The organism is Halalkalibacter oceani, from assembly GCF_040544555.1.
GTDB lineage: Bacteria > Bacillota > Bacilli > Bacillales > Bacillaceae_D > Halalkalibacter > Halalkalibacter oceani.
Map to the genome: position 1 here is coordinate 1 of NZ_JBEPKD010000003.1, position 230,686 is coordinate 230,686.

Annotated in this window: 231 protein-coding genes and 1 other annotated feature; of the genes, 16 read left to right on the forward strand and 215 right to left on the reverse strand. The window is 48.5% G+C overall.

What is annotated here, in order from left to right:
- Window positions 1-222: IS3 family transposase (locus ABMB67_RS05125; protein ID WP_354571328.1), on the forward strand; the 222-nt coding region annotated here is incomplete at its 5' end.
- A 221-nt stretch (window positions 223-443) separates the two neighbouring features.
- Here the strand turns inward: ABMB67_RS05125 and ABMB67_RS05130 are convergent.
- A complete protein-coding gene (locus ABMB67_RS05130; protein WP_251222086.1) occupies window positions 444-713 on the reverse strand; it encodes a hypothetical protein in 270 nt (89 codons plus the stop codon).
- A gap of 78 nt (window positions 714-791) precedes the next feature.
- Here ABMB67_RS05130 and ABMB67_RS05135 point away from each other — a divergent pair, with 78 nt between their 5' ends.
- On the forward strand, window positions 792-1,031 hold the full coding sequence (locus tag ABMB67_RS05135; protein WP_354571329.1) for a hypothetical protein: 240 nt from the start codon (window positions 792-794) through the stop codon (window positions 1,029-1,031).
- On the opposite strand, the gene ABMB67_RS05140 is transcribed toward ABMB67_RS05135, so the two are convergent.
- The 114 genes from ABMB67_RS05140 to smc all read right to left on the reverse strand — a co-directional run bounded on the left by ABMB67_RS05140 (window position 1,004) and on the right by smc (window position 115,274).
- Window positions 1,004-1,441, reverse strand: a complete 438-nt coding sequence (locus ABMB67_RS05140; RefSeq protein WP_251222085.1) for a YlbF/YmcA family competence regulator — start codon at window positions 1,439-1,441, stop codon at window positions 1,004-1,006. The genes ABMB67_RS05135 and ABMB67_RS05140 overlap by 28 nt on opposite strands.
- Entirely contained in the window at window positions 1,438-3,069 is a 1,632-nt protein-coding gene (miaB, locus tag ABMB67_RS05145) for a tRNA (N6-isopentenyl adenosine(37)-C2)-methylthiotransferase MiaB (RefSeq protein WP_251222084.1), read from the reverse strand. The genes ABMB67_RS05140 and miaB overlap by 4 nt, the downstream gene beginning before the upstream one ends.
- 170 nt (window positions 3,070-3,239) lie before the next feature.
- On the reverse strand, window positions 3,240-4,106 hold the full coding sequence (locus ABMB67_RS05150) for a 2-oxoacid:ferredoxin oxidoreductase subunit beta (RefSeq protein ID WP_251192221.1): 867 nt from the start codon (window positions 4,104-4,106) through the stop codon (window positions 3,240-3,242).
- Window positions 4,107-5,846: a 2-oxoacid:acceptor oxidoreductase subunit alpha gene (locus tag ABMB67_RS05155; RefSeq protein ID WP_251222083.1), complete on the reverse strand. Its 1,740-nt coding sequence runs from the start codon at window positions 5,844-5,846 to the stop codon at window positions 4,107-4,109.
- Between the two features lie 359 nt (window positions 5,847-6,205).
- The gene (locus ABMB67_RS05160; RefSeq protein ID WP_251192219.1) at window positions 6,206-6,466 is read right to left on the reverse strand and encodes a stage V sporulation protein S; all 261 of its coding nucleotides are present in this window, start codon (window positions 6,464-6,466) and stop codon (window positions 6,206-6,208) included.
- 162 nt (window positions 6,467-6,628) lie between these two features.
- Window positions 6,629-7,423 carry a TIGR00282 family metallophosphoesterase gene (locus ABMB67_RS05165; protein ID WP_251222082.1) on the reverse strand — a complete coding sequence of 265 codons (795 nt, stop codon included), beginning with the start codon at window positions 7,421-7,423 and terminating at the stop codon, window positions 6,629-6,631.
- 135 nt (window positions 7,424-7,558) lie between these two features.
- Complete coding sequence (gene rny, locus ABMB67_RS05170; protein ID WP_251222081.1) at window positions 7,559-9,121, reverse strand: ribonuclease Y; 1,563 nt, start codon at window positions 9,119-9,121, stop codon at window positions 7,559-7,561.
- A gap of 162 nt (window positions 9,122-9,283) precedes the next feature.
- A complete protein-coding gene (locus tag ABMB67_RS05175; RefSeq protein WP_251222080.1) occupies window positions 9,284-9,949 on the reverse strand; it encodes an OLD family protein in 666 nt (221 codons plus the stop codon).
- Window positions 9,942-10,190 (reverse strand): hypothetical protein, encoded by a 249-nt coding sequence (locus tag ABMB67_RS05180; RefSeq protein WP_251222079.1) that lies wholly within the window; start codon window positions 10,188-10,190, stop codon window positions 9,942-9,944. The genes ABMB67_RS05175 and ABMB67_RS05180 overlap by 8 nt, the downstream gene beginning before the upstream one ends.
- 12 nt (window positions 10,191-10,202) lie before the next feature.
- On the reverse strand, window positions 10,203-11,630 hold the full coding sequence (locus ABMB67_RS05185; protein ID WP_354571330.1) for an AAA family ATPase: 1,428 nt from the start codon (window positions 11,628-11,630) through the stop codon (window positions 10,203-10,205).
- Window positions 11,623-12,612 (reverse strand): metallophosphoesterase family protein, encoded by a 990-nt coding sequence (locus ABMB67_RS05190; RefSeq protein ID WP_251222077.1) that lies wholly within the window; start codon window positions 12,610-12,612, stop codon window positions 11,623-11,625. Before ABMB67_RS05190 ends, ABMB67_RS05185 begins: the two co-directional genes overlap by 8 nt.
- A 232-nt stretch (window positions 12,613-12,844) precedes the next feature.
- Window positions 12,845-13,894 carry a recombinase RecA gene (gene recA, locus ABMB67_RS05195; protein WP_251192212.1) on the reverse strand — a complete coding sequence of 350 codons (1,050 nt, stop codon included), beginning with the start codon at window positions 13,892-13,894 and terminating at the stop codon, window positions 12,845-12,847.
- 229 nt (window positions 13,895-14,123) lie between these two features.
- A complete protein-coding gene (locus ABMB67_RS05200; RefSeq protein WP_251222076.1) occupies window positions 14,124-15,737 on the reverse strand; it encodes a DEAD/DEAH box helicase in 1,614 nt (537 codons plus the stop codon).
- A complete protein-coding gene (locus tag ABMB67_RS05205; RefSeq protein WP_354571331.1) occupies window positions 15,734-16,987 on the reverse strand; it encodes a competence/damage-inducible protein A in 1,254 nt (417 codons plus the stop codon). Before ABMB67_RS05205 ends, ABMB67_RS05200 begins: the two co-directional genes overlap by 4 nt.
- A gap of 13 nt (window positions 16,988-17,000) precedes the next feature.
- A complete protein-coding gene (gene pgsA / locus ABMB67_RS05210) occupies window positions 17,001-17,579 on the reverse strand; it encodes a CDP-diacylglycerol--glycerol-3-phosphate 3-phosphatidyltransferase (RefSeq protein ID WP_251222074.1) in 579 nt (192 codons plus the stop codon).
- Between the two features lie 196 nt (window positions 17,580-17,775).
- Entirely contained in the window at window positions 17,776-18,675 is a 900-nt protein-coding gene (locus ABMB67_RS05215; RefSeq protein WP_354571332.1) for a helix-turn-helix domain-containing protein, read from the reverse strand.
- Window positions 18,676-18,694: 19 nt separating this feature from the next.
- A complete protein-coding gene (locus ABMB67_RS05220) occupies window positions 18,695-19,471 on the reverse strand; it encodes a DUF3388 domain-containing protein (RefSeq protein ID WP_251222072.1) in 777 nt (258 codons plus the stop codon).
- A 342-nt stretch (window positions 19,472-19,813) separates the two neighbouring features.
- Complete coding sequence (locus ABMB67_RS05225) at window positions 19,814-20,071, reverse strand: DUF3243 domain-containing protein (RefSeq protein WP_251222071.1); 258 nt, start codon at window positions 20,069-20,071, stop codon at window positions 19,814-19,816.
- A 75-nt stretch (window positions 20,072-20,146) separates the two neighbouring features.
- A complete protein-coding gene (ymfI, locus tag ABMB67_RS05230; RefSeq protein ID WP_354571333.1) occupies window positions 20,147-20,869 on the reverse strand; it encodes an elongation factor P 5-aminopentanone reductase in 723 nt (240 codons plus the stop codon).
- Window positions 20,866-22,164 (reverse strand): EF-P 5-aminopentanol modification-associated protein YfmH, encoded by a 1,299-nt coding sequence (gene yfmH / locus ABMB67_RS05235; protein ID WP_354571334.1) that lies wholly within the window; start codon window positions 22,162-22,164, stop codon window positions 20,866-20,868. The genes ymfI and yfmH overlap by 4 nt, the downstream gene beginning before the upstream one ends.
- 5 nt (window positions 22,165-22,169) lie before the next feature.
- Window positions 22,170-23,450, reverse strand: a complete 1,281-nt coding sequence (yfmF, locus tag ABMB67_RS05240; protein ID WP_354571335.1) for an EF-P 5-aminopentanol modification-associated protein YfmF — start codon at window positions 23,448-23,450, stop codon at window positions 22,170-22,172.
- Between the two features lie 34 nt (window positions 23,451-23,484).
- Window positions 23,485-24,210, reverse strand: coding sequence for a GntR family transcriptional regulator (locus ABMB67_RS05245; protein WP_251222067.1), 726 nt, complete (start codon window positions 24,208-24,210; stop codon window positions 23,485-23,487).
- Between the two features lie 89 nt (window positions 24,211-24,299).
- Window positions 24,300-26,618 carry an FtsK/SpoIIIE family DNA translocase gene (locus ABMB67_RS05250; protein WP_251222066.1) on the reverse strand — a complete coding sequence of 773 codons (2,319 nt, stop codon included), beginning with the start codon at window positions 26,616-26,618 and terminating at the stop codon, window positions 24,300-24,302.
- A 118-nt stretch (window positions 26,619-26,736) separates the two neighbouring features.
- Window positions 26,737-26,958: a YlzJ-like family protein gene (locus ABMB67_RS05255; RefSeq protein ID WP_354571336.1), complete on the reverse strand. Its 222-nt coding sequence runs from the start codon at window positions 26,956-26,958 to the stop codon at window positions 26,737-26,739.
- A complete protein-coding gene (locus ABMB67_RS05260; RefSeq protein ID WP_390189541.1) occupies window positions 26,955-27,713 on the reverse strand; it encodes a ClpP family protease in 759 nt (252 codons plus the stop codon). Before ABMB67_RS05260 ends, ABMB67_RS05255 begins: the two co-directional genes overlap by 4 nt.
- Window positions 27,714-27,903: 190 nt before the next feature.
- Window positions 27,904-29,571 carry a ribonuclease J gene (locus ABMB67_RS05265; RefSeq protein ID WP_354571337.1) on the reverse strand — a complete coding sequence of 556 codons (1,668 nt, stop codon included), beginning with the start codon at window positions 29,569-29,571 and terminating at the stop codon, window positions 27,904-27,906.
- Window positions 29,572-30,260: 689 nt separating this feature from the next.
- Window positions 30,261-31,124, reverse strand: coding sequence for a 4-hydroxy-tetrahydrodipicolinate synthase (gene dapA, locus ABMB67_RS05270; protein WP_354571338.1), 864 nt, complete (start codon window positions 31,122-31,124; stop codon window positions 30,261-30,263).
- A 37-nt stretch (window positions 31,125-31,161) separates the two neighbouring features.
- Entirely contained in the window at window positions 31,162-32,382 is a 1,221-nt protein-coding gene (gene dapG / locus ABMB67_RS05275) for an aspartate kinase (protein ID WP_251222062.1), read from the reverse strand.
- A 95-nt stretch (window positions 32,383-32,477) separates the two neighbouring features.
- Window positions 32,478-33,524, reverse strand: coding sequence for an aspartate-semialdehyde dehydrogenase (asd, locus tag ABMB67_RS05280; RefSeq protein WP_251222061.1), 1,047 nt, complete (start codon window positions 33,522-33,524; stop codon window positions 32,478-32,480).
- 144 nt (window positions 33,525-33,668) lie between these two features.
- Window positions 33,669-34,262 (reverse strand): dipicolinate synthase subunit B, encoded by a 594-nt coding sequence (dpaB, locus tag ABMB67_RS05285; protein WP_251222060.1) that lies wholly within the window; start codon window positions 34,260-34,262, stop codon window positions 33,669-33,671.
- Between the two features lie 96 nt (window positions 34,263-34,358).
- A complete protein-coding gene (gene dpaA / locus ABMB67_RS05290) occupies window positions 34,359-35,231 on the reverse strand; it encodes a dipicolinic acid synthetase subunit A (RefSeq protein ID WP_354571339.1) in 873 nt (290 codons plus the stop codon).
- Window positions 35,232-35,718: 487 nt separating this feature from the next.
- Complete coding sequence (locus tag ABMB67_RS05295) at window positions 35,719-35,955, reverse strand: YlmC/YmxH family sporulation protein (RefSeq protein WP_251222058.1); 237 nt, start codon at window positions 35,953-35,955, stop codon at window positions 35,719-35,721.
- Between the two features lie 242 nt (window positions 35,956-36,197).
- Window positions 36,198-37,436 carry a M16 family metallopeptidase gene (locus ABMB67_RS05300; protein ID WP_354571340.1) on the reverse strand — a complete coding sequence of 413 codons (1,239 nt, stop codon included), beginning with the start codon at window positions 37,434-37,436 and terminating at the stop codon, window positions 36,198-36,200.
- A gap of 17 nt (window positions 37,437-37,453) precedes the next feature.
- A complete protein-coding gene (locus ABMB67_RS05305; protein ID WP_251222238.1) occupies window positions 37,454-38,428 on the reverse strand; it encodes a polysaccharide deacetylase family protein in 975 nt (324 codons plus the stop codon).
- 156 nt (window positions 38,429-38,584) lie between these two features.
- On the reverse strand, window positions 38,585-40,699 hold the full coding sequence (pnp, locus tag ABMB67_RS05310) for a polyribonucleotide nucleotidyltransferase (RefSeq protein WP_251222056.1): 2,115 nt from the start codon (window positions 40,697-40,699) through the stop codon (window positions 38,585-38,587).
- Between the two features lie 194 nt (window positions 40,700-40,893).
- Window positions 40,894-41,163, reverse strand: coding sequence for a 30S ribosomal protein S15 (rpsO, locus tag ABMB67_RS05315; protein WP_012959342.1), 270 nt, complete (start codon window positions 41,161-41,163; stop codon window positions 40,894-40,896).
- Window positions 41,164-41,284: 121 nt separating this feature from the next.
- The gene (gene ribF / locus ABMB67_RS05320) at window positions 41,285-42,235 is read right to left on the reverse strand and encodes a bifunctional riboflavin kinase/FAD synthetase (RefSeq protein WP_354571341.1); all 951 of its coding nucleotides are present in this window, start codon (window positions 42,233-42,235) and stop codon (window positions 41,285-41,287) included.
- 33 nt (window positions 42,236-42,268) lie between these two features.
- Window positions 42,269-43,186, reverse strand: coding sequence for a tRNA pseudouridine(55) synthase TruB (truB, locus tag ABMB67_RS05325; protein WP_354571342.1), 918 nt, complete (start codon window positions 43,184-43,186; stop codon window positions 42,269-42,271).
- A 168-nt stretch (window positions 43,187-43,354) separates the two neighbouring features.
- The gene (gene rbfA / locus ABMB67_RS05330; RefSeq protein ID WP_251222053.1) at window positions 43,355-43,705 is read right to left on the reverse strand and encodes a 30S ribosome-binding factor RbfA; all 351 of its coding nucleotides are present in this window, start codon (window positions 43,703-43,705) and stop codon (window positions 43,355-43,357) included.
- Window positions 43,706-43,729: 24 nt separating this feature from the next.
- Window positions 43,730-44,008, reverse strand: coding sequence for a DUF503 domain-containing protein (locus tag ABMB67_RS05335; protein WP_251222052.1), 279 nt, complete (start codon window positions 44,006-44,008; stop codon window positions 43,730-43,732).
- Window positions 44,008-46,110 carry a translation initiation factor IF-2 gene (gene infB / locus ABMB67_RS05340; protein WP_354571343.1) on the reverse strand — a complete coding sequence of 701 codons (2,103 nt, stop codon included), beginning with the start codon at window positions 46,108-46,110 and terminating at the stop codon, window positions 44,008-44,010. Before infB ends, ABMB67_RS05335 begins: the two co-directional genes overlap by 1 nt.
- A gap of 18 nt (window positions 46,111-46,128) precedes the next feature.
- Window positions 46,129-46,434, reverse strand: coding sequence for a YlxQ family RNA-binding protein (locus ABMB67_RS05345; protein WP_354571344.1), 306 nt, complete (start codon window positions 46,432-46,434; stop codon window positions 46,129-46,131).
- Entirely contained in the window at window positions 46,431-46,703 is a 273-nt protein-coding gene (gene rnpM / locus ABMB67_RS05350; RefSeq protein WP_251192184.1) for an RNase P modulator RnpM, read from the reverse strand. Before rnpM ends, ABMB67_RS05345 begins: the two co-directional genes overlap by 4 nt.
- Window positions 46,704-46,720: 17 nt before the next feature.
- Entirely contained in the window at window positions 46,721-47,857 is a 1,137-nt protein-coding gene (gene nusA / locus ABMB67_RS05355) for a transcription termination factor NusA (protein ID WP_251222049.1), read from the reverse strand.
- Between the two features lie 113 nt (window positions 47,858-47,970).
- Complete coding sequence (rimP, locus tag ABMB67_RS05360) at window positions 47,971-48,441, reverse strand: ribosome maturation factor RimP (protein WP_251222048.1); 471 nt, start codon at window positions 48,439-48,441, stop codon at window positions 47,971-47,973.
- A 191-nt stretch (window positions 48,442-48,632) separates the two neighbouring features.
- Window positions 48,633-52,934, reverse strand: coding sequence for a PolC-type DNA polymerase III (locus tag ABMB67_RS05365; protein ID WP_251222047.1), 4,302 nt, complete (start codon window positions 52,932-52,934; stop codon window positions 48,633-48,635).
- 131 nt (window positions 52,935-53,065) lie between these two features.
- Window positions 53,066-54,775, reverse strand: a complete 1,710-nt coding sequence (locus tag ABMB67_RS05370) for a proline--tRNA ligase (protein WP_354571345.1) — start codon at window positions 54,773-54,775, stop codon at window positions 53,066-53,068.
- Between the two features lie 208 nt (window positions 54,776-54,983).
- The gene (gene rseP, locus ABMB67_RS05375) at window positions 54,984-56,240 is read right to left on the reverse strand and encodes an RIP metalloprotease RseP (protein ID WP_354571346.1); all 1,257 of its coding nucleotides are present in this window, start codon (window positions 56,238-56,240) and stop codon (window positions 54,984-54,986) included.
- A gap of 19 nt (window positions 56,241-56,259) precedes the next feature.
- A complete protein-coding gene (locus tag ABMB67_RS05380) occupies window positions 56,260-57,408 on the reverse strand; it encodes a 1-deoxy-D-xylulose-5-phosphate reductoisomerase (protein WP_354571347.1) in 1,149 nt (382 codons plus the stop codon).
- Between the two features lie 55 nt (window positions 57,409-57,463).
- Window positions 57,464-58,261: a phosphatidate cytidylyltransferase gene (locus ABMB67_RS05385; protein ID WP_354571348.1), complete on the reverse strand. Its 798-nt coding sequence runs from the start codon at window positions 58,259-58,261 to the stop codon at window positions 57,464-57,466.
- Window positions 58,262-58,276: 15 nt separating this feature from the next.
- Window positions 58,277-59,044, reverse strand: coding sequence for an undecaprenyl pyrophosphate synthase (uppS, locus tag ABMB67_RS05390; RefSeq protein WP_251222042.1), 768 nt, complete (start codon window positions 59,042-59,044; stop codon window positions 58,277-58,279).
- A 115-nt stretch (window positions 59,045-59,159) separates the two neighbouring features.
- Window positions 59,160-59,717, reverse strand: a complete 558-nt coding sequence (gene frr / locus ABMB67_RS05395; protein ID WP_251222041.1) for a ribosome recycling factor — start codon at window positions 59,715-59,717, stop codon at window positions 59,160-59,162.
- Window positions 59,717-60,436, reverse strand: coding sequence for a UMP kinase (pyrH, locus tag ABMB67_RS05400; RefSeq protein ID WP_251222040.1), 720 nt, complete (start codon window positions 60,434-60,436; stop codon window positions 59,717-59,719). The genes frr and pyrH overlap by 1 nt, the downstream gene beginning before the upstream one ends.
- A gap of 377 nt (window positions 60,437-60,813) precedes the next feature.
- Window positions 60,814-61,695 (reverse strand): translation elongation factor Ts, encoded by an 882-nt coding sequence (tsf, locus tag ABMB67_RS05405; protein WP_354571349.1) that lies wholly within the window; start codon window positions 61,693-61,695, stop codon window positions 60,814-60,816.
- A gap of 146 nt (window positions 61,696-61,841) precedes the next feature.
- The gene (gene rpsB / locus ABMB67_RS05410; RefSeq protein WP_251222038.1) at window positions 61,842-62,576 is read right to left on the reverse strand and encodes a 30S ribosomal protein S2; all 735 of its coding nucleotides are present in this window, start codon (window positions 62,574-62,576) and stop codon (window positions 61,842-61,844) included.
- A 164-nt stretch (window positions 62,577-62,740) separates the two neighbouring features.
- On the reverse strand, window positions 62,741-63,226 hold the full coding sequence (locus ABMB67_RS05415) for a DUF6115 domain-containing protein (protein ID WP_354571350.1): 486 nt from the start codon (window positions 63,224-63,226) through the stop codon (window positions 62,741-62,743).
- 15 nt (window positions 63,227-63,241) lie between these two features.
- The gene (locus ABMB67_RS05420) at window positions 63,242-63,550 is read right to left on the reverse strand and encodes a hypothetical protein (protein ID WP_251222036.1); all 309 of its coding nucleotides are present in this window, start codon (window positions 63,548-63,550) and stop codon (window positions 63,242-63,244) included.
- A gap of 34 nt (window positions 63,551-63,584) precedes the next feature.
- Window positions 63,585-64,967 (reverse strand): flagellar assembly protein A, encoded by a 1,383-nt coding sequence (locus ABMB67_RS05425; protein ID WP_251222035.1) that lies wholly within the window; start codon window positions 64,965-64,967, stop codon window positions 63,585-63,587.
- Between the two features lie 17 nt (window positions 64,968-64,984).
- Entirely contained in the window at window positions 64,985-65,776 is a 792-nt protein-coding gene (locus tag ABMB67_RS05430) for a FliA/WhiG family RNA polymerase sigma factor (RefSeq protein ID WP_251222034.1), read from the reverse strand.
- Between the two features lie 15 nt (window positions 65,777-65,791).
- Window positions 65,792-66,112 carry a hypothetical protein gene (locus tag ABMB67_RS05435; protein ID WP_251222033.1) on the reverse strand — a complete coding sequence of 107 codons (321 nt, stop codon included), beginning with the start codon at window positions 66,110-66,112 and terminating at the stop codon, window positions 65,792-65,794.
- Between the two features lie 2 nt (window positions 66,113-66,114).
- Entirely contained in the window at window positions 66,115-66,603 is a 489-nt protein-coding gene (locus ABMB67_RS05440) for a chemotaxis protein CheD (protein ID WP_251222032.1), read from the reverse strand.
- Complete coding sequence (locus tag ABMB67_RS05445; RefSeq protein WP_251222031.1) at window positions 66,596-67,234, reverse strand: chemotaxis protein CheC; 639 nt, start codon at window positions 67,232-67,234, stop codon at window positions 66,596-66,598. Before ABMB67_RS05445 ends, ABMB67_RS05440 begins: the two co-directional genes overlap by 8 nt.
- Before the next feature lie 22 nt (window positions 67,235-67,256).
- A complete protein-coding gene (locus ABMB67_RS05450) occupies window positions 67,257-68,318 on the reverse strand; it encodes a protein-glutamate methylesterase/protein-glutamine glutaminase (protein ID WP_354571351.1) in 1,062 nt (353 codons plus the stop codon).
- Between the two features lie 105 nt (window positions 68,319-68,423).
- Window positions 68,424-69,290 carry a MinD/ParA family protein gene (locus tag ABMB67_RS05455; protein WP_251222030.1) on the reverse strand — a complete coding sequence of 289 codons (867 nt, stop codon included), beginning with the start codon at window positions 69,288-69,290 and terminating at the stop codon, window positions 68,424-68,426.
- On the reverse strand, window positions 69,283-70,431 hold the full coding sequence (gene flhF / locus ABMB67_RS05460; RefSeq protein WP_354571352.1) for a flagellar biosynthesis GTPase FlhF: 1,149 nt from the start codon (window positions 70,429-70,431) through the stop codon (window positions 69,283-69,285). Before flhF ends, ABMB67_RS05455 begins: the two co-directional genes overlap by 8 nt.
- Window positions 70,428-72,464 (reverse strand): flagellar biosynthesis protein FlhA, encoded by a 2,037-nt coding sequence (flhA, locus tag ABMB67_RS05465; RefSeq protein ID WP_251222028.1) that lies wholly within the window; start codon window positions 72,462-72,464, stop codon window positions 70,428-70,430. Before flhA ends, flhF begins: the two co-directional genes overlap by 4 nt.
- Before the next feature lie 75 nt (window positions 72,465-72,539).
- Complete coding sequence (gene flhB, locus ABMB67_RS05470) at window positions 72,540-73,619, reverse strand: flagellar biosynthesis protein FlhB (protein ID WP_285890148.1); 1,080 nt, start codon at window positions 73,617-73,619, stop codon at window positions 72,540-72,542.
- A gap of 2 nt (window positions 73,620-73,621) precedes the next feature.
- Window positions 73,622-74,398, reverse strand: coding sequence for a flagellar biosynthetic protein FliR (gene fliR / locus ABMB67_RS05475; RefSeq protein ID WP_251222027.1), 777 nt, complete (start codon window positions 74,396-74,398; stop codon window positions 73,622-73,624).
- A complete protein-coding gene (gene fliQ / locus ABMB67_RS05480) occupies window positions 74,398-74,667 on the reverse strand; it encodes a flagellar biosynthesis protein FliQ (RefSeq protein ID WP_251222026.1) in 270 nt (89 codons plus the stop codon). Before fliQ ends, fliR begins: the two co-directional genes overlap by 1 nt.
- An 18-nt stretch (window positions 74,668-74,685) precedes the next feature.
- Window positions 74,686-75,381 carry a flagellar type III secretion system pore protein FliP gene (gene fliP / locus ABMB67_RS05485; protein ID WP_390189643.1) on the reverse strand — a complete coding sequence of 232 codons (696 nt, stop codon included), beginning with the start codon at window positions 75,379-75,381 and terminating at the stop codon, window positions 74,686-74,688.
- A gap of 8 nt (window positions 75,382-75,389) precedes the next feature.
- Window positions 75,390-76,079, reverse strand: coding sequence for a flagellar biosynthetic protein FliO (locus ABMB67_RS05490; RefSeq protein ID WP_354571354.1), 690 nt, complete (start codon window positions 76,077-76,079; stop codon window positions 75,390-75,392).
- Window positions 76,080-76,103: 24 nt separating this feature from the next.
- Window positions 76,104-76,466: a response regulator gene (locus ABMB67_RS05495; protein ID WP_251192158.1), complete on the reverse strand. Its 363-nt coding sequence runs from the start codon at window positions 76,464-76,466 to the stop codon at window positions 76,104-76,106.
- A 16-nt stretch (window positions 76,467-76,482) separates the two neighbouring features.
- Window positions 76,483-77,688 (reverse strand): flagellar motor switch phosphatase FliY, encoded by a 1,206-nt coding sequence (gene fliY, locus ABMB67_RS05500; protein ID WP_354571355.1) that lies wholly within the window; start codon window positions 77,686-77,688, stop codon window positions 76,483-76,485.
- On the reverse strand, window positions 77,681-78,673 hold the full coding sequence (gene fliM, locus ABMB67_RS05505) for a flagellar motor switch protein FliM (protein ID WP_251222022.1): 993 nt from the start codon (window positions 78,671-78,673) through the stop codon (window positions 77,681-77,683). Before fliM ends, fliY begins: the two co-directional genes overlap by 8 nt.
- Window positions 78,674-78,708: 35 nt before the next feature.
- A complete protein-coding gene (gene fliL, locus ABMB67_RS05510) occupies window positions 78,709-79,140 on the reverse strand; it encodes a flagellar basal body-associated protein FliL (RefSeq protein ID WP_354571356.1) in 432 nt (143 codons plus the stop codon).
- Window positions 79,141-79,395: a flagellar FlbD family protein gene (locus ABMB67_RS05515; protein ID WP_390189561.1), complete on the reverse strand. Its 255-nt coding sequence runs from the start codon at window positions 79,393-79,395 to the stop codon at window positions 79,141-79,143. It lies immediately after the preceding gene.
- 29 nt (window positions 79,396-79,424) lie between these two features.
- Window positions 79,425-80,270, reverse strand: coding sequence for a flagellar basal body rod protein FlgG (gene flgG, locus ABMB67_RS05520; protein ID WP_354571357.1), 846 nt, complete (start codon window positions 80,268-80,270; stop codon window positions 79,425-79,427).
- Between the two features lie 74 nt (window positions 80,271-80,344).
- Window positions 80,345-80,728: a TIGR02530 family flagellar biosynthesis protein gene (locus ABMB67_RS05525; protein WP_354571358.1), complete on the reverse strand. Its 384-nt coding sequence runs from the start codon at window positions 80,726-80,728 to the stop codon at window positions 80,345-80,347.
- Window positions 80,729-80,743: 15 nt separating this feature from the next.
- Complete coding sequence (gene flgD, locus ABMB67_RS05530; RefSeq protein WP_251222018.1) at window positions 80,744-81,292, reverse strand: flagellar hook assembly protein FlgD; 549 nt, start codon at window positions 81,290-81,292, stop codon at window positions 80,744-80,746.
- 6 nt (window positions 81,293-81,298) lie between these two features.
- Window positions 81,299-82,576, reverse strand: coding sequence for a flagellar hook-length control protein FliK (locus ABMB67_RS05535; protein WP_251222017.1), 1,278 nt, complete (start codon window positions 82,574-82,576; stop codon window positions 81,299-81,301).
- A 29-nt stretch (window positions 82,577-82,605) separates the two neighbouring features.
- Entirely contained in the window at window positions 82,606-83,166 is a 561-nt protein-coding gene (locus ABMB67_RS05540) for a MotE family protein (RefSeq protein ID WP_251222016.1), read from the reverse strand.
- A gap of 4 nt (window positions 83,167-83,170) precedes the next feature.
- On the reverse strand, window positions 83,171-83,617 hold the full coding sequence (fliJ, locus tag ABMB67_RS05545) for a flagellar export protein FliJ (protein WP_251222015.1): 447 nt from the start codon (window positions 83,615-83,617) through the stop codon (window positions 83,171-83,173).
- A complete protein-coding gene (gene fliI / locus ABMB67_RS05550) occupies window positions 83,617-84,936 on the reverse strand; it encodes a flagellar protein export ATPase FliI (protein WP_354571359.1) in 1,320 nt (439 codons plus the stop codon). Before fliI ends, fliJ begins: the two co-directional genes overlap by 1 nt.
- On the reverse strand, window positions 84,914-85,732 hold the full coding sequence (fliH, locus tag ABMB67_RS05555; protein ID WP_354571360.1) for a flagellar assembly protein FliH: 819 nt from the start codon (window positions 85,730-85,732) through the stop codon (window positions 84,914-84,916). The genes fliI and fliH overlap by 23 nt, the downstream gene beginning before the upstream one ends.
- Complete coding sequence (gene fliG / locus ABMB67_RS05560) at window positions 85,725-86,738, reverse strand: flagellar motor switch protein FliG (RefSeq protein ID WP_251222012.1); 1,014 nt, start codon at window positions 86,736-86,738, stop codon at window positions 85,725-85,727. Before fliG ends, fliH begins: the two co-directional genes overlap by 8 nt.
- An 18-nt stretch (window positions 86,739-86,756) precedes the next feature.
- The gene (gene fliF / locus ABMB67_RS05565) at window positions 86,757-88,337 is read right to left on the reverse strand and encodes a flagellar basal-body MS-ring/collar protein FliF (protein WP_251222011.1); all 1,581 of its coding nucleotides are present in this window, start codon (window positions 88,335-88,337) and stop codon (window positions 86,757-86,759) included.
- A gap of 56 nt (window positions 88,338-88,393) precedes the next feature.
- Window positions 88,394-88,702, reverse strand: a complete 309-nt coding sequence (gene fliE / locus ABMB67_RS05570) for a flagellar hook-basal body complex protein FliE (RefSeq protein ID WP_251222010.1) — start codon at window positions 88,700-88,702, stop codon at window positions 88,394-88,396.
- A gap of 12 nt (window positions 88,703-88,714) precedes the next feature.
- Window positions 88,715-89,176, reverse strand: a complete 462-nt coding sequence (flgC, locus tag ABMB67_RS05575) for a flagellar basal body rod protein FlgC (RefSeq protein WP_251222009.1) — start codon at window positions 89,174-89,176, stop codon at window positions 88,715-88,717.
- Window positions 89,177-89,178: 2 nt separating this feature from the next.
- A complete protein-coding gene (gene flgB / locus ABMB67_RS05580) occupies window positions 89,179-89,577 on the reverse strand; it encodes a flagellar basal body rod protein FlgB (protein ID WP_251222008.1) in 399 nt (132 codons plus the stop codon).
- Window positions 89,578-90,244: 667 nt separating this feature from the next.
- Window positions 90,245-91,024, reverse strand: coding sequence for a GTP-sensing pleiotropic transcriptional regulator CodY (gene codY / locus ABMB67_RS05585; RefSeq protein ID WP_251222007.1), 780 nt, complete (start codon window positions 91,022-91,024; stop codon window positions 90,245-90,247).
- Between the two features lie 24 nt (window positions 91,025-91,048).
- Entirely contained in the window at window positions 91,049-92,443 is a 1,395-nt protein-coding gene (gene hslU / locus ABMB67_RS05590) for an ATP-dependent protease ATPase subunit HslU (protein WP_251222006.1), read from the reverse strand.
- Window positions 92,444-92,480: 37 nt separating this feature from the next.
- Window positions 92,481-93,023: an ATP-dependent protease subunit HslV gene (hslV, locus tag ABMB67_RS05595; RefSeq protein WP_251222005.1), complete on the reverse strand. Its 543-nt coding sequence runs from the start codon at window positions 93,021-93,023 to the stop codon at window positions 92,481-92,483.
- Window positions 93,024-93,047: 24 nt separating this feature from the next.
- Window positions 93,048-93,941, reverse strand: coding sequence for a tyrosine recombinase XerC (xerC, locus tag ABMB67_RS05600; protein WP_285890144.1), 894 nt, complete (start codon window positions 93,939-93,941; stop codon window positions 93,048-93,050).
- A 69-nt stretch (window positions 93,942-94,010) separates the two neighbouring features.
- Complete coding sequence (gene trmFO, locus ABMB67_RS05605) at window positions 94,011-95,318, reverse strand: FADH(2)-oxidizing methylenetetrahydrofolate--tRNA-(uracil(54)-C(5))-methyltransferase TrmFO (RefSeq protein WP_354571361.1); 1,308 nt, start codon at window positions 95,316-95,318, stop codon at window positions 94,011-94,013.
- 175 nt (window positions 95,319-95,493) lie between these two features.
- On the reverse strand, window positions 95,494-97,569 hold the full coding sequence (topA, locus tag ABMB67_RS05610; protein WP_354571362.1) for a type I DNA topoisomerase: 2,076 nt from the start codon (window positions 97,567-97,569) through the stop codon (window positions 95,494-95,496).
- 123 nt (window positions 97,570-97,692) lie between these two features.
- On the reverse strand, window positions 97,693-98,583 hold the full coding sequence (gene dprA / locus ABMB67_RS05615) for a DNA-processing protein DprA (RefSeq protein ID WP_354571363.1): 891 nt from the start codon (window positions 98,581-98,583) through the stop codon (window positions 97,693-97,695).
- Between the two features lie 160 nt (window positions 98,584-98,743).
- Window positions 98,744-99,649, reverse strand: coding sequence for a succinate--CoA ligase subunit alpha (sucD, locus tag ABMB67_RS05620; protein ID WP_354571364.1), 906 nt, complete (start codon window positions 99,647-99,649; stop codon window positions 98,744-98,746).
- An 18-nt stretch (window positions 99,650-99,667) separates the two neighbouring features.
- Window positions 99,668-100,828, reverse strand: coding sequence for an ADP-forming succinate--CoA ligase subunit beta (gene sucC / locus ABMB67_RS05625; RefSeq protein WP_251222000.1), 1,161 nt, complete (start codon window positions 100,826-100,828; stop codon window positions 99,668-99,670).
- Between the two features lie 287 nt (window positions 100,829-101,115).
- On the reverse strand, window positions 101,116-101,304 hold the full coding sequence (locus ABMB67_RS05630) for a small, acid-soluble spore protein, alpha/beta type (RefSeq protein ID WP_251221999.1): 189 nt from the start codon (window positions 101,302-101,304) through the stop codon (window positions 101,116-101,118).
- Between the two features lie 67 nt (window positions 101,305-101,371).
- Complete coding sequence (locus ABMB67_RS05635; protein WP_251221998.1) at window positions 101,372-101,641, reverse strand: EscU/YscU/HrcU family type III secretion system export apparatus switch protein; 270 nt, start codon at window positions 101,639-101,641, stop codon at window positions 101,372-101,374.
- Window positions 101,638-103,377, reverse strand: a complete 1,740-nt coding sequence (locus ABMB67_RS05640) for a TP0910 N-terminal domain-containing protein (protein ID WP_251221997.1) — start codon at window positions 103,375-103,377, stop codon at window positions 101,638-101,640. Before ABMB67_RS05640 ends, ABMB67_RS05635 begins: the two co-directional genes overlap by 4 nt.
- A 21-nt stretch (window positions 103,378-103,398) precedes the next feature.
- On the reverse strand, window positions 103,399-104,160 hold the full coding sequence (gene rnhB, locus ABMB67_RS05645) for a ribonuclease HII (protein WP_251221996.1): 762 nt from the start codon (window positions 104,158-104,160) through the stop codon (window positions 103,399-103,401).
- A gap of 171 nt (window positions 104,161-104,331) precedes the next feature.
- Window positions 104,332-105,183, reverse strand: a complete 852-nt coding sequence (ylqF, locus tag ABMB67_RS05650) for a ribosome biogenesis GTPase YlqF (RefSeq protein ID WP_354571365.1) — start codon at window positions 105,181-105,183, stop codon at window positions 104,332-104,334.
- A gap of 10 nt (window positions 105,184-105,193) precedes the next feature.
- Window positions 105,194-105,727, reverse strand: a complete 534-nt coding sequence (lepB, locus tag ABMB67_RS05655; RefSeq protein ID WP_251221994.1) for a signal peptidase I — start codon at window positions 105,725-105,727, stop codon at window positions 105,194-105,196.
- A 256-nt stretch (window positions 105,728-105,983) separates the two neighbouring features.
- Window positions 105,984-106,328, reverse strand: coding sequence for a 50S ribosomal protein L19 (gene rplS / locus ABMB67_RS05660; protein WP_251221993.1), 345 nt, complete (start codon window positions 106,326-106,328; stop codon window positions 105,984-105,986).
- Between the two features lie 123 nt (window positions 106,329-106,451).
- Window positions 106,452-107,186: a tRNA (guanosine(37)-N1)-methyltransferase TrmD gene (trmD, locus tag ABMB67_RS05665; RefSeq protein ID WP_354571366.1), complete on the reverse strand. Its 735-nt coding sequence runs from the start codon at window positions 107,184-107,186 to the stop codon at window positions 106,452-106,454.
- On the reverse strand, window positions 107,176-107,703 hold the full coding sequence (gene rimM, locus ABMB67_RS05670) for a ribosome maturation factor RimM (protein WP_251221991.1): 528 nt from the start codon (window positions 107,701-107,703) through the stop codon (window positions 107,176-107,178). Before rimM ends, trmD begins: the two co-directional genes overlap by 11 nt.
- Window positions 107,704-107,706: 3 nt before the next feature.
- A complete protein-coding gene (locus ABMB67_RS05675) occupies window positions 107,707-108,105 on the reverse strand; it encodes a YlqD family protein (RefSeq protein ID WP_251221990.1) in 399 nt (132 codons plus the stop codon).
- Window positions 108,106-108,196: 91 nt separating this feature from the next.
- A complete protein-coding gene (locus tag ABMB67_RS05680; RefSeq protein WP_251221989.1) occupies window positions 108,197-108,427 on the reverse strand; it encodes a KH domain-containing protein in 231 nt (76 codons plus the stop codon).
- Between the two features lie 76 nt (window positions 108,428-108,503).
- Window positions 108,504-108,776 (reverse strand): 30S ribosomal protein S16, encoded by a 273-nt coding sequence (rpsP, locus tag ABMB67_RS05685; protein WP_251192121.1) that lies wholly within the window; start codon window positions 108,774-108,776, stop codon window positions 108,504-108,506.
- 132 nt (window positions 108,777-108,908) lie between these two features.
- Entirely contained in the window at window positions 108,909-110,267 is a 1,359-nt protein-coding gene (ffh, locus tag ABMB67_RS05690; RefSeq protein WP_354571367.1) for a signal recognition particle protein, read from the reverse strand.
- Between the two features lie 11 nt (window positions 110,268-110,278).
- Complete coding sequence (locus ABMB67_RS05695) at window positions 110,279-110,608, reverse strand: putative DNA-binding protein (protein WP_251221987.1); 330 nt, start codon at window positions 110,606-110,608, stop codon at window positions 110,279-110,281.
- A 97-nt stretch (window positions 110,609-110,705) separates the two neighbouring features.
- Complete coding sequence (gene ftsY, locus ABMB67_RS05700; RefSeq protein WP_354571368.1) at window positions 110,706-111,701, reverse strand: signal recognition particle-docking protein FtsY; 996 nt, start codon at window positions 111,699-111,701, stop codon at window positions 110,706-110,708.
- 9 nt (window positions 111,702-111,710) lie between these two features.
- Window positions 111,711-115,274 carry a chromosome segregation protein SMC gene (gene smc, locus ABMB67_RS05705; RefSeq protein WP_354571369.1) on the reverse strand — a complete coding sequence of 1,188 codons (3,564 nt, stop codon included), beginning with the start codon at window positions 115,272-115,274 and terminating at the stop codon, window positions 111,711-111,713.
- Window positions 115,275-115,449: 175 nt separating this feature from the next.
- On the opposite strand from smc, the gene ABMB67_RS05710 reads away from it, so the two are divergent.
- Window positions 115,450-115,671: a DUF1128 domain-containing protein gene (locus ABMB67_RS05710; RefSeq protein WP_251221984.1), complete on the forward strand. Its 222-nt coding sequence runs from the start codon at window positions 115,450-115,452 to the stop codon at window positions 115,669-115,671.
- Here the strand turns inward: ABMB67_RS05710 and ABMB67_RS05715 are convergent.
- From ABMB67_RS05715 to ABMB67_RS05765, 11 genes are all read right to left on the reverse strand, one after another.
- Complete coding sequence (locus tag ABMB67_RS05715; protein WP_354571370.1) at window positions 115,660-115,842, reverse strand: hypothetical protein; 183 nt, start codon at window positions 115,840-115,842, stop codon at window positions 115,660-115,662. The two genes, ABMB67_RS05710 and ABMB67_RS05715, sit on opposite strands and share 12 nt — an antisense overlap.
- Window positions 115,843-115,851: 9 nt before the next feature.
- Complete coding sequence (gene rnc, locus ABMB67_RS05720; protein WP_251222233.1) at window positions 115,852-116,574, reverse strand: ribonuclease III; 723 nt, start codon at window positions 116,572-116,574, stop codon at window positions 115,852-115,854.
- Between the two features lie 165 nt (window positions 116,575-116,739).
- Complete coding sequence (locus ABMB67_RS05725; RefSeq protein WP_251192115.1) at window positions 116,740-116,973, reverse strand: acyl carrier protein; 234 nt, start codon at window positions 116,971-116,973, stop codon at window positions 116,740-116,742.
- A 97-nt stretch (window positions 116,974-117,070) separates the two neighbouring features.
- Window positions 117,071-117,814 carry a 3-oxoacyl-[acyl-carrier-protein] reductase gene (gene fabG / locus ABMB67_RS05730; protein WP_251221983.1) on the reverse strand — a complete coding sequence of 248 codons (744 nt, stop codon included), beginning with the start codon at window positions 117,812-117,814 and terminating at the stop codon, window positions 117,071-117,073.
- Entirely contained in the window at window positions 117,814-118,764 is a 951-nt protein-coding gene (gene fabD, locus ABMB67_RS05735; RefSeq protein ID WP_354571371.1) for an ACP S-malonyltransferase, read from the reverse strand. The genes fabG and fabD overlap by 1 nt, the downstream gene beginning before the upstream one ends.
- Window positions 118,764-119,768: a phosphate acyltransferase PlsX gene (plsX, locus tag ABMB67_RS05740; protein ID WP_354571372.1), complete on the reverse strand. Its 1,005-nt coding sequence runs from the start codon at window positions 119,766-119,768 to the stop codon at window positions 118,764-118,766. Before plsX ends, fabD begins: the two co-directional genes overlap by 1 nt.
- Entirely contained in the window at window positions 119,752-120,345 is a 594-nt protein-coding gene (fapR, locus tag ABMB67_RS05745; RefSeq protein ID WP_251221980.1) for a transcription factor FapR, read from the reverse strand. The genes plsX and fapR overlap by 17 nt, the downstream gene beginning before the upstream one ends.
- A gap of 155 nt (window positions 120,346-120,500) precedes the next feature.
- A complete protein-coding gene (gene recG / locus ABMB67_RS05750) occupies window positions 120,501-122,549 on the reverse strand; it encodes an ATP-dependent DNA helicase RecG (protein WP_354571373.1) in 2,049 nt (682 codons plus the stop codon).
- Window positions 122,550-122,691: 142 nt separating this feature from the next.
- The gene (locus ABMB67_RS05755) at window positions 122,692-123,543 is read right to left on the reverse strand and encodes a DegV family protein (protein ID WP_251221978.1); all 852 of its coding nucleotides are present in this window, start codon (window positions 123,541-123,543) and stop codon (window positions 122,692-122,694) included.
- A 17-nt stretch (window positions 123,544-123,560) separates the two neighbouring features.
- Window positions 123,561-125,237: a DAK2 domain-containing protein gene (locus ABMB67_RS05760; protein WP_354571374.1), complete on the reverse strand. Its 1,677-nt coding sequence runs from the start codon at window positions 125,235-125,237 to the stop codon at window positions 123,561-123,563.
- Between the two features lie 22 nt (window positions 125,238-125,259).
- Window positions 125,260-125,622 carry an Asp23/Gls24 family envelope stress response protein gene (locus tag ABMB67_RS05765; RefSeq protein ID WP_251192108.1) on the reverse strand — a complete coding sequence of 121 codons (363 nt, stop codon included), beginning with the start codon at window positions 125,620-125,622 and terminating at the stop codon, window positions 125,260-125,262.
- A 220-nt stretch (window positions 125,623-125,842) separates the two neighbouring features.
- Between ABMB67_RS05765 and rpmB the strand changes: the two genes are divergently transcribed.
- Window positions 125,843-126,031 (forward strand): 50S ribosomal protein L28, encoded by a 189-nt coding sequence (gene rpmB / locus ABMB67_RS05770; RefSeq protein WP_251192107.1) that lies wholly within the window; start codon window positions 125,843-125,845, stop codon window positions 126,029-126,031.
- A gap of 209 nt (window positions 126,032-126,240) precedes the next feature.
- Here the strand turns inward: rpmB and spoVM are convergent, their stop codons facing one another.
- The 14 genes from spoVM to ABMB67_RS05840 form a co-directional block, all read right to left on the reverse strand.
- Window positions 126,241-126,321 carry a stage V sporulation protein SpoVM gene (gene spoVM / locus ABMB67_RS05775; RefSeq protein WP_010898652.1) on the reverse strand — a complete coding sequence of 27 codons (81 nt, stop codon included), beginning with the start codon at window positions 126,319-126,321 and terminating at the stop codon, window positions 126,241-126,243.
- Window positions 126,322-126,879: 558 nt separating this feature from the next.
- The gene (rpe, locus tag ABMB67_RS05780; RefSeq protein WP_251221976.1) at window positions 126,880-127,524 is read right to left on the reverse strand and encodes a ribulose-phosphate 3-epimerase; all 645 of its coding nucleotides are present in this window, start codon (window positions 127,522-127,524) and stop codon (window positions 126,880-126,882) included.
- Entirely contained in the window at window positions 127,521-128,408 is an 888-nt protein-coding gene (gene rsgA, locus ABMB67_RS05785) for a ribosome small subunit-dependent GTPase A (protein ID WP_251221975.1), read from the reverse strand. Before rsgA ends, rpe begins: the two co-directional genes overlap by 4 nt.
- Window positions 128,409-128,467: 59 nt before the next feature.
- Window positions 128,468-130,474, reverse strand: coding sequence for a Stk1 family PASTA domain-containing Ser/Thr kinase (pknB, locus tag ABMB67_RS05790; RefSeq protein ID WP_251221974.1), 2,007 nt, complete (start codon window positions 130,472-130,474; stop codon window positions 128,468-128,470).
- A complete protein-coding gene (locus ABMB67_RS05795; protein ID WP_251221973.1) occupies window positions 130,471-131,226 on the reverse strand; it encodes a Stp1/IreP family PP2C-type Ser/Thr phosphatase in 756 nt (251 codons plus the stop codon). Before ABMB67_RS05795 ends, pknB begins: the two co-directional genes overlap by 4 nt.
- 96 nt (window positions 131,227-131,322) lie before the next feature.
- A complete protein-coding gene (gene rsmB, locus ABMB67_RS05800; protein WP_354571375.1) occupies window positions 131,323-132,669 on the reverse strand; it encodes a 16S rRNA (cytosine(967)-C(5))-methyltransferase RsmB in 1,347 nt (448 codons plus the stop codon).
- 1 nt (window position 132,670) lies between these two features.
- Window positions 132,671-133,609 carry a methionyl-tRNA formyltransferase gene (gene fmt, locus ABMB67_RS05805; RefSeq protein WP_354571376.1) on the reverse strand — a complete coding sequence of 313 codons (939 nt, stop codon included), beginning with the start codon at window positions 133,607-133,609 and terminating at the stop codon, window positions 132,671-132,673.
- 40 nt (window positions 133,610-133,649) lie between these two features.
- Window positions 133,650-136,049, reverse strand: coding sequence for a primosomal protein N' (gene priA, locus ABMB67_RS05810; RefSeq protein WP_354571377.1), 2,400 nt, complete (start codon window positions 136,047-136,049; stop codon window positions 133,650-133,652).
- Window positions 136,046-137,260, reverse strand: coding sequence for a bifunctional phosphopantothenoylcysteine decarboxylase/phosphopantothenate--cysteine ligase CoaBC (gene coaBC, locus ABMB67_RS05815; RefSeq protein ID WP_354571378.1), 1,215 nt, complete (start codon window positions 137,258-137,260; stop codon window positions 136,046-136,048). Before coaBC ends, priA begins: the two co-directional genes overlap by 4 nt.
- Window positions 137,261-137,481: 221 nt before the next feature.
- Window positions 137,482-137,700, reverse strand: a complete 219-nt coding sequence (rpoZ, locus tag ABMB67_RS05820; protein ID WP_251221968.1) for a DNA-directed RNA polymerase subunit omega — start codon at window positions 137,698-137,700, stop codon at window positions 137,482-137,484.
- Entirely contained in the window at window positions 137,701-138,315 is a 615-nt protein-coding gene (gmk, locus tag ABMB67_RS05825; RefSeq protein WP_251221967.1) for a guanylate kinase, read from the reverse strand.
- An 81-nt stretch (window positions 138,316-138,396) separates the two neighbouring features.
- Window positions 138,397-138,660 carry an extracellular matrix/biofilm regulator RemA gene (gene remA / locus ABMB67_RS05830; protein WP_251192096.1) on the reverse strand — a complete coding sequence of 88 codons (264 nt, stop codon included), beginning with the start codon at window positions 138,658-138,660 and terminating at the stop codon, window positions 138,397-138,399.
- 94 nt (window positions 138,661-138,754) lie between these two features.
- Complete coding sequence (locus ABMB67_RS05835) at window positions 138,755-139,630, reverse strand: YicC/YloC family endoribonuclease (RefSeq protein ID WP_354571422.1); 876 nt, start codon at window positions 139,628-139,630, stop codon at window positions 138,755-138,757.
- A 354-nt stretch (window positions 139,631-139,984) separates the two neighbouring features.
- Window positions 139,985-142,705 carry a calcium-translocating P-type ATPase, SERCA-type gene (locus tag ABMB67_RS05840; RefSeq protein ID WP_354571379.1) on the reverse strand — a complete coding sequence of 907 codons (2,721 nt, stop codon included), beginning with the start codon at window positions 142,703-142,705 and terminating at the stop codon, window positions 139,985-139,987.
- A gap of 157 nt (window positions 142,706-142,862) precedes the next feature.
- Here ABMB67_RS05840 and ABMB67_RS05845 point away from each other — a divergent pair, with 157 nt between their 5' ends.
- Entirely contained in the window at window positions 142,863-144,575 is a 1,713-nt protein-coding gene (locus ABMB67_RS05845; protein WP_251221965.1) for an Rqc2 family fibronectin-binding protein, read from the forward strand.
- Between the two features lie 391 nt (window positions 144,576-144,966).
- Here the strand turns inward: ABMB67_RS05845 and pyrE are convergent, their stop codons facing one another.
- The 45 genes from pyrE to ABMB67_RS06070 all read right to left on the reverse strand — a co-directional run bounded on the left by pyrE (window position 144,967) and on the right by ABMB67_RS06070 (window position 193,283).
- Entirely contained in the window at window positions 144,967-145,605 is a 639-nt protein-coding gene (gene pyrE, locus ABMB67_RS05850) for an orotate phosphoribosyltransferase (RefSeq protein ID WP_251221964.1), read from the reverse strand.
- Window positions 145,602-146,315, reverse strand: coding sequence for an orotidine-5'-phosphate decarboxylase (gene pyrF / locus ABMB67_RS05855; protein ID WP_354571380.1), 714 nt, complete (start codon window positions 146,313-146,315; stop codon window positions 145,602-145,604). The genes pyrE and pyrF overlap by 4 nt, the downstream gene beginning before the upstream one ends.
- Window positions 146,297-147,229: a dihydroorotate dehydrogenase gene (locus tag ABMB67_RS05860; protein WP_251221962.1), complete on the reverse strand. Its 933-nt coding sequence runs from the start codon at window positions 147,227-147,229 to the stop codon at window positions 146,297-146,299. The genes pyrF and ABMB67_RS05860 overlap by 19 nt, the downstream gene beginning before the upstream one ends.
- On the reverse strand, window positions 147,226-148,002 hold the full coding sequence (locus ABMB67_RS05865) for a dihydroorotate dehydrogenase electron transfer subunit (protein WP_251221961.1): 777 nt from the start codon (window positions 148,000-148,002) through the stop codon (window positions 147,226-147,228). Before ABMB67_RS05865 ends, ABMB67_RS05860 begins: the two co-directional genes overlap by 4 nt.
- A gap of 22 nt (window positions 148,003-148,024) precedes the next feature.
- On the reverse strand, window positions 148,025-151,216 hold the full coding sequence (gene carB, locus ABMB67_RS05870; protein WP_354571381.1) for a carbamoyl-phosphate synthase large subunit: 3,192 nt from the start codon (window positions 151,214-151,216) through the stop codon (window positions 148,025-148,027).
- Between the two features lie 20 nt (window positions 151,217-151,236).
- Window positions 151,237-152,325 (reverse strand): carbamoyl phosphate synthase small subunit, encoded by a 1,089-nt coding sequence (locus tag ABMB67_RS05875; protein ID WP_354571382.1) that lies wholly within the window; start codon window positions 152,323-152,325, stop codon window positions 151,237-151,239.
- Window positions 152,322-153,599, reverse strand: a complete 1,278-nt coding sequence (gene pyrC, locus ABMB67_RS05880) for a dihydroorotase (protein WP_251221958.1) — start codon at window positions 153,597-153,599, stop codon at window positions 152,322-152,324. The genes ABMB67_RS05875 and pyrC overlap by 4 nt, the downstream gene beginning before the upstream one ends.
- 24 nt (window positions 153,600-153,623) lie before the next feature.
- On the reverse strand, window positions 153,624-154,538 hold the full coding sequence (locus tag ABMB67_RS05885; RefSeq protein ID WP_354571383.1) for an aspartate carbamoyltransferase catalytic subunit: 915 nt from the start codon (window positions 154,536-154,538) through the stop codon (window positions 153,624-153,626).
- Window positions 154,539-154,735: 197 nt separating this feature from the next.
- Window positions 154,736-156,043: a solute carrier family 23 protein gene (locus tag ABMB67_RS05890; RefSeq protein WP_354571384.1), complete on the reverse strand. Its 1,308-nt coding sequence runs from the start codon at window positions 156,041-156,043 to the stop codon at window positions 154,736-154,738.
- Between the two features lie 160 nt (window positions 156,044-156,203).
- Window positions 156,204-156,743 (reverse strand): bifunctional pyr operon transcriptional regulator/uracil phosphoribosyltransferase PyrR, encoded by a 540-nt coding sequence (pyrR, locus tag ABMB67_RS05895; RefSeq protein ID WP_354571385.1) that lies wholly within the window; start codon window positions 156,741-156,743, stop codon window positions 156,204-156,206.
- A gap of 194 nt (window positions 156,744-156,937) precedes the next feature.
- Window positions 156,938-157,849 carry an RluA family pseudouridine synthase gene (locus tag ABMB67_RS05900; protein ID WP_251221955.1) on the reverse strand — a complete coding sequence of 304 codons (912 nt, stop codon included), beginning with the start codon at window positions 157,847-157,849 and terminating at the stop codon, window positions 156,938-156,940.
- Entirely contained in the window at window positions 157,849-158,316 is a 468-nt protein-coding gene (gene lspA, locus ABMB67_RS05905; RefSeq protein ID WP_251221954.1) for a signal peptidase II, read from the reverse strand. Before lspA ends, ABMB67_RS05900 begins: the two co-directional genes overlap by 1 nt.
- A 152-nt stretch (window positions 158,317-158,468) precedes the next feature.
- A complete protein-coding gene (locus ABMB67_RS05910) occupies window positions 158,469-159,119 on the reverse strand; it encodes a TraR/DksA C4-type zinc finger protein (RefSeq protein ID WP_251221953.1) in 651 nt (216 codons plus the stop codon).
- Between the two features lie 163 nt (window positions 159,120-159,282).
- Window positions 159,283-162,051 (reverse strand): isoleucine--tRNA ligase, encoded by a 2,769-nt coding sequence (ileS, locus tag ABMB67_RS05915; RefSeq protein WP_251221952.1) that lies wholly within the window; start codon window positions 162,049-162,051, stop codon window positions 159,283-159,285.
- 158 nt (window positions 162,052-162,209) lie between these two features.
- Window positions 162,210-162,422, reverse strand: a binding site (T-box leader).
- 53 nt (window positions 162,423-162,475) lie between these two features.
- Window positions 162,476-162,952, reverse strand: a complete 477-nt coding sequence (locus tag ABMB67_RS05920; RefSeq protein WP_251221951.1) for a DivIVA domain-containing protein — start codon at window positions 162,950-162,952, stop codon at window positions 162,476-162,478.
- Window positions 162,953-163,041: 89 nt separating this feature from the next.
- Complete coding sequence (locus tag ABMB67_RS05925) at window positions 163,042-163,815, reverse strand: YlmH family RNA-binding protein (protein ID WP_251221950.1); 774 nt, start codon at window positions 163,813-163,815, stop codon at window positions 163,042-163,044.
- Window positions 163,816-163,835: 20 nt separating this feature from the next.
- Window positions 163,836-164,096: a YggT family protein gene (locus ABMB67_RS05930; protein WP_251221949.1), complete on the reverse strand. Its 261-nt coding sequence runs from the start codon at window positions 164,094-164,096 to the stop codon at window positions 163,836-163,838.
- A 24-nt stretch (window positions 164,097-164,120) separates the two neighbouring features.
- Window positions 164,121-164,561: a cell division protein SepF gene (locus tag ABMB67_RS05935; protein ID WP_251221948.1), complete on the reverse strand. Its 441-nt coding sequence runs from the start codon at window positions 164,559-164,561 to the stop codon at window positions 164,121-164,123.
- Between the two features lie 15 nt (window positions 164,562-164,576).
- Entirely contained in the window at window positions 164,577-165,266 is a 690-nt protein-coding gene (locus ABMB67_RS05940) for a YggS family pyridoxal phosphate-dependent enzyme (protein WP_354571386.1), read from the reverse strand.
- An 8-nt stretch (window positions 165,267-165,274) separates the two neighbouring features.
- On the reverse strand, window positions 165,275-166,105 hold the full coding sequence (gene pgeF / locus ABMB67_RS05945; protein WP_354571387.1) for a peptidoglycan editing factor PgeF: 831 nt from the start codon (window positions 166,103-166,105) through the stop codon (window positions 165,275-165,277).
- A gap of 82 nt (window positions 166,106-166,187) precedes the next feature.
- Window positions 166,188-166,481 (reverse strand): YlmC/YmxH family sporulation protein, encoded by a 294-nt coding sequence (locus ABMB67_RS05950; protein WP_251221945.1) that lies wholly within the window; start codon window positions 166,479-166,481, stop codon window positions 166,188-166,190.
- Window positions 166,482-166,659: 178 nt separating this feature from the next.
- Window positions 166,660-167,445 carry an RNA polymerase sporulation sigma factor SigG gene (gene sigG / locus ABMB67_RS05955; RefSeq protein ID WP_251221944.1) on the reverse strand — a complete coding sequence of 262 codons (786 nt, stop codon included), beginning with the start codon at window positions 167,443-167,445 and terminating at the stop codon, window positions 166,660-166,662.
- A gap of 155 nt (window positions 167,446-167,600) precedes the next feature.
- Complete coding sequence (sigE, locus tag ABMB67_RS05960; RefSeq protein WP_251221943.1) at window positions 167,601-168,314, reverse strand: RNA polymerase sporulation sigma factor SigE; 714 nt, start codon at window positions 168,312-168,314, stop codon at window positions 167,601-167,603.
- A 21-nt stretch (window positions 168,315-168,335) separates the two neighbouring features.
- Window positions 168,336-169,256, reverse strand: coding sequence for a sigma-E processing peptidase SpoIIGA (gene spoIIGA, locus ABMB67_RS05965; RefSeq protein WP_354571388.1), 921 nt, complete (start codon window positions 169,254-169,256; stop codon window positions 168,336-168,338).
- Between the two features lie 304 nt (window positions 169,257-169,560).
- Window positions 169,561-170,697 (reverse strand): cell division protein FtsZ, encoded by a 1,137-nt coding sequence (gene ftsZ / locus ABMB67_RS05970; RefSeq protein ID WP_251221941.1) that lies wholly within the window; start codon window positions 170,695-170,697, stop codon window positions 169,561-169,563.
- A gap of 39 nt (window positions 170,698-170,736) precedes the next feature.
- Window positions 170,737-172,014 (reverse strand): cell division protein FtsA, encoded by a 1,278-nt coding sequence (gene ftsA, locus ABMB67_RS05975; RefSeq protein WP_251221940.1) that lies wholly within the window; start codon window positions 172,012-172,014, stop codon window positions 170,737-170,739.
- A 194-nt stretch (window positions 172,015-172,208) separates the two neighbouring features.
- Entirely contained in the window at window positions 172,209-172,565 is a 357-nt protein-coding gene (locus tag ABMB67_RS05980; protein ID WP_251192062.1) for a small basic family protein, read from the reverse strand.
- A gap of 4 nt (window positions 172,566-172,569) precedes the next feature.
- A complete protein-coding gene (locus ABMB67_RS05985) occupies window positions 172,570-173,277 on the reverse strand; it encodes a DUF881 domain-containing protein (RefSeq protein WP_251221939.1) in 708 nt (235 codons plus the stop codon).
- A 4-nt stretch (window positions 173,278-173,281) separates the two neighbouring features.
- Entirely contained in the window at window positions 173,282-173,992 is a 711-nt protein-coding gene (locus ABMB67_RS05990) for a DUF881 domain-containing protein (RefSeq protein WP_251221938.1), read from the reverse strand.
- Window positions 173,976-174,755 carry a cell division protein FtsQ/DivIB gene (locus tag ABMB67_RS05995; RefSeq protein ID WP_354571389.1) on the reverse strand — a complete coding sequence of 260 codons (780 nt, stop codon included), beginning with the start codon at window positions 174,753-174,755 and terminating at the stop codon, window positions 173,976-173,978. The genes ABMB67_RS05990 and ABMB67_RS05995 overlap by 17 nt, the downstream gene beginning before the upstream one ends.
- Window positions 174,756-174,829: 74 nt before the next feature.
- On the reverse strand, window positions 174,830-175,759 hold the full coding sequence (gene murB, locus ABMB67_RS06000; RefSeq protein ID WP_390189647.1) for a UDP-N-acetylmuramate dehydrogenase: 930 nt from the start codon (window positions 175,757-175,759) through the stop codon (window positions 174,830-174,832).
- A 60-nt stretch (window positions 175,760-175,819) separates the two neighbouring features.
- Window positions 175,820-176,908 (reverse strand): undecaprenyldiphospho-muramoylpentapeptide beta-N-acetylglucosaminyltransferase, encoded by a 1,089-nt coding sequence (gene murG / locus ABMB67_RS06005; protein WP_354571390.1) that lies wholly within the window; start codon window positions 176,906-176,908, stop codon window positions 175,820-175,822.
- A 373-nt stretch (window positions 176,909-177,281) separates the two neighbouring features.
- Window positions 177,282-178,382, reverse strand: a complete 1,101-nt coding sequence (gene spoVE / locus ABMB67_RS06010) for a stage V sporulation protein E (protein WP_354571391.1) — start codon at window positions 178,380-178,382, stop codon at window positions 177,282-177,284.
- A 350-nt stretch (window positions 178,383-178,732) separates the two neighbouring features.
- Entirely contained in the window at window positions 178,733-180,085 is a 1,353-nt protein-coding gene (murD, locus tag ABMB67_RS06015) for a UDP-N-acetylmuramoyl-L-alanine--D-glutamate ligase (protein WP_354571392.1), read from the reverse strand.
- 1 nt (window position 180,086) lies between these two features.
- Entirely contained in the window at window positions 180,087-181,061 is a 975-nt protein-coding gene (mraY, locus tag ABMB67_RS06020; RefSeq protein WP_251221932.1) for a phospho-N-acetylmuramoyl-pentapeptide-transferase, read from the reverse strand.
- The gene (locus tag ABMB67_RS06025) at window positions 181,055-182,440 is read right to left on the reverse strand and encodes a UDP-N-acetylmuramoyl-tripeptide--D-alanyl-D-alanine ligase (RefSeq protein ID WP_251221931.1); all 1,386 of its coding nucleotides are present in this window, start codon (window positions 182,438-182,440) and stop codon (window positions 181,055-181,057) included. The genes mraY and ABMB67_RS06025 overlap by 7 nt, the downstream gene beginning before the upstream one ends.
- A complete protein-coding gene (locus ABMB67_RS06030) occupies window positions 182,434-183,897 on the reverse strand; it encodes a UDP-N-acetylmuramoyl-L-alanyl-D-glutamate--2,6-diaminopimelate ligase (protein ID WP_251222230.1) in 1,464 nt (487 codons plus the stop codon). Before ABMB67_RS06030 ends, ABMB67_RS06025 begins: the two co-directional genes overlap by 7 nt.
- Before the next feature lie 79 nt (window positions 183,898-183,976).
- A complete protein-coding gene (locus ABMB67_RS06035) occupies window positions 183,977-185,896 on the reverse strand; it encodes a stage V sporulation protein D (protein WP_251221930.1) in 1,920 nt (639 codons plus the stop codon).
- 87 nt (window positions 185,897-185,983) lie between these two features.
- A complete protein-coding gene (locus ABMB67_RS06040; RefSeq protein WP_390189607.1) occupies window positions 185,984-188,191 on the reverse strand; it encodes a penicillin-binding protein in 2,208 nt (735 codons plus the stop codon).
- Between the two features lie 154 nt (window positions 188,192-188,345).
- Entirely contained in the window at window positions 188,346-188,699 is a 354-nt protein-coding gene (gene ftsL, locus ABMB67_RS06045; protein ID WP_251221928.1) for a cell division protein FtsL, read from the reverse strand.
- Between the two features lie 14 nt (window positions 188,700-188,713).
- A complete protein-coding gene (gene rsmH, locus ABMB67_RS06050) occupies window positions 188,714-189,646 on the reverse strand; it encodes a 16S rRNA (cytosine(1402)-N(4))-methyltransferase RsmH (RefSeq protein ID WP_251221927.1) in 933 nt (310 codons plus the stop codon).
- A 39-nt stretch (window positions 189,647-189,685) separates the two neighbouring features.
- Window positions 189,686-190,117, reverse strand: coding sequence for a division/cell wall cluster transcriptional repressor MraZ (mraZ, locus tag ABMB67_RS06055; RefSeq protein WP_354571393.1), 432 nt, complete (start codon window positions 190,115-190,117; stop codon window positions 189,686-189,688).
- A gap of 153 nt (window positions 190,118-190,270) precedes the next feature.
- The gene (gene bshC, locus ABMB67_RS06060; protein WP_251221925.1) at window positions 190,271-191,890 is read right to left on the reverse strand and encodes a bacillithiol biosynthesis cysteine-adding enzyme BshC; all 1,620 of its coding nucleotides are present in this window, start codon (window positions 191,888-191,890) and stop codon (window positions 190,271-190,273) included.
- Between the two features lie 92 nt (window positions 191,891-191,982).
- Window positions 191,983-192,357 (reverse strand): DUF3397 domain-containing protein, encoded by a 375-nt coding sequence (locus ABMB67_RS06065; protein WP_251222229.1) that lies wholly within the window; start codon window positions 192,355-192,357, stop codon window positions 191,983-191,985.
- Between the two features lie 5 nt (window positions 192,358-192,362).
- Window positions 192,363-193,283, reverse strand: a complete 921-nt coding sequence (locus ABMB67_RS06070) for a 2-dehydropantoate 2-reductase (protein ID WP_251221924.1) — start codon at window positions 193,281-193,283, stop codon at window positions 192,363-192,365.
- 206 nt (window positions 193,284-193,489) lie between these two features.
- Here ABMB67_RS06070 and ABMB67_RS06075 point away from each other — a divergent pair, with 206 nt between their 5' ends.
- Window positions 193,490-194,005: an N-acetyltransferase gene (locus ABMB67_RS06075; protein WP_251221923.1), complete on the forward strand. Its 516-nt coding sequence runs from the start codon at window positions 193,490-193,492 to the stop codon at window positions 194,003-194,005.
- Window positions 194,006-194,116: 111 nt separating this feature from the next.
- On the opposite strand, the gene ABMB67_RS06080 is transcribed toward ABMB67_RS06075, so the two are convergent.
- The 3 genes from ABMB67_RS06080 to ABMB67_RS06090 all read right to left on the reverse strand — a co-directional run bounded on the left by ABMB67_RS06080 (window position 194,117) and on the right by ABMB67_RS06090 (window position 195,785).
- On the reverse strand, window positions 194,117-194,713 hold the full coding sequence (locus tag ABMB67_RS06080) for an RsfA family transcriptional regulator (RefSeq protein WP_354571394.1): 597 nt from the start codon (window positions 194,711-194,713) through the stop codon (window positions 194,117-194,119).
- Window positions 194,714-195,001: 288 nt separating this feature from the next.
- Window positions 195,002-195,175, reverse strand: a complete 174-nt coding sequence (gene rpmF / locus ABMB67_RS06085; RefSeq protein WP_251222228.1) for a 50S ribosomal protein L32 — start codon at window positions 195,173-195,175, stop codon at window positions 195,002-195,004.
- 94 nt (window positions 195,176-195,269) lie between these two features.
- Window positions 195,270-195,785: a YceD family protein gene (locus tag ABMB67_RS06090; RefSeq protein WP_251221921.1), complete on the reverse strand. Its 516-nt coding sequence runs from the start codon at window positions 195,783-195,785 to the stop codon at window positions 195,270-195,272.
- Window positions 195,786-195,977: 192 nt separating this feature from the next.
- On the opposite strand from ABMB67_RS06090, the gene ABMB67_RS06095 reads away from it, so the two are divergent.
- Window positions 195,978-197,198 carry a nucleotidyltransferase gene (locus ABMB67_RS06095; RefSeq protein ID WP_354571395.1) on the forward strand — a complete coding sequence of 407 codons (1,221 nt, stop codon included), beginning with the start codon at window positions 195,978-195,980 and terminating at the stop codon, window positions 197,196-197,198.
- On the opposite strand, the gene ABMB67_RS06100 is transcribed toward ABMB67_RS06095, so the two are convergent.
- Together ABMB67_RS06100 and ABMB67_RS06105 are read right to left on the reverse strand one after the other, a co-directional pair.
- Window positions 197,195-198,238, reverse strand: coding sequence for a SepM family pheromone-processing serine protease (locus tag ABMB67_RS06100; protein WP_354571396.1), 1,044 nt, complete (start codon window positions 198,236-198,238; stop codon window positions 197,195-197,197). The genes ABMB67_RS06095 and ABMB67_RS06100 overlap by 4 nt on opposite strands.
- Entirely contained in the window at window positions 198,235-199,020 is a 786-nt protein-coding gene (locus tag ABMB67_RS06105) for a patatin-like phospholipase family protein (RefSeq protein ID WP_354571423.1), read from the reverse strand. Before ABMB67_RS06105 ends, ABMB67_RS06100 begins: the two co-directional genes overlap by 4 nt.
- Window positions 199,021-199,172: 152 nt before the next feature.
- Between ABMB67_RS06105 and ylbJ the strand changes: the two genes are divergently transcribed.
- Window positions 199,173-200,396, forward strand: coding sequence for a sporulation integral membrane protein YlbJ (gene ylbJ, locus ABMB67_RS06110; protein ID WP_354571424.1), 1,224 nt, complete (start codon window positions 199,173-199,175; stop codon window positions 200,394-200,396).
- Window positions 200,397-200,485: 89 nt separating this feature from the next.
- Here the strand turns inward: ylbJ and coaD are convergent, their stop codons facing one another.
- On the reverse strand, window positions 200,486-200,971 hold the full coding sequence (coaD, locus tag ABMB67_RS06115; protein ID WP_251221917.1) for a pantetheine-phosphate adenylyltransferase: 486 nt from the start codon (window positions 200,969-200,971) through the stop codon (window positions 200,486-200,488).
- Window positions 200,964-201,539, reverse strand: a complete 576-nt coding sequence (rsmD, locus tag ABMB67_RS06120) for a 16S rRNA (guanine(966)-N(2))-methyltransferase RsmD (RefSeq protein ID WP_354571397.1) — start codon at window positions 201,537-201,539, stop codon at window positions 200,964-200,966. Before rsmD ends, coaD begins: the two co-directional genes overlap by 8 nt.
- 343 nt (window positions 201,540-201,882) lie before the next feature.
- Between rsmD and ABMB67_RS06125 the strand changes: the two genes are divergently transcribed.
- The gene (locus ABMB67_RS06125) at window positions 201,883-202,272 is read left to right on the forward strand and encodes a DUF7147 family protein (RefSeq protein WP_354571398.1); all 390 of its coding nucleotides are present in this window, start codon (window positions 201,883-201,885) and stop codon (window positions 202,270-202,272) included.
- Between the two features lie 210 nt (window positions 202,273-202,482).
- Here the strand turns inward: ABMB67_RS06125 and ABMB67_RS06130 are convergent, their stop codons facing one another.
- From ABMB67_RS06130 to ABMB67_RS06140, 3 genes are all read right to left on the reverse strand, one after another.
- On the reverse strand, window positions 202,483-203,712 hold the full coding sequence (locus tag ABMB67_RS06130; RefSeq protein WP_354571399.1) for an MFS transporter: 1,230 nt from the start codon (window positions 203,710-203,712) through the stop codon (window positions 202,483-202,485).
- Window positions 203,713-204,095: 383 nt separating this feature from the next.
- On the reverse strand, window positions 204,096-204,374 hold the full coding sequence (locus tag ABMB67_RS06135) for a YlbG family protein (RefSeq protein ID WP_251192035.1): 279 nt from the start codon (window positions 204,372-204,374) through the stop codon (window positions 204,096-204,098).
- A gap of 79 nt (window positions 204,375-204,453) precedes the next feature.
- Entirely contained in the window at window positions 204,454-204,897 is a 444-nt protein-coding gene (locus tag ABMB67_RS06140) for a YlbF/YmcA family competence regulator (RefSeq protein ID WP_354571400.1), read from the reverse strand.
- 179 nt (window positions 204,898-205,076) lie between these two features.
- Here ABMB67_RS06140 and ABMB67_RS06145 point away from each other — a divergent pair, with 179 nt between their 5' ends.
- A complete protein-coding gene (locus tag ABMB67_RS06145; protein WP_251221912.1) occupies window positions 205,077-205,847 on the forward strand; it encodes an ATP-grasp domain-containing protein in 771 nt (256 codons plus the stop codon).
- Here the strand turns inward: ABMB67_RS06145 and ABMB67_RS06150 are convergent.
- The 4 genes from ABMB67_RS06150 to ABMB67_RS06165 form a co-directional block, all read right to left on the reverse strand.
- Window positions 205,837-206,262 (reverse strand): hypothetical protein, encoded by a 426-nt coding sequence (locus ABMB67_RS06150; protein ID WP_251221911.1) that lies wholly within the window; start codon window positions 206,260-206,262, stop codon window positions 205,837-205,839. The genes ABMB67_RS06145 and ABMB67_RS06150 overlap by 11 nt on opposite strands.
- Window positions 206,263-206,320: 58 nt before the next feature.
- Window positions 206,321-206,581, reverse strand: coding sequence for a YlbE-like family protein (locus ABMB67_RS06155; protein WP_251221910.1), 261 nt, complete (start codon window positions 206,579-206,581; stop codon window positions 206,321-206,323).
- 16 nt (window positions 206,582-206,597) lie between these two features.
- A complete protein-coding gene (locus ABMB67_RS06160; RefSeq protein WP_251221909.1) occupies window positions 206,598-207,020 on the reverse strand; it encodes a YlbD family protein in 423 nt (140 codons plus the stop codon).
- Window positions 207,021-207,224: 204 nt separating this feature from the next.
- Entirely contained in the window at window positions 207,225-208,298 is a 1,074-nt protein-coding gene (locus tag ABMB67_RS06165) for a CAP domain-containing protein (RefSeq protein WP_354571401.1), read from the reverse strand.
- Window positions 208,299-208,580: 282 nt separating this feature from the next.
- Here ABMB67_RS06165 and ABMB67_RS06170 point away from each other — a divergent pair, with 282 nt between their 5' ends.
- On the forward strand, window positions 208,581-208,937 hold the full coding sequence (locus ABMB67_RS06170) for a YugN family protein (protein WP_251221907.1): 357 nt from the start codon (window positions 208,581-208,583) through the stop codon (window positions 208,935-208,937).
- Between the two features lie 58 nt (window positions 208,938-208,995).
- Here ABMB67_RS06170 and ABMB67_RS06175 read toward each other — a convergent pair whose 3' ends face one another.
- Window positions 208,996-209,451 carry a TcaA NTF2-like domain-containing protein gene (locus tag ABMB67_RS06175; protein ID WP_251221906.1) on the reverse strand — a complete coding sequence of 152 codons (456 nt, stop codon included), beginning with the start codon at window positions 209,449-209,451 and terminating at the stop codon, window positions 208,996-208,998.
- A gap of 194 nt (window positions 209,452-209,645) precedes the next feature.
- On the opposite strand from ABMB67_RS06175, the gene ytvI reads away from it, so the two are divergent.
- Window positions 209,646-210,704, forward strand: a complete 1,059-nt coding sequence (gene ytvI / locus ABMB67_RS06180; RefSeq protein WP_354571402.1) for a sporulation integral membrane protein YtvI — start codon at window positions 209,646-209,648, stop codon at window positions 210,702-210,704.
- 146 nt (window positions 210,705-210,850) lie between these two features.
- On the opposite strand, the gene ABMB67_RS06185 is transcribed toward ytvI, so the two are convergent.
- From ABMB67_RS06185 to cyoE, 6 genes are all read right to left on the reverse strand, one after another.
- On the reverse strand, window positions 210,851-211,399 hold the full coding sequence (locus ABMB67_RS06185; RefSeq protein WP_251221904.1) for a DUF420 domain-containing protein: 549 nt from the start codon (window positions 211,397-211,399) through the stop codon (window positions 210,851-210,853).
- Between the two features lie 137 nt (window positions 211,400-211,536).
- The gene (locus tag ABMB67_RS06190) at window positions 211,537-211,881 is read right to left on the reverse strand and encodes a cytochrome C oxidase subunit IV family protein (protein WP_251192024.1); all 345 of its coding nucleotides are present in this window, start codon (window positions 211,879-211,881) and stop codon (window positions 211,537-211,539) included.
- A 4-nt stretch (window positions 211,882-211,885) separates the two neighbouring features.
- Window positions 211,886-212,503, reverse strand: a complete 618-nt coding sequence (locus ABMB67_RS06195) for a cytochrome (ubi)quinol oxidase subunit III (RefSeq protein ID WP_251221903.1) — start codon at window positions 212,501-212,503, stop codon at window positions 211,886-211,888.
- A gap of 3 nt (window positions 212,504-212,506) precedes the next feature.
- Entirely contained in the window at window positions 212,507-214,378 is a 1,872-nt protein-coding gene (gene ctaD / locus ABMB67_RS06200; protein ID WP_251221902.1) for a cytochrome c oxidase subunit I, read from the reverse strand.
- Window positions 214,379-214,409: 31 nt separating this feature from the next.
- Window positions 214,410-215,447, reverse strand: a complete 1,038-nt coding sequence (gene coxB, locus ABMB67_RS06205) for a cytochrome c oxidase subunit II (RefSeq protein WP_251221901.1) — start codon at window positions 215,445-215,447, stop codon at window positions 214,410-214,412.
- A 75-nt stretch (window positions 215,448-215,522) separates the two neighbouring features.
- A complete protein-coding gene (gene cyoE, locus ABMB67_RS06210; protein WP_285890134.1) occupies window positions 215,523-216,455 on the reverse strand; it encodes a heme o synthase in 933 nt (310 codons plus the stop codon).
- A gap of 352 nt (window positions 216,456-216,807) precedes the next feature.
- On the opposite strand from cyoE, the gene ABMB67_RS06215 reads away from it, so the two are divergent.
- Entirely contained in the window at window positions 216,808-217,707 is a 900-nt protein-coding gene (locus ABMB67_RS06215; RefSeq protein WP_251221900.1) for a COX15/CtaA family protein, read from the forward strand.
- 311 nt (window positions 217,708-218,018) lie between these two features.
- Here ABMB67_RS06215 and pyc read toward each other — a convergent pair whose 3' ends face one another.
- From pyc to glsA, 3 genes are all read right to left on the reverse strand, one after another.
- Window positions 218,019-221,474 carry a pyruvate carboxylase gene (gene pyc, locus ABMB67_RS06220; RefSeq protein WP_354571403.1) on the reverse strand — a complete coding sequence of 1,152 codons (3,456 nt, stop codon included), beginning with the start codon at window positions 221,472-221,474 and terminating at the stop codon, window positions 218,019-218,021.
- A 224-nt stretch (window positions 221,475-221,698) separates the two neighbouring features.
- Window positions 221,699-221,980 carry an Fpa/YlaN family protein gene (locus tag ABMB67_RS06225; RefSeq protein ID WP_251192018.1) on the reverse strand — a complete coding sequence of 94 codons (282 nt, stop codon included), beginning with the start codon at window positions 221,978-221,980 and terminating at the stop codon, window positions 221,699-221,701.
- 138 nt (window positions 221,981-222,118) lie between these two features.
- Complete coding sequence (gene glsA / locus ABMB67_RS06230) at window positions 222,119-223,066, reverse strand: glutaminase A (RefSeq protein ID WP_251221898.1); 948 nt, start codon at window positions 223,064-223,066, stop codon at window positions 222,119-222,121.
- Between the two features lie 110 nt (window positions 223,067-223,176).
- On the opposite strand from glsA, the gene ABMB67_RS06235 reads away from it, so the two are divergent.
- Complete coding sequence (locus ABMB67_RS06235; protein ID WP_251221897.1) at window positions 223,177-223,692, forward strand: molybdopterin-binding protein; 516 nt, start codon at window positions 223,177-223,179, stop codon at window positions 223,690-223,692.
- 112 nt (window positions 223,693-223,804) lie between these two features.
- On the opposite strand, the gene ABMB67_RS06240 is transcribed toward ABMB67_RS06235, so the two are convergent.
- On the reverse strand, window positions 223,805-225,133 hold the full coding sequence (locus ABMB67_RS06240; protein WP_251221896.1) for a PhoH family protein: 1,329 nt from the start codon (window positions 225,131-225,133) through the stop codon (window positions 223,805-223,807).
- A gap of 169 nt (window positions 225,134-225,302) precedes the next feature.
- Window positions 225,303-225,758, reverse strand: coding sequence for a pyridoxamine 5'-phosphate oxidase family protein (locus ABMB67_RS06245; RefSeq protein WP_354571404.1), 456 nt, complete (start codon window positions 225,756-225,758; stop codon window positions 225,303-225,305).
- A 185-nt stretch (window positions 225,759-225,943) separates the two neighbouring features.
- Here ABMB67_RS06245 and ABMB67_RS06250 point away from each other — a divergent pair, with 185 nt between their 5' ends.
- Window positions 225,944-226,114 carry a YlaI family protein gene (locus ABMB67_RS06250; protein WP_251221894.1) on the forward strand — a complete coding sequence of 57 codons (171 nt, stop codon included), beginning with the start codon at window positions 225,944-225,946 and terminating at the stop codon, window positions 226,112-226,114.
- 392 nt (window positions 226,115-226,506) lie between these two features.
- On the opposite strand, the gene ABMB67_RS06255 is transcribed toward ABMB67_RS06250, so the two are convergent.
- Both ABMB67_RS06255 and typA read right to left on the reverse strand, forming a co-directional pair.
- Complete coding sequence (locus ABMB67_RS06255) at window positions 226,507-226,836, reverse strand: YlaH-like family protein (RefSeq protein ID WP_354571405.1); 330 nt, start codon at window positions 226,834-226,836, stop codon at window positions 226,507-226,509.
- Window positions 226,837-226,867: 31 nt separating this feature from the next.
- Window positions 226,868-228,706 carry a translational GTPase TypA gene (gene typA, locus ABMB67_RS06260; RefSeq protein ID WP_251221892.1) on the reverse strand — a complete coding sequence of 613 codons (1,839 nt, stop codon included), beginning with the start codon at window positions 228,704-228,706 and terminating at the stop codon, window positions 226,868-226,870.
- Window positions 228,707-228,931: 225 nt separating this feature from the next.
- On the opposite strand from typA, the gene ABMB67_RS06265 reads away from it, so the two are divergent.
- Complete coding sequence (locus ABMB67_RS06265) at window positions 228,932-229,117, forward strand: DUF5325 family protein (RefSeq protein ID WP_251221891.1); 186 nt, start codon at window positions 228,932-228,934, stop codon at window positions 229,115-229,117.
- 179 nt (window positions 229,118-229,296) lie between these two features.
- On the opposite strand, the gene ABMB67_RS06270 is transcribed toward ABMB67_RS06265, so the two are convergent.
- Together ABMB67_RS06270 and ABMB67_RS06275 are read right to left on the reverse strand one after the other, a co-directional pair.
- Window positions 229,297-230,097 (reverse strand): inositol monophosphatase family protein, encoded by an 801-nt coding sequence (locus ABMB67_RS06270; RefSeq protein ID WP_251221890.1) that lies wholly within the window; start codon window positions 230,095-230,097, stop codon window positions 229,297-229,299.
- Window positions 230,098-230,418: 321 nt separating this feature from the next.
- Window positions 230,419-230,610, reverse strand: a complete 192-nt coding sequence (locus tag ABMB67_RS06275) for a YkzI domain-containing protein (protein ID WP_251221889.1) — start codon at window positions 230,608-230,610, stop codon at window positions 230,419-230,421.
- Window positions 230,611-230,686: the final 76 nt, after the last annotated feature.

A 230,686-nucleotide genomic window follows, 5' to 3' on the forward strand; every position in this document is an offset into this window, starting at 1 on the left:
ATCACCCAGAGCATGTCTCGTGTGGGGCGTTGTTTGGATAATGCCCCGATTGAAAGCTTTTGGGGGTCCTTCAAATGTGAGAAGTATTATCTGCATTCCTACGAGTCCTATGAAGCCCTAAAAACAGCGATTGATGAGTATATGTTCTTTTATCACCATCATCGTTATCAAGCACGATTAAACGGCTTAAGTCCAATTGAATTCCGGACTCAAGCCGCCTAACGTCTTTTTCTTATTTCCACTGTCTACTTGACAGGGGGCAGTTCACATTACCCTTTTGTCTCAGGCCCGGTTCAGCGGGTGGAAAGCGCGCTTCCTTTTCACATGTCCTGTCGAAGCGGCGGATGAAGTGGCGTAGCGGTTGTCATGCCATTCCTTACCAGAACGGAACCGCGCCCCCTATCCCGATCGTTTACCAGTTGGTTGTAACTCTCTTCAGCCGGCTAGAGCCATTCGACGACTTCCTCCTCTTCCGGCCGTTCATTCGCCTCCGCCAATTTGCCGACCTGGATCGAGACGACATGCTGGAGGTTCAATCGCATATCCTCAAGTCTGACCCAGACGCAGTCATTGCGTTCTAGCCAATCATTGACGCGCGATATCGGATTTTCCGTAAAATAAGCTGTTTCTTTTTCCCCATTCACTAATGAAAAAATCACTTTATACTGTTGCATTTGTATATGCTCTCTCCTTTCCTCTCTACCTCTCTTCATTCCCCATTCCTCCCCTGTTAAAGCGCATTTTTTCACGCTCTCTAAAATTTTTTCGCAAAAGCCGGAGTGGGGAAAGACATGCTAAAAATCGTCACAGAAGTTGAGTCACAACTAATATGTATGTCTGAAATGTCGAACCACGCACTAACGCAGCTCCTTTTCGTAAATCCTAAAAAATATCCAGAAAGATACTTGTCTAAACGTAAGAAAGCTGCTGAAAAAGTGAAAATCGTACTTTTTCAGCAGCTTTTTGATGGTTGTATTTTACTTTTGCCCTGCCCCTTCCATTTCTACGATTGGCAGCCGCCATCAAAATAAGGGTTTTTCGTTGTTGTTCCTTTTAACAAATCTCCGCCCATTGACGTGATGATTTCGTCGGTCACCGTTTTGGAAATCGTGTTGGACACCATTTGCAAAAGGCTGTTTACTTCAAGCTGACTGCGCTTGAACTCCTGCACGAGCGGAATCGCATCAACTTCTTCATGCAAGGCGTCGATCTTTGCTTCCACTTCCTTTAACGCTTCGGACTTGCCATAATGCTGAAGATTGACCGCTTCCTTTTGCAGCTTTTTAATTTGAGCGATCAGCTCCTGCACGCGCAGATGCTCATTAATTTGCTTTTCAGCGCGCTTGAAAAAATCTACTTCTTCCGTTTCGGCCATCATTTTCGCCAGCTCTTTCGCCCGTAGTCGAATGTCTTCACGCGTATACATTGCTGATTTTGTCATGATCCTTTTACCTCCGCTAATTCAACCATTTCTCCGTCAAGTGACCACGTCTTTGCTTCTGTCACTTTCACATAGACAATTTCCCCAATATAGGATTTCGGTGCTGTAAAGTTCACTAAGCGGTTCGTTCTCGTGCGCCCCGCCAGCACATCAGGGTTCTTTTTGCTTTCCCCTTCAACGAGCACTTCAACGACCTGATCCTGATAGGCGAGATTTTTCTTCGCTGACATTTCATTGACGAGCGCATTCAAACGAGCCAGCCGCTCCCGTTTTACTTCCATCGGCACATTGTCCTTCATTTTCGCTGCCGGCGTTCCTTCGCGCGGCGAATAAATATACGTGTAGGCGCTGTCGAATTGAATCTCGCGCACGAGTGACAATGTATCCTCAAACTGCTCTTCGGTTTCGTTCGGGAAGCCGACGATTAAATCCGTTGTGAACGAAGCATTCGGGATCGCCATTTTGATTTTATGGGCGAGCTCGACGTACTGCTCTCGTGTATATTTGCGCGCCATCAGCTTCAGAATATCAGAATTTCCGTGCTGCACAGGAAGGTGAATATGCTCAACGAGATTTCCGCCTTTGGCGAGCACGTTAATCAAATGATCGTCGAAATCACGCGGATGACTTGTTGTGAAGCGCACGCGCGGAATATCGATTTTATGAATCTCATCCATTAAATGGCCGAGGCCGTAGCTGCGTCCTTCAAGATCTTTGCCATACGCATTCACATTTTGGCCGAGCAGCGTAATTTCTTTATAGCCTTGGCGGGCCAGATCACGCACTTCCGCGATAATGTCTTCCGGCAGGCGGCTCCGTTCCTTCCCACGCGTGTAAGGGACGATGCAATACGTGCAAAACTTATCACAGCCATACATAATATTGACCCACGCCTGTGTGTTTCCCTGGCGGACACGCGGCATATTCTCAACGATGTCGCCTTCCTTCGACCAGACTTCAATCACCATTTCCTTGCCATAAAGGGCATTGCGCAGCAATTCCGGCAAGCGGTGAATATTATGGGTGCCGAAGATCATATCAATATGCTGATGCTTTTGCATAATTTGATTGACGACATTTTCCTCCTGCGACATACAGCCGCAGACGCCGAGAATCAGCTCCGGTCTTTCTTTTTTTAACGCTTTTAAGTGCCCGATTTCGCCAAACACTTTGTTTTCCGCATTTTCGCGAATCGCACATGTATTGAGCAAAATCACATCGGCATCAGCTGCTTCCTCCGTCGCTGTGAAGCCCATCTCCTGAAGCAAGCCGGCCATATTTTCCGAGTCATGCGTGTTCATTTGGCAGCCGTACGTCCGGATTAAAAATGTCTTTCCGGCACCGATCTGCTTCATATCCTCGGGAATAAGGCTGTCCGGGCGCAGCACCTGCGTTTCCTGCTTCCCTCTTCTTTTTCCCTGCTTGTAATCCGGCTGCTCATTGATAATGATATCCCGGCCCTTAATCCGCAGCTTTTGCTTTCCATCTGTCATGATTTCCACTTTCGCGTCACTGAAATCAAAATATTTGCTGTAATCTTTTTGGCTACTGCCAGAGGATTTTAAGTCCTGCGTAGCTGTTTTTCCATCTGCATTTGTTACGTTTCCTAATCGTTGGTCTTCATTCATTCCAAAGCTCCTTTCAAGCAAATCATACAATAAATAATTATAAACTTTTTGTCCGCTGCAAACAATAAAAGTTATTTGGAGAAGTCGTGAAAGTAAATGTTTTCCTGCGAAGCTCACAGGTTGAAAAAGGCCGTTCCCTGGGAGCTCTTCCCGGGAACGGCCTGCATCGCTTACATAAACTCCGCCATCATTTCATTGAATTTCGCTTCATCTAATTGTAGATCTTGACTCGCCAGCGGCTGCTCATCATAGCCGGAGATCAGCTCCTGGTAAGAAGGCTGCTCTTTGTTTTGATAAATTAAGCCGGTTACTAGACCATTGTGCTCCATCAATGTTTGCATCGCTGTCATCCGGTTGGCCGGATCGTAATTCTCGACATCGGCAAGCTTTGTAATATTTTCCTTAAACCAGTCATATGTGTTTACTTTATTGAACGTCACACATGGGCTGAAAACATTAATTAACGAGAAGCCTTTATGGGCGATCCCCTGTTCAATCAATGCCGTCAATTCCTTCAGATCGCTGGAAAAGCTTTGGGCGACGAAGGTGGCTCCTGCTGTCAGTGCCATTTCCATTACATTGAGCGCTGATTCAACCGAACCGCCCGGCGTACTCTTTGTTTTGAAGCCGACATCGCTTCGCGGTGACGTTTGCCCCTTCGTCAATCCGTAAATTTGATTGTCCATCACGATATAGGTGATGTCAATATTGCGACGAATCGCATGGACGGTATGCCCCATTCCAATCGCAAAACCGTCACCATCTCCACCGGAGGCAATAACCGTCAAATCGCGGTTGGCCATTTTCACCCCTTGGGCGATCGGCAGCACGCGTCCATGAACACCATGAAAGCCGTATGAATTAATATAGCCTGAAATCCGTCCGGAGCATCCGATTCCCGATATCACTGCAAGGTCGTCCGGCTCTAAACCGACATTTCCCGCCGCGCGCTGGATCGCCGCCTGGACCGAAAAGTCGCCACAGCCGGGGCACCAGTTTGGCTTCACTTTATTGCGAAAATCTTTAAATGTTGCCATTTAGACCAACTCCTTGCATGCTTGATATAATTCATTCGGCAAAAACGGATTTCCGTCATACTTCAGGACATTTTCTATTTGAACACTATTCACATTCATTTTAATAATATTGGCAAGCTGCGCCGTTGCGTTATTTTCGACGACAACGACCTTCTTCGCCCGGTCGATATGAGGCTTGAGCGCCTCTGTCGGGAATGGGTGGAGCAGGCGGATATGGACATGATTGACCTTGATCCCGTCCGCTTCAAGGCGCGGCATCGCTTCTTCAATCGTTCCCCGCGTTGAGTTGACCCCGATCACGAGCAGATCTGCTTCATCATGCTCGGCATGAACGAATAGCGGCTGCTTGAACGTCGCTTCAAGATTGCTCAGCTTTCTCAAGCGCTTATCCATTTGAGCTTGACGGTTGACAGGACTTTCCGACGGCTTCCCGGTTTCATCGTGCTCCACCCCTGTCACGTGGTGAATGCCGTTTTTCGTGCCTGGAAGAACGCGCGGAGAAACGCCTGATTCCGTTACTTCATACCGCTTATAATATTCTTTCTCTTCCCGCGCCGGAATCTCATCCGTCTGGAGCGCGCCGCGGCGGATCTCGACCTTACTGAAATCAAGCGGTTCGACCGTCTGCTTTCCAAGTGACAGCGCGAGATCCGTCACTAAAATAACCGGACACTGATATTCCTCCGCCAGGTTAAATGCTTCGACCGTGTCATAGAACGCTTCTTCCACCGTACTTGGGGTAATGACAATTTTCGGAATGTCGCCGTGGGTGCTGTAGATCATCGCCATTAAGTCGGATTGCTCCTGCTTTGTCGGCAAGCCCGTACTCGGCCCCCCGCGCTGCGTGTCAATAATGACAAGAGGCTGTTCGGTCATACCGGAAAGACCGATTGCTTCGGCCATCAGCGACAATCCCGGACCGGCTGAAGCGGTGAAAGCCCGGACGCCGGCATAGTTGGCGCCAATCGCCATCGTACATGCGGCGATTTCGTCTTCCGTCTGAATAACCGTTCCGCCGAATTCAGGCAGCTTTTTAATCATATATTCCATAATTTCCGAAGCAGGGGTGATCGGATAAGCGGCCATAAAACGGCTGCCCGCCGTTACCGCGCCCAAGCCGATCGCATCATTTCCGATCATGAACATCCGCTTCTTGCCATCCGCTTCAGCAAGCTGAAGATCCGGCATATTGGCTCCCGCCTCATTGCGGAAATAGTCGGCGCCGGCCTTAATCGCCTCCATATTCTTTTCCACAACGGAAGCGCCCTTCTTTAAAAAGATGTCCTCAACAACATCCTGGTAGTGAGATGGGGCAAGCCCGAGAATCGCACTCGTTGCACCGACAGCAACCATGTTTTTCATTAATGAGGTGCCGAGCTCTGTCGCAATTTCCGTAAACGGTACGGCAAAAAGCTGAACATCATAGCCCTCTGTCACAACCGGGTTGAATTTCGAATCGGCAATCACAATCCCGTCCGCGGCCAATTCATGAATATTAACGTCAATTGTTTCCTGATCAAAGGCGACAAGAATATGAAGATCATCTGAAATCGAATTTAATGGACTGGTGCTGACACGAATCTTATTGTTCGTATGTCCTCCCTTAATTCGGGAAGAGAAGTGACGGTACCCGTATAAATAGTAGCCGAGCCGGTTTAACGCCGAGGCAAAGATTTCCCCCGTGCTTTCAATCCCTTCGCCTTGCTGACCCCCAACTTTCCATGATAACTGCTCTCTCACTCTATCCACCCCTTAATCACGTATCATCGCGCTAAGCTGATCGCTTATTGAAATACTATTAGCTTAGCACATTTCCGAGTATTTTACTAGATTTACTGCATTTTGACGAAATAAAGACTCTTAAATGCTATTATGATAGTCCTTCTCACTTGAAAAAGCAAGGCTTTTGTTGTCCATAACGGTTCATCAGGAAAGAATTGCGCAAAAAAGAGGCTAGGCAAAAGGTCGTCTTTCCCTTTTGCCTAGCCTCTAAGCAATAAGCCTGGTGTGAATGAGTTCTTCCAATAGGCTTGTGGCGCTTGAAACGATTAACCTAAAGCAGCACCGTCAACTTTTCTAAGACGTCAAGCCCTCGAACGCTATCTCGGTTCTACAATCAGCTTCATCGCTGTCCGTTCTTCACCCTCTATCTGAATATCCGTAAACGCTGGGATGCAAACAAGGTCAATGCCGCTTGGAGCCACGAAGCCACGGGCAATCGCAATCGCCTTGATTGACTGATTAAGAGCGCCGGCACCTATGGCTTGTATTTCTGCTGCCCCACGTTCACGAATGACACCTGCGAGTGCCCCGGCAACAGAGTTAGGGGTTGATTTTGCTGAAACTTTTAAGACTTCCATTCCTAGTACCTCCTCTGTTAACAAAAGTGGGTTGTCCCTGAATTGATTGTCTATGCCAACTAGCATTCGTCAATCGTACAAGATGCGAGTTCTACTTCATCTTATTTCAACATTACAGCCCATATGCCTAATAGAGCAAATTAATTTGGAAGACTGACCTTGTTACATATAAAATGGATGATCGTCGTTAATTTGGATTCGCTTGATTGCTGTAGCTAACCCCGTTTTAGCATCAATATCAATCACTACTCCATTTAATTGTTCCCGTCCTGCGGCGACTTCAAACCTGACAGGCAGCGTCGTCAAAAATTTTTTCAGCACCGGTTCCTTCTCAACCCCGAGGATGCCATCATAAGGGCCGGTCATCCCGACATCTGTCAAATAAGCGGTCCCCTTTGGCAAAATCCGCTCATCCGCTGTCTGGACATGGGTATGCGTGCCAACGACAGCCGAGACACGGCCATCAAGGTACCAGCCCATCGCCTGCTTCTCGCTCGTCGCTTCTGCGTGAAAATCAACGAAAATATACGGCGTCCGCTTCCGTACCTCTGCCAAAATGTCGTCGAGCTTACGAAACGGACAGTCAATCGCCGGTAAGAAGGTTCGTCCCATCGCATTGATAACGGCAATCTCCAGCTGATTCACTTTGACGAGAGTGTAGCCTTTACCCGGTGTTCCTTCCGGATAGTTAGCCGGCCTGATTAACGCTTTCGCCTCATCAATAAATGAAAAAATTTCTTTATTGTCCCACGAGTGATTGCCAAGCGTCACGACCTGTGCGCCCGCATCAAGAAACCCTTTGTAAATTTTTTCGGTGATTCCTTTTCCGGAAGCGGCATTTTCACCATTAATAATCGTAATCGTCGGCTTGTACGCCTGCTTCAGCTTCATCGTATATTCCTTGATCATCTTGCGCCCCGGCGAACCGACCACATCACCTATAAATAAAATTCGCATATCTTTATACTCCAGTCATTTCATTTCGCTCTTAGTATGATTTGTTGAGCGTCTTTTCAAACGGCTTTTTTCAAAATCACGTGCAACTGTCCGAATCGGCCCGTTAAACAAATAAAGTGGCGAAAACCCGCCACTTTATTTTGCATACTCGACAGCCCGTGTTTCCCGAATAACAGTGACTCGGATGTGACCCGGATACTCAAGTTCATCTTCAATTTTCTTCGTAATATCTCTGGCAAGCTTATGCGCAAGGGTATCATCGACCACATCAGGACGAACCATGATCCGTACTTCACGACCTGCCTGAATCGCATATGTCTTCTCTACACCTTCAAACGATTCCGAGATCTCTTCCAGCTTCTCTAAGCGGCGAATATACGTTTCCAACGTTTCTCTTCGCGCTCCAGGACGGGCGGCAGATAACGCATCCGCTGCTGCCACAAGAGTGGCAATAATCGAAGTTGCCTCCGTATCGCCATGATGGGAAGCAATCGAATTTATGACGACCGGGTGTTCCTTGTACTTCGTCGCCAGCTCGACGCCAATTTCAACATGGCTTCCTTCGACTTCATGATCAATTGCTTTTCCGATATCATGAAGCAATCCGGCTCTTCTTGCCAGCTTCACATCTTCGCCAAGCTCAGCAGCCATCAGTCCTGTTAAATAAGCGACTTCCATTGAATGCTTCAGCACGTTTTGTCCGTAGCTTGTACGGAATTTCAGACGGCCAAGAATCTTGATCAGGTCAGGATGCAAGCCAAGAATACCCATTTCAAAGGTTGCCTGCTCTCCATACTCACGAATCGCCTCATCGACCTCACGACGTGATTTATCGACCATTTCTTCAATTCGGGCCGGATGAATCCGACCATCCTGCACGAGTTTTTCAAGAGCTGTACGGGCAATTTCACGGCGAATCGGATCAAACCCGGATAAAATAACAGCTTCCGGCGTATCATCGATAATAAGATCAATTCCCGTCAATGTTTCCAACGCACGAATATTTCTTCCTTCCCGTCCAATAATCCGGCCCTTCATTTCATCATTCGGCAATGTGACGACCGATACAGTCGTTTCAGCGACATGGTCGGCCGAACAGCGTTGAATGGCCAGTGACAGAATTTCTTTCGCCTTTTTATCAGCTTCTTCCTTCGCCTGTGTGAACCGTTCCTTCACAAGCAAAGCCGTTTCGTGCGCAAGCTCCTGTTCCACTTCGTGACGAATCGCGGTACGTGCTTCTTCGCGAGAAAATCCGGAAATACGCTCAAGCTCGGCTTGCTGCTTGGCCAAGATTTCCTCCACTTTGCTATTCATCTCTTCAATTTGTCGTTGTTTTTTGGTGAGAGATTCCTCCCTTTTTTCCAAAGACTCTTCTTTCTTATCTAAGGTTTCACTCTTCCGGTCAAGAATCTCTTCTTTTTGTACCAAACGATTCTCTTGTTTTTGAATCTCATTTCTTCGTTCACGAACCTCACGTTCAGCTTCAGTTCGAGCACGGTGCGCCTCATCCTTGATTTCTAAGAGCGCTTCCTTCTTACTCGCCTCGGCATCTCGCTTCGCATCATCAACAATTTGTTTTGCTGCATGTTCCGCACTGGAAATCTTTGCTTCAGCAATGGATTTTCGAACAAGATATCCAACAACTGCACTACCTGCAGAGACAACAAGCAAAATGGAGATGAGCCATATATAATCCATACTCTTTCACCTCCCCTTGCTATCTAATTGTTGGGTTTCAAATTTGTCATACTTTCATTAATTAAAAACGTTAGAACATGTAGACATGATCGCGGAAAAGATAAATATGACACAAAAAATTTACCGCATTCCACTTAATTTTATAGCCCACCCTGTCCAATGTCAAGTGTTGTCAATTTCAGTGACTGCGCTGATTCCGTCATGAATCGCAACCTCGTACGCTTTGTCACCGGACTGGGCGAGGTGGTAGTTATGCGTAATCATGATAATCTGCCGCTTAAACATCGTGCTTAATGATTTTAAGAATTCATATAAATAAAGGACATATTCACCCGAAACATGCTTGCCCGGCTCATCGAGCAAAAGAGACCCTGACCGTTTCGGCTGGACCGTTTCAAGCAAAGCGACGCGTAAAGCGAGCGTCACGATATCGACGACACCGCCGCCGCGGGAATCCTGCGGCCTCGTTTTCACCTTGACCCCTTCATATTCCGAGACAACGTAAAATTCAGCTACCGCCTTGCTCCCGTGTTCTTCCAATTCAATTTGAAAGGAAAAAAGCGGACCAAACACATATTGGAGCGCGTTCGTCACCAGCGTCTCAATCTGCTGTTTGGCCTGCTCTCTCGCATACTCGGCCGACTGCTGCAACAGCACGCGCGCTTTTTCATATGTATCGATCGTGTCCAGATAGCCATCGAGTTCCTTCCGTCTCGCTTTGATTTGCTCTTCCAGCAAGGCGCGCTCAGCATCAAGCCTCGTCCACTGGTCGTACGCCTTCTTCTGCCGCTGCTCAAGCCTCGCAAGACGTGCTGCAAGCTCACTCATGTTCAACCAATTCCTTTGGAATCAGCTCCCATGTCTCAGCTAGCGATCTGTCTATTTCCTGCTCCAGCCGCTGAATCTCCTGTTCCAGTTCCTCCGGCTTCACTCCCAGCTCCTCCAGCTCAGCCAAAAGACGGCTTTTCTGATTTTCCAGCTCTTCCAGCTTCGCTTCGGCCCGATACCGCATATCGCGCGCCTTATCGATCGCTTTTTTCATTTGTGCGAGCTGTTGTTCGATTGTCATACAATCACCCTCTTATTCTGATTTCGTATGGCCACAGATCGACTGTCCGCAAGTAGGGCATGTCCCGATCTCAAGCAAACGCTGGCGCCAGCGTTCCTCAGCCTGTTCCTCTTCGGCCTGCTGCGAAGCAATAAAACGCCGCCCTTCCTTAATCCGTTCGCTGCATTCTTTCAGTCGCCCATGCAGCTGCTTTAGCTGTTCAAGCTTTGTGTGCCGTTCGGCGATCGCCGCCTGTCTTTCAGTCATGCTATCAAGCTGCGGCAGCGTATCAAGCAGCTCTGTCAGCTTCTTCTGCTGCATCTCATAGGCCGTAACCTGCTGCCTCAACCTTTGCAGCTGAGCGAGCCGCTGCTGCCTGCCGGCGATGCGCTCCATTGTCGCCTCGTCAACCTCGCTGCTGAACGCCGTTTGCTTTATTTTCCTCAACGCCTGCTCTTCTTCCTGCCGCAGGCGCTGAAAAAGCTGAGCGATTTTTTTCAGTGAATGAAGGCGCTCGACCTGAGCGAGCACAATGCTGTGCTTCTCGCCGGCCTGCCGGACCTCCGCTGTCTTCTCGATCCAGAGGCGGCAAACTTCACTCGCTTTGCGCACCTCCTCCCATCTTGCCTGCAAATGCTGAAACTGGACAAGCTGCTGACGTGAACCTGAAAGCATTTGCCATGCCTGCTGCCACTGGTCGGCCGGCTTGACAAGCTCGAGACGCTTGGAGATCGTTTCCTGTTCAAGCTGAAGCCGCTGCTGCTGCTGACGCAACTGTTCAAGCTGCTCTTTTTTTTGCAGCTTTGCTTTGATCGTTTGCACCCCTTGTTCTGTTTGATCGAGCCGTTCTTTCATGGCCGGGAGCGACTGATACGGTTCAAGCTCCCCCTCCAGCTTTTCGATCAGCTGCTCCTCCTGCTTCAACTGCTGCCTCAGCTGGGCAAGGTCCTTTGATGTATCGCGAATCGCCATGTCGAGAAAGTGGGCGCCGCTGATCCGCCCAAGCGCTTTCGCCCGAACGGTATTGGTCTGTTCAAGCAAAAAGGGCCCATCTAATTGCTGAGACAGATGAAGCATCAGTTCATGGTCGTGGTCAATCCGCATCGCTCCCATTCCGTGCGCTTCGAGCACCTCCTCAGGAACGTGGATGCCAAACCCTTCGAGGATCAAGTCTTCCTCACCGTTTTTTTGAATTGTATAGCGGTTTTTCGATGATGTTCTTTCGCGGATGATTGTTGTGCCATGATCAAAGCTGACGGTTACCCGGACAAAATCAGCGCCGACGCGGATAAAGTCGCTCCCGCGCGGCTGATTGTACAGCGCCCAGCGGATTCCTCTAAGAATCGCCGTTTTCCCGCTGTCCGACTGGCCGACAAGGACGTTCAGTCCAGCATCAAATTCGAGATATGTGTCTAAATGCGACTGAAAATTTTCCAGACGTACTGAGTGAATATTAGCCATATTCCCCGTCCTTCCATCCTTCTTCTACCTTTGTCATTCTTCGCAGCGCCTCCTGCTTCACCTTCTCATCGACGTTCTTAAGCGAAGCGATATCCTGAATAATCGCGCTCATATTCAGCGTTTGAAACTGCGAGCTTTCCTTCACCTGCTGGACAAAGCTGTGCAGCCGTTCTTCCTGATGGACCGCCTTTTCCAGAAACGAGCGGTCAAGCACCTCTTCTCCTTTTTGGGCGACCGTCACCTCGCGTTCTTCAAGCGAAATGCCTTCCTTTGAAATCGTTCCGAGCACGACCTTCGGCATTCGGCTGATTTCGGTCCAGTGGTTGTTAACCCGCGACAGAGCGCCCGGATTGCACATATACTTCCCGTTTCGCTCCTTGATTCCAAAGCCGCCGTGAAAATGTCCGGTCAAAATAATATCGGCCGTCGTTCCCCAAATATGGTCGATCAGCGTATGCGGAATGCCTTCAGGCAACGCCTTTTCAACAAGCATACTATGGACGATGTGAACGAGAATATCCGCCTCTGTTTCATTAACAGGGTAATAATCCAGCTTTGGATCGCGCTGGTCGAGATCATAATGATAAGGCTGGCCGCTAATCTGAACTTTCACCCCGTTTTTCTCAACCAGAACCGGCTGACCGGGATGAATAATTTTCATCACGCCGAAGGAATCCATTAAGCCGAGCATCGTCCGCGAAATCGTTTCGGGATTATGGCCGAACGTGTCATGATTTCCAGCTACGACATAGGTTGGCATCGCCGCCTTCATAAAAATCTTGGCAAACTGGCCGACGACATTTGGCGCCAAATCGGGACGGTCAAAGACATCGCCGCCATGGAGCAGGACATCAACCTGTTCGCGATTCGCCAGCCCAACGACTTCTTCGAGCTTCGCTTTCAACGTCTCGACATACACATCAAGCCGGTTTTTCGGCGTCGTGCCGCGAATATGAGTATCGGTTACATATAAAAATTTCATTTTACGCCTCCATTGTCGGATACGCCCTTCGTAATCTAAACGGCAAAGCGAGCAGAAAGGAAATCCGTTCCCTGCTCGCTTTGCAGATTTTACCCGCCGCTTTTAGACGTGCGTCAAAAGGGAAGAAAGGAGTTGTACACACACCTTCCTCCCCGTTACTGACCGGCTCTTGTTCCGTCGGTTACCGGAACGTCCTGTTAGTAGATTGACAGATTTCCAGCGCCCATCAAGCCTATTTCAAATCAAATGGGATTTCCTCCGGAGCTTCTGCGCTGGCAGGCTCCACTGTAATCTCTTCATTCAGGCCGTAGTGATCTCGAATTAATGTTTCGATTTCTTCCATAATCGCTTCATTTTCCTTCAGGAACTGCTTTGCATTTTCCCGCCCTTGTCCAAGTCGTTCTTCGTTAAAAGAGTACCATGCTCCGCTCTTTTGCACAATATCAAGCTCAGAGGCGATATCTAAAATCGAACCTTCGCGCGAAATGCCTTCTCCATACATAATGTCAACTTCCGCCTGTTTGAAAGGAGGAGCTACTTTGTTTTTGACGACCTTAATTCTCGTTTTGTTTCCGACCATATCGTTGCCTTGCTTTAGCGTTTCAGCACGGCGCACTTCAAGCCGGACAGAGGAATAGAACTTCAGCGCACGTCCGCCCGGAGTCGTTTCCGGATTTCCGAACATGACGCCGACCTTCTCACGAATCTGGTTAATAAAGATCGCAATCGTCTTTGATTTGTTGATCGCTCCGGACAGCTTCCGCAGCGCCTGGGACATCAGACGGGCCTGCAAACCGACGTGGCTGTCCCCCATGTCGCCTTCAATTTCCGCTTTCGGTACAAGGGCGGCCACACTGTCGATTACGATCATATCGACGGCGCCACTGCGCACGAGTGCCTCGGCGATTTCAAGCGCCTGTTCCCCCGTATCCGGCTGGGACAGCAGCAACTCGTCAATGTTTACGCCCAGCTTCTGCGCGTAAACCGGGTCGAGAGCATGCTCGGCATCAATAAAAGCCGCCTGGCCTCCCTGACGCTGGATTTCGGCAATCGCGTGAAGGGCGACCGTCGTTTTACCGGATGATTCAGGACCATATACCTCAATAACCCGGCCTTTCGGATAACCGCCCACTCCGAGGGCAATGTCAAGCGCGAGCGCGCCGCTGGAGACCGTCGAAACGCGCTGGTCCGTCTGTTCGCCGAGCTTCATAATCGAACCTTTCCCAAATTGTTTTTCGATCTGGCGCAATGCCATATCAAGAGCTGCTTTACGATCACTCATTTCCATCTCTCCTAATCATTAAAATATATAGGTAAGCCATAAAAAGCGAATCTATGTTTTGTTCTTTTCTATCATACATCTTTTCATCCCATTTGCCAATAGTTTTTACGAACATTCATTCGGGTTTGTTTACTGGAAACGCAAGGGAGGGGGAAAGAGGGAAAGGGGCCTGTCCGAAAGGGGATCGTTCCCTTTTCGGACAAGCCCGAAGCCATAATGCTTGAAAGATTTAACGCCGGGGTGCGGGAGATGGTTTGCGTTCGCGCTTCGGGCGCGGCTTGGCAGGCTCGAGGTTAACGCGCGCGCCATTAATGCGGGAGTAGCGTAACGCTTCATACACAAACGGAGCGACGTCTTCCGGCACTTCCACAAAAGTAAAGTTTTCAAAAATATCGATTCTGCCGACCTCTTTCGCCGGAATGCCGACAAGCTCGGAAATTTCATCGGCGAGAATTTTCGGCGTCATATTGACATTGCGTCCGACATTGATAAAGAAGCGGATCATGCCTTTAGCGCCTCCGGTATCGCCGAAGTTGTAGCCCGCTTCATCGGCTGACGTGTCGGTTGAGAAGTTCATCCGCAACAGCGCTGAGACGACCTCTTCCGGCGTATGCTCGGCTAAAATTTCATGAACGAGCGGGGCAAACAGCTCGGCTTCTTTTCCGCCTGAGGCAATCGTGTCAGAGATCAGCTTCTTCCACGAGTTTTGCTGTTTTTCCACAACATCCTCGATCGTCGGCACGTCCTGCGATGGAATGCTCATCTTAATTTCCTGTTCAATCGAACGAAGATGCTTCATTTCCCGCGGTGTCACAAGTGTCAGTGCCAACCCCTTGCGTCCTGCGCGGCCTGTCCGTCCAATCCGGTGAACATAGCTTTCCGGATCCTGCGGAATGTCGTAGTTAATGACATGCGTCACGTTCTCGACATCAATTCCCCGGGCTGCCACATCTGTCGCAATCAAAAATTCAATCGACGAATCGCGGAATTTTTTCATGACGGCATCGCGTTGAGGCTGGGTTAAGTCACCATGTAAACCGTCAGCCAAATACCCTCTCGCCTGGAGAGCCTCGGTCAGCTCGGCTACACCCTTTTTCGTCCGGCAGAACAAAATACCGAGCTCGACATCCTCGCTGTCAATAATCCGGCAGAGGGAGTCAATCTTATTCCGCTCAAGCACTTTATAATACATCTGGTTGATTAAAGGGGCCGTTACCTCTCCTTTATTAATGGAAACCGTTTTCGGCGAGTTCATATACTTGCGTGACAGCTTCTTAATCGCCGGAGGCATCGTCGCTGAAAACAACAGCGTCTGCCGCTCATTATTCACCTGACGCAAAATCGCTTCAATATCATCAACAAACCCCATATCGAGCATTTCGTCGGCTTCATCAAGCACGACTGTATGCACCTGGTCAAGCTTCAATGTCTGACGGCGCAAATGGTCGAGAATCCGCCCGGGCGTCCCGATCGCAACCTGGACTCCCTGCTTCAGCGCGCGGATTTGATGACCGATCGATTGCCCGCCGTATATCGGCAGCGTCCGGATGTTTTTGTAGGCCGACAGCTTCTGAAGCTCGCCGGACACCTGGATCGCCAGCTCGCGGGTCGGCGTTAAAATCAACGCTTGCACATAACGGTCAGCTGTAACTTTATCGACAATCGGAATTCCGAATGCCGCCGTCTTCCCTGTCCCTGTCTGAGCCTGCCCGACGACATCCCCTCCTTCTAAAATAACAGGGATGGCTTTCTCCTGAATCGGAGACGGCTCCTCAAAGCCCATGTCTTTAATTGCTCGCTTAATTAAGTCTGAAATTTGAAAGTCATTAAAATACATTGTCATTCTGTTTTATTCCACCTTTTCAATTCGTTCAACAAATAAAAGCATCCATATTTGATCGCCCGGTCTCGGACGGCCTCACGTCCCCCGGCAAGGGTCAGCTCAAAGCTGAGCGGCTCCTCTGTCAGACCGGCCAGACCGATAAAAACCGTTCCCGGTTCCTTGTTTTCCTGCAGTCCGGGACCGGCAACTCCTGTAAAACTGATCGCGATATCCGCCTGATACTGTTCTTTGGCACAGGCTGCCATTTCCCGCGCGCATTGATGGCTGATGACTCCATACTCAGCAATCACTTTCTTCGACACGCCGAGGACATTTTCCTTCACTTCCGTCGAATAAGCAACGCTTCCTCCGCGGACGACCTTGGATGAGCCTGGAAAGGCAGTCAATCTGCCGGAAAACAAGCCTCCCGTTATGCTTTCCGCTGCTGCTATCGTAGCGTTTTTTTCAACCAATTGCAAAAAAACCTGTTCGATCAGCGATGTTTCATCATAGCCGTATAAATAAGCGCCGACGCGATCGGTAATTTTTTTCTCTGTTTCATCAAGCAATCTGATCCGCTCACCCGGATCGGCATGCTTAACCGTCAGCCGCAGCGTGACTTCCCCTTCACTCGCCAGCGGGGCAATCGTCGGGTTCGTCTGGGCATCGAGCAAATCTTCAAGCTCCGTTTCCAGCTGCGACTCGCCGATATCAAAAAAGCGCAGCACCCGCGACTGGATTGCCGCCTGTTCGCCTGATCCGCTTACTAAATAAGGGATCAGTTCATTTTTGAACATCGGCTGCATTTCCTTCGGCGGTCCCGGCAGGAGGATAATCATTTTCTTGTCGACAGTAATCACCATGCCGGGCGCCATCCCGAAATGGTTGGCCAGCACCTTGCTCCCTTCCACGACAAGCGCCTGCTTGCGGTTATTCGGCGTCATCACCCTGTTTCTTCTTTCAAAAAAAGCCTCAATCGAACGAAGCGATTCTTCATCGTGGACGAGCTTTTTCCCTAAAAATTCAGCTACGGTTTCCTTTGTCAAATCATCCTTCGTCGGACCGAGCCCTCCTGTAACGATCACGACATCGGCGCGCTCGTGCGCCTGCTTCAGCGTGTCATAAAAGCGATGCTTATTATCGCCGACCGTCGATTGAAAAAACACGTTAATGCCAAGATGAGCGAGCTCCTGTGAAAGATAAACGGCATTCGTGTTTACAATTTGTCCAAGCAGAAGTTCCGAGCCAACTGAAATGAGTTCAGCATTCATATCATCAACCGCCCTATTTGGATTTTAGAAGAATATGTTTGTTCTTTTGAAAATAATCAACACCGGACCAGATCGTTAAAATCGTCGCAATCCAGATCGCAAGCATATCAAAAGGCAAAGACAGCGCTTGAAACGGCCAATTATGTAACATCAAGGCAGAGATCGCCACGATTTGCGCCACCGTTTTTAATTTCCCTAGCGGACTGGCGGCAATCACTTCCCCGTCTGCGGCTGCTACAAGCCGGATTCCCGTCACGGCAAACTCCCGGCTAATAATGACGATCGCCATCCATGCAGGAAGCAGCTGCAATTCGACCAGGGCAATTAACGCTGCCGTGATCAGCAATTTGTCTGCCAGCGGATCAAGAAACTTGCCGAAGTTCGTAATCAAGTTCAGCTTGCGCGCGTAATACCCGTCAAGCCAATCGGTTGCCGAAGCAATGATAAAGATTAACGCCGCGATAAAATGAGCGACAGGCATCGTCGTTCCGAGAAAAACAAAGTCGCCGAATGGCAATGGAGCGAGTAAAAAAATCATAAACAAAGGGATAAGAAAGATGCGTGAAATCGTAATTTTGTTAGGTAAATTCAAAATGTTCCCTTCCTTCAAAACAATGATCAAGTAAACAGCCGCACTGTTATTATATACGATTCATCCCCATATTTGTAACCAAAACCACTTTTTCCTGAAACGCTGTGACCCGAAAAGCAAAACAGGTTGCCGAACAGCTTCTAACAGAAGACTTCGTTCGACAACCTGGAAAAGCAAACGCTCTGCTTTCAAATCATCAGCTGTTTTGACCCACAACCGTAATAGTGACCTTTTGATGAACGATATCAAGCGGGAATTCAAGCCGTTCACCATTAATGTAAAGCTCGACGTATGGAGAAGCACCGAAGTTAAACAAAACCTCTTCCTCCGCCGCCAGCTCATCGAAGGTCAACACTTCGCCTTCCGTTGGCATCCCGGTAAAGAACGTATGCCCTAACGCATTTTTCACATCGATATGAGATGTGCCTGTTAGCTCAATCCTTACATCGTCCAGCTGACCATTTTCCAATTGGTAATAAGACGTATTGCCGCTGCTTTCAATAAATGTAAGCTCTGTTTCCGGCTCTGGGGGCTCCTGTTCCTCCTGCTCCTCTTCATCCGGCTCCGAAGCAGGCGGCTCTTCCTCCGCACTATTTTCCTCTTCCTCCGGCTCTGTGCCTACTTCATCCGAGGAATCGAGTTCGACATTTTCATTCATGTCCGGCGGAACGGCCTCGCCGCCGTCGCCTCCCCAGCCCATCGATTGCGCTAACAGCCAAATCAGGACGACTACCACAATGACCCCGGCGATCCCGAGCACTGCGGGAAGCAGCGTATTGCCACGCGTCCGCTTTTTCGGCGTAACGGCCGTCTTTTTCGTCCGTTCAGAGCGCGACGGCAAGGCGACCGTTTCCTGCTGAGGATTGGGCAACTCATTGCGGTATTGATCAAATAAAGGCTCTGGATCAAGACCGATTGATTCCGCATATGTCTTCACAAATGCCCTGGCGTAAAACAGTCCTGGAAGCGTCTCGTATCTCCCCTCTTCAATCGCAACGAGATAGCGCTTTTGAATCTTTGTCGTCCGCTGAAGATCTTCTAACGTGATCTGCTTCTGCTCCCGGACTTCCTTTAAATATTGACCTAGTTCTGACATCATACCACCTACCTACACCTTAGCTTATATCAAAAGAGGAAAAGCCCGATTCAACTACTTCGTATGTGATCTCTTCTTTTTCATCATTTCTGAGTTCGATAATGCAATCAAAATCATCCAACTCATACTCTGTCTCCCGTACAAAAATATCAGGATGCTCGACCACTTTCACGGCAGGAAGTCGCATGATATCCCGAACAAGCATACGGTGCTTTTCGGTCGAGCGCATCGTTGTCACAATCCCGTCAATGATAAAGATATGATCCTCACTTAACTCATCATCAGCCAGCTGACTTCTCACCGTTTGCCGCAGCAATGTCGAAGAAATAAAAGACCATCTTTTGTTGGCACAGACGCTGGCAGCGACAATCGACTCTGTCTTTCCGACACGAGGCATTCCCCGAATCCCGACAAGCAAATGCCCTTCCCGCTTGTACAGTTCCGCCATGAAATCGACAAGCAGACCAAGCTCCGTCCGGATAAAACGGAACGTTTTGCGGTCATCGGCATCCCGCTCGATATAGCGGCCATGACGAATCGCCAGACGATCGCGGACGCGCGGCTCCCTGAATTTCGTAACCTTAATATCCTCGATCGTTTCTAAAATCGCCCTGAATCTCGCCACTTGATCGTCACTTTTACTGCGAATCAGCATACCGCGCAACATCCCGTCAACGCCGTTGATCGTGACGATATTGATTTTCAGCATACCAAGCAACGACGAAATATCGCCGAGAAGCCCAGGTCTGTTCTTATGTATATGATATTCTAAATACCATTCTTTTACATCATCCATTTATGCCACCCTTTACTGCAATGATAAATCTGGATACGAAGGAGACGGTTCGCTGCCACCTAGTATTCTCTACCTTTCATGATAATGGATTTTCGTCACAAATGAAAGAACTTTGTCGGAAATAAAACAGGTTTCTCGTTTCTCCCGCTCCATTCTTATGAAAAAAAGAGAAGGACTTGTCCCTAAAGGTTGAATGTGACCTTTTGGAACAAGTCCAAAGCAATATCCATCGTCTCCTGCTGTTGAAAAGCTCGTCCCGGAATTTTTCTTCGGTGCGGCCTTCGCGCCAAATGGACCTGCAGTGTTTTCCGCGATAAACCCGGCGTCTACTAGCGGGTCTGCTTAACGAGTGCCGTTATTTTGCACAAGCTTGACCATCATATTGGCTATCGCATGCTGCTCCTGTTCATCGGCTACGCGCCAAAGGTCGGCTAGGATACGCTCTTGTTCGTTTTTCGGTTCAACCTGCTGCGACAAATATTCACCAACTTGATAAGCAACATCAGAGATAACATTTTCACTCATCCCTTCGTCCTCCGCCTGATGAAGACGATCACCCAAGAAATTTTTCCATTGATCCCAATTGTCTAATACAGACATGTAAATTCCTCCTTGATAATGTACTTCATTCTATATTTTTTCTAAGGCAGGGAAAAATTATGCATGAAAATGTTTTTAACAATGCCACGCGCCATTGACCGAAAGGATGTGCCCATTTATGTAAGTCGCTTTACCTGACGTTAAAAAACGAACCGTGGCTGCAATCTCCTCCGGCCGGCCAAGCCGGTTTGCCGGAATATCCTCGATCAGGCTTTCGCGCTCGATCCCGTTCAGCATCTCCGTCTCAATTGCCCCGGGAGCGATGCCATTGACCTGAATCCGGCTCGGTGCGACTTCCTTCGCCAGCCCTTTCACAAAGCCGTTCAAACCGCTTTTCGCCGCGGAATAGGCGACCTCACATGCCGCGCCCGTCTGACCCCAAATCGACGAGATGATGACGATGTTTCCCGCCTGCCTTGACAGCATCCCCGGCAGCAGCGCCTTCGTAATATGCATCGGATTAAGCAGGTGAATGTTCATCAGCTGCTCGATTTCAGCTTTTGTCATTTCGGTAAACAAGCCGGCATGGCTCGTTCCGGCATTGTGAATGACCGTATCGAGCGCGGCGTACGAAGGCAGCGCGGAAAGCAGCTGTTCATCGCCGTCTTCACGCGCGAGGTCGGCACAAATATACGTAACTTCAGCTCCGCTTTGCCGGCAAGCTTCGCCGACGGCTTCCACCTTTTCTCGCTGGGTCGCATAATGCAAAAAAAGAGAGCAGCCTGGAGCAGCCAGCTCTCTTGCAATCGCCTGGCCGATCCCGCCCGATGCTCCCGTAAGTAAAATCTGCTTTCTCATGATTGGTTGTACCCTTCCGCCATCACCTGGCAAACAGTAAAGCGCTCAAATTGAAAATGGTCTGCAAGCACCTGCTGAAGCTCATCAACCGTTACGCTTTCCAACACAGGTACGACATCAAATAAATTCATCTCATTAAATTGATAGCGTGTAAACTGATTGGCGATATACTCAGGGGAATTAAGCGATCGCAGGAAGGAACCGATTTTCTTTTTTACCACGCGGTCGACTTCTTCTTTTACTAAAGCGGTCTGCTTGAAGCTCTCAACCATCTCCTGCAAACGCTCGGCGAGTTTGTCCGGGTGCTTCGTATCCCCGCCGATAATCGTAAAGCCAAAGCCCTGTTCAGCCGAATGATCGAAAGAAAAGGAATCATCGATCAAGCCTTCTTCGAGCAACGTCTGGTAATTTTCCGAGCTTTGCCCGAACATGACATCGAGCAGCACAGAGACGGAAAGTTCGCGCTTTAACAGCTCTTTTCCTTGACGGTCAGCTCCCTTTTCCTTAAAGCCGACGAGGCATTTCGGCGTTTGCACGGGCATCGTGATCACATGCTTGCTTCGGGCCACTGTCTCCGGCTCCTCGTCAAAATAACGCTGAAGCTCGGTCGGCTCGGCAAATTCCTTGCTTGCCTGATTCTCTTTGATTTGCGCCATGATCGCCTCCGGATCGACGGGCCCTACTACGAACAGCAGCATATTGTTCGGATGGTAGAACGTTTCATAGCATGTGTAAAGCAAATCCTTTGTAATATGGGAAATCGATTCGATCGTACCGGCGATGTCGATCTTCACCGGGTGGGTATGAAACATATTTTCAATCACGCCAAAATAAGCGCGCCAGTCCGGGTTATCGTCATACATCGTAATTTCCTGATTGATGATCCCCTTTTCTTTCTCGACGCTTTCCTCGGTAAAATAAGGGTGCTGCACGAAATCAAGCAGTGTATCGAGGTTTTTTTCGACATTCGTCGTGCTTGAGAATAAGTAAGCTGTGCGGGTAAAGCTCGTGAAGGCATTAGCCGAGGCCCCCTGCTTGCTGAAATCCTGGAATACATCACCGTCTTCATCCTCAAACATTTTATGTTCCAGGAAGTGGGCAATGCCGTCAGGAACCTGAATCGCTTCGTCTTTTCCAAGCGGTAAAAAATGATTGTCGACTGACCCGTACTTCGTCGTAAAGGTAGCGAACGTTTTATTAAAGCCTTCCTTCGGCAAAATGTAGACGCTTAACCCGTTTTCAAGCGTTTCATGGTAGAGTGTTTCCTCCAATTGTGAAAAATGAACAGGCTTCACGGCACTCACTCCTTTCCTTTTAAAAAGTAAATCGTATCAAGCTTGACATGTTTGGCAACGCGGACAATATCTTCTTTCGTCACAGCATCAACCTGCTCAAGCCACTCTGACAGCGCGCGCTTGCTGCCGCTGATCACCTGGTGGTAAAGAAGTTCAACATAGCCGCGCGCCACATCTGCCGTTTCGAGAATTTGATTTTTCAGCATCGCCTTCGTCTGCTCGACTTCGTCCGTGCTGAAGTCGCCCTGCTGCATCGCTGCAAATTGCTCTTTAATAATTTCGACAGCGCGTTCATATTTTGCAAATTCGATTCCGGACATGACCATCATGATCCCTTTATGGCTTTCAAGCCGTGAGGCCGCATAATAAGCGAGGCTTTCCTTTTCGCGAACATTGATAAAAAGCTTTGAATGAGAAAAGCCGCCAAACAGGCCGTTGCAAACTTGCATCGCCACATAATCTTCGTCGCTGTAGGTGAGATACGTGCGGAATCCAATGTGAAGCTTGCCTTGCTTAACGTCCTGCGCTTCGTGAACGACGCGAATCTCATCAACATCGGGGCTTTCGGTCGTCACTAATTGGTTTGCCGGCTTATTGATCGCGATCAGCGGGGCAAACGCTTCTCTCACATCGGCAAGAGCCTGCTCTTCCTCAAACGAGCCAACGAGATAAAGATCAAACTGATTCGTCCGGATCGCGTTAACATAGTAGTCGTGCAACGACTCGGCAGTGATCGCCTGAACCTCTTCTGCCGTTCCGAAGGCGGTTAACGCAAACCGCTCCCCTTTACACATTTCTTCCGTAACCCGCACATTCGCATAGCGCATTTTATCGTCATAGACCGATTCGATCCGCTGAATAAGGGAACGCTTCTCCGTTTCCAGCACTGAGTTCACGAACGTGTCGCCCTCAAGACGCGGGTGGAGCAGAATTTCGGCAAGCAAGGTCGTCGCCTGCTTTAACAATGGAGTGGAATCAGACAAGAACTGCTCATTTGCCACCTCTAACCGCAGCGTGATAATGTGCTGTTCTCCTTTTTTTTGGACATCCGTTGTGAACAGGGCTCCGTACATCTCGTCCAGCGTCTGGCGCAGCTCCTTCCGCGAAGGCTTCGACGCCGTACCGTTTTGCAGCACCTGAGGGAGCAAGGCCCGCAGCGCAACCGTTTCCTGTTCCAGCGGGGCTTTCATCATCATGATTAATGAGGTTGTCTTATATTTATCCGTCGGGACTGTGTGGATCGTCATCTGATCACAGCTATGGATCTTCTCTGTTAACGGCTTCATCTACTCATCTCCTTTTTCAGCCAGTCAGCTTAGGTTATGCTTTCACCCTTTTTCTTACAACATGAAACTTAAATTTATCGGCACGAAAATAATTTAACGAATAGAGCAGCGGCTGTTCAAGCTGGTCATAATGCATTTGCTTCAGCAGCAGCAACGAGGATTCCGGGTCGCATTCTAAAATTTCCGAGACGTGCTCATGATAGCCGATTGGCTCGATATAGGTAACGGCATGGGTAATCGTCCGCCCGATCTCTTCAAGAAAACGGAAAATTGACTTTGTTTCATGGATCGAATGGTTTTCAACAAGCTGGTTCGGAATTTGATCCAGACAGTAAACAACCGGCGTTCCGTCCGCCGTACGAACCCGTTCGATTTCCATAATCTCGGCGAGGTCTTCCTGCGCGAATTTGCGCCGGTCTTCCTCCGTTGCCGGCTGCACCGAAGAGGACAAAAAGATCGTCCCTGGAGTCATATTCGCCTGAATGATCATATCCGTCACACTGTACATTTCCTCGATTCCGGCCGTAAACAACGGCTTGGAATGAACAAATGTCCCGACTCCGTGACGGCGGATGACAACGCCTTCTTCCTCAAGAATCCGCAGCGCCTCCCGCAGCGTCGCCCGGCTGACCCCAAGCTGTTTGGAGAGCTCGAATTCGGATGGCAGCTTTTCCCCTTCTTCATACACCTTCTTATCAATATCTTCTTTGATGCGGTCAATGACTTGTAAATATAGAGGCCGTTGATCCGTTTTAATCATACTCTCCACTCCTTTTCATTCTCTCTTGTCAAAGGGGCAGGGGCGACGTAGCTTTTGCTTTTGCCAGTCTCCCCCTCACCCAAGTTCGTCTATGATGAATGAGATGCTTCGTCCACCTCTGTCTTCTCAACAAGAACTTCCCGGGGCTTACTACCTTCATACGGGCCAACGATGCCTCTGACTTCCATTTCGTCGATTAAGCGAGCCGCCCTCGTATAGCCAATGCGGAAACGACGCTGCAGCATCGAAACAGAGGCGGTGTTCATTTCCGTCACGAGCTCAACAGCAGGCTGATACAGCTCATCCTCCACTTGTCCTTCCACTGCTTTCTCCTCGGTTGGTGTCATTTCCTCCTGGTATTGCGCTTTTTGCTGGGAGATGACAAAGTTGACGACATCTTCAACTTCCTGATCGGAGAGAAACGCCCCTTGCACCCGCTTCGGCTTCGTCGCACCAACCGGCATATAGAGCATGTCCCCGCGGCCGAGCAGCTTTTCTGCGCCGCCTGAATCGAGGATTGTTCTTGAGTCGGTTTGCGAGGATACACCGAAGGCAATACGCGACGGGATGTTCGCTTTAATCACTCCGGTAATCACATCGACGGATGGCCGCTGTGTCGCAATGATCATATGAATCCCGGCAGCACGCGCCATTTGCGCGAGGCGGGCAATCGAGTCCTCGACATCGCCAGAAGCTACCATCATCAAATCAGCGAGCTCATCGACTATGACGACGATGTAAGGCAGCATCGGCTGCTTTGCTTCTTCGGCTTCATTATGACGTCTGATCGTTTCGTTATAGCCCTCGATATTTCTTGTTCCCGTATGGGAAAACAAGTCATAGCGCCGTTCCATCTCGGCGACAACTTTCTTCAACGCCTGGGACGCTTTTTTCGCTTCTGTCACAACAGGGGTGAGCAGATGAGGAATACCATTGTATACCGTCAGCTCGACCATCTTCGGATCGATCATCATCAGCTTCACTTCATGCGGCTTCGCCTTTAATAAAATACTTGTAATAATGCCGTTAATACAAACACTTTTCCCACTGCCTGTCGCTCCTGCCACAAGAAGATGGGGCATTTTGTTCAAATGAGCGAGAACGGGTTCCCCGGAAATATCCCGTCCGAGGCCGACAGCGAGGACGTTGCTTTCACGCTGCGATTCAGGCGAATCAAGAACTTCGCGCAACGTGACAATCGCCACTTCCTGATTAGGCACTTCAATCCCGATCGCCGACTTGCCCGGAATCGGCGCTTCGATTCTGATATCCTTTGCCGCGAGGGCAAGCGCCAGATCATCAGCAAGATTGACAATTTTGCTCACTTTCACCCCGATGCTCGGGTTAACTTCGTACTTCGTCACAGCCGGGCCGAGATGCACCTTCGACACGCGGGCTTTGACGCCAAAGCTTTCTAAAGTCTGTTCCAGCTTGCGCGCGTTTTCAGTCAACTGGCGTTTTTCCCCGGATTGACTTGGATTATCGGGCAGCTTGAGCAGCTCAAAGCTTGGAAGCTGATACGCTTCATTCGTCTCCTGGGCTGTGACAAGCGCTTCCTGGACGGGCTCGTCCACCGCTTTGACCTCTTCTTTCTCTTGTTCCACCTTTCGTTTCTCTTCAACCGGCGGATACAGCTTTTGGGTGAAATCGACAATTTCCGGCTCGCCTTCGGGCTGTTCAGTCGCCGGTTCAATTTCATCAGCCTCATCAGGCAACGGCCGCTTTTTCTTTTTTTTCTTCTGGTTTTTTCGCTCTTCTTCCAGCTTTTCCTTCGTTCTTTCTTTCATTTGCTTCAGTTCAGCGCCGAATGAACGAAAGCTGTCACTTAAGAAAAGATAGCTGCGTCGGAACAATTTGCCGATAAGCTCCGAAAGCGAGCGACCTGTAATCAAAATTAATCCGATCATAAACAATACAAAGCATAAAAAATAAGTCCCTGCTTCAGCGAATAAAAAGTGGCTCATGGCAAAGGCCAGAGAGCCGATCATCCCACCGCCCAGGTCGGCAGGCGGGATCTCCCCTCTCATTTCCATCCAAAACAGGTTCCACGTATTGCGAATGACCGACCTGTCTTGAAATCCTTCTTGACCGGCAAGCTGGTTGAATAAACCAACATGACTGAATAAAGCCATAGAAAGAAGAATGACATAGGCTCCCGACATTCGGCGCGTCAACAGCTTAGGTTGCTGACGCTTGACCATAATGTAGATGGAAATCGCCAATAAACCGAAGGCGAGCACAGCAAACCATTCTCCGAGAAAAAAACGGAATAGTCGCACAAAGGTTTCGCCAACTGTTCCAAGTCGTGCTAATGTAACGACAGCAATGACAAGCAATCCGAGACCGATGAGTTCAAATGTCAGCTGGGATTTCCACTCGGTTTTTCTTTTTTTCTTTCGTCTTGCCATACGTTTCACCCTTTACTTCAATCACAATTTCCATTCAATACTTAAGAAGCAGCCAGCTGGCTGCTTCGACCATTCTTGGATGAAGTTAATTATAGCATAGACTATGCCTGTCTACATGCTAAAATTGCGGTTTTGCCTGGATGACGGTTCCGGGTGTATATTTTTCATTTAAATAATGCATCGGATCTCCGCTCAGCAGCCGTACAATCCGGTATTCGGAGGCATTAAGCCGCTCTACGATCAACTGGCCGGCTTCACACGGAATAACCTGCTGGGATTTGTAGCTTTGTTCCTCTTCTGGGAAAATGAATTCAGGAGGAACCATTGTATAGAGAATCATTGGATGACCTCATCCTTTCCGTCAGCCTGTTTTTGCCGGTACTCGTCAATCAGACTGTTCAGCTTTCCGAGCGCCTGACCGATCCCGCCAACCTCATTAATCAAACCGTATTTCACCGCATCCGTTCCAATTACATTCGTCCCGATATCTCTCGTTAAATTGCCTTTCGAAAGCATCAGCTCTTTAAATTTCTCTTCTGTAATATTTGAGTGCTTCGTCACAAAGCTGATGACCCGCTCCTGCATTTTGTCCAAATACTCAAATGATTGCGGAACCCCGATCACTAATCCTGTCAGTCTGACCGGATGAATCGTCATCGTCGCCGTTTCGGCAATAAACGAATAGTCGGCGGCGACGGCAATCGGCACCCCGATCGAATGACCTCCTCCAAGCACGAGGGTTACGGAAGGCTTTGACATCGAAGCGACCATTTCGGAGATCGCCAGACCGGCTTCCACATCCCCGCCAACCGTATTTAAAATGAGCAATAGCCCTTCAATTTTCGGGTTTTGTTCAATCGCGACAAGCTGGGGAATGAGATGCTCGTATTTCGTCGTTTTGTTTTGTGGCGGGAGCTGCATATGCCCTTCGATTTGACCGACAACCGTCATACAATGAATATTTGACTGCGCCATATCAGGCACATTCGTCTGACCTAACTCCTGAATCTTGTCCAAAATTCCCGATCCCTTCTCCTCTTTCGGAGCCGGTTGATTCGGCTGTGGCTGTTCGGCATAAGGTTGTTCCATTGTCATCGACCACACGCCTCCTTTCATCATCCTTCTTCCCGTAGTATGAGCTTGTTTCCAACGTTTCATCCATCGGCCGCAAAACAAAGAAGAGATGTCCCGCAAGGTCTACTTCACCCTTTTGAGACATCTCTGAAACGAAGGCCACCGAAAAGCTTCTTTTTTCGTCACTCGAAGAAGAGCTATGGCTCGGCGCTTATACTTCCATAATAATCGGCAGAATCATCGGCCGTCTTTTCGTTTTTTCAAACAGGAAGCGGCTCAATCCTTCTCGAACATTGCTCTTCAGCGAAGACCATTCATTAACCTGTTCACTGACACATTTCTTCAAAATGACTTCCACCAATGTATTGGCTTCTTCAAGCAGCTTTTCCGATTCGCGCACGTACACAAAGCCGCGCGAAATAATATTCGGACCGGCGACGAATTCGCCCGTTTTCTTGTTTAATGTTACGACGACAACAAGAATCCCGTCCTTTGATAAGAGGCGGCGGTCACGCAGCACAATGTTTCCGACATCGCCGACGCCAAGACCGTCGATTAACACGTTGCCGGATGGCACCTTGCCGCTTTTACGCGCCTGATTGTTCGTAAACTCAACGACTTCCCCTTTATCAACAAGGAAGATCGCTTCCGGCTTGATTCCGACCTGCAAAGCGAGCTTGCGATGGGCATGCTGCATCCGGAACTCACCGTGAATCGGTACAAAATACTTAGGGCGCATCAAATTAAGCATCAATTTCAGCTCTTCTTGACTGCCGTGACCGGAGGCGTGAACTTTGGCTTGTCCATAGACGACTTCCGCCCCGATCCGATGAAGCTGATCAATAATCGACGAGACGGACTTTTCATTTCCCGGAATCGCCGAGGCGGCAATAATGACCGTATCGTGATTGGTAATCGTAATTTGCCGGTGAGCCCCTTTTGCCATCCGCGTCAGCGCTGACATCGGCTCTCCCTGACTGCCGGTCGTAATAATAACGAGCTGCTCGTCGCGATACTTGCCAATTTCATCGATATCAATAAAAAGATCCTTCGGCGCTTCAAGATAGCCGAGCTTGGAGGCAATCGTGATGACGCGCACCATGCTTTTTCCGACAACAGCAAGCTTTCGTTTCGCTGCAATAGAAGCCTGGATCACCTGCTGAATCCGATGGACATTCGAAGCGAAGGTCGTGACGATGATTCGCCCTTCCGTCTTTTCGAATACTTCGGCGATGCCTTGTCCAACTTCTGTTTCGGACTTTGTCAGGCCGGGACGTTCGGCATTCGTGCTGTCAGAGAGCAGGCAAAGAACGCCGCGCTGACCGATGGCGGCCATCTTTCCGATATCGGCTTGTTTGCCGTCCACCGGGGTTTGATCAAATTTAAAGTCGCCGGTATGCACGACTGCTCCCTGTGACGTTTCAATCGTAACGCCGACAGAATCTGGAATACTATGATTTGTTCGGAAAAAAGAGACAGGAGTCGAGCCGATTTTCAGACGGCTGTTTGCATCGATCAAACGCAATGTCGTCTGACGGAAAATCCCTGCTTCTTTCAGTTTTTCTTCAACTAGGCCAAGGGTAAGCTTCGTTCCATAGACAGGAACATTTATTTTCTTTAACACATATGATAATCCTCCGATATGGTCCTCATGACCATGGGTCAGAATGATTCCCCGTACACGTTCTTCATGTTCAACAAGATAGGATACATCAGGAATCACGATGTCGACTCCAAGCATATCATCATCCGGAAACATCAAACCGGCGTCGACGACAATGATGTCCTCATTCACCTCTACAACGTACATGTTTTTGCCGATTTCACCTACTCCACCGAGGGCAAACACACGTACTTTTTCATTATTTTCTTTTGACAATGGACGTTCCTCCTACTTTCATCAATCTCTATGTTGCTTTTTATCCGTTCTATCATCCTTGGCATAGATGACCTTCTATTCGTTTAAAATGGCAGAGCTGCCCTACTCACAGAACAATGCCGGGTGACGCTTCAGCCATTGCACATCTCTACTGCCCAACGATGCAAGGCTGTCTCCATTACGTCATGAAAAAGGTGTCTCATCAGCAACTTCCCGCTCTTTTGAGCACCTCGGGAGTTCACGGAGCCGCTGCAAGATCGTCAAAGCCTGCTAACATGGCTTCCCCATTGCAGGCAGATAGCGCGCACTACGTCATTGCCTCACTTTCGACACAGCCCCATTCTTTATCCGAACAAATCATTGTTTTCAGTATACCTTATTTGTAAATTGAAACACAAGCTGAACTTCCTCATCTGTCAATATTACCTAAAGGTATCCAAATTTTGAGCCGAAACGACAGGCGCTGGCCTTTCACCCGGTAAAAAAAGAAAAACAGGGGATGTTTTGCCCCGCAAATAATGACAGGTGGACGTCTATTCTTATCATTTCAAAAATGAGGAGATATTGATTGTGGAAAACGTGAAAGCTCCGTTTTAGCGGCATGCTGACAACAAAAAAAGCCTGCTCCAAAAGGCAGGTTGACTCCTTTTGAAGCAAGCTTCTTTGGCTTTAAAAGCCTTGCACGCCTCTTATGCTAAGACAGCGTCGATTGTTTTTTTCTGCTGTTCATCAAGCGGAACGAGCGGCAGGCGGACGCCGCCGACCTCAATTCCCCTTGCCTCAAGCGCATATTTCACGCATGTTGGATTGGGCGCGGAAAACATCGCCTGCATCGTCGGCAAAAGTTGACGGTGAAGCGCCGCTGCCTCGCTGACATTTCCTTGTAAAAAATGAGAAATCATCGTCTGCATTTCCGCACCGATAATATGCGAAGCGACGGAAACAACGCCTCTTGCCCCGATCGCCATCGCCGGCAGCGTGTTGCCATCATCCCCTGTATAAAGAATAAAGTCATCCGCCGTTTCGGTGATCAGCTTTGCCATATGTTCGAGATCACCGCTTGATTCTTTTACCGCGGTAATATTTTTTATTTTTGATAAGGCGATCACCGTCTCAGCCTCCATATGAAGGGCCGTGCGCCCGGGAACGTTGTAAAGCATAACCGGCAATGTCGTACGCGAAGCAATCGTTCTAAAATGCTCATACAGACCTTTTTGCGACGGCTTGTTGTAATAAGGCGTGACAAGCATGATGCCATCAACACCGAGCGCCTCCGCTTTTTCCGTTAGCTCCACAGATCCCTTTGTATCGTTGCTTCCCGTACCGGCGATCACCGGCACCCGCTTTTTCACATAATCCACACAATGCTGAAAAAGCTCAAGCTTCTCCGAAGGCGATAACGTTGGTGATTCTCCCGTCGTCCCGGCCACCACCAATGCATCCGTCCCGTTAGCAAGCAAATGATCGATCAGCTCCTCCAGCCGCTTAAGGTGAAGAGCCCCTTTTTCGTCAAAGGGCGTCACCATCGCTGTATACACATGACCAAACTCCATTTCTCCCAGCTCCTTCTTTAGGGAATTCTCCGACGTGTTATCCTTGCTGTTGCCCTAATTGATCAAGATGAAACATATGATGGAGTGCATTAACAGCTTTACTCATATCCTCCTCCTTCACGAGAACCCAAATCGTTGTATGAGAATCAGCTGACTGGAGAATTTGGATATTTTGCTGTGATAAAGCGCTAACGATTTTCGCTGTCACCCCCGGCACCCCTGTCATCCCTGCTCCGACAGCCGATACTTTCGCACAATGACGGTTGACTTCCGGCTCAAAACCAAGCTCATTCAAAACGGCAATCGCTTTGTCGGCAACCTGTTCCATCACCGTGTAGACGACTGCATGAGGATTAATATTAATAAAATCAACGCTGATTTTTTGCTGGGCCATCGCTTTGAACACTTTCTCCTGCAAGTCGTATTGCCCTTCCTTTGCCGTGACCTTAATCTGTGTCACATTGGCGACGTGGGCAATCCCGGTGATCAACCGTTCATGAACATCCTTCGGCTGACCCGCCTCCATCGTCACTAATGTGCCGCGGCTGTCTGAATAGGTCGAGCGGATATGGATCGGCAGCTTCGCCTGCATCGCAATTTCAACCGCACGCGGATGAATCACTTTCGCTCCTTGATAGGCCATATTGCAAATCTCATTATAGGTCATCGTTTCAAGCGGCCGTGCATCCTTAACGATCCGCGGGTCGGCGGTCATCACCCCTTCGACATCGGTGAAAATATCAACCCATTCAGCCTGAAGGGCAGCCCCCAATGCCGTTGCCGACGTATCGCTGCCTCCCCGGCCGAGCGTCGTCATTTCACCTGCTTCCGACTGCCCTTGAAAGCCGGCAACGACGACGACATCATGCGCGGCAAGCTCTTCCTTGACTCTCTCGCAGCTCATTTCGATAATTTTTGCCTGGGTAAAATCATTGTTCGTCCGAAAGCCGGCCTGTGCGCCGGTCAAGGCAACAGCGGACAGACTTCGGCTGTTAAGTAAATTCGAAAACACGACTGCTGAAATCATTTCACCAGTTGAGACGAGCAGATCCTGCTCGCGCTTCGTCAAGTGTTCAGGCTCAATTAAGCTAAGCAACGTGTCGGTCGCATAAGGTTCCCCAAGCCGTCCCATCGCCGAGACGACAACGACGACCTTATAGCCTTCCTCGACCGTTTTTTGGACATGAGCAGCTGCCTGCTGTCTGCTTTCCTCATTACGAACGGACGTACCACCGAATTTCTGTACAATAATTTTCATCGGACACCTTCTTTTTCTCCACGCAGATTAAAAGGGTGCTCCTCCCCTGTCTCCTAAAACGAGAGTAGGAAGGAACGGATCCACCTGTTAGGCGATTAAGACAGAAGACCTAATTTCACGAGACTTTCCGCAATTTGCACGGAATTCCAGGCCGCACCCTTTAATAAGTTATCAGACACAATCCACATATGATACCCGTTATCGCGATTCAGGTCATGACGAATCCGACCGACAAACACATCATTTTTGCCAACGCATTCTGAAGCAAGCGGATAGATTTGATTAGCCGGATCATCCTGTAACGTGATCCCAGGCGCTTGGGCAAGCAGATCTTTCAGCTCTTGTACCGACGCCCCGCCTTGCTCCGTCTCAATATAAACTGATTCAGAATGCCCTGTTTCAACAGGGAGGCGCACGCATGTCGCGGCGACTTCAAGGTTAGCCATATGCATGATTTTTTTCGTCTCATTTATCATTTTCATTTCTTCAAATGTATAGCCATTATCCTGGAATAAATCGATTTGCGGTACCGCGTTAAAAGCAATCTGATAATGCTTTTTATCGCCGCCAACCGGCAGGATTTGCGGGGTGAATTCCTTCCCGTCAAGGATATCCCTTGTTTGCTGCTTCATTTCTTCAATCGCTTCAAGTCCCGCTCCGGATACTGCCTGATACGTGGAGACGATGACTTTTTTCAACCCGTATTTTTCACGGATCGGTTCAAGTGCGACAACCATTTGAATCGTTGAGCAGTTCGGATTGGCAATGATTCCGTTATGATCCTTTAAATCCGCTTCGTTTACTTCCGGTACGACAAGCGGTACAGTCGGATCCATCCGAAACGCACTCGTATTGTCGACCACAATGGCCCCGCGCTTAACAGCTTCCGGCGCCAGCGCTTTGGAGACAGAGCCGCCCGCACTGAACAAGGCGACCTGCACCCCTTCAAACGCTTCAGGCGTTGCCTCTTCCACTGTATATTCTTCCCCTTTAAAGGTTACTTTCTTTCCTGCAGACCGTTTTGATGATAAAAGCTTTAAGCTTGCAATTGGAAATTGGCGCTCCTCTAATGTTTTGAGCATTTGTTGTCCGACTGCGCCCGTTGCTCCGACCACGGCCACGTGATAATTCGCTGTTGTCATGATTCTCGTAATCTCCCTTCCAAATTCTCTACAGTTTAAGTGTTAACGACGAGAGGATGGATTGATTATATCATATCCTGACCTGTTCGTTTCCTCTATTAAACTTTAAGGGAAATATTGCTTTTGTGCAACAGCACGTATCCGTTAATCTCTGAATTTTTCCACGAGAACCGGTTGAAGTTGCTTGCCAGCGATTGCAGCCTCGACCGTGTCCACTAATGCTTCCATTCTGGCGACTAACGAGTTTGGTTTTTTGATCGGGTCATCCTGGCCAAATGGAATAAAGTAAATGTTCTTCGTCGCCATTAGCTTCATCACGTTAACCCCGTTTAGACCGAGCGCGTCGTTTGTTGAAATGCCGAGTACAACCGGACTGCCGGTTCGCAATGTCGCCTTTGCTCCCATTAATACAGGTGAGTCGGTTAGCGCGTTCGCCAACTTGCTCGTCGAATTGCCGGTGATCGGCGCGATAACCATGCAGTCAAGCGGCGTCGCCGGGCCAAAAGGCTCCGCCTTGACGATTGAATCAACAATCGGCTCGCTTGTAATTTCCTGAATCCGCTTCAGCCAATCGGCGCTGTCGCCAAACTTTGTATCTGTTGTTTGCACCGTGTAGGAAACAAATGGCGTCACCTTTGCTCCGAGCTGAACCAATTTCTCCATTTCCGGCATAACCGCGTCATAGGTGCAGTGAGATCCCGTTAACCCAAAGCCGATGTGTTTTCCTTTTAAGCTCATCTCTTCTCCTCCTCTATGAAATAAGAAAACCGCTGCGCAGTTTTCTTTGAAGTGACGTGCGACGCCCTCCCTCGCATTTGAAACCGCCTCTGCTCCTTATCCTTCTAGCAGGACAGTCAGCACGTCAGCGAGAATTTGCCCGGCCGTTTTCGGGGCGACGATGCCAGGCAGCCCCGGTGCAAGCAATGCTTTCATTCCTCTTTTTTCGGCATAGCGAAAATCCGTGCCGCCGGGCTTGCTGGCTAAATCGATAATGAAAGCGTGCAGCGGCATCTCTGCCAGGACATTTGCCGTAAGTACGGGTGCGGGTATTGTATTAATGCAAAGATCAACGGTTCGCAGCGCTGTTTTGATGTCCTCGATATAAAATGGCTTCAACCCCATTTCGGTAATCCGGGCGATATCCCGTGATTCTCTCGCGCCGACAGATACATTCGCTCCTAGCGCGTCAAACGTTCTGGCGACCGTCATCCCGACGCGCCCGAGGCCGAGAACCGCCACTTCCGCCCCGTGAATCGTAATTTCCATATGCTGAATCGCCATCATGACCGCGCCTTCGGCTGTAGGAATTGAATTATAAATAGCAATATCATCCCGGTCCATTAAGAGCACAAGCTGGCGATTTGCCTCGTTTACACAGCTGTCGAGCCGGCTGTTTGTAATCCCTGAATAAACGACGCAATGATCCGGCGTTTCTTTCAACTGCTCTCCAGTCAATTCAATCGTTTCATCTGAAAAAATCGTATCCACTTTTCCTTCCATGCTCATTCCGCTTATCGGCAGAAAAATAGCATCAACTGTACTCCAATCGACTTCATTCATCGTCTGCTTTGAGGCTCCGATAAAACCGTCATTAAGCTGATCGAAGCCGACGAGTGTAATTTTGGCATCTAAGGTCGACAGTTTGCGAATAATTTCCAGCTGCCGGGCATCCCCGCCGATCACGACGATATGTTTATCTGTTAGCATGTGCACTTGTTCTCCTTTCTGCGACTCCCTTCCCTTTAGACCCCATTTGAACATTCAACCATAGTTTATGTGGCACGGCGGAGAAGGGTGAATACCTTTCCGCTTGAAAAAGCCGTTGACCACGAAGAGGCTGAAGCTTTTTAGTAACGAGCGCGGAGCCATTACTCTTCTTCGAGTTACGAAAAAGCGCTGACGAGATGCAGCAAACAGAGCAGCCGAAAACAAGGAAAAAGATTGGGAGATAACGAAGCTGGTTACCGGAGCTGGCGGACTACGAAGGCTCGTCCGGCTTTTCGCCATCGTGTCTTCCCTTTGCGCACAAAAAAAGCTTGTCTGAAAAAGAAGCTGGTTCTCTTTTTCAGACAAGCGCAATGCAGGGAGTGCTTGTATATGGTGTGTCAAAAGGAGCGGCTTGCCTGTTTGACACACCGTGAATTCCTCCCTTTCAGACGTGAGCTGATGAGGCTGCGAGAGAGGTCTATGCTTACTACTCGTCTAAATCAATGATGATCATATCCTCGCCGATCTTTTTTATTTGCTGCCAGTGCACGGTAACTTCCCGGTCCTTCTTGCCGAGTCCGAACCATTTCATCGTCGGAATAATAAAGGCTTCGATCTCTCCTGTTTGTTCATTGATTAGCAAATCGGTCTGTCCTAAAATTCCAAGGCGCTCTCCTTTTTGGTAATCAATAATTTCTTTGCTGCTGATCTCGCTTAGTCGCATTCGACACACTCCCTTCGTACAGCTTTTCTACATAGGTATGTGGCGATTCATAAAAAAAGAAGGGGCGTGCCAAAATTTTGACACAGCCCCTTCCTTCATTGCCACTATAATACATAGAGGCAGGGACAGAAGGTTGCCTTTACCTTTTGCCCAGCCCTTAAGCAAGGTGCGGAACCGCCACAAAGCTAGTTTGTCTCAAGCTCGAGTCTGTTTATGAAAGGTGGCAGCCTTTCCCTTTCTTTCTATTGCAGATTGCCCGGCAGCTTTCCTGTGCTGTTAATTAAGGAAATCGACGGTTTTTCCTTCAAAATTTGCCCGGCCAGGGAATTAACCTGGCTTAACGTGACCCCGTTAATCTCTGCAAGCATATCATCGAGCGTGCGGTGCTTGCGCAGCAGCAGCTCATTTTTGCCGTTTCGGCTCATGCGGCTGTTCGTGCTTTCAAGGCTGAGCATCAGGCTGCCCTTCAGCTGTTCCTTGCCATTTTGCAATTCTTTTTCCGTGATTCCTTCTTCCGCGAGCTGCCCTGTCGTCTCCAGCAGAGCTGATGTCAGATCCTCAAGCTGCTGGTGAGCCGTTCCGGCATAGACCGTCAGCATGCCGCTGTCCTGATAGGAGGAATGATAAGAAAAGACGGAATAGCAAAGGCCGCGCTTCTCCCGAATCTCCTGAAACAGACGACTGCTCATGCTGCCGCCAAGCAAATTGTTTAACAGAACGAGCGCATAAATATCCGTGCTGCCGACGGCAAGCCCAGGATAGCCCAAACAAAGATGAGCTTGTTCTGTCTCTTTTTTGCGAACGAGTGTTTCAGAAAAGAAAGCAGGAGCCTCTAGCTTGAACGTGTTCGTTGAAGGCTTTACTTTTGAGAAGACGCTCTTTAATTGCTCAATCACGTCCGCGGTCACATTGCCGGCAATCGAGACGACGACATTGCTCCCCGTATAAAAGCGCTCAATATAATCACGGAGCGTTTCACTCGTGAACGTTTGCAACGTCTCGACCGTTCCTAAAATCGGCAGGCCGAGCGGATGCTTTCCGTAGCTCGCTTCACTTAGCAAGTCATGGACGATATCATCCGGGGTGTCATCAACCATTTTGATTTCTTCAAAAACGACATTTTTTTCTTTCTTCAGCTCTTCTTCATCAAACACCGAATGGAAGAACATATCGGCGAGAATATCGACAGCGTACCCGGCGTGTTCGTCAAGAACCTTTGCATAGTAGCACGTATATTCCTTTGAGGTGAACGCATTGACCTGTCCGCCAATCCGATCGAACGATTCCGCAATTTCCGCCGCGCTGCGGGATGTCGTCCCTTTAAAAAACATATGCTCAAGGAAATGCGAGATGCCGTTTTCCTGCTTTTGTTCAAAACGTGAGCCCGTGCCAATCCAGATGCCGATCGAAATGGAACGGACAGTCGGAATTTGCTCTGCTAAAATGCGGACACCATTATCTAGTTCAATTCTATTTATCAATCTTCATCCCCCTATACCTAATCAAGCGCTGTTTGTAACATTACCCGTTTTTCAGAAAGCAATTCAGATACAGGGCCAATGCGATAGCCCTCTGCCTGAATCCCTTTAATTAATGCTTCCAGACCGGCTGCTGTCGGCTCTGTCGGATGCATCAAAATCATCGCCCCATTATGGAGCTTAGAAAGGACACGATTGACCATTTCATTTGGATCCGGCTTGCGCCAGTCAACGGTATCAACAGACCAGAGAATCGTTTTCATCCCATGCTTGGCCGCCTGCTCGACAACAGTTTGATTATAGCTTCCGCTTGGCGGAGCGAACCACTCCGGTGTTAAATCGAGCGTTGCTTCAATCACTTCGTTCGTTCTGCTTATTTCTTCCTCAATCCTTGCTGCGGTCAGCGTATTCATATCTGGATGAGAGTAAGCATGATTGCCAATCTCATGGCCTTCCTCCACGAGCATCATTGCCAGGCTCGGATTCTTCTTGACCCATGAACCGTCGAGAAAAAAAGTCGTCTTCAGATCATACTTGTTTAGCACTTTGACGATTTCCGGCAAGTATTCATTTCCCCACGCCACATTGACTAAAAATGTGATCATCGGTTTTTGCTCGTTTCCTCTATAAATACCGGCTGGCGGTAAATCCTCTAAATGGACACTCGGACTCGTTTCACGGTAAATCAGCCTTTCTTCGGCAAAGCTTCCCAGCTTTTTCATTTTATCAAAGGAAGCATCAATATCCACTTCACGGCCGTTATAGCCGGGCACCGCCTTCCACACTCGGTCAATCCGCGCATCAATCGCCGCTTCCCTGTATTCCTCGGCCCGGGCAGCAATTTCTTCATAGAGAGGATCCTGCTGCTTTATGACCATTTGACTGTCATCTTTCAGCTCTCCAATATAATGAAGCGAAAAGGGGTTTTGGACGGCCCCGATCGATAACACAACTATGAAAAAGAATACACACACATGAACGAGCTTTTTCTTCATCACTTCAGCCCTCCTCTCATGCCATTTTATGCATGAGTCGGACAGGTTAGAAGAAAATTTATGTAGTAGATAGTACGGGTTCATGCCTAGGGGGCACATCAAAAGATGCACCCCCGAAGCGATCACCGGCATGAGCTTCACAGCCAGCTTCAACCATTATTTTTGCGCTTGTTCCTGGCGCTCTTTCTCTTCCTTGAGAATGACTTTCCGAGAAAGATTCACTCGGCCCTGATTGTCAATCTCCGTAACACGAACGAGAATTTCATCGCCGATCTTCACGACATCTTCGACTTTATTGACGCGCTCTTCCGCCAGTTGGGAAATATGCACAAGCCCGTCCTTCCCTTTAAAGAGCTCGACGAACGCGCCAAACTTCTCAATCCGCTTTACTTTTCCGAGGTAGGTTTGTCCGACTTCCACTTCGCGGACAATATCTTCGATAATCGCGCGGGCCTTTTCATTCATCTGCATATCGATCGAAGAAATATAGACGGTTCCATCCTGCTCAATGTCAATTTTCACGCCGGTTTCTTCGATAATTTTATTAATAATCTTTCCGCTTGGTCCAATCACGTCGCGAATCTTGTCAGGATTGATTCGCATCGTCATAATCTTAGGAGCGTACTCAGACAGCTCTTTGCGCGATTCCGCAATCGCTTCAAGCATGTTATCAAGAATAATCATCCGGCCCCGCTTCGCCTGAGCAAGCGCTTCTTCCAAAATAGCGCGGTTAATCCCATCGATTTTAATGTCCATCTGCAGCGCTGTTACGCCATCTCTCGTTCCAGCTACTTTAAAGTCCATGTCGCCGAGCGCATCTTCCATTCCTTGAATATCGGTTAGAACGGATACATGGTCCCCTTGCTTGACAAGTCCCATCGCAATTCCGGCAACCGGCGCTTTAATCGGCACACCGGCATCCATCATCGCCAATGTACTCGCACAGATACTGGCCTGTGACGTTGAGCCGTTTGACTCAAGAACTTCAGAGACGAGGCGAACGGTATACGGAAATTCATTTTCATTCGGAATAACCGGCTCCAACGCCCGTTCTCCAAGAGCACCATGTCCAATTTCCCGGCGACCCGGAGCACGAATCGGACCTGTCTCACCGACGCTGAATTGCGGGAAATTATAGTGGTGCATAAAGCGCTTCGATTCTTCGATTCCCAAGCCGTCAAGAATTTGCACGTCACCTAATGCGCCTAATGTACAAATGCTGAGCGCCTGCGTTTGACCGCGTGTGAACAAGCCTGAACCGTGCGTCCGCGGCAGTAAATGCACCTGTGAAGCCAACGGACGAATCTCGTCAACTTTCCGGCCGTCCGGACGGATCTTTTCGACCGTAATCAAACGGCGGACCTCTTCTTTGACAATTTTATTCAGCACTTCTTCAACGTCGCTTTTTGCGACTTCTTCACGCTCTTCGAATACGGCGAGCGTTTCCTTCATTACCGCATCAATCGCTTCGGCGCGCGCGTGCTTTTCCGGCACTTGAACCGCTTCCTTCAGCTTCGCTTCCGCCAGCTGACGAATCTCCTGGTCAAGCTCCGCGTCGACCTGCTTCAGCTTGATCTCCGATTTTTCCTTACCGACTGCTGCGATGATCTCTTCCTGGAAGGCGATGATTTTCTTGATTTCCTCGTGACCGTACATGATCGCTTCAAGCATCACTTCTTCAGGTACTTCATCGGCGCCGGCTTCAACCATATTGATGGCGTCCTTCGTTCCCGCGACGACAAGATTGATATCGCTTTTATCGAGCTGCTCAGTCGTTGGGTTAATGACGAAATCTCCATCAAGACGTCCAACCGTCACACCGGCAATCGGTCCTCCGAACGGAATATCTGAAATAGATAATGCCAAAGATGAGCCGACCATTGCCGCCATTTCAGACGAACAATTTTGATCGACACTCATGACGATACTAATTACCTGCACCTCATTACGGAAGCCGTCAGGGAATAACGGACGAATCGGGCGGTCGATCAGACGGCTCGCCAAAATCGCCTTTTCACTCGGACGTCCTTCACGTTTAATAAAGCCTCCCGGAATTTTTCCGGCTGCATACAAACGCTCTTCATAATTCACTGTCAGCGGAAAGAACGGAAGGTCCTTTGGTTCCTTTGAAGCTGTTGCTGTCGACAACACGGCTGTATCACCATATCTGATTAGAACGGCCCCGTTTGCCTGTTTGGCCAACTGCCCCGTTTCTACCGTTAGCTCGCGACCAGCCCAATCCATTTTAAATTCGTGTTTCGTTTGTTCCATTACGCGTACTCCTCTCGTACACCAATATTCATTCATCTATCATGTATTATTCCCTATTTCGGACGAAAATAAAAGAAGAAATAGGCAATAACCGCCCTCTGCGTTATAAACAGACATAATTTGGCTGAAATATGTTTGTTTTCCAATCTTTTGAAATCAAGAAAAAAGCGGGAAAACTCCCGCTTTCTTCATGATTATCGGCGTAAGCCAAGCTTATCAACAAGATTACGGTAACGAGTAACATCCTTATTACGCAGGTATGTTAACAGGTTACGACGCTGACCAACCATTTTAAGAAGACCACGACGTGAGTGATGATCCTTCTTGTGAGTACGTAAATGCTCATTTAATGTGTTGATTTGCTCAGTTAGGATAGCTACTTGAACCTCTGGAGAACCAGTGTCCGTATCATGCGTTTTGAACTCAGCAATTAGTTCGTTCTTACGCTCTTGTGTTAATGCCATCCAATCCACCTCCTTTATTATAATCTCCTCATCCCGAGCAAACGTCGGTGACTCGTTTTGCCAAGGACAGGATCTGTACATAAAAGTACAATTATCACTATACTCTTTTTTTACGCTGAAATCAAGAGCTGTTATGGCGAAAGTAATCAATTGCCTGCTGCTTGTCTTTTTTTATTTGCGAAACGAGAGCCTCGACACCGGCAAACTTTTGCTCTGGGCGGATAAAAAGGTGAAATTCTACTTCGACATGCGCTCCATAAAGATCACCGGAAAAATCAAACAGATGGACTTCAATTGTGGGCTCTGCCGCTCCTTCCTGATGAAATGTCGGTTTCACCCCAATGTTGCACACTCCTTCAAACAGCTGATCGGCCGTGCGCATCGTAACGGCGTAAACGCCATTTTGCGGCAGAAGGTACCGCTCGCCGAGCGCGACATTCGCCGTTGGAAAACCGATCATCCGGCCGCGCTTTTCCCCGTCGACGACCTGACCTTTTACCGTGTAAGGCATCCCGAGATAAAGCGGCACATCCTGCACGCGCCCTTCGGCCAACAGCTCCCGGATCACGGTCGAGCTCACCTTTTGCTGATTCTCTTCAAATTTGTCGACGATCGTATAGCTGAACCTGTCACGGGCGTGAAAAGGCAATGTTTCCATCGTCCCTTTTCCTAATGACCCGTAAGTAAAGTCAAAGCCGGCGACAACATGAACAACATCAAGGGCAATTAAATAGTGATCGACAAACTGCTGCGGCGTTAAGCGGGCAAATTCCTCGGTGAACTGCACGACATAGAGCGTATCAATGCCGAGGCTTTCGATCCGCTCCACTTTATCCGGTAAAGGTGTTATGTATTTCAGCGGCGTTTTCGGCTTGCGCAATACTTCTTGCGGATGAGGATGAAAGGTCATGACCGAAGTCGTAACCCCTAAATCGTGCGCGACCTCCTTCGCTTTCGCCATCACCTGCTGATGTCCACGATGCACGCCATCAAAATAGCCTAATGCCATGACGGTTGGCTGCAACTTCAAAGTAGAAGCTTCAATTGGGTGATGTAAATAAATAGTATCCATATGAATCCTCTTTTCCCTACACGATTTCAAACGTTATGAGCCTGTCCAAAACATTTTCTCAGGCTTAATCAAACCGGCTTTTGTCGGATGCTGCTGATAAACAGCTAAACATTCTCCATCTTCATTATAAACGGTAAACCGGTTTTGATCTAATCCTTTCTCCGCCGGCAGAACAGCTCCATTTTTGATCTGCTGTTCAGTTTGGCGATCGACCGTGCAGGCGGGAAACTGTGCCAGCGCCGACTCAAACGGCAAAAGAACGTCCTCAAGCTGATCAGTTTCCTGTTTTAGTTCAAGCTCGGCAAACGTCAGGCTTTGCTCAAGAGAATAAGGACCGGCAGCCGTGCGGACAAGCGCGGTCATATGGGCCGGATAGCCAAGCCGCTCGCCGATATTAACAGCAAGCGTCCGGACATACGTTCCTTTGCTGCAGTGAACTCTGAAGGAAAACGCCGCAGTCGTTTCGGTATAGCTCACATCTGATAAAAGCTCTAACGAATGAATCGTAACCTCGCGCTTTGGCCGTTCAACGTGCTGATTTTTCCGGGCATATTCGTACAGCTTGCGTCCATTGACCTTCACAGCGGAATACATTGGCGGCACCTGGGTAATGATGCCTTCAAACGAACGGAGAACGTCCTCAAGCTCAGCCTTCGACCATCTTTCCGTGACCGCCTTTTCAGCGACTGTTTCGCCACTTTTGTCTTCCGTCGTCGTCGCCCTGCCAAGCGTTACTTCTCCTTCGTATACTTTCGAGTGATCGGACATATACTCAACAACCTTTGTCGCCGTGCCGATACAAATTGGCAGCACCCCATTCACATCCGGATCGAGCGTGCCGGTGTGACCGACTTTTTTCGTGTGGAGCAGCCTTCTGATTTTTGCGACACAGTCATGCGAAGTCATTCCTCTTGGCTTATGTAAAATTAAAATTCCGCTTGGACCGTTCATTCAACGTGTCCCCCTTTTTCTTCTCTGTTTGACCAACAAAAGGAGGGGCTGTGTCAAAAGGAGTTTTCCCTTCTGAAACAGCCCTGGTTGTCATGAAGCTGCTGAAAAAGGACGATTTTTACTTTTTCAGCGGCCTCGGTTTTGTCATTCATCTGTTTCCTGCTTTTCTTACCGATCACCTTTATTTAAATCCTGCAGCAATGTTTCAATCCGGTTGCCGTATTCAATCGATTCATCAAATTCGAAGGTCAGCTCGGGTGTTTTCCGCAGGCGGATCCGTTTGCCGATTTCTGAGCGGATAAATCCTTTTGCTTTCGACAAGCCTTGAAGCGTCGCTGCTTTCTGCTCCTCGCTCCCAAGAACCGTAATATACACCTTCGCCTGTTGAAGGTCGCCTGTCACATCGACTCCCGTCACCGTTACAAAGCTGACGCGAGGATCCTTAAGCTCCCGCATAATAATATCACTTAATTCTTTTTTCATTTGTTCACCAACACGGTGTGCACGAACATTACTCATACCCTATCACCTCTGCTCTTTTCACTATAGCCATTCATATTCGGTAATCGTACGTTCTGCCTCTGGCTGACCATCAATGAGGGTAAGCGCCCGCTGCAGTTCCCGTTCACAGACAACCCGGTCATTTGCGACAGTCACCAGCGTCAACTCCGCACGCTGCCAACTGTCATAATAGGCTGTCTCAGCTACGGAAAGGTTATACCGCTGCTTTAATCTCGTCTGGATGCTTTTTAAGACCGAACGTTTTTGTTTGAGTGATTGGACGTCATAAATCAACAGTTCACAACGCACTGCACCAATCATTATTTCCGTTCAATCTCTTCCATAACGTATGCTTCTATAATGTCGCCTTCTTTGACATCATTATAATTCTCAAGGGTAATTCCGCATTCATACCCGGCGGAAACCTCTTTAGCATCATCCTTAAAGCGTTTCAGCGCATTGATCGCTCCTTCATAAATGACGATGCCGTCACGAATTAAGCGCACGGTAGAGTCTCTTGTGATTTTTCCATCTGTTACATAGGCGCCGGCGATCGTTCCAACCTTCGATACTTTAAAGGTTGTTCTCACTTCGACCTGCCCAATGACTTTTTCTTCGAATTCAGGATCAAGCAGACCTTTCATCGCCGCTTCAATTTCGTCAATCGCGTTATAGATCACGCGGTGCAGACGAATATCGACCTTTTCGGCGTCGGCCGTCCGTTTCGCGTTGACATCAGGACGAACATTAAAGCCGATCACAATCGCATTGGACGCTGAAGCGAGCATCACGTCATATTCGGTAATCGCCCCGACACCGGTATGAATGACGTTGATTTTCACGCCTTCAACCTCGATCTTTTCGAGCGAGCCGCGCATCGCTTCAACGGAACCTTGGACGTCCGCTTTAATGATGACGTTGATTTCTTTGACATCACCTTGCTGGATTTGATCAAATAAATCATCGAGGCTCACGCGTGACGTCTTCGCCAAGTTCGCTTCACGATGCTTCGACATCCGTGCTTCCCCGATGTGACGCGCTGTCTTTTCATCAGCAAACGCCCGGAACTGGTCACCCGCCTGAGGCACATCACTTAAACCGGTAATTTCAACCGGCGTTGATGGTCCGACTTCCTTCACACGGCGGCCAAGATCATTGACCATCGCCCGGACACGACCGAACGTCGCCCCGACGACAATCGGATCACCGACTTTAAGCGTTCCGCTTTGGACGAGCAAGGTCGCAACGGCCCCGCGTCCTTTATCGAGCTCCGCTTCAATAACGGTTCCCGAAGCGAGCTTATTCGGATTCGCCTTTAATTCTTCGACTTCAGCGACAAGCTGAATCATTTCAATTAATTCGTCAATTCCCGTTCCATCGAGCGCTGAAACATTGACAAAAATCGTATCGCCGCCCCATGCTTCCGGAACGAGTTCAAACTCGGTTAACTCCTGCATGACACGGTCAGGGTTGGCCGCTTCTTTATCAATTTTGTTAACAGCGACGATAATCGGTACTCCGGCAGCCTTGGCGTGGCTGATTGCTTCTTTCGTCTGTGGCATGACACCATCATCAGCGGCGACGACGAGTATTGTAATGTCAGTTACTTGCGCACCGCGCGCGCGCATCGTTGTGAAGGCGGCGTGCCCCGGTGTATCAAGGAACGTGATTTTCTTTCCATTTGCGTCGATTTGATACGCCCCGATATGCTGAGTGATCCCCCCGGCTTCTCCTTCGGTTACTTTCGTATGACGAATCGAATCAAGCAACGTCGTTTTCCCGTGATCGACATGACCCATGATCGTCACAACAGGAGGACGCTCTTTTAAGTCTTCCTCTTTATCTTCGTCTACATAATTTTCGATATCCGTCTTATCGATAACAATTTCTTCCTCTACTTCAACACCGTAATCCGTCCCGATTAATTCAATCGTATCTTTATCCAGCTCCTGGTTGATCGTCGCCATCACGCCGAGTCCCATTAGCTTCTTAATAATCTCCGATGGTTCTCTATGAAGCTTCTTCGCCAATTCGCCAACCGTCAGCGATTCAACAAAGGTGATTTTTTCCGGAAGTGGCTTCGCTTTAGGCGGCTCCTGGCGCTGCGGTCTTTGCTGCTGCTTAGAGCGGGATTGATTCGGCTTTTTCGGGCCGCCTTTCCGGTTTTGTCCGCCTTGATGCTGCGGACGTGCGTTTTCTTTTTTCTTAGGCGGCGTGGAAGGACGGCTCTCTTTTGCCGGCTCATTGGCGCGTTCTCCGCCTCCTCCATTTGAACCCTTTCCTTCCAGTACTTTGACCATCTGTTCATCAAGCACCGACATATGGTTTGAGACTTCAATCCCGGCCTGCTTTAATTTGTCGATAATTCCTTTGCTTGTTGCATTATGTTCTTTCGCATATTCATATATTCGCATCTTCCTCATATATACATTCCTCCAGAATCATTGGTCCAATAGCGCAGTCATTTTTTTCGCAAAGCCTTCGTCCGTAAGAGCAATGACGACTCTTTCTGCTTTACCGATTGCTTGTCCTAACGTCTCACGGTCAGCGACGAGACGAACCGGGACATTGTAGTAACTGCATTTGTCCAATACTTTTTTCTTTGTCTGTTCTGCGGCATCAGCTGAGAGAAGAATCAATCGCACTGACCCTCTCCTCACTTCTTTCAATACAAGCTCTTCCCCTGTTACGAGTTTGCGCGCCCTCGCGGCAAGCCCTAAAAAGGCAACCCACGGCGGCTGGCTCATTTCGTTCCCCGCTTACTTGCTTCTTTAAGCTGATCATAAATCTCCGGACTTACCTTTGTCTGCAAATGTCTTGAGAGGACATCCTTTTTCTTAGCCAGCTCAAACACTTCCTCGCTGTTGCTAATGTAGGCGCCACGGCCGTTCTTCTTCCCTGTAGGGTCGACGGATACGACTCCTTCGGGCGATCGGACAATCCGGATAAGTTCTTGCTTTGGCTTCATCTCATTTGTTACGACACATTTTCGAAGAGGAACTTTGCGCTTATTCAACGGCTCCATCTCCCTTCTTACTCTTGCTCGTTGCTTTCTATCGCGGTAAAGCTGTGATCCTGATTGGACGCTTCCTGCTCTTCAACTGTCACAAATCCTTCATCATCAAAGATTCCCAGCTCTTTCGCATCCGATTCACTTTTAATATCGATCTTCCAGCCGGAGAGCTTTGCCGCTAGGCGGGCGTTCTGTCCGCGCTTGCCGATCGCCAGTGACAGCTGGTAATCAGGTACGATCACCTGGGTCATTTTATCCTCTTCGTTCACTTTGACTTTCAGCACCTTTGACGGGCTTAACGAATTGGCGACATATTCAACCGGGTTTTCAGACCAGCGGACAATATCAATCTTTTCCCCTTTTAATTCATTGACAATCGTCTGGACACGCTGACCGCGCGGCCCGACACAGGCGCCAACCGGATCGACCTCGGGATTATCAGCATGAACGGCAATCTTTGACCGGTCACCGGCTTCCCGTGAAACCGACTTTATCTCAACCGTTCCATCGTAAATTTCCGGCACTTCAAGCTCAAATAAGCGCTTTAACAAGCCTGGATGGGTGCGGGAGATTAAAATTTGCGGACCCTTCGTCGTTTTTTCGACTTTCGTAATATATGCTTTGATCCGGTCATTATGCTTGTAGGTTTCATTCGGCATTTGCTCATTTAACGGCAACAACGCCTCCACCTTGCCAAGATCGACATAAATAAAGCGATGATCCTGCCTTTGAACAATTCCCGTCATAATATCCTCTTCACGATCAATAAAATCAGAATAAATAATTCCACGCTCCGCCTCACGAACCCGCTGCGTTACAACCTGCTTTGCTGTTTGCGCAGCAATCCGTCCAAAATCCTTCGGCGTCACTTCAATCTCAACGACGTCATCGACCTCATAATTCGGATTGATTTTCTTTGCTTCATCAAGGGAAATTTCGAGTCTTGCATCGAACACTTCTTCGACGACGGTTTTCCGTGCAAATACGCGGATCGTGCCCGTATCGCGGTTCACGTCGACACGAACGTTCTGGACCTGATTAAAATTGCGCTTATAGCCGGAAATTAGCGCCGCTTCGATCGCTTCGATAATCACCTCTTTTTGGATCCCCTTCTCCCTTTCTAAAGTTGCTAATGCATCCATAAAATCGCTGTTCATGGATTATGCTTCCCCCTTTCAAAATTGGCTCTTTTTATAGGAAACCGCCGGGCGGTTTCTTAGACGTGACATGCGAAGCCGTAACAATCAGTCGTCACTACTCTTCCTCTTTCCTACAAAATGACGGCTAATCTGGCTTTTGCCACTTTATTGTAAGGAACGGTGAATGTCTTTGTTCTTGTCTTGATTTTGACACTGATTTCAAGCTGTTCTCCATCAAAGCTCGTCAATGTGCCTTCAAACATTTTCTCGCCGTCAATCGGTTCATAGGTTGTCACATGAACCGCTTTGCCGATCGCCTTCATGATGTCCTTTTCATTTTTAAGCGGTCGTTCGGCGCCGGGCGAGGAAACCTCAAGAAAATAAGCTTGATCGATCGGATCAAGCTCGTCAAGCTTTTCACTTAGTCGCTCACTCACCTGTCCGCAATCTTCCAAATCAACGCCTGTATCTGAATCAATAAAGACGCGCAGAAACCAGTTCGGTCCTTCTTTCTTGAATTCAACCTCGACAAGCTCTAGATTCAGCTCCTCAACAATCGGCAACGTCATCTCGCTTACTAGCTCAGTTACTTTCTTACTCAACCTGTACCCTCCTTGCTGCATCGATAATGGCTGTATACTGGAACATCTATTAGTGCTTTGATGAAACAACAACGAAAGAGTGGGTTTCCCCACTCTTTGAGCATCACGTATTCTAAGTATTACCATACATACAATACCATATTCTCACAGGCTTTGCAAATCTCCTTTATGGGACAAAGCCAGTCGTTTTGTTAAAACAGCGACAGCTGATTGGACTCCGGCATTCCTTCGAGGCAGCCGTGTTCATCCAAGTGCTCCAGTACGGTTTTTGTCAGCTTGCTGCGCTGCTGCAAATCTTCCTTCGAGAGAAACTCGCCATCTTCCCGCGCTTTGACGATGTTCAAGGCTGCATTCGTTCCAACGCCGGTCATCGCATTAAACGGCGGCAAGAGCGTGTCCCCCTCTACCTGGAACTCGGTCGCACTCGAGCGGTAAAGGTCGACCTTTTGGAAGGAAAAACCTCTCTCTGTCATTTCGAGCGCCAGCTCAAGCACGGTAAGAACCGCTTTTTCCTTCGGCGCTGCGTCAAGCCCCTTGGCGTTAATCTCTTCCATTTTCGCCCGGATCGCGGTTGACCCCTTGATCATCGTATCCAAATCAAAATCATCAGCGCGTACGGTAAAATAAGAAGCGTAATAAAGAATCGGGTGATGGACTTTAAAGTAGGCGATCCGCACTGCCATCAGGACGTAGGCGGCAGCATGCGCCTTTGGAAACATATATTTGATTTTCAGGCAGGATCCGATGTACCAGTCAGGAACATCGTGCTTCTTCATTTCCTCGATCCACTCAGGCTGAAGCCCTTTGCCTTTCCGGACAAACTCCATAATTTTAAAAGCGAGTGAAGGTTCAAGCCCTTTGTAAATCAAGTAAACCATAATATCATCCCGGCAGCCGATCACATCCTTCAATTCGCATGTCCCATTGTAAATGAGCTCGTTGGCGTTATTGAGCCAGACGTCGGTACCGTGCGACAGGCCGGAAATTTGCACGAGCTCTGAAAACGTGCTCGGCTTCGTTTCCTCAAGCATCTGGCGGACAAACCGCGTTCCGAATTCAGGAATACCGAGCGTTCCGGTTTTGCACATAATTTGTTCCTCGGTCACGCCAAGCACTTCAGGACCGCTGAAAATTTTCATCACTTCCGGGTCGTCGGTCGGGATCGTCTTCGGATCAATCCCGCTTAAATCCTGCAGCATCCGAATGACCGTCGGATCATCGTGCCCGAGAATATCAAGCTTCAGCAAATTATCATGAATCGAATGGAAATCAAAGTGCGTCGTCTTCCACTCGGAGTTTTTATCGTCGGCCGGATATTGAATCGGGCAGAAATCATGAATATCCATATAGTCCGGTACAACGATGATCCCCCCCGGATGCTGACCGGTCGTCCGTTTCACCCCGGTGCAGCCGGCGACAAGCCGGTCAATCTCGGCTCCACGCATATGGAGATCATGATCCCCCTGATAGCCTTTGACGTAGCCGTAGGCTGTTTTTTCAGCAACGGTACCGATCGTCCCGGCACGATAGACAAACTCCTCACCGAATAATTCCTTTGTATAATGATGGGCGCGCGGCTGATATTCACCGGAGAAGTTTAAATCGATATCCGGTACTTTGTCTCCTTTGAAGCCAAGGAAGGTTTCAAACGGGATATCCTGCCCATCTTTAATATAAGGCGTGCCGCATTCCGGGCATTCCTTATCTGGTAAATCGAAGCCGGAGCCGACCGAGCCGTCATCAAAAAAGTGAGAATGATGACAGTTCGGGCAAACATAATGCGGCGGCAGCGGATTAACCTCGGTAATTTCCGTCATCGTCGCGACGAGCGAGGAGCCGACTGAACCCCGCGACCCTACTAAGTAGCCGTCTATCAACGATTTCTTTACAAGTTTATGAGAAATGAGATAAATGACGGCAAATCCATGACCGATAATGCTCTTCAGTTCTTTTTCGATTCTCGCCTCAACGATTTCCGGCAGGTTTTCGCCGTAAATGCTGCGCGCCCGTTCATAGCTCATCTGCCGGATTTCTTCATCAGCGCCTTCGATTTTCGGCGTGTAAAGCTCGTCCGGAATCGGGTGAATTTCTTCGATTAAAGAAGCAATATGCTGCGTATTCGTCACGACGACTTCCTTGGCCATCTCCTCGCCTAAAAAGGCAAAAGCATCAAGCATCTCATTCGTCGTACGGAAATGAACCGGCGGCAATGTTTGCTTATTTAACGGATTCGCACCGCCCTGCGAGGCGATCAGGATTTTACGATAAATGTAATCCTCTTCTTGCAAGTAGTGAGCATTTCCTGACGCTACGACCGGCTTTTCAAGCTTTTTGCCAAGCTCGACGATGTTTTTCACGATTTCCTCGAGCGCCGTTTCACTTTTCACGAGCTCTTTTTCAATTAAATGCTGATAGGTTGCCAGCGGCTGAATCTCAAAGTAATCATAGAAGCGGGCGATTTGTTCGACCTCATCCGGCGACTTCTGCATCATCGCTTCAAACACTTCACCTTTGTCACAGCCTGAGCCTACGAGCAGCCCGTTACGATGCTTTTGCAGCTGCGAGCGCGGAATCCGTGGCGTCCGGAAGAAATAATCGACGTGAGACATCGAGACGAGCTTATACAGGTTTTTTAGCCCTTCCTGGGTTTGTGCCAGCAAAATGCAGTGAGACGGACGCTGGCGGTGGAAGTTCCCCTGCCCCATGTTGTCATTCAGCTCATCATGGTAATAGATCTCTTTCGCATGGGCATCCTTGACCATTTTCCAAAGCAGGTAGCCGGTTGCTTCTGCATCATAGATCGCGCGGTGATGGCTGACAAGCTCGATGTCGAATTTTTTACAAAGGGTGTTCAAGCGGTGGTTTTTCAGCTCGGGATAGAGAAAGCGCCCTAATTCCAACGTATCAATGACCGGATTGGCCGCTTCAGTCAGCCCTATTTTCTGATAGCCGACATTCAAGAAGCCCATATCGAAGCTGGCGTTGTGGGCCACGAGAATCGCATCACCGACGAAGTCTCTGAATTTGCGCAGCACCTCTTCCACTTCCGGCTGCCCCTTGACCATATCATCGGTGATCCCGGTCAATTCAATAATCGTGTTTGTCAGCGGCTCATGGGGGTCGGCGAACGATTCAAACCGGTCGATAATCTCACCGTTTTTCACTTTGACCGCCGCCAGCTCAATGATCTGGTTGTACACCGCAGATAGACCCGTTGTTTCAACGTCAAAGACAACATATTCATCTTCCATTAACAAGCGGTGGGCTTCGTTATAGGCAATCGGTACCCCATCATCAACAAGATTCGCTTCAATGCCAAACAGCACTTTAATCCCATGCTTCTTTCCGGCAGAGTATGCTTCCGGGAAAGCTTGAACGACTCCGTGATCGGTTACTGCGACTGCCGGATGGCCCCATTTTGCAGCCTGTTCCACATAGCGGCCGGCACTGGTCACCCCGTCCATCTGACTCATCGTCGTATGGAGATGGAGCTCGACCCGCTTTTCTTCAGGTGGTGCTGTATCCTGACGCTCCTCTGGCGTCAGCTGATTAACGTCGTTGGCGATCATGACGAGATCGCGGACAAACGTATCATTTTGAATGCCACCCCGAACTTTGAGCCACATTCCTTTTTTCACCGCCTGCAACAGCGGCACATCCTCTTTGTCACGCGAGAACATCTTAACGAGAATCGAATCGGTGTAATCGGTGATTTTAAATGTCAGCAACGTTCTGCCACTACGCAGTTCCCGCGTTTCAGCGGCAAACACATAGCCTTGGACGGTGACTCTTCGTTCCTCGTCCACAATCGCTTCCAGCGGAATCGGATCATCTTTAATCGGATACCCAAGAACAAGCGCTTTCCCTTTGATTTCTTTTTCGGCCTGCTGTTCGAGCTTCTTCTTTTCAAGCATCGCCTCCACGACCTTCGAGTGATCCTCCTGCTCCCTTTGTTCAACAAACTTATCAAATTCCTGCTTTGATTCGCGAATATCGGTCTCAAACTGAACCGCCGGCAAACTTAACAGCCGCGTGCTTTGCTGCAACGGTTCTGTCAGCTTACGTTTGAGAGCGACCGCTTCCGTTTCATTGCGGACCTGAATGATAAGCCGTTTGCCGTCATAGCCCGGCGTCTGCTGAGACAGCATCGAACGCAAACCGTCTGAAATCGGTGAGAGCTTTGACACAATCAACGGCCAGTAATCAGCCCAATGCGACTCTTCCATCACAATCGAATCGTAATGAAAGGTAAACGATACCGTCGCGATATGCTCGAACGTATGCTTCATCCGCGACATAAACAGTTCGTAAACAGCAGACGGAACAATCAGCGGTAAATTGATATGAAAATGCCAGGCTCTTTTTTCCTTTGAAATGACAAGCTTGCGGATCTGTCCTTCTTGAAAATGCGCTTGCTTCACTTCCTCAGGAATTTGCAGCTGTTCTAGCAGCAATTGCAGCCGTTCCTTTCTCACCTGTTCGTCAAGTGACATCGATCTCCGTCCTTTCTTTCTCTTTCATCTCCCCGTAAGAAAACATTCAGTTCCACTGTTAAGAAAAGACTGAATCTCGTCGTAGGAGTGACTTCGAGTCAGTCTTTTGCTTTTCATTATAAAAAAACAGTTTAATTGCCTAGCTTTGTGCGCAGTTCTTCCAGTACGTCCGGAAGCTTTGCCACCTCTGCTTCAATCATTTCCCCTGTCTTGCGCACCTTCACTTCAACGATGCCTTCGCCTGCTTTTTTGCCGACAGCAATCCGGATTGGTAAACCGATTAAATCGGAATCTTTGAATTTCACGCCGGCGCGTTCCGGACGGTCGTCAAAAAGAACATCGTAGCCAAGCTGCTTCAATGTCTGGTAAAGCTGCTCACCAAGCTCTTTTTGTGCCTCATCCTTCACATTGATCGTCACGAGATGAAGATCAAACGGGGCAACTGCTGGCGGCCAGACAATTCCGTTCTCATCATGGTGCTGCTCAACGATTGCTGCTACCGTACGTGACACACCTATCCCGTAACAGCCCATAATCATCGTCTGCGTTTTGCCATTTTCATCAAGGTACGTCGCCCCAAGCGCTTCACTGTATTTCGTGCCGAGTTTGAAGACATGGCCGACTTCAATTCCCATCGCAAACTGGATCGTTCCTTTGCCACAAGGAGACGGATCTCCTTCCTGAATCAAACGTAAATCAGCATAGGTAGCCGTAAAGTCGCGTCCTGGGTTGACATTCTTGTAATGCTTGTCCTTTTCATTCGCCCCGCAAATTCCGTTTACGACCGCCTCAACCGCATGGTCGGCAATCACCGTAATCTCAGAAGGCAGGTTGATCGGGCCGATATAACCTGTTTCACAGTTTAACAGCCGCGCTGTTTCTTCTGCCGAAGCGAGCTCGACGCTGTCTTTATCGAGGACATTTTTTACCTTTATTTCATTTACATCATGATCACCACGCACGAGCACAAGTACAGGCTCTCCGTCGGCGATAAAAAGCAGTGATTTGATCGTTTGCGCGGCACTTACCTTGAAAAAGTCTGCCACTTCTTCAATCGTGCGGATGTTGACCGTATCGACAAGCTCTTTTTCCTTTAGTGGCTCGTCTGATTTCACATAGGTTGTTACGACCGGCGCGATTTCAATATTGGCGGCAAAATCGGATTGGTCAGAGTAGGCAATCGTATCCTCCCCTATCTCACTTAACACCATAAATTCATGTGTATCCGTTCCGCCGATCGTTCCTGAATCGGCCTCTACCGCGCGGAAATTGAGGGCGCAACGGGTGAAAATGTTTTGATACGCTTTGTACATTGCCTGATAGCTTTGCTCCAGACCTTCGTTTGAAGTGTCAAACGAATAGGCATCCTTCATAATGAATTCTCTCGAACGCAGGACGCCAAAGCGCGGGCGCCGTTCATCGCGGTATTTCGTCTGAATCTGATACAGATTGACAGGCAGCTTCTTGTAAGACTGAAGCTCATTGCGGACAAGATCTGTAATGACTTCTTCATGTGTCGCCCCGAGTACAAAATCGCGCTCATGACGGTCCTTCAATCTCATCAATTCAGGGCCGTATGCATGTAAACGCCCGGACTCCTCCCATAATTCGGCTGGTTGAATCGCCGGAAGAAGCACTTCTTGCCCACCGGCTTCATCCATTTCTTCACGAATAATGTCTTCCACTTTGCGCAACACTTTTTTGCCCAATGGCAAATAAGAGTATATTCCTGATGCCGTTTGCCGGATTAAACCAGCTCGTAACATAAGCTGATGACTTTTGATTTCTGCATCGGCAGGTACATCCCGTAAGGTAGGTGCTAAAAAGGTACGTTGTCTCATTCGCTTAAATCCTTTCCCACTTCGATCTCAATTGTTTATATAGTAACACAGATCAGAAAAGCGTCATAGCCTTTCCATCTCGCAACAATTCCGTTCTACACAAAGTGAGCAGGAAAGAAAGTTTGCTTTCCTGCTCACTTTTAAACCAGGCCATTGCTTCGCTCGCCGCTTCGGGTTTGTGGCAAAAGCAACCTTTTGCCACAAACCTTTACATAAAGAATTTGTTGATGTCGTTCCAGGTGACGACGATCATGAGGAGCATGAGCAGGGCGAAGCCGACGAAGTGGACGAGCCCTTCTTTTTGCGGATCAATCGGCTTGCCGCGCAATGCTTCCAGTCCGATAAAGATTAAACGTCCGCCATCCATTGCCGGAATCGGCAGCAGATTGATGATTCCGAGGTTGACGCTTAAAGCGGCCGCCCACTGCATGAGAACAAAGATCCCCATCGCTGCTGCCTCCCCGGTATAGTTGTAAATGCCGACAGGGCCGGCGACGTAATCCAGCGAGAACTGGCCGGTCACAATCATCCCGAGCACTTCAAAAATCATCGTCATAAATGTATAGGTTTGCGTAAAGCCAAAGGCAATCGAACCGAGAAGATTGAACTCGGTCGGGCGGGCAATGCCGACAAAGCCTTCCGCATCACCAAACTGTCCGACCCGCTCCTGCGGGGTGACTGGGAGCGATAGCAGCTCGCCATTTCGTTCCACGTCAAACGTAATCGCCTCGTTCGGATGCTGTTGAATGATTTCCGTCATTTCAACCCACGTATCAAGCGGCTGGCCGTCAATCGCGACAACTTGGTCGCCTTCTTGCAGACCGGCCTCGGAGGCGGCGCTGTTTTCCGTTACTTCGCCGATGCGCGGCTCATCAATCGGCATTCCCTGCATCAGGGCGAAGGCGATTAAAATGCCAATGGCAAGAACAAAGTTCATCATCGGCCCGGCAAAAATCGCCAGCGCACGCTGACCTACTGTTTTCGAACCGAATTGACGATTCCACGGTGCGATTTGGGTCGCCTGCTCATCCTTGATCAACTGGGCTTTCGGATCAATCTCATATCGCATCCGCACCCCTTCATCATTGTAAGCTTCCACAATCAGCTCATGCTCTAAATCGATTTTCTCCACCTGGACGACATGCGCCTCCGGATGCTTCGATTTATTGTTGATAATCAACTCGCTCACACGATTGGAACGGTTAAAAACAAGTCCAATTTCATAGCCCGGCTTGATCTCGATAATTTCAGGATCTTCCCCGGCCATCCGGACAAACCCGCCAATCGGCAGGAGGCGGATCGTATAGACGGTTTCCCCTTTTTTAAAGGAGTAGATTTTCGGCCCAAAACCAATCGCAAACTCGCGGCACAGAATTCCGGCGCGCTTGGCAAAATAGAGATGCCCCCATTCATGAATGAACACAAGCAGGCCAAATATAATAATGACAGATAGCAACGTATTCATGGCTGACGTTCCACCTTTCTTAATTTACGGTTGAGCGGATAAAGGCGCGTGTTTCCTCATCAACGGCTTTGATGTCTTCAAGAGTTGGTCCAGAGATAACGTGGTGTCGCTCGAGTGCTTGTTCGATGACTGCTTCAATACCTAAAAAGGAAAGGCGCTTATCAAGGAAAGAAGCTACAGCTACTTCATTAGCGGCATTTAACACCGTTGGCATCGTTCCACCGATGCGTCCCGCTTCATAAGCAAGCGCCATACAGCGAAAACGCTTCGGGTCCATTTGTGCAAAATGAAGCTTGCCAATCTCCGCCAGGTTTAAGCGCTCATCCGATTGACCGGCGAGACGCTTTGGATACGTTAACGCATATTGAATTGGTACGCGCATATCCGGCGTTCCAAGCTGAGCCATCACACTATGATCGACAAATTCGACCATTGAATGAATGATGCTTTCTTTATGTAGAACAACCTCTATCCTCTCATAAGGGATGTCAAAAAGCCAATGCGCTTCAATCACTTCCAGTCCCTTGTTCATCATTGTAGCAGAATCAATCGTAATTTTGGCCCCCATCGACCAATTAGGATGATTAAGCGCCTGTTCCACCGTTACTTCCTTAAGCTCGTCTCTCGACAGATCGCGGAAACTGCCGCCGGAAGCCGTTAAAATCAGCTTTTCAATCTCCCGCTTATTTTCCCCATTTAATGCCTGAAATATAGCCGAGTGCTCACTATCGACCGGCAGCAACGAAACCTGATGTGCTTTTGCCGCCTCAGTGACGATATGCCCAGCGGTAACGAGCGTTTCCTTATTGGCAATCGCAATCGTCTTACCGGCCTCGATCGCAGCCAGCGTTGGACCAAGTCCCACGCTGCCAAGCACCGCATTAACTAGGATGACGCTGTCAGGATACGTCGCGACTTCCAGCAATCCTTCCTCTCCGTAGACAACCTTCGTTTCAGCCGGTACATGATGGCGCACTTTTTCGTAATCATCCTTCGATTGGACGGATAGCAGCTTCGGCTTAAATTCATGAGCTTGCTCGCAGGCGAGGTCAATATTTCTTCCTGTCGACATCGCCACAACTTTGAATTCCTGACGATGATGCCGGACAACATCGAGCGTTTGCGTGCCGATTGACCCGGTGGCCCCTAATAAACTTATTAATTTCAACATACTCACCTACTATTTGAATTATACTTGTCTTTTTTCCATTTCCCGTTTTGCGTCAGATCAGGTAGAGCAGGTGCAAAATCGGCATCACATAAATCAGGCTGTCAAAACGGTCAAGGATTCCGCCGTGTCCCGGAAGGACATTGCCCGAATCTTTTACGGCATAATGCCTTTTCAGAGCCGATTCCACTAAATCACCAAGCTGTCCAAAAATCGACGTCACGATGATCACAAACAAAGCGAGAAGATAGCTTGAAAAGATCGGCACAATCGCGTAAAAAACCGTCCCGATCACAACGGCGGCAATGACACCGCCGATGGAGCCTTCAATCGTTTTCTTCGGGCTAATGTCCGGCCACAGCTTTCTTCTGCCCCATTTCCGTCCGACAAAATAAGCACCGGAATCGGTTGTCCAAATAATAAACAGCACATAAAAAACAAGCAGCATGCCATAATCCGGAATGTCTCTTGTCATAATTAAATAATGAAAGCCAAAGCCCACATAGACGGAAGAAAGAATGACAAAGCCGACTTGATCAAATGTAAATGAGTTTTTTGTAATGACCGTAAACATCAACAACACTAAAATCATAAAGACAAAAATTTCGACTTTTGTAAAGTAAGATGGGACAATCATTTCAAACCAGTTTGTCGGTACAAGCAAGAGCCACATCGAAAGTAAGCTGATCATTCCCATTAAGGACAGCGGAGCTATTTTCTTCATTCTCAACAGTTCGACCATGGCGATGGAGGCGACGATTGAAATAAACAAAGCAAAGATCCAGCCCCCAATTAGAACCATGCCAACAAAAAGGGCGCCCCCGATTAGACCCGTCACAATTCTTTCTCTCACATTCGTTGCCCCCTTTTAAACGCCCCCATACCTTCTTGCTCTTTTTTGATATACGGCAATGGCTTCGGTAAAGTGCTGCTCGTTAAAGTCTGGCCAGAGCACATCGGTGAACCAAAATTCGCTGTAGGCAAGCTGCCAAAGCATAAAATTACTCAGCCGTATTTCCCCGCTCGTGCGAATGAGCAAGTCCGGATCGGATAATTCCGCCGTCATCAAATGTTGTTCAAACAATTCATCATTTATCTCTTCAGAGCGCAGGCTTCCTTCTTCTACCTGCTTCGTAATTTTCTTGATCGCTTCGATCATTTCAAAGCGGCTTCCATAATTCAAAGCAAAATTTAAAATAAGACCATTATTGTGTTTCGTCTCTTCCACAGCGTGATAAACTGCTTTTTTTGTATGGTCTGGTAAATCTTCCGGACTTCCCATTAAACGCACTTTCACATTTTCTTCCTTCAGCTTCGGCAGTTCCATGCCAAGAAATCGTTCCGGAAGCTTCATTAAATAATCAACTTCTGTTTTTGGGCGCTTCCAATTTTCCGTTGAAAATGCGTATAATGTTAAGACTTCTACACCAAGCTCATTTGCTCTGCGGACAATTTTATTTATAACCTTCATACCTTCTCGATGGCCGGCAATCCGCGGCAAGCCTTTTTGCTGTGCCCAGCGGCCATTTCCATCCATTATTATGGCGATATGCTTAGGGATATTGACCAGTTCGATATTCTCCGTTCCTTCTTGCGAGGACAGAGAAGACTTCCATTTCGTAAATTTTTCAAGCATGTATACGCCCTCCATCTATGTAGCAGCAGGTCTTTCGCCTAACAAGTAAGAAAGTGTAAAAAACCCCCTATAATAAAGAGGGTCTTTTACTACGTCTATTTTACATGGTATTGCCTTACACTTCCATGATTTCTTTTTCTTTCTTTTCCGCTACCACATCTACCTGAGCAATCTGTTTGTCAGTCAGCTTCTGCACTTCATCAGTCAGGCGGCGCAGCTCATCTTCTGTCATATCGCCGTCCTTTTGCTGCTTCTTTAAATCATCATTAGCGTCGCGGCGCACGTTGCGGATTGCGACTTTGGCATCTTCAGCAGCGCGCTTGACGAGCTTCGCCAGTTCTTTGCGTCGTTCTTCCGTTAACGGCGGGATCGAAATACGGATGATCGTACCGTCATTTGACGGAGTAAGTCCGAGATCGGCCTTTTGAATCGCCCGTTCAATGTCATTGATCGACGACTTGTCAAACGGCTGAATCGATAATAATCTTGCTTCCGGTACGGTAATCGTCGCCAGCTGGTTTAACGGAGTCTCTGCTCCGTAATATTCAACTGTCACCCGATCGAGCAGCGCCGGGTTCGCCCGTCCGGCACGAAGCTTTGCTAATTCACGATTTAACGCATCAATGGCTTTTCCCATTCGTTCCTGAGCGTCCTTGATCACTTCTGTCGACATTATGAATTCCCCCTTACAATTGTTCCGATTTCTTCGCCAAGAATGGCTCGCTTAATATTTCCTTCTTCCATGATTGAAAAGACAATCAACGGAATATCATTATCCATGCACAGTGAAGAAGCGGTCGTATCCATGACAGCCAGCCCTTCTTTTAACACGTCCATGTAAGAAATTGACGTGTATTTCTTCGCATTTTGATCAACCGACGGATCAGCGCTGTACACGCCATCGACATTGTTTTTCGCCATCAGGATAACCTCGGCCTCGATTTCCGCAGCGCGCAATGCCGCTGTCGTATCTGTCGAGAAATAAGGGTTACCTGTACCTGCAGCAAAGATGACAACACGTTTCTTTTCCAAATGACGAATCGCTTTGCGGCGGATATATGGTTCAGCAACCTGCCGCATTTCAATTGAAGATTGCACCCTCGTTTGAACACCGATGTCTTCCAGGCTATCCTGCAGGGCCAAGGAATTCATCACAGTCGCCAGCATTCCCATATAGTCCGCTGTTGCCCGGTCCATTCCCTTTGCACTTCCTGCCATTCCGCGCCAAATGTTGCCTCCGCCTACGACAACAGCGACCTCTACATCTAGTTCTACGATTTCTTTCACTTGTCTTGCTACAGATTGAATCACAGTCGGATCAATTCCGTATCCTTGCGCACCTGCTAGTGCTTCTCCGCTTAATTTAAGTACAACCCTTTTATATGTTTTCATGAAAACCTCCGTCATGGCATGAAGTTAGCAATAAGAAAACCGATACGGCTTTTTTTCAGGAGCGACGCGGGAGCCGTTACCAACTTTTCAGCTTGATTGAAAGCGGGCTTTTTTCAGTCAAGCGTGTAGCACGCGAAACCGTCGTCCTTCCTCGAATTACCCGCACACATGTTTTACTTTCTTGACTTTTGAAAAAAGGGCTGTCCCAAAAGGTTGTTTTTTTTACCTTTTGAGCACAACCCTAAAAGCAGTGAATGGAGTCTGCGCATAGTTTTACCGGCGAGAAGCAGAGTGGATTGCTTTTTAGCTGCCGTTCATCAGAACCATTGCCCAACTTCCATGTTATGTAAGGAGCGTTAATGCCGCTCCCCCACTCATTACTTCTTCACTTGAGACATTACTTCCTCAGCAAAGTTATCTTCACGCTTCTCCATTCCTTCTCCTACTTCATAACGGATAAAGCTTTTTACTTCTGCCCCTTTGCTTTGGACATACTTTCCAACTTTATGATCGCCATCTTTGACAAACGGCTGATCGAGAAGACATACTTGTTCAAAGAATTTGCTTAGACGGCCTTCAACCATTTTCTCAACGATATTTTCCGGCTTTCCTTCGTTAAGAGCCTGCTGCTTAAGAACTTCGCGCTCGCGCTCAACTTCTTCCGCTGCCACTTCATCACGGGAGACATATGTTGGCTTGATCGCCGCCACATGCATCGCAATATCCTTCGCTAATTCTCCGTCCTGGGAGTTGCCAATCACTGTTAAGACGCCGATCCGTCCGCCCATGTGCAAGTACTCGCCAAATACATCGCCATCCTGCTTTTCAACGATTTCAAAACGGCGCAAAGAAATCTTCTCGCCGATTTTCGCGATAGAGGAGCTGATATAATCCTGAACTGTTTGGCCATCTTTGAAGCTTTGTCCAAGCGCTTCTTCAACGGAAGCCGGTGCATTTGTTAAAATGTGACCAGCCAGTTCATCGACTAATTTTTGGAAGTTTTCGTTTTTAGCAACGAAATCCGTTTCTGAGTTCACTTCCACGATTACCGCTTTGTTTCCTTCTGTCTTCACAAGAGCAAGACCTTCTGCCGCTACGCGATCAGCTTTCTTGGCCGCACTGGCCATTCCTTTTTCGCGCAGGAAGTCAACTGCCTTTTCCATATCTCCGCCGGTTTCAGTTAATGCCTTTTTACAATCCATCATACCAGCGCCAGTTTTTTCACGTAATTCTTTTACCATGCTTGCTGTTACAGCCATCAAAAACGCCTCCTTGAAATATCAGTATGTACGCATTATTCCGTACGCAAACGTCGCTACTGGGGCTTTGTCCCTTATTAGAGACAAATCGTTTCAAAAAAAGTGGTAAAGGGTAACCCCCTTTACCACCCTTTAAGTAAATGCAATTAAGCTGTTGTTGTTTCTTCCTCTTCTTCTTCCGCTGCTTGTACTTCCTCTTCAGCAGAAGTTGCTTCGATGACGGCATCCGCCATTTTGCCGGTTAAAAGCTTAACCGCACGGATCGCATCGTCATTTCCTGGAATGACATAGTCAATTTCGTCCGGATCACAGTTTGTATCGACAATCGCTACGATTGGAATGTTCAGCTTGTGAGCTTCCGCAATTGCGATGCGCTCTTTGCGCGGGTCGATGACAAACAGGGCATCTGGAACACCTTGCATATCTTTAATACCGCCCAAGAACTTTTCAAGACGTTCCATTTCCTTCTTAAGAAGAATAACTTCTTTCTTAGGAAGAACATCGAATGTACCGTCTTCTTGCATTTTTTCCAAGCTCTTTAGACGATTAATACGCTTTTGAATTGTTTCAAAGTTTGTCAGCGTACCACCTAACCAGCGTTGGTTAATGAAGTACATGCCGCAACGTTCAGCTTCATCCTTCACTGAATCCTGCGCCTGCTTTTTCGTACCGACGAATAGAATTTTCCCTCCGTCAGCAGCCAAGTCACGTACAAAGTTGTACGCTTCCTCAACTTTCTTTACCGTCTTTTGCAAGTCGATAATGTAAATTCCGTTACGTTCTGTGAAGATGTAGCGATCCATTTTAGGGTTCCAGCGACGAGTCTGGTGACCGAAGTGTACCCCTGCTTCAAGCAATTGTTTCATGGAGATAACTGCCACATCAAACACCTCCTTCAATTTTGGTTTTTTTTCCTCCGCTTCCCTCATCTTTGTCCAACACTGATCAATCAATCAGCACCCTTGCACAAATTAGAAAGCGTGTGTGATTAACACCGTTGATTAATATATCATATCACCTTATGCGTTGCAAGTAGTTTCCACCATCAGCGGTAAAATTTTAACAACAGTTCAACTTCACCCTTGCCTACGTTCAATGTACGGGCAATTTCTTCAGCGCTTTTTCCCTGCTTAGCGAGCAGCAGCACCCTCGCCGTATCGGATTGTTCAAATGACACATCCTCCCCGTCATCTGCGAGCGGCGGCTGATAATCCTCGTAGCCGGGCTCTGGCGCCAGCTCTTTTTTTGGCGCTGCCAGTTCTTTTGCCGTTTCCGGAGGGGAAGCCTTCTTTTCGACAGCGCTTTCCTTTTGCGGCACTTCAGTCTGCTTTTGCCGGAGCCGGGCCAGTAAACGCTCATTTTCTTCTTTCATTTCGGCTGTATAGGCGAGCAGAATATCTTCAATTTCCTGTTTGAGCTGCTCACTGTCTTCAATCGTGTGCTCGGCAATTGAGTTGCGTTTCATCAGTGTTAAAATCCAAAGAAACGTCACCCCGTGTAAGAGTAAACTAATGATTAATAACGTCGTCATTTCTTCCCTCTCTCATTACCCTGAAAAATCAATGAATTTGCCCTTGTAAGGGTGTTTCGCTTCAGGTTGTTTTTCCTCCTGCTTTTTCGACTGCTGCTGGGACTCCTGCTCATGCTGCCCGGCCTCGCCATCATGATGAAACCTGGCCTGCTCCGAATCATTCGTCTCGTTGACCTGACGCCGTTTTTGCAGATCCTCTTCTTTTTGCTGCTGAGTCAGCAGCTCCTGGCTGACTTGGCCACGCTGCTGCAACTGGTCCTGAAGCTTGCCGATTTTTTGCGATTGAGGAATCGAACCTTGCACTTCAATGGGGCGGACACTCATCTTTTTCCCTCGCTTTCGCACGTTTGTCTAAAACTTACTTAGTCGCTATGACGATTTCAGAGTCAACCAACGAAATATGCGGGTACCGATAAATGGACATCAACTTTCGTTTATATTTGCCAAAATGAACATCAACATTGGGATGAATCAGGTTTTCCGCCTGGATAAAGCCGTCATTTGCCTTCGCTTCTCCCGCCAGCTCCTGCTGCTTTGCCGTCAGCAGCTCAATCGACTCCTTCGCCGTTTGAAAAGCATGCAGCGCCTTGAGCTTCGACAGCTTGTCTCTTCCAGTTAACGGACCGTTTTGCCGTTCTTTTTCAAGATACGTCTTTAACAGCTTCGACAGCTTGACAAATTCATCCTTCGTTTTCTCTAAATCTTTCTCTGTTTTCTGCTGTTGTTCCAGAATCTTTTCATGAACGCCGATAAATAAAGAGGTTTTCGTCTGCATACTATTGCCGATTTCTTTTGCCTGAATGCTTTTCAGCGCTGAAAGTGAACCGCCGACAACTAAGCCTTTCCCCGTACGGCAGAGGATATTCCCTCCTGAGGAGCAGCTGCTGTGAAGGATCGCCTGCTTGACGACGATGTCACCGCCGACCTCGACATGGCCCTGATTGATAAAGGTTGTTTCAAGGTCGCCTTCCGCCGAAATGAAGCTGCGATTTTGCCCGACTACACCGGCGCCGATATAAATCGACCCACCGGCCTCGAGTCTTGCCCCTTCCACCGTTCCGCCAATCCGGATATCGCCGCCGGCCTTGACTTCAAATCCGGCAGGGACACTGCCCTTCACCGTCACATTCCCGACAAAGGAGATGTTTCCGGTCTTCATACTAATATCGTCGTTCACCTCGTACGTCGGCAGCACATGAACCGTATACTTATCCATGCTGATCTGCCCATCGACAAGCGAGTAAAGCGTTTGATTTTTTTCATCCAGCCGCGTATTCTTTCCATTTCGCAAGATAAAATCCCGTCCCGGTTTCGCGGCTACTTTCTGGCCGAGCACATTTGTTCCATCAACCCCTTCAGTAGCAGCTATCTTTACCGCTATTTTGTCCCCGGTGCGGATCGTTGGAATATAAAGTACATCTCTTAAATCAACCTTATCACTATCCGAATCCATCAACTCCGGATCGGCATTGGAATAAGCGACAAGATCCAAGTAAGCGTGGCTGCCATGCTCCGGCGGCTTTCCAGTCGCGATGACATGCTGTTCGGCTCGGGGGTTTTTCGCCACTTTTTCAATCGCTTCCTCGTCAATTCCAAAGATAATTCCCTGCTCGTTAATAAATTGCTTCAGTTCCTCTACTGTAGGGTGCTCGTCATCGGGTAATTTTGATTGCTGAATAATAGAAGCTTCCATTTTATCTGGTGATACGACTACTTCATAGAACTCCCCTAATTCAATCATAATATCATTCCCTTAGTTTATTCGTCGAATGAGCGAGCCCGTTTCTCTCTGTCCGGTCTCATCGCCTGCTGCAGACGAAAGATCGATTTGGAATGGATTTGTGAAATACGTGAAGTCGAGAGCTGTAAGATCTGCCCAATCTCCGTCAATGTCAATTCTTCAAAATAGAACAGGCTGATGACGAGCTGTTCCTTTTCTGATAAGCCTTCGATCAGTCTCGCCAGCTCCTGCTTTGTAGCGAGCTCCATCGTATGCTCCTCAGGGGTTTTCGTTTGTTTATCCTCAATGACAGAAGCGTAGGTTTCATTTCGCTCGTCCTCCTGGGTCGGTTCGTAAATCGAGAGCCGGTGGGAGGCGAGCTGTTCAGCGATCAGCTGTTCAACCTCCTGGCTGTCCATCTCAAGCTCAGCCGCCACTTCTTCACTCGTCACATTCCGTCCATAGCGCTGCTCCAGCATCTCCGTCGCGGCATCAATTTTCTTTATCTTTTCCCGCATCGTTCTTGAAAGCCAGTCCTCTTTCCGTAATCCGTCAATGATTGCTCCCCTGACCCGAAAGGAAGCATATGTATCAAATTTCAAATCGCGCTCCGGGTTGAATTTTTCCAGGGCGTCATACAGTCCCATTAACCCGTGGCTGATCAAATCATCTTTTTGCACACTGCGCGGCAATCCGACTGAAATTCGCTGAACATGGTAGTGAACAAGCGGCAAGTAGCGGCGGATCAGTTCATCGCAAGCATCATGACTTCGTTCCTCGAACCATTGCTTCCAAAGTCTTTTTTCTTCTATTGAATCTCCTCCAGCCATCTCTTACCTCCTTCTCTATTCGGATCGCAACAGGTCTTTTATGATTTGTGACGTCTGTTCGGGCTCCAGTTCTTCTTTTGCTTCCTGCTTTTCCCGGGACTGTTGGGGCTGTTGCTCTTCCGGCTCAGCATGATTCCCTGCTTCTTCTTCCATTAAATCGCGGGAAGCCAGCTGCCATAAAAAGCGAAAGCCGTAAGTCAAGATCCACCCGGCCACAAAAGCAAGACAGAAGCGGATAAACGATGTCACAAGCAAATTCGTGGTGAGAGAAGCAACAAAGACAAGTATTCCGGCAAAGCAGGCTACAATAAAATGAATAATCAATGGATGAAACAAGATTATATCTCCTTTGTCCCTTGGTTCACTGTACGAATGTGCAGCTTTTTCGATTGAGGGTCGAACTCAATGGTCCGTCCACTGCTTCCCCCTACATCTTCCGCTATAATAGGAATTCGCAATTGATTGAGTTTTTCCTTTATCGCTTCCACATTTCGCGGTCCAATGCGCATCATGTCATTTCCTGTTGAAAACGAAAACATTTGCGCCCCGCCTGCCAGCTTTGCTTTTAAGGAAAACATTCTCGCTCCATCCTCTTCCAGACATTTTAACAGTGCCGGAATCGCGGTGTCGGCATACTTGGCCGGGTTTGGACGGGCTTGCCTGCAGAGTGATGAGCTTGGCAGCATCACATGGGCCATGCCTGCTACGAGTCTTATTTCATCATATAAGACAAGTCCGACGCAGGAGCCGAGCCCTGAGGTGCGAATCGTATCCGGGGGGCCAACCGTATTCAACTCAGCCATTCCAACCTTGATGACATTACTCATGCTCTCCCACCCCTAATACCGAAAAAATCACCTCAAATGAATCAGGATCTGGTAAAAGAAAGAAGTGACCCTTCATCTGCTCTTCGTCCCCATCAAGCTCTTTTATTTGTGTATCAATCACGATCGCGGAATCGCCGACTTGAGAAAGCTCGATCAATCCATAGCTTAAAATCGCCCCGGCCATGTCGACGCTAAAGCCCGGCACAGAAGGCTGCAAAATCAATTTCGTGAAATCAGAAAATGAAGATAAGTAGGAGCCGGCCAAAATATTGCCGATCTCCTGAAAAGCCGAAATCCCGACTTCATGGTAAGGGGGGGACTGCAGCTGAAAAGACGTAATCCCTGTCAGCTGACGTACGATTTTTTCAATGTCCTCAATTTTCGATATGAAAAACAAGCTCCCCGGCGCCTCTCCCTCAATTCTTAAAAAAATAGCGGCCACTTCCGTTTCGGCACCTCCGACCTGCTCAGGCAGCTCCTGAAAGGAAACGATCCGTACCGCAGGCACGCTCATTTCAATCGTTTTATTCAGTAGCTGGGACAAAGCGGTCGCTGCATGTCCCGCGCCAATATTCCCGATCTCTTTTAACACATCAAGATGATAAGGCTTCAGCCGTTGTAAAAAGTCCATCGTCATCCCCCTCCCACTTTTCTTACTGAACCTGGCGCATGATCCGGCCGGCAATTTCCTGAATATGAACGACTTCATCGACTAATTTCGTGCGGATCGCGACCTTTGGCATTCCGAAGACAACACATGACTCTTCCGCTTCCGCAATCGCGTAACAGCTCCCGGACTGCTTCAGCTTCATTAATCCTTCAGAGCCGTCAGCCCCCATTCCCGTCATGATCACGGCAATCGTTTCAATATCATTAAGTGCCGAAAGCGATTCATACATCACATCAACCGATGGACGGTGTCCTCGCCTTGGTTCCTCCAAATGAGTCTGTATCACATAGGAAGAATGCTCCTGTTTGACTGCCAAATGATAGCCGCCCGGCGCAATATAGGCGACGCCGTTTTTCAGCACATCGCCATCCTCCGCTTCTTTCACCGTCAATTCAGAGAGCGAATCAAGCCGTTCGGCAAGCGAGCGGGTAAAGCCGGCCGGCATGTGCTGGACGATTAAAACCGGTGCTTTCAGCGAGCCCGGCAGCTTCGTGATGACGTCCTTCAACGCTTTCGGCCCCCCGGTTGACGTACCGATGGCGATCATTTTCTGAGCCGAAGACAGTAACGTTCGACTCGGTCGCTTTACAAACTGAACCGTCCGCGGCTGAACAATTGGCTTCGGTGATGATCGGCGCAGGCGGGCCCGCGCCGCATAAACGACCTTTTCCACGATTTCATTTTCAACCCGGTCAATATCGAGCGAAATAGCGCCAGAAGGCTTCGTGACAAAGTCAACCGCTCCATATTCCATCGCCAGCATCGTATTTTCCGCCCCTTGCTTCGTCGTGCTGCTGATCATCACAACCGGGCAAGGGTCATCGTTCATCACATGCTTTAACGTTTCCAACCCATTCATAATCGGCATTTCCACATCAAGAGTCATGACGTCGGGGCGAAGCTCCTTCCGTTTCCGAAGAGCGTCCTCCCCATTACGAGCGGTGCCAATAACGTGGACTCGCGGATCCTGATTAAGCATATCTGAAATTACTTTCCGCATAAAAGCAGAATCATCAACGACAAGTACTTGAATTTTCCTTTCCACGTTTATCCCTAACTTTCTCCCAAATTTTCTCGTCTGTACGTCCAGCTCTTTTCATGGCCGTTTTTTGCCAAAGAAGAAAAACATCCGCCGCTCCCCTTCTGCAGCTTATCCTTGCTTTTCTTTAAAAAGATGCTTCACTTTTGAAAGCAGCTGACTGAAGCCGACAGCTTTTTTCGCCGTTTCTCCCAAATATAGCGCCGTCAGCTTTTCCATGGCCAGACTGGCCTTTGCTTCCTTTTTGTAAAGGACAAACGGGACTTGAGCTTTCACTGCTTTTTGCACGGCCGGGTCAGATGGTATATAGCCTAAAGGGTTTAGCTCTTTTTGCAAAAATTGGCTGGCGACACGTTGAAAGCTGGCAAGCGTTCGTTTCCCCTCTTTATCTGAATCGGCACGATTGACAATAATATGAAGCGGCATCTGCCCCTCATTTAAATAAATGTATTTGACCATCGCGTAAGCATCGGTCATTGCCGGTGGTTCAGGTGTTGTCACAACAAGCACGTCATCCGCCGCCAAAATAAACTGGATGCTGTCTTTTGTAGCCCCGGCCCCCATATCCAAAATGATATAATCAAAATGCTGTCCGATTAATTCAAATTGAGAGAAAAAGCGTTCCATTTTCCGGTCATCGAGCTCCACAAACTTTGAGAAACCTGAGCCGCCGCCAATATAGGCAATTCCTTCAGGTCCCTGTTCAATAATATCCCAAATCGACAGCTCTGAATCGAGTAGATTCATAATGTGGTAGCGCGGGGAAAGGCCCATCAGAATATCGACATTGGCCATCCCAATATCAAGATCAATGATCGCCACGCGATACCCCTTTTTCGAAAGCGAAATCGCGAAATTAAGACTAATATTCGATTTGCCAACGCCGCCCTTCCCGCTGACTACGGCGATTACCTTCGCCTCCGCTTTCGCTTTCGGCGCATCCATGATTCTGCGTAAATTTTCAGCCTGGTCATTCATGCTCATCCACCTCTAAAACAGCGCGGATCACATAAGGAACAGTCGCTTCCATTATATCATCCGGTACATTTTGACCATTCGTAATATAAGCAATTCCTTTCCCGTGCTCCAACGGAATATTAAGCAGCGCTCCCAGGCTTGCTGTTTCATCCTGTTTCGTTAAAATCACCTTTTCAATTTCAAGCAGAGAAAACTGGCGGATAATTTCATTCATATCCTCATATTTTGCCGTTAACGAAAGAACGAGGAACGTCTCGGCCTGCTGCTCAAAATCAATAACCTTTGCCAATTCCTCGATATAAAGCGGATTGCGGAAATTTCTCCCGGCCGAATCGACTAAAATATAATCATACTGTTCAAATTGCGCCACCGCCCGGGAAAAGTCATCAATGGAATAAGCAACCTCCAGCGGAATATTTAAGATTTTCGCGTAAGTCTTGATCTGTTCAATCGCGGCAATCCGGTACGTGTCAGTCGTAATAAGCGCTATTTTCTTTTGCTTTTTTAAAAGAAGGTGGGCAGCGAGTTTGGCAATCGTCGTCGTTTTTCCAACCCCTGTCGGGCCGACAATGTTGATCATTTTTTTCGAGAAGGAAAAGCCGCCAAATGGGACGTCGGCTAATTCCTGTTCGAGATAGCGGACAAGCTCTTTTTCGATGTCCTGGCCGGGCCGCTCTGCCTCTGGCTGCTCGTACCATTCCTTTAAGACATGCTTGAGTAGCTGCAGGCGGATCGGCTTTGAGACCCCTTGCTTTTTCAACTGGTCCTCAATCGCCTGAAACGGCTGAGGATACTCATGGTTCTCGCTTATAATCGTTTTTTCCTTCGTCGCCAGTTCTCCAATCATCGCTTTCAACTGGTTCATTTCCTTCAGTAAACGTTCCTGCTCGGCCGGCTTCGTCCGTGCTGCGGGGGAAGGAGAAGGCGAAGCAGCAGGTCTGATACGGGTTTCCTTACGAACCCTTGTCGGACCAGGATCAACCGCCGCGACTACTTCAAGCTGTTTTTTCGCAAATAAACCGAACACTCCACCTGTTTTCACTTCCTTGGAATGTAGGATGACGGCTTCATCCCCTAATTCACCGCGAATCCGCTTCATCGCTTCCGGCATCGTCGCTGCGATATATTTTTTTACCTTCATTCAACATTCACCACCCCTACACTTTGCACTTCTACATCAGCCTCAAGCTCATTGTATGACAGGATCGGAACATGGGGCAAATACCGTTCAAACATCTGGCGCACATACATCCTTACAGCAGGGGAACAGAGAACAACAGGTGTCTGTCCCATTTGCGACAGACGGTCGGTTTCTGTCGCGGCCGATTCAAGAATTTGCTGCGAAAGCGCCGGATCCATTGAAATAAAGTTTCCATGCTCCGTTTGCTGAACAGCTTCCGCGACGCTCTTTTCCACGCTTCCACTTAATGTAATGACATAAAGCGGCTCGCCCGGTGTCGTCACCTGCTTGGAAATTTGCCGCGATAATGACTGGCGTACATATTCGGTAACCAGGTCCATGTCCTTCGTCATTTGTCCGTAATCAGCCAATGTTTCAAAGATAATCGGCAAATTCCGAATTGAAATATTTTCTTTCAGCAGATTCGTTAATACTTTCTGGATATCACCGATCGATACAGTATTCGGCGTCACTTCCTCAACAAGAGCCGGATATGTTTCTTTCAGATGATCGACGAGCTGTTTCGTTTCCTGACGTCCAAGAAGCTCATGAGCGTGGCGTTTAATCACTTCAGTCAGATGCGTCGAAACGACCGACGGCGGGTCAACGACCGTATAGCCTGACAGCTCCGCCTGCTCCTTCATCTCTTCACCGATCCACAGCGCCGGAAGACCAAACGCCGGTTCAATTGTTTCAATCCCAACAATCGACTCGTCTTCGATCCCAGGGCTCATCGCCATATAATGATCAAGCAACAGCTCGCCCTTCGCGACTTCATTTCCTTTTATTTTAATCGTATATTCATTAGGTTGCAGTTGGATATTGTCACGAATCCGGATCACAGGCACGATCATCCCGAGTTCGAGCGCCATTTGCCGGCGAATCATCACGACGCGGTCAAGCAAATCGCCGCCCTGGTTCGCATCGGCAAGCGGGATTAACCCATAGCCGAACTCAAATTCAATTGGATCAATTTGCAATAGGTTGACGACGCTCTCCGGCGATTTCATATCGTCCGTCTCGTCTTCCTCTTCCACACTCGATTCCTCCGTCAACAGCTTCGTTTCCTGCTTTGACAGCAGATAGCCGCCAATCACCAAAATAAGCGCAATCGGCGTCGTAAGGAGCATGTTGATCGGGGTTAAGACTCCTAAGAGGAAGATCGTTCCCCCGGCGATATAGAGCATCTTCGGATACGCGAGAATCTGCTTCGTAATATCATGACCGAGGCTTCCTTCAGACGCCGCTCTCGTCACGACGATCCCGGTTGCCGTTGAGATCAACAGCGCCGGTATTTGGCTGACAAGCCCGTCCCCGACCGTCAGCAACGTGAACGTATTCGCCGAATCACTCAAACTCATCCCCATTTGCATCATTCCGATGACAAGACCGAAAATAAGATTAATAATGACGATGACGATTCCGGCAATGGCATCTCCTTTAACGAATTTACTTGCCCCGTCCATCGCCCCGTAAAAATCAGCTTCACGTTCAATCTTTTCCCGTCTTTCCTTCGCTTCGGCATCGGAAATCATCCCGGCGTTCAGATCGGCATCAATACTCATTTGCTTTCCGGGCATCGCATCAAGCGTAAACCGTGCCCCAACCTCAGAAACCCGCTCGGCCCCTTTTGTAATCACGACAAACTGAATAATAATCAAAATTAAAAAGACGACGAAGCCGACGAGCGCATTTCCCCCGACGACAAAGTTCCCAAACGTATCAATGACATTTCCGGCTTCGGCATTGCCAAGAATCGATCTTGTCGTCGATACGTTCAACCCTAAGCGGAACAAAGTAACGAGTAGAAGCAAGGTAGGAAAAATGGAAAATTGCAATGGCTCGCGCGTATTCATCGCCACTAGAATAATAATAAGAGCAAGAGAGATATTGATGATGATTAACACATCCAGCATCGCCGGCGGCAATGGGATGATAAGCATGGCGACGATTAAAATAACCCCTAATAATACAGACAGATCTCTTGCTCCCACGACGGTCTCTCCTTCATAAATAAATTCCTTCTCAAAAACATGATTCGTTTCTCTCCGTGCATAACGTTTAATGGGCTACGCTTTTTTGTTTTTCAGGCGGTACACATAAGCAAGTACTTCGGCCACAGCTTTAAACAGCTCTTCCGGCACCTGATCACCGATGTCCGCCTGCTGATAAAGCGCCCTTGCCAACGGCTTGTTCTCAACCGTGACGACGTCGTGCTTAGCCGCCACCCCTTTTATTTTCTGAGCGACAAAGTCAACACCTTTGGCGACGACGACCGGCGCGTCCGATTTCGTCTCATCATAACGGAGCGCAATCGCAAAGTGAGTCGGGTTCGTGATGACGACGTCGGCTTTCGGAACTTCCTGCATCATCCGCTGCATCGCCATCTCCATTTGCTTCTGCTTCCGCTTCGATTTGATTTTCGGATCGCCCTCCATATTTTTATGCTCATCCTTAATGTCTTTCTTCGACATTCTCATTTGCTTCTCATGATCGTAGCGCTGATACAGATAATCCGGCACCGACAGGATTAAGAGCAGAATCGCCACTGCGACCCCTAATGTAGCGGTTAACTGTGCCACGACATAGAAGCCGTCGGCAACACTTTTTTGCGATAAGAGCATGATATCTTCTAGGCTTGTCCAAATGATGACGAAAACAACGACGCCGACGAACGAGATTTTCAGCATTGATTTTAAAAATTCAACAAGCGCGCGCACGGAAAAAATCCGTTTTGCCCCTTGAATCGGGTCGAGTTTCGACAGCTTCATTTTGACCGCTTCCGGCGCAAAGAGGAAGCCAACCTGTATATAGCTCGCCGCCACTCCGGCAATCAGCGCAATCAGCATAATCGGCAATAAAACCATCGCTGATTCCATCGTCAGTTCATAAAAGATGCTGCCGAAGCTCGATCCTGTTATATCCATCAGCAAATACGTTTGAAACGTATGCTTCAATAAATTAATCAGCGTTTGACCAAGCATGCCGCCAAATAGCCAAAGAAAGAGGAAAACCAAAAGCAGGATAATCGCCGTATTGACGTCTGTACTTTTGGCGACTTGTCCTTTCTTCCGCTGATCCATCCGCTTTTTCGGTGTTGCTTTTTCTGTTTTTTCTTCGGCAAAAAATTGCAGGTTCAGCCTAATCATGCTTATGCTCCTCCCAGCATGGCGAGCAATGTGCGCATTGCTACGATTACTTGATCAAACAATCCCCGGACGACCATCATGAATGCTCCCATATAAACCGTCAGCAGCAGCAGCCCGACGAGTATCTTCAATGGTAAACCGACGACAAAGACATTCATCTGTGGAACGGCTCTGGAAATCATCCCGAGCCCGACATCGACGAGAAAGAGCGAGCCGACGATCGGAAAAGCCATTTGAAAGGCGATGACAAACATCGCATTAAACGTCGACACGGCATGCCAGACGATGTTCTCCTGGCCAAGCGGCAGAAACGCCTGCTCCATCGGTACATATTGATAGCTGTAATAAATGCCGTCAAGCAGCAGATGATGACCGTTAACCGCAAGTAAAAATAATAAGGCAAATGTATATAAATACCCTCCGATAAGCGGACTTTGCGCTCCCGTCTGAGGGTCGACAATATTCGCAATTAAAAAGCCCATATTATAATCAATAAAACCTCCGGCTACCTGAATCGCATAAAGAAGAATCGTCGCTAGCAGGCCGACCAGTAAGCCAACAAGAACTTCCTTAATAATAAGTAAGAAATAAGTGCCATCAAACACAAGCATCGGTGCGTCAATTGTAAAAATCATAATCCAGGCGAGAAACAATGAAATACCGACTTTGAATGTATTCGGTACCGAACGATGCGCATACAGCGGTAAGACGGTAAAAAAAGCCAACACGCGGACAAACACGAGCAGAAAAGCTGGTAACAGCGAAACAAACTCAGTCATTAGCCAATATACCGATGCAGATTATTAAAAATCTGATAAGCAAAATTTGTCATGTACGACAGCATCCACGGCCCAAAAACGACCAGGGCGACGAGTACTCCGACAATTTTCGGGATAAACGCCAGCGTCTGCTCTTGAATTTGCGTGGTAGCCTGGAAAATACTCACGAGCAAACCGAGTCCTAAGGCGATAATTAATAACGGTCCTGCTACGAGTAAAACGGTCCACACTCCACTTTCAGCCATGCTGATGACAAATTCAGAACTCATACCCTACACACCATCCCTCTAATTAAAGCTAATCAGCAGTGATTGAACAATCAAATACCATCCATCCACCAGCACAAATAAAAGTATTTTAAACGGTAACGCAATCATGACAGGAGGAAGCATCATCATCCCCATCGACATCAGCACACTGGCGACGATCATATCAATCACGAGAAATGGCACGAAAATAAGAAAGCCGATTTGAAAGGCTGTTTTCAGCTCGCTGATCGCAAAAGCCGGGACAAGCGCCGTCAGCGGAATATCCTCAAGCGTTTCCGGGCGATCATAGCCGCCATATCCCATAAATAACGCCAAATCCTTCTCGCGCGTATGCTGCGCCATAAACTCCTTCATCGGCGCGGCGGCCAACTCAAATGCTTCCGCCTGATCAATCTCACCATTAAAAAAAGGAGTTAACGCCTGCTCATTCACTTCGGCAAAAATCGGCGCCATAATAAAAAAGGTTAAAAAGAGCGCAATGCCGATCAACACCTGATTCGGCGGCATCGATTGTGTCGCCAATCCCTGTCTGACAAAGGACAGGACAATGACGATTCTCGTAAAGCTGGTCATTAAGATCAAAATCGACGGAGCGAGTGACAAAACCGTTAAAACGAGCAACAATTGGAGCGTCGTCGCCACATTGGCCGGATCATCGGAAAGAAAGTTTCCAAGATCGATGCCCGGAATGTTGGTGATTGCCGGTATGATCATAGTGTCTATCACGTTTTGTCACGCTCCCTTACAGCATCGTGCAGCTTATCGTGCGAATGCGAAACATCTTTCAGCTGCTTGGACAGTAACTGTTTGAACGCGTCCCGATTCGTTTCCGCAGTTGCCGGCGCTTGCTTCCCGCGTCCTTTGACGGCGCCAAACAGCTTGTTAATTGGCTCGTTCAACTGGGCAAACTGCTCCTGCTTCTGCGTTAGAAGCTGTTTCATTTCCTCTTCATTATCAATTTCTTTTAACAGCTGGATCGTTTCCCCTACCCCGACAACGAGCAGGCGATTTCCAACCTTGACGATTTGAACCGAGCGATTCGCCCCAAGCGGCACGCCACCAATGTTTTGCAGCATCTGATTGGCCTGAAACGCCTGCGAACGCTTTGAGAAAAAGCGCAATAGCACATACATTAGCAGAACAACAAACGCAAGCGCGGCGATCATTTGGACGAACATTAGAAAGGTGTTCGGCTCAGAAAACTCTTCGTTCACGTCCGTTTCTGAAATAACCGTTTCCGCTTCACTTTCACCTTCTACGGCTTCAGCTTCATCAGCTGCTTCCGTTTCAGGCTGCTGCAGCGATTCCGTTACGGTGCGATTTTCATTTGTTTGCTCGGCCAGGACAAAGCCTGGTTGAAGGCATGTGAGGAGGAGGAGAATTACGAAAGCAACGATGCGTCTTTGATGCATGAAAACCCACTCTCCTCTTTCTGCTTACCCAATGGTCTTTTTGATCGCTTCCAGAACGCGATCCGCTTGAAATGGCTTGACGATAAAATCCTTTGCCCCAGCTTGAATCGCATCGATGACCATTGCCTGCTGGCCCATCGCCGAACACATAATCACCTTCGCTTCTGGATCAAACGATTTGATTTCCTTCAAGGCGGTAATGCCGTCTTTTTCCGGCATTGTAATATCCATTGTTACAAGTTCAGGCGACAGCTCCTGATATTTTTCAACCGCTTGGGCGCCATCATTGGCCTCGCCAACCACATCAAACCCGTTTTTCGTTAAAATGTCCTTGATCATCATTCTCATAAATGCTGCATCATCAACGATTAACACTTTAGCTGACATGTTTCTCCCCCACTCATTATCTCAAGTTTCTGATTCGTTCTTCCTGACTGACAATCTCGGTCACGCGAACGCCAAAATTCTCATCTATGACGACAACTTCCCCTTTGGCAATTAACTTTTGATTTACCAGAATATCTACAGGCTCTCCGGCGAGCTTATCAAGCTCGATAATCGAACCTTGGGTAAATTCAAGAATTTCTTTAATTGATCTCTTTGTCCGGCCAAGCTCCACTGTCACTTGGAGAGGAATATCAAGCAGCATATTCAAATTATTCGCTTCCGTCTGCGTCAGCTGCGGTGCTTCAAAGCTTGAAAAAGCGGCTGGTTGAATATCGACGTCCCGTTGCTGCTGATAGGACACCCCGCCTAAATGCTGCTGCTCACGCGGTGGTGGTGGCGCTGCTGCCCGGTCACGCTGCGGTTCTGCTGCCTGCTGCGCTTGAGATGCTGCTGGCTGCTCTGCCTGCGGGCGGGAGGGCGCTGGTGTTTCCTGTACAGCTGCCGGCTCACTGGCAGGCTCAGGCGTACTTGGATTCATCAATTCTTCAACAAGTTTTTTCGCAAAAGGCACGGTGACAAGCTGCATAATATTTGAGTCAATCAGCTCGCCAACCTTCAGCCGGAACGAAATTTTGACGAGAATATCGTCTTCAGGTACATTCTCTGTGCCTTCATCGGCATGGAAATCGAGTAAATTGATTCCCGGTGGAGAAATATCGACCTTTTTATTAAAGATCGTTGACATCGACGTCGAGGCAGAGCCCATCATTTGATTCATCGCTTCCTGAACGGCGCTAATATGCATCTCGCTTAATTCATCTGATGGAGATGTTCCGTCGCCGCCAAGCATTAAATCAGCGATAATCGCCGCATCCTGTGTCTTAATCACAAGTAAGTTCACACCTTGGAAGCCTTCAGTATACTGAACATGGATCGCCACATGGGGCTGCGGAAATTCCTTTTCCAGTTTTTCTTTCAAAATCAAGGAAAGCTCCGGTGTCGTAATATCAACTTTTTGACTTAATAACGTAGACAATGCCGTAGCGGCACTTCCAAATGAAATGTTACCAATTTCACCAAGGGCGTCTTTCTCGATATCAGAAATATAATCGGCTACACGTAATTCGTCATCGCCGTCTGTCGGCTCATCAGCCTCATCTTCCTGCGTAACGCCTTTCAGCAATTCATTTATCTCCTCTTGGGAAAGCATATCATCATTCATTCTCTTCAGCCTCCTCAATCAATTCCGTGACTTGCACAGCCACTTGATTTTTCATTTTACCGGGTTGGGCGTAATATTTATGCTCTCCCCCGACCTTCACAAGAAGCGGTTCATGAATCGATTGATCCAATTCAATGACATCCCCGATTCCTAAATGCAGAAACTCCTGAATGGAGATTTCGGATGTGCCCAGCTCCGCCTGAACAAGCAATGGTGCCCGGTTCAGTGTCCGTTCAATCGTCAGCACTTCACCAGGAGCGCGCTGTTTCTTCTTTTCCTGCATCCAGTAATGAACCGATAACTTCGGTAAAATTTCTTCTAGTACCACATGAGGAAGACAAATATTAATCATTCCTGATGTCTCCCCGATCGTTGTCGACAGGGAAATGACGACGACCGTCTCATTCGGAGAAACCATCTGTAAAAATTGGGGATTCACTTCAATCTCTTCCATGACCGGTTCAAGCTCGATCACAGAGCTCCAGGCATCCTGGAAGCTGTCCAACGTTCGTTGAAACAGCTGAGACATGATTCTCGTCTCAATTTCTGTCAGGTTTTCCACTTTGTTAATACTGTCACCCTTGCCTCCCAATAAACGATCCAGCATCGCATACGCAATATTCGGATTCACTTCCATTAACAGTCGACCATCGAGCGGATAAGGCTCAAACACATTGAGGATCGTCATCTTTGGAATCGACCTGATGAATTCTTCATATGGCAGCTGATCAACTGATGTCACTGTAATTTGGACATAGGTCCGTAATTGGGCGGAGAAATAAGTCGTAAGCAACCGGGCGAAATTCTCGTGAATTCGTGATAAACTCCGAATCTGATCCTTTGAAAATCGCAGCGCGCGCTTAAAATCATAGACTTTGACTTTTTTCTCGGTTTCTTCTTTTTTTAGTTCATCAGCATCCATTTGTCCCGTGGAAATAGCCGATAACAGAGCATCTATTTCCCCTTGTGATAGAACATCAGCCAAGAACCTCACCTCTCAATCTCAAATACACCACAAAATTATTGAATGACCCAGCTTGTTGTATACACTTGAATGACTTGCCCTTCCTGCATCAGCTCATTGAGCTGATCGCGGACAGCCTCCTCAAATGCTTCAATTCCTTCAGGACCTGCCAGATCAGAGGAGCGCATTCCTGAAAGAGCACGCAGTAAAATATTGTTTACCTGAAAATCACGCTTTTGGATTTCGTCAAGTGCTCGTTTATTTGTTACATGAATCATAAAGGAAGCCCGGATAAAATCATCGGATAATAAGTTCGTTGTAATTTCCTCCGTTTCATACGATTGGGAGATAATTTCGTCAATCGTCGGCGGAGCATACGGATCAGGCTGATTCGTAAAATGATTAACAAGGACGAAGGCCACCACACCGACCAGCGTCAGGGCAACTAATATAATGAGCATAATGTTCACTAGCTTATTCTTAAACAATCAGGAACCCTCCACATCTCTATCTCTATTCGCCAGCAGCCCGATTTGCGCAAACTGCTCATTGACACGTGCTTTGACATCTTCAATATCATTGCGCACGACTATTTTCTTTCCGCTTTGTAACGTAATCGTTGTATCCGGCAAGGCCTCGATTTGCTCAATAAGCGTCGCATTCAACAAAAACGGATGACCATTTAAACGAATTAATTCAATCATTATGTTATGGGAGAGCCAGGCATTCGCTCCTGGCTCCAACCTCCTTGATTAGTAGATTCTATGTCAGGTTATCGCTTCAGGTTAACAAGCTCTTGCAAAATCTCATCAGATGTCGTAATGATCCGCGTATTCGCCTGAAACCCGCGCTGCGCCACGATCATCTCAGTAAACTCCTCAGACAGATCAACATTGGACATTTCAAGCGTCCCGGCTACGAGCTCGCCGGCGCCGTTAGTTCCGGGAGCATAATAGCGTGGATCACCGCTATTAGCAGAGACTGTATAAAGATTATTTCCTGCTTTTTGCAGCCCTTCAGAGTTACTGAATTTAGCGAGAGCGATTTGAGCATCTATGTCTTCAAGTTCACCATCGCTATTGATAATATTAATGCTACCATCTGCTCCGATACTAAAGCTTTCAATATAATCAATCCAGTCATCCCGATCCTCTCCAAGAAGATCAGCAAAGTTAATAGGGTTACCTATTGAGTCTTCATCGTCAACTTGACGAACCTGCAATCCCTGTGAGTTAACCAAATTTCCCTCAGAATCGAGGTAAAAGTTCCCTGCTCTCGTATAAAATAATGTATCACCGTCTGAAACTACAAAGTATCCATCCCCTGAAATCCCTAAATCAAGCTCACGGTTCGTATTTTGCAAGCTGCCTTGTGTATGAAGCGTGTCGATAGAAGCTAGCTGCATTCCAAGCCCTACTTGGCGGGCATTGACTCCACCACTATTATTACCATCAGGTGCTGTCGCGCCGGCGAGCTGCTGGCTGACTAAATCCTGAAACGTCGTTCTTCCTTTTTTAAAGCCGAATGTGTTGACGTTGGCGATGTTGTTGCCGATGACGTCAAGCTTTGTTTGCATGTTGCGCATACCTGAAATTCCTGAGTACATTGAACGTAGCATACTGATTTTTCCTCCTTTAGTAGCTGCCTCTGTCAGTCGGCAGTGTGTGAGGCCTCCCTTTGCGGGTCCAGCCTTTAATCGATCACAATCGTTCCATTAATGTTCGTAAAAATTTGTGACTTCGCTTCCTCCCGGTCGAGCACGGTGATGACGGTGTTGTTTTTCGCGCTGACGACAAGAGCGGCGTCACTCGTTAGCACAAGTGAGTCGTTAACTCCCTTAGCCTTCGCTTCCTTCACCTTATCGTGAATCGCCATCCACTGTTCGGTGGAAATCTCAATTCCGCGTGTATCCATTCGCTGCTGGGCGTGCTTGCTGATTTTTAATTCAGCCGGTGTCTGTAATTCCGTTTGCAAAAGCTGCTGGAAGCTGCCTGGCTGCTGAACGGGTCTTTGTGCTACTTGACGCGCAGGTTTAGGAAGACTTTGTAATGCATGGCTCTGAATCCTTGGATCCATCGTTGCTCACTTCCTTTATTGGTCACCCGGCTCTTCGTTTTCTTCAGGTACCTCTACCGGATCTTCTTCCGGATCCGTTTCCTCGTCCGGATTTGGCTCTACCGGCTCATTTTTCTGACTCACCTGGTAAATTTGTTCGTTGCTGATCCAGCGTCCGTCATCAAGCTGAATGCGAATTTGTCCATCCAATTCGAGCCGGACGGCTTGAACCGTATTATCAAGATACTCAATATCTTGACGGTATTCATCGACATCGACAATTCTCATCCACGTTACTTTTTTGCCAATCAGCTCACTGTGCTGCACTAAGCTTTGGCTCGTTTGCAAATTGACAAATTTTTGAATTGAGTTGTTCATATTCGTCATTTGCTCAAGGGTGGAGAATTGCGCCATTTGCGCGATGAATTCACGGTCATCCATCGGATTGGACGGGTCTTGATTTTGCAGCTGCGTAATGAGGATTTTCAGGAAATCATCCTTGCCCAGAATGTCTTGATTTTGCTGCTGTGTTGTCTGCTTTTGCTGATTTGGCAGCATATAGCTTTCCGAAATCGTCGTCATCATTATCACCTACACCTGTTCATTAAAAGTTAACTCGCTTAGTACATCCTCAAATGCAGCCGCTTCGTCTTCACCCTGTTCAGGCTGATTCTCGTTCGCCTGCTCTTCGCCACGCTCATTTGAAGACTGATCACGATCCTTTTGCAAATATTGTTCCGTCACTTCAATCCGCTCTACTGTAATCTGCTGCTGTGCAAAAGCTTGCCGCAGTTGGGCCAGTTGCGCTTCGATCAGTTCGCGTGTCGCCGTCGAGCCGGTCATGATCTTTGCGACAATGGAGCCTTCCATTTGCACGAGCTGAATATCAAGTCTGCCTAAATGCTCGGGATACAGCTTAACCGAAAAGGTTTGCATTCCCTGCTGATTTTGCGTAAGAGCCCCGCGCTGGAGAATCATTTGGAACTGCCTTAAAAACTGCTGCTGCTGAACGTCACGCGGCAATTTGTCACCAATGTGAATCGTCGCTTGCTCGGCCTTTGTCATCGTCTGCTCAATTCCAGTCTGAAGTAAAGTCAGACCGCTGTTCGGGCTTGATGCTTCGCTTACAACAGGCCGCTGACCAAATGGTTGCTGCGTGGACGGACTGTTTGTCGTCTCAGCAGTAACCGGCATTGAAAACGGCTGAGGCAGCTGCTGCATGGACGTTGATTTTGCCGTAATCGCCTCTAAAAATGCTTTCGGCTCTATTGCAGTCCTCGGCATTCCCTGAAGCTTAAACTCAAGATGCTTGACTACTTCCTCCAATAAACCAATGTTGCTTTGCCCTTGCTTAGGTTGCAGAGAAAAGCCGGGAAACAGTCTTGGCAGAAGATGCTGAAGCACATTTGCCTGTTCTTGACTTTTCGCTTGCGGCGCACCTACCGCACTCTCCTGTTGGACAGCTGCCAATAAGACGAATAATGCCTGCTGTTCTTCAGGCCAGCTAATCAGCTCGGCCAGCTGGGCATCCTCATTTTCCAAAGAAAGAAGATGTTCAACATCCGCTTGCCATTCAATGGGAAGGAGATGGAACAGCTGCTTTGCTTCTTTTCCTTCGAGCATGTCTGGATTCAGTTCAAGACCGCCCTCTTTGAAAAGCTGAATCAATTCAAGCAACAGTTCGGTTGCCGCTTGTTCCTGCTCTTCACTGCTTATTTCCGTTGCCAATGTCTTGACCGTATCCTCTGATAGTAACCCACCAAGCAATTGTAAAAAAGATACATCAGCGGACATTGGCGCTTGTCCTTTGCCAGCGCTTTGCGATCCTTGGGCAGGCAATGTATTTGCCACCATCATAATCGGGTTCATCGTTTCACCTCCTTTCAATAAAGTTAGCCTTATGAATTAGCAAGCCGGCTCATCAGATCCGCGGCCAGTTCGCTGTCCATCTTTCCTAAAATGTCGGCCCGGACATCGATGGAAACTTGTGAAATATGGAGGAGCGCTTCCTCAATTGGTAAATCCGAAATAATTGCTGCGGCATTTTTTGCAGACATCGCCTCATAGGTTTGCGCGATATTTTCCAGCTCCTGCTCTTCCCTCGCTGCCAGCTCCCGTTCAATCGTTTGGCTTTCCTCAAGCTGGGCAAGCTCCCGTTCCAGTTCGCTGATTTCTTCTTCTTTTCTCGTCAGCTCGCTTTGCAGCCGCTCCACTTCCGCCTGCTGTTCGGCAATCGCCTGTTCAAAAGCAGCGACATCAACCGGCTCTTCCTCCTCTTCAGGAGCAACATAATCAGCAACGAACGGTACATTTGCCGCGACATCCTTTGCTTTTTCGATGACGTTGACACCGAGAAGCGATAAAATGACCCCTGCCAATATTGCCGTGAACACAATCGGAATAAAAATCACTAGAAAGAACCATTGAATTTTGCTATAGGATTTTTCTTTGTCAGTCATATCCTCACCTAACTTTTACGTTGGCATATAAACGAATGGAAAGTTCATCCATCTGTTGTAATTCAAGCCGTTTCGCTTCCTCTTCATATTGATCCTGCTTGACCTGCTTCATCTTTTCATACTTTTTAAACTCGATGGAGCGGCTCATCAAATCCTGCTTTTTCCGGTTCATTTTTTCTCTTGCCAGCTGGGTATGACGCTGCTGCTTCTGGATTTCCTGCTGCAGTCTTAAAAGCTTTGACTGCTGCTGCTGCAAGGCGTAAATCGATGTTCCATTCGCGATTTGAGAGCGGGCACTTTCTTCCAGCTCTTCTTTTCGCTTGAGCATTTCATAAAGCTCCGTCGCCACCGATTCAAAAGAAGCAACGGCCTGTTCATACTCTGCCTGGACATTATGCTTTTCCCGTTCCTTCAGCTCCATCACCTTTTGCAAGGCAAACTGGAATGACATTAGTCGCCACCTCTTCCAAATTCGTTGATCAATCGCTCAACCGCTTCGTCAATTGAAGTGCTTTCCTCAGTACTTTGCTTTAAAAAAGCAATGATCTTTGGATAGATCGCAATCGCCTGATCGATTTCAGCAGAAGAGCCGCGCTTGTACGCCCCGATATTAATTAAATCCTCGGTGTCATCGTAGACGGCCAAACTTTGGCGAAGCCTCTCAGCTGCGGCACGGTGCCTGTCGTCAACAATATCGGCCATCACCCGGCTGATGCTTTTTAAAACATTGATCGCCGGGAACTGCCCTTTATTCGCCAGCTTCCGATCCAACACTAGATGCCCGTCTAAAATCCCTCTTACAGCATCGGCAATCGGTTCATTCATATCATCGCCATCGACTAGGACGGTATAAAAGGCGGTTATACTGCCTTTTTTCGCTGTACCGGAGCGCTCAAGCAGCTTCGGCAGCATCGCAAAAACCGACGGTGTGTATCCTTTTGATGTCGGCGGCTCTCCCACAGCTAAGCCGATTTCGCGTTGAGCCATCGCAAAGCGGGTGACCGAATCCATCATTAAGTTGACATCGAGCCCCTGGTTGCGAAAGTATTCAGCAACAGCGGTGGCCGTCATCGCCCCTTTGATCCGCATTAACGCCGGCTGGTCTGAAGTGGCGACGACTAAAATCGTTTTCTTCAAACCTTCCTCACCGAGGTCGCGTTCAATGAAATCCTTCACTTCCCGGCCCCGTTCACCAATTAAAGCTATGACATTTAAATCGGCCGCTGAATTTTTCGCAAGCATCGCCAGCAACGTACTTTTTCCGACCCCGCTCCCGGCAAAAATCCCGATTCTCTGTCCCTTGCCGACCGTAAACAGCGCATCAATCGCCCGGACTCCAAGCGACATTTTCTCTTCGATTCTTGGACGAGCCAGCGGATTTGGAGGGTCATTATCAGTTGGAAACGGGCGCAGTCCTTTCGGCAGCTGTTCTTTCGACAATGGTTCGCCGCAGCCGTCAATCACGCTTCCGATCAAGCCGGAACCGACCTTGATTTCCAACGGTTTCCCGGTCGCTTCAACTAAGCTGCCCGGAGCGATTTCCGTCGTCCCGTTTAACGGCATCAGCAGGACAAATTCATCCCGGAAGCCGACGACCTCGGCCTTAACTTTTATTTTTTTTGCCCGGCCGACGATGATGTAACAAAGATCGCCGATGGAGGCCTGTGGACCTTTTGACTCAATCGTTAATCCGACGACTCTCGTCACCTTGCCGTACCATTTATAGGGGGATAAGAAAGGAATATCCTCAATCAGCTCCTGCACGCTCATCTGGGCCCTCCTTCCACTTTTCCAACAGTTGAACCTTTAATTGCTCCAGCTGCCGATCAAGCGTCGCGTCAATCCGGCCATATTTTGATTCAACGACACAGCCGTTTTCCGGCAACCCGGAATCCGGGTAAATATACAGCTGTTCGGTATGGCTGAGCAGCTGCTCAAGCTCTGCTTTTTGCTGCAGCGTATGGGTATACCAGTGCGGGTGCACATAAATTTTCACATGCTCATGCTCCCTTACTTCGAGCATCACCTGCTTAAGCAGAGCCGCCCAGTTCTCATGATCCTCTTCAAGCTTTTTGCCGAGAATCCGCTGCGCGAGAGCGACGGCTAAATCAATCATCACCGGCTCAGCCGACTCAATCGTCCGCGCATAATCCGCCTGCGAACTGGCGATAATTTCCTGAGCCTCGGTAATGAATCCATCGTACGTCTGCCTACCTGCCTCCTGACCTTCTGAAAAGCCGGCGTTATAGCCCTGCTGACGCGCTTCCTCAAATGCTTCCTGCAGCTGCTGTTCAGCCTGCTGCCTCTCTGCTTCGATCTGGCTGCGGACCTGCTCCGCATAATCATCTGCTTCAGCGACAGTTTGCCTCGCCTTGCTCTCTGCCTGCGAAAGCTTTTGCTCCATTTCCTTTTCAAGCTCAGCCGCGCTTCGCTGTTTTGTCAGCTCGTTATCCGCTTCGCTTTCTTCTACTGCCGGCCCATCTTCTTGAAAAAGTTTTTTTATTGAAATGGTTTTACTTTGTTCCGATGCGGGTATAGTGTTATGTGACTTAATAACCCTAGACAATAACATCGTCTCCCCCGCGGGCAACGACGATTTCACCAGCTTCTTCTAAACGTCGAATAACAGCGACGATTCTTGATTGCGCTTCTTCGACGTCGCGAAGACGAACAGGACCCATATATTCCATTTCATCCTTGAAGGTTTCAGCCATTCGCTGCGACATATTGTTAAAGACAACTTCTTTAACTTCTTCGCTTGCCACTTTAAGCGACAGCTGCAAATCTTCATTCTCGACGTCGCGGATGACACGCTGAATCGAACGGTTATCAAGCGTAACAATATCTTCAAAGACAAACATCCGCTTTTTGATTTCTTCGGCAAGCTCCGGATCCTGAATTTCCAGTGCATCGAGGATCGTTCGTTCCGTGCTGCGGTCAACGCCGTTAAGCACTTCGACGACTGCCTCAATACCGCCGGCATCCGTATAATCCTGCGTCAGTGTGGATGACAGCTTCTGTTCAAGAATCGATTCGACTTCATTAACAATTTCCGGTGACGTGCTGTCCATTAAGGCGATTCTTCTCGCTACATCAGCCTGAACCTCCTGCGGAAGTTCGGATAAGATTTGCCCGGCCTGCACGGATTCCAAATAAGCCAAAATTAAAGCAATCGTTTGCGGGTGCTCATTTTGGATAAAATTCAAAATCTGCGAAGGGTCAGACTTGCGCGCGAAATCAAATGGTCTCACCTGTAAAGTCGAGGTAAGGCGGTTAATGATGTCCATCGCATTTTCTTCCCCGAGCGCTTTTTCTAAAATGCTTTTGGCGTAGCCAATTCCGCCTTGGGCAATATAGTCCTGGGCCAGCACCAAGGAATGAAACTGCTCCAGAATGTCTTCCTTCATCTCACTGTCGACCTTGCGCACATTAGCAATCTCAAGCGTGAGCTGTTCGATTTCTTCTTCTGTAAGGTGCTTATATACCTGGGCAGATACATCAGGCCCTAAGGAGATGAGGAGAATTGCTGCTTTTTGTCTTCCGTTTAATTCTTTTTTTGCCGCAGTAGCCATTCGTTCTCCCTCCTAATGTTAATCTTCTGAAAGCCATGTTCGTAATAATTTCGAAAAGTCTTCCGGTTTCTCTCTTGCCATCTTTTCAAGCTGCTTGCGCTTCGTCGCGGAAATTCCGGTTTCTTCATCCGGTAAATCAGGAACTTCTTCAATGGCTTCTTCAATTGAAAATTCCTCTTCTTCCTCCGTTACTTGATTACGTCTTCTTAGTAATAGGAAGAGAAGAAGTAGAATAACGGCGATCAATACTCCGCCAACAACATAAAGCCAAACTGGAATCACTGTCGCCGGCTCCGGCTCAAGCTCAATCTTGCCATCAAACGGCCTTGAAGCCACTACAATCTTTTCATTAAGGTCATCCTCGGTGAGTTCATCAGCATAAACCCCGGAAATGCTCGTTCTTACAATCGTTCCTAATATTTGCTGAATGTCATCAAGCTGCTGTTGCGGCAGCTCTTCCATTCCTTCAGGAGGTTCAACCATAACCTGAATGCCTAAATCACGAATTTTATAAGGACTTTCCACGATATCGCGGTTGATTCGATTCACTTCATTGTTAATCCGTTCCTCTGCCCGCTCCCATTCGGATGGACCTTGAGCGACTCCGCCTGGAAAGTTTGGAATTTCATCGCCGACTCCGGCGACTCCGCCTTCCACTGCTCCTTCGCCACTGTACGCCTCTTCAATCCGCTCCAGGCTGACCGTCAAGCCTTCCATGTTCTCTGGATCCACCGGCTCAACCAACGCTTCGGTCCGGTTCTCCTGCGTGAAATCAATATCGGTTGAGACTGATATTAAAACTTTATCCCGCCCGACCATTGTTCCGAGCATTTGCTGCAGATTGCGCGTCAAATCGCGTTCAATATCCCGCTGAATCGAACGCTGCTGTTCATAGGCTGTTAGAGTCGTATTACTTCCTTCTGCATTTTCATAAACATAATCGTTAAACATTTGATCCGAAATGACGATATTATCTATAGGGAGATTCGGCACACTCTTTGAAACTAGATGAAACAAGGCATTTACCTGGCCCTGTTCCAGCTGATAGCCTGGTGCCAAATCGAGCACCACAGCAGCCGTCGCGAATTCCTGCGGGTCATTTGCCCAAACATTATCTTCCGGAATCGTAATCATCACCCTAGCCTGGTTAACCCCATTTACATTGCGGATCAGCTCAGCCAGTTCTGTCTGCATTGCCGCTCTTTCCATGACCGAAAATTCATTGTCGGTCATCCCGAAGCCCATCTGCTCCTGAAAGAAGGAATAATCAATACTTCCACTTCGCGGCAGCCCTTCCGCAGCCAATTCGACCTTTAATGCGTCCACTTGCGTTTCAGGGACAAGGATCGTCGTTCCATTATCGGAAATTGTCGAAGAAATCCCTCTCGCATCTAACGTTTCTTTAATCTGTCCTGTTTCCTGAAGCGTCAGATTACTATAAAGAGGTTGATAGCTTGTTCTCGTCCCTAAGAATGTAAAAAGAATAATTAATGCAATAATACCTAGGGTAGAACCAGCTATTATCCCTTTCTGCATGCGAGAACGCCCGGTCCAAAATTCTGTTATTCGTTGTTTATATATTGATAGTTTCTCGTTCATGTGCCCTCCTACATCCAACAACTACCGTGAGACTAAAACAGAACAAGTACACAGCATTACACTTGCATTCTCATAATTTCTTGGTATGCTTCAATCACTTTATTCCGAACCTCTACCGTTGCTTGTAACGTAATACTTGCTTTTTGACCCGTAATCATCACATCATGAAGATCATCGATTTCACCGCTTGCCAGCTTTTCCGTTTTTTGCGCAGATTCTTGTTGCAGGCTGTTCACATTCTCAATCGCTTCATTCAAAGCCGTTTTAAAAGACTGGTGGGCTTCCCCTGCTGACATTCTCTGGCCATTTTGAGTATGCAACCCGCTTTGAATGACAAATGGCGATTGTCCTATTTTAATATCCAACTTTTATCCCTCCTATCTTCCAATTTCCAGTGCTTTAAGCAGCATGTTTTTTGAGGCGTTCAACGTGGTCACATTCGCTTCATAAGACCGTGTCGCACTCATCAAATCGACCATTTCCCTGAGCGGATCAACATTTGGCAGTTGAACGTATCCTTCTTCGTTGGCATCGGGATGCTCCGGATCATACATTTCCTTAAACGGCGTCTGGTCATCGACAATAGCAGAGACCTTTACCCCATTGCCGACTTCGGAATTTGTCGAACGCCCCATCGCCTGGTGCAAAAAAGCCGAGAATGGCTGTTTTTCATTCGGCTGCATGACGACCATCTTCCGCCGGTACGGCTCCCATTCCCCATCTACCATTCTCGCTCTCGTTGATTCAGCATTTGCCATATTGGCCGAAATGACATCCATACGCAGCCGCTGTGAGGTCAAAGCTGAGGCGCTCGTATTAAGGCCGTGAAATATACTCATGATTAACTTCCTCCTCTGATGACAGTTTGCAAGCTTGAGAAGCGGCCATTCATTCTGTCGATTAGAGCATTGTAATAAATTTGGTTTTTCGCCAATTCCGCCATTTCCAGATCAATATCGACATTATTCTGGTTATGGTTGTACATCGTATTTCGTGTTGTCTCAATGACAGGCCCCGTGCTTGTCGAAGAGAATTCAAGATGCTTTTCATTCGTTCGATAAGCCTTTAGTTTCGGTTCATTCATCGCCTGCTGCAATGTCTCCTTAAAAGAAACATCCTTCGCCTTGTAATAAGGTGTGTCGACGTTGGCGATGTTTTGCGAAATTGCATTTTGTCTTAACTGAGCTCCATCAAGCCCGCGCTCAAGCACTCTGAACGTCGAGCCCCCAAAAAGATCCATCTATTATTCCACCTTTCGACAGTATCTTATAGAATTATTCATATTTTCACATAAGCTCTCAATGAAATTGTAAACAAAGTCACAGGAAAAGTCTAATACCGTTTGTAATAATAGGAAATTCGATATAAAAGAACTAGAGAGAATTGTGGACTTTTGTCGCAAAACTATACAAAAACTATCAGCCATAATCTACATTATAGTACAAATACCGACACAAACGCACTATTTTAGCAAGAACTTATATGAATTTTTAGATAACGAACAAAATACAACAAAAAAACCACTGTTTTAACAGCGATGTAATATTTGTATCATATTTGTTACGTTCAGGCTATACAATACAGAAAAAATCTGCCAAAAAATCCTATAAAATTGCGAAAATCATCCATTTCGCCTTCTTTGTTCTGTCTCCTTTCAGTCATTGCGCCTCATCCTGATGATAACAGTGACAACTCGTTTCAAACTGAATACAAAAAAAGGCACGGTCAAAAGGTTGTTTTTTTACCTTTTGCTCGTGCCTCTAAGCAAGGAGCGGAACCGCCACGTTCTTAATAATGACGCTTCCTGTTTTGCTGTTCGGAAACTTTTCGACCGTTCCGAAAGCGCTCCGGGATGACAAGCCTTGCGCAAAAGCAAATTCCGCTTTTGCCGTATACTCTTCTTACTCTTATTTTGCTTTTAACTTTTCAAGCTCCAGGAGGAACTTATCATTTAATACTTTGATATAGGTTCCTTTCATGCCAAGAGAGCGGGATTCAATCACACCGGCGCTTTCCAGCTTGCGGAGAGCGTTAACGATTACCGAGCGGGTGATGCCGACGCGATCGGCAATTTTACTGGCAACAAGTAAGCCTTCCTTGCCATCCAGCTCGTGGAAAATATGCTCAACAGCCTCCAATTCGCTGTATGAAAGCGAGCTGATCGCCATTTGCACAACCGCCTTGCTTCTCGCTTCCTCTTCAATTTCCTGGGTTTTCTCATGCAAAATTTCAATCCCGACTACCGTTGCTCCATATTCAGCAAGGATTAAGTCATCATCGCTGAAAGACTCATGCAAGCGCGCCAGGATTAACGTACCAAGACGCTGGCCTCCGCCTTGAATCGGCACAATTGTCGTTAAGCCGCTTTGAAACAGGTCTTTATTTTCAACAGGAAACGCCGTGAATTCACTGTCGATATCCAAATTCGCAGAAGTCTCTTCAATTTTAAAGAGATTGTCTGTGTACTCTTCCGGAAAGCGTCTGTCTTCAAGCATCTTTTTCATACGCTCATTTTCAATTTCCTGCTTGATCGCATAGCCGAGCACTTTCCCGCGTCTGCTAAGCACAAAAATATTGCAGCTAATCGTATCGCGAAGCGTCTCCGCCATCGCCCGGAAGCTGACGTGCTGCCCTCCTGACTTTTGTAACATTTCGTTGATTTTCCTTGTCCTTGATAATAAATTCATTTTTGTTCTCTCCTCCTATTTGTTTTACAAAATGTATTGACTTAAATCTCGATTCTTGGCAATAGATACTAGTTTTTCGTCGACGTATTCTGGCGTGATCACGATTTCTTCCAACGTAATATCAGGAGCTTCGAACGATAAATCCTCCAGCAGGCGTTCTAGCAGCGTATGCAACCGTCTCGCGCCGATATTTTCCGTCTCCTGGTTAACCTCTGTAGCAATAGTCGCAATCTTACGAACAGCTTCGTCAGAAAATTTGATTTTTATACCTTCTGTTTCAAGAAGCGCACAATATTGCTTGATGAGCGCATTATTTGGCTCGACCATAATCCGGACAAAATCATCAACTGTTAGATTCGCCAGCTCGACCCGGATTGGAAAGCGACCCTGAAGCTCCGGAATCAAATCAGATGGCTTGGCGATATGAAAGGCCCCCGCCCCGATAAAAAGAATATGATCCGTTTTCACCGGGCCGTATTTAGTCACGATCGTCGAGCCTTCGACAATGGGAAGGATGTCGCGCTGAACGCCCTCGCGTGAAACATCAGCTGATTGCTGACCTTTGCCGACGACCTTATCAATTTCATCAATGAAGATGATACCGAGCTGTTCGGCTTTGTCGACAGCCTCCTGCGTCACCTCATCCATGTCAATCAGCTTCTGTGCTTCTTCTTCCGTCAGCACTTTACGCGCGTCGGAGATCGGCAGCCGTCTTTTTTTGCGCTTCTTCGGCAGCATCCCGCCAAGCATTTCCTGCATGTTCATTCCCATCTGTTCCATGCCGGCTCCTTGAAACATATCCATAAAGCTTTGCGACTGCTCTTCCACCTCGATCGTCACCATCCGATCCTCCAGCTCCCCTAAGGCAAGCTGGTGAGCGAGCTGACGACGCTGCTGCTCTCTCGTGTTTTCCTGCGATGACTCCTGTTCAACAGGCTGCTCTGCTTCCTGCTGACCGAACAACATTTCAAAAGGATTCTTATACGTTGACTGCTTTTTTTTCGAAGGGACGAGCAAATCAACGATTCGCTGATTCGCCTGCTCTTCTGCCTGGGAACGGACAGCAGCCATTTTTTCCGCCTTGACGATGCGGACGCTCGTTTCGACGAGGTCTCTTACCATCGACTCGACATCGCGCCCGACATAGCCCACTTCCGTGAATTTCGTGGCCTCCACTTTGACAAATGGAGCGCCGACCAGCTTGGCGAGCCGCCGGGCGATTTCCGTTTTCCCAACTCCAGTTGGCCCAATCATTAAAATATTCTTCGGGGTGACTTCGTCTTTTATTTTGTCGTCAAGCAAGCTGCGGCGATAGCGATTCCGGAGGGCAATGGCAACCGACTTTTTCGCCTGCTCCTGTCCGACGATAAATTGATTAAGACGTTCAACAATTTCGCGTGGGGTAAGGGCTGTTTTCATAACGATCACTCTCCATTGGGAATTAATTGCTTTCGGCTCAGCTTAGTTCTTCAACGACGACGTTGTCATTTGTGTAGACGCAGATGTCACCTGCTGTCTCAAGCGCGGCAGTGGCAATTTCCTTGGCGGACATTGCCGGAGCATGCTTTTTTAGCGCGCGTCCAGCCGCCAATGCATAGTTCCCGCCAGAACCGATCGCCAGAATGCCGTCATCGGGCTCAATGACTTCACCCGTTCCTGAAACGAGCAGAAGATGATCTTGATTCATCACAATCAGCATCGCTTCAAGTCGTCTTAGCACTTTGTCACTTCGCCATTCTTTTGCAACTTCCACAGCGGCCCGCTGCAAATTCCCGTTATACTCTTCTAACCTGGATTCGAATTTTTCAAACAACGTAAAAGCATCAGCGACTGAGCCAGCAAATCCCGCCAGCACCTTTCCCTGATAAATCGTCCGCACTTTTCTCGCTGTATGCTTCATCACAACAGCATTTCCAAACGTCACCTGACCGTCACCCGCCATCGCGCAGGAGCCGTTGTGCTGAATCGCAAAAATCGTCGTTGCATGGAATTGACTCATGTCCTTCCTCCTTCTTCTATTTACTTAAGCCCGAGGATGATGCGCCTGATAGACATGCCGCAACCGTTCCTTCGTTACATGCGTGTACATTTGCGTTGTGGACAGATGCTCATGACCAAGCAGCTCTTGCACAACCCGTAAATCAGCGCCATTATTAAGCAAATGAGTCGCGAAGGAATGGCGGATGTCATGCGGGCGCAAATGCTTATGCTGAGCGGCCTGTTCCATCCGTTTTTTAACAATCGTCCGAATGCTGCGGTCCGTCAGCTGACCACCTTTGTAATTGAGAAAAAGCGCGTCGGGTGACGTCCTTTTTTCCAGCTTCTTCCGTCCACCCTCCATATAGCGCTCAATCGCTTCAAGAGCGAAAGAACCGACAGGGAGATAGCGTTCTTTCCGTCCTTTCCCATGGACAAGCACCGTACCAATCGACAGGTCAAGATCCTGGACGGTGAGACCTGCACATTCACTCACGCGCATTCCAGTCGCATACAACAGTTCCAGCAAGGCACGGTCGCGTTGATCGAGCGGCTCATTACCCTGTAAGGAATAAAATAATTCCTGGATTTCTTCTTCATAGAGGAAAGTCGGCAGCCGACCTTCGTTTTTGGGAAGGAATACAGTGGAAAAGACATTCTCCGACACACGCTTTTCACGCATGTGAAAATTATAGAGGCTTCTTAATGCAGAAATTTTCCGTGATACCGTTTTTCTTGCATAGTTCTTCTCATATAGCATCGTTAAATAAGCGCGAACATCAGCTCTTGTCACCGCGGGGAAGTCCAGCACACCCCTTGCTTTCATAAACTGATAAAAATCATCAATATCCCGCTTATAACTCCGAATCGTATGTAAGGAGCTGTTTTTTTCCATTTGCAAATAGACGACAAATTGCTCGAGCCAGGACTGCTTTCCCAACACAAAACACCCCTCTCGCCTCTAGAGCTACTAAATTCTAACATGATTTAGTAGCCCTGACAACGATGTTTACATTTTTTTCACAAAATTCTGAATTGTGCCCAATGCGCGCTTAGCCAGTTGCTCGTATCGTTCCTGTTTATTCTTAATTTTTACCTCTAATGGCGGAAGTAAACCAAAATTCGCATTCATCGGCTGAAAATTTTTGGCGTTGGCCGTTGTAATATAGCCGGCCATACTGCCGATAACCGTTTCATCAGGAAATGTCAGTAAATCCTGCTGCTGGACATAGCGCGCAGCGTTGATCCCGGCAATTAATCCGGCCGCCGCCGATTCTACATAGCCTTCAACACCAGTGATTTGCCCGGCGAAAAATAAATCGTCGCGCTTCCTGTATTGATAAGTCGGCTCAAGCAAATTAGGCGAATTAATAAACGTATTGCGGTGCATGACGCCGTAGCGGACGATTTCCGCATTTTCCAAACCGGGAATCAGGCGAATGACTTCCTTCTGCGGTCCCCATTTCAAATGTGTCTGAAAGCCGACAATGTTGTATAACGTTCCAGATGAATTATCCTGTCTCAGCTGGACGACGGCGAACGGACGCTTTCCTGTTTCCGGATGTTCAAGTCCAACCGGTTTCATCGGCCCAAAAAGCATCGTCTTCCGTCCGCGCTTCGCCATGACTTCAATCGGCATACAGCCTTCAAAAAAGATTTCTTTTTCAAATTCTTTTAACGGCACCGTTTCTGCTGAAATGAGTGCTTCATAAAAGCGATCGAACTCTTCCTCGGTCATCGGGCAGTTTACATAAGCCGCTTCCCCTTTGTCGTAGCGCGATTTCAAATAGACTTTGTCCATATCAATGGAATCTGTTTCAATAATGGGCGCTGCCGCATCATAAAAGTATAAATACTCCTCGCCCGTTAATGCTTTTAATTCAGCGGAAAGCCCAGGCGACGTTAATGGACCTGTCGCGATAATCGTCGGCCCTTCCGGAATCGCGGTCACCTCTTCGGTAAATACCGTTACATTCGGATGGTGCTTCACCTGCTTGGTCACCGCTCCGGCAAACTCATGGCGATCAACAGCAAGCGCTCCTCCTGCCGGAACGGACGCGTCATCGGCGGAACGAATGATGACGGAATCAAGCTGCCGCATTTCTTCCTTCAGCACGCCGACGGCATTTGTTAATGAATTGCCACGTAAAGAATTGCTGCAAACGAGTTCGGCAAATTTATCTGTATGATGGGCGGGCGTCTGCTTCACCGGGCGCATTTCATAAAGATGAACCTGAATGCCGCGTTTCGCCAGCTGCCAGGCCGCTTCACTGCCGGCCAGCCCCGCTCCTATTACGTTTACATGTTGTTGTGTCACGTCGTCTAATCCCTCCAACTTGCTTTACAAACAGTAGAAATGCCTTCACCGTAAAGGTGAAGGCTATTGTCTCTTATCCGACTACCATCATAATACGAGCCGGTCTTTTTTTCAACTATTTTGCTTTTTATGTTTTTTCACGTCCGCGAGTCAGGCGATCACCGAATGCTAAACGCTAATTGGCTTCCTCTTTATAATCGCAAGCCGAGCATTCCACATGAACGCCGTTTTTCGTTTTCTTCTCCACCAGCATTTTGCCGCATTTCGGACACGGTCTGGCAATCGGCTTATCCCATGAAATAAAGTCGCATTCCGGATAGCGGTCGCAGCCGTAAAAGACGCGGCGTTTTTTGCTTTTCCGCTCGACTACATTGCCTACTTTACATGTCGGGCATTTGACGCCGATTTCTTTGACGATCGCCTTCGTGTTCCGGCACTCAGGGAAATTCGAGCAAGCCATGAACTTTCCGAAACGACCCATTTTATAGACCATTTCATGTCCACATTTCTCGCAATCCTCGCCGGCCGGCTCATCCTTGATTTCGACTTCCTTCATTTCTTCTTCGGCGTGCGACAGCCGCTTTTCAAATCCCTGGTAAAACTCATCAATAATTGAAATCCAGCGCTGCTTGCCTTCCTCGATGGAATCGAGATCATTTTCCATCTTCGCCGTAAATTCCACATCGAGAATCTCCGGGAAAAATTCAACGATCATCTCAAGCACGATTTCACCTAATTCGGTCGGGACGAACCGTCTGTCCTCCAAGGCGACATACCCTCTTTTTTGGATCGTGTCGAGCGTCGGCGCATAGGTGGATGGACGCCCGATTCCAAGCTCCTCCATCGTTTTGACAAGACGCGCCTCTGTATAACGCGGCGGCGGCTGGGTAAAATGCTGATTCGGTTCAATCTCAAGCTTTTTCACCGATTGCCCTTCCTGCAAATTCGGCAGCAAGCGGTCTTCTTCTTTCTTACCGTCATCATTGCCTTCGATGTACACCTTCATGAAACCGGCAAATTTCACTTTCGAGCCTGTTGCCCGGAATTGAACATTGTTTTGTTCGATGTCGACCGTCATCGTATCCATAATTGCCGGTGCCATTTCACTGGCAACCATCCGTTCCCAAATCAGCTTATACAGTCTGAACTGGTCTCGTGATAAATAGCTCTTTACCGCTTTCGGATCTTTCCAAACCGATGTTGGGCGGATCGCTTCATGCGCATCCTGGGCTTTTTTATCTTTTTTGACGACTCGCTTTTCTTTCCGGCTGTACTCCTCGCCGTATGTCGCCGTAATGTATTCCTTCGCCTCCGCCTGCGCCGTCTCGGAAATCCGGGTGGAATCGGTACGCATATACGTAATTAACCCGACTGTCCCTTCTTTCTTGCCAAGATCAATCCCTTCATATAATTGCTGGGCGATCATCATCGTTTTCTTGGCGCGGAAGTTTAATTTCCGTGCCGCTTCCTGTTGAAGCGACGACGTCGTGAACGGGGTGACCGGATTTCGTTTCCGTTCCTTCTTCTTGACGGATGTCACTTGAAACTGATCGGATTGCAGCCGCGCTAATACGTTGTTGACATCCTCCTCAGAAGCAAGCTCCTGCTTCTGCCCGTCCACTCCGTAAAATCTTGCTTCAAACGGCTCATTTTCAAGTGAAAACTGCGCCTGAATGCTCCAGTATTCTTCCGGAACAAACGCTTTGATCTCTTTTTCACGCTCAATAATCATTTTAACGGCAACTGATTGCACACGCCCCGCGCTTAACCCTTTTTTCACTTTCTTCCATAGTAATGGACTTATATTGTAGCCGACAAGCCGGTCTAAAATCCGTCTTGCCTGCTGGGCATCGACGAGATCCATATTAATGGAGCGGGGATTTTTAAAGGCATCTTTTATTGCCTGCTTCGTAATTTCATTAAAAACAACCCTGCATTCCGAATTTTCGTCAATATTTAAACTGTGAGCCAAATGCCAGGCAATGGCTTCACCCTCTCTATCAGGGTCAGCCGCTAAGTAAATTCGTTTTACTTTCTTGGCAGCTGATTTCAACTCTTTTAATACAGGGCCTTTTCCGCGAATGGTAATATACCTTGGTTCAAAACCTTTCTCAACATCTACTCCCATTTGACTTTTCGGTAAGTCTCTAACATGTCCCATTGAAGCCTTTACAATATATTTTTTACCTAAATACTTTCCAATGGTCTTTGCTTTGGCGGGAGATTCCACGATTACTAAATAATCGGCCATGTAAGCAGCTCCCTCTCTCGAAGAATATATTAAAATCTTCCCTATTATTAAACAGACTTTCTCCATTTGTCAAACGGCAGCTTAAATTCTTTTCCGAAAATCGCTCAAAATGAGCAGCTGTCGTCAGCTTTTTCCGGTAACATTTGGCAGCTCCTGAAGCAGGTCCTCTTTTGTTAAAATCAGCTTTGCTCCTTGCTGGATCAGGCGATTCGTCCCTTCTGATTCAGCGGAAAAAATTGAGCCCGGCACGGCGAACACATCCCGCCCCTGTTCGAGCGCCTGATCCGCTGTAATCAGGGATCCGCTTTTTTTCTTCGCCTCTATGACGACAACAGCCTGCGAGAGGCCGCTGACAATCCGGTTTCTGACTGGGAAATGCCATTTGCGCGGCCTGACCCATGGGGGATATTCACTAACAAGCAGCTGCCATTTTGCCATATATTGAAATAATGATTTGCTTTCTTGCGGATAAGGAAAATGGAACCCTGAGGCGAGTACGGCGATCGTCCGGCCGTTCGTCCGGATCGCCTGTTGGTGGGCGTGCGCATCAATCCCGCTGGCGAGACCGCTGACAATGGTCCAGTCGTTTTCTACCAAAGCGTGAACAAAATAGGCAGCGCTTTTCATCCCTGCCTCAGTCGGCTTTCTCGTTCCGACGACAGCGACCGTCCGCTTATTTGCCAGAATATGCTGCAAGCCTTGCGTATATAACACAAAAGGGGGATCATAAATATGCTGTAACAAACATGGATAGGTGGAATCGTGCAAGGTGATCGGGCAAATGCCCTGTTCTTGGAAAAGTTGCTCAAGCTGAGCTGGAGATATTCGGTGAAGGGTCTGATGAAGCATCATCGCTTTAGTCGGGGGAAGAGTAAATACTTTCTCGAGATCGACCGGTCTATACTGATAAATGAAATGAAGCTCTGGATCATCGTCGATTATTTTCTGAAAAAGCTTTCTGTTTGCTCCAAAGCAGCTGTGGAGATGAATCCATTTCATCCGAAACGTCGTCATGCGCCGCATATCCCTCCTTGTTATCAGTAAACGATAGGCGGAATTTATTACAGAGGCTAGGCAAAAGGTTGTTTTTTCCCTTTTGCCCGGCCTCTGCGCTACTTTTGTCTTATTCTCTCAAAATGAGAAATCGACAATTTTATGACATTTTTTTTGGAGATTAGCTGTGTGTTTTACACTTTTCCAGAATACCTTTTTCTTCCAAAACAGAGATCAGCGTTTGTCCCATAACAGATGGAGTTTCCGCTACTTGTACGCCGCAGCTTTCCAACGTTTTGATCTTTTCAGCCGCTGTTCCTTTTCCTCCGGAAATAATCGCACCGGCATGACCCATCCGCTTTCCAGGAGGGGCTGTTTGACCGCCGATAAAGCCGACAACCGGCTTTGTCATATTTTCTTTAATCCACTCGGCTGCTTCTTCCTCTGCTGTTCCGCCGATCTCTCCAATCATGATCACCGCATACGTGTCTGGATCTTCGTTGAAAAGCTGAAGAACATCAATAAAGTTTGTGCCGTTAACCGGGTCTCCCCCGATTCCGACGGCGGAAGATTGACCGATTCCGTTTGTTGATAATTGGTGAACCGCTTCATACGTTAATGTACCGGAACGCGACACAACACCAACATGACCTTTTTTATGAATATAGCCAGGCATAATTCCGATCTTACATTCATCAGGAGTAATAACCCCAGGGCAGTTCGGACCGATTAAACGCGTCTTTTTGCCTTCCATGAAACGTTTAACCTTGACCATATCGAGCACAGGAATGCCTTCTGTAATACAAATCGCCAAATCAAGCTCGGCATCGACCGCTTCCATAATCGCATCGGCAGCGAACGCCGGCGGTACATAAATAACCGTTACATTTGCCCCTGTTTCTTTTACAGCCTGCTCAACGGTATCAAAGACCGGAATCCCTTCAACCTCTGTGCCGCCTTTACCCGGCGTTACGCCGCCGACAATCTTCGTTCCATATTCAACCGCCTGCTGTGTATGAAACAAGCCAGTTGCTCCTGTAATCCCTTGAACGATTACTTTCGTATCTTTATTAATTAGGATGCTCATTATCGTGTCCCCGCCTTTCTATTTCACTAATGAAACAATTTTTTGTGCGCCGTCAGCCATCGAATCAGCAGCTGTGATGTTTAAGCCGGATTCTTTAAGAATCTTTTTCCCTAAGTCAACATTTGTTCCTTCAAGACGTACGACAAGCGGAATTTCCAAGCCTACTTGCTTCGTCGCTTCGACGACGCCTTCCGCGATAATGTCACATTTCATAATTCCACCGAAAATGTTGACGAAAATTCCTTTTACGTTATCATCGGATAGAATGATCTTGAATGCTTCCGTTACTTTCTCGGCAGTAGCACCGCCACCTACATCAAGGAAGTTGGCCGGGTCACCATTGTAATGCTTGATGATGTCCATCGTTGCCATCGCCAAACCGGCACCGTTGACCATACATCCGATGTTGCCATCCAATGAAATATAGCTTAAGTCATATTTGGAAGCTTCGATTTCCTTCGGATCCTCTTCTTCCAAATCGCGGTACTCAAGCACATCCTTCTGACGATAAAGCGCGTTGGAGTCAAAGTTCAGCTTCGCATCAAGCGCCATTACTTTTCCGTCGCCAGTTGTCACAAGCGGGTTGATCTCGGCAATCGAGCAATCCTTTTCAACAAAGGCTTTATACAAGCCCATCATAAATTTAACAGCTTGACCAACAAGCTCCTTTGGAATGTTAATGTTAAAAGCGAGTCGGCGTGCCTGGAAACCTTGCAGGCCAACAGCCGGATCAATGACCTCTTTAAAAATCTTTTCCGGAGTTGCTTCTGCTACTTCTTCAATTTCCGTTCCGCCTTCTTCAGAAGCCATCATTACGACGCGTGATGTCGCGCGATCAAGAACGAGCCCGATATAGTATTCATTTTTAATATCGCAGCCTTCTTCGATTAGTAAGCGCTTTACTTCCTTACCTTCTGGACCTGTCTGGTGAGTGACTAGCGTTTTACCAAGAATATCAGCAGCATATGTACGTACTTCGTCAAGATTTTTCGCAACCTTGACTCCCCCAGCCTTACCACGGCCACCTGCATGGATTTGTGCTTTCACGACACAAACGTCTGTTCCTAACTCTTTTGCTGCTTCTACTGCTTCTTCAACAGAGAACGCTACTTTCCCATTGGGAACTGCAACGCCGTATTGACGAAGGAGCTCTTTTCCTTGATACTCATGGATATTCATTCTCTCTCCAGCCTCCTATCAATGCATGTAATTTAAGCCGTCTGATAAAAATCGATCATGTCCGGCAAAATCCTCTTCTATTTTAGCACTTATTTCGTCTTTTTGGGAGGGGAAATCCAAGTAGATGCTAAATAAATTAAAGGGCCTGCGCAAAAAGGAAGAGGGGGCTTTTCGGTCGGCCTGAGAAGAAATGATCAGATGATCAAAAAAGGGGGGCGGCCGCACTAGCTGCGGTCACCATTTGTGGAAGTACGCCAAAAGGGAGATGCTTCTGTTAAGGCATCCCCTTATTGCTGCTTATCCGCTTTCTTTTTTGATTCCTTGCTTTGTTTCTTGAGCATTTCCTTTGTCATATCTTTCGCCTTGGCGTCTGTCTCCTGGACGGAAAAATGCACGCCGAATTCCTGCGCGTATTCCTCCTGATAGCTTTCCATAAAAGAGATCGCTTCAGGTACAAGCAATTTATTTTCCTTCATCGACCAGCCCTCCTGTAGTAAGACGTTATGGGCATAGTATATCCTTTTGATTCACCCACTATCAGACTTATTTTTGGTGCTGGTCAATTTTATAAATAAAGGAAAACACTTCGGCAACAACTTCATAAAGCTCCGGCGGAATCGCCTGATTCACCTCAAGCTGAGCGAGCATTTCGACAAGGGAAGGATCCTCCTGAATCGGAACGTCGTTTTCCTTCGCCTTCGCAATCAGTTCCTCCGCGATATAGCCTTTCCCTTTAGCAACCACTTTCGGCGAAACATCTGTTTCAGCCTGATAACGGAGGGCGACAGCCTGCTTTTTTCGTTCCTGCTTCATATTCTCACATCCACTCCCTGATAATGCACATGGGGCTTATACAAATGATTTGCCTGCTGCGAGCTCGCCTGCGCATCCTTCATCTTGCGCCATTTTACCGAAAGCAATTGATAATTGTGCTCGGCAAGACCCTTTTTCAAGGTCGGTACTAATACATTGATCAGCGCATCGGGGCTTTCGTGTTCATTATAAACGGTCACCGCCACAATTCGGTTTTGAATCTGGACATCGACAATGGTCTCCTCAAGCTGTTCAAGTGTTAAATAAAAGAGAATGCGGCAGTAATCGGGATTCAGCTCCCCGTTCTGCTGTTTTTTCCCTTCCCATTGAACCGTCATGTCGGTCTGCCACGCACCGAGGGTTAACGGAAGCTGGAGAATCAACTGCTGATACGGGCCATTTTGCTCCTGAGCGAGCAGCTGTTGACCGGTCAGCCGCTGAAGCGTCTGATTGACCTGCTCCTTCAGTCCCGCCGGAAGATCCTGTTGCTGAAGCTGGAGCAATTGCGCCTTTACACGATCCGTCACGATCGTCTCTCTCGTCAGCTCTCCCTGTAGCAGGCGACTAACATCGCGTTCATGCTGATAGCCAAGCAGCTGGAGTACATGTTGCAAATGCTTGGCGGCTCCGCCCTTCTCCTGAGCAAACGGGGAGCCTGATTCAAGCACCTGGAGAAAAGCCGCCCTCTCGCTTGCTGACAGCTCCTGCTGCGGCAACGTCAGCCAGCGGCTATGAATAGCTGCCGCCGGTTCTTTGCTTTGCAAAAGCTGGAGCAACTGCTGCAAGGCTGGCTCCCCTTCTTTCCCTGCCGGTATCGACAGACGGCCGAGCATCGTTTCAAGAAATTGCCGCGGTTCAAGCCTGCTCAGTTCGGCTCCCTGTCCGCTCCTCAAATCCGGCCAAAGTGAAGCGACGATTTCACGATTCGCCGGATGAAGCACCGCGGTCTGAAATTGACTGGCAAGCTGCGAACGGCTTGCTCCTGCCTCGATAATGCCAAGACGAGCGAGAAGCTGGCCGGCGCCCCGGCTTACGTCTCCTTCTCCTTCGGTGGCAAATTGGGCCAACAGCTGAACAATCGGCGACGGTTTCGCCTGCTGATCAGGATGAACGAGCGCAGCTGTTAGCTGTCTAAGCTGACCGGTGGCGGGATGCGTGCTTTGTTCCAGCATCTGACTTAGCTGCTGCAGCTGCTGGGTCAGCGAAGGGCTCAATGTAAGCGACTGGTAAGCCTGAAACGTCTCTTTCGTTAAAGGAAGCTGACGTTGCATCATCTCAATCAGTGTCTGAAAGCCTCTTTGATTAAATTGCTGCAGCTCGGTCAACAGCTGCGAGCCACTGACGACCGTTTGCCGGGTAAAGGGCTGCTGCTGTTCCGACAGGTGGCGGACAAATGCTTCTGTTTCCTTTGAAGCCGGGAGGGAGAGCTGCTGGATCAGCTTTTGGATCGAAGGCTGGTCGCCAAGCCCTTCCCGTTGTCTGATCGCGTTATCATCTAAGACGCGCAGCCGCGGGATCCCCGCGCTTTCCTGGACTTCAAACCAATAGCGCTGACCTGCTGTCAGAGCGGCTTCCAGACGAGCTGTCACCGTCGTCCCGTGAACCTGTAAGGCGGCCATGTTCTGCGGATAAAGCTTAGCGATCCGTCCCTGAAACACCTGGCCTTGGGTAAGGTGTAATGGCCGAGGCTGGGATGGCTGACCGATCCCTTCATTATGAATGCGCGACTGTATCATCTTCTTCCCTCCTAGCTGTTCTTACGCTCTTTCCTGCACCGGTCTGAACGAACGGCGATGCTCGGGCGTCACGCCGAGGCGGTCGATCGCCTCCAAATGCTCCTTCGTCCCGTACCCGGCGTGGTGTGAAAAGCCGTAGCCCGGATATTTCGTTTCAAGCTCAGCCATATATGTATCACGCGCCACCTTGGCGATAACGGAGCTGGCGGCGATCGTGATGCTTTTTTCATCGCCTTTGATCAGGCTTGTTTGCGGAATGTCGAGCTGAAGACTCATTGCGTCAAGCAAAAGATAGTCCGGCTCTTTATGTAACGTCGAGATGGCCGTCTGCATCGCTGTTTTCGTAGCTTGATAGATATTGATCCGATCAATTTCAGCAGCATGCACCATTTCAATGGAATAAGCGATCGCTTCCCGTTTGATTATTTCAGAAAACGCCTCACGTTTTTGTTTCGACAGCTTTTTCGAATCGGTTAAGCCGAGCAGCCTGAAGTCCGGAGGAAGAATGACGGCTGCGGCGACGACCGGACCGGCGAGCGGGCCGCGACCGACTTCATCGATTCCCGCCAGCGCATGATAGCCCTGTGAGCGCAACTGTCGCTCGTACTCGTTCATTCGCTCATGCATCGCCAGCAACTGCTGCCGTTGCTCCTGCCGCTTCCTATATTGCTTCAGTAACGTTTGAACTCCTTTGCGTTCGTCTCCGGCCAGCCTGTCAAGCTGCTCCTGTTCAACTTCCGGCTGTTCAAGTAGTTGTCTAATATGCTGAATCGATTGTTTCATTTTATCTCCTTATTTTTCCTTACATCTAACCGGCTAATTTTTCTTCTTATTTTCTATATCGGTTCTTCTTCAGCTTATCTAAAGCAGGAACCGTTGAAACAAAAAAGAGAGGCCAACGCCAAGCCTGCCAGCCCTCGTCCCTCTCTTTTGCAGCCGGACAGCTGCGCTTTTTTACTGCTGATCAGGCGTTTCCAAAGAAATCCGGCCTATCGTTCCTGCTCTTGTTTCCCGCAGGATAATTTCAGCCGCCTTGTCATAATGAACCGCGCCACCAGGCAGCAGACAGCCGCGCTTTCGCCCAATCTCTTCAAATAAAGCTAACCCGTCTTCCGGTATCTCATCAAGCTTGTAACGGCTTTGAATCAATGTTGGATAGGCGTCCTTCATATAACGTAAGACGAACAGCGCGATATCTTGAAAATCAAGGAGTTCATCCTTAATCGCTCCGGTCGCCGCCAAGCGGTAGCCAATGATCTGATCTTCGAATTTAGGCCATAATATCCCGGGCGTATCGAGCAGTTCCAGCTCTTTTCCTACTTTGATCCACTGCTGCCGCTTCGTCACGCCAGGACGATCCCCGACCTGCGCTGTCCGCTTTTGCGCCAGCCGGTTAATGAGCGTCGATTTTCCGACATTCGGGATCCCGAGAATCATCGCCCTGATCGCTCTTGGCTTCATTCCTTTTGAACGCCATTTCTCAATGAGCGGCTGTGCCAGCTTTGTGCAGGCAGCGGCGATTTTTTCGGTTCCTTTTCCCGTTTGCGCATTGATCGCCAGCACGAGCGCCCCTTTTTCTTCAAAATACTCTTTCCAGCGCTCCGTGATCGCCGGATCGGCTAAATCTGCTTTATTTAATAGCACGAGCCTTGGTTTATGGGCGACGATTTCATCAATCATCGGATTTCTCGATGCAAGCGGGACACGCGCATCTAGCAGCTCAATAATGACGTCGATAAAGCCGAGCTTCTCTGTTACTTCACGGCGCGCTTTGGCCATATGTCCGGGAAACCACTGAATCGTCATGCTGCTTCACCTACTTTGCAATTCGTATATTTGAGATCGGCCAAAACACGACATTCGCCTTGCCGATCACTTCATCAATATGAACCGTGCCAATATCACGGCTGTCACGGCTATGCCAGCGGTTGTCTCCAAGGACAAACAATTCATCCTCCGGCACGACACCATCGAGCTCGAAATCACCGGTCAGACCATCCTGATACAACGGCCGCAGTTCATCTAAATAGGGTTCCTCAAACGGCTCTCCATTAATATAAAGCGTATCATCGCGATACTCGACGCGATCACCAGGTAAACCGATTACCCGCTTAATATAGTCCTTGCCGGCCGGGGCATGGAAAACGATAATATCAAAGCGCTCCGGCTCCCCAAAAACATAACCGATTTTATTGACAATTAAGCGATCGCTGTCTTCCAATGTCGGAAGCATTGACTCCCCATCGACGATCACCGGGGCAAACAAAAACTGCCGAATCAAAAAAGCGAGAACAAGGGCTACAATTACCGCTTTTAGCCATTCCCATGATTCCTTTTTTTTCTCACTCATACCCATGCCTCCATTACAAACATTTACCTGACTATGCCATAGTTTATCACATGCTTGCTTCCTTATGAATATCGAAGCTCTGACAATCCTCTACCCTTTTTTCAACCTGTAATATCTCTTTAAAACAAAAAGAGGGTGTCCCAAAAGCCTTGGCTTTGGGGGACACCCTCTTTTGTATGGGAAAACCCCAAGGGAAACAGCGTTTTTCGTTACCCGCTGTTTCGAGGCTGCGCATCAGGCAGCCTCTCTTCGTGTGTTATCGGATTTCTTTAATACGGGCCGCTTTACCGCGCAGATTACGCAAGTAGTAAAGTTTCGCACGACGTACTTTACCGCGACGCTTCACTTCGATCTTCTCGATCTTTGGTGAATGTAATGGGAATGTACGTTCAACACCTACACCGTATGAGATCTTACGCACTGTGAAAGTTTCACTTACACCAGTACCACGACGCTTGATCACGACACCTTCAAAAACCTGGATACGCTCGCGAGTTCCCTCAACAACCTTTACGTGTACACGTAAAGTGTCACCAGGACGAAACGCCGGCAGGTCACTGCGCAGCTGATCATTTGTAATTTCACGGATAATGTTGTTCATCGTATAATTCCACTCCTTCCATACAGATGCTCATAACAGGCTGCCTGCAGCGGAACATCGTAATCACTGGCTATTAGCCACAAAGACTATAATAGCATAGAGCAGAGGGGAACACAACTCCCTTTAACGCTTTTCTTGAAACTCCTTCAGCCAGCGCCGCTGCTGTTCAGATAATGGCCCCTGCACAAGCAAATCCGGCCGCCTTTGCCACGTCCGGCGGAGCGCTTCTTTTTCCCGCCACGCTTCGATGTTTTTATGATGCCCCGATAAAAGAACGTCAGGCACCTTCATTCCGCGAAAATCAGCCGGGCGAGTGTAATGGGGATGCTCAAGCAGACCGGTCGAAAAGGAATCCGTCACCGCCGATTCTTCATTTCCAAGCACACCAGGCAAAAGGCGGGCGACGCTGTCGATAATGACCATCGCCCCGAGCTCTCCGCCTGTCAGCACATAATCGCCAATTGAGATTTCATCAGTAACGAGATGCTCGCGAATCCGCTCATCATAGCCTTCATAATGGCCGCATAAAAGGATTAAGTGCTCTTCGCCAGCCAGCTCCTCGGCTTTTTGCTGGCTGTAGCGCTCTCCCTGCGGGCAAAGAAGAATGACGCGCGGCTTCGTGTGGCTCTCTTCTTTCAGCGCCTCGACGGCGTCGAACAGCGGCTGCGGGCTTAACACCATCCCCGCTCCGCCACCATACGGATAATCGTCGACCTTCCGGTGCTTATTGTCGGCATAAGCGCGAAAATCAACGACTTGAATCTTAACCGCTTCCCGTTCCTGCGCCTGCTTTAAAATCGACGTGTTGATCACTCCTGTAAACATCTCCGGAAAGAGTGAGAGGACATCAATCTTCATCGACAAGTCCCTCTAACAGCCGAACGGTAATCTGCTTTTCTTCGACATCGATCTCTTTGACGACATCTTCAATATAAGGCAGCAGAATATCCTTGCCTCCACCGGCGCGCTGCACGACCCAGACATCATTCGCCCCTGTTTCAAAGATTTCTTTCACGTTTCCGAGCGTCTCTCCCTCTTCTGTGACGACGGTACAGCCGATGATTTCATGGTAATAATATTCATGCTCATCCAATTCATCGAGCTGCTCCTCCGACACAAACAACGTTGACCCTTTAAATGCTTCCACGTCATTAATCGAGTCATAGCCTTCAAATTGAAGAAGATCAAAGTTTTTATGACGGCGATGATGCTTGACAACGACCGGTGTTCCCTGTTCATCAGCCGTCTGACGGATCAGAAGCCCGACGCCCGGCGCATAGCGTTCCTCGGCAAAGTCCGTCGAGGAAATAACGCGCACCTCTCCCCTGATCCCATGCGTATTGACGATTTTTCCGACTTTATACCAATTTGTCATTGTTCATTCCTTCTTTCTGCGAATTTGCTCCACCACTCCGTCTTTGACGACAATTTCCGTCTCCGGGGCCGGCCAAGGATCTCCTTCCTTGATTTCAACAATCGTCTCGACCGTTCCTTCCCGTAGCTCCGTTCCAATTTCGAGCTTGCTCAGCTGATCGACTTTAAAGGACAGTTCAGCGAGCTTTTCTTTTCGCTGCTTGATCTCCTCTTTATAGCGTGCTCGAAGCGTTTGTTGTTCATGCTTGCTGGCGACATCCTTCGTCGCTTTATGTAAATGAAAGGTAAGCTGTTCCAGCTCGCGTTCACATTGCAGAATTTCACTTTTAAACTCCTGCACGATGCTCTGCTTTTTCGCTTCGGTGACAACTTGTTTGACAACAACTGTACGAAGTATTTTCATGTCCTTCGCCCTTCCTTTTCAAATGGTTACAATAGCAAAAGGAGCTGTCCCAAAAGCTAGGCTTTGAGACAACTCCTTCTTCTCTGCGTTGCTAATCCACGATGTCTAATCGCACTCGCTTGTACGGCGAAACCGCAGCGGCATAAACAACCGAGCGTATCGCTTTCGCGGTCCGACCTTGCTTACCGATGACCTTCCCGACATCATCAGGATGGACCATCAGGCGCAAGCATAGGGTTGCTCCCTCTTGTACTTCTTCAACTTGAACATGCTCAGGCTGGTCTACAAGTGCTTTTACAATGTGTTCAACTAACGCCTTCATACGATTCTCCTTTTCACTCATCATCAAAAAGGGAAAGAGCGCAATGAGTTCATTGCTAGAGAGTTGTCACACTCTCTTACTTCTGGTTTTTCGCGTTGTGAAGCTTTTCCATTAAGCCTGCTTTTGAGAACAGGTTGCGAACCGTATCAGACGGCTTCGCTCCTTTAAGCATCCAGTCAAGAGCTTTCTCTTCTTCGATATTCACCTTTGCCGGTTGTGTTAATGGATTGTACGTTCCAATCTCTTCAATGAAACGACCATCACGCGGAGCGCGAGAATCTGCTACTACTACACGATAGAATGGGGCTTTGTTAGAACCCATACGCTTTAAACGAATTTTTACTGCCATTCGTGGGACACCTCCAAAAATAGTTCACACAATTTTTTATATTATCATCAATTCTCCTAGTAATCAACAAAAAGATAAATGGCTGTCCATCCAACTTTCTTGCCCGCCTCACCAGGAAAAGCGACTTCCTTCTTAAAATGGAAGCTTAAAGCCTCCAAGACCTTTGCCTCTTTTCTTCCCTTTGCCGGAGGCCATACCGGTCATCTGCTTCATCATCTTCTTCATGTCTTCAAACTGCTTCAGCAGCCGGTTAACATCCTGAATCGTCGTTCCACTGCCGGCGGCAACGCGGCGGCGGCGGCTGGCATTCATAATACTCGGCTCCTGCTTTTCCTTTTTCGTCATCGAACGGACGATTGCTTCGACCTTGCCGATTTGCTTATCATCGACCTGCAAATCCTTCATGCCCTTCATCTTGTTCATGCCAGGCATCATGTTCAGGATTTCATCAAGTGGTCCCATGCTGCGAACCTGGTCAAGCTGTTCAAGAAAATCATCAAAGGTGAAATCCATATTTCGCATCTTCTTTTCAAGCTCGCGCGCTTTTTCAGCGTCGACATTCGATTGTGCTTTCTCGATCAATGTCAGCACATCGCCCATTCCAAGAATCCGCGAAGCCATCCGCTCCGGATGGAACGGCTCGAGCTGGTCGATTTTCTCGCCCATCCCGACAAACTTAATCGGCGTATTGGTGACAGACTTGACGGAAATCGCCGCACCACCGCGTGTATCACCGTCGAGCTTTGTCAGCACAACCCCGGTAATATCGAGCTGTTCATTAAAGCTTTCGGCAACGTTGACGGCATCCTGCCCTGTCATCGCATCAACGACGAGCAAAATTTCATCAGGGCTGGCAAGCTCCTTTACCTGCTTAAGCTCATCCATTAATGTTTCATCGATATGAAGCCGTCCGGCCGTATCGATTAAGACATAATCATGATGGTCTTCCTTTGCCTTGGCAATTGCCTGCTTGGCAATCTCCACCGGGCTCACCTGATCGCCGAGCGAGAACACCGGCATATTCAATTGCTTTCCAAGCGTTTCAAGCTGCTTGATCGCCGCCGGGCGGTAAATATCGGCCGCGACGAGCAAAGGCTGACGATTATGCTTTTTGCGCAAATGGTTCGCAAGCTTGGCCGTCGTCGTCGTTTTACCGGCACCTTGAAGCCCAACCATCATCACGACAGTCGGCGGCTTTGAAGCGACGGCGATCTTGCTTTGTTCGCCCCCCATAAGCGCGGTCAGTTCTTCGTTGACGACCTTAATAATCTGTTGCCCCGGCGTTAAGCTTTTCATCACTTCCTGCCCGAGCGCCTTTTCTTTCACGCTGGCGATGAATTGCTTCACCACTTTAAAGTTAACATCCGCTTCCAGTAAGGCAAGGCGAACCTCACGCATCATTTCCTTGACGTCCTGCTCACTGACCTTTCCTTTGCCGCGGATTTTTGTTAATGTATCCTGCAGTCGCTCCGCTAAACCTTCAAATGCCATGTTGTCGCCTCCTAGTCTAATTTCTCAAGAGAGTCAAGCATCGACATGATCTCTTCAGGAGTCGCATTGCTTTCGATTGCTTCCTTGATCTGAGTCAGCAGTTCGGTCCGCTGCTCGAATTTCGCCAGCAGCATCAGCTTTGCTTCATATTCCTCAAGCATCGCCTCTGTCCGCTTAATATTATCGTACACCGCCTGGCGGCTGACTTCAAATGCTTCAGCAATCTCGCCCAAGGAGAAATCATCAAGATAGTACAAGGACATGTATTTCCGCTGTTTTTGTGTTAGCAAGGATTGATAGAAATCATATAAAAGATTCATTCGGAGCGTCTTATCTAACACATCACCAACCCCTTGTTAAGTGATTTCCCTTTACGAGATATCATATTACAACATGCTCCGCCTAACTGTCAAGTTTTTTTCTTAACAAAGCAAAACGCTAGTCCTGCTCGGCCTGTTCCGCTTCCAAAATATCTTTAAACAGCCCGTAGACAAACTGTTCGGCCTGAAACGGCTGGAGATCATCCATCTTCTCACCGAGCCCGATAAACTTCACCGGAATGTCAAGCTCGTGGCGTATCGCCAGCACAATTCCGCCCTTCGCCGTCCCATCAAGCTTCGTTAAGACAATGCCCGATACTTCCGTCGTTTCACCGAACGTTTTCGCCTGCGACATTGCATTTTGTCCGGTTGTTGCGTCAAGCACAAGCAGCACTTCATGCGGTGCTCCCGGCACTTCTCTTTCGATGACACGCTTGACCTTCTCAAGCTCCTTCATCAAATTAACCTTATTTTGCAGTCTGCCCGCCGTATCGCAAACTAACACATCGACCTGGCGCGCCTTCGCGGCTTGCAACGCATCATACATCACCGCCGCCGGGTCTGAGCCGGACTGCTGCTTGATCACGTCTGCGCCAACACGCTCGCCCCATACTTCAAGCTGTTCGATCGCCCCGGCCCGGAACGTATCGCCCGCCGCAAGCATCACCGACTTGCCCTCCTGCTGCAAATAATGAGCGAGCTTGCCGATGCTCGTCGTCTTTCCGACTCCGTTCACGCCGACGACAAGGATCACCGTCATCCCATTTTCCTGCAGCGCAAGCGTCGTATCTTCTCCCTCTTTCTCAAGCAGCTCGGTCAGCTTCTCGGAAATGACCGGCTGAATATCAGCCGTATCCTTAATGTTGCGCAGACGAACCTCATCCTTTAACGTATCGATCAATTCCATCACCGTCGGCACGCCGACATCAGCGCTAATCAACAGCTCTTCAAGCTCTTCGAAAAAATCCTCATCGACTTTGCGGTAGCGGTAGACAAGCTCGTTCATTTTGCCGACAAAGGAATCTCTCGTCTTTTCAAGTCCGTTCTTAAACTTATCCGTTACTTCCGTCGTTTGCGTCGTAATTTTTTCCTTCAGTTTCTTAAAAAAGCTCATCTGCTTCACCTAGCTTTCGATTAATTCTTTCGTTTCTTCCAGTTTAACCGAGACGATGCGCGAGACACCAGACTCCTGCATTGTCACGCCGTATAAAACATCCGCTTCCTCCATCGTCCCTTTGCGATGCGTGATCACGATAAATTGCGTCTCTGAGCTGAAGCTTTTCAGAAAATGGGCGAAGCGGCTGACATTGGCCTCATCAAGCGCCGCTTCGACTTCATCAAGCACGCAAAACGGAACGGGACGGACGTACAAAATGGCAAATAGCAGGCCGATCGCCGTTAACGCCCGTTCACCGCCGGAAAGCAGGCCGAGACTCTGCATCTTCTTTCCTGGCGGCCGGGCGACGATATCGACGCCTGATTCAAGCAAATGATCCGGTTCCGTCAGCACCAAATCGGCCTCACCCCCGCCGAACAGCTGCTTGAATACCTTCTGAAAATGAGTGCGGATTTGCAAATACGTCTCATAAAAGCGCTTAGTCATTTCCTCATCCATTTCAGCGATCACATCGTGGAGCGTCTGCTTTGCTTCCATTAAGTCCTGACGCTGGCTGCTCAGAAAATCAAACCGTTCACGGACGCGTTCGTATTCGTCTATCGAGCCGAGATTGACAGTGCCAAGTTCGGCCAGCGCCAGCTTAATCAGCTTAACCTTCGTCCGCGCTTCCTCGGGATCAATCGTCAGCTGATAGTGCGCACGCGCCGCTTCAAACGACAGCTCGTACTCCTCTCGAAGCTGCTCGAGCCGATTGTCAAGCTCAACATCCATCCGGTTGACCTTCACTTCAATTTTCCGACAGTCGTCAGCAAGCAAGGCATGAGCATCCTGCTGCTTTTTCAGCGCCGCCTCGAGGTTGACATACGCCTGATCGAGCGAGGCCCGCTTTTCCTTCATCGCCGCAATCTGCTCCGTCAACTCGCCCTTTTTCCGGCGATAGGAGTCAATCTGCTCAGCAAGCCCGCTTTCTCCTTGGGAACGATCGGTCATTTCACCTGTGAGCAATTGCAGATGCTCTTCAAGCTCGGACACCTCTTTATCAAGCGCCGTTTGTTCTTTTTTCAGCCTCTGCTCCTGCTCTTTGACGGCGGCGAGTCGCTCTCTGGCGGTCGCCAAAGCAATTTTATCGGCGACAAGCTCCTCCTGCATCGTTTCTTTGGAATGACGCTCGGCAACCTGAAGCTCCTCAAGCTCCTTCACTTTCCGCTCAAGCGCTTCCGCCTCGCTGACAGCCGTCTCATAGCGTTGATCCAATTCCTGCTGCTTCGCTTTAATCCGTTCGACTTCATCGGTAAATGTCGCTTGTTCGCGGTCAAAGCGGGAGAATTGGTCGTGTGAGCGCTCAAGCTCCTTTTCGAGCTGCTGAACGGCCGTCTTCGCCTCCTGCAGCGCGTAGCGCGCCTCCTCACCCTGCTGCCGAAGCTGCTCAAGCTCCTGCTCAAGCTGCTTCATTGTCTCTTTATCCTGCCGGACCTCCTGCTCAAGCTGAACCGTCATCTTCGTCAGCTTATCCAGCTTTTGCTTCAGCTCCTCAAGCTCGCGTTTTCTTCCTAATAACGGACTTTGCTTTTGCTTGAGCGCCCCGCCTGTCATCGAGCCCCCCGGATTGACGACATCGCCTTCAAGTGAGACGACGCGAAAGCGGTGACCCGTTAAAGCGGCAAGCTGATTGGCTCCCGGCAAATCACGGGCAATCAGCACGTGACCGAGCAAATTGGACAAAACAGACTCATATGTCCGCTCATAGTTTACTAACGAAGCGGCGACGCCGATAAAGGCCGGATGACCTTCTACCTGCTGTAGGGTGGAAGCTGGAATATGGCGCGGCTTGATGACCGGCAATGGCAAAAAAGTCGCCCGGCCGCTGCGATTTTGCTTCAAAAATTGAATCGCCTTGCGCGCATCGGCTTCCGATCGTGTTACGACATGCTGCGAAGCCCCTCCTAATGCGATTTCAATCGCGGTCTCATATTCCTTCGGCACCTCAATCAGCTCGGCTACCGCGCCGACAACACCGGACAGCTTCCCGCGCGCCTTGAGGACTTCCTTTACCCCCTGGAAGAAGCCGGAAAAATCAGCCTCCATTTCCGTCAGCACATCGGCTCGTGACTGCAGCCGCTGAACCATTTGATAGCCTTCATAAAGCTTCGTTTCCTGCTTATGGTATCTGTCCTTTACCGTTTCATATTCGCGCTGCTTCCTGCGGTACGCTTCACCGGCCTGCTCCAGCGCCGCTGTGCGCGCTGCGGCCTGCTCGGTCGCCGCCGCCAGCTGCTCTGCCAGCTTTTCCCGCTCCGCGACAAGACCTTCATTCTCCTGCAATAAGCGCTCCTGCTTAACCTGCTGCTGACGAAGCTGCTCCTCAAGATAACGCTTTTCGTTGCGGATGCTCGCCTGCTCATTCAGCACTTCGATGTAATCGGCTTTGTGCTGCTCCATTTCTTCCTCGCTCGTCGCGTCGAACTTTGCCAGCAGCTGCTCTTTGCTCGTCACTGTCTGTTCAAGCTCCTTAACGCGCGCTGTTACCTGCCTCAGCTGCTCCGCTTCCTGCCGCCAGCTGGCTTCTACCGCTTTCAGCTGGGCTTCTTTTTCCTGGCAGGCCTCTTCAAGCTGCTTCTTGTTTTGCGAGGCATGCTTTTTCCGCTCATCGAGCAGCTGACGCATTCCTTCCTTTTTCTCAAGATCCTCGCTTGTGACGAGCAGTTCCTCCTGCGCGCTTTGATAGCGTTCGTTCAACGCTTCCGTTTCTTCCCGTAAAGAAAGCCGTTCTTCTTCAAGAGCGGCAAGCCGCTCTTGATGCTCTTCATAGCTGCTTCTAAGTTGGCCGAGCTTCTCCTTTTCTTCCTCCCATTGACCGTGCAGCTCATGAATTTCATGGACGAGCAGCGCGATTTCCACCTCTTTCAGTTCTTCGCGCTTATGTAAATAATCCTTGGCAATCGACGCCTGAATTTGCAACGGCTCGACCTGACCCTCAAGCTCGTGCAAAATATCTTCGACTCTCCATAGGTTTTCCTGTGTTTCCGCGAGACGCTTTTCAGCTTTTTCTTTTCGCGTTTTGTATTTGAGCACTCCGGCCGCTTCCTCAAAAATGACCCGGCGGTCGGTCGGCTTGCTGCTTAAAATTTCCTCAACTTTTCCCTGTCCGATAATCGAATAGGCTTCACGGCCGAGACCGGAATCTAAAAACAGGTCGACGATATCTTTTAAGCGGCATGCTTGCTTATTAATAAAATATTCACTATCACCCGAGCGATAGACACGGCGCGTTACACTGACCTCGCTGTAATCAATCGCCAGATGCTGGTCTTCATTATCCAATACGAGACTGACCTCAGCATAATTCAGCGGCTTCCGGCTGTCACTGCCGGCAAAAATGATATCTTCCATTTTGCTTCCGCGCAATGATTTGGCGGATTGCTCACCAAGCACCCAACGGATGCTGTCCGAAATATTGCTTTTTCCGCTGCCGTTTGGTCCGACTACCGCCGTGACCCCTGAGACAAACTCAATATTAACCTGTTCAGCAAATGATTTAAATCCTGCAACTTCCAGTCGCTTGAGGAACATCTTTTTTCCCCCTAACTTCAATTAACAACTTTACTATTTTATCATATCAAACGCTTTGTTCCTATTCGTCATTTGAAATGGGTCTGCCGCTCGGAATCCCGGCAAAATGCAGCTTCGACATTACTTCTCCTCTATGATACGATAGGAGAAATGGGAAGCAAAGAGGAGTGAAGAAATGGATTTATCGAAACAATCACGTGAAAATATTGAATTTATGCTTGAAGAAATGAAAAACAAGCTGCAAATCGTCAATGCCGGCGCGCTGAATGCCAAAAGCTTTGACACGGATCAATATGAGGATCTTCGCGATATTTATGAATTAGTGGAGAAAAAACAATCGTTTTCTGTCAGTGAACTTGACGCGATCGTTTCCGAACTGGGCCGCTTACGCAAATAAAGACTTGTCCCAAAAGGTCAGCGTTTCCCTTTGAGACAAGTCCGAAGCAGCGAGTCTGCGCAGCATTTTCAAGGCTGGAAAGGAAACGGGCTTCTTTCCTTCCAGCCCGGCGCAGGACAGCGTCGCCACTCTGTTCTCGATTTTGTACATCTTTCCCCGGTACCGGGCCATCCCCGCTCTTTATTTCGGCTTTCCCTGTTCGCTCAGCTTCATCAGCGCCTGCTGCGCGGCGTGCTGCTCAGCTTCTTTTTTCGAGCGTCCGGTGCCGACTCCAAGCCCGACTTCGTTTAACTGAACCTCAGAGACAAACTCGCGATTATGCGCAGGTCCCCGCTCTTGCACAATCAAATATTTGATTTGACCTAAATTATCCCGTTGAATGTATTCTTGCAGCTGACTTTTAAAATCCATCATATGCGAAAAAGCACCATCATTTATCTGTGGATACATCGTTTTATCAAGAAATTGATAAACAGCCTCAAGGCCCTGATCCAGATAGAGCGCGCCGACAAATGCCTCAAACACATCGGCAAGCAAAGCAGGCCGTTCCCGTCCCCCGGTCATCTCTTCCCCTTTTCCAAGCAGAACAGCTTTTCCAAATTCCAGCTCTTCGGCAAATTTGGCGAGAGACGGCTCACAGACGATTGAAGCGCGCAGCTTCGTCATATCCCCTTCGCTCATCGTATTAAATTTCTTAAATAAAAATTGGGAAACAGCGAGCTCAAGAACGGCGTCCCCGAGAAATTCCAGGCGCTCGTTATCTTGAAACGAATAAATACGGTGCTCATTCACATAGGATGAATGGGTGAAAGCCTGGGTCAACAGCTTTCTATTCTCAAAAGTCAGCTCCATTCGTTCTTGCAGCTTAACAAATTGTTGCTTCTGATCCTCGGTCAAAACCATCTTTCTCGGTCCACGTCTACGCTCATTTGATTGATAGACTCTTGGTTTCCGCTGATACTTTGAAGATTGTGGCATGATAACCTCCAACATCATAATAGAGATGAAAAACATGTAAGGAAGGATATCTCCATCACCTTGAAGGGCCAGGAGATATCCTCTTAATCGTTACTGACGGCTGTTTATGTAATTAACGACATCAGCAACCGTAGAGATCTTCTCAGCCTCTTCATCAGAGATTTCTAAATCAAACTCGTCTTCAAGCTCCATGACTAGCTCAACGACATCCAATGAATCTGCTCCTAAATCATCTTTAAACGATGCCTCTTCTGTTACTTCTGCTTCTTCGACACCAAGACGATCAACAACGATTTTTTTGACACGTGATAATGTATCTGCCATATTCCGTTCACCTCCTCTCAAGGGTTGATGAAAGCTAGGAGAATTTTACCGATGAACGTCTCATCTGTCAAGCCTTCTCCTTGTCCTTTCGTGCTGCTTACGGCATGACCATCCCGCCATCGACATGCAACGTCTGCCCGGTCATATAATCGGCATCCGCGCTCGCCAGGAAACGGACGACATTGGCAATATGCTCAGGACGGCCAAGCGTTGCGAGCGGAATTTGCCCAAGCAGCTGGGCTTTTGTCTCTTCACCAAGCTCATCGGTCATATCCGTCTCGATAAACCCGGGAGCCACAGCATTGACATGAATATTGCGGTTTGCCAGCTCACGCGCCAGCGTTTTCGTCAAGCCGATCACCCCGGCCTTCGCCGCCACATAGTTCGCCTGTCCGGCGTTTCCGAGCACACCGACGACGGAAGCGACATTGATAATCCGCCCATAGCGCTGCTTCATCATCTGTCTTGTGACAGCTTTCGCACAATTGAACACACCTTTTAAATTCGTATCAATGACGTCGTCCCATTCTTCTTCCTTCATTCTCATGACGAGATTATCGCGGGTAATCCCGGCATTGTTGACGAGGATATCAACCCGGCCGAATGCCGCGATCGCTTCCTTGACCATATTCGTCACCTGCTCACTGTCAGCGACATTAGCCTGAATGGCGAGTGCGTCAACACCAAGTTCCTTCGCGGCGGCAACGACTTCTTCTGCGCGCGCCTGATTCCCGGCGTAGTTAATGACGACATTGGCGCCATTGCGGGCTAACTCCAATGCGGTCGCTTTTCCAATTCCACGGGAAGCCCCGGTAACAATCGCGGTTTGTCCTTGCAGCATTATTCGTCCGCCCCCTCTGTTACTTCCTTTACTTTGGCAATTCCTTCACGGTTGCTGACGGCTACCGCCTTGGCTCTTCTTTCCACCTTCCGCACTAATCCGGTTAAGACGTTTCCTGAGCCAACTTCAACAAATGTATCGACGCCGTGCGCCAATAAAGTCCGGATCGTTTCCTCCCAACGGACCGGAGAATACACCTGCTCTATTAAATTTTGACGTATTTCCGAAGAATCCTGCACGGCGCGGGCACTAACATTGGCAACAACCGGAATGTTGGCGTTGCTGATTTCCAGCTCGTCGAGCACTCCTTCAAGCTTAGCCGCTGCCGGCTTCATTAACGACGAATGAAATGGTCCGCTGACCTGAAGCGGAATGACGCGCTTCGCCCCCGCTTCCTTTGCTTTCGCACCCGCTAATTCGACTCCTTCCGCCGAGCCGGAAATCACGATTTGTCCAGGGCAATTCAAATTCGCCAGCTCAGCCGTTTGTCCGCTTTCCACGGAAGCCGCAGTACAAATATCCTGCAAAGCTGATTGCTCCATGCCAAGAATGGCCGCCATCGCTCCTTCGCCAAACGGGACAGCCTCTTCCATAAACAAACCGCGATGATGAACCGCATAGACGGCATCCTCGAATGACATCGCGCATGCAGCCACGAGGGCGCTGTACTCTCCCAGACTGTGACCGGCTACATAATCCGGACGAATGCCTTCCTCTTCAAGCAGCCGCAAGACCGCCGTACTCATCGTCACGAGCGCCGGCTGAGTATTTTCTGTGCGTCTCAGCGTCTCCTCCGGACCTTCCAGCATGATGCTTGATAATGAATACCCGAGCCGGCTGTCAGCGCGCTGAAAAATGTCCCGACTGCTCGTTTCTGTTTCCAGTAAGTCCTGTCCCATTCCGACGGCCTGTGAACCCTGCCCCGGAAATAAAAAGGCGATTTTCCCCATCATACTCTCTCCTGTTCTTGTCCTAATTTTGCTACTTCGTTTTTCATAATAGTCACGACCTGCTGCTCAACCATTTCCTTCGCCTGACGAATCGCATGAAACACCGCCGTGCGGTCAGACGAGCCGTGCGCTTTAATAACCGGAGCCTTTAAACCGTATAGCCCTGCTCCGCCATACTCTGAATAACTGAGCTGCTGATGAATATTTTTAAAGCTGGCGCGCAGCACACCGGCCGCCATTTTATTAAACAGCGAGCTTGTTAATTCTTTTTTCAGCAACGTGAATAAGGTACCTGCCGTTCCTTCGATTGTTTTTAAGACGAGGTTGCCGGCAAAGCCGTCACAGACAACGACATCGGCGACCCCATTCAGCAGCTCCCGCGCCTCAACATTGCCGACAAAATGAAAATCAGCCGCTTCAAGCAGCGGAAATGCTTCCTTCGTCAGCTCATTTCCTTTGCCATTTTCCGTTCCTACATTTAATAAACCGATCCGCGGCTGCTTGATCCCCCGTACCATTTGTAAATAGGTATGACCCATGGCGGCATATTGCAGCAAATGCTCAGGCTTCGCATCCATATTCGCCCCGACATCAAGCAGCAGAAAACCTTGTCCGTCAATCGTCGGCAGCATTGGTGCCAGTCCCGGCCGATCAATGCCGTTAATTCTGCCGATATGCAGGAGGCCGGCGGTCATCAAAGCCCCGGTATTGCCGGAGGAAATCACCGCATCAGCCCGCCCTTCTTTCACCTCGCGCACCGCCAGCACCATCGAGGAATCCTTTTTGCGGCGGACGGCGGTCGTTGGCTGATCCGTGTCTTCAATCTTTTCTTTCGTATGTAAAATGCTGATCCGCGTCTCATCATTGACGTGCTTCTTAATCTCCTCTTCGTCACCGACTAACACAATTTCTAATTCAGGAAAAGCTTTGATAGCATCCTGACTTGCTTCGATCTGGACCTTCGGAGCATGGTCACCGCCCATGGCGTCAATCGCGATTTTCATTCTGTCTCTCTCCTTTTTTGCTCTTTTCATTCGTGCGATACATCACGAACTCCCCAGAGAAAACAAGCTCTTGTTCTACATAGCTTTTGACTTCAACTGTCGTAAAGCCCGAATCACTGCCGCGCACCTGCGCTTTAGCGACTACTCTTTCACCGGCCTGGACTTGTCTTGTGAAACGAATCGTTGCTTTGGCCGTCAATGCCAATTCGTCGTTTATAATCGCGACTGCAAGAGAATTGGCCTGGGCAAATAAATGATGGCCTCTAGCAATTCCACTACGGGAGAAAACATGTTCACTCTTTACATCTAAAATCGAAATCGCTCTTTTGTCCAACTGGAGGTCCACAATTTCCCCAATCACTTCATCCGGGGAAAGCGCCTTAACGTCATCAAGCTGCTGCTTGGCGACATCCTTGATTCGCTCTCTCAATTCGGGGATGGCCAGTTCCATCCGATCAAGACGAATCGTCTGGATGCTGACCGCAAATTGCTCGGCCAGCGCTTCATCTGTCATAAACGGGTTCGACTCAAGCGTTTTCTTTAATAATCCTTGACGTTCCTTCTTTTTTCGTTTCACGGCATGCACCATCCACTTATTATATGACTAGGTACTAAGAGTAGTATATAGTTGCTTGGCAATCTTTTCAAGAGCGGGCTCGGGCAAAAGCGGCTTTTTCCGCTTTTCTTGCCGTCTTTGACGGCCTTGCCCTTTTTTACACGAAACAGTCTCTCTTAATCTAGCTTTTCCCCGTCGAACACGCCCTGCTCCTCTAAATAATGACGCAAGCCGGCAAAGCGTTCTTCCGTCCAAAACTGCGGCGAGTCAAGCAACGCCCTGGCATCCTGTCGCGCCACTTCAAGCGCGCGATAATCATGAACGACATCAGCCACTTTGAAATCAGGAAGCCCGCTCTGCTTTGCGCCAAAAAAGTCCCCCGGCCCGCGCAATTCAAGATCGCGCTCGGACAGGACAAAACCATCGTTTGTCTCCGTCATGATCCTCATCCGCTCCTTGCCGACCTCTGATTTTGGATCAGCGAGAAGAATGCAGTAGGACTGTTGATCACCGCGACCGACACGGCCGCGAAGCTGATGAAGCTGGGCCAGCCCGAATCGCTCCGCATCATAAATGACCATCACGGTCGCATTCGGCACATTAACCCCTACTTCGACGACCGTCGTCGAGACGAGAATCTGGACGTCATTTTTGCTAAACGCCTCCATCACTGTTTCTTTCTCGTCCGCAGACAACCGACCGTGCATCAGGCCGACCTCACATCTATCCTGAAAGTATTGCTGAAGCAGATGGTACACATCAATCGCGTTTTGCACATCAATTTTATCCGATTCCTCGATCAACGGGCAGATGACGTACGCCTGCCGGCCGGCTTCGATCTCTTTGGCAATAAACTCCAGCACTCGCTCCAGCATATCAGGCTTAGCCCAATAGGTTTCAATCACTTTCCTTCCTGCCGGCATCTCGTCGATGATCGAAACATCCATATCGCCGAAGACGGAAATGGCCAATGTCCGCGGAATCGGTGTCGCCGTCATAAACAGCACATCGGGATTTTCCCCTTTGTTGCGCAGAATCCGGCGCTGCTCAACCCCGAAACGATGCTGCTCGTCGGTGATGACAAGCCCGAGATTATGAAAGCGGACATCCTCCTGTATAAGCGCATGGGTGCCCACGATCACCTCGACCTCTCCCGCTTCAATTGCCGCCTGCCGTTCCCGACGCTTTTTCCCTTTGACAGAGCCGGCTAAAAGCTCTACGCGAATGCCGAGCGGCTCAAACAGAGCTTTCATTGAGCCGACGTGCTGCTCTGCCAGAATTTCGGTCGGAACCATCAGGGCTGCCTGATAGCCGGCTTCGATGACAGCATACATACAAATTGCCGCGACGACGGTTTTCCCCGAGCCGACATCCCCCTGTAAAAGGCGATTCATCCGATACGGAGAAGCCAGGTCGGCCAGAACTTCATCGACAGCTTTTTGCTGGGCATTCGTCAGCGGAAACGGCAGCTGACGGATAAAGGAGTTGACCTTCTCAGTCGCGACGACAATTTCCCGGCCCTCTCCCTGTTCACGATTCGCTTTTTTAAACGCCTGCATTTTCAGCTGGAAGCATAGAAACTCCTCATAGACCATTCGGCGACGCCCGTGCTTCATCGCCTCGGCATCATCGGGAAAATGCAGTGCCTTTACCGCGTCAGCCTTCGGCGGCAGCTTATAGGCATTGCGCTGTTCAGCCGGTATCAGCTCCGGTAAATAGCTGCCAAATTGAACGAGCGCTTGCTTGATGTACTTGCGAATCGCCTTCGTCGTCAAGCTGCCGGACACGGAATAAATCGGCATAATCGTTTCATCCCGTTCGACCTTTCCTTGACGCAGCTCGCTTCCGGCAATTGTCATTCGGTGCTGATCCCATTTCCCTGTAACGGTCACTTCTTCTCCCGGACGAATTTGATTTTTTAAAAAAGCCCGATTAAAAAAGGCAACAGTGACAAGCACCTGATTGACGAGGAGACGGAAGGTCAGCCGGTTTTTCTTTTTCCCATAATAGCGGACGGACGGTTCACTCTGCACGCGTCCGACGACGGTAACCCGCTCCTCGTGCTTCACTTCATGAATCTCTTTATGCTTGTAGTCCTCGTAGCGAAAAGGAAAATGATGTAGAAGGTCTTCCACCGTATAAATCCGGAGCCCTTCCAGCAGTTTAGCCGTCTCCTCGCCAATGCCTTTCACCGCCGTCACAGGCTGTTTGATGATTTCATTCATTTTTTCTAAGCGACAACGAGCTTTTTTGAAAAAAAGCTGCCAAAAGTCGCCACCCTCCTTTCCTCGCGCAAATGCCCGCCAACTAAAAAAGCCAGAAGCGAGGCTATGGTGTCGCTTCTGGCTTTGCACAATTTCAAGGCGGCTAAGCTTTTGTCATCGAAATGGCAATCGTACCCGGGCCGACATGTGCGCCAATCACTGCCCCGATCACAGTCGTAACCGTTGATTCAACCTGAAACTCCTGCTTCAGCTTTTCTTCCATCTCGTTCGCGAGCGACGGATTGATCGCATGAGAAATCCCGAGATGAACCGGAGCTGAGCCGTACTTGTCTTTCAATAGTTCAATTAGCCGGCTTACTGCTTTCTTTTGGCCCCGCGCCTTCTCAGACGAATAGACCTCCCCTTCAGCAGTCAGCGAGAGAATCGGTTTGATTTTCAGCATCGAGCCAAGCAGAGCTGACGCCTTGCCGATCCGACCGTTCTTTTGCAAATAGTCCAACGTATCAACAAGAAACAAGACGGTTGTATCTTCGAGCAGCTGCTCGAGCCTCGCCAAACATTCTTCCTTCGTTTTCCCCGCCTTGACCATCTTTGCTATTTCGACGACGATAATGCCAATCGCGTAAGACGCTTTCTTCGAATCAACAACGGTGATCGCCTGCTCTGCTTCCATTGACTGCGCCGCGATCGTTGCCGCCTGGTACGTTCCGCTAAGCTTTGAGGATAAGTGGATCGACAAAATGTCGGTATTGTCCTCAAGCAAAGAACGGTACACTTCCTCAAATTGATAAGGAGTCGGCTGGGACGTGGAAGGAATAACCTGCAGCTGTCCGACCTTGTTATAAAACTGTTCCGCTGATAGATCGACGCCATCCTGATACGTTTCCTCTTCGGAAAAAATAACATTTAACGGAACGACCGTAATGTTGAGCTCTTCAGCGAGCTCTTGCGGAATATCCGCCGTACTATCTGTCACAATCGTTACTTTTGCCATCCTTTTTCCTCCTCCTTTCACTCTACTGAGACAATATAGGAGTATAGCGGCTGGTCGCCGACATGGGCATCAACTTCGAGCTCCGGATAAAGCTCCTCCAAATAAGCAACAAGCTCCTCCGTTTGTGCCGAAGTAGCGTCTTCTCCCTGAAGCAGCGTGACGATCTCACTTTCGTCTGTAATCATTTTCGTCAAAAGCTCCTTCGTGACGTCAAGCATGTCCGCGCCGGAGCTGACAATTTTCTTCTCGATGATTCCCATAAAATCATCCTTTTTGATTGTGACGCCGTCAATCGCTGTATCGCGGACGGCAAAGGTCACTTGTCCCGACGTGACAACGGACATCGCTTCCTCCATATTCGCCGCGTTTTCTTTTAGCCCTTGGGCCGGGTTAAAGGCAAGCAACGCCGACAGCCCTTGCGGAACCGTCTTGGAAGCGACGACGACCGCATTGACAGTAGCGACTTCAGCAGCCTGTTCAGCAGCCATCACGATGTTTCCATTGTTCGGCAGGATGATAACGTTTTCGGCATGAACCTCTTCAATCGCCTTTACAATATCCTCCGTGCTCGGATTCATTGTTTGTCCACCGGAAATGACGACGCCGGCTCCAAGCCCTTTGAATAATTTCGCCACTCCTTCGCCCATCGATACGGTGACGATGCCGAATTCACTTTTTTCCCGTTGCGGCTCGGGCTCCGTTCCATATACAGCCTTTGTTTCATCAAGCAGATGGGTGTGCTGCTCACGCATATTTTCAATCTTAATATTGATCAGTTCCCCGAAGCGCTGCGCTTTTGTTACTACTTCCCTAGGCTGCTCAGCATGAATATGGACCTTCAGCAAATTTTCGTCTGAGACGACGAGCAGGGAATCTCCGAGCATGCTTAGCTCCTGGCGAAAGGCACCCTCATCAAATGGCGAGCCGGACAGCTTTTCCTCGTCAAAGCGAACCATCACCTCGGTACAGAAGCCAAATTCAATATCCTCAGTGGCGATATGGCTTTGCGCATGATGATGCTCGACCTTGACCAAATCCTCCATCGAAGGCGCTTCGATTATTTCATCTGAGAGCTTCTCTCCCGTCAGCACGGCGAGAAAGCCTTCATAAATATAAACGAGTCCTTGTCCGCCCGAGTCAACGACTCCGACCTCTTTTAACACCGGGAGCAGGTCTGGTGTCCGTTGAAGCGACGCTTTCGCTTCCTTTACCGTTTCGGAGGCGACTTCCACTAGCGTCGAATCTTTGTGCGCGACTTTCTTCGCCTGCCTCGCCGCATCCTTCGCCACGGTCAAAATGGTCCCTTCAACAGGCTTCATCACCGCTTTATAAGCTGTCTCCACTCCGTTTTCCAACGCTTTTGCAAAATCGATTGCTGTAATCTGCTTCTTCCCTTCTATTTGTTTGGAGAAGCCACGGAAGAGCTGGGATAAAATCACGCCGGAATTTCCTCTTGCTCCCATCAGCAGTCCCTTTGCAAAAGCAGCAGCTACCTTGCTCGCGTCTTCCTGAACATGCTGCTTCACTTCCTTCACTCCTGATGTAATCGAGAGGTTCATATTAGTTCCTGTGTCCCCGTCAGGTACCGGAAACACGTTTAATGAGTCAACGACCTTTACATGCCTTGACAGATTGGATGCTCCCTCAATAAACATTTGAGCGAGCATCTTTCCTTCTAATTGTGTTATTGCCACGAATAGTTCCTCCTCACTGCCACTACGGATTCGTGACGCGGACTCCTTGAACGAAGATGTTCACGGAATCAACATCAAGCCCTAACATTTGTTCTAACTGGTACTTCACTTTTGTTTGAACGTTATAAGCCACTTCAGAAATTTTCGTCCCATAGCTTACGATAATGTACATATCGATATGAATCTCGTCGTCTTCTTCCCGAATCACGACACCACGACGAAAGTTTTCCTTCCCTAATAAATCTGTAATGCCATCTTTAATTTGTTTTTGTGAAGCCATTCCAATAATACCATAGCAGTCAATTGCCGCTCCGCCTGCAATCGTGGCAACGACGTCTCGTGAAACATCGACAAGACCAAGCTGGGTTCTCATTTCAATTGCCATTTCAATTCCTCCTTCAATAGCACAAACTGCATGCGTTATCGCCATTTTACTATAACATATCTTAATTTAAAAGCGGTTTCCCATCATTCCACTGTCAAGCCAGTTTACTTGATAAACTTTCCTTAAGGCTCTTGCAATCTCCGGGGTGCTATGCTACTATATCTAAGTATGATTTCGAGAGTGGATCGTATTGGACTGTCGGATAAGGAGGTGCATCGAATTGGCACGTAAATGTTACATTACAGGTAAACAAGCTCGCAGCGGCAACAAGCGTTCACACGCACTGAATAAAACAAAACGCCGTTGGGGTGCTAACGTTCAAAAAGTACGCATTTTAGTTGACGGAAAGCCAAAGCGTGTTTATGTATCTACACGCGCACTTAAATCAGGTAAAGTAGAACGCGTTTAATCCGGGCCTGTCTTAAAAGGCCGTTTTCTTTTTAAGACTGCCCAATCTGCTATTACTATGTGCCGCAGTGACTCCGTTCATTGCTTAGAGGGTGGCCTAAAAGCTTTTTCGCTTTTAGGCCACCCTCTTTTTCACCTGTGCTTCGGGGTGTGGCAAAAGGTGTCGCACTCTACCTCTGACACACCCCCTGTTGAGCCATGAATGCTCCATTACCCCTTTTTGAATGAATTCAATACCGCTCTGACAACTCCACCCAGAAATTTAGGCAGCTTGATCGTGTAGAATTTCATAGCTCCTCCTCCTCAACGTGAATAGCCCGGAGAATCGTTTACATGACTCACGACCAGAGGGCTTCATGTGGCTACATACTCACTCTCATCAACTTATTAATGAAGGATAATGATTAGTGCTCTTTTTAACTAATATATGCAAACCTGATAAACTATTCCTCTTTTTTCATTGTTTCGCTGCACTTCATCATATTTGCGTCCATCATCCTTGTCTTCTTATCCTTATGTTATGCCTTCCTCCTCAATATATGTCAGAAGAATACGGCGTGTGCACGGTGGGCGTATGTTTCATGAAAAGATTGAACGAGGCTTGTTTCCAAAGGGTGCTAGGGAGATCCGCCCCTCCTGAAATAGACTTCCTTTCCACGGGAAGCTGGTGAGCCTTTTCTTGGAGTCTTCGTCTACTTCTTCCTTCCCTTCTACGAAAAAAAAGCAGTACAAACCAAGGCGATGGTTTGTACTGCTAATGCTTGCTAGTCACGTTCGAGGATTTTTCAAATCTATTCTTTTAGAGCCGGTCGGGCCGAAAGAGAAAGACTTCCTTTTCATACTCTGTCCCTATCCGCGAATCTCGGCAATGGCCGCGGCGCGGTCCTGTTTGTTATAAATCGCCGATCCGGCGACCAATACATTAGCGCCGGCAGCGATACAGCGCTTGGCTGTTTCCTGGTTAACACCGCCGTCTACTTCAATTTCGACATCCAGTCCCTGCTCGTTGACGAGCGTGGCGACCTGCTCAATTTTCGGCAGGACTGATTCAATAAAGCTTTGTCCGCCAAAGCCCGGATTGACCGTCATTAACAGCACTAAATCGAGATCGGCCAAAATTGGTTCAATCATCGTCACAGGAGTAGCCGGATTTAAGACAACCCCCGCCTTTTTCCCCTGCTCTTTAATCAGGTGAACCGTCCGGTGCAGATGAGGACACGCTTCGGCATGCACAGAAATAATATCCGCTCCCGCCTTGGCAAACTGCGGAATATACAGATCAGGATTTTCAATCATTAAATGAACATCAAGCGGAAGCGAGGTAACGGGCCGGAGCGCGTCAACGATTAACGGGCCGATCGTAATATTCGGTACGAAATGTCCGTCCATCACATCAACATGGATGTAATCGGCACCTCCTTGTTCAACTTCCTTTACTTCTTGCCCCAATTTTGCAAAATTGGCTGAAAGAATCGAGGGGGCAATCTTTATCATGAATCATACCTCCGTTTTTGATTTTTAATTTCGTTTAAAAACAACTGATAATGCTTATATCTTGATTCCTCAATCTCTCCTGCCTCTACCGCTTCTTTCACCGCGCAGCCCGGCTCGGCGATGTGCGTGCACCCTCTAAATTTGCAGGCCGAGGCGCGCTCCTCCATTTCCGGAAAGCAGGCCGATAAATCCTGAACCTCCATCCCGATAAAATCAAGCGAGCTAAATCCGGGTGTGTCAGCGACGAGTCCTTCACCGATTGAAAGCAGCTCGACATGCCTGGTCGTATGCTTTCCGCGGCCGAGATGAGTCGAGATATGATTCGTTTCAATATTCAGCTCCGGCTGAAGCGTGTTCAGCAAGGAAGATTTGCCGACGCCGGATTGCCCGGCGACGACACTTACCTTATTGGCGATATGCGGCAAAAGGTCTTCCATTTCATTCATCTCCACCGTCGAAGACAGCAGGACAGGATAGCCGATTTTCTCATAGCGCTTCTTTTCCTGCTCCATCTTCTCCTGCAGGACCGCATCGGCTAAATCCATCTTGCTAATGACGATTAACGGCTCGATCCGGTTGACTTCAATATGAACGAGAAAGCGGTCCAGCAGTAGCGGACTGAAGTCGGGCTCAATCGCCGAGAAGACAAGAATGGCCTGATCAACATTCGCGATAGGCGGCCGTATGAGCTCATTTTTTCGCGGAAACACGTCAAGAATATAGCCGTCGGTCCGGTTTTCTGCTTCAAATTCGACCTCATCTCCAACAAGTGGTTTAATTTGCCGCTTCCGGAAATTGCCCCGTCCCCGGCATTGAAACAGCCCTTCCTCATTTCGAACATAATAAAATCCGCTTAATGCTTTCACAATCATTCCTTTTGCCACTGAACCTGAATTCCTCCTTCATTTGTTATCCGTATCATTTGCACCGCCGAAACATTGTTTTATTCATACGTGTATTGTCTGGACGTGTGAATTTGCTGGCCATTGACGTACACTTCAAATGATCCGCTTTGGGATGGGCTGACGCGAAGAGGCACGGCATAATGCTTTGTTTCCTGAATCGTCTCCTCGACAAACACTTGATCTTCCCCGTTCGTTGTCGCATCACGATAGACAATGCGAATATCAAATGTCTTTCCGGCTTCCTGGTCTTCCTCTGTCACGACAACGTCCTGGTTCACTTCAAACAAACGCGTCGGTTCTTCTTCCTGTTGCGGCGGCTCAGGTGGCCGCTCCGGCTCTCTACCTTGCGAAAGGACAATCGTTACTTCATCACCCGGCTTCAGCATCGTGTAAGGACCCGGCGTTTGACTGATGACTTCACCGGCAGCGACGGACGCGTGGTGTTGCGACTGGAAGCGGCCAACCAGGCCAGTTGATTCAAAATAAGATCGCACCGCCTCCTCCCGCTCACCAACCAGGTTGCGCAGGCGGATTTCCGATTCGACGCTATACGTCAAATAAATCGTCGTTTCCTCCGCAATCACTCGCTCGCCTTCTTCCGGCCGTTGGGCGAGGACAATACCCGGCGGCTGTTCATTCGTCTCCTGCTCAATCTTTTCGACCGTGAAATCAAGGTCGGTTAACAGCTGCTCTGCCCGCTCAATCGGCAGGCCGACATAATTATCAAGCTCCACTTCTTCCACGCCGAGACTGACAAACAGCGTGACGGTCGCATTTTCTTTGACTACGGAGCCTGATTGCGGGTTTTGTCTGACCACATGATCGCGCGGAATCGTGCTATCCTCGATATCCTCCCGTACGACGGTCAAGTTCAATTGAGTTAACTCCTGCTCAGCCTCTTCAAACGGAAACTCCGTCACATCGGGCACTTGCACTTCCGCGACGCGAAACAGGCTCGGCAATACGGTAAAGGCAGCAGCGACCGCCCCGGCAAGCAGGACGAAGGCAACGATCAGCACGATCAGCCATTTACGTTTTCTTTTCTTCTTTGGTTTCTTACTTGCCGGAGGGATCGTCGCTTCATCGCCATTTTGTCCGGTCTTTACCGGCGGCGCTTCAACCGTCTTTTCCAGGTCCTTCTCATCCGGAATATCACGAATGATCGGGATCGCTTTTGTTTCTTCCTCATCTTCCTCTGCTTCCTGAAGCGGCGCTTCATTGATTCTCTCAGGGGACAAGGCAGTCGCGATGTCCTCTTCCATATCATGAACCGTTTCATAGCGTTTCAGTGGATCCTTCATCGTTGCTTTGCGAATAATATTCTCAATGCTTTGTGGCAAAGAGGGAATCACCTTTTTCGCTGAAGGGACATCATTTTGCAAATGCTTAATCGCGATCGAGACCGCCGTATCGCCGGAGAAAGGAAGAAGCCCAGTCACCATTTCATAGAGGACAATTCCTAATGAATAAATGTCCGATTTATACGTGACATGTCCGCCGCGCGCCTGCTCCGGTGACAGATAGTGAACCGAGCCCATCACCGAATTTGTATGCGTAATCGTCGCCGCGGAAATCGCTCTGGCAATTCCGAAATCCGTCACTTTTAACGTGCCGTCATGGCTGATTAAAATATTGTGCGGTTTAATATCCCGATGAATAAAATGATTGGCATGAGCGTGAGCAATCGCCGCGAGCATCTGCTCCATATAGTCAACGGCCTCTTCAACCGGAAGCGGACCATTTGACTGAATCAGCTCTTTTAATGTTTGCCCTTCAACATACTCCATCACGATGTAATAAGTATTTCCTTCCTCACCTACGTCAAAAATATTAACTACATTAGGGTGAGCAAGACTTGTTGCCGCCTGAGCCTCACGGCGAAACCGTTTGATGAACTGCTCATCATCGGAAAACTGAGGCTGAAGAACTTTCACGGCGACAAAGCGATCAAGAATGACATCAAGCGCCTTGTACACATTGGCCATCCCGCCGCCGCCAATGGCTTCCAATATTTGATAACGACCACTAATACGTTGCCCGATCATGCCTCGTTCTCCTCAACAGGAAGCGATCGATAATCGACAAGCGCGACCGTAATATTGTCTTCTCCTCCACGTTCGTTCGCAATCGCAATCAGTCGCTTGGCGATCTCCTCAATCGGCTCATCACTTTGCACATGGGCACGAAGCTCTTCCTGAGTTACTTTATTGGAAAGCCCATCCGAACATAAAAGAATCCTCTGCTGCTCCTCCACCTGAAGAGTCACGACATCAATCTCGATTTCCTCTTCGGTCCCAAGGGCGCGCAAAAGCACGTTCTTCCGTGGGTGATCCTCTGCTTCCTCCTCGGTCAACTGGCCTTTGCGTACCAATTCCTGCACAAGCGAATGATCGGCAGTTTTTTGCTGAAAGCCTAGCTGATTGCTAATATAAGCGCGCGAATCGCCGATATGGGCAATCGTGACAAATTCCTCGGTACAAACAGCGATGACAAGCGTTGTCCCCATTCCTTGACAGTCTTCATAGGTCTGGGCATGCTGATACAAGCGCTCATTAAGCTGCATACATTGCTCATGTACCCAGTTCTCCACTTCAGCCGCAGAAGAAAATGTCGTATTTTTTTCCCAGATTGAGCGGAAGTAGTCAGTGGCCATCGAGCTGGCGACATCGCCTGCCCGGTGCCCCCCCATTCCATCTGCGACGATTGCTAAAATTCCGGTTTCGTTTTTAAAAACGCCGCCGCTATCCTCATTATGAGGTCTGCTTTTGCCAACATCCGTTCGAAACGTAAAATCCATAAAGCGCTCACCCCGTTTCTTCTTTTTACCTTTGTTCTATCATACAGCCTGCTTTCCGGCAAAATGACGAAATCGTGCTTCCGTTTGCGACGGGCATTATTGCTTGCGTAAGCGTGCAATAAAGAAGCCGTCGGTTTGAAAATCTGAAGGAAGAATCGTCACATAGCCGTCACGGTATCGCCCACCGTCTACTACGCGCTGCGGCAATCGTTCAAATAAGGAAGAATCAAACTGAAAGTCAGGATGAGCCGCTAAAAAGTGCTGGATCTGCTCTTCATTTTCCTCTTTTTCAATCGTGCACGTGCTATAGACTAGCGTCCCTCCGCTTTTGACCAACGGGGCAACAGCAGCTAAAATGTCGGCCTGTACGGCTTTGATCTTCCCAATATCTTCTTCTTTTTTCGTCCATTTAATATCCGGCTTACGCCGAATAACACCCAGTCCCGTACATGGAGCGTCAACGAGCACACAATCAAACTGCTCCGGCCCGGTTCGCTGCGACAGCACTCGTGCATCACAGGACTCCGCTTGAATCGAGGTCAATCCAAGGCGCATGGCCTGCTCGCGGATCAGCTTCACTTTATGCTCGTGCAAATCGTAGGCAAAGACGGTTCCTTCATTGTTCATTTGTTCGGCAAGATGCGTCGACTTTCCTCCCGGAGCCGCACAGGCATCGAGAACGTTCATCCCCGGCATCGCGCCGACAGCTCCGGCGACAAGCATCGAGCTTTCATCCTGAATTGTAATCTTCCCCTCTTCATATAGAGAGCTGGTGAATACATTTCCCTTTTCGATCACTAACGCGTCAGGAGCGAGATCGCCTGCTCGGACCTCAAGTCCTTCCGCCTCAAGCCGGCTGATCGCTTCAGCAACCGTCGTTCGTACCCGGTTGACCCTGACTGTGACAGCAGGTGGTCGCAGGCTTGTTTCACACATCTTTCTCGTTTCCTCATAGCCATACTGGCTTTCCCAGCGCTGAACGAGCCATAACGGAAAGCTCGTTTCCAGCGCAAGCCGTTCAAGCGGCTCTTTAACAGCAGACAGCTCCGGCACACCTTGGCGCAAAAAGGAGCGCAGCACGCCATTGACCATTCCACCGATTCCGCGATGCCCTCTTTTTTTGGCGATCGTAACCGCTTCATGAACGACGGCGCGCTCCGGAATCCGATCAAGATAGACGATCTGATAAATCGAAAGCCTGAGCAGCACCTTGACCCAGTCATCAAGCGAGCTGACCCCTTTTTTGACAAATGGCTGCAAATAATAATCGAGCGTATCCCTTCGTTGAATCGTGCCGTACACAATTTCAGTCAACAGCCCGACATCTCGCCGCTCAAGCTTTGTCCGCTTGACCGTCTGGTTTAGCAGCAAATTGCTGTAAGCCTGATTTTTTTCAATTTGAAGCAGCACCTCTAAGGCCACCTCGCGAATCGTTTTGTTCATCTCATTCTCCTAGCTTCATTCCGATTGTTAAATGAGCCCCCGCACCTCTAATAAAAGATTCGGCCGGCATTTTTTTCTTTCCTGCGGGCTGCAGCTCCGTTATTTTCAGCGCTACTTCATTTCCGGTCGAAACGACGATTCCATCCTGTTCAAGCGTGATAATCGTTCCCGGCTCCGCTGCTTGTCCGCTCACCTTGTCGGCCTTCCATATTTTCAGCGGCTTTCCTTCAAGCAGCGTAAAGGCGACCGGCCAAGGATGGAGCCCACGGACGTGGTTGTAAAGCGCTTCGCCCGTTTTGTTCCAATCAAGCTGTTCCATTTCTCGCGTAATGTTGCGGGCAAATGTGACTTTGCTTTCATCCTGCTCCTGCGGAGTAAGCTCGCCCTTGACAAGACGCGGCAACGTTTCAAGCAGCAGCTTCGCACCGGCTTCGCTCAGCTTGTCGTGCATGCTGCCGACATCATCCCTCTCTTCAATCGGTACTTTCACCTGACTGAGAATCGCACCGGCATCGAGCTTTTCAACCATGTACATAATCGTCACGCCCGTTTCCTGCTCGCCATCGATAATCGACTGGTGAATCGGGGCTCCGCCGCGGTATTTTGGTAAAAGCGAGGCGTGGACATTAATGCAGCCGAGCCGCGGAGCGTCCAGCAGCGCTTTCGGCAGCAGCTGTCCAAAGGCCGCCGTCACAATCAAATCCGGCTCGTAAGCCAGCACTTCCGCCAGCTGACCGGGCTCTGATACCTTTGTTGGCTGCAAGACCGGGATGCCGTGCTTTTCAGCCTCGCGCTTAACCGGCGGCGGCGTCAACACACGTTTGCGGCCAACGGGTCGATCCGGCTGGGTTACAGCGGCAATCACCTCGTAGCCGTGCTCAAGCAGTTGCCGTAAAATCGGTACAGAAAAATCCGGCGTTCCCATAAACATGATCTTCATAGTTGTTTCCTGCCTTTCTCTTCAAACACTGTTCCTTTCCTTACGCGAACAAATAAGGATGCATGTCAATCGACACTTGCAAGTGCCCCTGATTGATGTCGCGCATGAAATGCTGCTGGATTTCCCGCAGCGTTTGCCGTAACTCTGGTTCATTCCTGTATTTTATCATGCATTGATAGCGATATCTATCTTTTATCCGCGCCAGCGGGGAAGCGACAGGGCCGAGCACGATCGTTTCGTCTGCCAGCTCCCGCTTCAAAAAGGCGACGATTTTTTCCGTGACATCGATCACCTTCGTGATTTCCGGATGAGAAACATTTATCAGCACGATAAAGACATAAGGCGGATAGAGTCCCTGCCGGCGGTGACCCATTTCCACCTGAAAGAAATGCTCATAATCATGAGCTTTCACATGCTCAATGCTGTAGTGCTCCGGAGTATAGGATTGAATGACGACTTCCCCTTCAAGTTCATGACGTCCCGCGCGGCCGCTAACCTGCTCAAGCAATTGAAACGTTCGTTCCGCCGAACGAAAATCGGGAATATGGAGCATCGCATCAGCCGCTAATACGCCCACGAGCGTAATCCGCGGAAAATCCAATCCTTTCGCGACCATTTGCGTGCCGAGCAAAATATCGGCCTCCCCCCGGCCAAAAGCGGACAGCAGCCGCTCATGCGACCCTTTTCTTCTCGTCGTATCAATGTCCATCCGAATGACGCGGGCTTCCGGCAAAACTTTCGCCAGCTCTTCCTCAACCTTTTGCGTGCCGGAACCGAAAAAGCGAATATGCTCACTGCCGCAGGAGGCGCATGTTTGCGGCATTCGCTCCTCATGCCCGCAGTAATGGCATTTTAATGCGTGCTGGCTGCGATGATACGTTAGCGAAATGTCACAATGCTCACATGTCGCGACATAGCCGCAGTCACGGCACATCACAAATGTCGAATAGCCGCGGCGGTTCAAGAGAAGCACACACTGCTCATTTTTCGCCAGTCGGTCCTTTAACGCTTCCAGCAGCCGGACGGAAAACATCGAGCGGTTGCCACGGCGCAGCTCTTCGCGCATATCGACGATTTCGACCACAGGCATCGCCCGACTGTGAACCCGTTCGGTCAGAGGCAGGAGATGATACACTTGCTTTTGCGCCCGCGCGTATGATTCAAGCGACGGTGTCGCGCTCCCTAAAATGACCGGGCAGTTGTAATAGTGACCGCGAAAAATCGCGACATCGCGGGCATGGTAGCGCGGATTTTCTTCCTGCTTGTAGCTCGTTTCATGCTCTTCATCAATAATGATGATGCCGACATTCGTAAATGGAGCAAACATCGCCGAACGAGCACCGACGACGACCTGTACCTCCCGGCGCTGGATTTTGCGCCATTCATCGTATTTTTCACCGACGGAAAGAGCGGAGTGCAGCAGGGCGACTTTCGAACCGAAGCGCCCTTTGAACCGTTGCACCATTTGCGGCGTGAGCGAAATTTCCGGGACGAGCACGATCGCTTCCTTCCCTTGCTTCAGCGCATGGTCGATCGCCTGCAAATATATTTCTGTTTTGCCGCTTCCGGTTACCCCGTGTAGCAGAAACGTTTCATGCCGCTCTTCATCAAGCGACGAAAGGATCGGCCGGATGACAGCAGCCTGCTTTTCCGTCAGCGGCAATGGTTCCGTCCGCTCGTACTCGACATGAGCGAGTGGATCGCGATACACCTCCTGCTCGCTTTCCTGCAAATAGCCTTTATCGAGCAACGCTTTCACCGTCTGTCTCGTCGTTTGTCCTTCTGCCAGCACTCTTGCCATGGAAAGCGGCCCGGTTTGCCGCTCCATAAATGCAAGCAGCTCGGCTTGCTTGAGCGCCCGCTTTGGCAATGGCTCAAGCTTCTCGTAATTGGCGGCAAGCTGAAGATAGCGTTCCGTTTTTTTCCGTCCTTTTTCCTCAACTTGATAATGAACCTCGATGTGGCCCGCTTTAATCGCCCGCTTCAGCTCCTTCGCCAGCGCTTTATTTTGCCCGATCGCCTCCGTCCAGGCCATGACATCCCGTTCCAGAAACAGCGGCTGCAGCGCCGGTGCCAGCTGATGCAGTTCGTCAGCGAGCTTCAGCTCCTTTTTGACCTTCGTCCGCAGCGCCGCCGGAATCATCAGCTGGTAGGCCGACACCTTAAAGCAAAGCGTTTGCTCTGACAGCCAGCTGCCGAGCGCGAGCAGCTCCGTTGTTAAAACCGGGGTCGCATCAAGCAGATCAAAAATCGGCTTCGGTTTTTCGACGTTTGTCGTGTCTGAAAGCCCGATCACAAAGCCTTGAATTTTGCGGGGACCGAACGGAACGACGACTCTCATTCCCGGCTCGATCACGCCTTCCCATTCTGCCGGAATCAAATAATCAAATACGCGGTCCGTTTGTGAGCTGGGGACGTCAACAATAATTTGGGCGATCATGACTGCTGCTGCCTTTTCATGTAGTCAAGCAGTTCATCGAAAATCCGCCGGGCCGCTTCCTGCTTCGACAGCAGCGGATATTGCTTCGTTTTGCCATCACGGGTAAGAATTGTAATAATATTCGTATCTCCTTTAAAGCCCGCTCCGCTGGCAGAAATATCGTTGGCGACAATCAGATCAAGGTTTTTCGCCTCAAGCTTCTTTGCCGCATACTCTTCGACCTTTTCCGATTCAGCCGCAAAGCCGACGAGCAGCTGAGACTGCTTTTGCTCTCCCAATGTTTTCAGGATGTCGATCGTCCGTTCCATTTCAATTGCCCATTCGCCGGGCTGCTTTTTGCGCTTCTCCGTAAACACTTCCTTCGGCCGGTAATCAGCTACAGCCGCGGCTTTAATAACGATATCGGCATCGGCAAACTGACCGGTGACGGCCTCGTACATCTCCTGCGCCGTTTCAATCGCCACCCGTTTGACCCCCTTTGGACAAGGAAGCGCCGTCGGACCGGATATTAAGATGACGTCAGCGCCTTCCCGCTGCGCTTGTTCAGCAATCGCATAGCCCATTTTTCCTGAGGAGTGGTTCGTAAAATAGCGGACCGGATCGATTTTTTCCTGTGTCGGGCCGGCCGTGACAACCACTTTCTTCCCTTTCAGTCGCGGCTGTTCGAGCATCGCAAAATGCTTGTCGAGTACAGCGAGAAAAACGTCCGGCTCCGCCATTCTGCCGCGGCCCGTCCAGCCACAGGCCAAATAACCGGCTTCTCCTTCGATAAGACGATACCCGTCCTTTTGCAGCGTCTCCAAATTGCGGCTGACAGCCGGATGCTCGTACATATTGACATTCATCGCCGGCGCGAGATAAACGGGTGCTTTCGTCGCCAGCAAGGTTGTCGTCACAAGATCATCGGCGAGCCCCTGTGCCAGCTTGGCGATCATATTGGCCGTTGCCGGCGCGATCACGACGACATCGGCCCAGTCGGCGATCTCAATATGAGCGATTTTTGTCGGATCAGGCTCCTGAAACGTATCGAGATAGACAGGCTGACGCGACAAAGCCTGAAACGTTAACGGCGTGACGAATTCCTGAGCGGATTTTGTCATCATGACCTTCACCTCGGCCCCCGCCTGAACGAGCTTGCTCGTCAGCGCAGCTGCCTTAAAGGCGGCAATTCCACCACTTACCGCAAGTAATACCTTCTTTCCTTTAAGCATAGCATTTCCCCTACTTTCCTTAGCTTCCTCCAGGTAAGAAAAAGAAGAGGCTGTCTCAACAGGTCACATGATACCCTTTGAGACAACCTCAAATCAGCGCATAAAGCCTGCGAATCAAGCATCATCAAGGCTTTTCGGCGATGCCGCTCAGATGAATATCCAAGCGGCAAACAGGATAGCATTCGGCTTCCCTGCCCCTTAAAAAATCGGGTGCCAGACTGCTATTCGTTCTCGTTTGCTGAAATTCTTTCATACTTTAAGTGATCGCCGACAATTTCCTCGAGCGCTACGCCGACCGGCTTATGAGAGACCGGACGTTCAACCATCGGGCCGCGCGCGGCGTTTTCGCGAATTTCACGCGCTCGTCTTGACGACACCGTCACTAACGTATATTTTGAGTCTAGCTTTGATAGCAATGAATCAATTGAAGGGTATAGCATTTAGTCAACCTCCACTAGTTGTTTATATTTTTCAATTAAGCGTTCCCGCTTGCAATGTTCGGCCGTGACAATCGCTTTAATGCGGTCAACCGCCAGATTGACTTCGTCGTTCTCGACGACGTAATCATATTTCTCCATCATCTCGATTTCTTCTCGCGCCACGGTCATTCTTTTATTAATAATATCCTCCGTCTCCGTTCCGCGTCCAACAATTCGATTGCGGAGCTCCGCCAGGCTCGGCGGCATTAAGAAAATAAAGACGCCTTCCGGGAAACGCTCCTTTACCTTCAAGGCACCTTGCACTTCGATCTCGAGGATAATATCATGCCCTTTGTTAATCGTCTCCCTGACATAGTCGATCGGCGTTCCATAATAATTGCCGACATATTCCGCCCATTCAAGCAATTCATCCTGCTCAATCATTTTTTCAAACTGCTCCCTTGTCTTGAAAAAATAATTGATTCCGTCGACCTCGCCGGCCCGGGGAGCTCTCGTCGTCGCCGATACCGAGTACTGAATCGCTGTTTTCTCTTTACGCAATGCCCCACAGACAGTTCCTTTGCCAACTCCTGCCGGTCCCGATAATACTAGTAATAGACCTTTCTCCTTCTTCATAGGAACCTCCTACACCATCCTTCACGCTCTATCTAATATGTATTCTAGCAAAAGAAACGCTGATTAGCGAATCAATGCGCCTTAGGCCTCTTCCGCCCCGTCTTCCTTCGTCGTCAGGCGCTGAGCAACTGTTTCCGGCTGAACCGCGCTTAAAATAACATGGTCGCTGTCGGCGATGATCACTGCTCTTGTCCGTCTGCCGTAAGTCGCATCAATCAGCATATTGCGGTCTCTAGCATCTTGAATAATTCGTTTAATCGGTGCTGACTCTGGGCTGACTATCGAAATAATCCGGTTTGCTGAGACGATATTTCCAAAACCGATGTTAATTAATTTAATATTCATGGGTATACCCTCCACTTCAGAGAGCAGCAACACTCTCAACAGTATTATCCAAACTAATCTTACTATATACGAAAATTCGTTCGAATTCTAGCGTCTATTCAATATTTTGCACCTGCTCTTTGATTTTCTCAATAAAGCCTTTCATTTCCACGACATGCTGCCTGATTTGCGTGTCAAGAGCCTTCGAGCCAATCGTATTCACTTCGCGGTTCATTTCCTGTACGAGAAAGTCGAGACGTCTGCCGATCGCCTCATCAAGCTGAAAATAATGGTCGAACTGGGTTAGATGCGAGCGCAGCCTGACAATTTCCTCGCGGATATCGGCTTTATCAGCCAGCAGGGCGACCTCCGTCAGCAGGCGATCGTGATCAAGCTCGACCTCCTTCAAATACTCCTGCAAACGTGCTTTGATTTTTTCCTGATAGTCTCCGAGCATGCTTGCCGCCTGGCGTTCAACCTGGTCACAAAGCAAGGCAAGCTGCCGCAACGATTCGGCAATATCCTGGAAGAGATGCTCTCCTTCCTGCAGCCGCATTTCATTTAAAGACGCCAGGGCGAGCGCGACAGCTTCTAAAATCGCATTCTCCATTTCCTCGGCCCGTTCCCCCGTATCAAGAGTGACGGTAGCGATTTCCGTATGTAAGAGCAGGGATTGCGCATCGAGCCGCTGCGATTCGCCATGAGAAAGCCGGCCGGCAATCAAATTCGCCGCTTCGATATACTGGTCGAGCAACGCGGTGTCAACCGTCAGCTTCTTCAGGCTCGTTGCATCCTGCTCAATCGTCACAAAAAGATCGACTTTTCCTCGTAAGATCTGCTTTTTCACTTGCTTCCGAATCGCTTCTTCACATTTCAGCAAGTGGTGGGGAAGACGAATATGACATTCCTGAAAACGTTGATTCACCGCTTTCAGCTCCACCGTCACCGTACCGAAGCTCGTTTTGACCGAGGCAGTGCCATAGCCTGTCATACTTTTCACATTATCACATCCACAGCTGTATTTTTTTGCACAAGTGGTAAAGAGCGGGCTCATCCTACAAGGAGTTTATCATATTGCGCCAGCCGGATAAATCCTTCTGCTCGAAAAGCAAAAAGAGGATGAAAAAAAGGTTGGTTTTTCCCTTTTTTCTCATCCTCGAAGCAGGGTGCGGAACCGCCACGATCGTTCAAGCGGGTTTCTCACAACAGCCTGCCCGCAAATGTTGTCCTTCTTGCTACTTCCGCGCTAACTAGTTTTGCCTCAAACTCGAGGCAGGCACGAAACGGAGAGACTGCCGTGTTTTTTCCCTTCCTCCCCGACTTCTGTCCCGGTTCTCAACACCACTCATTTGCTGGCCGCTTTGCTTCTTTTCATGAATTGAAAGCCGCCAAGGACGACGGTTGGAATCGAGGCCATCGCCAAAACGAGCAGCCATTCGCGTTCTGTCAAAGCGACCGTATGGAAGATCACCTGCAATGGCGGATAATAAATGACAGCGAGCATCAGCAATGTCGAGATCAGGACCGCCCCAACCAAGTAGCGATTTTCAAAAAGATTGCGATGATAGATTGAATATTCGCTGCGGCAATCAAATACATGAATCAATTGCGCCATCACGAGCGTGACGAAAGCGACGGTTTGCGCGCGAATCAGCTCATCCGGATGAGCCTCAAGCGTCAGCGAGAAGGCGACGAGTGTCACGACGCCAATCATAAAGCCCCGGCTTAAAATTTTCCACGTCAGGCCGCGGGCAAACACCCCCTCCGTCGGACTTCTAGGCGGACGCTTCATCACATCTCCTTCGGCCTGATCCATGCCGAGCGCCATCGCCGGCAGCCCGTCAGTGACGAGATTGATCCAGAGAATCTGAATCGCCACTAAAGGAAGCGGCATCCCGAGCATCATCGCAAAAAGCATCACCAGAATTTCACCGACATTGGACGCCATCATATAACGGATAAATTTGCGGATGTTTTCGTAAATGTTCCGTCCTTCCTTAATCGCCGCTTTAATCGTCGCGAAATTATCATCACTCAAAATGAGCGAGGACGCTTCCTTCGCGACGTCCGTGCCGGTGATTCCCATCGCAATCCCGATGTTTGCCGCCTTGATCGCCGGGGCATCATTGACGCCATCCCCCGTCATGGCGACAATATGACCTCTCGCCTGGAGCGCCTTGACGATTTTTAATTTATGCTCGGGCGACACGCGCGCATAAACGGCAACATCGTCAACAACCTGCTCCAGCTCAACAACGCTCCACTTGGATAACGTCGCGCCATCAAGCACCTTGCCGCCCGCAGTTAAAATCCCGAGCTGGCCGGCGATCGCCGCCGCTGTCCCTTTATGGTCGCCGGTGATCATCACCGTTTTGATCCCGGCTTGGCGGCATTCCATAATCGCTTCCTTCACCTCCGGCCGCGGCGGATCAATCATTCCCTGCAAGCCGATGAAGATTAAGCCGCGCTCCGCCTCAAATGCTTGACGGCAATCCTCTTCCCGGTCGAGCGGACGATAGGCGATCGCGATCGTCCGCAGCGCCTGAGCCGCCATCTGATTCACAACCTGGCCGACTTCATTTTTTCTGGCTGGCGTTAGCGGCTCCTCAGCTGTCCCGTAGACGAGGCTCCTACATTGGGTCAGGATGACGTCGGGAGCTCCCTTTGTTATGACATAACGCCGGCCGTTCCGTCCTTTCACAATAACCGACATCATTTTTCTCGTCGAATCAAACGGAAATTCCTTTTCCCGTGAAAAATGCTGTGAAAGCTCTTCTTGATCGTAGCCGGCCTTCATCGCCGCGACGACGAGCGCCCCTTCCGTCGGATCACCGTCAAGCACGTATTCCTGCTTCTGTCTGCGCAGCAATCCTTGTTTTTCTGTCCTGAGCTCAAGAGTGGCGTTGTTGCACAGCCAGCCGTAGCTCAGCAGCTGCTGGAGCCTGCGGCTTTGCTGAGGATCAGCCTGCTTGCCATGCTTGAAAAACGTCCCTTCCGGCTCATAGCCGCCGCCCGTCACCTCCCATGCGGCACCACCGACCCACAGATGGGTGACGGTCATTTTATTTTGCGTTAACGTGCCTGTCTTATCTGAACAGATCACCGACGCGCAGCCGAGCGTTTCAACAGCCGGGAGCTTTCGGACAATCGCCTTGCGTTTGATCATCCGCTGTACACCAAGCGCCAAAGCGACGGTGACGATCGCCGGCAAGCCTTCCGGAATGGCCGCAACAGCAAGCGATACCCCCGCTAAAATCATCGTATAAAGCGCATGCCCCTGGACTACCCCGATCAGGACGACTAAGGCGGTCAGCACGAGCGCGACGGCGATTAAAATTTTGCCCAATTGTTCAAGCCGCCGCTGCAAAGGCGTGACAAGCGTTGTCGTTTCCTGCAGCAAATGGGCGATTTTTCCCATTTCCGTTTTCATTCCAGTCGCAACAATGACGCCGACGCCACTCCCCTGAGTCACAAGCGTCCCCATAAAAGCCATATTACTTTGATCGGCAATTTCGACATTGCTCGGCACAAGCACTTGCTCCATTTTATACACAGGAACAGATTCGCCTGTCAAAGAGGATTCTTCAATCCGCAAACCGCTTGTCTCAAGCAGCCGAAGATCGGCCCCAATCCGGTCCCCGCTCGTCAGCTTGACGAGATCTCCCGGCACAACCTGAGTCGAAAGCACCTTGACCCAGCGCCCTTCCCTGAGCACGGTCATTTGCGGCGCCGACAGCTCCTTCAACGCATCGAGCGACTTTTCCGCCTTGCGCTCCTGAACGAAGCCCAAAATCCCATTTAAAAGAACGATCACCATAATCGTCAAGGCGTCGATATACTCGCCCAGCAAGCCTGAAATCAAGGTCGCCGCCAGCAGAACAAGAACCATAAAGTCTTTAAACTGGCCGAAAAAGACGAATAACGCCGAAGGGCGCTCCTTTTCCTCCAGCTTGTTTCCGCCATATGTGCGAAGCCGCTTCTTCACCTCCTGCTCTGACAGCCCGTCATGCTTATCCACTTGTAATGCGTGCAGTACGTCATTTTCCGGCATTTGATACCACTTCATTGCGACACCTCTGTTTCCCCATGATAGAACGGCTCATGTTTTTCTGTTTCTTATACAAGCCATCTTATTCAGTCAAATTGAAAAACATGCTATACTCGGATAAGCAATTCATTATCGCAATTTATACGCCGCTTACATAAGGAAGGATGAAAAAGCCATGTCATTTGATGGATTTATGACAAGGGCGATCACAAACGAGCTCTCCCATTTGTTGACGTCAGGAAGAATTTCTAAAATATATCAGCCGTTTAAAACGGAACTGCTTTTTACAATTCGCGCCCGCGGAAAAAACCACCAGCTCCTGCTTTCGGCCAACGCCAATTTCGCGCGCATTCATGTAACGACCGAGAAGTATGACAATCCGGCTGTTCCGCCGATGTTTTGCATGCTGCTGCGCAAGCATCTGGAAGGAAGTCTGATTGAAAGCATCGAGCAGCTTGAGATGGAACGGATCATCATTTTCACGTTGCGCAGCAAGGACGAGCTTGGCGACGAATCGTTCAAAAAGCTCTATGTGGAAATTATGGGACGCCACAGCAACATCACGCTCGTCGATGCCGAGTCAGGCCTTATTTTGGACAGCATCAAGCATATCAGCCTGTCCCAAAGCAGCTACCGGACCGTGCTTCCGGGCCATGCGTATAAGCTGCCGCCAAACCAGGAGAAAGCTGATCCATTTGCGCTCGATGAGGAGCAGCTGTTGCGGCGGATTGATTTCAACGCCGGGAAAATCGACCGCCAGCTCGTCGAACAAATTGCCGGTCTTTCCCCGCAGCTCGCTGCTGAAATGCTGTACCGCGCCGGCTCTGTCGTTAATAAAGCGACGTTGCCGCCAGCCGTGCTTGACGTCATTTCCATGGCACGCGAGCACCGCTATCAGCCGGAAATGCTCGTCACAAAGCAAGGCAAGGAGCTATTTTCCCCTTTTTCTTTGCAGCATGTCGACGGAGAGAGAAGACATTTTGCCACGGTCAGTGAGCTGCTCGACCGCTTTTATTTCGGCAAGGCTGAGCGCGATCGCGTCAAGCAGCAGGCTCATGATCTCGAACGCTTTCTCCGCAACGAAAAGCAAAAAAACGAGAAGAAAATCAAGAAGCTCGAAAAAACGCTGAAACAGGCCGAGCAGGCCGCGCTCTATCAAAAGCTCGGCGAACTGCTGACCGCCAATCTCCACCTCGTTCCACGCCATGCGAAGGAGATCGAGGTGATTGACTATTACGACGAAAATGCGGGCAAGATCATCATTCCGCTCGACCCGCAAAAAACCGCCTCGCAAAACGCGCAAAGCTATTTCAAGCGTTATAACAAGGCGAAAAATTCGCTGAAGGTCGTCGAAGAGCAAATCAAAAAAGCCGAAGAGGAAATCGTTTATTTTGATCAGCTCATTCAGCAAACCGAATCAGCCGCACCGCGGGATATTGAGGAAATCCGTGAAGAGCTAATGGAGGAGGGCTATCTTCGCCGCCGTCACGCGCCGAAGAAGAAAAAGAAAGAGACGAAGCCGCAGGTAGAGCAGTACTGTTCTTCAACCGGAATTGACTTTTTTGTCGGCAAAAACAACAAGCAAAATGATTATGTAACAAACACGCTCGGCCGCCAGGATGAAATTTGGCTTCATACGAAGGACATCCCCGGCTCTCATGTGCTGATCCGCAGCACCGACCCTGACGAGACGACATTGCAGGAAGCGGCCACCGTGGCCGCCTACTTCAGCAAAGCGCGCCAGTCAAGCTCTGTGCCGGTCGACTACACGCGCATCCGCCATGTCAAAAAGCCGAACGGAGCCAAGCCCGGCTTTGTCATTTATGAACAGCAAACAACGCTGTTCGTCACCCCCGACGAAGACCTCGTCCGGTCATTGCGGAAATAAAAAAGACGCCCTATTATTTTTCAGATCGCATAAACAAATCGAAAGAGCCTTGCTACATCTAAAAATGTAGTAAGACTCTTATCTTTTTTTGATCCAACTTAGTAGTCTATCCCAAGGAGACTGCGGCTTCGGCTTGCACGTGCGAGCAGGAAAGAAACCCATTTTCCTGCTCGCTTTAAAACATGGTGCAGCCTATGCTCGCGGCTTCAGAAATAAAAAAGAGGAACGTCACCTCTTTTTTTGATCCAACTTAGTAGTCTGTCCCAAGGAGACCGCGGCTTCGGCTTGCACGTGCGAGCAGGAAAGAAACCCGTTTTCCTGCTCGCTTTAAAACATGGTGCTGCCTATGCTCGCGGCTTCAGAAATAAAAAAGAGGAACGTCACCTCTTTTTTATTTCTTTACTTTAATCCAGTCTGTGGAGGCTGGGTCTTTGCGCCATTCGGCGAGGCGTTCCATTTCTTCTTCGGTCAGCGTGCCGTTTTCCATCGCGACTTTCAGCAGCTCGGAATAAGAGGTGAGAATGTACGTCGGCAGCTTGGCTTCCTTGAGCGCCTCTTCCGCTTTTTTGAATTCATATGTAAAAATAGCGACAACCCCTACGACTTCGACGTCATTCTCCCGGAGTGCCTCAGCGGCCTGAATGACGCTTCCTCCGGTTGAAATCAAATCTTCCACAAGGATCACTTTCTGTCCCGGCTCGACTTTTCCTTCAATTTGATTCTGCTTGCCGTGTCCCTTCGCGCTTCCACGGACATAGATCATCGGCAGTTCCAGTGCCTCACTTAACAAGGCAGCGTGCGGAATCCCGGCTGTTGCCGTGCCGGCAATGACATCGACGTCAATCTTTTCTGTTTTCACATAGTCGACGAATCCTTGAATGATCGTCCGGCGAACTTCCGGGTACGAGAGTGTCAGGCGGTTGTCACAGTAAATCGGCGACCGGATACCCGATGTCCATGTAAATGGTTGATTTGGGCGGAGATGAACCGCTTCAATGTCTAATAAATAACGGGCAATACGTTCTCTCATGCTTTTCCCTCCCATTCGTTTTTCATCTCTTGGTAGACCTCATACGGGCGCTCAGCCGTTGTGATGCTTCTTCCGACGACGATTGCCGAGCTTCCAAGCCGGTACGCTTCACCCGGGGTGACGATCCTGATTTGATCACCGGCCGCATCCTCTTGTCTGCGAATGCCGGGGCAAACCGTGTAAAAATTCGGGCCACAGGCTTCATGAATCAGCGGCACCTCCTGCGCCGAGCAGACGACACCTTCGATTCCGCTTTCTGCGGCTGATTTCGCATAAGCGCGGACAACATCCTGCAAAGGCTCGCCAATCAGCAGCTCTTTCGCAAGCATCTCCGCATTTGTGCTTGTCAATTGAGTGACCGCGATCAAAAGCGGACGTTGCTTGCCGGCTGGCGTCCCTTGCTCCAGTCCTTCACGCGCCGCTGTCATCATTTTCTTTCCGCCGGCCGCATGGACATTGACGACATCGACGTCAAGCTCGGCAAGGCTTCTCATCGCCCGTGAGACCGTATTTGGAATATCGTGCAGCTTCAGGTCGAGAAAGATCTGATGCCCTGCCTGCTTCAGCTCTTCCACAACCGCGCGTCCTTCACGGTAAAATAACTCCATTCCGACTTTCAAAAAAAGCCGTTCATCATCAAACTCGGCTAAAAGCTGCCGACGTTTTTCCTTACTATCAATATCCAACGCGATCATAAGGGGACGTTGCATGTTTCCTTCCAGCTCCCTCCAATAAGATCTGTGACGTGTTCGACTCCAAGCTCATCTAAGCGAAGGGGGAGTTGTTCAATAATCGTCGGACAAACTAACGGGTCGGTGAAATTCGCCGTTCCAACAGCGACTGCGCTCGCTCCGGCCAGCATGAATTCAATGACGTCATCAGCCGTTTGAATCCCGCCCATTCCGATAATCGGAAGATCGACGGCCTGACTCACCTGGTGAATCATCCGGATCGCAACAGGCTTGACGGCCGGTCCTGACAAGCCGCCGTAGCCATTCGCTAAAATCGGCCGGCGTGATTTCAGATCAATCCGCATCCCCAACAATGTATTAATCATGGAAAGCCCATCCGCTCCGGCAGCCTCCACCGCCTTGGCGATGCTGACAATATCAGCGACATTCGGGGAGAGCTTGACATAGACAGGCACAGCTGATACATTTTTTACTTCACGAGTCAACTCTGCGGCCACTTCGGGAATCGTTCCAAAGGCAATCCCGCCCTGCTTAACGTTCGGACAGGAAATATTCAGCTCGATCGCGGCGACATTGGCGGCTTCAGAAAGGCGGGCCACTGTCTCCACATAGTCATCAATATTCGTTCCGGCAACGTTGGCAACAATCGGCACATCATAGCGCTCGAGCCACGGCAGCTCATTGGCGAGCACGGATTCGAGGCCGGGATTTTGCAGGCCGATCGCATTCAGAATACCACTGGCGGTCTCAGCGACACGCGGCGTCGGATTACCGAAACGCGGCTCAAATGTCGTCGCTTTGATCGCAATCGCCCCTAATTGAGCCAAATCAAAATAGTCGGCGTATTCTTTCCCGAAGCCGAAGCAGCCTGAAGCAGGCATGATCGGATTTCGCATCGTTAAACCAGGTAAATTGACAGCTAAACGGTTCATAGCACTACCTCCCCTACAGCAAAGACAGGTCCATCTGTACACACTTTCCGGTAGCTTGTCCCCGCTTCATCTCCAGCGACATGACAGACGCAGGCGAAGCAGGCGCCAATCCCACAGCCCATCCGTTCCTCAAGCGATAAAAACGCCCGTTGATCGGCATATAAAGCCGAAAGAGCCTCAAGCATTGGGGTCGGTCCACAAGCATAAAGTGTATCACATTCCAGCGATTCGCGCGAGATCACATCTGTGACAAATCCTTTCGTTCCTCTCGTTCCGTCAACGGTCGCGACATAGGTCGGTCCCAGTTCTTTAAATTCCTGCTCATAAAAGACATCTTCGGCCGATTGAAAGCCGAGAATATGAATGACATTGACGCCTCGTGCCAGCAGCTGCTTTGACAAATAATAGAGAGGAGGGACGCCTACCCCTCCACCAATCAACAAGGCCGTTTCCCCGCGCTCTGTCGCCTCAAGCGGGAACCCGTGACCAAGCGGGCCAAGCACGTCGAGCGCCGTCCCCACTGGCTTGGCCGCGAGGCGCGCTGTTCCTTTCCCTTCGATCCGGTAGAGCATTTTGACCTGCTTCCGTTCAAGATCGACATCGCAAATACTGACCGGTCTGCGCAACAGCAAATCGTCTGTTTCACTGACGCGAAGATGAAGAAATTGTCCCGGTTCTTTCATTAAGCCGGCAAGCTCACCCTCACATGTTACTTCGACGACATTTCTAGTCAGCTCTCTTTGATTGATGATCGTTAGTAAGCCTTTTTTCATCGTTGTCCCTCCTCTATTCTTCTCACATCTGCATTTGCGGCATGCATTCTGACGAAAACGTAATCGACTCAAGCACACGGAGCAGTGCCTCTGCCGTATCGATTGACGTTAAGCAGACGATGCCGTTTTCTACCGCTTCCCGGCGGATGCGGAAGCCATCCCGCGCCGGCTGTTTTCCGCGCGTCAGCGTATTGATGACAAACTGCGCTTCCCCCTGCTGAATCACGTCGAGCAAATGCGGCTTCGCTTCACCAATTTTGTTGACGACCGTCACCGGAATGTTTTTCGCTTTAATATAGCCTGCCGTTCCGGCCGTAGCCAGAATATCAAAGCCGATCTGATGGAAGCGCTCCACGAGGCTGAGCGCCTCTTCTTTGTCTTTGTCGGCAATCGTAAACAAGACTGAACCGTGGGTCGGAATCGTCATTCCCGAAGCGATCAGGCCTTTGTAGAGCGCCTTTTCAAGCGTCTGGTCACGACCCATGACTTCACCGGTCGATTTCATTTCCGGTCCGAGCGTAATATCAACGCGACGGAGTTTAGCAAAGGAGAACACCGGCACCTTCACCGACACCTCACTCGCTTCTTCCTGATAGCCTGTTTCGTAGCCAAGCTCCGGCAAGGTTTTGCCGAGCATCACCTTCGTTGCGAGGTTCGCCATCGGCACGCCGGTAATTTTGCTTAAAAACGGCACGGTCCGGCTTGAACGCGGATTGACTTCGAGCACATACACTTCGTCGCGGTGCCAGACAAACTGAATGTTCAACAGGCCGACGATACGCAAGCCTCTCGCAATCGCAATCGTCCGCTCGATCACCTTCTGCTTTAACTCATCAGGAACGGTTTGCGGTGGATAGACGGCGATCGAGTCGCCTGAATGCACCCCGGCACGTTCAATATGCTCCATCATTCCCGGAATAAAGACGTTCTCGCCATCAGAAATCGCGTCGACCTCGAGCTCTTTCCCGGTCAAGTAGCGGTCAATCAATACAGGATGCTTCGGATTGACATTGACGGCATTTGTCATATAGTTGAGCAGCTCTTCTTCCTTATAGACAATTTCCATCGCCCGGCCGCCAAGCACATAGGATGGCCGCACGAGCACCGGATAGCCGATTTCCGTCGCAATCGCCACCGCTCCTTCGACCGACGTCGCTGTTTTACCTAGCGGCTGCGGAATATCGAGCGCCAGCAGCGTCTGCTCAAACTTGTCACGATCCTCGGCGCGGTCCATGCTTTCCAGCGACGTCCCGATAATCGGCACGGCGCGCGCCTCAAGATCGGCGGCGAGATTAATCGCCGTCTGCCCGCCAAACTGGACGATCACCCCTTCCGGCTGTTCGAGCTCAAACACATGCATCACATCTTCAACCGTTAACGGCTCAAAATACAGCTTATCTGACGTGCTGAAGTCCGTTGAGACGGTTTCCGGATTGTTGTTCATAATAATCGCTTCATAGCCGGCTTCCTTGATCGCCCAAACTGTATGGACGGTCGCATAATCGAATTCAATGCCCTGTCCGATCCGGATCGGGCCGGAGCCGAGGACGAGGATGCTTTTCTTGTCCGTCCGCACCGATTCATTTTCTTCTTCGTACGTTCCGTAAAAATAAGGGGTTTCCGATTCAAATTCCGCCGCGCATGTGTCCACCATTTTATAAACAGGACGAAGGCCGTTCGCCGCGCGAAGCTCGTAAACCGCGCGCTCCTCCATCTGCCAGAGACGGGCAATTGCCAAATCGGAGAAGCCACGTTCCTTCGCTCTCTGCAATACGTCGAGATCACCTTTTTTTCCGGCCAATTCCTGCTCAAGCTTCATCATCCGCGCCAGCTTCTGAATGAAAAAGCGGTCAATTTTCGTCCGTTCGATCAGCTCTTGTACGGTTTCTCCGCGGCGCAGCAGCTCAGCAAGCGTAAACAGCCGTTCATCATCGGCTTTCTCAATCCGCTGCAAAAGCGTCTCCGTCGGAGCTTCGGCAAGCTTTTTATCATAGAGATGGTCATAGCCGGCCTCCAGAGAGCGAACAGCTTTTAACAACGACTCTTCCAAATTACGGCCGATCGCCATCACTTCACCGGTTGCTTTCATTTGGGTGCCGAGCGAACGGTTGGCAGCATCAAATTTATCAAACGGCCAGCGTGGAATTTTCGTCACCACATAGTCGAGCGCCGGCTCAAAGCTGGCATAGGTTTTCCCGGTAATCGGGTTCAGCAGTTCATCGAGACTGTAGCCGACGGCAATTTTCGCCGCCATCTTGGCAATCGGGTAACCGGTCGCCTTTGAAGCGAGCGCCGAGGAACGGCTGACGCGCGGATTAACCTCGATAATATAGTACTGATCGCTGAACGGATCATGGGCAAATTGTACATTACAGCCGCCTTCGATACCGAGCGCGCGAATAATCGTCAATGACGCGTTGCGGAGCCGCTGATAATCGCGGTCGGTTAACGTCTGACTCGGAGCAACGACGATCGAGTCACCTGTATGGACGCCGACAGGATCGATATTTTCCATATTACAGACGACGATCGCCTGGTCCTTCGCGTCACGCATCACTTCATATTCCACTTCCTTGAAGCCGGCGATGCTTTTTTCAATCAGACATTGCGTGACAGGGCTGTACTTCAATCCGCTTGTGACGATTTCTTTCAGCTCTTCTTCCGTATGAGCGATCCCGCCGCCCGTGCCGCCGAGCGTATAAGCCGGCCGGATAATGACAGGGAAACCGATCTGCGCGACAAATGCTTCCGCTTCCGTAAGAGTGTGGACGATTTCGCTTTCCGGCACCGGCTGCTCCAGCTCATTCATCAAGGTGCGGAAGAGGTCGCGGTCCTCGGCCTTTTGGATCGCCTCAAGATTCGTTCCGAGCAGTTCAATTCCGTAATCGGCGAGAATTCCCGCTTGTTCCAGCTCCATCGCCATATTCAGGCCTGTCTGTCCGCCAAGCGTCGCGACAATCCCATCGGGACGTTCTTTGCGGATGATCCGGCTGACGAATTCAAGCGTTATCGGCTCAATATAAACACGGTCGGCCATCGTTGTATCCGTCATGATTGTCGCCGGATTTGAATTGATCAAAATAACCTCATAGCCCTCTTCTTTAAGTGCCTGACAAGCCTGTGTCCCGGCATAATCAAATTCCGCCGCCTGCCCGATGACAATCGGCCCCGAACCGATCACTAATATTTTCTGAATATCTTCACGCTTCCCCATTGCTCCCTCTCCCTTCTCTATTACGCAAGTACTCGTGCTTTCTTTTCCGCTTCCATCATTGTCACAAACTGATCAAACAACGGGTTTGCATCCTGCGGACCCGGTGAGGCCTCCGGATGATATTGGACGCTGAACGCCGGTGCGTCAAGATGCTTGACTCCTTCTACCGTTCCGTCATTGACAGCGACATGCGTCAGCTCCAGACGTGTATCGACTAAGGAATCCGGATCTACGGTATAGCCGTGGTTTTGCGCTGTAATGTCAATTTTCCCTGTCGCCAGCTCACGCACCGGATGATTCGAGCCGCGATGGCCGAAGCGCAGCTTGCTCGTTGTCGCGCCGCACGCCAAAGCGAGCAGCTGATGACCGAGACAGATTCCGAAAATCGGCACGCGGCCAAGTAACCCCTGTATCATCGCAATCGCGCCAGGAACATGAACCGGGTTCCCCGGCCCATTGCTTAGCATCACACCGTCTGCACCGAGGCGGATGATTTCCTCTGCGCTCGTATTGTATGGGACAACGACGACATCGCACTGTCTGGCGATCAGCTCCTGTAAAATACCGTGCTTCATTCCGAAATCAACGAGCACGACGCGATTTCCGCGCCCGGGCGCGTGATAGGCATCCTTTGTCGAGACGAGCTCGACCTGATTCGTCGGCATCACCGTCTGTCTCAGCTCGGCGGCAACCACCTGCGGATCGACCTCCAATGAACAAATCCGTCCTTTCATCGTTCCATGCTCGCGGATCAGCCTAGTCAGCTTTCTCGTATCGATCCCGGCAAGACCTGGAATGCCCTTTGCTTCAAGAAGCGTGCCAAGCGATTCCTCCTCCTTCCAATGGGAAGGCTCCGCTTCATATTCCTTTACGATCAAGCCATGAATCGCCGGGGTGATCGATTCAAAGTCATCGCGATTTATGCCGTAGTTTCCAATGAGCGGGTAGGTCATCGTCACAATTTGGCCGCAATAGGAGAGATCGGACAAAATTTCCTGATAGCCCGTCATTCCGGTATTAAACACAACCTCACCGCTCATCTCTTTGTCAGCACCAAAGCCTTCGCCGACAAACACGTGACCATCCTCTAAAATCAGCTGCTTTTTCATGCTTTCACCTCTTCCTTATGAAAGACAAGCTTCCCGTCAACAAATGTATAAAGCGGCCAGCCTTGGCACACCCAGCCATCAAACGGCGTGTTTTTTCCTTTGGAGAAAAAGGCTTCCTTATCAATCGCTTTTTCAGTCGTTAGATCAATCACCGTTACGTCGGCAACGCCGCCCTCTGTCAGCACCGCGGCAGGCAAGGAAAATGCTTCGGCCGGTTTCACCGTCAGCCAGTCAACCAGCTGCTTCAGCGTCGCTTTTCCGCTTTTCACCATGTGGGTATACAAGAGCGGAAAGGCGGTTTCCGAGCCGACAATGCCAAGCGGTGCCCGTTCCATTCCGGCTGCTTTTTCTTCCTCGCGATGAGGCGCATGGTCAGTCGCGATGAAATCAATCGTTCCGTCAAACAACCCTTCCCACAGCGCTTCCTGGTCCTCTTTCGAACGGAGTGGCGGATTCATTTTAAAATTCGGATCCAGGCCTGGAATATCATCCTCGCACAGCAGGAGGTGATGCGGTGATACTTCCGCCGTGACGCGAATGCCGGCGCGCTTCGCATCGCGCACAACGCGGACGCTTTCCTTCGTGCTAATATGGCAGACGTGATAATGGGCGCCCGTCGCTTCAGCGAGCAGGACATCACGGGCAATATGTACAGATTCACAAATCGACGGGATTCCTTTCAAGTTATGCTTGGCGGCATAGTTGCCATCATGAACATAACCGCCGTGGATCAGCGTATCCTCTTCACAATGGGCGACGATTGCCATGTCAAGCTCGGCCGCGCGTGTCATCGCCTGCAGCATTTGATCGGCCGATTGAATGCCTACACCGTCATCGGTGAAGGCGAACGCCCCGGCTTCCTTCAAAGCGGCAAAATCAGTCAGCTCCTGACCAAGCTGTCTGATCGTGATCGACGCATACGGAAGGACGCGGACATAGCCCGTTTCTTCCATCTTCTTGCGGATGTGACTAAGCGTTTCCGCATTATCCGGGACAGGGCGTGTATTTGGCATCGCACAAATCGTCGTAAAGCCGCCCGCCGCTGCCGCCTTTGAACCGGTGGCAATCGTTTCCTTCGCCTCTCCACCCGGCTCGCGCAAATGAACATGCACATCGACCAGACCCGGTGCGACAAGCTGACCTTCGACATCAATCACTTCCTGCGGCTCACCCGGCTTTTGAAAATACGTCCGTCCTTCTGAAATAAAAACATCCTGCTGCTTTAATGAACCGTCCTGCTGTAATACGAAACCGCCTTTTAATTGAATTGTCATTTCATTTCCTCCTCTTAAATTAGGTTAACGTGTCAGCGCCCGCTTCAATACAGCCTGGCGAACAGCGACTCCATTTTTCATCTGTTTAAAAATCCGCGAACGCTTTGCTTCGACAAGCTCACTCGCCAGTTCAACATCGCGGTTGACCGGACCGGGATGCAGAATGATCGCTTCCTTTTTCATCCTTGTCTCCCGCTCAAGCGTCAACCCGTACTGTCTGTGATACTCCTCCTTCGACCAGCGCATCCCGCCGCCATGGCGTTCATGCTGAATCCGCAAGAGCATCATCACATCGGCCTGCCCGAGCGCTTCATCAAACGGAAGATGGTCATACTCTTCCGTAAAGCCTGCCATCCATTCCGCAGGTCCGGCGATGCGGACGTCGGCGCCAAGCCGCTTTAATGCCCGCGCATTTGAACGCGCGACGCGGCTATGGCGCAAATCCCCGGCAATGACGACTGTCAGGCCGGCAAACTGGCCAAACTCCTGCTGAATCGTCAGTAAATCAAGCAATGACTGCGTTGGATGATGCCCGCTGCCGTCGCCGGCATTAATGATCGGAATCGATACGTGCTCGCGCAAGTCATGGTAATATTCATTTTCCGGATGGCGTATCACCACGGCCTCAACACCGATCGCTTCAAATGTTTTGACAGTGTCGAGCAATGTCTCGCCTTTTTGCACGCTTGAATGCTTGGCGTCGAAGGAAAGCACCTCCAGACCGAGCTTCTTCTCAGCGACCTCAAAGCTGTAACGGGTCCGCGTACTCGGTTCAAAAAACAAGTTTGCGACAAACTGCTCCGTTGCTCCGCGCCATGACTTTCCATAGGAAAAGGTCTCGGCTTCCTCCAGCAATGTTGTAATTTCGCTAACCGGGAGAAGATCAAGTGACAGCAATTCCTGACGCAGCTGCGGCTCATTCATTTTCACGGTGATCATCGACATCAGCCTCCTTGATTTTTTATTGTTTTGCAAGGGAGTGCAGTGGCAAGAGGGAAGACAACCTTTTGCCATAATGTTAAAAACCCTGAGAGCGATCTCTCAGGGTAGCCCGAAGCGAGCAGCCGTGGCCGCTTCCGCTTCAAGCACCCTTTGAGGTCTCTCTGAACCACATTAAAGGGGCTTCCATATATGCTTTAGGCGACTTCCTCATTTTCCTCTTCTTCCTGGAACATCGGCTTTTTGCTGTAGCTTGCCGCTTTATCCGGCAGCACTAGATGCAGGACGATCCCGACAAGTGTCGCCAGCGCCATGCCCGGAATTTGCATATCCTCAGAAACCTGGATAAACGCTCCGCCAACTCCAAGGACGAGGATCACGGAAGAAATAATCAAATTCCGCTTCGCTCCAAGATCAATCTGATTATCAATCAGCATCCGCAAGCCGGAAGAAGCGATCACTCCGAAAAGCAGGATCGAAACACCGCCCATTACCGCCCCCGGAATCGTAGAAATAATCGCCGATATTTTCCCGATAAAGGCAAAGCAGATCGCCATTACCGCGGCGCCGGCGATAACGAACACACTAAACACCCGGGTAATCGCCAGCACGCCGATATTTTCACCATAAGTCGTATTTGGCGGACCGCCGATTAGGGACGCGATCATCGTCGCCACGCCATCGCCCAAAATCGAACGGTGCAGACCCGGCTTTTCGATAAAGTTTTTCCCGACGACCTTGCTCAGAACCATTTGGTCGCCAATATGCTCGGCGATTGTTACAACGGCAATCGGCGCGATAATCGCCACGATTTGCCAGTTGAATTCAGGAGCATACGTCACAAACGGGATGATAACGGCTGGAGCCGCCAGCCAGCTTGCCTCGCCAATCGGCGTCAGGTCGACAATCCCGACGAAGTAGGCTGTCACATAACCGCCGATAATTCCAAACATAATCGGCACTAGTCCGAAGAAGCCTTTAAAAAACATCGAAGCGATCACGGTAATCGCCAGCGTGATCAAGGCGACTGTGAAATGGAGTGAGCTGTAGGCTCCGTCGACGTTCATCGCCATATCAATCGCCGTCGGCGCAAGGCCGAGCCCGATCACAATAATAACCGGTCCGACGACGATCGGCGGTAAAATTTGCAGGATCCATTTGACGCCGCTTTGCTTAATCAAAAGCGCGACGATCCCGTAGACCAAACCGGCAAAGAAGCTTCCGATCATCGCTCCTTCAGGACCTCCGAGCGCTGTTGCCGAGAGGATCGGAGCAATAAAAGCAAAGGATGATCCGAGATAAGCCGGAATTTGTCCTTTCGTAATGAACAGATAAGCAAGTGTGCCGAGTCCGCTTGAAAGCAAGGCAACCGACGGACTCAAGTCAACGAGAAACGGCACAAGAATCGTCGCGCCAAACATCGCGCATAAGTGCTGAAAGCTTAAAATAAACCATTTATCCAATCTCGGTATATCACGGATTCCTATTTTTTCTGGATTTTTCATGTTCCTTCCCCCTGCTTTTTCTCTCTTCTTCTCAAAAAAACCCTCTCTGCGGCTGACAGAGAGGGTTTCGCGGTCTTCATTAAGGCACAGTAAGACCAGGGAAAGCACTCTTGTCAGCCTCACAGGACTGAGTTAAAGAGAACATTATAATGAGTAGTAGTTATTCTTTTTCTTCAATTGTCACTTGATCACTATCATCGACTTCGCTCAGCTTGGCGACAATCACTTCACTCTTTGAAGTCGGGACGTTTTTTCCGACATAATCGGGTCGAATTGGCAATTCACGATGACCGCGGTCAATCAGGACAGCCAATTGAATTTGTTCAGGCCTTCCTAAATCAATCAGCGCGTCAAGGGCGGCGCGCACGGTACGACCGGTATAAAGGACATCATCGACCAGGATCACTTTCATTCCACTAATAGTGATCGGAATATCCGTCCCCTGGATAATCGGTTCCTCGCTTTTCGACTTTACCGTTAAATCATCGCGATAAAGCGTGATGTCGATTTCCCCTACAGGGATCGACGCCCCTTCAATTTGTTCAATTCGCTCGGCCAGACGCTTCGCCAAATAAATTCCTCTCGTTTTGATGCCAACGAGGACGCAATTCTCAATTCCTTTGTTGCGTTCGATAATTTCATGTGCAACGCGGGTGATCCCGCGGCGGATCGCCTGTTCATCTAAAATGACCCTTGTCATGTTCACACCTCCAGCCTACCTGTATCAGAAACGAAAAAACCTCTCATGTCCAAAAGACATGAGAGGTGAATGTACGTTACATATACTACCTGTACGTTCGTTTCCTTCTCAGCCTCACGGGACTGTAGTTAAAGGACATTTAGTTCTTGTTCAGTATGCACGATCTCTTTCGTGATGTCAATCATTTTTTCTGCTTACATCGAGCGTAAATAGCGGAGTACTTCTTCCATTTCCGCTGGAATAGGCGCTTCAAACTCCAGCTCCTCTCCTGTCCGGGGATGGACGAAGCCAAGAACGGCAGCGTGAAGAGCTTGCCCTTCAATATCGACCGTTTTCTTCTTCGGTCCGTATTTCGGATCGCCGACCAGTGGAAAGCCGATATATTTCATATGAACGCGAATTTGATGCGTCCGCCCTGTTTCCAGCTCACACTGCACATAAGTGTGATTGGCGAAGCATTCCAACACGGTAAAATGAGTAACGGCTTCACGGCTGTTTTCATCGGTCACCGCCATGCTTTGGCGGTCTTTTTTATCGCGTCCGATCGGCGCATCAATCGTGCCGTGCTGATGAGGAATCACCCCGTGGACGATCGCTTTGTAAAGACGTTTCGTCGTTTTCGCCTTCAACTGCGAGACTAACGATTCATGAGCGCGGTCGTTTTTGGCGACCATCAGCAAGCCTGACGTATCCTTGTCAATCCGGTGAACGATCCCCGGGCGAATCACCCCGTTGATCCCCGACAAATCCTTACAATGATACATCAGCGCATTCACAAGCGTGTGTGAATAATGCCCAGGTGCCGGATGGACGACCATCCCGCGGGGCTTATTGACCACAATCACATCTTCATCCTCAAACACAATATCGAGCGGAATGTTTTCTGCCTTTATTTCCAACGGCTCGGGTTCAGGAACGGTTAACGTGATCTGATCACCCTCCGCCACTTTATAATTGCTTTTTACAGCTTGCTCATTGATCGTTACGGCGCCCTCTTTAATCCATTGCTGTACTTGGGAACGTGACCACCCCTCAAACGACGTCAGCAGCTTGTCAATCCGTTCTGCCTCCTGTTCGGCCGTCACTGTCCAATTGTAAACTTCCATTACTTTTTCTCCTTCTTCTCGCGGCGCTCATCACCGATCATCTTAATAAACAACAGCCCTACACCGATACATAACGACGCATCGGCGACATTAAATATCGCAAAATCATAACCGAATATATATGTATCGACAAAGTCAACGACTTCTCCGCGAAAGAGACGGTCAATAAAATTGCCAATCGCTCCGCCAAGAATAAGCCCTAAAGCTGTCCCGAACAAACGGCTGTTTTTCGCTTCCTTTTGCATGTAATAAATAATTCCGATGATGACTACGGTTGTAATAATATAAAAAAACCACATCTGGCCCTGCAAAATTCCAAAAGCAGCACCTGTATTGCGGTGCGACGTAAAATAAAGCACATTTTCAATAATCGTCAACCGTTCCCCAATTTCCATCTGTGTATCAACTACCCATTTTGTCAGTTGATCAATCAGTATAATCGCGACTGCTAAAAGGTAATATTTCAAAGCTGGTCCTCCTGTCCCTATCTTTCCACACTATAGCATTATAGCACAAAAAGGTTGGAACCAAAACGCTTAAGAAGCCGACGCTTCGCCCTCATCCTTAAAAAACGGAGAGCAGGGGCTGACACACTCAGCGTCCCAGCCCCGCTCTCCCTTCATTTGTCGCCATTGACGTAATGATTTAAATGAACATTGTGCTGGACATCAACCTTATCACTTCCGGTATAACCCTCAATTCCAGTCGATAAAAATCCTTCGATTTCTTCGACATAACCGATTGATTCATCCTCCTCATCAAGCGAGGCATCCTCATAGGTCATCGAGTTGTCATTAAAGCGCGCAACCGCTTGGTAGGCATCTTCCGCATCAAATTCGGTCTCGTCGTCGCGCCCGTCAAATTGATAAGCAGAAAACCCTTTTAGCACATCCTCTTCGGCTGGACGTCCGCGATTTTCCTGTGAGGCGGCGGCGACAATGGTCCGCGCAGTCGGATTTGCCTTGAGGCGCTCGAGCGGAATCGTCTGACCGGTCGCTTCACAAATGCCGTATGTGCCATCGGTAAACTTCCGCAAAGCATGCTCCACTTCTTCATGCTCGCGCTCGGCATGCTCAAGCAAAGCATAATCCTTTTCCCGCTCATATAAGTCCGTTGCCGCATCAGCTGGATGGTTATCATATTGCGAAAGCTCGCCTGTCAGATCGGATAACGCCTGGTGTGTTTCATCACCAAACTCCTGCTTAATGATTTTTTCAAGTTCCGCTTTACGCGCGACTAGCTGCTGTTTCATTTGTCGGTAATCTGTCACTGCTGTCTCTCTCCCTTTAGATCGGCATGAACATCCAACGAGCGAATGTTCTTTTTTAGTGTGACCAACAATCAAGCAAATAGTCGTTAAGAAAAGAGCCGGGGCAAAAGGTTGTTTTTTACCTTCTACTCCAGCTCCATCCAGGCGATCATCGCCTTTCTTATTAGACGTTTTGATAATACGTTGACACCGTTTCGGCACATGACGAACATAAAGTAGGATGCTCGCTGTTGGAGCCGACGGTCGTTGATACGACCCAGCAGCGCTCGCATGTTTCCCCTTCCGCCTGCTGAACGACAATCGCCAAATCTTCAAACACCGCTGCTTCACCCGGCGCTTCGCTCGCTTCACCCGCCAGCTTAACCGCAGAGACGATAAACAGCTTTTCCAACGACGGGATTGAGCTGAGCAGCTGACGGACGGCGCCGCTTGCATAAATCGTAATCGCCGCTGTCAGCGATTTCCCGATTTTCTTCTCGTTTCTGGCCTGCTCCAATGCTTTTAACACATCGTCGCGGACAGACATGAAATGGTTCCATTTTGCCAGCAACGCTTCCACATCAGTAAACGTTTTTGCCTCAGGCATATCCGTTAGCTGCACACTTTCCTCGCTCACACCCGGAATATGCTCCCACACCTCATCGGCTGTGTGAGACAAAATCGGCGATACTAATTTCGTTAACGCGACAAGCACGTCATACATCACCGTTTGAATTGCTCGGCGGGCGGGATGATTGGCATGCTCAATATAGAGCGTATCCTTCGCCATATCCATGTAGAAGGAGCTTAATTCAATCGTACAGAAATTGTGGATCGTATGGTACACAGTCGAAAACTGATAATGCTCATAGCCCTGCTTCGCTTTTTCAACGACTTCGTTAAGCTTGACGAGCATAAACAAATCAGCCTCACCGAGTTCCTCCGTCGCCACGCGGTTCACCGCCGGATCAAAATCATGCAGATTTCCAAGCAAGAAGCGGAACGTATTGCGGATTTTCCGGTAGGTTTCGGAGACCTGCTTTAAAATCTTATCCGAAACACGAACATCGGCCTGATAATCAACTGACGCAACCCAGAGGCGCAAAATATCGGCTCCAAGCTGCTTCATCACATCGTTCGGCACGACGACATTTCCGATTGATTTACTCATCTTCCGCCCTTCACCGTCAAGCGCGAAGCCGTGACTCAACACCCCTTTATACGGCGCTTTCCCTGTAACGGCAACGCTTGTCGACAACGAAGAGTTGAACCAGCCGCGATACTGATCCGAGCCTTCCAAATAGAGGTCAGCCGGACGGACGAGGTCGGCCCGTTCCTCTAACACCGCCTGATGCGAAGAGCCGGAGTCAAACCAGACGTCCATAATGTCCATTTCTCTCGTAAAGCTGCCATTCGGGCTATGTGGTGACGTAAAGCCTTCCGGAAGAAGCTGCTCCGTTTCCCATTCGAACCAAATATTTGATCCATGCTCGCGGAACAAGGCGGAAACATGGTCAATCGTCTCGTCTGTAATGATCGGCTCGCCATCTTCTCCGTAAAAGACCGGAATCGGCACACCCCACGCCCTCTGTCTTGAAATACACCAGTCCCCGCGGTCGCGCACCATATTGTACAGACGGGTTTCTCCCCATTTCGGCAGCCATTCGACTTCCTCGATCGCTTTAAGCAGCTCGGGACGAAATTGCTCGATCGAAGCAAACCATTGCGCCGTCGCCCGGTAAATAACCGGCTTTTTCGTCCGCCAGTCATGAGCGTACGAGTGCGTGATGAACGTCAGCTTCAGCAAAGCGCCGATCTCATCCAGCTTTTCGGTAATCGGCTTGTTCGCTTGATCGTAGAACAGACCTTCAAAGCCCGGCGCTTCGTCCGTCATATTCCCTTTGTCATCGACAGGGCAGAGTACATCAAGACCATATTTCTGACCGACAAGATAGTCCTCCTCCCCGTGTCCGGGAGCGGTATGAACACAGCCCGTACCGGCATCAAGCGTGACATGGTCGCCGCACATGACAAGCGAATCGCGTCCGTAAAGCGGATGCTCGGCTTTGACGTATTCAAGCTCCTTTCCTTTAAACGTCTTCAGCACGTCGACCTGTTCCCATTCCAATTCTTTTTCAAGCGACTCAAGCAGTCCGGCAGCGACAACATATTTCTTGTCAGCAACCTTCACAACGTTGTAATCAAGATCTGGATGGACGGAAATCCCCAAGTTTGCCGGAATCGTCCAAGGCGTCGTCGTCCAGATGACGATTGCTTCATCACCTTCAAGGACATCATTTCCTTCCTTCACCTGAAACGCCACATAAATCGAAGGAGAACGTTTGTCGTGGTATTCAATTTCAGCTTCAGCAAGAGCAGATTCCGACGAAGGAGACCAATAAACCGGCTTTTTGCCTTTGTAAATATAGCCTTTTTTCGCCATTTCACCAAACACCTTGATCTGCTGGGCTTCGTATTCCTTCTCAAGCGTCACGTACGGATTCCACCAGTCACCGCGCACTCCTAAACGCATAAACTGCTCGCGTTGGCGCTCAATTTGCTTTTTCGCGTATTCTTCGCACAGCTTGCGGAATTCAGCGACGCTCATCGCCTTGCGGTTCACCTTTCCGCTCTTCGTCAATGCCGTTTCAATCGGTAGTCCGTGCGTATCCCAGCCCGGCACATACGGCGCGTGGTAGCCGCTCATTGATTTATAGCGGACGATAAAATCCTTTAAAATTTTATTTAGCGCATGTCCCATATGAATATCGCCATTTGCGTATGGAGGTCCATCATGCAAAACAAATAACGGACGTCCTTCGGTACGTTGCTGCACCTTTTGATAAATATCACTTTCACTCCATTTTGCTTGTCGTTCCGGTTCCCGGTTCGGAAGATTTCCCCTCATCGGAAAATCAGTTTGCGGCATTAACAGCGTTTCTTTATAATCCATTCTCTTTCCTCCTATATGGTTATTAACTTTATTCAGCTCTATTAGCGCATCAATGATTGCAGCGGTTCTTTTCAAGCTGGCAATGGCTTCGTTCGCTACTCTCCAGGCTTTTTAAAAGATGTAGCAACTAAAAAAACTAAAAAACTTCCCGCCCCTAAGTAAGGGACGAGAAGTTAACCCGCGGTACCACCCTCATGGGAGAATGGCTCCCACTCAAGTATTCGTAACGTGAATGACGCGTTGCAGCCTACTGTACGTTTCAGTGCAAAACTAAAGGGTGATTTTCCAAAGCGCGTTATGACCGGGCTTCCACCATCCCCGGTTCGCTATGCACACCTTCGCCCTGTACTCGTCCCTCTCGCTGTTTGTTTCCTATTCGTAATGGATATTATTATATGTCAGCCATTTCAGAAGTGCAAGAAAATCATTCAACCGATTCTTCTTCAGCTACTTCATCCCACTCATCAGCCTTCAGCATTTCCATCTGCGCCTCGATGAGCATTTTAAACCGCATCTTGTAAACAGAGGCCTGTTTTTTCAGCTCCTCCATCTCCATCATAATTTTTCGTGACTTTGCCAGTGCATCATTAATGATGCGATCGGCATTTTTTTCCGCTTCCTTCACAATTAACTGCGCTTCCTTCTGCGCATTGCGACGGACTTCCTCAGCGGACTCCTGCGCCACTAAAATGGATTTATTCAGCGTTTCTTCAATGTTTTTAAAATGCTCAAGCTTCTCATCTAATTCGGTAACCTGCTCAAATAATTCTTTTTTCTCGCGTAGGACAGCTTCATAATCTTTAATGATTTGGTCTAAAAACTCATTGACCTCATCTTCATCATACCCTCGAAATCCCCTGGTAAATTCTTTATTGTGAATATCTAAAGGAGTTAAAGGCACATTCGTCACCTCCGGCTAATCATGAAATGCAAAGCATCTTTCTTTTTGTTTCGACAAACCCATATCAAAACCCTGCTTCAACAGGAGGGTTACAGTAATCTCTCGTAGCGTATTCTAATTTTATCCTTTTTCGTCCGTCCTTCAATGGCTTTGAGCTGGACCCTTCCAAAACCGCGGACAGATATGTAGTCCCCTTCCTCAACGGGGAAAGCAGGCTGATCGACAACTTTCCAATTAACCTTCACCAGGCCTTTATCAATATAGGGAAGGACCTTTGTTCTCGAAAGCCGGTAAAACTGGGCCAGTACGACATCGAGCCGCAGTGAGGAAACCGTTGCCGCCGCTTCCTCCCACGCTTCGACAGGCTTAGTATGCTCAGCGACAGGAATTTCTTTCAGCTTCACATTCGCTTTTCCAATCGTGGCGAGATTGGCTTGTACATAGTTGGCGACTTCTGACGTCACAACCAGTTGAATCGCCGCTTCATTCAAATAAATATCGCCAAATTTCTCCCGCTTTAACCCGATGTTCATTAGCGCACCGAGCACGTCGCGATGCTCAAGCGTGACAAATTTAGCCGGATACTCGATGGAAAAAAGCGTTAATTGAAAATCATCTTCGGCCGGTGTGATATAAGGCGGCGTCAACAGACCACGGCGCCGTTCCGCCAGCGGATGACCACCTGAAAAAGACAACGACACGTCATCATTGGCTCCAATCACCGATTCGATGATCTTTTGCTGTCGCGGATCAAGAAAGTCTGTCAGCCTTATTTGATGACGTACCTCCACATCCTCCTGCCATTGGAGCACCTGGTCGATAAACGGCCTTTCTTCCGGACGATAATGCTGATACACCGACATTGCACATCTACCTTTCTACTCTACATCAGACCGAAGAGCGCCGCCACTCCAGTTCTTGCTAAATTGAGAACGATGATCGCGACAATCGGTGAAAAGTCTATCATCCCAAGTGGCGGAACAAAGCGCCGAAACGGCTCTAAATACGGCTCAACCACTCTTCCAAGAAATTGTCCGATTGATGATTCCCGGGCATTTGGAAACCATGAGAGCAGAATATAGCCAATAATCAAAAATGAATATAAATACATCAATTGAAGTAACAGAGCACCAAGTGTTTGCATGAATTCACCACCTTCTCTTAACCATTACGACTGAAAATGCTCCTGCATCATTTCAGTGATCGAGCCTGACACGTCGATATTATCAGGCGTGCAAAGAAAAATATTCGGTCCGAGCTTTTGAATATCTCCTCCAATAGCATACACGGTTCCACTCAAAAAATCGACTACCCGTTTGGCCTGTTCGTGGGAAATCCGCTGTAAATTAATGATAACGGCCTTGCGCGCTTTCAAATGATCAGCGATATCCTGCGCTTCATCATATGTTCGCGGCTCCAGCAAAATGACCTTTGACGATTTTTGAACGCTTTGCAGGCTGACAACATTTTGTGACGACTGCCCTTTGCTGCGGCTTCGTGTTCTCGATTCCTCTTCAGCTTCGCCGTAGGAATCGTCAACAAATTCTTCAACTTCCTGAACCTCGTCTTCTAATTCGAAAAAACGCTTGAACTTCGACTTCATTCCCATTTTCATTCTCCTCCCTTATCTATCTGATTCTCTCCCGACCAAGGCAGAGCCTATCCGAATAAAGGTCGCGCCTTCTTCAATCGCAACTTGATAATCGTTTGACATTCCCATCGAAAGCTCCTGACATGGGGCATGCGCCAATTGCAAAGCCTGCACTTCATCCCGAAGCAGTCGCAGCTTGCGAAAAACGGCGCGCGTTTCCTCCGGTTCATCGACAAACGGCGCCATCGTCATCAAGCCGACCACTTTAACACCCTGATACGCCTCAAGCTCCCTAATGAAAGGGATAACCTCTACCGGGGCAAGTCCGGCCTTTGATTCTTCTCCCGACACATTGACCTGCACGAAGCACTTCAGCTGGTTGCCGAACGCCAGACGCTTGTCCAGTTCCTTGGCAAGCGAGATTCGATCAAGGGAGTGAAGATAATCGATTTTGTCGATCACTTTCTTTACCTTCTTCGACTGAAGGGAGCCGATAAAATGCCAAACGGCCTCACCTTGCAAAGAATTCCGCTTTTCAGCCAGCCCTTCCGCCCGGTTTTCCCCAATATGAACAAAGCCGGCTGACAACGCCTCCTGGGCGGTTTGCACACTTACATATTTCGTCACGGCGACGATATTGATTTCGTCTGGATCTCGGCCACAGCGGGCACAGATCTGTTCTATTTCTGCTTTGATCGTTTCACCATTTTGCTTTACCGACACTGCTTCTGTCACTCCTCATCGCCCCGTAATCCGATAAAACTCATCATTCTACCCGTTTTCCCGCCATCAGCCCGATGCGAGAACATCCTCTCATCGCCCGCCGTACAAATCGAACTGAGCAAAATATGATCGGCACGCACTCCGGCTTCAAGCAGAAGCTGCTTGTTAACGAGCCTGAGGTCGAGCATATATTTATCATTTCCGCAGGCTGTATACGTTTGCTCTGCCGCGAGCGTCAGCGACTGCCTGACCGCATCAATCACGCGCTCGTCAACCTCATAGGCACTTTGACTGATACATGGTCCGATCACAACGCGAACATCGGCCGGATCAACTCCTTCATCAGCCTGCCAGCGACTGACCATCGCCCGGGCAATCCCTTTAACAGTACCGCGCCAGCCCGCATGAGCGAGCCCGATTAGCCGCTGATCGGGCGCCAGAAAAAACAACGGTACGCAATCGGCGTACAAGCTTGTCAGTAACAAATTTTCCTCGGCTGTATAGAGCGCATCCGTTCCGGCAATCGCTGTCTCCAATGTCGCCGCTCCCTTGCCGGCGTCGGCAAGGCTTACCTTTTTCACGCTTGCTTCATGCACCTGCTCTGTGCCGACCCAGCGTGAAAGGGGAAACGTCAATTGTTCCGCCAGTCTTTCGCGGTTTTGCCGGACTGATTCTTGATCGTCTCCAACATGAAAACCAAGATTCAGGCTGCTGTAGGGGCCCGTACTGACCCCGCCCTCCCTTGTGGAAAATCCTGCAATCAGGGAAGGGACTGTTTGCTGCCAAGGTTCAATAATGAAATGCATCGCGGATTGTTGAACAAACGGTTCGATGTCCATCCCTCCCTGCTGTTGATGTCATCGTCTTATACCTCTTATCTTATCACAGGTTGAAGCTTACAAGAAACGACTTTCTTCCCAATCAGAGCTTGCGGACTGTCGAAGACTGTTCAAATGGATAGCTTTTTTTCCCAAATCCGCTCGGTACCTCGACAAGAATCACATCTGAGCCAATGCGGATGATATTTTTCCACGGGATCGTCACCTCCGCTGATTCCTTGCCAAACAGCCCCATCATTTTCCCGGTCCCATTAATAATCAGCGCCTCAATTTGCCCGCTGTGCAAATTGATCTCCAGATCAGTCAGCTGTCCCAACCTTTTTCCGTTCTCCATATTGACAATATCCTTTACTTGCAACTCTGAAATTTTCATCATCGCCCTCACTCTCCTTCATTGTCCATACCTTACTATATGCATTGTCATCAGCGATTTATGAGCGACTGCATCCTTTTTCAACACGCCCCCCGGCTTTTTGTCCATCCTTTCTCTCATCTCAAAAAAAAACAGCCTCATTCCGTTAAAGCCGGACTGAAGCTGCCTTACATTTTATTCATTAAATTTGCGCGTACTTATTCATTTGCTGAATCGCCCCTTTTTCCAACCGGGAAACCTGAGCCTGGGAAATGCCGATTTCCTCCGCAACCTCCATCTGGGTCTTCCCTTGGAAAAATCTCATATTCAAGATCATTTTTTCACGGTCATTCAAGCGGACCATCGCTTCTCGCAACGCGATTTCCTCGACCCAGTTGACATCCTTATTGCGCTCGTCACTGATTTGGTCCATCACAAAGATCGGATCGCCACCATCATTGTAAATCGGTTCAAATAAGGAGACCGGGTCCTGAATCGCATCAAGCGCAAAGACAACATCTTCTTTTGGCACGTCCAACACTTTGGCGATCTCCTGAACAGTCGGCTCTTTTTCCCGCTTTTTTTCCGCCATCAGCTGGTCGCGCACCTGCAGTGCCTTATAGGCGATATCTCGGAGGGAGCGCGAGACGCGAATCGGGTTATTATCCCGCAAATAACGTCTAATTTCTCCGATAATCATCGGAACAGCATATGTAGAGAACTTTACGTTTTGACTTAAATCAAAATTATCAATCGACTTCATTAATCCGATGCAGCCGACTTGAAACAAATCATCAACATACTCTCCCCGATTGTTAAAACGCTGAATTACACTAAGCACAAGGCGAAGATTGCCGTTTACCAATGTTTCCCGGGCACTTGTTTCTCCACTCTGTAATCGTTGAAAGAGCTCACGCATTTCCGTGTTCTTTAAAACAGGCAATTTTGACGTGTCTACACCGCAAATTTCTACTTTGTTTCGTGTCAATTCTTTCCCTCCTAGTCGTGGGAGATGATGTCAAATAAAGTATCTCCGCTGGAAAAAAAAATATGCACGGTCATTCGATGAGAAGAGACGCTCATCAAAGACCGTGCACGTCGTGACAAGAAAAAACACGAAGGAAAAAATTTCACGACCAGGTTTTACACCATTTTATTAAATTCTTTCTGGAGACGTTTAATAATCCGTTTCTCCAGCCGGGAAATATACGATTGGGAAATCCCTAATAAATCAGCGACGTCCTTTTGTGTCTTTTCCTCTTCGCCAGCTAGTCCAAAGCGCATCTCCATAATCTGTTTTTCCCGGTCATTAAGCGTATGCAGCGCTTTTACGAGCAGCTTGCGGTCGACTTTTTCCTCAATCCCTTTCGTAATAATATCGTCTTCTGTTCCCAGCACATCGGAAAGCAGCAATTCATTTCCGTCCCAATCGATATTCAGCGGTTCATCAAATGAGACCTCCGAGCGCGTTTTATTATTCCTGCGCAAGTACATCAGAATCTCATTTTCAATGCAGCGGGAGGCGTATGTAGCCAGCTTGATTTTCTTTTCCGGGTTAAACGTGTTCACCGCTTTGATCAGTCCGATCGTGCCGATGCTGATCAAATCCTCGATATTAATCCCGGTATTTTCAAACTTACGCGCGATATAGACAACAAGCCGCAAATTCCGTTCAATCAGCATCGACCGCACCGCTTTGTCACCTGAAGGAAGCTTTTTTAAGAGGACGGCTTCCTCCTCCTTTGATAAGGGCGGCGGAAGAGCTTCACTCCCCCCTATGTAATAAATTTCATCCGCCTTCATTCCAAGCTTATACATGATTTTGTACCAGAGTAATGTTGCTTTCAGCTTTAACATGACGAGCCTCCTCTATTTATATTATGCTAGTTTCTCCCTGTCGCCTCCGACAACTAACCTCGGATGAACAATACATTGAAAAGCCCCTTCAGCAGACAGCTCCTTTTCCTGTATTCCTAACAGAACATTGGCCGTTTCATAACGCTTCCCTCCCTGAACAACGACGACCCGATCTGGCCTGATGCCGGTTAAAAAAGGCGAGGACTGTCCAACGACGCGATAAGGAATTAAGCAAGCCCGCTCCAATAACCGGGTATCGGCGCCTTCATCGGAAGACTGTTCATGAAAATGAAGCAGATGGGTTAACGCTTCCTCTGAAAAAAAAGGACGCAAAAGCTTTGCCTCGACGATCATCACCGGCTTTTTCGTCAGCGGATCGGAAAGCTGGTTGCCGCTGTCAACGAGGCCTGTCGCCGTAAACGAATGACCCGCTACTGTCATTTCAACCTCCGCCAGCTGATCATAACGGATTTGCTGCCATTCCGCCTCCTCAAACTGCTTCTTTGAAAACCACCAAACCAACGGAAAACCAATGATGACAAAAAACCAGCTGATTCCGCTGCCGGCATAGCCTTTTGAAGCGGCAACCGAAGACAGCAGGTCGATTTCCGTCTGCCAAAAAAAATGAAGGGCAAACAACCCGCCGCCGGCCATGAATGTGACGAAATAAAACATAAGCAGCGATTGCAAAAACGTCCGCCACCGTTTATAGCCAAATGCGATAAGAACGATCAGCGCGGAATAAAGAGCCTTCATCCACGGCTGGTAAAACAGAGCGGCCCATGGTGTAAACAGAAGAAACACAACGAGCGAGGCAAATACTGCTGCGAAAATAAGCCGTTTTTGCCTATACGGCCTCTTTAAAAGCAGCGCGGTTAACATCAGCAGCAAATAATCGATACAGAGGTTCAGAAACCAAATGGCATCAAGATATAAGGTCATGGCCACCCTCTCATCTAAAACATTCTCTTTAAGCGAGTATATCTACATCCTATTAAAAAGTCTGTCATTTCATGACAAGCTGACGGTTGTTATTTTCAGAGATTTTTAATAAATTTGTCAGCATTTTTCTAGAAAGCTTCTTTTGCCTGACAGCTGGGGAATAATGCCGGAATGAGAGGAAGGAATAAGAGAGGGAAAAGAAAAAAGCTTAAGACAAAAGGTTGGCTTACCTTTGTCTTAAGCTCTGACAATGATCGCTTATTTAAGTGGAAAAGGATGGCGTCCTTTATCGACAGCCCTTTTCCTAACGGTTCCGGTTGCGGCGGTTGCGTAAGAAAGTCGGAATATCCAGCGTGTCCGTCGGCTCAGGCGCCGGCTGACTACTCGGCTGACTGAAGCGGTTTTCTTTCGCTCCTTCATCATGGGAGGAGGCTGGTGAGCCTTTTACCGGCTTCGGCGCAGAAGGGCGCTGATGCGGCTTGCTTTCTACTTCTTCAAAGCCCGTCGCAATAACCGTGACGACAATTTCGTCCTTTAAGTTCTCATTAATAACCGAACCAAAAATCATATTGACTTCAGCATCGGAGGCGGCTGATACAATTTCAGCTGCTTCATGCACTTCATATAAAGACAGATTGGAACCGCCGGTAATGTTCATCAGAACACCCTGTGCTCCATCAACCGACTTCTCCAGCAATGGACTGGAGATGGCTTTTTTCGCCGCTTCACTGGCGCGGTTTTCACCTGTAGCGATCCCGATTCCCATTAAGGCCGAGCCTTTGTCGCTCATAATCGTCTTCACATCGGCAAAATCAAGGTTAATCAGCCCAGGTGTCGCAATCAAGTCGGAGATCCCCTGAACCCCTTGACGCAATACATTATCCGCTTCTCTGAACGCTTCCAGCATCGGCGTGTTTTTATCGACAATCTCCAATAGACGGTCATTCGGGATCACAATCAGCGTATCAACCTTTTCCTTTAAGGCTGCGATTCCGGCAGCAGCCTGGGTCGAACGCTTTCTCCCTTCAAAGGTAAAGGGACGTGTCACAACCCCTACGGTCAGCGCGCCAAGATCTTTGGCAACCTCAGCAATAACAGGAGCAGCACCCGTACCTGTGCCACCGCCCATTCCGGCTGTAATAAATACCATATCGGCACCTTGCAATACTTCCTCAAGCTGCTCGCGGCTTTCCTCAGCGGCTTTTTTGCCGATTTCAGGGTTCGCACCGGCCCCGAGACCTCTTGTGAGCTTCCCCCCAAGCTGCAGCTTTGCTTCAGCCTTTGATAGATGAAGGGCCTGGGCATCCGTGTTCACCGCAATAAATTCCACACCCTGCAAACCGTTCTCAATCATCCGGTTGACGGCATTGCTCCCACCGCCGCCAACGCCAATTACTTTTATTTGTGCTAATTGATCCATATCCATTTCGAACTCTAACATATATAAGGTCCTCCTAATCAGACTGTGTATCCGTCGTCACTACTCAAAAAAGACTTTAAACCAGTTTTTTACTTTTCCTTTTGCTTTTTGTTTTGCCTGTGAAGGAGCAGCCGGCTCCTGTTTCTCCCGTTTTGCAGGAGGCGTGGCATCGGGAGAACTGACAGCTGCGGCCACTTCCCGACCCTGGACTTTGAAATTTTTATAAGCAAACTGAATGAGCCCGACCCCTGTTGTATACTGGGGTTCTCTGACACCAAGATAATCAGGCATGGCCATTCGTACATTGCCCTGGAAAAGCTCACTCGCAAGCTCTAATATTCCCGGCATCATCACCGTTCCTCCTGTAAGCACATAGCCACTCGGAAAATCACGGTAACCAAGACGATTGATTTCACGATAAATCAATTCAAAGATTTCTTCGACTCTCGGTTCAATGATATGGGCCAGCTCATACTGCGTACAATTCTCCGCCTCAGCACGACCGATCGCCGTCATTTGAAAATGCTCGTCCTCTGAAGCATCATCAATATACGCATGACCATGCTTGACTTTAATGCGCTCTGCTTCATCTGTCGAAACTCGTAAACCGATCGCAATATCATTTGTAATATGGTCTCCGCCGACAGGAATAACGGATGTAGCCTGCAATGTCCCTTGTTCAAATATCGAAATTGTTGAAGAACCTCCGCCTATATCAACGAGGCAGACACCCAGGCTCTTTTCATCCTTTGAGATCGCAACCGTACCTGTCGCCAACGGCTGTAAACAAATATCTGCGACCTGCAGCCCTGCTCGTTCAACACAGCGAAGAAGATTATGTAAAATTGTTTTCGATCCGGTAATGATTGTTCCTTCCATTTCGAGTCTTACCCCGATCATTCCGCGCGGGTCATTAATTTCATCCAAGCCATCCACGATAAATTGTTTAGGGATGACATCAATGATTTCCCGTTCGGGCGGAACAGACACGACCTGCGCAGCATCAATGACGCGCGCAATATCTTCGTCGCCGATTTCCCGATCCGAGTTCGAAACAGCTACCACTCCATGACACGGTTGGAGCTGCACATGATTGCCATTGATGCCGACAATCACCTGTTTAATAGAAAGCCCCACCATCCGCTCCGCCTGATCAATCGCCTGACGTATCGAGCGCACTGTTTCATCAATATCAACAATGGAGCCTTTCTTAATCCCGGTCGAACCGGCTTTACCGACCCCAATGATATTCATTGTTCCATTTGACATTTCCCCAATAATCACTCTGACATTGGATGTACCGATGTCTAAACTTACGTAAATCTCGTTGTTGTTCAATCTGTGGCACCTCCTTGTGTACTCACGTTCATTCCATAAAGCTCTATATGATTTCGTCTTTTCGTTTTACATGTACCTGCGTGACTGGCTAAAATCCGCGAGGTTACTAGACTTATTCAACATAGAACTCTGTTATCCTTTTCAAAACGTTGATTTTCTTAATTTTTTGTTTTTATGCTCACTTTTCCATTTCTTTACTCATTATGATGCTGCTTTGTCTGCCAATTCGCCAGCAGCATCCGTCGAATTACTGCAAGATTGTTAAAAAGACGAACACCGAAGGCAAAAATAGCTGCTAAGTATAAGTCTACACCAAGATGCACACCTAGAAAAGCTAAACCTGCTGCCAGGAGAATGTTAAAGAAAAAACCTGTCACAAACACATTTGAGTCAAATGTCTCTTGCAAATAAGCACGGATCCCGCCAAATAATGTATCCAACGCCGCCAAGACAGCAATTGATAAATAGCTCGTGTATTCAGCAGGCACGCGAAAATCCGTCATAAGACCTAAAATAATCCCGATTAAAAGCCCGATGATTGGCAACCACATTCTTCTATTCCTCCTTCACTTCCTCCATGTAGCGCACCCTTGGTGTTTGATCGTAGGCTGGCAGCTCCAACTCTTCTACTATTTCGAACGTCACCGAGAAGCCTTCTATCTCAAAATATTCGACTGATTCGGAAACGACCATCTGATTTTGGAGCGTTTCCGCCTTTTCAGATAGTACTTTTACTTCAATTGGAAGTGGTGGAAGACGCCTGCTATTTAAATGAGTCATGTTATTCACATCCCGAAAGGCAGAGGTTGAGATAATTCTCTCATTTTCAACTGCAATGCTTTCGGCTCCGTAAATATTTAATTCATTAATTAAAAAGCGAAAGACGTCGGCAGGAGGAGTTCGTCTTGCCTGTCCAAAAAACTGCTCGTGATAAAGGGAATCAATCGTAACAAGCAGTCCCGGACCAACTTCTTCTTCCAGACCGGCTTCCTTACGCAGGGCGGCAATTTGTTCGGACAGCACATCCGAAATATCGTCTTCGCGATTATGAAGTGTTTGTTCATATTGCGCAAGCAGCGCCTGCGCTTTCTCGATTTCACTATTTAATTGCTGATGTCTTTCCTGCTCCGCCATTAGCTCGCGGCGCAGTTCCCGGACATCCCGCGTATCTCTGACAACCGGTTCCTGTGTTGTGTGAAACTGAATCGCCAGCATAAAGCCAATTAGAAACGTGATAATCGTAAAGATCCATTTCTGTTGCAACTCATCACCTTCCCTCTGTTAAATGAGGGCTTAACAAGACATAGTCCTTTTTCTGCATCCGTACACTGATTTCATCATTCACTAGCTGATCCTTCACTCCGCCATACAGCGAAAGCGCTGCTTCTAAATGGTCGGGATCCCCTATCGCCGTGACGACAAACGGCGCTGACGATGTATGGCCGTCTATACGGATCACCGGGCCAACGCATTGAATGTAGGATTGATGTGAAAGCCGGTACCCGTTTATCGCAATCGCTTCCGCTCCGGCGACATAAAGCTCGTGGACGACCCGTTGAATATGAAACTCATGAACAATATAATCATTCGGATTCGCTCCGTCCGGCATGTAGGAGGCATCCTCCAATGCGACTTCGATTCCCGGACCTTCAACCGGAACTTGTCCGACAATCTTTCGTAACCGCTCCAAATCCTCAAGTAGATTCCTCGTCTTCGCCTCTTGTTCTTCATCTAATGACGATAAGCTATCCTCTAGCTCTCGCACCTGATCCTGGTACAAACGTAAATCCTCAGCGAGCGACCGGTTCGCGGCCTGTTCCAAAATGATCTGATTTCTCAAATCATCCTCGTATTGCCATTGACGCTCCGGTATGTTCGCAGAACGGCTTTCATTTGTTAATTCATAGCTTAAAGCAATGATAAAACCCGTCACAAGTAAGACGAAGGATAGGATAATATGTTTACCCTTCACCTTCACTGTCGTCTTCCTCCTCTACCACAAACTCCTCGAAATAAGGACTCATCCGCATATGAAGAATTCCTTTTTTTTCTGGATCAAGGTCACTGACAATGGAGGGGTAAGGGGCAATCTTTTCTGAAAATCCTCTAATTGTCGAATGTACCTCAATCCCATCTGTCATATATAACACGAGAGCGAGTGGATCACTTTCATTCGGCGTCAAAAAAATCTCCGAAATGCGTTCAATCAATTGCGGGGGAACCTTGGCCAGCTCAGCGGATAATTCCGCCAGTGCCTCACCCTGCTCAAAGTTCATCAGCAGCGGCGCATCGGCCGGATATTCCAGCCTCGGCAGTTCATCTAAATACCGCCCTGTTTCGAGAATCGGATAATAGTGCTCATTCGCATATAAATAGCCGATTCTGGCGTGCTCACGAATCACAAGCCGGACGGTATTAAACCACTTCCGTTCCACAGAGGCGGCCGCTATTTCCTCATCGTCCAGAAGCCGGTCGATGATCGCCGCTTTATCTAAGTTCCAAATGCTTGTCCCGCCCTTAATTCCGCTTAATTCCACTACTTTCTCATCACTGATAAACTGATTTCCCTCAACCGTTACGCTCTTCACATGGCTAAGTGGCGACTGGAAATAAACCATGACCAGCAGCAACAAAAAAAAGAAGGATAAAAAAAACAGCAGGCGCCTGTTAGCACGCTGTTTCCGCTGTTCTTTCAGCGTAGGAATCCGTTCATTTATCGTTACGACCTTTTCCTTACTCATGATTCACTCCCCGATCTGTCCTGCAGCCGCTTTTGTCTCGTTGACCTCACACCTATTGTAACATATCCTAACGGTTAAAAAGTGGTCTTTTCATTTCTTTCATTCCGCCCGATCATTTCCACTTCGGTATGCAGTTCAATCTGATAGCGCTCTTTAATTGTCGCCTTGACGTGGGCAATTAAATCAAGGACGTCCTGCGCTGTAGCGTCTCCCAAATTGACGATGAAATTAGCGTGCATCGTCGATATTTGCGCCCCGCCAATTTGATAACCCTTTAAGCCGGATTCTTCAATCAATTGCCCGGCATATTGCGGAAGCGGGTTGCGGAACACACTGCCACAAGTCGGATGCTTCCATGGCTGGGATTCGCGGCGATAATCTTTATTCGCCTGCATTTTTTTCACAATTTCCGTTTTTTCACCGCGTGTTAAGGCAAACTCAGCCTCAAGGCAAATCCCCTTTTCCTGTTGCAGCCTGGAAGTCCGGTACGAGAAATTCATCTCCTCATTCGTTATCCATTCCAGCCGCCCATCGGCAAATAAAACCCGTGCTCTCGTCAAAATCTGCGAGATGTCGGAGCCATGCGCACCGGCATTCATAAAGACTGCCCCGCCGACTGAACCAGGAATTCCCCCCGCGAATTCCAAGCCGCTTAATCCTTGCCGGCTAATAAGAGTTACCAGTTTAATTAACGGGTAGCCTCCTCCAGCCCGGACGAGTTCACCGTCAACAGTCAGCTCATCAAGTCCTTTGCCAAGCTTGATCACTACTCCTTCGATCCCCTCGTCCGCAACAAGCAGATTGGAGCCTCTGCCAATGACACGCCACGGCACTTCATACTCGGCAATGACCTCCATCAGCCGCTTCAATGCCGGCAAACTGTACGGCTCAATCAAGACGTCAGCCGGCCCCCCGATTTTCCACGTCGTATGATTTGCCAACGGTTCCTGACGTTTGATGAGACCAAGCTCTTCCCGTTCCATCAGCTCTATCAGTTGTTTTATCATGTTCATCCCTCATTTCCTTCGTCGCAAATCTCTTCTATTTGTATGCTGTTGCCCCACTCATCGTGCAGCCTCAGTCAAGGCACGGTACAGCCGCTCGGCCGCATCCGGGACACCGAGTTCTTTCGCGGCATCACGCATGCTGCGCCACTTCGTTTCATCGGTCAAAATGGTGTCAATATCCTCAAGCAATGCGCTTCCACTCATCTCCTGCTCTTTTCGTACAAGCGCCGCCTCATTTTCCGCAAGTGAGCGCGCATTTTTTTCCTGATGGTTGTTCGTCACATACGGACTCGGAATCAGAATGCTCGGCAAGCCCAGCGCCGTTACTTCAGCAAGCGTCGTCGCCCCGGCACGCGCGACAATTAAATCAACAGCCGCCAGCACATCAGGCATATTATGGATGAACGGCTTAATGATGACATTATCAGGCTGCTTTCCTTTTATCGCTTCCGCAACGGCGTCATAATGCACGCTTCCGGTTACATAGACGACCTGATACGGCTTTTCGGAAAATTTTTCGATTACAGAAAGAAAGGCGTCGTTAATCGGCCTCGCTCCACGGCTGCCCCCGACAATCAGCACAGTTTTTTTCAACGGATCAAGTCCGAGCGATTGCTGACCGGCACGGCGATCGACGTTCTGCACTTCGGACGCCCGCGGATTTCCGGTAAAGATTACTTTCTCCTGCGGAAAAAACCCCCCTGCCTCTTCAAAACATATCGCCACGCGATCGACGTAGCGGCTTAAAAATTTATTCGTCAGGCCCGGTACACTGTTTTGTTCATGAATGACCGCCGGGATGCCCATTTTTGCCGCCGCATAGACAACAGGGCCGCACACATACCCACCGGTGCCAATCACGACATCGGGTTGGAACGCGTTAAGCATTTTCTTGACCTGCGTCGTTCCTTTTAAAAATCTCATGATCGTTTTGACGTTATCAAATGATAGTTTCCGTTTAAACCCCGTAATATGAATCGTTTGAAACGGTATGTTCTCACGCGGGATGATTTCACTTTCCAGCCCTTTCTCTGTTCCTATGTATAAAATCTCCGCATCGCGATCTTGTTTTTTGATTTCATTTATTAATGAGAGAGCTGGGTAAATATGACCACCAGTTCCACCACCGCTAACAACTACTTTCATCCGTTACCTCCAACTGTATAATCAATCACAAAGCAGATTCCCATTGTATCCACTATTTCCATTTTATCACGAACATAACTTGGATTATACCGAGAACCTATGTAATCTTTTCGATTTTCGCTGTTTGATGTCAAAAGCCTGTGAATCGTTCCCACTGCTTTAGGGGTGTGGCAAAAGGTTGTTTTTTACTTTTTTCCCAGCCTCTCTAAGCAATGAGCGGAACCGCCACGATCTTTTAAAGCCCGTTGTGAGTGGGTTTCTCACAACGGGCTTGTGGCGTGTCAAGCCATTGCCAGTAGGTCCAAAGCTAGTTTTGTCTCAAGCTCGTTCTAATACAAGCTGCTGAAAAAGGACGCTTTTCAGTCGCCTCGTTCTATACCCTGACATGACGACTGATATTTAACAGCACTCCTAACGAGACAAGCATCAAGGTCAAGGAGGAACCGCCATAGCTGAGAAGCGGCAAGGTGATGCCAGTTACCGGCATTAGGCCGATGACCACACCAATATTGATCATCACCTGGATCGCAACCATGGAAATGATTCCAACGGCCAGGAAGCTGCCAAATAAATCCGGTGCGCCTAAGGCGATCCGGATCCCGCGCCAGAGCAAAATTCCAAATAAACAAAGAACAATTGCCCCGCCGATGAATCCAAGCTCTTCCGCCAGAATCGCAAAGATAAAATCCGTTTGCGGCTCCGGTAAATAAAAATATTTCTGTCTGCTTTCCCCGAGTCCCATCCCCATCAGGCCGCCGGGTCCAATCGCATATAGCGACTGAATGATCTGAAAGCCGCTTCCTAAAGGATCCGACCACGGATCCAAAAATGAGGTGATCCGCTGGATGCGGTAAGGGGCAGAAGCGATCAGAGCGACAAATCCCGCCACCCCGAGCAAGCCAAGCCATAAAAAATGGCTTAATCTCGCTCCGGAAACAAAGATCATGATCACACATGTGCCGACCATCACCGCCCCGGTGCCAAGATCCGGCTGAAGCATGATCATACCAAAGGCAAGCAGCACAAGGGAAAGCGAAGGAAGAAGCCCCTTCTTAAACGAGACAATCTTCTTTTGATTTTCAGAAAGAAACTTGGCAAGAAAGACGATCATCGCCATCTTCATGAATTCCGAGGGCTGAATCGAAAATGCGCCTACTCCAAGCCAGCTTCTTGCCCCGCCCCGCACGAGACCGACACCGGGGATCAGAACGATCACGAGCAGCAAGAAACAAATGATCAGAATCAGCTTGGCCCATGTTCGCCATGTCCAGTAATCGACTTTCATCATGAAAAGCATCGCCACAACACCGACGCTGGAGAAGAAGAGCTGGCGCTTGGCGAAGAAAAAGGAATCGTCAAAACGATACGTCGCCCAGGCTTCACTTGCACTATAAACCATCACGAGTCCAATGACGAGAAGAGCTATCGTTGTTGCAAACAATACATAATCAGGTGTTGCTTTTGATCTGGCCACCGAAAACACCTCAATCCACCACAATTTAAGTCAGGTCTCACCTTAAATGTATGCGTAGACAAAGGAAAACATGTCCCTAAGCAATGCGCGGAGCCGCCACGATCTTTTAAAGCCCGTTGTGAATCGGTTTCTGACAACGGGCTTGTGGCGAGTGAAGCCTTTGCTACTATTGTCCCATCCTCTAGTAGCGGCGCGCGGAGCTGTTACAACGGGGGTGTTCGGAGGAGGCCTATGTATGAGGATACTGAAAAATCATTACTAAAAAGCTGCTGAAAAAGTGAAACCTGTACTTTTTCAGCAGCTTCGCCATGAAAGGGCTTGTTCCTCCAAGACATCCCCCTCGGCTTTACCTATTCAAGCGCCATAACCGCTTCTGCAAAACGGCTGCCGCGCTCTTCAAATGTTTTGTACTGATCCCAGCTTGCGCAGGCCGGAGACAGCAGAATTACGTCGTTTTCCGCTGATTGCTGGTACGCTTTCTTCACCGCATCCTCCACCCATTCAGCGAACAGAATCGTTTCAATTCCGGCCGCTTTTGCCGCCTTGGCAAGCTTATGCTTCGTTTCCCCGAACGTAATAAGCGTGCGAACGTTTTTCAACGAAGGAACGAGCTCATCAAATTCATTGCCGCGATCAAGACCACCTGCAAGCAGAATAATCGGCTGTTCAAATGCCTCCAGCGCTTTTTGCGAAGCAAGGATGTTCGTCGCCTTCGAATCATTATAAAAACGCCGGCCGTTCACTTCCCGCACAAATTCAAGCCGGTGGGCGACGCCGCTGAAGGAGGTAAGAACCTTCACGATTTGTTCTCTCACTGCGCCCATGCTGAGGGCCGCGCCGATTGCCGCCAAAATATTTTCAATATTATGCGCGCCTGGCAAGACGATCTCATCGGTATGAATAATCGGCTCGCCCCGATACGAAATGACTTGATCTTGACAGGAGACTCCTTCCGGAAGCTCACGTTTGAGCGAAAACGGCAGCAGCCGGGCTGCGCTTGTCGCCGCGACCGCCGCAACAAGCGGATCATCGGCATTATAGACAAAAAGATCCTCTTCGGTCTGATTTGCTGTAATTTTTGCTTTCGCCTGCACATAAGCTTCCTTCGTGCCATGGTAGTCCAGGTGAGCGTCAAACAGGTTTAACAGGACGCTCACTTTTGGCTTAAAGGATGTCGTCCCCTGCAATTGAAAGCTGGAAACTTCAAGAACGAGAACATCGTCCGCATTTGCCTGCTCGGCGACTTCACATGCCACCGTCCCAATATTGCCAGCAATTAACGGCGTGCGCGCCCCGCCGTGCAGCATTTCATAAACTAAAGTCGTTGTTGTCGTTTTCCCGTTCGATCCAGAAATAGCAATGATTTCCGCCTCACTCAATAAATAAGCAAGCTCAATCTCCGTCACGACTTCTATCTCTTTTTCCTGAGCCGCCAGAATAATTGGATTCGTGTAAGGAATGCCCGGGTTTTTGACGATAAGATCAAAGCCTTCATCCACTAAAGAAAGAGGATGTCCGCCACACACTACCGGCACGCCTTCTTTTTCTAATTGCTGCGCCTGGTCATTTTCGTCATAAGGCTTCGCATCGTTCACAACAATATGAGCACCAAGTCTTAGTAAAAGACGAGCCGCTGCTTCACCACTTTTGGCCAGGCCGAGGATCAGTATTTTCTTATGTTGAAATTGCTCAGCTGATTTCATTTTACATCCACACCTCTATATAAATTCCAATGACCGCCAAGACCATCCCGACAAACCAAAAGGTGACAACAACCCGCCACTCAGACCAACCCGATAGCTCATAGTGATGATGCAATGGACTCATTTTAAATACACGTTTTCCTCTTGTTTTAAAAGAAATAACTTGAATAATGACCGATAATGTTTCAATTACAAAGACCCCGCCGACAATAATCAGTAAAATCTCCAGCTTTGTCATAATCGCGATCGCCGCCAACGCTCCTCCAAGAGCAAGCGAACCGGTGTCGCCCATAAACACTTTAGCCGGGTGAGCGTTGAAAACGAGAAATCCTAACACCGCCCCGACGACAGCCGCACTAAAGATCGACACGTCAATCAGTTCAAGATTCCAGGCCAAAACAGCGAATGCGCCAAAGGCGACAGCCCCGGTACCCGCAAGCAGTCCGTCCAGTCCGTCGGTCAAATTAACGGCGTTCGATGCGCCGACGAGCATAACAATGACAAGCGGCAAGTAAAACCAGCCGAAGTCAATCGAAAGCGATGTCGCTGGAATCGCCACCTCTGTTGACAGTCCCATCTGTCTAAGACCGAAATAAAACAAAATCGCAATCAACAGTTGACCGGCAAGCTTCTGTTTGGAGGTCAAGCCTAAATTCCGCTTTTTGACTACTTTAATGTAATCATCAAGAAAGCCGACAAGGCCAAAGCCGACCGTTACGAGCAGCAGGAGAGCGATCTCCTGACTGAACGCCAAGAAGCGCATGGAAATAAACAAGGAGGCAAACAGAATGGAAAGAACGATCACGATTCCTCCCATTGTCGGCGTCCCGCTCTTCTTCTGATGGGATTTCGGGCCTTCTTCACGGATACTTTGCCCGAATTTCAGCCTTCTTAAAAACGGGATAAAAAGGGGCGAAAGAATGACGGCAATGACAAATGATAAAACTAATGTCAGCAATAATACGCGTTCTAGCATTCATCATTCCCCCTTTCCATCGTCTGATAAGCGTCAATCACTTCTTCTAATTTCATTCCTCTTGATGCTTTAAATAATATTGCCGTCCTGGCATCAGCTAGTGTTCGTATGTAAGCGGCCGCTTCGTCCTTCGAGCGCGCCCAATGAATGACAAGTCCTGCAGTGGTGCTTTTGATTGCTTCAGCCGCAATCCAGCGCGCTTTCTCGCCGATGCAAATCAGGTGAGTGAGCGGTTCGGAAATGACGTCAGCTACCTTTCGATGCAGCATTTCTTCCTCGTTCCCAAGCTCATACATATCGCCGAGAACCGCAATCCTTTTTTCAAATCCCGGTAACGCTTTGACCGTTTCAATTGCCGCCATCATTGAGGTCGGGCTTGCATTATACGCATCGTTAATAATTAGCTCTCCCTGCTTTCCCCGTTGCTTTTCAAGCCGCATACCCGTTAAGGAAACGGACTCCAGTCCGCGCCGGATCGCCTCCTGTGGCACGCCGATTTGGCGCGCTGCGGCAATAACGAAGCCGGCATTTTTTACATTATGCTCACCAAGCAGCGGCAGTGAAAAGCGGCCGAGATCGGCAAATTGGAATGAATAGCCTGCCTCGCTTGCGTTCACCGCCGATAGGATCGCATCACATTGTCCGGAAAAGCCGACCGTGCAAGTCGCTTCTTTCCGGTAAGGATTCAGCAAGGACTCATCCCCGTCTATAATGACAGTTCCGCCTTTTTTTAGCCCGGTCGTAATTTCCATTTTGGCTTTGGCGATCCCTTCCCGGCTGCCCAGCTGCTCCAGGTGGGAATCGCCAATATTGGTCACGATGGCCACATCCGGCAGCGCAATTTCACTTAATAAGGCGATTTCGCCAAAGCCGCTCATTCCCATTTCCAAAATGAGATACTCACATGTTGCCGGCATCGCTAAGATCGTTAATGGCAAGCCAATATGATTGTTATAGTTTCCCTGTGTTTTATATGTTTCTTTGTGCAAAGAAAGAACAGCAAATAACAAATCTTTGGTCGTCGTTTTTCCGTTGCTGCCGGTCACGCCGATAACAACCGGATCAACCTGTTGGCGATAGGCCCCGGCCATCCGCTGCAGCGCCGCGAGCGTATCCTTGACGAAATAAAGCTGAAAGTCGTCAGGCAGCTTTTCCGGCAACGGATAATCCGCCTGCCACAAGGCCGCTGCCGCCCCTCCTTCAATCGCCTGAAGCAGAAAGTCGTGACCATTGAAACGGTCGCCGACAAGCGGAACAAACAAGGAGCCGGGCTCCAGCTTCCGCGTATCGGTCGCAACAGAACGAAAGCCTTCTTCCCGCTCCTTTTCCTCTAATCTGGTGGACTCAATAAGCCCTTCTAATAAAGCTGGACTTAACATGAAGACATCCGCTCCTTTATCGCCCGTCTCGCCACTTCGCGATCATCAAAATGAATCGTTTTGCCATTTAGGATCTGGTACGTTTCATGTCCTTTTCCGGCAATGATGACGATATCTCCCGCCTCGGCTTCTGCCACCGCCCGTTTGATTGCTTCTTCCCGGTCCAAAATCACCTCATAAGTCCCCTCTTCTACGCCGGTCACCATATCGGCAATAATCGCTGCCGGCTCCTCAGAGCGCGGATTATCAGAGGTGAAAATAGCCTTACTCGCATAGTCAACAGCGATTCTGGCCATAACTGGCCGCTTTGTCCGATCCCGGTCACCGCCGCAGCCGACGATCGCAATCATGTCTTTTTTTGCAAATTCTCGCACGGTTTTTAATATGTTTTCAAGGCTGTCAGGTGTATGGGCATAATCGACAATAACCGTATAATCCTGCCCTTCATCAACCGTTTCAAACCGCCCGGCCACGCCCTTCACCTGCTCGAGGCTCGCTTTGATCTTTTCAAGCGGTTCCCCCAGGACGAGAGCAGCCGTTGCAGCAGCAAGCGCGTTGTAGACGCTGAACATCCCAATCAGCCGCATCGACACCGTCACTTCCTCGTTAAAGGCCGTTAACCGAAAGGAGGTTCCTGACGCTGAAATGCGGATATCTGTCGCCTTCACATCGGCCTGTTCTTTAATCCCGTACGTGACGACGGTTGCGGCCGTCATTCTGGCAAGCTCCTGTGAAGCGGCGTCATCAGCATTGAGGACAGCAACCTTATCACTGAACGTATTTCCTAATTGGGCAAATAAAAGGCCTTTCGCGTATAAATAAGCATCAAGCGTATCATGATAATCAAGGTGGTCCGGGGTTAAATTGGTGAAGACCGCGACGTCGAAATCACAGCCGCGTACTCTCCCTTGGTGAAGAGCGTGGGAAGAAACCTCCATCATCGCCCGGTCAACACCGGCCTCTACCATTTCAGCAAACAGCTGTTGCAGCGTGAGCGATTCAGGCGTCGTATTTCTTGTTTCATACTGCTCATTTCCAATCTTCGTATACATCGTTCCAATTAAACCGGTTTTCTTTCCATCGTCCTGCATGATTTGCTCAAGCAGATGGGTGACCGTCGTTTTCCCATTTGTTCCAGTGACCCCGATCAGCTTTAGTTTTTTTGTCGGATTATCATAAAAGTGACAGGCAAGCTGAGCCATTGCCCGCTTCGTATCACTGACAATAATGACAGGGACCGAAACGGGCAGCGGCCGTTCGGCAATGATCGCCACCGCCCCGCGCTCCTCAGCCTGCTTCGCATAATCATGCCCGTCAACCGTATAGCCTTTCACACAAAAGAAAGCCGTCCCTTCTGTGACCTTCCTTGAATCCATCTCCAAAGAATGGACAACCGGGTTTTCCGTTATTCCGTTGGCTTGAAACCGTAACGGTGCTACTAACTCTTTTAATTTCATCATGTCCAAAACCTCTCAATCCATCATTTCACACTCTAGTTGGCATGTGCACACTAGGATTATTTTAGACGTTCTCTCTCTATTTGTCACCCATATAAAGGCGGATTGTCGATCCTGCTGTCACTTTTACACCCGGCTCAGGGGACTGGGCTAATACATTTTGCCCCTCACCTTCCACTTCAAGCTGCAGCTCATAATAGGAATCAAAAATCTCTCTTTTCGTTCTCCCGACTAGATCTGGCACCTCAAGCAATGGTTCATCGCTCCAGACAAGCTCTTTTTCAATCTGTGTTTCGCGCGGCTCAACCCCCATCGCTCTCAAGCTATCGCCGATCACTTTTCCAACAATTGGCGCCGCGACGATTCCGCCAAATTGCAGGGTGTCCTTCGGATTATCAACCGCAACATAGACGACAATTTGCGGATCATCGGCCGGGGCAAATCCAATAAATGAAACGATATGGTTATTTTCCAAATAACGTCCATCCTTGGCTTTTTGCGCTGTTCCTGTCTTCCCGCCGACGCGGTAGCCATCCACAAAAGCCCCTTTCCCCGTTCCAAGCGCGACCACGCTTTCCAGCGCATAACGCAGCTTTTCCGATGTCTCCGGTGAAATCACCTGGCGCTTCGCCGTAGGGGTGTGCGCTTCGACGACCTCGCCTGTTAGCGGGTCAATCCATTCCTTCGCCAAATAAGGCTGATACAAATAGCCACCGTTAATAGCGGCGGACACGGCAGCGACCTGCTGAAGCGGTGTCACGGCCACCCCCTGACCGAAAGCGGTAGTCGCCTGTTCAAGCGGTCCGACGTTTTCCCGGTTAAACAAAATCCCGGTTCCTTCGCCCTGTAAATCGATCCCTGTCTTTTCCCCGAAGCCGAAATCCTCAATGTAGTCAAAAAGACGGTCTTTGCCAAGCCGTTCTCCGAGTACGACGAACCCCGGGTTACAAGAATTCTGAACGACCTCTAAAAACGTCTGTTGACCGTGTCCGCCTTTTTTCCAGCAGCGTAAATTCCTTCCTGCCACTTCAATATAGCCCGGATCATAGAATGTATCGTGCTCTAGGTCGACCTCTCCCTCTTCCAGTGCAGCGGCTAATGTAATAATTTTAAAGGTCGAGCCTGGCTCATATTGCATCCAAACCGGCTTATTCTGATTATATATCTCCGGCGGCACTTCCTGAAACTCTTCTGGGTTGTAATGAGGCCGGCTGCTCATTCCAAGGATTTCTCCCGTATTAGGGTTCATCGCGATCGCGATCGCCCCATCCGGATTATAGGTTGCCTCCGCGATATCAAGCTCCCGCTCAATGATCGTTTGCACCCTGCTGTCAATCGTCAGCCTCATGTCAAGTCCGTTGACTGGAGCTGTATATTCATCAGCCAGGTTCGGCATCCGGTTCCCTTTTGCTGTCGAAAAGAAGGAAACATGTCCTTTCTCGCCTTTTAATTGTTCATCATAATACAACTCAAGGCCTGTCAAGCCTTGATTGTCAATCCCGGCAAAGCCGAGCACATGAGAAAGATAGCTGCCAAAAGGGTAATGCCTTTTACTATCTTCGGCAATATAGACACCCGCTAAACGCAAGGCACGCACTTCACTTGCTTTTTCTTTCGTAATCTTCCGCCCCTCCGGATTGATGCGGACAATGGATTCTTTTTTTGTCACCAGTTCATATGCTTTCTTATGATCCATATTTAATACCGCTGCAAGCTGTTCCGCTGTATCGACCGGATCCTGCACTTGACGCGGCACGACAAGGATCGAGGGTGCACTTACATTTGTAGCGAGCACGACATCATTCCGGTCACGGATTTCTCCCCTCTTTGCTTCAAACGGAACATCCCGGCTCCAGGAATCCTCCGCCCGGTCAGTCAGCCAGTCACCAAGCGCAAATTGCACATATCCAAGTCTCAGCCCGATAATGAAAAAGACAGCCAGTCCAGCGAAAAGGACAAAAATGAGGCGTTTGCGTACTGTTACATTCGACACTCGCACAATGATCCCCCCGTATCTCTATTCTTGTATCAGCGTATGCTTGTACGCTGATGATTAGAACAGCACGGAGGGACACCTCAATCTCTATTACTCGGCCTGATTTTCCTGTTCTTCCTGCTCTGCTTCTCCGGCCTCATCCAGTTCTTCGCTCTCCTGCGCTTCCCCTTCACGGCTCGGGGTCGCAAGCTCGATCACGAAGAAGTCTCCTTCTTTAATCGCTCTTCCCGGTTCAATATTTTGCGTCGTCACATAGCCGTGGCCGAAAATCGTCGGACGCATCCCCATTACTTCGGCAAATTTTCGCACGTCGCGATTGGACCAGCCAGTCATATCCGGCATGACGGCTTGTTCGCTGTTGGTCCGCAGCATGACCTTCTCTCCTGGAAGGATACCTTTGCCCGCTGCCGGCTGCTGAGCGGCAATCGTTCCGCCATCACCAAGGATGATCGGCTCAAGCCCTTCTGCCGTGATTTCCTGTTGAACGGCAGCAAGAGACTGGCCAACATACTGCTTCGTCACATAGCTTGTCGCGATCTCTTCTTCGATTTCTTCCATCGTCGGTGTAATGTTCAAATATTGCAGGCTGTGCTTCATAATCGTATTGAAAATCATCGCCGTCGGCTCACTGCCGACTTCATAGTTCTCAATATGAGGTCGTTTCACCGCGACATAAACAATCACGCGCGGATCCTCTTTCGGTGCCATCCCGAGAAATGAGAAAATATTTTCCCCATGGCCGCGGATAATCGAACCGTCGTCGTTTCTGATTTGCGCCGTCCCTGTTTTTCCGACTACATTAAACCCTTCCAAATAATAAGGACGACCTGTCCCTGCCGGTGAGGTAACAACCTGTTCAAGCAGGTCAATCACTTCAGCCGCCGTTTCTGCGGAAATCGGCTCACCAACGACCTCAGGTTCATTTTTTTTGACAACTGTATTCGTATTCGGATCGACGATGTGGTCAATAATATACGGCTTCATCATCTTTCCGCCGTTGGCAATCGCTGTCGCCGCCTGGACTTGCTGAATCGGCGTCAGAGCCGTACCCTGCCCCAAAGCCGTTGTCGCTGCGTCAATCCGGTACTGATCGGCTATTAAGCTATCAGCTTCATTTGGCAAGTCAATCCCTGTCGGCTCATAAAAGCCAAACCGCTGCCAGTACTCATACAGCTTTTCCCGCCCCAGCACTTCGAGCGCGATTTTTGAGAAGGCGACATTCGAGGAGCGTAAAAGCCCTTCATTATAGGTGATAACTCCCCAGCCGCGGCCGCCGTTATGATCGGGAATTGAATCAGGACCGATCTGGTAACGTCCGGACTGGTACGTATCCTCGCCGTTATACACGCCTTCTTCAATCGCCGCTGCCAAGGTGAACATCTTCACCGTCGAACCCGGCTCGAACCGGTCGGACACGGCATAATTCGTATAATTTGTAATATCCTCATAATGATTCGGATTGAAGCTCGGCCGATTGCTCATTGCCAAAATTTCGCCGGTTTTCGGATCGGCTACAATCGCGATCATTTTTTCGGGCTCGTATTCTTCCTCGACCTTCGTCATAACCTGATCTAACGCTGTTTGAATGTTAGAATCAAGAGTCAGATAAACATCATGGCCATTTTTGGCCGGTGTGATGTTCTGCTTTGGATCAGGAAGCGGAATCCCTTTGCGGTCACTTTGATATTGGATCAGGCCGTCCGTTGGCCGCAGCTGCTCATCCAAGCTGCGTTCCAGCCCCATCCGTGCCGTCGCCATATCTCGCTCCGTATAGCCGATAACATGGGAAGCATACGTTTGTTTCGGATAGTAGCGCCGCGGCTCCTCCCTGAAAAATATTCCTTCAAGCTGAAGGGCGCTGATTTCTTCCATTCGTTCATGCGTCATATTTTTCGCGCCTGAACCAAGCTCTACTTGAAAGCGGTCGGAGGAAAGCAGCGAGGTCAGCTCGTCAACCGGCATGTTAACATAGGGCGAAAGCTTTTCCGCCGTTGCCTGCGGATCTTTGACATAGCTTCGCTGCCCTTCATCCAGTATCGCATAGGCGGTGTAGGAATTAAGCTCCGTCGCAAGTACTCCGCCCGAACGGTCATAAATCGTGCCCCGAACTCCTTTTAAAACTTGCGAGCGCGTCCAGCGATCTTTGCCTAAAGCCTCTAAATCCGTGCCGTTCACTTCCTTGCTTGTTTGAATGAAAATAAATCGGCCTACTAATACAACAAAAATCATCAACACGCATAACAAAAGAACAACCGCTCGTTTATTCATCACGTTGCGCTTAATTTCCAACCCTCTCACCTCATCCCATAAACATGATGTAAGAAAAACACCAGAGACGCCTTTTCTTTGGAGTCACTCCCTTTGAAACTGACAGAAAGACTGCTTGAACGTTCTCTAATCCCTCAATCAACGCTTCTTTCTTTACGCGGAAAAACTAGCCCTGTAGCAAGAGCTAGTTATTGACGACTTTCACTTTATTGTCATCCAGCGTCATCCCGAGTTCTTCAGAGGCAAGATAGAGAATCCGGTCAGGCGCACTAAGCTCCACGACCTGCAAGGATAGCCCTTCATTCAGCTGAACCTGTTCGGCAATCAGCGCTTCCAGTTCATATACTTCCTGATTCGTTCCGTAAATCGTAGCGTAGTTATGTACAATCATGCTAACCATAAGAAAGGTGCAGGCGACTATGAAACCAATGATTAGTTTTTCGCCGAAGGTAACGTTCATCCTTACCCGGCGAACACGCGTTTTTGTTTGAACCTGCTGTTGCTGCTGCTCCTGATACTTACGTGCAACCATATTCATCGAAACCCTCCTTGTTATTGTTTTTCTGCTACGCGAAGCTTTGCAGAACGCGCGCGATTATTGACTTGCAGTTCTTCCTCTGATGCGACGACAGGCTTTTTGTTGATAAGCTTTAAAACCGGCTCATAGCCGGGAGGGACAACCGGGAGACCTGGTGGTAAATCAGGGCCTTTGCTGTGCTCCTTAAAGATTTCCTTGCAAAGACGATCTTCAAGTGAGTGAAAGGTAATCACCGATAAACGTCCGCCTTTATTAAGCAGCGTGATCGCGTCCTCCAGCGCTTCCTCAAATGCACCAAGCTCATCATTAACGGCAATCCGGATCGCCTGAAAAGTCCGTTTCGCCGGATGACCACCTTTGCGGCGGGCCGGGGCGGGAATCGCTTCTTTAATGATCTCGACAAGCTCACCTGTTGTTTCAATCGCTTTCCGTTCGCGGTACGCCTCGATCTTTCGTGCAATTTGCTTGGCAAAGCGCTCTTCCCCGTATCTGGCAATGATCGAATGGAGCCGTTCAAAGGACCATTCATTGACCACTTCATATGCGGTTAAAGAAGCGGTTTGATCCATTCTCATATCCAGCTCAGCATCCTGATGGTAGCTGAATCCCCGCTCAGCTTCATCCAGCTGCGGACTGGAAACTCCTAAATCAAATAAAATACCGTCAACCCCTGTAACGCCGTACTTATGTAGCTCCCGTTTGAGAAAGCGAAAATTGCTGCGAATAAAGGTCACGCGCCCTTCAAATTCCGCTAGCCGCTCCCTCGCAACCTCGAGCGCCTTGTCATCCTGGTCAAATGCATATAAGTGACCTTGTGGTGAAAGCCGGGAGGCAATTAACGAGGAATGGCCGGCTCCGCCCAGCGTACAATCCACATAAATGCCATCAGGCTTAATATGTAGTCCATCTACCGCTTCCTGCTTTAAAACTGTTACGTGTAGAAACAATTCTTCACCTCCATGACTAAAACCGTGTTCCTCTTTCTACTAGAGGTCAAAATCAACAATATTTTCAGCGATTTCGCTAAAGGAATCCTCAGACTCAGCGAAATACGTTTCCCAATTCTCTTTGCTCCACACTTCAACTCTGTTCGAGACGCCGATAATGACACACTCTTTTTCCAGTTGAGCAAACTCACGCAGAGGGGAGGCAATATTTACCCTTCCCTGTTTATCCAGTTCACATTCGGCAGCGCCTGAAAAAAAGAAACGGGTGAACGCACGCGCATCTTTTTTTGTAAAGGGTAACTCTTTCAGCTGGTTTTCGAGCTTCCGCCACTCTTCAGGAGGATAGACAAATAAACAACGATCCAGCCCACGTGTCATCACAAAGGATGAACCGAGGCCATCACGAAATTTAGCCGGAATAATCATTCTCCCTTTTTCGTCTACGTTATGGCGATACTCCCCCATAAACATCTCGAATCCAACTCCCCCCACTTCCTACCCTTAAGTTACCACAACCCTCCACTTTGCACCACTGTAAATTTTATTTTTCTCCACAAAAAAAACTTGCTCGTAAAAGCAAGTTTTTTCGTTCTCATTCTTCCGACAGAAAAAAGAAACAATTATTTACAAATAAAAGAGCTTATGGCGCATATCTAAAGTTACATCAGTCGACAATATTCGGCGGAATTCCTCAATCCCGAGCAAATTCACAAATAAAAGCGGATGAAAGACCCGCTCTTGCGGATGCTGAAGCGGAAACAGCCACCGCTCTGCCTCGGCAAATTTTTCAAGCGTATGTTCATGCTGTTGTCGAACGAAATGTGCCATTCTTTTTTCTAAAAACTTCAGCTGATCCTCAATAATCACCGCATTTTTTTCACTGAGCGCCGCCAAAGTAACGTCCATCTCCACCGCCAGCTCCCGCAGCGGGCGATGATAGCTCAGCATTTGTTCACGCACCTGTTGTGCCACTTCATGAACCGGATATGGATTCTGCTCCGCTAACCACGCCTCGCGCAGCTGCTCCATTCCGCCGCTTAAAAACGGTTCAATTTCATAGCTGAACTGATCAAGCCACTTCTGGACAGCCGCCGGAACGATCGTCGCCTGATAACGCGGAATAACCGGCGGCACCTTCCAGCCAAAATGATGAAACACATCCTTTAACGTAGCCCAATATAACAATTCACCGGGACCTGAGATAAAAGCGAGTACCGGCAGCAGCCATTCCTGCATTAACGGCCTTGTGACGACATTGTTGCTGAAGCGCTCCGGCTCTTGCTGCAGCAGCTCGCGCAGCTCCCGTTTCGTAAAGCGCAGCTTGCCCCCGCGCACGACAAAGGCTTCATCCTGATAATCGAGCCGCTTTCGCTCCCCATTCACCTCTAAAAAGAGATGGGAATTTTCCGCTTCTGTCACCACAGGAGTGCCGTATCCCGCTTCATAAAAGGCTTTCGCTCCCCTTTGCTGAGCGGTCTGCACCTCTTCCACTTCCTCGATTAACCGTTCAAAGTAAGGGATCTCGAGGCGGCGCAGCAACGGATCATGAGCATCGAGCAGCAATAGCCCTTCATGGCCGAAAAACCAGTTCATCACTTTTTGAAAGAAGCTGACATACGTCACCCCTTCTTCAAGAAACCCTTCAAGCTTGGTGAGGAGCTGCTTCGTATACGCTGTTTCCGGCAAGGAAGCGAACACGGTCTGAAGCCACTGCTTCAGCTGTTTTCGCTCAAGTGGAAGCTTAGACGCCGAATTGGCTGCGCCTCCTTCCTCCAGCATATGCTTTTTCCATCTCTTATTTTTTTCAATGTATACATATCGTATTTCATCAAGGTCATGATCTTCACCAGCGATCCAGAAAACAGGGACGACCGGAAGCCCAAGTTCTTTTTCCTGCTGCTTCGCCATCAGCAAAATAGACATCGCCTTATACACAGTAAAAAGCGGTCCCGTCAGCAGACCTGCTTGCTGCCCCCCTACGACAACGAGGGAGTTGGCTTGTTTCAGCTTTTCAATTTGTTGTCTCGCTTCCTCCCGATAAGACAGCCGGGCATGAACTTCCGTGAAGTAATCAGCTAACTGCTCCCTTTGATAAGAACGGGTAAGCAATTCTGCCGCTCTCTGCTTATACTTTTCCTGATCAAGAAAGGCATAGTCTAAAAAAGGCAAACATCGCTCCTTCCCTTCACTATAATCTTTCAAAAAGCCGGACCTGGATGAAAGATTCACTTCTCCAACTCTCATATGTAAAGACGTCCCTTCGTATTGCTAAATTCTTACCCCATCATAGCAAAAACTTTTATGAACACCAAACGTTATGAACTGGAACCTGTCGTTCATGATGAAATCAGACGCGAGAGCAAGCCATAGCCGCTTAACACGAGATAAAGAACAAAGAATAGCAGGAAGTTAACGCGCCAGATTCCTTTTAACAGCTTCCTTGTATAAATGTCTCCGGATGCCTGCCAATGAAGCCAGGTGAAGACGAGGGCAATAAAAAAGAAAATCGCCAAAATCATCCACAAAAAAGAGCGCCCCCACAGCTCATACATAATAAAATAAACAGCTGCCATAAATAAGACCACACTTCCATCGGAGGCGACCCGCATTGCTCTCGCTTTCTTTCTTGTTATCTTTACCGTTATGAGATAAAGCACGTACCAGCCAAGTAATGGCAAAGTAATGATTGTCGCGATAAACCATGAAAGCACCTGACTCAATCGTCTCCCTCCTTTCTTGCTGCCTCTTCTTTTGAGCTAACCGCCATAGTAACAAAGTTCAAGACCGGCACGGCAAGCTGCTTTTGTTCGGCGAGCCTGATGAGATAGCCTGAAATACTGGCAATTTCCGTCTGCCGCCGATTGGAGAGATCAACGAGCATTGACGATGTATTCGACGCTGTCTGCTCGCAAACCCGGACAACATGAGCCCATCTTTCCTCCTCATCATCACGCTCCAATACTTGCATCACTTCGGTAAAGATCGCTCTCATCATCTCTTTGCGGGGCCGGCTTGTAACCAGCTCGCCATTTTTCACTCCCAGCAAAGCTGTCAGTGGATTAATACAGGCATTGACGATCAGTTTTTGCTGCAGCATCTCGAGCCAGTCCCCTTCATAGCGGACCGGAAAAGCGTCCTCACCACTATCCGCCGCGAACAGATCGTCCAGCAGAGCCGCTTCTTTTCTGACGTAACCCCATCTCAACCGGCCGCGTCCGGTATGCCGGACTGTATGATCATTTTCCCGTACCGCTCCATGCTCCATCACCCCAACGGCGACAGTCGCGATTGGCAGGTCGGCAAAATAGTCGATATGAGCCATCCCATTTTGCAAAAATAAAATCGAGGAAATCCGCTTATCCTTCAATTGGGAAAGCACGTCTTTCACACTGTATGCTTTCACGGTCAAAATCACGACATCCAGTTGATCCTTTTCCGTCAACCCGGCTAACGTTTTGGCTTTGACCGCTTTTCTCTGTGTCCTTCCATAAAAATCGATCAGCTGCAGCCCGTGGTCGTTAATCCGTTCCGCCTGCTCCTTTCGCTGTGTCAACAAGACGACATCGTGCCTGCGGTCCGCCAGATAGCAGGCCGTCAGCATCCCGATTGCACCCGCCCCAACAATCGCAACCTTCATTCGTTCTAAACCCCTTCTTCTATCAACTAGTATCACATATGAAAATTGTACCATATTACTAGCCTTTCATGCCTATCGTTTATATTCTGATTATTAGAATTATTCCATCCGCACAAAAATTTTCGCATTTTTAAACGCTTTCCCGTCGACTTGTAGTAAAATAAAAGGGTAAAGACAGAATCATTGGAAATCGGGAGGAATGCTAAATGGGAAATCATGAAGTGACACGCTTATTGGTGAACTACAAAACCTTAGAAGAATTCAAGAACTTCCGAGAGTTCGGGGCTGCTGAACTTTCCATGAAAGATGATTTAGAAGCAAACATTATTGAAAACGACAGTGAATCACCATTCTATGGAATCTATTTTGGTAAAAAGCTCGTTGCTCGTATGAGCTTGTATAAAATCGAAGCGAAATTCGACCGTTACTTCGACCCACCGCAAGATTATCTGGAATTATGGAAATTGGAAGTGCTGGAACCATACCGCAAGAAAGGGTACGGAAAAGCGCTCGTCGATTTTGCCAAATCATTCAACTTACCGATCAAGACGAACGCCCGTCAAGGCTCGGGGGAATTCTGGAGTCATATGGGCTTTGAGCCGGTGACGTACCAGCCGGCGCGCGACCGCGGGGAAAGCCCGTATGTCTGGTATCCGGCAGGAGTTCAGGAACAGCAGGAAAACACAACGCCGGTTAATGTCGAGTCAAACCAGGAACTTTAACAATAAAAAGATAAAACAAAACCAGTTAGTAGATAGGGGCTGGGCAAAAGGTAAAAAACAACCTTACGCCCAGCCCCTCTATGTTTCTATTCAAGGCATGAACCTGCCGCCCTACGATTCTGATGCGTGCTGATAGCCGGACATCTTTCTGGCGCGATCCATAATCGACAATAACGCGCGGTAATCCTCGGCCATGATTCGCTTATCCTCTTTTACTTTTTCAAGCTCCTGCTTCAGCGCTTCATTTTCCTGTTTCAAGCTTTCTACATCTTTTGCAACGGCCTGCTGCTGATTTTTATGGTAATCATGTAAAAAGTCGAGAACCTGCTCCATCGTAAGCGCCACCGGCTCGGCTTTTGCGCTGGCTGGCTCGGTTTCCTGCTCAGGCTTCTGCTCGACTTGTTCAACCGGGCTTTCCTGAGCGGTCAGCTCCTCACTCGTTTCCTCCTGCCACTTGCTCTCCTGCACCGCTTTTCCTTTTTTATTTTTCGAGCGCTGCTTTTTAGCGAGCGCAATGGCTGATTCATATTTTTTACGAATGGTTGAGTTCCAACGGAAGCCGCAAGCCGCACTTGTCCTTGAGAGCCGCTCGGCAATTTCCTCAAAAGCGGCAAGCTGGGTGCTCCCTTCCCTGATATGTCTGAGAACAACCTCTGCCAAAATTAAATCTTCATCTGCAGTCCATGCATCTTGTCGGATTGTGGTCATAGAATTAGCCCCTCCCTAAAGTTTCGTTGCTTATACTGTATGCATCTACTAGAGTAGAAAGACGTACAATTAAGAAAAACGCCAGAGGCATTTCTCCAATCAAGCCGAAAAATAATATCCTTTCTGTTCTTTCAACAGAAAAATATGCCATTCTATTAGAATTATGACCAATTGCTGATAATGTATTCACTTCTGAGAAAGAGGAGGTTTCCCGGCATACAAAAAGAGGGTATCCAAAAGATTGCGCTCAACCTTTTGGATACCCTCTTTAATTGAATCAATGATCCATTATTTGCTAATAACTTCCTGGCCTTTGTAAGAGCCACACTCTTTACAAACACGGTGCGCAAGCTTCAACTCTCCACACTCAGGACACTTAGTCATGCCAGGTACTGCTAACTTATAGTGAGTACGACGCTTATTCTTACGAGTTTTAGACGTTCTTCTAAAAGGTACTGCCATCATTCCCACCTCCTTACAAAATTCAATTCTTCAATACCAGCATATGACTGGCTTTATGAAATGAAGGCCGAGCAATGCCGGTGCTTCGATTTTCCTATTCCTTATCAAAAAACTTCGCTAAATCAGCAAGCCGCGGATCAATCCGGTTTTTCTGCTGTTCTTCCGTGACAAGCTCCCAATCTGTCCCGGACGGAGGGGCCTGACGCTGCGCTTCATCATCCGCATATACCTGAATCGGGATTTCAAGCAAAATCCGCTCCTTGACATAAGGAAGCAGATCGATCGATTCTCCTTCAATCGGATGAATGTCATCGTCCTCTTCATCGGCGATCCACTCATCAGCCGATGGATGAAAACGCTCGGTAACATGCAGGTCAATCGGAAAATGGACATCTGCTAATGTCCTTGCGCAAGGCAAAATTAATTCACCTGATAGATCAAGCTCAAAAGTCCAAAGTGAACGGGAGAATGTTACTTCCCCACGAACGACGATTGGAGAGACGGCGCGAATTTCCGCATTTTGTTCTTTTAAGCTCGTCAGATCAACGGTTTCCTCAAATGTAAATGGCTTATGCTTAGCAGCCTGAAGCTGCTGAAGAGACCATTTCATGATCAATCACCTCTAAGACAACAAAATTAAGTATAGCTCTCCGCCTTTTTTTTGTCAACCTTTTTTCTTTACAGCGGTTTGTCTATAATAAACATAGCATTTATCCTCTTTGGAGCATGAGGTTTATTGTAGCACGTCCTCCTATGTGTGTAAAGAATAGCAAAAAGAGCGATCCCGAAAGGAAGTGTTGGAATGAAAGCAGTTGGCATCGTCGTCGAATATAATCCTTTCCATAATGGCCATCTCTACCATGTGACAGAAGCCAAAAAACAGACGGGGGCTGACCTTGTCATCGCTGTGATGAGCGGCTCTTTTTTGCAGAGAGGCGAACCCGCGCTATGTTCCAAATGGCATAGAACGGAAATGGCACTGGCTAATGGTGTTGATCTTGTCGTCGAACTGCCGTATCTTTACTCTACCCAAAAAGCCGAATTATTTGCCAAAGGAGCGGTAACCATCCTCGCAGAAATGGGCGTCGATTTCCTCAACTTCGGCAGCGAGGCCGGGGAGATCGAACGGTTTACTTCACTGGTGGAGACGATGGAGCAGCACGAAGAGGCATTTAACCGGCTTGTAAAAGACAGGATGAAAGAGGGCGTAAGCTACCCGCGCGCGACAGCCGAAGCCTTTACGCAATTACAGCTTGATCCGGATACCCTCAGCCTGCAGGAGCCGAACAATATTTTAGGCTATCATTATGTGAAGGCGATTCGGGAAGGGAATTATTCGATTCAAGCCTCGACGACACCGCGGCAGCAGGCTCATTACCATGAGCAAACATTGCCGCAAACTGCGATTGCAAGCGCAACAAGCATTCGTCAGGCATTGCGTAAGGATAAGGAAAGTGGCCTGTCACAAACAAAGCATGTGATGCCTGAAGCGACTTTCCGGCTGCTGATTAACTATCAAAAGACATATACGCTTTTACATACATGGGAGCATTATTTCCCGCTCCTTCATTATAAAGTGATGGCGAGCCCGCTTGAGAGCCTGCGCGCCTGTTATGAATGCGAAGAAGGACTGGAATACCGGGTAAAGGAAATGATGATGACAGCTGTTTCCTTTGAGGACTGGATGACGAAAATGAAAACAAAACGCTACACATGGACCCGCCTGCAACGGCTGGCAACCCACCTGCTAACCAATACGACGAAGGAGGAAATGAAAGCGGGACTGGCCACACCGCTTCCGTATATTCGTTTGCTCGGAATGACAGCTGCCGGCCAGCGCTATTTAAACGATACAAAAAAACAGCGGCAGCTCCCGCTCGTCACCCGCTTTCCAAAAGGAGAAGCGATCATCGCTAAGCTTGAGGAGCGTGCCACCGCGATTTATTTATCCGCCCTGCCGAATCGGCTCAAAGCCGAACAGATTCAGCAGGAGTTCAAACGCTCACCGGTGCGTCCACATTAGGAGCGCGCCGGCAAACTTTCCAAAAAGGACAGTGCTTCATTGAACGTATCAATTGGAATAATCTCCATCTCGCTGCCGATATCGGCAGCGGCCGCCAATGCCTCCTCGTAATTGGAGTCGGGAGCGCCGTTTTCATTAGGGGCGAGAAAGTACTCCGCCCCTTCCTTATCCGCTGCCACGACCTTTTGAGCAGCGCCGCCAATCCGGCCGACCTGACCCTCTTCATTGATCGTCCCTGTTCCGGCAATCGCATAGCCTTTTGTTAAATCTTCTTCATGCAGCTGATTATAAATCTCAAGCGAGAACATCAGCCCGGCCGAAGGGCCGCCAATTTGACTTGTATCAATCTGAACATCCGGCGTAAATGTCAGCTCGCGATCAGTTACGGGTTCGGAAATGCCAATTCCGACCCGTTCATCCGTCAGTCCGAATTCCTCGGGAAATGGAGCAAAGCCGAGCTCAACCTGCTCAACGCGTCCATTGCGGTTAACAGACAGCCGGACTTGATCCTCGGCTGTTTTACCATTGAGCAGTTCAATTAGCTGCTCCGCAGTTTGCACCGGCGTCCCGTCGACTTCCACAATATGATCGCCTCGCTGGAGGACGCCGTCTGCCGGCATTCCTTCGATTAACGTTGTGACAAGAACCCCTTTATGTACATACTCAATTTCTTTACCGGCATGCTCATAGGCGACGATTTTCGCTGTTTCCTGCGAGTTCGTCATCGCCATTAATTGCCGATGCTCATACTCTTCATCCGTTTCTCCTTCAAAGCGCAGCTGCTCTTCCGGATACAGCATCCGGTAAGGACTGAAATGGGCCCAGACATAAAATAATAAATTGGCTTTTCCCATTTGCACGGTTGTCAGCATAAACGAGCCGTCCTCGCGAAAGCCATCTTCCACTTCGATCACCTGATCGAGGGCCAGTGCTCCGCCGGGCTGCGAATAATAATACGGAAGCTGAAAGAAATGGATAAAAAGCAAAGCAGCCAATAAAAAAATCCATCTTTTCTTAAGTAACGGTTTCGTTTGTGTCATTGATGTCTTTCCTCCCACTCGCGAATACATTGTTTGATTGCAGCCATTTTTTCTTTTGTTGCGGCTTCTCCACAGGCGATCAGCTGTACAACGCCGGAAAAATCAAGCGAGCTTGAATGCTTGATGATCGGCCTGATCATTACTGAGCTGTTCATCTCCTGGGAACGGATCATTTCACGCGCCATAATATCCATGCTCTGCATGATCACATCATAGATCGTCCCGAGCTCCGGCTCCGTGCGGAAATAAGATACATCAACGGCGATCGTAATGTCTGCTCCCATTTCTTTTACAACCGAAACCGGAACGCGGTCTATCACGCCGCCATCGACAAGCATTCGTCCATTCCATTCTTCCGGAACGAAAATTCCCGGAATGGCAATGCTCGCTCTCACCGCCGCGGCGACATCCCCTGAGCGGATGACGACGCGCTCGCCTTTTTTAATATCTGTGGCGACAATCGCCACAGGCGGGTCAAGCTCCTCGACATGTTTATGTTTGGCCAGCAGCCTGATCAGCTCTTTCACCTTTACCCCCATGACGAAACCAAGCTTTGGCACGGTTAAATCAAGGTAGTATTTCCGTCGAAATAAAGTCGCGAACCTTTCCAAATGAGCAACCGATTGGCCCGCGCCGTACAAGCTGCCGACCAGCGCACCCATGCTGCTTCCGGCTATCATGTCAATCGGGATATTTTCACTTTGCAACGCCTTCAGCACACCGATATGAGCATAGCCGCGCGCTCCGCCAGACCCTAAAGCGAGACCGATTTTAGGACGCATTTGTTTCACCGCCATCTCTCCACTTTCATTCAGAACTTATTTTCAATGATATGGTCTATTACGGGCTTGTATACGTATAGTTAAATGAACGGACATGTTTCTAAAATTCATGTCTCACGTATGCTTATGTTCATGAAGGAGGCCATATATTGATGTCCTTATCCATCACCAAAACCTTTTTGCTTGCCATGGTAAGCATGATATTAGCAGCTTCGTTAATGCTCTATCCAAAGGAATCGCTCGATGCTTCGATTCGTGGTATGGAGATGTGGTGGGATGTCGTTTTTCCCTCTTTGCTGCCCTTTTTTATCGTTTCTGAACTGTTAATCGGCTTTGGCGTCGTTACCTTTATCGGGACCTTGCTTGAACCGTTGATGCGGCCTTTTTTCCGGGTTCCCGGCGTCGGTGGATTCGTCTGGGCCATGGGACTTGCTTCAGGAAACCCGGCCGGAGCCAAAATTACGGCCCGCCTGCGCCAGGAAAAAAAAGTGACAAAAATTGAAGCCGAGCGGCTCGTCTGCTTCACAAACTCATCCAATCCATTATTTATTTTCGGCGCGATCGCGGTCGGCTTTTTTCACAACGCCTCGTTAGGCATTGTCCTTGCCCTCGCGCATTACATCGGCAACATTTGCGTCGGACTGTTAATGCGGTTCCACGGCCGCGATGAAGAGGCCAAGCATTCCGTCGAGCGCCCTCCCTTCCGCGGCCTGTCGCATGCGCTAAAGCTGATGCATGAAGAACGGATCCGCGACGGCCGGCCAATCGGCAAGCTGCTTGGCGATGCTGTTCATTCTTCAGTGCGGACGCTCTTAATGATCGGCGGATTTATTATTTTGTTTTCCGTATTGAACAAAATCTTGAGCCTGGTCGGAATTCAGGCCGTATTAGCTTCATTTTGTTCTATTATACTCGCTTTTTTTCATTTACCAAACGATTTAAGCATTCCGCTCATTTCCGGCTTGTTTGAAATTACATTAGGGGCGCAGATGGTCAGTCAAGTGACCAATGCCGAGCTGCTGCAGCAAATCATCGTCACGAGCTTCTTTCTCGCTTTCAGCGGATTTTCGATCCAGGCTCAGGTCGCCAGCATTTTAGCGGAAACTGACATTCGCTTTAAACCGTTTTTTATCGCCCGCATCTTTCACGGCTTTTTCGCAGCGGTTCTCGTCTTTCTCCTGTGGAAGCCGCTTTACGTAAATCAGCAAGCAGGCTCCGACTTTCGCCCAAGCCTTCCCGTCTTTCTCGACGCTCCGTCCGGACAGTGGATTCAAACGATATGGCAGCCGTTCAGTCAATATGGCTCCGTCTTTACCCTTTTGATGCTTGTCATTTTCATTTTGTTGACGGCGTCGCGGACATTGAAGAGCGAATAAAGAGAAAAGCTTGAGACAAAACTAGCAAGGCTGGGCAAAAGGTAAAAAAACAACCTTTTGACCCAGCCTCTCGAAGCCACAGTTTTTGTTTAAGACTTGCTGAATTTTTCCTTCAAAGCGGCTGCGACCACCTCGGGAACAATATCAGAGACATCGGCATCGTATTTGGCTACCTCTTTAACAATGCTTGAGCTTAAATACGAATAATGATGATTCGTCATCATGAAAAAGGTTTCAATTTCCGGGCCAAGCTTCTTATTGATCGAAGCGGCCTGCATCTCATATTCAAAATCAGAAACAGCCCGCAGACCGCGAATAATCGTCTGCGCCTTTTTTGTTTTCATGTAATCGATCAACAGGCCGTTAAAGGCGTCGACTTCGACATTTTCAATATGCTTCGTCGCTTCCCGGAGCAAAGCGAGGCGTTCTTCGACTGAGAAAAGCGGCTGCTTGTTACGATTATGTAAGACAGCGACAATCACTTTATCAAACACCGCCGCCCCTCTTGAAATAATATCAATATGTCCTAACGTGACAGGATCAAAGCTTCCTGGACACACGGCAATACTAGTCATCCATTCTTCCTCCTTCAACCGTATAGTTGTAGATCGTAATTGTTGTGTCTCCGTACGTTTCACTGCGCTGCTTGTTCACATCACCGATGCAATCAGGCAGCTCCACAGCCCGGTCATGCTCACAGACGATCGTACATGCAGGCCCCAGCAGGCCAAAATCCTGAAGAATCCGAATTTCATTAACGAGATTCTGCTTTGCGTAAGGCGGGTCGAGAAAGACGTGGGAAAAAGTCAGTTTTCTTTTTAACAACGCTTTCAAGGCGCGCGACGCTTCATTTCGATACACCTCAGCCCGGTCAGTCAGTTCACAATCCGCTAAATTCTGCTTGACCACTTCCACCGCTTTACGGTTTTGATCGACGAAAATCGCCTGCTCCACTCCCCTGCTCAATGCCTCAATTCCAAGCCCTCCGCTGCCCGCATAAAGATCGAGGGCCCGGCCTTCGGTAAAGTACGGCCCAATCATATTAAAAATCGACTCCTTCACCTTATCCGTCGTCGGCCTCGTCGAGCTGCCGGGCACAGCCTTCAAAGGCAGTCCCTTCTTGTTTCCAGATATGACTCTCATACCATCTTCACCTGCTTCTTCTCCGAAATTACCTCTTTCATCCTACCATAAAAAAGAGTCATTATCCTCTTCTGTTTCTCATTTGATTTTTATGTATGAAGCAAGCCGAATTCGTCCATACTGACAGTAGTAGCACTCTTGTTAGTGTTACGACAACCGCGGAGAAGGCTTACGTTTCCCCATAAGTTCTTCCTCCGGTTTCTCCTCTCCCATAGCCTACAAGCATATGAATATATGCATATAGGCACCTCACAAGGACATCCTTGTGAGGTTTTTTTCTCGACAAAACCGCCAAAGTCTGCTACATTTTCAGCTAGAATCTAAATGGAAAGTAGGCATAACAATGATTCAACGCTTTATTTTATTAGGGGAAGGCTATACCGATTTATATGAGCTGTTTGAAATCGCCCGTACAAACCAGCGCCGGCTTCTGCGGCTCGTTCAGCTCGATACGGTCATTTCCGGGCAGAAAAAGTCTTCGCTGGTCGTTATTTTGCAGCCTGCCGAACCAGGTAAGCTGATGCCGCTCTACCTTTCACTGGAAGGCGTTTACCCACCGGAAGAAAAAGAAACAGAGCGCTATCAGCTGTTCGAGCAGCTTTCCCGTGAACTTGACGCCCCGATTCACCGGCTTGAAGTTAAACCTTCCGCGGACTTTAACGAGCTTGAGCTTTATTTTCAATATGTGATCGGCGTTCTTCGCCTCAACCGTTTTATCCCGCCCCTCCAATAGCCAAAAAACAAAGAGTCTTTGCTTTCCTACTATAAAAACAAGGTCTTGGTCCAAAACTAGCTTTGGACCTACTGGCAATGGCTCCACACGCCACAAGCCCGTTGTGAGAAACCCACTCACAACGGGCTTTAACAAATCGTGGCGGTTCCGCTCATTGCTTAGAGGCTGTGCCAAAAGGTAAAACCAACCTTTTGGCACAGCCTCCTTTCTTTATGACAACGCTTTTTGATTTCGTTGTTGTTCCGCACGAAAACGCCGGCTGGCAGGTGGAATCACTTTCTTTTTGACGAGCAGCACATTGCCGAGCAGCAGCAATGCCGAAATGAGAAACAGACCGCGCACTCCCGCCGTGGCGACAACCGAGCCGCCAAGTACCGGGCCAAGCATATTTCCTAAATACATCGCACTGTTGGAAAAGCCATATGTCCGGCTCTCCATTCCGCCCGGCGCGTGAAGCCGGATCAACGTATTGGCACAAGGCAAAAGTCCTCCGAGACAAAGCCCGATAAAAAAGCGCAAACAGATCAATTGCCAAACCTCTGTCACAAAAGCCAGTGGAATCGAAAAGCAGGCTGCCCCAAGCAGAGCATAAATCAGGACATGATGCGCCCCAACCTTATCCCCGAGCTTGCCAAGCTGTGACGATCCGAGCATATTGCCAAAGCCAAGCACAGAAACAGCGAGACCGGCAAATAAGGCGGCCTGCTCCGGAGAGGTCAGCTCTTCCACAAAAATCGAAAGCAGTGGATTGACACCCATAATCGCCAGCTGAATGAAAAAGATGACAAAATAGATCGCAAGGACAGGCCGATGTCCGGTAATCTGCTTCCATTCCTGCCATGTATTTGTCTTTTCAGTGACCTCTGCCGGTGTAAAGGATTCCCGAACGAAAAAAAACACGACAAGCGTTGCCACAAGCAGCCCTGTTCCTGTTACAAAGAAAATCATCCGGAAACCGAAAGCCTGTGCCAGGACGCCTCCAATCAACGGACCGCATATCGCCCCGGCGACCGTTCCTGCCTGCAGAAGTCCGAGCGCGTGCCCCGCCTTCTCCTTCGGCGTATTTGTCGCAACAAGGCCAATTGAAGCCGGGATAAACCCGGCAATCACCCCGTTTGCAAGGCGCAGAAGAAGGAGAGACACCGGCCCCGTTGCAAAGCCTGTTAAGCTGACAATCAGCGCCATGCCGAAGCCGGAACGTAAAATCATCATTTTCCGCCCGTATCGATCAGCTAAGCGCCCCCAGAACGGAGAAAATAAAAATGCCGTCAAGAAGTTTGCGCCGAAGATCACCCCGGCCCACAAGCCAACAGCCGCGGGGTCATTTACCCCGAGCTCCTGCAAATAGAGAGGAAGAAAAGGCATAATCATCGTCATGGCACTCATCACAAGAAATTGACAGATCATTAAAATATATAAATTTCGCTTCCACCCGCTCATTCGAATCACTTCCTTATTTCTATTGTATATTTCGTTTTGCGAAATATACAACTCGCTTCTCCTATGCTTAGCGAAGGGATTGAGCGGGTTTTCATACATTTCTTCGATTTTCCTGCTGTTTAGGCAACGGTTGATTTTCGGGAGACAAAAGTATTTCCACTACATGAGAGCATAGCCCTCACTCTCCGCGGGAAGCTGTTTATTTCATCCAACCTCTCCTCTTGGCCTTTTTGTTAGTAACCAGGGTTCGCTACTGGGATGGGGGGCACGCTGCAATGCTTGTCTTTGCTGGCATGAACCTGAGAAAACTGGCGACACGGTCATTTCCGGAAATCCATACGAAAAATGCAAAAAAGAGGAGTGCCCGTAAAGCTTGAACACTCTTAAATCCCCATTTTATAATCATATTCCTTTGCTCTGTCAGGCTTCGCATTTTGAAACTCCGTCGCAATAAACGGTCGCATTGACGGCTTTACTTCCCGGACAAAATGAAAGGACTCGAGCTTCTTGATCGTGTCTTCCACTTTTTCCTGATCACAATAAAAGACGACATACTTCATTTTTTTTGAGACATAGTGAACATGTCCAAACCGGCGTAATTGTCTGGCAAATTTAAGAGAAGTCAGCCATACGGCAATCCCCTGGCGCTTTGAACTTAGCATAATTTATCTCCTTTTATTCATCTCTTTCTACTGTAACATGGACCGTTTCTGCTCTTCAATCTTCTTTTTGCCGGCTTTCTTATCCGCCACAGCTGCAGCTGCCGCCGGAACCGCAGCCGCCGCTGCAGGACATCGAATCGAAGAAAGGATTTCCTGTTGGTACTTTTATCGTCGGCGACACCGCGTGGGCTATGATCTCACTGACCTCATTCAACAGCGACTCCAGCTCACGCTCCGCCTTTTTAAAGGCGACTACGGTTGGCATGACGTCCATCTCACGCTTCCGTTCGCGAATCTCCGTGGAAATCCGCTTATAGTCAGGATGGTACTTCCCGAAGCGCTGCACATCCTCGTACTGCTCCTTGACTGCATTAAACCGCCGAATGCACTCCTGCGCTTCTTTATCTTCTTGCAATTCATTTTTCGCACGTTTATACTCAGAAAACGGCTCTGACAAGAGAATCGCTTGACTTAACGCGTCCGTTTCTTCCATTAATTCCAATGTCGACATGGTTACAAGCATTCACCACACCTCCTCCCATGCATTATACCACGTCTTGTAAAAAATACGAACGATTCAACCGGGCATCCCGAATGATTCCTTTCCCATTCAAGCCCCATCCCAAAGCATTGACAATCCGGCATTCTATGACTATAATTCATTCGACTTATGTAAAAATGAGAGAAGAAGGGGCGTACACATTGAAGATTGTTACCTTTAATCCGTTTCGTACAATCGGCATTCCGGGCATTAATTATGTCAAGCCTGAGCATATGTTTGAGGAACGTGGCAAAATTGCGGAAGCTGACATTTGCCTTTTCCCTGAAAACTGGCAGGTTAATGCTCTTGTTTACGGGATGAAAAAAACTATTTTTCCAAGCATTCAGTCGATTCAGCTTGGCTTCAATAAAATCGAAGTAACCCGCGCGCTTTGGAGCGTATGCCCCGAGCATGTACCGAAGACGGTTATCCTTGGCCGAAACGACGACAATATTAATCGCGTTTTCGCTGAATTTCCCTTTCCTTTTGTCGCCAAAGAAATTCGCAATTCAATGGGCAGAGGCGTTTTTTTAATCGAGGATCATCAGCAGTTTTATCAATATGCCGAAAACAACCCTTACTTCTATGTACAGGAATATTTACCGATTGACCGTGATTTGCGGATTTGCGTTGTCGGTGATGAGGTGATTGCCTCCTATTGGCGGATTAATGAGCGCAATTCGTTCCGCAATAACGTCGCCCAGGGCGCTCGTATTTCGTTTGAGGACATACCGGAGGATGCGGTAACGCTTGTCCAGCAGACAGCCAGACAGCTTGGCATCAATCATGCCGGCTTTGACCTTGTATCTGCCGGAGGCAAATTTTATTTTTTGGAATTCAACACGCTTTTTGGCAACCAGGGCTTTCAGCAGCTCGGTGTCTCCGTCGAACAGCATATTTACAAATATATTACCGGGCTAGTTAAACAGTAACGGAAAAGGTTGAATCAAATCCGTATGGAGAGCGATCATTTTTCACAGCCGAAACTGTAATGGTATGCTCTCCCGGTGCCAATCCTTCAATGATAAATGCCGCTTCGAACAAGGTCGCAACATGCTCATCATCGACATATAAGCGCAGATGGCCTTCACCTTGCTCGTGCAAAGATCCAGCCTTTTCCTCTGAAAGCACAAAATCATTGAGAAAGCATTCGACATAGATCCTTCCATCTTTCACCTTATGAGTTACAACAAGCTCCTGCTCTGATTTAATTTCGATCACTTCAATATTTTGCAAGGGAGTGACACGAACCGAAGATGAATGAACGGTCTCATCGGCCGCTTCAGCATCGGGAGTGCCCGCACATAGTGAGATGAAAAGTAAGAACGTTAGCCATGCCTGCTTCATGAAGACCACTCCTTCCTATTTGTAGGGTCTCCTCCCGCAAGCTGACTATTCGTTGATTTTACTGGCCGCCCTGAGCTTGCGCCACCGTTGCCTGCCCCATTCTTAGCATCTCAATCATCATCATCGCCAATCCAAGCTGATTTTGCATTTTCTCCACCCGTTGCGGTAATGTCCGACCGTAAAAATAATTCGCTTCCTTCTCCATTGCCTGCAATTGCCCCGGATCTCTGGCCAGGCGACGATACCAGACCGGGTGCTGTCTGACATATTGTCGCAGTTCAGGCGAAGCTTGCAGCACTTGCAGCACATCGCGTCTCACTTACTTCCCCTCCTTCTTAATCCCGGCGAAATGAAAATGGATGATCCTGCGGTTTCTGGGAAGGCTGATTCGATGGACGCTGGAACGTCTGAATGACATTTTGGACATTTGCCAGCACCGAGCTGAACTGAGCTAAATGATTTTGCAAGTCTTGGACGTTCATCCGCCGAATCAGTCCCATCACTTGACCAAGCGTATCAGAAGCCGTTGAATTGGAATTCGAGGCCGTTTCCTCTTCAACCGGTTCCTGTGCGGCCTCGGCTTTCACTGAACGATAGGTTTGCCATTGCTCATGCTCCGGTCCCAATATGGACCATTCTTCATAAATTGTTTGAAGCGAACGGCGGTTGGCTTTCACTTCAGCGATTAACGCCGGATGCTGTTTCATAAACTCTTTAAATTGCTGAACAGAAGGGTGTAATTCCTGATTTTTCTCCATTAAATTCACCTTCTTTTTCCTGTCATACTATAGCTTACAAATGAGCCTAGTCCTTGGTTCGCCCATTTTTTAAATTTTTTTCGCACGCGGGAAGATGAAAAAGGCAGTTCAGAAAAAAGCGTCCTGGCCCACGGCAATGGCTTCTCGCTCATTGCTTAGAGAGGCTGGGAAAAAGGTCAAAAAACAACCCTTTGTCCCAGCCTCTTATAATTCAAACGGGGTCATGAAGTTTTGGGTGTAGTAATCCTGATAGACGCCGACGCCGAGGTGGGTGAATTCTTCGTGGAGCAGTGTCGCCCGGTGTCCTTCGCTGTTCAGCCAGCCTTCGACGGCGGCTATTCCGTCTACATACTTCGCTGCTATATTCTCTCCAACCGCTCTAAAGGGAATCCCTCCATTTTCGAAACGGTCGCCTAGCTCGCCGTAAGTGGGAGATGTATGGGAAAAGTAATTTCCCTGATTCATATCCTTGCTGTGCAAATAAGCGACGTTCGCCACCTCGGCATCCCATTCCACTGGAGCGAGCCCGTGCTGGTGCCGGATCAAGTTTGTCAGATCAAAAATTTGTCTCGCCTCGCCTTCTTCAATCTCCGCCCATTGTTGGGCCGTCAGCTCAGGAGCGTCAGGTAAATCTCCACGATAGGTAACCGAATAAGGGCGCTGCAAAAGCAGAACTTCTTCCGTCAGGAGCCGGACACTTGATAGCTCTCCGGTAAATGTATCAAAATAAAGCTGAAGCCATTGATCTTCCAGTTGAATGAGCGGACGCATCTGCAAATCTTCGTCCGACAGCTGAAAACGAAAGCTCCAGTTCACATCGACTTCTTTAGCAAACGAGAGACTTTCGTTTATTTCAGCGTACGACTCCCCCCTGTCGAGAAAGCCTAAATCCCCCAGAAGATCACCAGCAATAAAGGCCGTCACTACTTGCGCATCGTCAATCCCAACCTGCATGTAGGACAACTCGGATAAAGGATAAATCCACCAATCATAGCCATAGGCGGAAGGATCTATTCGCGCGGGCTCACCATACTGCTGTCTTACTTCCTCCTCCCGCATTCCGATCAGGCCAATCGCATCTATGCTCGGGCTGTGATTTTCCTCTGCTGCTAAAAGCTCTTCTCTATCTCCAGTTTGCTCTTCAGGCTCCTCAACAACCTCTGTCACCCTTGAAGGAGAGCTAAACCATTCCTTGATTTGCTGTGCAAACATCGTCTCAAAAGCGATCAGAAAAACAAATAAACAGATGCCGATTCCAATAACAAAACCCTTTTTCAAATCAACCCTCTCCTTTTTGCTGCGGCTACTTCTACCTCTTATCTATTTCGAAGTCTTTTACCTGACTCCTTTCACTAACAATGTAACCTTCTGTCTTTCTCACGATGACGGTGTCGAATCACCCGTCAACCGCTTCGTGAAGACCGATTCTCACCCGAATGCTCTACCCTTTTCTTCCACATTTCAATCTCCATAAAACATTCACCATTCAAACGTTGCAACCGAAGCTTTTTCATACTATCATAAGTAGAGTACATATAATGAATTGGAGGCGTATTCGTAGTGAAATTCGAGCATATAGGACTTGCAGATAAAGAATTTAAATTTGAAACTGTCCGCCACGCTGCAGAATCAATCGGTCTTGTGCACGCAGGACAGTGGGATTATGAGCGTGTCATGTTTGATTACAAAATTGTAAATCAGGATGACATCTATTACTTGCGTTTGCCGGCATATGCCATTAAAGGTGATATTCCGCACGATGATACGATTATCAAGCTGATGACACCTATTCTTGGCAAACACTATTATCCACATGGTGTGGAATATGAAGGAGAAACCTTCCCTCATCCAATTATTGACAAATGCAACAAGAAGCTTGAGCTGTTAAAGAAAATGCTTGAAGAAAACGAGAAATAAGAAAAAGGCTGTCCCGCGAATCATGGGTCAGCCTTTTTAAACAGGACGCGGGAAAAGCTTACCGTCTTTCCCTGATCGTGACAATGCGCAGGCCATCATCCCCACCGCGAACCATCTCGTACCGGACGTTTCTCTCAATCGTTTCGTCTTCAGTCCGGTGTATGATGACTTTTTCATAAACATCAGCATGAATTTCGTCAATTTCATCGACATACACTTTATCAATACGGAAGTTTTCTAACGTTTTTGTAACCTGTTCACTATGCAGTTCTTCAACATAGCGGCGCAGCGAATGGTAATAGCTGTTATTCGTAATTAAGAATGGCTCCATCTGATTGAAGTCACCTGTATTTACAGCATCTACCATAGATTTCTTATATGCTTCGGCAAAAGCCGCCACCTCTGCGGTCAGCTCGTCATCCGCTTCAATCAATTGCTCCGGCTCGGTGGAAAAACAGGCCGTGCATATAATGGATAGGAACATAAAAAGCGACAGTACAATGAACTTTTTCACGATAAAACCCCTTGTTTTGTTTATCTCTGATTCTTCAGTCTTGCTGATTATAGCATACATCCCGAGCTTTGGTCCGCCGGAGTGAAGAAAGTAATGTGAACACGGTAAAAATTTAAAACGGTTGTCACTGTTAAATGTTTCTGCTTCATACTATAATAAAGATAGCTTGTATTGTGTATGAGAGGAGTCCCAAATTGGCAGCACTACTGACAAAACGAACATTTCTAATATTGCTTACAATCATCATCTTAGTTGTATTAGCCTACTTTATTTTACCAGTCTCTCTACCGCTGATTACAGCCTTTGTGACCGCTCTGATTTTGTCACCTGCAGTTTATATGCTGCAAAAGCGGGCTAAATTGAAACGGAATATAGCCGTAATGATTATCTTCACCCTGTTTGTTTGTTTTATCGGATTATCAGGCTACTACTTAACGACGCAGGTTGTGACGCAAGGCACCGCCATTGTTGAAAACCTGCCGCAATATATTAATGATCTAAATCGCGCCTGGCTAAACATGCAACGCAATTTAGAAAACGAATACGAAAACTTACCTCCTGAAATCGTTGAGGAAATTAATATTCAGGTTACGAGAGCATTAAATGAAATGCGGGCGACGATCAGTGACCGTAATTTAATCAATGATATCGCTTCGGTCATTTCCAGCATTCCGGGATATCTTGTTACGTTCCTTGTTTATTTAATCGCCTTGTTTCTGTTTATGCTCGAGCTGCCAAGCTTAAAAGTAAAACTGTTTGCTTACCTTTCCGACAAAACGAAAGAGAAGGTCAATTTTATGACCTCCCGTCTACGTTATGTCGTATGGGGCTTCATAAAAGCACAGTTCCTTGTCAGTATTATTATCTTTATCGTATCGCTGCTCGGTCTTTTGCTCATTGCACCCGAAGTTGCGCTATTGATGGCGTTCATCATTTGGATTGTTGATTTCATCCCGCTCATCGGTTCCATTGTCATCTTAGCCCCATGGGCCATTTTTCAATTAGTGGCTGGCAATATCGCGATCGGTACACAATTGCTCATTCTTGCCGCGATCCTGCTTATCATCCGGCGGACAGTAGAACCAAAAGTAATGGGTCAGCAGATTGGCCTTTCCCCGCTGGCAACCTTAATTGCGATGTACCTCGGTCTGATGCTGTTCGGGGTCATGGGCTTTATCATCGGCCCACTGATTGTGATTGCCTTTACATCTGCGAAAGAAGCCGGGATTATCAAAATGAACTTTAAAGTATAAGAAAGGGCTGGGCAAAAGGAAAAAACAACCTTTTTGCCCAGCCTCTTTCATTTACACCGAACTCAGCTACCTCCAATGGGTGATGCACTGCTTTGAAGCTTGAGACAAAAAGGGAAAAAGCTCCCCTTTAACTATCAATCTCAAGCTCAATAATACGGGGAGATCATCAAGTAGACGACAACTCCTGTCAGGCTGACATAGAGCCAAATCGGCATCGTCCAGCGCGCGATTTTGCGGTGGCGTTCATTTTCCAGATTCCATGCCCTGGCGACCGCTGTTAAAGCAAGCGGTACAATAACGGCAGCAAGGACGATATGGGTAATCAAAATAAAGTAATACAGCCCCGCCATGAAGCCTGTCCCTCCATATGGAGTGGAAGGCGAGAGGAAATGATACGTTACATACGTAACGAGAAACAATGTCGTCGTAACAAAAGCGGCATAAATAAAGCGCCGGTGGACGGTGACATTTCTTTTTAAAATCGCTGCAAGAGCCGCTACTAAAAATAAGAAAGTAAAGCTGTTAAAGATCGCATTCATCATCGGCAAAATCGTGACATCGAACGCAGTGAAATTTTCGTATCCAGGCAGTCCGGACAGAATAACGACCAATCCGTTCACAAGAATGGTAATAATAATAATAGCCGGTTTATAATTGCGTTTTTTATGGGGACGGTCGATTGCCGTTTCCTTCATATGAATCACTCCTTTTCTCTTTCTTTCATATTATACATGACCGGCAGCCGTTGCTAAAATTAAAGCATTTACAATCTTATGAACATGACAGAGGGCATCCTCAAAGCGTTCGCTTTCGGATGCCCTCTAAAATCAGCTTAATATTTCACAACACCAAGAAGTAACATTAGCGCAGCAATTGTCGGCATCGTAACAAAGATTCCAGATACCATAAATGCTGTCGCCCAACCGTGATCCTTATCTTTCAGATGCATGAAGAACAGCAACTGAAGCGCAAGCTGGATTACAGCTAAAATCAAGATGAACGGCACGGCAAATGTTCTTGGAATAATATCAGCACTCACCGCTAAAAAAGCAATAATCGTCAAAAAGATCATTAACGCAAACACAATAATTTGCCGACGAATCTCTTTGTTCGTTTTACGCTTTTCTTCTTCTGTCATTGCACTTTTCTCAAATGGTTGACTTAAGTTATCTGCCATACGATCAACCTCCTACTCCCATAAGATAAACGACAGTGAAGATGAATACCCACACTACGTCGATAAAGTGCCAATATAACGAGGCAACATAAAATTTAGGAGCATTTGTTAACGTAATTCCGCTCTTATTATAGCGAATGAGAAGCGTCATAATCCAGAACAATCCAAAGGTTACGTGAGCTCCATGCAGACCAACCAATGTGAAAAACGATGAAGAAAACGCACTTGTTGTATAACCGAATCCATGATGGACATACTCATAGAACTCAAAAATTTCGAATCCTAGGAAGCCAAGTCCCAGAAGGACTGTAATCCACATCCAGATTTTGAAAGTGCCGAATTTGTTTTTCTTCATGGCAAACATTGCCAGCACACTCGTCAAACTACTTGTTAAAAGAAGCATTGTCATAATAAAGACTAATGGGAGCTGGAACATCTCCTGAGAAGATGGACCATCAGCAATCCCATTTCTTAGCCCTAAGTACGTTCCAAAGAACGTTGCAAACAGAATTGTTTCACCACCAAGGAAGAACCAGAAACCGAGAAACTTGTTTTTCCCTTCCAATGTCGCTCTCTCAGGATGCGAAGGAAGCCCTTTTGAAGTGTCAACTGCACCCGCCATTTCTTAGTTCCCTCCTTTCGACTGCAAATCAGCTTTAATCGTTTCCACAGGAATATGATAGCCGTGGTCTTCTTTGACTGAACGAATAAACATACAACCGAATGTAATCGCCAAACCGCCAACCGCTACAATCCAAGGACTAATAAGCGGATTTTCCATGTTTAGCATGATAAAGCCAAAACCAGCAAAGTAAAGACCAACTGCCATAATTAACGGTAAAATCGAGCCGTTCGGCATATGAATCTCACCAAGCGGTTCAGCCGGCTTCATTGTCCCGTCACCATGCACCTTTTCGTAGAAAAGTGGATCCAAAGAACGAATCTGTGGAGTTTGTGCAAAGTTATACTCAGGTACCGGAGTTGGAATTGACCATTCAAGCGTACGAGCATCCCAAGGGTCAGCAACTGTGACGCGCTCTCCTTTGTACGCAGAGTAAATGATGTTAATTACCAGGATAATGACCGCTGTTGACATGAAGAATGTCCCGATCGTACTGATAAAGTTAAAAGCATCAAGCCCTTGGTCGCCAAGATACGTGTATACACGACGCGGCATACCCATTAGTCCTAGCAAATGCTGGATAAAGAATGTTAAATGGAAGCCAATATAGAAAATCCAGAAAAACAGCTTACCAAGCGTTTCGTTCAACTTATGACCGAACATTTTCGGATACCAGTAAAATAATCCGGCAAATAAGGAAAGAACGATACCACCAACGATAATGTAGTGGAAGTGGGCAACAACAAAGTATGTGTCATGATACAGGTAGTCGACCGGCGCCATCGCAAGCATAACCCCTGTTACCCCACCAAGTACGAATGTCGGTACGAAAGAAGAAGCAAACAGCATCGCTGTATTAAATGTAATCTTCCCGCCCCACATCGTGAAAAGCCAGTTAAAGATCTTAATACCGGTCGGAACGGCGATTGTCATCGTCGCCACCGCAAAAATGGAGTTTGCAACAGGTCCCATACCCACTGTAAACATGTGGTGAGCCCAAACCATGAAGCCTAGGAAGGCGATGATCATTGTCGCAAATACCATAGCTGTATAACCGAACAAACGCTTTCTTGAGAAGGCCGGAATAACTTCTGAAATAATACCGAAGGCCGGCAATACAAGAATATATACCTCAGGGTGACCAAAAATCCAGAAAATATGCTGCCAGATTACAGCGTTACCACCCATGCTCGGTATGAAGAACTGCCCATCAAAGAGACGGTCAAGCATTAGAAGAGCAAGACCAGCAGCAAGTGGTGTGAAAGCAAATAAAATCAATGTTGATGTAACAAACGATGTCCAGACAAACAATGGTAAACGCATCATTGTCATACCAGGAGCCCGCATGTTCACAATCGTTACTAGAAAGTTAATCGCTGATACAAGCGTACCAATACCCGCTACTTGAAGACCGAGCACGTAAAAATCCAGTCCAAGCCCGGCATAATCACGGCTTGATAACGGAACATACGCTGTCCAACCAGCATCCGGACCGCCGCCAAAGAACCAGCTTGTGCTAAGCAAAAGTCCACCGGCCATGAAAATCCAGAAGCCAAGGGCGTTTACAAATGGAAACGCCACATCCCGCGCTCCGATTTGGAGGGGAATCACAAAGTTCATAAACCCGAATAACAAAGGTGTAGCCGCTAAAAAGAGCATGATCGTACCATGCATCGTAATGAATTCGTTAAATGTTTGCCCACTTAAGAAATCCATTTGAGGATACATGAGCTGGATCCGCATAAAAAGCGCCATTACACCAGCTTTAACAAAGAAAAGCGCCCCGGCGATCAAGTACATTATACCGAGTTTTTTATGGTCAACCGTTGTTAACCAATCCCAGACGACGCTTTTTTCCTGTTTATGTGTAGCCAAAGGGTTAACCTCCTCTTTTATCGATTTGTCTTTATTGTTCATTCACAGATAGCGAACGAAGGTAAGCAATAAGTGCTTCCATTTCTTCGTCACTAATTTGCGGGAAAGAAGGCATGTTATTACCTTGCTTCAATGACGCCGGATCACGAATCCACGCAGCAAGATGCTCATCATCATTTTCAAGATAACCCGCAATAACTTCACGATCACCAAAGTTTGTCAAAGCCGGACCGGCAGCAGTACCTGTTCCGCCAACAGCGTGACAGCCAATACAGCCTAAGCCGTCAGCGCCGAAAAGCTCGCGACCTTGCTGAGCAAGGGCATCCGTCGGCTCTTCAACTTCAGCCTGCATGTTTGCAACCCATTGATCATACTCAGGGCGCTCAAGAGCGATGACTTTGAAGTCCATCAAGGCATGAGCAGGACCACAAAGCTCGGCACACTTCCCTTTATAAGTGCCTGGCTCATCTGCTTCTAACCATAGATGATTCGTAATACCAGGAATCGTATCAACCTTACCACCTAATGCCGGAACCCAGAAGGAGTGCATAACATCTTGTGCATGCAATTCAAATAGCACCTTCTCACCGACAGGTATGTACACTTCCTGACCAGCAGTAAATCCTTCATCCTCATAATCAAACTGCCACCAGAACTGGTGACCTGTAACTTTAATTTCGACAGTATTCTCCCCTACTTCAGGATCCGGTTCGTCATCTGCCATCATAAACGTTCCCGTAATTGTTGGAACAGCAAGAATGATTAACAAGATAATCGGAATAACTGTCCAAGTGATTTCAAGTGCCGTATTCCCGTGTACTTGTTTAGGAAGCTCATCGTCACCAGGTTTACGACGATACTTTGCAAGGATAATGAAAAAGATTGCAAATACGACAATTGAGACAAATGCCATAACATACAAAGATAAAAGCATTTTGTCAAAAATCCATTGTGACTGCGGCCCCTTTGGATCGAGGGCAGTTAAGTTTGTTTCTCCCAGACAGCCAGTTAGCAAAAAGACTAACAACGAGAGAGGTAGAAAACGCCATACGGTTTTCCTTAGTTTCATCTGACAATCCAACCTCACTTTCATAACGTAGCTCATCACTACAAATAGTTATATCTATAATCATCGTTCCCTCACTTAAAAAAGGTGAACAATGACCATGAGAACAAATAGAATCGTTAAATAGTTTAATGAGTAGACAAACATCAGTCTGGCCCATTTTATATCATCCTTCATCTTAAAGCCGGCAATTCCAAGAACTAACCAGCCAAGCCCAAGCACCGCAGCCACGATTGTGTAAACAGTGCCAAAAGGATAGAGCATAAGAGAGACAGGCAGCAATGCCGCTACATAGACAACTATTTGACGCTTTGTCATCGCAAACCCGGCAACAACTGGAAGCATCGGAATTCCGGCAGCCCGGTACTCTTCGACGCGCTTCATTGCCAGTGCGAGAAAATGCGGCGGCTGCCAGAAAAACATAATAAAAAATAACAGCCATGCATAAGAATGAAGGCTTCCATCGATCGCCGCCCAGCCAATAAGTGGCGGAACAGCACCTGAGAAACTACCTACAATAGTATTAAGGGTTGTCGTGCGCTTTGTCCACATCGTATATAAAACGACGTAAATAAAAAGCCCGATCAGACCAATGACAGCAGCAGTCGGTGTCGTCAAAGCAAGGAAAACAAGCCCAAGAGCCGCCTGCAATAACCCAACCATTAAAACATGATTGGCTGAAAACCGTCCAGTTACTGTCGGACGTTCTTTCGTTCGTTCCATAATATGGTCAATATCACGATCAATATAGTTATTTAATGTACAGCCTCCTGCCATTACAAGCGCTGCACCTAACAAACCAAAAACCATGGCATCCAAATGTGCTCCGATTCCACTGCTTGTATACACAGCTGCTAAATAAATACCGGCAAATGTCGTAAGTAAGTTGGAAGTTACGATTCCTTGCTTGGCAAGTACTAAATAATCTTTCCACGACCTTTGCTGCGTAGTGGCAACCGTTGACTCTGACATCACGTCCGTTGCTTCAAAAGCAGTATTGGTCTTATTCATCAAATCTTCACCCCCTTTGTAGAATTAACCTTCTTTAATACTCTTCTACAAAAAATAAATTAGGCGAATGTTAGCTCCCCTAATATCTGTCACAATCACATTATATATCAAATTCTACTCCGTTTCATTAAAATCCTGAGTTTCACATTATCTTCACATTTGCTGTAAACGCCATAAAAATTTCACTCAGGCTAAATTGACTTTTATGTCCGATATTCTATAAGATCAATTTGAGCGATCTAATGCCCTTGCCTACTCTAGCATAATTTTCACCAATTTTATAGAGGGTATTCAAAAAGGTTTATTTTCCTTTTTAGGCTTACATTTCGAAATAGAAAGAAAGGTGGAGTGAATGCATAGAAAATTAAAGATTTATGGCATTCTGACCTCAATTGGTATTCTTATCGTCCTCCTTCAGGGAGCGCTTGTTACAAAAACGGGATCCGGTGAAGGATGTGGAGCAACCTGGCCGCTCTGCTTCGGCGAAGTGATCCCGACAAGTCCGGCAATCGAAACGATTATCGAATACAGTCATCGGATCGTTTCCGGCCTGGTTGGCGCGATGATTATCGTCCTTGCCATCTGGTCGTGGAAGCAGCTGAAGCATGTCAAGGAAGCGCGGCTGATGGCCATTCTATCCGTCATCTTAATTATTTTCCAAGGTTTGCTCGGAGCCGGCGCGGTCGTATTCGGTCAATCCAACACGATTCTCGCCCTTCATTTCGGTATCTCAGCGATGTCACTCGCATCCGTTGTGCTTTTAACCATTCTTTCCTTTGAAGATGGAAAGGATCGGCCAGTGACCGTGCACGTAACTAAACGATTTAAAGCCTTTTTCTTTATTGTCATTACATACTGCTATGCTGTTATTTATACAGGAGCGTATGTAAAGCATACCGAAGCTACCCTATCCTGTGCCGGCTTTCCCCTTTGTAACGGACAGCTGTTCCCGGGATTAACCGGTCCTGTCGGCGCTCATTTCATCCACCGTATTGCGGGTATTCTTCTTTTAATCCTTTTATTCGTGATGATGGTCTGGGTGCTGCGTCATTACAAAACGCAGCGGCTGCTTGTCTGGATCAGTGTGATCTGCTTCCTGCTTGTTACAGCGCAGCTCATTAGCGGAGTATCCGTCGTCTTTACACAAAATCAGATTTTGACAATCGGCTTGATGCACGCTCTTATTATCTCAACATTATTTTCCGCCCTTTGCTACCTTGCAATGATTTTACTTCGCAAGCGGGCGTATTGACCAGTTCCATGAGGATATCCGCCGGCCTGAAAGCCGAGGATATCCTTTTGTCATTCATACCCATTATTGTTTATTCTTATACAGCTGCGAAAATCGCCTGAGCATAAGAAAAACGCATAGCGTCCTTTTTTCGAATCAACCCGAAAATTTTATCCTTTGTTATCTTTTCAAAAACGCTGCGGCGCCTTTGTTGCCGGTTCCTTCATGGAAACATAACGGATGAATCCAGTAAAAAAGCCAGAGACAAAAGGTAAAAAACAACCTTTTGCCTCCGGCTTGAAGCAAAGCGCGGAGCCTGCCCCGCTCTCCTCTTATTGGACAGGAGTGACTTCAATCAGCAAATCTCCTGTTAAAATCGGTTCCCCGCTTTCCACATAAACATTTTCGACGACCCCATCAAACTGGGCCTGAACGGTCGTTTCCATCTTCATCGCTTCGGTGATCATCAGGTGATCGCCTTTTTTAACCTTGTCTCCTTTTTCAACGAGCGTTTTCACAACCGTTCCCGGCATCGAAGCGCCGATTTGATTTGGATTGCTCTGGTCGACTTTCGGACGGGCAATTGTTTTTGTTTCAACATTGAGATCCTTGATCACCACTTCCCGCGGCTGACCGTTCAGCTCAAAGTAGACAATCCGCGTGCCATCATCCTTCGGCTTAGAAATCGAAACGAGCTTCACAATTAGCGTTTTCCCTTGTTCAATTTCCACTTCAATTTCTTCCCCTAATCGCAGTCCGTAAAAGAAAGTCGGTGTATCCAAAACAGAAACATCGCCAAACTGCTGACGGAACTGTTCAAAGTCGAGAAATACTTTAGGATACAGCGCATAAGACAGCAGATCATGGCTTGTCACCTGACGGCCGAGCTTCTCAAACAGCTCTTTCTGGATCTGTTCAAAATCAACTGGCGGCATTGATTCCCCTGGCCGGCCTTCAAGTTGTTTGCGTCCTTTTAAGATAATGTCCTGAAGCTTTTTCGGAAAGCCTTGATATGGCTTGCCGAGCTGGCCCTGAAACAGTTCGACGACGGAATCCGGAAAGTCGAGCTTCTCTCCTTTTTCATACACATCCTGCTCCGTCAACTCATTTTGCACCATGTACAACGCCATATCGCCGACCACTTTCGACGACGGTGTAACTTTAACGATATCACCGAACATGTCATTAACCGTGCGGTACATTTTCTTTACTTCATTCCAGCGCGAACCGAGACCGACCGCTTTCGCCTGCTGCTGGAGGTTGCTGTATTGCCCGCCCGGCATTTCATGCTCGTACACCTCCGTATGCGGCGCATTCATTCCGCTTTCAAAGCCGGCATAAAAGGAGCGCGTTCCTTCCCAAAATTCAGCAAGCTGCTCGAGCGCGTCAATATTGACATCAGGCTGGCGCTTCGTCCCGCTGAGCGCATAATACAAACTGTTCGCGCTCGGCTGCGACGTTAGGCCGGCCATCGAGCTGACCGCCACATCAACGATGTCCACCCCGGCTTCGATCGCTTTCGCATACATGTACACGCCATTTCCGCTCGTATCATGAGTATGCAGATGAACCGGAATATCCACCGCCGATTTCAGCTCCGTAATGAGCTGATAGGCGGCTTCCGGCTTTAACAACCCGGCCATATCCTTGATCCCGAGAATATGAGCCCCGGCCTGCTCCAATTCCTTCGCCAAGTTCCGGTAGTATGCCAAATCGTATTTCGGCCGGGCCGAATCGAGAATATCTCCCGTATAGCAGATCGCGGCCTCCGCCAGCTTCCCACTGTTCCCGACGGAATCAATTGCCAGCCTCATCCCTTCGACCCAGTTTAAGCTGTCGAAAATGCGGAACACATCAATGCCCGCCGCGGCTGACTTCTCGACAAACTCTTCGATGACATTGTCAGGATAATTCGTGTAACCGACCGCGTTTGAAGCGCGCAGCAGCATTTGGAACAATAAGTTCGGAACCTGCTTTCGCAGCGTCAGCAGCCGCTCCCACGGATCTTCATGAAGGAATCTCATCGTCACATCGAACGTCGCCCCGCCCCACATTTCCAGCGAAAACAGATTCGGCAGCATCCGCGCTGTCGGCTCAGCGATTTGTTTTAAATCATGGGTCCTGATTCTCGTCGCAAGCAGGGATTGATGAGCGTCGCGGAACGTCGTATCCGTCAGCAGGACATTGCTTTGCTCCTTGACCCATTTCGCCAGTCCTTCGGCGCCGCGCTCATCAAGCAGCTGCTTTGTCCCGGCCGGAATCGGTTCCGTATATTTGAGCTTTGGCACTACTGCCTTTGTCAGCACAGGCTTTTTCACTTTTTCGAGACCCGGGTAGCCATTGACGATCGTCTCGCCGATAAAGGACAGCATCTTCGTCCCGCGGTCTTTCCGCTTCGGAAAAACAAACAGCTCAGGCGTCGTATCAATAAAGGATGTGTTGTATTCACCCGAGAGAAAATTGCGGTGTGTGACGACATTTTCCAAAAAGGCAATATTCGTTTTAATGCCGCGGATTCTAAATTCCTTCAGATTTCTCACCATTTTCGCCGCGGCGCTTTCAAAGGTCGGCGCCCACGTCGAAACTTTAACGAGCAGTGAATCATAATAAGGCGTAATCACAGCTCCCTGAAAGCCGTTGCCGGCATCAAGACGCACGCCAAACCCGCCGCCGGAGCGGTACGCATTAATCCGCCCTGTATCCGGGAGGAAGCCGTTGGCCGGATCCTCCGTCGTCACCCTTGATTGGATCGCGTAGCCGTGGCAGATGATGTCATTTTGCTGCGGAATGCCGAGGCGCGAGCCATGGAGAGGCTCGCCGTCAGCGATAAAAAGCTGCGACTGAACGATATCGATGCCCGTGATCATTTCAGTGATCGTATGTTCCACCTGAACGCGCGGATTGACTTCAATAAAATAAAACTCTCCGCTGTCGGTCACGAGAAACTCAACCGTTCCGGCATTCACATATTGGACGTTTTTCATTAATTTTACAGCGGCTTCGCAAATATTTTCCCGCACCTCGTCAGACAGCGAGACACTTGGCGCTACTTCTACTACTTTTTGATGGCGGCGCTGCACCGAGCAATCTCGCTCATATAAATGAACGATTTCGCCATGCTTATCGGCGAGAATCTGCACTTCAATATGCTTTGGATTTTCGATGAACTTCTCGACATACACTTCGTCATTGCCGAAAGCGGATTTCGCTTCGGACTTGGCCCGTTCGTACGATTCCTGCAAATCAGCAGCCGACTTGACGATTCTCATTCCTCTGCCGCCCCCGCCAAGCGAGGCTTTAATAATAAAAGGATAGCCATATTGATCGGCGAATGCCTGAACATCGGCGATGCTGTTTACCGGTCCGTCACTTCCCGGGATGACGGGCAGCTCAGCCTTGATCGCCTGCTGACGCGCTTGAACCTTATCGCCAAACATCACGAGATGCTCTAATTCCGGCCCAATGAAAATAATCCCTTCTTCTTCGCAGCGTTTTGCAAATTCAATATTTTCAGATAAAAAACCATAGCCTGGATGAATCGCATCCACTTCCTGCAGCTTGGCAATTTCAATGATTCCCTCAATATCGAGATAGGCGTCGATCGGCTTTTTGCCTTCACCGACCAAATAAGCTTCATCTGCCTTATAACGGTGAAAAGCTCCTGTATCCTCTTTAGAGTAAATCGCCACCGTACGAATATGTAATTCCGTACACGCGCGGAAAATCCGAATCGCAATTTCTCCCCGGTTTGCTACGAGCACTTTCTTAATCGTCGTTAAACCCTCCATAAAGGCCTCCTCTTCTACTCTCTTTTGTCTACTCTGATTGTACAATTGTTTTCTCAATAACTCAAGTAACAGCACTCTTTCCTATGGTATGTCTGTACTTCGAGCTTCTTCTTAGTATAAGTAGGCAGCGGGAAGAATTGCAATCTATTTTTTTATTTTTCTGAATTGTAATCGCTTTCTATACTCCGACAAAAAAAGAACCAAGCTAGTGAAATAGCTTAGTTCTATCTACGCATGGATGCTTCGTGCAAGTCCGCCAGCTTTCGCTCAAGCTCTCCAAGAATTTGCTTTCCTGCCTCTGGATCAATAAGACCTAGACGAGTGGCGAAATCAATTTCCCGGGACAAACCGAACATCTGTGTATCAAGCACCTCTTCATAAAGAGGACATTGAGGCATGGTTAAATTCTCCAATTGGACTTCAATTAACTGCCGAATCTTTTCCGCATCTGCTTTCAGAAGGGCGAATGCTTTTTCATTTTGTCCAGTCACCATTTCTGCTGACATCTTGACCCCTCCTTCATCTGAAAATATCCTTGTCTTTAATAGTATCTTTTTCCCTACAAAATTGCAATGATTTTCACTGTAAAGGTTGTCTTTTCCCCAATCAGGCCTGTTCATAAGAAAACCGCACAGCGGCTTTTCTTAAAAAATACTGAGCTGATATTTCTTGGACAGCTTCTCAAGCAGTTTCATCCCGACTAAACTGTTCCCTTTGTCATCAAGAGACGGGCTGTAGATCCCGATTCCAAGCCGGTACGGAACGGCGCCGATGATTCCGCCAGAGACACCGCTTTTCGCCGGGATTCCAACCCTAATCGCAAATTCGCCTGAGGCGTTGTACATACCGCAAGTTACCATAAATGTCTTAACAAGTCTGGCGATATCCCTTTCCATAATCGGCTCTTTTGTATCAGGATGAATCCCGTCATAAGCGAGCGAATAGCCAATTTTCGCCAAATCCCGGCACGTGACCTCGATCGCACACTGCTTCGTGTACAATTCAAGCAGCTTCTCGACATCCCCTTCAATAATACCGTGCTGCCGTAAAAAATAAGCCAATGAACGGTTCAAGTCAGCTGATTCCCACTCAGACCGGGCGACTTTGTCATTGTATGTAAGGGCGCTGTTTCCAGAAAGAAGTCTGACAAACTCGAGAATCCTCGTCAGCTTTTCATCAACCGACCCTCCTTTGATCAAGGCGGTGACCGCTAAAGCGCCTGCGTTGATCATTGGATTGAGCGGCTTTGATGGAACCTGTGTTTCCAGCTTTGAAATCGAATTAAACGGATCCCCCGTCGGCTCCATCCCGACTTTAGCGAAAACTGTTTCTTCGCCATGATCGATTAAAGCCAGGGCAAGCGTCAGCACTTTTGAAATGCTTTGCAGTGTAAATAATTGCTCATCATTGCCTTCGCTGAAACATGTATTTCTCCCGTCGTAAATCGCGACCGCCACATCATCGGGGTCTGCTTCGGCAAGCGCCGGAATATAGTCAGCGACTTGTCCGAATTTCGTCAATTCCTTTGTCTCACTCACCATTTTTCTCAGATCCTCTTCATATTTGCAAAGCAGCTGCTGATCCTCTGACATCGTTGCTCTCCTCCATTCATGAACTGTCCCAATAGCTTTCCCAAAAGTGACAAAAAGCTTGTAACCCTTTATACTTAGGAAATGAATCCGCAAGTTTAGGAGGAACATCCATGAATGAATTTGTTTTTTTTATTGACGGAAACGTTGATCATCCGTTAACGATTGACCCATCCGTTTGGATTTTTGATGAACGGAAAATCGATCTCCATACATATTTTGATGAACTGGCAACGAAAGAGGACGAGGAAACGGCCTACAAAAAGGCGATTTCCGCCCAATGGGACAAAGAAATTACAGAAGGCTCTGAGCCGCCCAATCCAAACTCCAATCAAAACCGAATTACGATTGACAAAAAGAAACTGGCTGAAGGATCGTTTGGCATGCCGCTTAAGCCATTTCTGGCAAACGCCGAACCGCATGCCGACACCACTCATGTCGATATTCATAAACAGGACGGGACGACAGAGCGAATCACCTATGAGCAGGCACTGGCAGCAGTCGCCGGCTTCGCCGATAAAGGCCAGCCTTTACGGGAAGACGGCCCTATTCACCTTTATTTTGGTGACGGCTCGAACAGGAAAAACCCGATCAAGTTTATTTCACGTTTTACCTTGTTAAAAGAATAGTTCCGGGTAGCTTGAAAGGTAGCCCCTTGTTACTGTCATTGAGCTAAAAAACCGCAGTGGCTTCAGGGTTGTCTAAAAAGGTAATAGGAAGCATTTTAGACAACCCCCTCCCCTATAGTAAATCGGCAGCAAGCTGCGCCAGTCCCGAGCGTTCCCCTTTCACCAGTTTCACATGTCCGCTCGCCGTCTGATCCTTAAACTTTTCAACGACATAGGTTAGCCCGTTGTTGTATTCATCAAGATAAGGATGATCAATTTGCTGCGGATCACCCATCAGCACGATCTTGCTCCGCTCCCCGACACGCGTCAAAATCGTCTTCACTTCATGCTTTGTCAGGTTTTGCGCTTCATCAATGATAATAAATTGATCCGGAATACTTCTACCGCGAATATAGGTAAGTGCTTCTACTTGAATCGAACCCATCCCCGCTAAAATATGATCAAGCTCGCCTGGCTTTTTCGTATTAAAAAGATATTCCAGATTGTCGTATATCGGCTGCATCCACGGACGGAGCTTTTCATCCTTTTCGCCGGGCAGATAGCCGATATCTTTGCCGAGCGGCACAACCGGCCTTGCGACGACGAGCTTCTTATACTTGCCCATATCCTCGGTCTGCATCAACCCGGCTGCCAGCGAAAGCAAGGTTTTGCCCGTTCCCGCCTTGCCGATCATCGTGACGAGATGAATATCGTCGCGCAACAGCAATTCAAGCGCCATCCGCTGCTGAACATTTCGCGACCTGATCCCCCATACTTGATCGATGTCACAGACAAATGGCTTTACCATCTTTCCATCCGGCTCGACTTTCCCAAGCGCCGAGCTTGAGCTGCCGAGGGCGTCCTTCATAATAATAAATTGATGAGGATAAAAAGGATGCTTCGTCAATTCGGAAATCGCCAGCCCGCCATTCGCATAAAATGACTGCATCACTTCAGCCTCGACATAGACCTCGACATAGCCCGGATACACATGATCAAGCTCGACGACGCGATCACTGAGATAATCCTCGGCAGTCAAACCGAGCGCATCCGCCTTTACCCGAACGAGCGCGTCCTTACTAACAAGAATCACTTTTCTGCCTTCATTTTTTTCCTGCTCCTCTAACATGAGGTTTAAGGCAACTGCTATAATTCGATTATCATTTGTCATATCGGCAAACCAATCTTTCAGCCGCTGAAACGACTTGTGATTTAATTCAACTCTTACTTTTCCCCCAGGCTCAATGTGGACACCTTCATGCAATTTTCCTTTCCCTCGTAAATTATCTATCAGCTTAGAAAATTGACGTGCATTTCGCCCAATTTCATCCATATAACGTTTTTTTGAATCAACCTCTTCGAGTACAATCGCCGGGATGACCACTTCGTTATCCTGAAATGAAAAGATGGAGTACGGGTCCTGTAAAAGTACGTTCGTGTCCAAAACGTAAATTTTCTTCAATATTTTGCCTCCTGACTAAAGAATCATTATCGACTGCTTATTAGTAAGATATGCAGCAGAGATCACTTAGTACATCAATCCCTATCTATTTTGAATGTATGTGCAAGCCTGATAAGTTAGACGAAGGAAATCGTCCTCTTCAGACAAAAAAAGCCCAGTCGTCCACTGACTAAGCTTTTTTGAGTGCGTCCATAACTTGACGGTCTAATTTCGCTGCCGCCTCTGCATCATATGTTTTGTCATATTGAGGTTCAGTTACCATTTTCGCTCCGTAAAACATCACGTCGCGTACTTCTTCTATTTGAACTTCGACGAGTGCCAGCTTTAAAGGCACAGCTTCTATTTTCTCAGTGACAATCGTCGCTGAGCCAGAAATTGAATAGGTGGAACCGTTGGCGATTAATGAAATGACAATACGGCTTTCCGCTTTCATGTTGGCAAGCATGCGCGAACGATTATAGATCGCAAAACGGATCGTCTCCATAGTTGGTGCGAAAATCCATGAAATAGCTGTCACGTTCGGACCATTTGTTTCGTGATCTGTTGTCGCAATCGTGACATATCTTTCCTTTTGCAGAAGGGGAAACAACTCCTCGGTTAACGTCTGCTCTACTCGATTAGCCATGTACATTCCTCCCATTTCATTCATTTCCCACTCTCACCTTCTACTATACCGATTTTTATCGTCAAAGCAAACTGATTTCTGTTGCCGCCGGAAAAAACCTTCGCCTTCTCCGGTAAAGAAGCCCCGTCAAAGATAGACTTTTTTGGCCGTTTTTCATACAATAGAGAGAGAATGGAGTGAAAAGCATGAGAGTCAAATGTGTGTTATGTGATAAAATTGATACGCTTGACGATCACCTTCCGCTCGCCAAGCGGTTGCGTAATCGCCCGATTCATACCTATATGTGTGAAGAATGCCATGAACGAATCACCCGAAAAACAGAAGAAAAGAAAAACGCGAAGCGCCATATTGGTTAGCAGCCCAATGTAGTCAGCCTGTCGACAAAGTCTCTGAAAACGAGACGGTCGACAGGCTTTTTTATCTAACATGGATAGAGGAGGAGATCGTTTGGATTGAAAAATTGGTGCTGGAAAACCATCAATAAAGTACCAAATAGGTTCATGATGGACCCCTTCTATCGTTCTTTATGGACCTTTTGAGTTTTCATTGCTTTCAGCATGTCGAATGATACTCCTTGATAGGCTTGTCCCGCCAGCAAATAGGATCGCAATGACCATTGCTATCGCAAGAATAGTCATTGTACGGGTCTTCAAGGTGTTCATCTCTATCACTCCTTCATAGCTGTGAATCCTCTCAAACAAAAAGAAGGGTGCCGCAAAAGCTAACGCTTCTGGCGACACCCTTCTTGCTATGCCTCGCGGTTCTGTTTTCGATGAAGATGCAAGCGGAAACGGTACGCCCCGAGAAATAAAGCCGATATGATCAAGACGACGATAATCGGTGCCCCGAAAGCAAATTCGAGAATCCACAGGACGAAGCAGCCAATCACCAGCATCACATACACAACAACTTTCTTTAAAATCGGCAGCTCCCGGGCAAATCCCAAGTTAAAAACGATAATCCCAAGGGCGACGATCGCTACATAAGCCCAAAACCCGTTCCATGGATTTTCCGCCGTTGCTCTCATCAGCCACGTTAAATTTTCCAGTTCTTGTTCGGTTAACTGTTGCTCTCCCATCCTCAGCACCTCACCTTTCTAACGTAAAGCATTATGACTTCATGGCGAGCTTTCTCCGCTTTTCTTCACGTTCCCGTTCAGATTTATTAAGAATTTTCTTCCGCAGACGAATCGACTGTGGCGTCAGCTCACAAAATTCATCTTCGTTCAAATACTCAAGCGCTTCTTCAAGCGTCATGATCCGCGGCTTTTTCATCGTGACCGTGTTTTCCTTCGTCGCGGAACGAACATTCGTCTGCTGCTTCATTTTCGTTATATTGACAGACAGATCATTATCACGCGTATGTTCACCGACAATCTGTCCTTCGTAAATTTCCGTTCCCGGCTCAACAAAAATCGTTCCGCGATCTTCAACCTGCATAATCCCGTATTGAGTAGCCTTTCCGGTTTCCATCGAGACAAGCACACCCTGGCGTCGTCCGCCAACCTGGCCCGGTGTTATAGGTGCATAGCTGTCAAAAGAATGGTTAATGATCCCGTACCCTCTTGTCTGCGAAAGAAACTCTGTCGTATAACCAATCAGCCCGCGCGCCGGCACAAGAAACTCCAGGCGAACCTGGCCGCCGCCGTTGTTCGTCATATTGAGCATTTCACCTTTACGCTCTCCAAGCGACTCCATCACCGAACCGGTATATTCTTCAGGCACATCAATTTGAACCCGTTCCATCGGCTCTGACTTTACGCCGTCAATTTCACGGATAATGACCTCAGGCTTGGAAACCTGCAGCTCATAGCCTTGGCGGCGCATATTTTCAATTAGGATCGACAAATGCAGCTCTCCACGGCCGGAGACAATCCACACATCCGGAGAATCTGTATTTTCAACACGTAAACTGACATCAGTTTCCAGCTCTGATTTCAACCGTTCCTCAAGCTTTCTGCTCGTGACAAACTTTCCTTCACGTCCTGCAAAAGGACTGTTGTTAACGAGAAACGTCATTTGCAATGTCGGTTCGTCAATCCGCAAAATCGGCAGTGCTTCCTGCTGATCAACCGGACAAACCGTTTCCCCAACGTTGATTTCTTCCATCCCGGAAACGGCAATCAAATCGCCGGCCTTCGCCTCTTCGATTTCAATCCGCTTTAAACCAAGGAAGCCGAAGATTTTCGTCACGCGATACTGCTTGACGGAGCCGTCGAGCTTCATTAAAGCCACTTGCTGTCCGACCTTGATCGTTCCACGAAAGACGCGGCCAATCCCAATCCGGCCGACATAATCATTATAATCAAGCATCGTGACCTGAAACTGCAGCGGCTCATCACTGTTATCAACAGGAGCCGGAATCGCATCAATAATCATCTCAAACAGCGACGACATATCTTCATCCTGCTTTTCAGGATTTTTACTTGCCGTACCGTTAATCGCCGAGGCATAGACAACAGGGAAATCCAATTGATCTTCCTCAGCGCCGAGGTCGATAAATAAATCGATTACCTCGTCAACCACTTCAGTAGGGCGGGCGAAGTCACGGTCGATTTTGTTAACGACCACAATTGGAGTCAGCTTTTGTTCAAGCGCTTTTTTCAACACAAAGCGCGTTTGCGGCATACAGCCTTCGTACGCATCGACGACAAGCAGCACACCATCAACCATTTTCATGATCCGTTCCACTTCACCGCCAAAATCGGCATGTCCCGGGGTATCCATAATATTAATTCGTGTATCACCATAGTGAATCGCTGTATTTTTAGCAAGAATCGTAATTCCGCGCTCTTTTTCCAGATCGTTTGAATCCATCGCCCGCTCATCGACCTGTTCATTTTCACGGAATGTACCAGACTGCTTTAAAAGCTGGTCAACAAGCGTCGTTTTTCCGTGATCGACGTGGGCAATGATGGCAATATTGCGTATATCATTACGAGTTTTCATTTTTTTCGCTCCTTATTCGTTCATTAACTGTACAAGTATATCACAAATTAAATTTATTGAAACCTTATTCGACAGGAAAAAGTCGAATCTTAGCACACGCCGCCCTTTTTTTCCATTCCACTACAAGCATGAGGTTTAACGTATTTGTCACAATGGAGGCTTTTCCTTCCGCACAATTCACGGTAAACTGTAAAGAAGGGATTGTTTTTCTAAGGGGGAAAACAAATGAAAAAAGAAAATATGCTATTCCTGCTTCTCGCTGTTATTACTGTCCTTTGTATCATGAGTATCGGAGTTGCTATAGCTGAAAGAAGTACTCTTATTGGCATTTTAGCCTTCATCGGCATCCTCATCGCCATGGGGCTTGGCTTTAATCTGCGCAAAAAATTAAGAGAGTCGAGTGATATGTAAAAGCTGTCGTACAACGACAGCTTTGAAGCAGTAAGTGGAGCCTGCACAATGGGTTAAAAAGCAAACAGGACGAAACCGCTGCTCCCCGCCGGGGATTCCTTCTCTACCGTAAACACAGAGTAATTTCAGCGTTTCGCCTTCCACGCAGTAAAAAGGGTGTCCCAGTCGGGACACCCTTTTTACTGTTCCTCTCCTAAATAGGCGGAGATCATTTCCTTATGTAAATGCGGTTTTCCAACAATGACAGTGCTTGGAGTGAGCAGCATCAACGGTTCGCCCTGGAAGGTTGATGCCTGACAGCCTACTTCCTCAAGCAGGATAACGGCCGCGGCATAATCCCATGGCGACAGATTGACACTAAGATAACCGTCAAGTCGGTCGGCGGCCACATACGCAATCTCAATCGCAGCCGAGCCATAGGAACGGACGCTGCGCACATCGCGGATTAAAGCGAGAAGCGGATTTCGGTAGGAATGCTTGCCATCGACGATCCAGCGGGCGTTCAAGCCGATAACGGACTCGTGAAGCGGGCGTTCCTTCACCGGCACAAGCTCTTTTCCATTTATATAAGCGCCGTGTCCTTTTACGGCATGAAATAACTCATCGCTCATCACGTCATAAACAATTCCCACCATGCCGACACCTTCATGGTAAATCGCTACTGAAATCGCAAAATTATATTTTTGATGAACAAAGTTCATCGTCCCGTCAATCGGATCGATAATCCAAACTGTGCCCTCAAGGGACTCCAGCTCCTCTGCGACCCCTTCTTCACCAAGAAAATGATGATCCGGGTAGGTCTTTGAAATTTTATCAAAAAAATAAGATTCAATCGCCCGATCCACTTCCGTTACAAGATCGTTCGGGTTTGATTTCGCTTCGATATGGATCGGCTTCGCCAAAGAATCCTTTATTATATTCGCGGCTTCATACGTCCATTCCTGTGCGATCTTCTCAAGCTCTATCCAGTTCATAGTCATATCCGTGACCCCCTCAACATGAATGACGCTTCCCTTCCCTTTTATTATGACACAGATTAGGATAGAAGGAAAATCTAACCTTGTTTTGTCCCATCCAAAGAGGCCAGACTTAAGGTAAAAAACACAGGAGTGGCTCCGTTATGCGCAAAGAGCTTGAGACAAAACTAGCTTTGGACCTACTGGCAATGGCTTCACACACCACAAGCCCGTTGTGAGAAACCCACTCACAACGGGCTTTAAAAGATCGTGGCGGTTCCGCTCATTGCTTAGAGAGGCTGGGAAAAAGGTAAAAAAACAACCTTTTATCCCAGCCTCTCTTTCTCAATACACTTCTAATTGAAGAAGTTCACGCCGCAATTGCTCCAGCCGTCGTTTCGTCTGATTGATTACATCAAGGTCTTCTGCAAGTATAGCATCATGTAGGGTTGTCAGCTCATAATCAATTTCAAGCCGTAATACAGAAACTCTCTTTTCGCCGTCTTTACGTCTAAAAGTTTGCACTACTTGTTCCATATCGCTACACTCCCTTACAGTAATCTGACTCCTCTTTTTTCATGCGTCAATAAACGAAATTTTCAGTTATTTAATA

Bases quoted from the DNA above. Each gene is read 5' to 3' on its own strand.
- ABMB67_RS05130 (WP_251222086.1), bottom strand. From the start codon at position 713: ATGAAGAGAGGTAGAGAGGAAAGGAGAGAGCATATACAAATGCAACAG.
- ABMB67_RS05135 (WP_354571329.1), top strand. From the start codon at position 792: ATGCTAAAAATCGTCACAGAAGTTGAGTCACAACTAATATGTATGTCT.
- ABMB67_RS05140 (WP_251222085.1), bottom strand. From the start codon at position 1,441: ATGACAAAATCAGCAATGTATACGCGTGAAGACATTCGACTACGGGCG.
- miaB (WP_251222084.1), bottom strand. From the start codon at position 3,069: ATGAATGAAGACCAACGATTAGGAAACGTAACAAATGCAGATGGAAAA.
- ABMB67_RS05150 (WP_251192221.1), bottom strand. From the start codon at position 4,106: ATGGCAACATTTAAAGATTTTCGCAATAAAGTGAAGCCAAACTGGTGC.
- ABMB67_RS05160 (WP_251192219.1), bottom strand. From the start codon at position 6,466: ATGGAAGTCTTAAAAGTTTCAGCAAAATCAACCCCTAACTCTGTTGCC.
- ABMB67_RS05165 (WP_251222082.1), bottom strand. From the start codon at position 7,423: ATGCGAATTTTATTTATAGGTGATGTGGTCGGTTCGCCGGGGCGCAAG.
- rny (WP_251222081.1), bottom strand. From the start codon at position 9,121: ATGGATTATATATGGCTCATCTCCATTTTGCTTGTTGTCTCTGCAGGT.
- ABMB67_RS05175 (WP_251222080.1), bottom strand. From the start codon at position 9,949: ATGAGTGAGCTTGCAGCACGTCTTGCGAGGCTTGAGCAGCGGCAGAAG.
- ABMB67_RS05180 (WP_251222079.1), bottom strand. From the start codon at position 10,190: ATGACAATCGAACAACAGCTCGCACAAATGAAAAAAGCGATCGATAAG.
- ABMB67_RS05185 (WP_354571330.1), bottom strand. From the start codon at position 11,630: ATGGCTAATATTCACTCAGTACGTCTGGAAAATTTTCAGTCGCATTTA.
- ABMB67_RS05190 (WP_251222077.1), bottom strand. From the start codon at position 12,612: ATGAAATTTTTATATGTAACCGATACTCATATTCGCGGCACGACGCCG.
- recA (WP_251192212.1), bottom strand. From the start codon at position 13,894: ATGAGTGATCGTAAAGCAGCTCTTGATATGGCATTGCGCCAGATCGAA.
- ABMB67_RS05200 (WP_251222076.1), bottom strand. From the start codon at position 15,737: ATGACAATGTATTTTAATGACTTTCAAATTTCAGACTTAATTAAGCGA.
- ABMB67_RS05205 (WP_354571331.1), bottom strand. From the start codon at position 16,987: ATGAATGCTGAACTCATTTCAGTTGGCTCGGAACTTCTGCTTGGACAA.
- ABMB67_RS05215 (WP_354571332.1), bottom strand. From the start codon at position 18,675: ATGTCAGAACTAGGTCAATATTTAAAGGAAGTCCGGGAGCAGAAGCAG.
- ABMB67_RS05220 (WP_251222072.1), bottom strand. From the start codon at position 19,471: ATGGATGATGTAAAAGAATGGTATTTAGAATATCATATACATAAGAAC.
- ABMB67_RS05225 (WP_251222071.1), bottom strand. From the start codon at position 20,071: ATGTCTGTATTAGACAATTGGGATCAATGGAAAAATTTCTTGGGTGAT.
- ymfI (WP_354571333.1), bottom strand. From the start codon at position 20,869: ATGAGAAAGCAGATTTTACTTACGGGAGCATCGGGCGGGATCGGCCAG.
- yfmF (WP_354571335.1), bottom strand. From the start codon at position 23,450: ATGAAGCCGTTAACAGAGAAGATCCATAGCTGTGATCAGATGACGATC.
- ABMB67_RS05245 (WP_251222067.1), bottom strand. From the start codon at position 24,210: ATGATTAAAACGGATCAACGGCCTCTATATTTACAAGTCATTGACCGC.
- ABMB67_RS05250 (WP_251222066.1), bottom strand. From the start codon at position 26,618: ATGGCAAGACGAAAGAAAAAAAGAAAAACCGAGTGGAAATCCCAGCTG.
- ABMB67_RS05255 (WP_354571336.1), bottom strand. From the start codon at position 26,958: ATGATTCTCTATACAATGGTTCCTCCTGAATTCATTTTCCCAGAAGAG.
- ABMB67_RS05260 (WP_390189541.1), bottom strand. From the start codon at position 27,713: ATGACAATGGAACAACCTTATGCCGAACAGCCACAGCCGAATCAACCG.
- dapA (WP_354571338.1), bottom strand. From the start codon at position 31,124: ATGGAGTTTGGTCATGTGTATACAGCGATGGTGACGCCCTTTGACGAA.
- dapG (WP_251222062.1), bottom strand. From the start codon at position 32,382: ATGAAAATTATTGTACAGAAATTCGGTGGTACGTCCGTTCGTAATGAG.
- asd (WP_251222061.1), bottom strand. From the start codon at position 33,524: ATGACAACAGCGAATTATCACGTGGCCGTGGTCGGAGCAACGGGCGCA.
- dpaB (WP_251222060.1), bottom strand. From the start codon at position 34,262: ATGAGCTTAAAAGGAAAACACATCGGCTTTGGGTTAACGGGATCTCAC.
- dpaA (WP_354571339.1), bottom strand. From the start codon at position 35,231: ATGCTAACAGATAAACATATCGTCGTGATCGGCGGGGATGCCCGGCAG.
- ABMB67_RS05295 (WP_251222058.1), bottom strand. From the start codon at position 35,955: ATGCGACTAAGCGAGATCAGCAGCAAAGAAATTATTGATTACCAAAAA.
- ABMB67_RS05305 (WP_251222238.1), bottom strand. From the start codon at position 38,428: ATGAAGAAAAAGCTCGTTCATGTGTGTGTATTCTTTTTCATAGTTGTG.
- pnp (WP_251222056.1), bottom strand. From the start codon at position 40,699: ATGGAACAAACGAAACACGAATTTAAAATGGATTGGGCTGGTCGCGAG.
- rpsO (WP_012959342.1), bottom strand. From the start codon at position 41,163: ATGGCATTAACACAAGAGCGTAAGAACGAACTAATTGCTGAGTTCAAA.
- ribF (WP_354571341.1), bottom strand. From the start codon at position 42,235: ATGGATACTATTTATTTACATCACCCAATTGAAGCTTCTACTTTGAAG.
- truB (WP_354571342.1), bottom strand. From the start codon at position 43,186: ATGAACGGTCCAAGCGGAATTTTAATTTTACATAAGCCAAGAGGAATG.
- rbfA (WP_251222053.1), bottom strand. From the start codon at position 43,705: ATGAGTAATGTTCGTGCACACCGTGTTGGTGAACAAATGAAAAAAGAA.
- ABMB67_RS05335 (WP_251222052.1), bottom strand. From the start codon at position 44,008: ATGATTGGTGCAGTGCGTTGTGAACTGTTGATTTATGACGTCCAATCA.
- infB (WP_354571343.1), bottom strand. From the start codon at position 46,110: ATGAGGAAGATGCGAATATATGAATATGCGAAAGAACATAATGCAACA.
- ABMB67_RS05345 (WP_354571344.1), bottom strand. From the start codon at position 46,434: ATGAGCCAGCCGCCGTGGGTTGCCTTTTTAGGGCTTGCCGCGAGGGCG.
- nusA (WP_251222049.1), bottom strand. From the start codon at position 47,857: ATGAACAGCGATTTTATGGATGCATTAGCAACTTTAGAAAGGGAGAAG.
- ABMB67_RS05365 (WP_251222047.1), bottom strand. From the start codon at position 52,934: ATGTCACTTGACGAACAGGTGAGAAAGGAACGGCTGCAATTGCTGCTA.
- ABMB67_RS05370 (WP_354571345.1), bottom strand. From the start codon at position 54,775: ATGAGACAACGTACCTTTTTAGCACCTACCTTACGGGATGTACCTGCC.
- rseP (WP_354571346.1), bottom strand. From the start codon at position 56,240: ATGAATACGTTGCTATCTGTCATTATTATATTTGGCCTGCTTGTGTTC.
- uppS (WP_251222042.1), bottom strand. From the start codon at position 59,044: ATGCTTGAAAAATTTACGAAATGGAAGTCTTCTCTGTCCTCGCAAGAA.
- frr (WP_251222041.1), bottom strand. From the start codon at position 59,717: ATGTCGACAGAAGTGATCAAGGACGCTCAGGAACGAATGGGAAAAGCC.
- pyrH (WP_251222040.1), bottom strand. From the start codon at position 60,436: ATGAAAACATATAAAAGGGTTGTACTTAAATTAAGCGGAGAAGCACTA.
- tsf (WP_354571349.1), bottom strand. From the start codon at position 61,695: ATGGCTGTAACAGCAAGCATGGTAAAAGAATTACGTGAAAAAACTGGC.
- ABMB67_RS05415 (WP_354571350.1), bottom strand. From the start codon at position 63,226: ATGACGACGTTATTAATCATTAGTTTACTCTTACACGGGGTGACGTTT.
- ABMB67_RS05420 (WP_251222036.1), bottom strand. From the start codon at position 63,550: ATGAGTGTCCGCCCCATTGAAGTGCAAGGTTCGATTCCTCAATCGCAA.
- ABMB67_RS05425 (WP_251222035.1), bottom strand. From the start codon at position 64,967: ATGATTGAATTAGGGGAGTTCTATGAAGTAGTCGTATCACCAGATAAA.
- ABMB67_RS05430 (WP_251222034.1), bottom strand. From the start codon at position 65,776: ATGGCTGGAGGAGATTCAATAGAAGAAAAAAGACTTTGGAAGCAATGG.
- ABMB67_RS05440 (WP_251222032.1), bottom strand. From the start codon at position 66,603: ATGAGTAATGTCATCAAGGTTGGAATGGCTGAGTTGAATACGGTTGGC.
- ABMB67_RS05445 (WP_251222031.1), bottom strand. From the start codon at position 67,234: ATGGACTTTTTACAACGGCTGAAGCCTTATCATCTTGATGTGTTAAAA.
- ABMB67_RS05455 (WP_251222030.1), bottom strand. From the start codon at position 69,290: ATGAATGACCAGGCTGAAAATTTACGCAGAATCATGGATGCGCCGAAA.
- flhF (WP_354571352.1), bottom strand. From the start codon at position 70,431: ATGAAGGTAAAAAAATATATCGCAGCGACGATGCCGGAAGCGATGAAG.
- flhB (WP_285890148.1), bottom strand. From the start codon at position 73,619: ATGATTAGGCTGAACCTGCAATTTTTTGCCGAAGAAAAAACAGAAAAA.
- fliR (WP_251222027.1), bottom strand. From the start codon at position 74,398: ATGACTGAGTTTGTTTCGCTGTTACCAGCTTTTCTGCTCGTGTTTGTC.
- fliQ (WP_251222026.1), bottom strand. From the start codon at position 74,667: ATGAGTTCTGAATTTGTCATCAGCATGGCTGAAAGTGGAGTGTGGACC.
- fliP (WP_390189643.1), bottom strand. From the start codon at position 75,381: ATGATCATACCGGCAATCACCAACATTCCGGGCATCGATCTTGGAAAC.
- ABMB67_RS05490 (WP_354571354.1), bottom strand. From the start codon at position 76,079: ATGCATCAAAGACGCATCGTTGCTTTCGTAATTCTCCTCCTCCTCACA.
- ABMB67_RS05495 (WP_251192158.1), bottom strand. From the start codon at position 76,466: ATGTCAGCTAAAGTGTTAATCGTTGATGATGCAGCATTTATGAGAATG.
- fliY (WP_354571355.1), bottom strand. From the start codon at position 77,688: ATGAATGATGATATGCTTTCCCAAGAGGAGATAAATGAATTGCTGAAA.
- flgG (WP_354571357.1), bottom strand. From the start codon at position 80,270: ATGCTACGTTCAATGTACTCAGGAATTTCAGGTATGCGCAACATGCAA.
- ABMB67_RS05525 (WP_354571358.1), bottom strand. From the start codon at position 80,728: ATGGATCCAAGGATTCAGAGCCATGCATTACAAAGTCTTCCTAAACCT.
- flgD (WP_251222018.1), bottom strand. From the start codon at position 81,292: ATGATGACGACGATTTCGGAAAGCTATATGCTGCCAAATCAGCAAAAG.
- ABMB67_RS05535 (WP_251222017.1), bottom strand. From the start codon at position 82,576: ATGAACCCGATTATGATGGTGGCAAATACATTGCCTGCCCAAGGATCG.
- ABMB67_RS05540 (WP_251222016.1), bottom strand. From the start codon at position 83,166: ATGACTGACAAAGAAAAATCCTATAGCAAAATTCAATGGTTCTTTCTA.
- fliJ (WP_251222015.1), bottom strand. From the start codon at position 83,617: ATGTCATTCCAGTTTGCCTTGCAAAAGGTGATGGAGCTGAAGGAACGG.
- fliI (WP_354571359.1), bottom strand. From the start codon at position 84,936: ATGAGCGTGCAGGAGCTGATTGAGGATATTCCTTTCTTATCCCCCTAT.
- fliG (WP_251222012.1), bottom strand. From the start codon at position 86,738: ATGGCTACTGCGGCAAAAAAAGAATTAAACGGAAGACAAAAAGCAGCA.
- fliF (WP_251222011.1), bottom strand. From the start codon at position 88,337: ATGAACGAGAAACTATCAATATATAAACAACGAATAACAGAATTTTGG.
- flgC (WP_251222009.1), bottom strand. From the start codon at position 89,176: ATGAGTATATTTCACGGCCTTAATACGAGCGCCTCAGCTTTGACCTCA.
- flgB (WP_251222008.1), bottom strand. From the start codon at position 89,577: ATGGATCTTTTTGGGGGCTCGACGTTCAGAGTGCTTGAGCGCGGGCTT.
- codY (WP_251222007.1), bottom strand. From the start codon at position 91,024: ATGAATTTATTATCAAGGACAAGGAAAATCAACGAAATGTTACAAAAG.
- hslU (WP_251222006.1), bottom strand. From the start codon at position 92,443: ATGAAAACAGCCCTTACCCCACGCGAAATTGTTGAACGTCTTAATCAA.
- hslV (WP_251222005.1), bottom strand. From the start codon at position 93,023: ATGAGTCAATTCCATGCAACGACGATTTTTGCGATTCAGCACAACGGC.
- topA (WP_354571362.1), bottom strand. From the start codon at position 97,569: ATGGCCGATTATTTAGTAATCGTGGAATCTCCCGCCAAAGCAAAGACC.
- dprA (WP_354571363.1), bottom strand. From the start codon at position 98,583: ATGACGACGTTTCGGATGAAATGGATTCATCTCCACAGCTGCTTTGGA.
- sucD (WP_354571364.1), bottom strand. From the start codon at position 99,649: ATGAGCATCCTAATTAATAAAGATACGAAAGTAATCGTTCAAGGGATT.
- sucC (WP_251222000.1), bottom strand. From the start codon at position 100,828: ATGAATATCCATGAGTATCAAGGAAAAGAGCTCCTTCGTCAATACGGC.
- ABMB67_RS05630 (WP_251221999.1), bottom strand. From the start codon at position 101,304: ATGAAGGAAAATAAATTGCTTGTACCTGAAGCGATCTCTTTTATGGAA.
- ABMB67_RS05635 (WP_251221998.1), bottom strand. From the start codon at position 101,641: ATGAAGCAGGAACGAAAAAAGCAGGCTGTCGCCCTCCGTTATCAGGCT.
- ABMB67_RS05640 (WP_251221997.1), bottom strand. From the start codon at position 103,377: ATGATACAGTCGCGCATTCATAATGAAGGGATCGGTCAGCCATCCCAG.
- rnhB (WP_251221996.1), bottom strand. From the start codon at position 104,160: ATGAAACAATCGATTCAGCATATTAGACAACTACTTGAACAGCCGGAA.
- ylqF (WP_354571365.1), bottom strand. From the start codon at position 105,183: ATGACGATTCAGTGGTTTCCCGGACATATGGCCAAAGCGCGCCGTGAA.
- lepB (WP_251221994.1), bottom strand. From the start codon at position 105,727: ATGAGTGAGAAAAAAAAGGAATCATGGGAATGGCTAAAAGCGGTAATT.
- rplS (WP_251221993.1), bottom strand. From the start codon at position 106,328: ATGAACAACATTATCCGTGAAATTACAAATGATCAGCTGCGCAGTGAC.
- trmD (WP_354571366.1), bottom strand. From the start codon at position 107,186: ATGAAGATTGATGTCCTCTCACTCTTTCCGGAGATGTTTACAGGAGTG.
- rimM (WP_251221991.1), bottom strand. From the start codon at position 107,703: ATGACAAATTGGTATAAAGTCGGAAAAATCGTCAATACGCATGGGATC.
- ABMB67_RS05675 (WP_251221990.1), bottom strand. From the start codon at position 108,105: ATGAAAATACTTCGTACAGTTGTTGTCAAACAAGTTGTCACCGAAGCG.
- ABMB67_RS05680 (WP_251221989.1), bottom strand. From the start codon at position 108,427: ATGAAGGCGTTAGTTGAACACATTGTAAAAGCACTTGTAGACCAGCCT.
- rpsP (WP_251192121.1), bottom strand. From the start codon at position 108,776: ATGGCAGTAAAAATTCGTTTAAAGCGTATGGGTTCTAACAAAGCCCCA.
- ffh (WP_354571367.1), bottom strand. From the start codon at position 110,267: ATGGCATTTGAAGGTTTAGCGGAGCGACTGCAGGATACATTAACAAAA.
- ftsY (WP_354571368.1), bottom strand. From the start codon at position 111,701: ATGAGCTTTTTTAAGAAACTGAAGGAAAAAATTACGACGCAAACGACG.
- smc (WP_354571369.1), bottom strand. From the start codon at position 115,274: ATGTTCCTCAAGCGACTGGAAGTTGCAGGATTTAAATCATTTGCTGAA.
- ABMB67_RS05710 (WP_251221984.1), top strand. From the start codon at position 115,450: ATGGATTTATCGAAACAATCACGTGAAAATATTGAATTTATGCTTGAA.
- ABMB67_RS05715 (WP_354571370.1), bottom strand. From the start codon at position 115,842: ATGGCCCGGTACCGGGGAAAGATGTACAAAATCGAGAACAGAGTGGCG.
- rnc (WP_251222233.1), bottom strand. From the start codon at position 116,574: ATGGTTTTGACCGAGGATCAGAAGCAACAATTTGTTAAGCTGCAAGAA.
- ABMB67_RS05725 (WP_251192115.1), bottom strand. From the start codon at position 116,973: ATGGCAGATACATTATCACGTGTCAAAAAAATCGTTGTTGATCGTCTT.
- fabG (WP_251221983.1), bottom strand. From the start codon at position 117,814: ATGCTGCAAGGACAAACCGCGATTGTTACCGGGGCTTCCCGTGGAATT.
- fabD (WP_354571371.1), bottom strand. From the start codon at position 118,764: ATGGGGAAAATCGCCTTTTTATTTCCGGGGCAGGGTTCACAGGCCGTC.
- plsX (WP_354571372.1), bottom strand. From the start codon at position 119,768: ATGAAAATCGCGATTGACGCCATGGGCGGTGACCATGCTCCGAAGGTC.
- recG (WP_354571373.1), bottom strand. From the start codon at position 122,549: ATGAATGAAATCATCAAACAGCCTGTGACGGCGGTGAAAGGCATTGGC.
- ABMB67_RS05755 (WP_251221978.1), bottom strand. From the start codon at position 123,543: ATGGCAAAAGTAACGATTGTGACAGATAGTACGGCGGATATTCCGCAA.
- ABMB67_RS05765 (WP_251192108.1), bottom strand. From the start codon at position 125,622: ATGGCAATTGAAATGAGAACCCAGCTTGGTCTTGTCGATGTTTCACGA.
- spoVM (WP_010898652.1), bottom strand. From the start codon at position 126,321: ATGAAATTCTACACGATCAAGCTGCCTAAATTTCTGGGTGGAGTTGTC.
- rpe (WP_251221976.1), bottom strand. From the start codon at position 127,524: ATGATAAAGATTGCCCCCTCGATTCTTTCAGCCAATTTTGCAAAATTG.
- pknB (WP_251221974.1), bottom strand. From the start codon at position 130,474: ATGATCGGGCAACGTATTAGTGGTCGTTATCAAATATTGGAAGCCATT.
- ABMB67_RS05795 (WP_251221973.1), bottom strand. From the start codon at position 131,226: ATGGATTTTACGTTTCGAACGGATGTTGGCAAAAGCAGACCTCATAAT.
- rsmB (WP_354571375.1), bottom strand. From the start codon at position 132,669: ATGAACAAAACGATTCGCGAGGTGGCCTTAGAGGTGCTGCTTCAAATT.
- fmt (WP_354571376.1), bottom strand. From the start codon at position 133,609: ATGAAGATCATGTTTATGGGAACGCCGGATTTTTCTGTACCGATTTTA.
- priA (WP_354571377.1), bottom strand. From the start codon at position 136,049: ATGATCGCCCAAATTATTGTTGACGTCCCCAGCTCACAAACGGACCGC.
- coaBC (WP_354571378.1), bottom strand. From the start codon at position 137,260: ATGCTTAAAGGAAAGAAGGTATTACTTGCGGTAAGTGGTGGAATTGCC.
- rpoZ (WP_251221968.1), bottom strand. From the start codon at position 137,700: ATGCTATACCCTTCAATTGATTCATTGCTATCAAAGCTAGACTCAAAA.
- gmk (WP_251221967.1), bottom strand. From the start codon at position 138,315: ATGAAGAAGGAGAAAGGTCTATTACTAGTATTATCGGGACCGGCAGGA.
- remA (WP_251192096.1), bottom strand. From the start codon at position 138,660: ATGAATATTAAATTAATTAACATCGGTTTTGGAAATATCGTCTCAGCA.
- ABMB67_RS05835 (WP_354571422.1), bottom strand. From the start codon at position 139,630: ATGACAGGCTATGGCACTGCCTCGGTCAAAACGAGCTTCGGTACGGTG.
- ABMB67_RS05840 (WP_354571379.1), bottom strand. From the start codon at position 142,705: ATGAAGTGGTATCAAATGCCGGAAAATGACGTACTGCACGCATTACAA.
- ABMB67_RS05845 (WP_251221965.1), top strand. From the start codon at position 142,863: ATGTCATTTGATGGATTTATGACAAGGGCGATCACAAACGAGCTCTCC.
- pyrE (WP_251221964.1), bottom strand. From the start codon at position 145,605: ATGAGAGAACGTATTGCCCGTTATTTATTAGACATTGAAGCGGTTCAT.
- pyrF (WP_354571380.1), bottom strand. From the start codon at position 146,315: ATGCAACGTCCCCTTATGATCGCGTTGGATATTGATAGTAAGGAAAAA.
- ABMB67_RS05860 (WP_251221962.1), bottom strand. From the start codon at position 147,229: ATGAACCGTTTAGCTGTCAATTTACCTGGTTTAACGATGCGAAATCCG.
- ABMB67_RS05865 (WP_251221961.1), bottom strand. From the start codon at position 148,002: ATGAAAAAAGGCTTACTAACGATCATCAATCAAAGAGAGCTGACTAGA.
- carB (WP_354571381.1), bottom strand. From the start codon at position 151,216: ATGGGGAAGCGTGAAGATATTCAGAAAATATTAGTGATCGGTTCGGGG.
- ABMB67_RS05875 (WP_354571382.1), bottom strand. From the start codon at position 152,325: ATGAAAAAGCAGCTGATTTTAGAGGATGGTCACGTGTTTGTCGGCGAA.
- pyrC (WP_251221958.1), bottom strand. From the start codon at position 153,599: ATGACAATTCAATTAAAAGGCGGTTTCGTATTACAGCAGGACGGTTCA.
- ABMB67_RS05885 (WP_354571383.1), bottom strand. From the start codon at position 154,538: ATGATCACCGTGAAAATGAATGAGCCGCAGCTGCGTCAGGAATTGCTG.
- ABMB67_RS05890 (WP_354571384.1), bottom strand. From the start codon at position 156,043: ATGAAAAATCCAGAAAAAATAGGAATCCGTGATATACCGAGATTGGAT.
- pyrR (WP_354571385.1), bottom strand. From the start codon at position 156,743: ATGACAAGGGTCATTTTAGATGAACAGGCGATCCGCCGCGGGATCACC.
- ABMB67_RS05900 (WP_251221955.1), bottom strand. From the start codon at position 157,849: ATGGAAGTTTACAATTGGACAGTGACGGCCGAACAGGAGGCAGAACGG.
- ileS (WP_251221952.1), bottom strand. From the start codon at position 162,051: ATGGATTATAAAGAAACGCTGTTAATGCCGCAAACTGATTTTCCGATG.
- ABMB67_RS05925 (WP_251221950.1), bottom strand. From the start codon at position 163,815: ATGTCGGTGTATCAGCATTATCGTCCGGAAGAAAGGCCGTTTATCGAC.
- ABMB67_RS05930 (WP_251221949.1), bottom strand. From the start codon at position 164,096: ATGCAAACACTTGGTGCTCTGTTACTTCAATTGATGTATTTATATTCA.
- ABMB67_RS05935 (WP_251221948.1), bottom strand. From the start codon at position 164,561: ATGGGAATGAAGTCGAAGTTCAAGCGTTTTTTCGAATTAGAAGACGAG.
- pgeF (WP_354571387.1), bottom strand. From the start codon at position 166,105: ATGGACATCGAACCGTTTGTTCAACAATCCGCGATGCATTTCATTATT.
- ABMB67_RS05950 (WP_251221945.1), bottom strand. From the start codon at position 166,481: ATGATGAAAATTTCAGAGTTGCAAGTAAAGGATATTGTCAATATGGAG.
- sigE (WP_251221943.1), bottom strand. From the start codon at position 168,314: ATGTTAAAGCTGAAAGCAACATTACTCTGGTACAAAATCATGTATAAG.
- spoIIGA (WP_354571388.1), bottom strand. From the start codon at position 169,256: ATGACCTTATATCTTGATGCCATTTGGTTTCTGAACCTCTGTATCGAT.
- ftsZ (WP_251221941.1), bottom strand. From the start codon at position 170,697: ATGTTAGAGTTCGAAATGGATATGGATCAATTAGCACAAATAAAAGTA.
- ABMB67_RS05980 (WP_251192062.1), bottom strand. From the start codon at position 172,565: ATGTGGTTGCCAATCATCGGGCTTTTAATCGGGATTATTTTAGGTCTT.
- ABMB67_RS05995 (WP_354571389.1), bottom strand. From the start codon at position 174,755: ATGAGTAAGGAAAAGGTCGTAACGATAAATGAACGGATTCCTACGCTG.
- murG (WP_354571390.1), bottom strand. From the start codon at position 176,908: ATGAAAGTAGTTGTTAGCGGTGGTGGAACTGGTGGTCATATTTACCCA.
- murD (WP_354571392.1), bottom strand. From the start codon at position 180,085: ATGAAATCAGCTGAGCAATTTCAACATAAGAAAATACTGATCCTCGGC.
- mraY (WP_251221932.1), bottom strand. From the start codon at position 181,061: ATGCTAGAACGCGTATTATTGCTGACATTAGTTTTATCATTTGTCATT.
- ABMB67_RS06025 (WP_251221931.1), bottom strand. From the start codon at position 182,440: ATGTTAAGTCCAGCTTTATTAGAAGGGCTTATTGAGTCCACCAGATTA.
- ABMB67_RS06030 (WP_251222230.1), bottom strand. From the start codon at position 183,897: ATGAAATTAAAAGAGTTAGTAGCACCGTTACGGTTTCAAGCCAACGGA.
- ftsL (WP_251221928.1), bottom strand. From the start codon at position 188,699: ATGAATATGGTTGCACGTAAGTATCAGGAGCAGCAGCAACAGCAGGTT.
- mraZ (WP_354571393.1), bottom strand. From the start codon at position 190,117: ATGTTTATGGGGGAGTATCGCCATAACGTAGACGAAAAAGGGAGAATG.
- bshC (WP_251221925.1), bottom strand. From the start codon at position 191,890: ATGAGAGTTGGAGAAGTGAATCTTTCATCCAGGTCCGGCTTTTTGAAA.
- ABMB67_RS06070 (WP_251221924.1), bottom strand. From the start codon at position 193,283: ATGAAGGTTGCGATTGTTGGGGCGGGTGCAATCGGGATGCTGACGGCC.
- ABMB67_RS06075 (WP_251221923.1), top strand. From the start codon at position 193,490: ATGGGAAATCATGAAGTGACACGCTTATTGGTGAACTACAAAACCTTA.
- ABMB67_RS06080 (WP_354571394.1), bottom strand. From the start codon at position 194,713: ATGACCACAATCCGACAAGATGCATGGACTGCAGATGAAGATTTAATT.
- rpmF (WP_251222228.1), bottom strand. From the start codon at position 195,175: ATGGCAGTACCTTTTAGAAGAACGTCTAAAACTCGTAAGAATAAGCGT.
- ABMB67_RS06090 (WP_251221921.1), bottom strand. From the start codon at position 195,785: ATGAAATGGTCTCTTCAGCAGCTTCAGGCTGCTAAGCATAAGCCATTT.
- ABMB67_RS06095 (WP_354571395.1), top strand. From the start codon at position 195,978: ATGAAAGCAGTTGGCATCGTCGTCGAATATAATCCTTTCCATAATGGC.
- ABMB67_RS06100 (WP_354571396.1), bottom strand. From the start codon at position 198,238: ATGACACAAACGAAACCGTTACTTAAGAAAAGATGGATTTTTTTATTG.
- ABMB67_RS06105 (WP_354571423.1), bottom strand. From the start codon at position 199,020: ATGCGTCCTAAAATCGGTCTCGCTTTAGGGTCTGGCGGAGCGCGCGGC.
- ylbJ (WP_354571424.1), top strand. From the start codon at position 199,173: ATGTCCTTATCCATCACCAAAACCTTTTTGCTTGCCATGGTAAGCATG.
- coaD (WP_251221917.1), bottom strand. From the start codon at position 200,971: ATGACTAGTATTGCCGTGTGTCCAGGAAGCTTTGATCCTGTCACGTTA.
- rsmD (WP_354571397.1), bottom strand. From the start codon at position 201,539: ATGAGAGTCATATCTGGAAACAAGAAGGGACTGCCTTTGAAGGCTGTG.
- ABMB67_RS06125 (WP_354571398.1), top strand. From the start codon at position 201,883: ATGATTCAACGCTTTATTTTATTAGGGGAAGGCTATACCGATTTATAT.
- ABMB67_RS06130 (WP_354571399.1), bottom strand. From the start codon at position 203,712: ATGAGCGGGTGGAAGCGAAATTTATATATTTTAATGATCTGTCAATTT.
- ABMB67_RS06135 (WP_251192035.1), bottom strand. From the start codon at position 204,374: ATGCTAAGTTCAAAGCGCCAGGGGATTGCCGTATGGCTGACTTCTCTT.
- ABMB67_RS06140 (WP_354571400.1), bottom strand. From the start codon at position 204,897: ATGCTTGTAACCATGTCGACATTGGAATTAATGGAAGAAACGGACGCG.
- ABMB67_RS06150 (WP_251221911.1), bottom strand. From the start codon at position 206,262: ATGAAGCAGGCATGGCTAACGTTCTTACTTTTCATCTCACTATGTGCG.
- ABMB67_RS06160 (WP_251221909.1), bottom strand. From the start codon at position 207,020: ATGGAGAAAAATCAGGAATTACACCCTTCTGTTCAGCAATTTAAAGAG.
- ABMB67_RS06185 (WP_251221904.1), bottom strand. From the start codon at position 211,399: ATGAAGGAAACGGCAATCGACCGTCCCCATAAAAAACGCAATTATAAA.
- ABMB67_RS06190 (WP_251192024.1), bottom strand. From the start codon at position 211,881: ATGGCAGATAACTTAAGTCAACCATTTGAGAAAAGTGCAATGACAGAA.
- ABMB67_RS06195 (WP_251221903.1), bottom strand. From the start codon at position 212,503: ATGGCGGGTGCAGTTGACACTTCAAAAGGGCTTCCTTCGCATCCTGAG.
- coxB (WP_251221901.1), bottom strand. From the start codon at position 215,447: ATGAAACTAAGGAAAACCGTATGGCGTTTTCTACCTCTCTCGTTGTTA.
- cyoE (WP_285890134.1), bottom strand. From the start codon at position 216,455: ATGAATAAGACCAATACTGCTTTTGAAGCAACGGACGTGATGTCAGAG.
- ABMB67_RS06215 (WP_251221900.1), top strand. From the start codon at position 216,808: ATGCATAGAAAATTAAAGATTTATGGCATTCTGACCTCAATTGGTATT.
- pyc (WP_354571403.1), bottom strand. From the start codon at position 221,474: ATGGAGGGTTTAACGACGATTAAGAAAGTGCTCGTAGCAAACCGGGGA.
- ABMB67_RS06225 (WP_251192018.1), bottom strand. From the start codon at position 221,980: ATGTCAGCAGAAATGGTGACTGGACAAAATGAAAAAGCATTCGCCCTT.
- glsA (WP_251221898.1), bottom strand. From the start codon at position 223,066: ATGTCAGAGGATCAGCAGCTGCTTTGCAAATATGAAGAGGATCTGAGA.
- ABMB67_RS06235 (WP_251221897.1), top strand. From the start codon at position 223,177: ATGAATGAATTTGTTTTTTTTATTGACGGAAACGTTGATCATCCGTTA.
- ABMB67_RS06245 (WP_354571404.1), bottom strand. From the start codon at position 225,758: ATGGCTAATCGAGTAGAGCAGACGTTAACCGAGGAGTTGTTTCCCCTT.
- ABMB67_RS06250 (WP_251221894.1), top strand. From the start codon at position 225,944: ATGAGAGTCAAATGTGTGTTATGTGATAAAATTGATACGCTTGACGAT.
- ABMB67_RS06255 (WP_354571405.1), bottom strand. From the start codon at position 226,836: ATGGGAGAGCAACAGTTAACCGAACAAGAACTGGAAAATTTAACGTGG.
- typA (WP_251221892.1), bottom strand. From the start codon at position 228,706: ATGAAAACTCGTAATGATATACGCAATATTGCCATCATTGCCCACGTC.
- ABMB67_RS06265 (WP_251221891.1), top strand. From the start codon at position 228,932: ATGAAAAAAGAAAATATGCTATTCCTGCTTCTCGCTGTTATTACTGTC.
- ABMB67_RS06270 (WP_251221890.1), bottom strand. From the start codon at position 230,097: ATGACTATGAACTGGATAGAGCTTGAGAAGATCGCACAGGAATGGACG.
- ABMB67_RS06275 (WP_251221889.1), bottom strand. From the start codon at position 230,610: ATGGAACAAGTAGTGCAAACTTTTAGACGTAAAGACGGCGAAAAGAGA.